The organism is Paenibacillus tabacirhizosphaerae (assembly GCF_040812395.1).
GTDB lineage: Bacteria > Bacillota > Bacilli > Paenibacillales > NBRC-103111 > Paenibacillus_E.
Genome location: NZ_JBFNXH010000007.1, coordinates 60414 through 244777, shown reverse-complemented (window position 1 = coordinate 244777; position 184364 = coordinate 60414). Strand labels below are relative to the sequence as shown.

Annotated in this window: 159 protein-coding genes and 12 pseudogenes; 107 read left to right on the top strand and 64 right to left on the bottom strand. The window is 46.4% G+C overall.

Translation table 11 applies throughout. From position 1 onward, the window contains the following. Positions 1–450: 450 nt before the first annotated feature. Positions 451–789 (bottom strand): hypothetical protein, encoded by a 339-nt coding sequence (locus ABRS97_RS15335; RefSeq protein WP_367814900.1) that lies wholly within the window; start codon positions 787–789, stop codon positions 451–453. Positions 790–1616: 827 nt separating this feature from the next. Here ABRS97_RS15335 and ABRS97_RS15330 point away from each other — a divergent pair. Together ABRS97_RS15330 and ABRS97_RS15325 are read left to right on the top strand one after the other, a co-directional pair. Beyond that, positions 1617–2300: a hypothetical protein gene (locus ABRS97_RS15330; RefSeq protein WP_367814901.1), complete on the top strand. Its 684-nt coding sequence runs from the start codon at positions 1617–1619 to the stop codon at positions 2298–2300. 686 nt (positions 2301–2986) lie between these two features. Beyond that, on the top strand, positions 2987–3229 hold the full coding sequence (locus ABRS97_RS15325; protein WP_367814903.1) for a hypothetical protein: 243 nt from the start codon (positions 2987–2989) through the stop codon (positions 3227–3229). A 363-nt stretch (positions 3230–3592) separates the two neighbouring features. On the opposite strand, the gene sda is transcribed toward ABRS97_RS15325, so the two are convergent. Both sda and ABRS97_RS15315 read right to left on the bottom strand, forming a co-directional pair. Next, positions 3593–3778, bottom strand: coding sequence for a sporulation histidine kinase inhibitor Sda (gene sda, locus ABRS97_RS15320; RefSeq protein ID WP_367814904.1), 186 nt, complete (start codon positions 3776–3778; stop codon positions 3593–3595). A gap of 1 nt (position 3779) precedes the next feature. After that, a complete protein-coding gene (locus tag ABRS97_RS15315; protein WP_367814905.1) occupies positions 3780–4217 on the bottom strand; it encodes a hypothetical protein in 438 nt (145 codons plus the stop codon). Between the two features lie 522 nt (positions 4218–4739). Between ABRS97_RS15315 and ABRS97_RS15310 the strand changes: the two genes are divergently transcribed. The 5 genes from ABRS97_RS15310 (at position 4740) to ABRS97_RS15290 (ending at position 9733) form a co-directional block, all read left to right on the top strand. After that, on the top strand, positions 4740–7067 hold the full coding sequence (locus tag ABRS97_RS15310) for a sensor histidine kinase (protein WP_367814906.1): 2328 nt from the start codon (positions 4740–4742) through the stop codon (positions 7065–7067). Then, positions 7064–7696, top strand: coding sequence for a response regulator transcription factor (locus ABRS97_RS15305; RefSeq protein ID WP_367814908.1), 633 nt, complete (start codon positions 7064–7066; stop codon positions 7694–7696). The genes ABRS97_RS15310 and ABRS97_RS15305 overlap by 4 nt, the downstream gene beginning before the upstream one ends. A 21-nt stretch (positions 7697–7717) precedes the next feature. After that, the gene (locus ABRS97_RS15300) at positions 7718–8647 is read left to right on the top strand and encodes a polyprenyl synthetase family protein (protein ID WP_367814909.1); all 930 of its coding nucleotides are present in this window, start codon (positions 7718–7720) and stop codon (positions 8645–8647) included. Positions 8648–8748: 101 nt separating this feature from the next. Next, positions 8749–9021, top strand: coding sequence for a hypothetical protein (locus tag ABRS97_RS15295; RefSeq protein ID WP_367814910.1), 273 nt, complete (start codon positions 8749–8751; stop codon positions 9019–9021). A 22-nt stretch (positions 9022–9043) separates the two neighbouring features. Continuing rightward, positions 9044–9733, top strand: a complete 690-nt coding sequence (locus ABRS97_RS15290) for a YidC/Oxa1 family membrane protein insertase (protein ID WP_367814911.1) — start codon at positions 9044–9046, stop codon at positions 9731–9733. Positions 9734–10214: 481 nt separating this feature from the next. Here the strand turns inward: ABRS97_RS15290 and ABRS97_RS15285 are convergent, their stop codons facing one another. Next, on the bottom strand, positions 10215–11177 hold the full coding sequence (locus tag ABRS97_RS15285) for an acetylxylan esterase (RefSeq protein WP_367814912.1): 963 nt from the start codon (positions 11175–11177) through the stop codon (positions 10215–10217). Positions 11178–11332: 155 nt separating this feature from the next. Between ABRS97_RS15285 and ABRS97_RS15280 the strand changes: the two genes are divergently transcribed. After that, positions 11333–11893 (top strand): Bax inhibitor-1/YccA family protein, encoded by a 561-nt coding sequence (locus ABRS97_RS15280; RefSeq protein ID WP_367814913.1) that lies wholly within the window; start codon positions 11333–11335, stop codon positions 11891–11893. 72 nt (positions 11894–11965) lie between these two features. Here ABRS97_RS15280 and ABRS97_RS15275 read toward each other — a convergent pair whose 3' ends face one another. Together ABRS97_RS15275 and ABRS97_RS15270 are read right to left on the bottom strand one after the other, a co-directional pair. Beyond that, entirely contained in the window at positions 11966–12187 is a 222-nt protein-coding gene (locus tag ABRS97_RS15275; RefSeq protein ID WP_367814914.1) for a hypothetical protein, read from the bottom strand. 174 nt (positions 12188–12361) lie between these two features. Then, the gene (locus ABRS97_RS15270; RefSeq protein WP_367814916.1) at positions 12362–12772 is read right to left on the bottom strand and encodes a YjdF family protein; all 411 of its coding nucleotides are present in this window, start codon (positions 12770–12772) and stop codon (positions 12362–12364) included. A 200-nt stretch (positions 12773–12972) separates the two neighbouring features. Between ABRS97_RS15270 and ABRS97_RS15265 the strand changes: the two genes are divergently transcribed. The 3 genes from ABRS97_RS15265 to ABRS97_RS15255 all read left to right on the top strand — a co-directional run bounded on the left by ABRS97_RS15265 (position 12973) and on the right by ABRS97_RS15255 (position 14313). Beyond that, the gene (locus ABRS97_RS15265; RefSeq protein ID WP_367814917.1) at positions 12973–13254 is read left to right on the top strand and encodes a hypothetical protein; all 282 of its coding nucleotides are present in this window, start codon (positions 12973–12975) and stop codon (positions 13252–13254) included. 78 nt (positions 13255–13332) lie between these two features. Next, positions 13333–13569: a YqzE family protein gene (locus ABRS97_RS15260; protein ID WP_367814919.1), complete on the top strand. Its 237-nt coding sequence runs from the start codon at positions 13333–13335 to the stop codon at positions 13567–13569. 93 nt (positions 13570–13662) lie between these two features. Further along, the gene (locus tag ABRS97_RS15255) at positions 13663–14313 is read left to right on the top strand and encodes an SGNH/GDSL hydrolase family protein (protein ID WP_367814921.1); all 651 of its coding nucleotides are present in this window, start codon (positions 13663–13665) and stop codon (positions 14311–14313) included. A gap of 607 nt (positions 14314–14920) precedes the next feature. On the opposite strand, the gene ABRS97_RS15250 is transcribed toward ABRS97_RS15255, so the two are convergent. The 3 genes from ABRS97_RS15250 to ABRS97_RS15240 all read right to left on the bottom strand — a co-directional run bounded on the left by ABRS97_RS15250 (position 14921) and on the right by ABRS97_RS15240 (position 18764). Next, the gene (locus ABRS97_RS15250) at positions 14921–15871 is read right to left on the bottom strand and encodes a hypothetical protein (protein ID WP_367814923.1); all 951 of its coding nucleotides are present in this window, start codon (positions 15869–15871) and stop codon (positions 14921–14923) included. A gap of 119 nt (positions 15872–15990) precedes the next feature. Next, positions 15991–16977: a YqhG family protein gene (locus ABRS97_RS15245; RefSeq protein WP_367814925.1), complete on the bottom strand. Its 987-nt coding sequence runs from the start codon at positions 16975–16977 to the stop codon at positions 15991–15993. After that, positions 16974–18764 (bottom strand): DEAD/DEAH box helicase, encoded by a 1791-nt coding sequence (locus tag ABRS97_RS15240; RefSeq protein WP_367814926.1) that lies wholly within the window; start codon positions 18762–18764, stop codon positions 16974–16976. Before ABRS97_RS15240 ends, ABRS97_RS15245 begins: the two co-directional genes overlap by 4 nt. A 583-nt stretch (positions 18765–19347) precedes the next feature. Between ABRS97_RS15240 and ABRS97_RS15235 the strand changes: the two genes are divergently transcribed. Further along, on the top strand, positions 19348–20187 hold the full coding sequence (locus ABRS97_RS15235; RefSeq protein WP_367814927.1) for a lipoate--protein ligase family protein: 840 nt from the start codon (positions 19348–19350) through the stop codon (positions 20185–20187). 74 nt (positions 20188–20261) lie between these two features. On the opposite strand, the gene dat is transcribed toward ABRS97_RS15235, so the two are convergent. Then, positions 20262–21092, bottom strand: a complete 831-nt coding sequence (dat, locus tag ABRS97_RS15230) for a D-amino-acid transaminase (RefSeq protein WP_367814928.1) — start codon at positions 21090–21092, stop codon at positions 20262–20264. A gap of 405 nt (positions 21093–21497) precedes the next feature. On the opposite strand from dat, the gene ABRS97_RS15225 reads away from it, so the two are divergent. Then, positions 21498–24161, top strand: coding sequence for an adenosylcobalamin-dependent ribonucleoside-diphosphate reductase (locus ABRS97_RS15225; RefSeq protein ID WP_483312463.1), 2664 nt, complete (start codon positions 21498–21500; stop codon positions 24159–24161). A gap of 46 nt (positions 24162–24207) precedes the next feature. Here ABRS97_RS15225 and ABRS97_RS15220 read toward each other — a convergent pair. Both ABRS97_RS15220 and ABRS97_RS15215 read right to left on the bottom strand, forming a co-directional pair. Further along, positions 24208–24384 (bottom strand): annotated as a pseudogene (locus tag ABRS97_RS15220) (IS1595 family transposase); the annotation flags it as partial. Between the two features lie 122 nt (positions 24385–24506). Beyond that, entirely contained in the window at positions 24507–25544 is a 1038-nt protein-coding gene (locus ABRS97_RS15215; RefSeq protein WP_367814929.1) for a zinc-binding alcohol dehydrogenase family protein, read from the bottom strand. A 157-nt stretch (positions 25545–25701) separates the two neighbouring features. On the opposite strand from ABRS97_RS15215, the gene ABRS97_RS15210 reads away from it, so the two are divergent. After that, on the top strand, positions 25702–26070 hold the full coding sequence (locus tag ABRS97_RS15210) for a winged helix-turn-helix transcriptional regulator (RefSeq protein WP_367814930.1): 369 nt from the start codon (positions 25702–25704) through the stop codon (positions 26068–26070). Between the two features lie 208 nt (positions 26071–26278). Here the strand turns inward: ABRS97_RS15210 and ABRS97_RS15205 are convergent, their stop codons facing one another. Both ABRS97_RS15205 and ABRS97_RS15200 read right to left on the bottom strand, forming a co-directional pair. Beyond that, on the bottom strand, positions 26279–28951 hold the full coding sequence (locus tag ABRS97_RS15205; protein WP_367814932.1) for a phosphoenolpyruvate synthase: 2673 nt from the start codon (positions 28949–28951) through the stop codon (positions 26279–26281). A 23-nt stretch (positions 28952–28974) separates the two neighbouring features. Then, complete coding sequence (locus ABRS97_RS15200) at positions 28975–29124, bottom strand: hypothetical protein (protein WP_367814934.1); 150 nt, start codon at positions 29122–29124, stop codon at positions 28975–28977. Positions 29125–29583: 459 nt separating this feature from the next. Here ABRS97_RS15200 and ABRS97_RS15195 point away from each other — a divergent pair, with 459 nt between their 5' ends. After that, complete coding sequence (locus ABRS97_RS15195) at positions 29584–30009, top strand: DUF2201 family putative metallopeptidase (RefSeq protein WP_367859118.1); 426 nt, start codon at positions 29584–29586, stop codon at positions 30007–30009. A gap of 833 nt (positions 30010–30842) precedes the next feature. Then, positions 30843–31052 carry a hypothetical protein gene (locus ABRS97_RS15190; protein WP_367814935.1) on the top strand — a complete coding sequence of 70 codons (210 nt, stop codon included), beginning with the start codon at positions 30843–30845 and terminating at the stop codon, positions 31050–31052. Positions 31053–31179: 127 nt separating this feature from the next. On the opposite strand, the gene ABRS97_RS15185 is transcribed toward ABRS97_RS15190, so the two are convergent. Next, the gene (locus ABRS97_RS15185) at positions 31180–31563 is read right to left on the bottom strand and encodes a RidA family protein (RefSeq protein ID WP_367814937.1); all 384 of its coding nucleotides are present in this window, start codon (positions 31561–31563) and stop codon (positions 31180–31182) included. A 104-nt stretch (positions 31564–31667) separates the two neighbouring features. Here ABRS97_RS15185 and ABRS97_RS15180 point away from each other — a divergent pair, with 104 nt between their 5' ends. Together ABRS97_RS15180 and ABRS97_RS15175 are read left to right on the top strand one after the other, a co-directional pair. Then, positions 31668–32006: a winged helix-turn-helix transcriptional regulator gene (locus ABRS97_RS15180; protein ID WP_367814938.1), complete on the top strand. Its 339-nt coding sequence runs from the start codon at positions 31668–31670 to the stop codon at positions 32004–32006. A gap of 1053 nt (positions 32007–33059) precedes the next feature. Continuing rightward, on the top strand, positions 33060–33755 hold the full coding sequence (locus ABRS97_RS15175; RefSeq protein ID WP_367814939.1) for a DUF7002 family protein: 696 nt from the start codon (positions 33060–33062) through the stop codon (positions 33753–33755). A gap of 58 nt (positions 33756–33813) precedes the next feature. Here ABRS97_RS15175 and ABRS97_RS15170 read toward each other — a convergent pair whose 3' ends face one another. After that, positions 33814–34494, bottom strand: coding sequence for an SIMPL domain-containing protein (locus ABRS97_RS15170; RefSeq protein ID WP_367814941.1), 681 nt, complete (start codon positions 34492–34494; stop codon positions 33814–33816). Between the two features lie 550 nt (positions 34495–35044). On the opposite strand from ABRS97_RS15170, the gene ABRS97_RS15165 reads away from it, so the two are divergent. Together ABRS97_RS15165 and ABRS97_RS15160 are read left to right on the top strand one after the other, a co-directional pair. Further along, the gene (locus ABRS97_RS15165) at positions 35045–35491 is read left to right on the top strand and encodes a nuclear transport factor 2 family protein (protein ID WP_367814943.1); all 447 of its coding nucleotides are present in this window, start codon (positions 35045–35047) and stop codon (positions 35489–35491) included. 37 nt (positions 35492–35528) lie between these two features. Then, the gene (locus ABRS97_RS15160) at positions 35529–36209 is read left to right on the top strand and encodes an SDR family oxidoreductase (RefSeq protein ID WP_367814944.1); all 681 of its coding nucleotides are present in this window, start codon (positions 35529–35531) and stop codon (positions 36207–36209) included. 73 nt (positions 36210–36282) lie between these two features. Here ABRS97_RS15160 and ABRS97_RS15155 read toward each other — a convergent pair whose 3' ends face one another. The 4 genes from ABRS97_RS15155 to ABRS97_RS15140 form a co-directional block, all read right to left on the bottom strand. Continuing rightward, a complete protein-coding gene (locus tag ABRS97_RS15155) occupies positions 36283–36816 on the bottom strand; it encodes a helix-turn-helix domain-containing protein (protein WP_367859116.1) in 534 nt (177 codons plus the stop codon). A 58-nt stretch (positions 36817–36874) separates the two neighbouring features. Next, on the bottom strand, positions 36875–37213 hold the full coding sequence (locus ABRS97_RS15150) for a YrdB family protein (protein WP_367814948.1): 339 nt from the start codon (positions 37211–37213) through the stop codon (positions 36875–36877). A 47-nt stretch (positions 37214–37260) separates the two neighbouring features. Then, a complete protein-coding gene (locus ABRS97_RS15145; RefSeq protein WP_367814950.1) occupies positions 37261–38013 on the bottom strand; it encodes an MBL fold metallo-hydrolase in 753 nt (250 codons plus the stop codon). Positions 38014–38105: 92 nt separating this feature from the next. After that, positions 38106–38732: a TetR/AcrR family transcriptional regulator gene (locus ABRS97_RS15140; protein WP_367814952.1), complete on the bottom strand. Its 627-nt coding sequence runs from the start codon at positions 38730–38732 to the stop codon at positions 38106–38108. Positions 38733–39333: 601 nt separating this feature from the next. Here ABRS97_RS15140 and ABRS97_RS15135 point away from each other — a divergent pair. Continuing rightward, entirely contained in the window at positions 39334–39690 is a 357-nt protein-coding gene (locus ABRS97_RS15135; RefSeq protein WP_367814953.1) for a winged helix-turn-helix transcriptional regulator, read from the top strand. 30 nt (positions 39691–39720) lie between these two features. On the opposite strand, the gene ABRS97_RS15130 is transcribed toward ABRS97_RS15135, so the two are convergent. Next, positions 39721–40638, bottom strand: a complete 918-nt coding sequence (locus tag ABRS97_RS15130) for an alpha/beta hydrolase (protein ID WP_367814955.1) — start codon at positions 40636–40638, stop codon at positions 39721–39723. Between the two features lie 373 nt (positions 40639–41011). Between ABRS97_RS15130 and ABRS97_RS15125 the strand changes: the two are divergent. The 11 genes and pseudogenes from ABRS97_RS15125 to ABRS97_RS15075 all read left to right on the top strand — a co-directional run. Continuing rightward, positions 41012–41576, top strand: a pseudogene (locus ABRS97_RS15125) (IS630 family transposase); the annotation flags it as partial. A 362-nt stretch (positions 41577–41938) separates the two neighbouring features. After that, positions 41939–42850 carry a dihydrodipicolinate synthase family protein gene (locus ABRS97_RS15120; protein WP_367814957.1) on the top strand — a complete coding sequence of 304 codons (912 nt, stop codon included), beginning with the start codon at positions 41939–41941 and terminating at the stop codon, positions 42848–42850. Next, positions 42847–43506: an SGNH/GDSL hydrolase family protein gene (locus ABRS97_RS15115; protein WP_367814959.1), complete on the top strand. Its 660-nt coding sequence runs from the start codon at positions 42847–42849 to the stop codon at positions 43504–43506. The genes ABRS97_RS15120 and ABRS97_RS15115 overlap by 4 nt, the downstream gene beginning before the upstream one ends. Before the next feature lie 8 nt (positions 43507–43514). Further along, positions 43515–44924: an ABC transporter substrate-binding protein gene (locus tag ABRS97_RS15110; protein ID WP_367814961.1), complete on the top strand. Its 1410-nt coding sequence runs from the start codon at positions 43515–43517 to the stop codon at positions 44922–44924. Positions 44925–45000: 76 nt separating this feature from the next. Then, complete coding sequence (locus tag ABRS97_RS15105) at positions 45001–45876, top strand: carbohydrate ABC transporter permease (RefSeq protein WP_367814963.1); 876 nt, start codon at positions 45001–45003, stop codon at positions 45874–45876. A 14-nt stretch (positions 45877–45890) separates the two neighbouring features. Further along, a complete protein-coding gene (locus tag ABRS97_RS15100; protein WP_367814966.1) occupies positions 45891–46733 on the top strand; it encodes a carbohydrate ABC transporter permease in 843 nt (280 codons plus the stop codon). Between the two features lie 25 nt (positions 46734–46758). Then, positions 46759–47448 (top strand): N-acetylmannosamine-6-phosphate 2-epimerase, encoded by a 690-nt coding sequence (locus ABRS97_RS15095; protein ID WP_367815246.1) that lies wholly within the window; start codon positions 46759–46761, stop codon positions 47446–47448. A 9-nt stretch (positions 47449–47457) separates the two neighbouring features. Then, positions 47458–48336 carry an ROK family protein gene (locus ABRS97_RS15090; RefSeq protein ID WP_367814967.1) on the top strand — a complete coding sequence of 293 codons (879 nt, stop codon included), beginning with the start codon at positions 47458–47460 and terminating at the stop codon, positions 48334–48336. A gap of 69 nt (positions 48337–48405) precedes the next feature. Beyond that, entirely contained in the window at positions 48406–49260 is an 855-nt protein-coding gene (locus ABRS97_RS15085) for a MurR/RpiR family transcriptional regulator (RefSeq protein WP_367814969.1), read from the top strand. A 55-nt stretch (positions 49261–49315) separates the two neighbouring features. After that, complete coding sequence (locus ABRS97_RS15080; RefSeq protein ID WP_367814971.1) at positions 49316–49789, top strand: NanQ anomerase/TabA/YiaL family protein; 474 nt, start codon at positions 49316–49318, stop codon at positions 49787–49789. 244 nt (positions 49790–50033) lie between these two features. Beyond that, positions 50034–50987 carry a substrate-binding domain-containing protein gene (locus ABRS97_RS15075; RefSeq protein WP_367814973.1) on the top strand — a complete coding sequence of 318 codons (954 nt, stop codon included), beginning with the start codon at positions 50034–50036 and terminating at the stop codon, positions 50985–50987. Positions 50988–51026: 39 nt separating this feature from the next. Here the strand turns inward: ABRS97_RS15075 and ABRS97_RS15070 are convergent, their stop codons facing one another. Next, entirely contained in the window at positions 51027–55265 is a 4239-nt protein-coding gene (locus ABRS97_RS15070) for a sulfite reductase subunit alpha (protein WP_367814975.1), read from the bottom strand. 311 nt (positions 55266–55576) lie between these two features. Between ABRS97_RS15070 and ABRS97_RS15065 the strand changes: the two genes are divergently transcribed. The 10 genes from ABRS97_RS15065 (at position 55577) to ABRS97_RS15020 (ending at position 69294) form a co-directional block, all read left to right on the top strand. Beyond that, positions 55577–55981, top strand: coding sequence for a MarR family winged helix-turn-helix transcriptional regulator (locus ABRS97_RS15065; protein ID WP_367814977.1), 405 nt, complete (start codon positions 55577–55579; stop codon positions 55979–55981). Positions 55982–56816: 835 nt separating this feature from the next. Continuing rightward, entirely contained in the window at positions 56817–57260 is a 444-nt protein-coding gene (locus ABRS97_RS15060; RefSeq protein WP_367814979.1) for a hypothetical protein, read from the top strand. 25 nt (positions 57261–57285) lie between these two features. After that, positions 57286–57882 carry a hypothetical protein gene (locus ABRS97_RS15055; protein ID WP_367814981.1) on the top strand — a complete coding sequence of 199 codons (597 nt, stop codon included), beginning with the start codon at positions 57286–57288 and terminating at the stop codon, positions 57880–57882. A gap of 61 nt (positions 57883–57943) precedes the next feature. Beyond that, positions 57944–58795 (top strand): ATP-binding cassette domain-containing protein, encoded by an 852-nt coding sequence (locus ABRS97_RS15050; RefSeq protein WP_367814983.1) that lies wholly within the window; start codon positions 57944–57946, stop codon positions 58793–58795. After that, positions 58786–59643, top strand: coding sequence for an ATP-binding cassette domain-containing protein (locus tag ABRS97_RS15045; protein WP_367814985.1), 858 nt, complete (start codon positions 58786–58788; stop codon positions 59641–59643). Before ABRS97_RS15050 ends, ABRS97_RS15045 begins: the two co-directional genes overlap by 10 nt. Further along, positions 59640–60431 carry an energy-coupling factor transporter transmembrane component T family protein gene (locus ABRS97_RS15040; protein ID WP_367859115.1) on the top strand — a complete coding sequence of 264 codons (792 nt, stop codon included), beginning with the start codon at positions 59640–59642 and terminating at the stop codon, positions 60429–60431. Before ABRS97_RS15045 ends, ABRS97_RS15040 begins: the two co-directional genes overlap by 4 nt. A gap of 70 nt (positions 60432–60501) precedes the next feature. Beyond that, the gene (locus ABRS97_RS15035) at positions 60502–61545 is read left to right on the top strand and encodes an Ig-like domain-containing protein (protein WP_367814987.1); all 1044 of its coding nucleotides are present in this window, start codon (positions 60502–60504) and stop codon (positions 61543–61545) included. 432 nt (positions 61546–61977) lie between these two features. After that, positions 61978–63153: a fibronectin type III domain-containing protein gene (locus tag ABRS97_RS15030; RefSeq protein ID WP_367814989.1), complete on the top strand. Its 1176-nt coding sequence runs from the start codon at positions 61978–61980 to the stop codon at positions 63151–63153. A 321-nt stretch (positions 63154–63474) separates the two neighbouring features. Further along, positions 63475–67278: an Ig-like domain-containing protein gene (locus ABRS97_RS15025; RefSeq protein ID WP_367814991.1), complete on the top strand. Its 3804-nt coding sequence runs from the start codon at positions 63475–63477 to the stop codon at positions 67276–67278. Positions 67279–67293: 15 nt separating this feature from the next. Next, positions 67294–69294 (top strand): S-layer homology domain-containing protein, encoded by a 2001-nt coding sequence (locus tag ABRS97_RS15020; RefSeq protein ID WP_367814993.1) that lies wholly within the window; start codon positions 67294–67296, stop codon positions 69292–69294. Between the two features lie 178 nt (positions 69295–69472). Here the strand turns inward: ABRS97_RS15020 and ABRS97_RS15015 are convergent, their stop codons facing one another. From ABRS97_RS15015 to ABRS97_RS14990, 6 genes and pseudogenes are all read right to left on the bottom strand, one after another. Then, complete coding sequence (locus tag ABRS97_RS15015) at positions 69473–69916, bottom strand: helix-turn-helix domain-containing protein (RefSeq protein ID WP_367814994.1); 444 nt, start codon at positions 69914–69916, stop codon at positions 69473–69475. Between the two features lie 320 nt (positions 69917–70236). Next, positions 70237–71709 (bottom strand): FAD-dependent oxidoreductase, encoded by a 1473-nt coding sequence (locus tag ABRS97_RS15010; RefSeq protein ID WP_367814996.1) that lies wholly within the window; start codon positions 71707–71709, stop codon positions 70237–70239. 22 nt (positions 71710–71731) lie between these two features. Further along, entirely contained in the window at positions 71732–73174 is a 1443-nt protein-coding gene (locus ABRS97_RS15005; protein ID WP_367814998.1) for an NAD(P)/FAD-dependent oxidoreductase, read from the bottom strand. Between the two features lie 25 nt (positions 73175–73199). Continuing rightward, positions 73200–74090 (bottom strand): hypothetical protein, encoded by an 891-nt coding sequence (locus ABRS97_RS15000; RefSeq protein WP_367815000.1) that lies wholly within the window; start codon positions 74088–74090, stop codon positions 73200–73202. Between the two features lie 334 nt (positions 74091–74424). Next, the gene (locus ABRS97_RS14995; RefSeq protein WP_367815002.1) at positions 74425–75099 is read right to left on the bottom strand and encodes a DUF4386 domain-containing protein; all 675 of its coding nucleotides are present in this window, start codon (positions 75097–75099) and stop codon (positions 74425–74427) included. A gap of 86 nt (positions 75100–75185) precedes the next feature. Next, a pseudogene (locus ABRS97_RS14990) lies at positions 75186–75317 on the bottom strand (IS6 family transposase); the annotation flags it as partial. A gap of 113 nt (positions 75318–75430) precedes the next feature. Here ABRS97_RS14990 and ABRS97_RS14985 point away from each other — a divergent pair. The 3 genes from ABRS97_RS14985 to ABRS97_RS14975 all read left to right on the top strand — a co-directional run bounded on the left by ABRS97_RS14985 (position 75431) and on the right by ABRS97_RS14975 (position 78259). Then, on the top strand, positions 75431–75958 hold the full coding sequence (locus tag ABRS97_RS14985; protein ID WP_367815003.1) for a P-loop nucleotide/nucleoside kinase family protein: 528 nt from the start codon (positions 75431–75433) through the stop codon (positions 75956–75958). Between the two features lie 250 nt (positions 75959–76208). Further along, positions 76209–76886 (top strand): response regulator transcription factor, encoded by a 678-nt coding sequence (locus ABRS97_RS14980; RefSeq protein WP_367815249.1) that lies wholly within the window; start codon positions 76209–76211, stop codon positions 76884–76886. Next, the gene (locus ABRS97_RS14975; RefSeq protein WP_367815005.1) at positions 76883–78259 is read left to right on the top strand and encodes a sensor histidine kinase; all 1377 of its coding nucleotides are present in this window, start codon (positions 76883–76885) and stop codon (positions 78257–78259) included. Before ABRS97_RS14980 ends, ABRS97_RS14975 begins: the two co-directional genes overlap by 4 nt. Before the next feature lie 85 nt (positions 78260–78344). Here the strand turns inward: ABRS97_RS14975 and ABRS97_RS14970 are convergent, their stop codons facing one another. Beyond that, a complete protein-coding gene (locus ABRS97_RS14970; RefSeq protein WP_367815007.1) occupies positions 78345–79127 on the bottom strand; it encodes a TetR/AcrR family transcriptional regulator in 783 nt (260 codons plus the stop codon). Between the two features lie 148 nt (positions 79128–79275). Here ABRS97_RS14970 and ABRS97_RS14965 point away from each other — a divergent pair, with 148 nt between their 5' ends. Continuing rightward, positions 79276–80475, top strand: coding sequence for an FAD-dependent monooxygenase (locus tag ABRS97_RS14965; RefSeq protein ID WP_367815009.1), 1200 nt, complete (start codon positions 79276–79278; stop codon positions 80473–80475). A gap of 51 nt (positions 80476–80526) precedes the next feature. Here the strand turns inward: ABRS97_RS14965 and ABRS97_RS14960 are convergent. The 4 pseudogenes from ABRS97_RS14960 to ABRS97_RS14945 form a co-directional block, all read right to left on the bottom strand. Next, positions 80527–80994: pseudogene (locus tag ABRS97_RS14960) on the bottom strand (YdeI/OmpD-associated family protein). A 69-nt stretch (positions 80995–81063) separates the two neighbouring features. After that, positions 81064–81345, bottom strand: a pseudogene (locus ABRS97_RS14955) (SRPBCC family protein); the annotation flags it as partial. After that, a pseudogene (locus tag ABRS97_RS14950) lies at positions 81342–81670 on the bottom strand (ArsR/SmtB family transcription factor). The pseudogenes ABRS97_RS14950 and ABRS97_RS14955, both read right to left, overlap by 4 nt. An 82-nt stretch (positions 81671–81752) precedes the next feature. Then, positions 81753–81983 (bottom strand): annotated as a pseudogene (locus ABRS97_RS14945) (DoxX family protein); the annotation flags it as partial. A gap of 251 nt (positions 81984–82234) precedes the next feature. Here ABRS97_RS14945 and ABRS97_RS14940 point away from each other — a divergent pair. The 4 genes from ABRS97_RS14940 (at position 82235) to ABRS97_RS14925 (ending at position 85678) form a co-directional block, all read left to right on the top strand. Then, entirely contained in the window at positions 82235–82765 is a 531-nt protein-coding gene (locus ABRS97_RS14940) for a DinB family protein (protein WP_367815010.1), read from the top strand. A 166-nt stretch (positions 82766–82931) separates the two neighbouring features. Next, complete coding sequence (locus tag ABRS97_RS14935) at positions 82932–83837, top strand: AraC family transcriptional regulator (RefSeq protein WP_367815012.1); 906 nt, start codon at positions 82932–82934, stop codon at positions 83835–83837. Between the two features lie 1063 nt (positions 83838–84900). Continuing rightward, positions 84901–85206, top strand: coding sequence for a hypothetical protein (locus tag ABRS97_RS14930; protein WP_367815014.1), 306 nt, complete (start codon positions 84901–84903; stop codon positions 85204–85206). Between the two features lie 13 nt (positions 85207–85219). Then, the gene (locus ABRS97_RS14925) at positions 85220–85678 is read left to right on the top strand and encodes a hypothetical protein (RefSeq protein ID WP_367815016.1); all 459 of its coding nucleotides are present in this window, start codon (positions 85220–85222) and stop codon (positions 85676–85678) included. A gap of 157 nt (positions 85679–85835) precedes the next feature. On the opposite strand, the gene ABRS97_RS14920 is transcribed toward ABRS97_RS14925, so the two are convergent. The 3 genes from ABRS97_RS14920 to ABRS97_RS14910 all read right to left on the bottom strand — a co-directional run bounded on the left by ABRS97_RS14920 (position 85836) and on the right by ABRS97_RS14910 (position 87120). After that, positions 85836–86258, bottom strand: coding sequence for a cupin domain-containing protein (locus ABRS97_RS14920; RefSeq protein ID WP_367815017.1), 423 nt, complete (start codon positions 86256–86258; stop codon positions 85836–85838). Positions 86259–86363: 105 nt separating this feature from the next. Continuing rightward, positions 86364–86807, bottom strand: coding sequence for an SRPBCC family protein (locus tag ABRS97_RS14915; RefSeq protein WP_367815019.1), 444 nt, complete (start codon positions 86805–86807; stop codon positions 86364–86366). Beyond that, complete coding sequence (locus tag ABRS97_RS14910) at positions 86800–87120, bottom strand: ArsR/SmtB family transcription factor (protein WP_367815021.1); 321 nt, start codon at positions 87118–87120, stop codon at positions 86800–86802. Before ABRS97_RS14910 ends, ABRS97_RS14915 begins: the two co-directional genes overlap by 8 nt. A gap of 159 nt (positions 87121–87279) precedes the next feature. On the opposite strand from ABRS97_RS14910, the gene ABRS97_RS14905 reads away from it, so the two are divergent. The 9 genes from ABRS97_RS14905 to ABRS97_RS14865 all read left to right on the top strand — a co-directional run bounded on the left by ABRS97_RS14905 (position 87280) and on the right by ABRS97_RS14865 (position 103920). Continuing rightward, on the top strand, positions 87280–87933 hold the full coding sequence (locus ABRS97_RS14905) for a M48 family metallopeptidase (RefSeq protein WP_367815023.1): 654 nt from the start codon (positions 87280–87282) through the stop codon (positions 87931–87933). Between the two features lie 629 nt (positions 87934–88562). Then, positions 88563–92171 carry an alpha-amylase family glycosyl hydrolase gene (locus ABRS97_RS14900; protein WP_367815025.1) on the top strand — a complete coding sequence of 1203 codons (3609 nt, stop codon included), beginning with the start codon at positions 88563–88565 and terminating at the stop codon, positions 92169–92171. A 372-nt stretch (positions 92172–92543) separates the two neighbouring features. Then, complete coding sequence (gnd, locus tag ABRS97_RS14895) at positions 92544–93446, top strand: phosphogluconate dehydrogenase (NAD(+)-dependent, decarboxylating) (protein ID WP_367815027.1); 903 nt, start codon at positions 92544–92546, stop codon at positions 93444–93446. 104 nt (positions 93447–93550) lie between these two features. Next, complete coding sequence (locus tag ABRS97_RS14890; protein ID WP_367815029.1) at positions 93551–94222, top strand: GntR family transcriptional regulator; 672 nt, start codon at positions 93551–93553, stop codon at positions 94220–94222. Positions 94223–94375: 153 nt separating this feature from the next. Then, positions 94376–95737 carry a GntP family permease gene (locus tag ABRS97_RS14885; protein ID WP_367815030.1) on the top strand — a complete coding sequence of 454 codons (1362 nt, stop codon included), beginning with the start codon at positions 94376–94378 and terminating at the stop codon, positions 95735–95737. A 42-nt stretch (positions 95738–95779) separates the two neighbouring features. Continuing rightward, positions 95780–97321, top strand: a complete 1542-nt coding sequence (gntK, locus tag ABRS97_RS14880; protein ID WP_367815032.1) for a gluconokinase — start codon at positions 95780–95782, stop codon at positions 97319–97321. A 406-nt stretch (positions 97322–97727) separates the two neighbouring features. After that, the gene (locus tag ABRS97_RS14875) at positions 97728–99029 is read left to right on the top strand and encodes an efflux RND transporter periplasmic adaptor subunit (RefSeq protein WP_367815034.1); all 1302 of its coding nucleotides are present in this window, start codon (positions 97728–97730) and stop codon (positions 99027–99029) included. Positions 99030–99073: 44 nt separating this feature from the next. Then, positions 99074–102169, top strand: a complete 3096-nt coding sequence (locus ABRS97_RS14870; RefSeq protein WP_367815036.1) for an efflux RND transporter permease subunit — start codon at positions 99074–99076, stop codon at positions 102167–102169. A 14-nt stretch (positions 102170–102183) separates the two neighbouring features. Further along, the gene (locus tag ABRS97_RS14865) at positions 102184–103920 is read left to right on the top strand and encodes a hypothetical protein (RefSeq protein ID WP_367815038.1); all 1737 of its coding nucleotides are present in this window, start codon (positions 102184–102186) and stop codon (positions 103918–103920) included. Positions 103921–104508: 588 nt separating this feature from the next. Here ABRS97_RS14865 and ABRS97_RS14860 read toward each other — a convergent pair. Then, the gene (locus tag ABRS97_RS14860; protein ID WP_367815039.1) at positions 104509–105105 is read right to left on the bottom strand and encodes a TetR/AcrR family transcriptional regulator; all 597 of its coding nucleotides are present in this window, start codon (positions 105103–105105) and stop codon (positions 104509–104511) included. A gap of 217 nt (positions 105106–105322) precedes the next feature. Between ABRS97_RS14860 and ABRS97_RS14855 the strand changes: the two genes are divergently transcribed. Continuing rightward, on the top strand, positions 105323–106303 hold the full coding sequence (locus ABRS97_RS14855; RefSeq protein WP_367815041.1) for an NADP-dependent oxidoreductase: 981 nt from the start codon (positions 105323–105325) through the stop codon (positions 106301–106303). 140 nt (positions 106304–106443) lie between these two features. Here ABRS97_RS14855 and ABRS97_RS14850 read toward each other — a convergent pair whose 3' ends face one another. The 6 genes from ABRS97_RS14850 to ABRS97_RS14825 form a co-directional block, all read right to left on the bottom strand. After that, the gene (locus ABRS97_RS14850) at positions 106444–106830 is read right to left on the bottom strand and encodes a DUF6220 domain-containing protein (protein WP_367815043.1); all 387 of its coding nucleotides are present in this window, start codon (positions 106828–106830) and stop codon (positions 106444–106446) included. Continuing rightward, the gene (locus ABRS97_RS14845; RefSeq protein ID WP_367815045.1) at positions 106790–107491 is read right to left on the bottom strand and encodes a peroxiredoxin-like family protein; all 702 of its coding nucleotides are present in this window, start codon (positions 107489–107491) and stop codon (positions 106790–106792) included. The genes ABRS97_RS14850 and ABRS97_RS14845 overlap by 41 nt, the downstream gene beginning before the upstream one ends. A 36-nt stretch (positions 107492–107527) precedes the next feature. Beyond that, positions 107528–108184, bottom strand: a complete 657-nt coding sequence (locus ABRS97_RS14840; protein WP_367815047.1) for a hypothetical protein — start codon at positions 108182–108184, stop codon at positions 107528–107530. A gap of 315 nt (positions 108185–108499) precedes the next feature. Next, complete coding sequence (locus ABRS97_RS14835) at positions 108500–108931, bottom strand: MarR family winged helix-turn-helix transcriptional regulator (RefSeq protein WP_367815049.1); 432 nt, start codon at positions 108929–108931, stop codon at positions 108500–108502. A gap of 174 nt (positions 108932–109105) precedes the next feature. Next, entirely contained in the window at positions 109106–109717 is a 612-nt protein-coding gene (locus ABRS97_RS14830) for a hypothetical protein (protein ID WP_367815050.1), read from the bottom strand. After that, a complete protein-coding gene (locus tag ABRS97_RS14825; RefSeq protein ID WP_367815051.1) occupies positions 109714–111093 on the bottom strand; it encodes a hypothetical protein in 1380 nt (459 codons plus the stop codon). The genes ABRS97_RS14830 and ABRS97_RS14825 overlap by 4 nt, the downstream gene beginning before the upstream one ends. 175 nt (positions 111094–111268) lie before the next feature. Here ABRS97_RS14825 and ABRS97_RS14820 point away from each other — a divergent pair, with 175 nt between their 5' ends. Beyond that, positions 111269–113308 (top strand): Na+/H+ antiporter, encoded by a 2040-nt coding sequence (locus ABRS97_RS14820; RefSeq protein WP_367815053.1) that lies wholly within the window; start codon positions 111269–111271, stop codon positions 113306–113308. 772 nt (positions 113309–114080) lie between these two features. Here ABRS97_RS14820 and ABRS97_RS14815 read toward each other — a convergent pair. The 3 genes from ABRS97_RS14815 to ABRS97_RS14805 all read right to left on the bottom strand — a co-directional run bounded on the left by ABRS97_RS14815 (position 114081) and on the right by ABRS97_RS14805 (position 115607). After that, positions 114081–114554, bottom strand: coding sequence for an SRPBCC family protein (locus tag ABRS97_RS14815; RefSeq protein WP_367815055.1), 474 nt, complete (start codon positions 114552–114554; stop codon positions 114081–114083). 110 nt (positions 114555–114664) lie between these two features. Continuing rightward, the gene (locus ABRS97_RS14810; RefSeq protein WP_367815057.1) at positions 114665–115105 is read right to left on the bottom strand and encodes an SRPBCC family protein; all 441 of its coding nucleotides are present in this window, start codon (positions 115103–115105) and stop codon (positions 114665–114667) included. Continuing rightward, positions 115098–115607 carry a MerR family transcriptional regulator gene (locus tag ABRS97_RS14805; protein ID WP_367815058.1) on the bottom strand — a complete coding sequence of 170 codons (510 nt, stop codon included), beginning with the start codon at positions 115605–115607 and terminating at the stop codon, positions 115098–115100. The genes ABRS97_RS14810 and ABRS97_RS14805 overlap by 8 nt, the downstream gene beginning before the upstream one ends. A gap of 926 nt (positions 115608–116533) precedes the next feature. Here ABRS97_RS14805 and ABRS97_RS14800 point away from each other — a divergent pair. Next, positions 116534–118003 (top strand): sensor domain-containing diguanylate cyclase, encoded by a 1470-nt coding sequence (locus ABRS97_RS14800; protein WP_367815060.1) that lies wholly within the window; start codon positions 116534–116536, stop codon positions 118001–118003. An 11-nt stretch (positions 118004–118014) separates the two neighbouring features. Here ABRS97_RS14800 and ABRS97_RS14795 read toward each other — a convergent pair whose 3' ends face one another. The 5 genes from ABRS97_RS14795 to ABRS97_RS14775 all read right to left on the bottom strand — a co-directional run bounded on the left by ABRS97_RS14795 (position 118015) and on the right by ABRS97_RS14775 (position 121213). Then, on the bottom strand, positions 118015–118752 hold the full coding sequence (locus ABRS97_RS14795) for a GDSL-type esterase/lipase family protein (protein WP_367815062.1): 738 nt from the start codon (positions 118750–118752) through the stop codon (positions 118015–118017). Positions 118753–119111: 359 nt separating this feature from the next. Next, on the bottom strand, positions 119112–119573 hold the full coding sequence (locus ABRS97_RS14790) for a hypothetical protein (RefSeq protein ID WP_367815063.1): 462 nt from the start codon (positions 119571–119573) through the stop codon (positions 119112–119114). Positions 119574–119634: 61 nt separating this feature from the next. Then, the gene (locus ABRS97_RS14785; protein ID WP_367815064.1) at positions 119635–119892 is read right to left on the bottom strand and encodes a hypothetical protein; all 258 of its coding nucleotides are present in this window, start codon (positions 119890–119892) and stop codon (positions 119635–119637) included. An 8-nt stretch (positions 119893–119900) separates the two neighbouring features. Next, positions 119901–120188 carry an ArsR/SmtB family transcription factor gene (locus ABRS97_RS14780; RefSeq protein ID WP_367815065.1) on the bottom strand — a complete coding sequence of 96 codons (288 nt, stop codon included), beginning with the start codon at positions 120186–120188 and terminating at the stop codon, positions 119901–119903. A 368-nt stretch (positions 120189–120556) separates the two neighbouring features. Then, the gene (locus ABRS97_RS14775; protein ID WP_367815066.1) at positions 120557–121213 is read right to left on the bottom strand and encodes a stalk domain-containing protein; all 657 of its coding nucleotides are present in this window, start codon (positions 121211–121213) and stop codon (positions 120557–120559) included. A gap of 296 nt (positions 121214–121509) precedes the next feature. Between ABRS97_RS14775 and ABRS97_RS14770 the strand changes: the two genes are divergently transcribed. The 4 genes from ABRS97_RS14770 to ABRS97_RS14755 all read left to right on the top strand — a co-directional run bounded on the left by ABRS97_RS14770 (position 121510) and on the right by ABRS97_RS14755 (position 126800). After that, positions 121510–122868 carry an ABC transporter substrate-binding protein gene (locus ABRS97_RS14770; protein ID WP_367815068.1) on the top strand — a complete coding sequence of 453 codons (1359 nt, stop codon included), beginning with the start codon at positions 121510–121512 and terminating at the stop codon, positions 122866–122868. 71 nt (positions 122869–122939) lie between these two features. After that, positions 122940–123857, top strand: a complete 918-nt coding sequence (locus tag ABRS97_RS14765) for a carbohydrate ABC transporter permease (RefSeq protein ID WP_367815070.1) — start codon at positions 122940–122942, stop codon at positions 123855–123857. Between the two features lie 5 nt (positions 123858–123862). Continuing rightward, positions 123863–124714 carry a carbohydrate ABC transporter permease gene (locus ABRS97_RS14760; protein WP_367815072.1) on the top strand — a complete coding sequence of 284 codons (852 nt, stop codon included), beginning with the start codon at positions 123863–123865 and terminating at the stop codon, positions 124712–124714. Between the two features lie 121 nt (positions 124715–124835). Then, the gene (locus ABRS97_RS14755; RefSeq protein WP_367815074.1) at positions 124836–126800 is read left to right on the top strand and encodes a glycoside hydrolase family 127 protein; all 1965 of its coding nucleotides are present in this window, start codon (positions 124836–124838) and stop codon (positions 126798–126800) included. Positions 126801–126892: 92 nt separating this feature from the next. Here ABRS97_RS14755 and ABRS97_RS14750 read toward each other — a convergent pair whose 3' ends face one another. Beyond that, on the bottom strand, positions 126893–127783 hold the full coding sequence (locus tag ABRS97_RS14750; RefSeq protein WP_367815075.1) for a helix-turn-helix transcriptional regulator: 891 nt from the start codon (positions 127781–127783) through the stop codon (positions 126893–126895). Positions 127784–128007: 224 nt separating this feature from the next. Here ABRS97_RS14750 and ABRS97_RS14745 point away from each other — a divergent pair, with 224 nt between their 5' ends. The 16 genes from ABRS97_RS14745 to ABRS97_RS14670 all read left to right on the top strand — a co-directional run bounded on the left by ABRS97_RS14745 (position 128008) and on the right by ABRS97_RS14670 (position 146214). Beyond that, complete coding sequence (locus ABRS97_RS14745) at positions 128008–128643, top strand: CYTH domain-containing protein (RefSeq protein ID WP_367815077.1); 636 nt, start codon at positions 128008–128010, stop codon at positions 128641–128643. Positions 128644–128653: 10 nt separating this feature from the next. Further along, on the top strand, positions 128654–129301 hold the full coding sequence (locus tag ABRS97_RS14740; protein WP_367815078.1) for a response regulator transcription factor: 648 nt from the start codon (positions 128654–128656) through the stop codon (positions 129299–129301). Between the two features lie 165 nt (positions 129302–129466). Further along, positions 129467–129733, top strand: coding sequence for an acyl carrier protein (locus ABRS97_RS14735; protein ID WP_367815079.1), 267 nt, complete (start codon positions 129467–129469; stop codon positions 129731–129733). Positions 129734–129750: 17 nt separating this feature from the next. Next, entirely contained in the window at positions 129751–130761 is a 1011-nt protein-coding gene (locus ABRS97_RS14730; RefSeq protein WP_367815081.1) for an ABC transporter ATP-binding protein, read from the top strand. Continuing rightward, positions 130736–131524, top strand: a complete 789-nt coding sequence (locus ABRS97_RS14725) for an ABC transporter permease (protein WP_367815083.1) — start codon at positions 130736–130738, stop codon at positions 131522–131524. Before ABRS97_RS14730 ends, ABRS97_RS14725 begins: the two co-directional genes overlap by 26 nt. Positions 131525–131526: 2 nt before the next feature. Next, positions 131527–132354, top strand: coding sequence for an ABC transporter permease (locus tag ABRS97_RS14720; protein WP_367815085.1), 828 nt, complete (start codon positions 131527–131529; stop codon positions 132352–132354). A 33-nt stretch (positions 132355–132387) separates the two neighbouring features. Then, the gene (locus ABRS97_RS14715; protein ID WP_367815087.1) at positions 132388–133962 is read left to right on the top strand and encodes a bifunctional metallophosphatase/5'-nucleotidase; all 1575 of its coding nucleotides are present in this window, start codon (positions 132388–132390) and stop codon (positions 133960–133962) included. 18 nt (positions 133963–133980) lie between these two features. Continuing rightward, a complete protein-coding gene (locus tag ABRS97_RS14710; protein ID WP_367815089.1) occupies positions 133981–135126 on the top strand; it encodes a BtrH N-terminal domain-containing protein in 1146 nt (381 codons plus the stop codon). Between the two features lie 5 nt (positions 135127–135131). Beyond that, on the top strand, positions 135132–135389 hold the full coding sequence (locus ABRS97_RS14705) for an acyl carrier protein (protein WP_367815091.1): 258 nt from the start codon (positions 135132–135134) through the stop codon (positions 135387–135389). Beyond that, positions 135386–136876, top strand: a complete 1491-nt coding sequence (locus ABRS97_RS14700; protein WP_367815093.1) for a class I adenylate-forming enzyme family protein — start codon at positions 135386–135388, stop codon at positions 136874–136876. Before ABRS97_RS14705 ends, ABRS97_RS14700 begins: the two co-directional genes overlap by 4 nt. 20 nt (positions 136877–136896) lie before the next feature. Next, on the top strand, positions 136897–138015 hold the full coding sequence (locus ABRS97_RS14695; protein WP_367815095.1) for a nucleotidyltransferase family protein: 1119 nt from the start codon (positions 136897–136899) through the stop codon (positions 138013–138015). Positions 138016–138019: 4 nt separating this feature from the next. Continuing rightward, positions 138020–138739: a dTMP kinase gene (locus ABRS97_RS14690; RefSeq protein WP_367815097.1), complete on the top strand. Its 720-nt coding sequence runs from the start codon at positions 138020–138022 to the stop codon at positions 138737–138739. Beyond that, entirely contained in the window at positions 138739–141429 is a 2691-nt protein-coding gene (locus ABRS97_RS14685; protein ID WP_367815099.1) for a hypothetical protein, read from the top strand. The genes ABRS97_RS14690 and ABRS97_RS14685 overlap by 1 nt, the downstream gene beginning before the upstream one ends. Continuing rightward, a complete protein-coding gene (locus tag ABRS97_RS14680) occupies positions 141395–142666 on the top strand; it encodes a type III PLP-dependent enzyme (RefSeq protein WP_367815101.1) in 1272 nt (423 codons plus the stop codon). The genes ABRS97_RS14685 and ABRS97_RS14680 overlap by 35 nt, the downstream gene beginning before the upstream one ends. A gap of 5 nt (positions 142667–142671) precedes the next feature. Next, on the top strand, positions 142672–144015 hold the full coding sequence (locus tag ABRS97_RS14675; protein WP_367815103.1) for a preATP grasp domain-containing protein: 1344 nt from the start codon (positions 142672–142674) through the stop codon (positions 144013–144015). Between the two features lie 75 nt (positions 144016–144090). Beyond that, positions 144091–146214, top strand: coding sequence for a M6 family metalloprotease domain-containing protein (locus tag ABRS97_RS14670; protein ID WP_367815105.1), 2124 nt, complete (start codon positions 144091–144093; stop codon positions 146212–146214). Between the two features lie 656 nt (positions 146215–146870). On the opposite strand, the gene ABRS97_RS14665 is transcribed toward ABRS97_RS14670, so the two are convergent. The 7 genes from ABRS97_RS14665 to greA all read right to left on the bottom strand — a co-directional run bounded on the left by ABRS97_RS14665 (position 146871) and on the right by greA (position 154101). Continuing rightward, entirely contained in the window at positions 146871–148067 is a 1197-nt protein-coding gene (locus tag ABRS97_RS14665) for an aminotransferase-like domain-containing protein (RefSeq protein WP_367815106.1), read from the bottom strand. A gap of 23 nt (positions 148068–148090) precedes the next feature. Beyond that, complete coding sequence (locus ABRS97_RS14660) at positions 148091–148867, bottom strand: ATP-binding cassette domain-containing protein (protein WP_367815107.1); 777 nt, start codon at positions 148865–148867, stop codon at positions 148091–148093. A 21-nt stretch (positions 148868–148888) separates the two neighbouring features. Next, a complete protein-coding gene (locus tag ABRS97_RS14655) occupies positions 148889–149671 on the bottom strand; it encodes an ABC transporter permease subunit (protein WP_367815108.1) in 783 nt (260 codons plus the stop codon). Between the two features lie 31 nt (positions 149672–149702). Next, positions 149703–150785 (bottom strand): ABC transporter substrate-binding protein, encoded by a 1083-nt coding sequence (locus ABRS97_RS14650; protein WP_367815109.1) that lies wholly within the window; start codon positions 150783–150785, stop codon positions 149703–149705. A gap of 34 nt (positions 150786–150819) precedes the next feature. Further along, a complete protein-coding gene (locus ABRS97_RS14645) occupies positions 150820–151929 on the bottom strand; it encodes an iron-containing alcohol dehydrogenase family protein (protein ID WP_367815111.1) in 1110 nt (369 codons plus the stop codon). A gap of 218 nt (positions 151930–152147) precedes the next feature. Continuing rightward, positions 152148–152678, bottom strand: coding sequence for a galactose-binding domain-containing protein (locus ABRS97_RS14640; RefSeq protein ID WP_367815113.1), 531 nt, complete (start codon positions 152676–152678; stop codon positions 152148–152150). Positions 152679–153627: 949 nt separating this feature from the next. Next, positions 153628–154101: a transcription elongation factor GreA gene (gene greA / locus ABRS97_RS14635; RefSeq protein ID WP_367815115.1), complete on the bottom strand. Its 474-nt coding sequence runs from the start codon at positions 154099–154101 to the stop codon at positions 153628–153630. Positions 154102–154375: 274 nt separating this feature from the next. On the opposite strand from greA, the gene ABRS97_RS14630 reads away from it, so the two are divergent. The 4 genes from ABRS97_RS14630 (at position 154376) to ABRS97_RS14615 (ending at position 158975) form a co-directional block, all read left to right on the top strand. Then, positions 154376–154504, top strand: a complete 129-nt coding sequence (locus ABRS97_RS14630; protein ID WP_367815117.1) for a hypothetical protein — start codon at positions 154376–154378, stop codon at positions 154502–154504. Between the two features lie 277 nt (positions 154505–154781). Next, positions 154782–155909: an MGDG synthase family glycosyltransferase gene (locus ABRS97_RS14625; RefSeq protein WP_367815119.1), complete on the top strand. Its 1128-nt coding sequence runs from the start codon at positions 154782–154784 to the stop codon at positions 155907–155909. A 98-nt stretch (positions 155910–156007) separates the two neighbouring features. Next, entirely contained in the window at positions 156008–157297 is a 1290-nt protein-coding gene (locus tag ABRS97_RS14620) for a polysaccharide deacetylase family protein (RefSeq protein ID WP_367815121.1), read from the top strand. A 748-nt stretch (positions 157298–158045) separates the two neighbouring features. Continuing rightward, positions 158046–158975 (top strand): HAMP domain-containing sensor histidine kinase, encoded by a 930-nt coding sequence (locus tag ABRS97_RS14615; protein ID WP_367815123.1) that lies wholly within the window; start codon positions 158046–158048, stop codon positions 158973–158975. Between the two features lie 147 nt (positions 158976–159122). Here ABRS97_RS14615 and ABRS97_RS14610 read toward each other — a convergent pair whose 3' ends face one another. Together ABRS97_RS14610 and ABRS97_RS14600 are read right to left on the bottom strand one after the other, a co-directional pair. After that, positions 159123–160655 carry an MDR family MFS transporter gene (locus ABRS97_RS14610; RefSeq protein ID WP_367815125.1) on the bottom strand — a complete coding sequence of 511 codons (1533 nt, stop codon included), beginning with the start codon at positions 160653–160655 and terminating at the stop codon, positions 159123–159125. 196 nt (positions 160656–160851) lie between these two features. Continuing rightward, the gene (locus ABRS97_RS14600; protein ID WP_367815127.1) at positions 160852–161181 is read right to left on the bottom strand and encodes a PadR family transcriptional regulator; all 330 of its coding nucleotides are present in this window, start codon (positions 161179–161181) and stop codon (positions 160852–160854) included. 184 nt (positions 161182–161365) lie between these two features. Here ABRS97_RS14600 and ABRS97_RS14595 point away from each other — a divergent pair, with 184 nt between their 5' ends. The 17 genes and pseudogenes from ABRS97_RS14595 to ABRS97_RS14525 form a co-directional block, all read left to right on the top strand. Beyond that, entirely contained in the window at positions 161366–162031 is a 666-nt protein-coding gene (locus tag ABRS97_RS14595) for a Crp/Fnr family transcriptional regulator (RefSeq protein WP_367815129.1), read from the top strand. Between the two features lie 27 nt (positions 162032–162058). Next, positions 162059–162898, top strand: coding sequence for an ABC transporter ATP-binding protein (locus ABRS97_RS14590; protein WP_367815131.1), 840 nt, complete (start codon positions 162059–162061; stop codon positions 162896–162898). Further along, complete coding sequence (locus ABRS97_RS14585) at positions 162831–163586, top strand: ABC transporter permease (RefSeq protein ID WP_367859114.1); 756 nt, start codon at positions 162831–162833, stop codon at positions 163584–163586. The genes ABRS97_RS14590 and ABRS97_RS14585 overlap by 68 nt, the downstream gene beginning before the upstream one ends. 34 nt (positions 163587–163620) lie before the next feature. Then, on the top strand, positions 163621–164652 hold the full coding sequence (locus tag ABRS97_RS14580; protein WP_367815135.1) for an ABC transporter substrate-binding protein: 1032 nt from the start codon (positions 163621–163623) through the stop codon (positions 164650–164652). An 18-nt stretch (positions 164653–164670) separates the two neighbouring features. Further along, entirely contained in the window at positions 164671–165588 is a 918-nt protein-coding gene (locus ABRS97_RS14575; protein ID WP_367815136.1) for an MBL fold metallo-hydrolase, read from the top strand. Positions 165589–165831: 243 nt separating this feature from the next. Further along, a complete protein-coding gene (locus ABRS97_RS14570) occupies positions 165832–166476 on the top strand; it encodes a chromate transporter (RefSeq protein ID WP_367815138.1) in 645 nt (214 codons plus the stop codon). 18 nt (positions 166477–166494) lie between these two features. Continuing rightward, entirely contained in the window at positions 166495–167031 is a 537-nt protein-coding gene (locus ABRS97_RS14565) for a chromate transporter (RefSeq protein ID WP_367815140.1), read from the top strand. A 278-nt stretch (positions 167032–167309) separates the two neighbouring features. Then, positions 167310–167564: a hypothetical protein gene (locus ABRS97_RS14560; RefSeq protein ID WP_367815142.1), complete on the top strand. Its 255-nt coding sequence runs from the start codon at positions 167310–167312 to the stop codon at positions 167562–167564. Between the two features lie 390 nt (positions 167565–167954). Further along, complete coding sequence (locus ABRS97_RS14555; RefSeq protein ID WP_367815143.1) at positions 167955–168908, top strand: LLM class flavin-dependent oxidoreductase; 954 nt, start codon at positions 167955–167957, stop codon at positions 168906–168908. 20 nt (positions 168909–168928) lie between these two features. Next, on the top strand, positions 168929–169543 hold the full coding sequence (locus ABRS97_RS14550) for an SGNH/GDSL hydrolase family protein (protein WP_367815144.1): 615 nt from the start codon (positions 168929–168931) through the stop codon (positions 169541–169543). 1167 nt (positions 169544–170710) lie between these two features. Continuing rightward, a pseudogene (locus tag ABRS97_RS28215) lies at positions 170711–171304 on the top strand (3-keto-alpha-glucoside-1,2-lyase-like domain-containing protein); the annotation flags it as partial. Between the two features lie 12 nt (positions 171305–171316). Beyond that, positions 171317–172585, top strand: a pseudogene (locus ABRS97_RS14545) (right-handed parallel beta-helix repeat-containing protein); the annotation flags it as partial. After that, positions 172566–172790: a hypothetical protein gene (locus ABRS97_RS28210; protein ID WP_483312461.1), complete on the top strand. Its 225-nt coding sequence runs from the start codon at positions 172566–172568 to the stop codon at positions 172788–172790. The pseudogene ABRS97_RS14545 and the gene ABRS97_RS28210, both read left to right, overlap by 20 nt. Next, positions 172739–173341 (top strand): annotated as a pseudogene (locus ABRS97_RS14540) (pectate lyase family protein); the annotation flags it as partial. The gene ABRS97_RS28210 and the pseudogene ABRS97_RS14540, both read left to right, overlap by 52 nt. Before the next feature lie 376 nt (positions 173342–173717). Then, positions 173718–175793 carry an Ig-like domain repeat protein gene (locus ABRS97_RS14535; RefSeq protein WP_367815148.1) on the top strand — a complete coding sequence of 692 codons (2076 nt, stop codon included), beginning with the start codon at positions 173718–173720 and terminating at the stop codon, positions 175791–175793. A 172-nt stretch (positions 175794–175965) separates the two neighbouring features. After that, positions 175966–176949: pseudogene (locus tag ABRS97_RS14530) on the top strand (extracellular solute-binding protein); the annotation flags it as partial. An 81-nt stretch (positions 176950–177030) separates the two neighbouring features. Next, positions 177031–177226: pseudogene (locus ABRS97_RS14525) on the top strand (glycoside hydrolase family 88 protein); the annotation flags it as partial. Between the two features lie 327 nt (positions 177227–177553). Here ABRS97_RS14525 and ABRS97_RS28205 read toward each other — a convergent pair. Continuing rightward, entirely contained in the window at positions 177554–177694 is a 141-nt protein-coding gene (locus ABRS97_RS28205) for a transposase (RefSeq protein ID WP_483312464.1), read from the bottom strand. Positions 177695–177849: 155 nt separating this feature from the next. After that, positions 177850–178242: a hypothetical protein gene (locus ABRS97_RS14515; RefSeq protein ID WP_367815150.1), complete on the bottom strand. Its 393-nt coding sequence runs from the start codon at positions 178240–178242 to the stop codon at positions 177850–177852. 776 nt (positions 178243–179018) lie between these two features. Between ABRS97_RS14515 and ABRS97_RS14510 the strand changes: the two genes are divergently transcribed. Next, the gene (locus ABRS97_RS14510) at positions 179019–179411 is read left to right on the top strand and encodes a hypothetical protein (RefSeq protein WP_367815152.1); all 393 of its coding nucleotides are present in this window, start codon (positions 179019–179021) and stop codon (positions 179409–179411) included. A 265-nt stretch (positions 179412–179676) separates the two neighbouring features. On the opposite strand, the gene ABRS97_RS14505 is transcribed toward ABRS97_RS14510, so the two are convergent. Continuing rightward, the gene (locus ABRS97_RS14505; RefSeq protein ID WP_367815154.1) at positions 179677–179811 is read right to left on the bottom strand and encodes a hypothetical protein; all 135 of its coding nucleotides are present in this window, start codon (positions 179809–179811) and stop codon (positions 179677–179679) included. 63 nt (positions 179812–179874) lie between these two features. On the opposite strand from ABRS97_RS14505, the gene ABRS97_RS14500 reads away from it, so the two are divergent. The 3 genes from ABRS97_RS14500 (at position 179875) to ABRS97_RS14490 (ending at position 183714) form a co-directional block, all read left to right on the top strand. Then, positions 179875–181536: a PucR family transcriptional regulator gene (locus tag ABRS97_RS14500; protein ID WP_367815156.1), complete on the top strand. Its 1662-nt coding sequence runs from the start codon at positions 179875–179877 to the stop codon at positions 181534–181536. A 118-nt stretch (positions 181537–181654) separates the two neighbouring features. Continuing rightward, positions 181655–182770, top strand: a complete 1116-nt coding sequence (ald, locus tag ABRS97_RS14495) for an alanine dehydrogenase (RefSeq protein WP_367815252.1) — start codon at positions 181655–181657, stop codon at positions 182768–182770. Positions 182771–182883: 113 nt separating this feature from the next. Beyond that, a complete protein-coding gene (locus ABRS97_RS14490) occupies positions 182884–183714 on the top strand; it encodes a YitT family protein (protein WP_367815253.1) in 831 nt (276 codons plus the stop codon). The last annotated feature ends 650 nt before the right edge of the window (positions 183715–184364 follow it).

Here is a 184364-nt window from a genome sequence, read left to right as displayed (position 1 = left end):
CGTGGAGGTTCGAGTCTTTTTGACCGCATCCACGGATAGGGGCTGTCCCAAAAGTGTTCGTATGAAATGGGAACGACTGAAATATTAAGCGAAGAACCTCGAAATCCACTGCTAGGTGGGATGAGGTTCTTTTTTAAAAGCAAAATTCAACTCTAGGTGGGGCATAAAAAATCATAAGTTGGCTTTGAGGGTAGCCTCATTCTTGGGATGCGGTCTGAGGGATTTGAACCCTCATGCCTGCGCCACCCCTCAAGAAGAGAGAAAGTGCTTTTGAAGGGGCCTGTTATAGTCCGGAAAAGCCTTGATTTATAAGGGTTTTCGACTTTTCAGTAGTAATAAATTTGATGAAGTTGGGGACGGTTTGAAGAATTTCGTCCCCAATTTTTTTGTTTCAACACTGTATTAGTCGTATGCATAACAGTCTTGGTAAAATAAGTTTTAGTGTGACATCTATAATACAGATGCAGATCTTTTAATAATAACTTCACCCTCCAAATCAAATACCATAGGTTTGCCTTTTGCCTTTGGATCCCATCCTTTAATTAATGCCTGATTAATAATTTTTTTAGCATCATGTGGTTTAATAATTTTTATATTCATTTCATTTACGTTCGGAAAGTTAGTCCAATATGAATTCAGATCAGATGTAATATAAACTTCTATTCTACTTCCTTTTATTTGTGCATGTTCAGCAACAAAAACAATATAACCACTATCTGGAGAAATCGTCCAGCTGTACGATTCATTATCAATTAGTATCGATCTTGAACTTTTCTTATTAATAGTCATGACAGGATAATGTTCCCCCTCAAAGATAACCAAAACAAAACTTTTCTGTTGTGTATGTTCTACATCTCACATTTATTTCCTTTACTTGAGTATTGCAAAAATTACGCTGTCGAATTGACTGAGTTAAAGTAATATTGTTAGAACCTTTGTCGTGGATTTACAAATAAGAAGGACATCGAACCTTTGTGTAGAAATTGACAGTTACGACAATATAATTTCCATATAAAGGATATTTCACGCTCTTATGGTATCCCTCTACATGCCAATCTTCAAGTTCATTTTAGCTTTGAAACTCGAATTTTCTAAACCGCAACTTGGTCATCCGTTTACCCTCTTCACGGCATCATTCTTTGCGCTGGACGTAAAAATATAATATAAATTCAATAAGCTGCCCGAGGAGATCGCCACCTTAGCAATGTCACCAACTTTTGATGATTGAAGCATTCCCGACTTCGCAAGACGAACAGGTCTACGTTCTGATAGATAGTTGGTACACTAGCAAGAAGGTCACAACCGCAAGGGGTTCCATGTCATCGCCCTCTACGTATATCAGCAAGCCTTAGAGAAGAAGCAGTTATTCGACGTTCTCAAACATCTCAAGCTACCTGCCTAAAAACAGAATCCCAATTCCTACTACAAGTCTGACCTTTTTCCGGATGTATGTTGGAAATCGCAATACTCAAGTAATTTATCAAGAATTATTTACAATATAAAACAATTTTTATATATTTGATAAAAATGTTAATTATTGATATTTTTATATCATAATATATTAAATATTATAAATAAAGGAAATTTTACTATTTCCTAAAAAGGAGAACAATCAGATGAAAAAAATTTTAACTGTATTAACAATTGCATGTACATTTGTATCAGCTTTAGCACCAATTAGTGCTTTTGCAAGCTCAGAGACTAAAAGCCCGACTCAGGTTGCAACTGCCTCAAAAGTAACTACGGCTGCTAATGCTGTATCTGATCAAATTAAATTAATTGAAAGCAAGTATTTAGTAAGAAACAATGACGGGACTTTTTCTATTAAATCCGATGTTAATTCTGACAGATCAATTGATAAAAATGTTTTACAACAGATCAAAAATGGTATGGAGCAAGTTAATGGAAAAATTAGGAATAAAGAACTTGCTTCAACTCAGATCAGTACAAGCGAAAGTGCCTCTGGTTCTAAAGTTTTCTCGCTCTCGGCTAATGTAGGAAATGAGAGTAAGTACGTTTGGCATTGGTACGGGTTTGAAAAATACATTAATGCTAGTGAATCAGGCATTGCCGCAGCAGAATTTGGTTATCTAGCAGCTAAAATTCTTGCTGGGACAGCAATATCTGCCGCAGTACCAGTTATTGATATTATAACTCTTCCTGTGGGAGGGCTTACTGGATCTGTCGTTGGGGTGTGGTCGGCAGCTTGTTGGTTAGGAAATGCAAACGGAAGAGGGAATATCATTTCTGCATTAGGTGCTCCAAGTTGGGCACAAATTTACAGTGTAACAGTTCAGTAATTTCTCAAGATTGGGGCATTGGGTGTATATTCCAATGTCCCTTTGATTCTTAACTTAAAAGTAATTGAATTATGTAATAGAAAGGTATAGAATCTAACGGAGTGATTTTTACTTTGGATAAAGGAGGGAAAAATTGAAAAAACCTCTTTGGTTTTACATTGTCATTGTTTTTGTTCTATGCATTTCCATAGTTAGTCTGTACAATAATACGCCTATCACAATAATATTAACAACTTTGGGATACTCTATACTCCTTGGCTCTTATGGATTTTTGGAAATGAAAAGTAATAAACGTAACGCAATAGTATGTTTCTTATTTATGTTAATTAGCATTTTATATTTGTTACGAACAATATTCATTTACTCTAAATAAAGTCAAACGTAAAGATCAGAAGCAGACGCGTTGTCGAGGTATTAGAAGGGAAAAGGTCCACTTAGCCTACTGAGTGGATCCTTCTTTTTTCTTATTGAGTTCTTCATTTTGAGACTGGATATCGGTATTTCAAGGAGTTGCGGGGCTTTGACCAATATCAGTTGCTTTCGTTTATAAGTATTCAACGCTTTTGGGCCATCCAGTTCCTGACACAAAACTTCTGGAGTTCCAGCGACAGGAGTCGATGGTGAAACAATCCGAATTGACGATTGGTAATGTGATATGCCGTATCCGAGATGAGGAGGAAACACGAATGAAACTTCTCAAACTAAACAATGAAGAACTTTCAGATGCCATTATAAGCGGCGAGACCTATATCCAGATTGGAAGCAGGAAATATATGCTTTTTGAAGTTGATGAGGTTAGCCAGTCAGGGAATTACGAAGTCAATGATCCAGAAGAAGAAATGTTATTGCTTGATGCAATGAATGCTGATAATCCGTCTTTTTCTAAAGAAGAAGTGCTGGAACAGTTAGCGCGGCGCAATCGGCAATGAGGATTACTTGGAAACAGAGCGCCATACATTCTCTAGTCAAGTTGGATCTGTGGCGGGAAGAAAATGGTTGGTCAGAAATCACAGAGCATTTGGTGGAAACCATCGAGACCTATTTAGTCGAAAGGGCTGCCTCTAAGTAGAAACTCTTCTTAGCAGCAGCCCATTTTTAAATTGTCATTTCCGCGGGCAACACATGCTCGACAGGGTTGTATTTCTGATGTTATTCACTGTAATCGCGAATAAGCTCCTGTTCAGAGCGAGGCTGGATCGGCGTATTTTCAATCGTAATAAATAAAGCATCCGTGTGGGCGAACCCCCCGTGAAGGTTCGAGTCCTCTTGACCGCAATCTATGGACAAACCCTTCAGAAAAAATTCTGAGGGGTTTGTTTTTTTGAATGTCTTCCATCATCGATATTCAGTTTCCGTTTCAGGATCTCCTGAAAAAGCATTTCTATAAATTCTTGATCAAGCAGAAGATTTACCGATTCCCAATAAGCTACTAATAGCATTTTATCGCTAAGTGATTCCCACCGCTTCTTCTCAATCATCCTATCTTTTCTTTCTGCTATTTTTAATTAACGTCATTCTTCTGGAGTGACGGAGCCACGAATAATATCTTTTTAAGTCTCGTAATTCCATAGTTTCTGACATGCAGCCAAGGAAAGTAATGACAATCATTTTATGTAAAGGGTTGCCTGCGATATCCGTTATTCTCTCATCTTGAGCAAACTGCACAACCATTAGCAGATCATCATCTACGACAAAAACTTCCTCCTCTTTGCGATAATAAGACGCGATCTTCCCCCTCTTAAGTTTATCCCATAAAAATAGGCATATATCCTCAATTTCCGTTTTGTTGCTTGTTACCCGACTGCTCCATCGGCTATGTGCATGATGGGTAATGACGATGTCGACAATTTTTTTATCAGTGAGTTCGACATAAAATGGGGCATAGGTACTCCATCGGCTCATGATTTTATCTCTCATCTCTCTCAACCCCCTTAAGGTTACGATAATAATGCTGCATATTTTTTCCATATTCTATATGTATTATCATAATGTTTAGTCGGATCAAGGTCACCGCATATTTGATTGCGTCAGTTTGCAAATGTTATTTCATTTTTATGTAAATTTTGTAAGGAAAGATGTATGAAAATGAAAAAAAGAATTGTATGATTAGCTTGGGGGCTAGATCTACAATTCTTTTTTAAATTTGGTAAAATAATACTAGGGAACTACCCCCAGGAACATTGCGGTTCCAATAGTTCCTTTTTCCTGGTATGTACAGGGGAGAGAAAGGTCCATCGCATAGAGGATAATTCTACTTCGATTAACGTCTCCGAATTGAAGAAAGGGGTTTCGTCATTGCGTAATTCGACACCTTTCAACAGGTGAACGGAATGCTTCAATTGCTTGGGTATCTGGATAACAGGCATATAAGCAACTCCCTTCCCAAAACGGGCAATTTGGACTGCTATATTAGTATAACAAATATATTGGAGGCTTGCGATGAAGATTAGCAAAAAATATGTTGTCGGATTGTGTGTGTCAATTTTTGTTGTACTACAGATTTGGTGTGCATTTATTATCTTCAATCACCCTTATATTGGAATATTCCTAAAATTGGATCAACAGCAGCAGTGGGTGATCGATGCAATGGATAAAAAAGGCGCCGGCGCCAGTCTTGATCTCCAGATTGGAGATGTCATCCAGCAAGTAGACGGACAGCTTCCTGGTAATTTCCTACATATTCTAAAATGGCGAACGATTGAACAAGCGCATACCTTGCTGATATCAAGAAACGGGCACGATCATAAAGTCGAGATTAATACGAGAAAAACAACCTTATTCGATATGATTACATTAATTGAAGAGTTCGTATGTTTGTTCATGGCCGTGTTGATATTTACAAAATTGCGCTATTCTCCGTCAGCTATGCTACTGGCGACTGTATTTCTGACCGGTGCCATAATCTTTATGAGTGAGGGTGTCTCAATCAGAGGAGAGGCTGTCGGCAAGCTTCTGATCACAAGCTTTATGACGCTTTTGCCGATTGTCTTTTTTCACTTTCTTGTGGTCTTTTTCAAGGAAAAAAGCAATTTGGAATTACCATCAAGTACTTTGAAGTATTGGTACTCATTGGAACTTGTCGGTTTTTTAATAAGATGCCTGTACTTTTACCCGCCTACGGCTTATCCAGTTTATAAATATAGTGCTTCAACTACTTTAGGATTTTTCGTAGTCGGTTTTTTACTCAATATGCTAGTTTTAACGATCTTATACGTTAAAATACGCAAACAACAATCATATGTCTCTAGCATTGTCAAAAGCGTGTGGTTGTCGTTGATTCTCTCTTTTTTACCAATCATTTGTCTTTCCTTTCTCCCTGAATTAATTGTTGGACACTGGATCGTTGACGCTGTGTACACAAGCGGGATTCTACTGCTGTTTCCTATCTCATTTGCTTATTTAATCGCTTCCGATCAGTTGTATGATATAGGGCTAATTGTACGTCGCTTTTTATTTTCTGGTTTAATTGCTAGTATCCCAGTTAGTTTGTTTACTGGAACGTATGTTTTCTTGTTTCAGGATGAAGTGGATGAAAAGCAAATTCTGTTTATTCTTTTCGGTGGGATGATCCTTGTAACAACAGTACTCTACACAACCGAATACATGACAACGCGGCTTGAACCGTTTTTGTTTCCTAGAAAACATATTCTGCAAACAGCGCTGAAAAAGATTTCCAAGAACCTGGGTTCAATTTCCAGCTTCCGCGAGTTGAAAGAGACTATACTCGTCGATATTGTCAACACACTTCAAGTTATTGGCGGTGCGATCGTATTTCACTATGAAGACGAAATTGAAATTATTTATGAGGGGGAAATTGACACGAAAGAAATTCGCCAGATTATCGAGACAGCATCCTTACGCAATCATTCGTTTTACACATGTATTGAGATGAACAGCCATGAAGAATATACGAGCTACCTTATTATCACCCGAAAAAAAGCAAACACACTGCTTAGCGCAGAAGAAACGCAATGGCTGCGCTTAATCACCTCCTATTTGGAAGTGAGCTTGGAGAATGTTCATTTGATCCGCAAGCTGACGGCAGGGTTGTCGCATTTCGCCTCCCAGCTTCCTCAAGAGAGCGTAGCGCAGGATATTCAATGGTTTCGCAAGGTGATGTTTGAATTACAGGAGGAGGAACGGATTCGTATCGCCTCCGATCTTCATGATACGACGATGCAGGATCTGTTCTTCCTCAAACGAAGGTTAGTCGATCTTGTAGAAAAAGTTGTTATGGACAAATGTGATCATGAGCAGCTGAAAAATACGATCAACTTTGTGGAAATGATCAATGCAAGCCTGCGGCAAAGCTGTTTTGAGCTCAATCCTCATCTGCTGAAGGAGGTTGGCCTGATCCAAACGCTGCAAATGTACCTGGAGAAGGAGGCGTATTCAACTTCGTTCGAGCTTGTTTTTAGCGCTCCCTCATCCTCTATTATCGAAGGGAAGGATTTGTTGACCAAACGGCATATTTTCCGCATCGTTCAAGAGCTGCTTAACAATGCGAAGAAGCATTCGCAAGCTTCGAAAGTTATTTTTCGGATTACAGAGGAGCACACGATTTTCTCTTTGATTTATGAGGACAACGGGTTGGGTTTCGATGACAAGGAGAAGCGTCAGAAGGAGATTGGCTCATCGGGGACGGGGATTGAGCAGATACGTAACCGCATCCTGCATGTGGGTGGACAGATGGAGACCATCACGCAAAAAGGGAATGGGACGAAATTCGTTATTCAGATACCGACTGAGAGGGGGAAATCTGCTTGAATAAAGTAGTTAAAACGCTTGTTGTTGACGATCATCCTTTAGTTGCCAATGCGACCAAAGCATTGTTGGAAGGAATGGACTGTATTGAGGTTATTGGCGTTGTCAGTAATGGAAAAGAGTGCATGGAGCAAGTATCGCTGCACCAGCCGGGGCTTATATTTCTCGATTATCATCTTCCCGATCAATGCGGCACGGATATTGCCGCGGAGATTAAGCGCAGCTATCCCGGTACTCATATTGTGATCTTTACTGGAATCGACTTGGAGAGCATATTCAATAAACTGATTGAAATCCAAGTAAGCGGTGTTCTTTCGAAAGAGTCGAGCGAGCGAACGATTCGCAATATGGTCAATTGCATTCTCGATAACCATACGATGCTGCCCCTTTCACTCTATCGACAGATGCAGTTGAGTTACGTACATGATCATGACGACTATGTTCTGGGGGAGGAAGAGATTCTCATCATGAACATGATTGTCAAAGGAGCCACACATGAACAAATTGCCGATCACATACACATGAGCAAACGAACGGTTGATAATTATTTGCGCAAAATTTATGAGAAAATGGGAGCCAAATCAAAAACAGAAGCGCTAGAGAAATATATTAAGAGTAAATATTATACATAAGTGCCCAGGGGGGCGGAGGGCTTGAATCAGGACACTAAGCATCATATGGAGCGAATTGTTGATGATTGCATGTTTACGGAAGATTTAAATCTACTGCTTAAAGCTTTTATAACGGATAAAGAACAAGAGCGAAGTTCATGGTCGCAAATCACTCTTTACACGCACTACATGCTAGGAGGCACCTCGCCTCATATTCATCGCATTGCTGCGGTGACGGAACTTATGATTCTTTGTTCGGATATTATTGATGATCTACAGGATCAGGATCAATGGGACAAGGCATGGATGCAATGTCCGCAAGCAGTAGCGTTGAATGCCGTCTTTGCGTTATTTACTGGGGTTGTTGGTGAGTTGGGGAAGCTGCAAGTCAGTGAGAGGGCACTTGTTGAGATCAGCAAAATTATTTCGAGATCTCTGAACGGGCAGCACAAAGATGTGACGAATGCAGCGCTTACGGAAGACGACTATTTGAATATGACGCAAGAGAAGTCAGGTTCTGTTTTCAGGCTTGCATGTTTCATGGGGTATTCTTTTGTGGATTGTCCGGATGCGACGATTGAACAGCTTCACGAATTGGCTGACTGTCTAGGTCTTATTCATCAAATTCAAAATGATATGAGAGATATTGTTCGAATGGACGAGAAAAGCGATTTGCTTCGCAAGAAACGAACGCTGCCTGTGCTGTATTTGCTGTTAATCGAAGATGAAGCTTTTAGCGCATTGAAAGCGTATTATGATGGTCATATGACCGAAGATTTCCTGTTAGATGAAAAAGAGAAAATTCTGCAAATGATTCAAGATTCCGGATGCCTGGAATATTCTCATGTTGTTCAGACGTTATGCCTTCAGAAAGCGGAAGAAATTTATACGAACTTGAAAGTCATTTCCCCATGGAAAGAAAAGTTCAAGGAAATCACGTTTGCTTCGTTCCTGGATGCAAGATTAAGCTGAAAAACGGTCTATTTGGCCTGAATAGCAGCAAAATGTTTGAAACGATAGCCGGATTTCTACGTACAAAGGTGTAGTAGTTTTCTTACGGGGGGTGGAGTCAGATGGAGTTGTCTTTCGATATGTCGATGCTTTTTTTACTGCTTGGTTTAAGCGGTCTGCTTGTCGGTTATTATTGCCATACTCAGTTGGCTCCGCTCCAGCATGTGAATACATTTGATCGGGTTGCACAGTTGGTTGTGAACCAAACGCAAGCACCAGCCTCGTTCCGGCTTCTTCGGGTCCGAAGGAAGATCCCTGGCCTCAAAGCCAGGGGACAAGGACTGCTCGGCGAAGAGGCGCCCTCCTCCTCATTCATGAACCTACGTTACTCATGAATCTACGAGGAGGAAATGAAACATGGATACTTTTTTACATCCGATCATCATATTATTATTTACTAGCTTATCGTGGTTGCATCAATACACATTGGATTGGGGCTTTGCGATTATTGCTTTGACAGTAATTGTCAGAATGCTGTTGTTCCCCCTAAATCTGCGGACGGCCAGGCAACAGTATAGGCAAGTGAAGATGCAGCCAGTACTGTCAGCATTACGGGATAAGTACGCCAAAGATCAGGCGAAACTTTTGCAGGAAACGGGTAAAGCGTACCAACAATATGGCGTAAAACCGCTGTCGTTGTTCATAGTTTCACTCATTCAAGCACCGCTTTTTCTAAGTCTGTACCGCGTTTTCTCAACGCATGGCGCGACGATGAGCTCCCACATTGTACCTTGGATTTCTACCCTGGGACAAAGTGATCCCTTTCATCTGGTGCCGCTTATTTACGCAGGCATCACTTTCATCAGCATGATAGTTCCACTGACGAATGAAATGACCGTAACCGGTTCCTTACTGACCCGGTTGTCTATGCCTCTGATTATGGTCCTCATCATGGCTATTGTGATGTGGTCTTCTCCTGTGGCAATTGGCCTTTACTGGACAACGAATTCCTTGTTCGCCATTGCTGAACGGCTTTTTTATCGAACGGTGATTGGCAGAAGGTGGATTTCACGCGGAAGCGAATTACAAGCAGCAGCTGGTGTTTAAAAAGAGAAGCTCACCAAATCCTCAGTGAATTGGTGAGCTTTTTTGTCGCATGTTTGGGGGCGTCGAGCTGATCATGCAACGGGCGAGTGGAACGTGAGTGCGTTAAGAGCCGCCGTTTGGGCGTAAATGAACAATTCGCGGAACGTGAGTACGCTATTCGAAAGAAATACGGCGTGAAAAGCTTAGGAATGACTGAATAGCGCACCCTAGTTCCTTTAAGAGGTTAAAAATGGAATAATTCACAGGAATAGCGAATCGTAGTTCCTCGAAAGGAGTCGAGCACGAGTATCTTGCTTGAATCACCTAGCAGTTCAAGGAGCGGGAGGCAATCCCCGGGGCATCGCCAGTCCCTGTCCCTCACATAGTCATGCCCCAGTCCTATTGCCTTTCTCTGCCACAGTCCCTCACCTCGAGGAATATCCCATACACAGCAAGCTGAGCTTTTGGCAAAGTCTAGCCACAGATCAGGTCTCTCTACCCATTATGCTTGCAGATGGTTAAGCAGGATGCGAAGTTTTTTCTCCGCAGCGCCAGGAATACCTTCGTGACCGAAATAACGATGAACGGAAAGGTCTTTGGAGCAAGTCAACTGATTGTAAGCGGCGAATACGGTGGAAGGCGGTGTAATATCGTCAATCAGTCCGATGCAAACCCAAGTATGGCAGGTGATGCGCGGAGTCAGGTTCATGACGTCAAAGTAGGTTAATGTACGTTTGGCCGTAACCTCAATCGCCGGATCACCATTTCTTCGGAAGTACTCGTTTAACTCGTAGTAAGGTCCATTTGGCGTAATGTCAATCGCCCGCTCGAAATGGGATAGAAATGGAAAGTCGGCACAAGCGACGACGGGAATAGGAGAAAGTGCCGCAGCAGCAAGCGTTAAGGCTCCTCCTTGGCTACCGCCTATCACACCGATCCGATTGGCATCTACCGCTTCTAGTGAAGCTAATACTTCTAAGGCTCGAACCGCATCCATGTATACTGCGCGATAGTAGTACTCCTGTGGATTTAAAATCCCTTTGGTCATCCAACCGCTGCTATGTCCATTGGAGGACACGATGTTGTCTTGACTGTTTCCATGCTGCCCTCGGACAAACATCTGCAGTGTTGCATACCCATGAAGCGCCATATTCACGGTATCGTGCAGGTTGCCCTCGAAAGCCCAGTTGTAACCGTGATACATGACGACTCCAGGATGCTTGCCTTCGCGATCAGGCAGAGCCAGCCAGCCATCGATATGCGCGCCGGCGAAACCTGCATATTGAATTCGGTAGACGCGAGCACCTTTAACCGGGTAATCATAAGGGGTAAGCTCGTATTGCAAAGGGATCTCCTTTAACTCAGCAAGCGTTTTCTCCCAAAAGTCATTGAAATCGGGCTGACAAGTTAAGTCAGGCTTGTATGTGTATAGCTGATCTAAGGGCAAATCGTAAGGCTGTCCCATAGAAGTAGCACCTCCAGTGTTAGATAGTCGATCTAATTCTAGCACGAATTGAAAGCGTATCCTAGCCGTCTATCGAGGTAAGAGGAGATATAGGAATATGCCCATATATTATGTGGGGTTTATTGGCAGCTCCATGAAATCGGGGTCTAGGAACGTTGATTGGAGCTATAATTGTTCCTCCTTCCATGGTCATGCTTTTCGTCGTGGCTGAAGTGATCATGCTCATAGCGGCTATTGTTATTCGGATTCGCGGCAAAAACATCGGTTATGGTTTTCTGTACGCATTCACAGCGATCTCGGGCGTAACCTTGTATCCGGTTATTATGACCTATGGCGGTTTGCTTGGCGCGAATGTCGTCTCGGGCGCTTTTTTCGCGACAGCGGCCATCTTCGGAGGACTTGCCTTCTACGCGCACCGCTCCAAGCGCGACTTTAGTTTCCTGGGCGGTTTCTTATTTGCAGGCACAATTGGGCTGGTACTGATGAGTTTGATCTCCCTGTTTGTGTCCTTTGGTTCCGTTATGAACTTGGTCTGGTCGATGATCGGCATCCTGATTTTCAGCGGATGGGTTCTCTACGATGTAGCTCAATACCGGGACGGAGTCGCTTCAGAAGATGTCCCGCTTGCAGCTTTAAACATTTATCTGGATTTCATTAATTTGTTCCTGTACATTCTTCGCTTCCTAGCCTCTATCGCTGGCTTTAATCGGGATTAGAGCTGGCATAATGTGAAAAAAGCACCTCCGGCGCACACGATTGCGTGTACTTCGGAGGTGCTTTTTTGAACATTAAGTAACCGCGTGCTCCAACACACGCTCCGTACAGGAAAAATAAGGTACGTCTCCCCGAAAGATCCGGTTAATCTCCAATAAAGTATGCATAAGCTGAATGAGATCGGCCTGATTGAGTCGAACTGTAAGCGACTCATGCCTCGTTTGGCCACCCAGCTTTAATTCGAACAGTTGAGCCTGTTCATCCATCTGAATTTCCAGAAGCTCGGTTTTGAGCATCCGCGTCCACATCCTAACAAGCACCTCTTTCTCTCTATTTATGCTAGTATATGCGGAAATTACAAGGATAGAATCGCTGCTAGATGAAAAGCAGTTATAGAAAAAAGGTGCGAACTCCAGCGCAAAAAGCGGCTGGAGCAGCACCTCTCTGAGACCGCCGGTGTCTACCGCAGACTACCGGCCTCGGTGCTTGGCCTTGGCTTTCACTCTGGCGATGTCGCGTCTGAGCTCCTTCGCCGCTTCTTTCTGCTCGCGCGAGACTATCTTGCGCTCTTTCTTACGCAGCTCGAGCTCGAGTTGAATGGCCTGCTGTGCAGCGGATGAAGCGCCTTGCTGTTTCATTTCCTTGGCAATCGCACGCGCGAGTCGCTTCGGATTGATTCGGCGCTCCACTACCGGCTTGATATCTGCACTTTGCCTTACATGCTCGATCCAGTCGAGCAGATCGTTTTGTACGAATGCCATGACTTCCGCGTCATGGGGCTCAGAACCGAAGACGTAACGTGCGGCACGAAGCTTTCCGTTACAAGCTTCCTCAATGACGCCAACCCAGAATGGTTGTTCGAAATACACGGTTAATTTCATGGTAATTCCCCTCCTGAACTTATCTGCTGCGAAGGACATCCCGAGGGGGGAAGGATACGACATAGTGCGGCTTCTATGCATCCGGACTACCAACCGGACTGTGTTTTTACGCTCATTTTATTATAATCCGAAACAAGCACGATTTCATGGTTCCTCTCATACAATTTAATGATCTTATTCGTGTGAGGAGGAGATGACCCATGGCGGCTTGCAGTACTTGGACGTATAGAGGGATTTCGTCTTCGGTCTTTAAGAGTTTACAGAACACGGGAAGAAGGCAGGGATTTACGATTCCTAATGCGGCTTCCGGGAAATTTACAATTTCGGTTGCAGGCATGAATGTCGGTTTTCAATATGCGTGGGATGTGTCGGGCCAGACTTTACTCTTGCAATGTGTCACGAAGCCGATGCTGCTGGGATGCGGTACAATTAAAACATTTGCGGATAAAATTGTGCTCGAGAGCGGAGGGCATGCCGTTTAGCATTCGTTCTTCCACCTGTCTATCCCGTTTAAGGATGTGCCTAGATGGTTAAAATAGGGAGGGAAGGCAGGTGGGAGATTGGCTAAAAGCGATGACTTGGTTAAATACATAACACAGCAGGTTGTGACCTACATGGAAACGCCAAAGGATGTTCGGAAGTCGGCAAAGGCGAGCCATAAGGAGCAAAGAGAGAACTGGCAAACACGATGGTTCGGGATGCTGCCGCTTGCGACTCGCATGGTCATTGAACAAACAAAAGGTATCAAAATTAAAAAAATCAAGAAAATGAAACCACTGAAGGAATGGTTCAGGTGATTGTTAACAACCTGTTTGTTCCCTAGGAGGTTTTTTGTTTTCTACAGCGAATAGTGAATTGTTGATTTTAATAAAGAAGGGAAGAAAACTAAGGTGAAACTGGGAGCAAACAACAAGCTAGTCATGATTGGAGATTCTGTCACAGATTGCGAGCGTGCAAGACCGATTGGCGAGGGGCGCAACGATGCTTTAGGCAAAGGATATGTATCCATCGTGGATGGTTTGCTGAATGCAGTATATCCACAGCTTCAAATTAGGACAATCAATGTAGGAACCAGCGGTAATACGGTGCTTGATCTCAAACAAAGATGGCGAACGGATGTCCTGGATCTGAAGCCTGACTGGTTATCGATCATGATCGGCATCAATGATGTTTGGCGGCACTTTGATCTTCCCAATCAACCCGAGAGGCACGTCGATATCGAAACGTATGAACGTACACTTCGCGAGCTTGTCGAACAAACGCGCCCGGTTGCCAAAGGCATTGTTTTGATGACGCCCTTCTACATAGAGCCGAATCCACAGGATGCGATGCGCTTCAAGATGGATCAGTACGGGCAAGTTGTGAAAAAAATCGCCGAAGAAACGGGAGCTCTCTTTGTCAATACGCAAGCTGCTTTTGAACCTTTGCTGAATGAATTCTATCCTGCTTATATCGCTTGGGATCGGGTACATCCGAATCATATAGGGCACGCGGTGTTAGCCAATGCCTTCTTGCGAGCGCTTGATTTTGAGTGGAATTAATATGAAAAGCCTGAGACCTCCGAAAATGGCGGTCTAAGGCTTTTTTTTAATAGAATGCTTAACCCCTTTATAGAACTAAAGCGTTATGGATACCCACTCTGACTGATAAAAAAGCATAAGTCGTCAGGTATGTGTGTGACGCTCGCAAGAGAGGGGAGATTCCGCACGCATCGTGGGTACGAGCATTTGAGAATAATGGACTTAGCAGGTTCAGAAGTGTCACATCGGTTTGGCGTATTGAAATGTCGCCTCGATCTGCGATAGATCGTCTTTTTGCACGGATGAGCGGAACGTAGGTGCGTTAAGAGGCGGCATTTTCGGTTGTAGGGATATTTCGCGGAACTACCGTGCGTTATGAGTAGGAAATGCTGGGTTGTAGGCACCATTTCGCTCATTTAACGCACCCTAGTTCCGCTTCAGGGGGAGAAAAGGGACGTTTTCGTGGAATAAGGCATCGTAGTTCCGTCGATATCGCTGTAGATGTGGAATTGGCGGTTCGGCAGTACCTCCTCGGTTTTCTTACGAAGCTTGCCGAGGCAAAATGTACCCGGAATCTTCCAGGGGTGTGGGTTTAGACAAGGACCTGAGGCATAGCCTCAGATCCTTCTCAGGGATAAATGCGGCCTTGCCTCAAGGCTTCCCTGAGCAGGACATATCTTGTGCCGACATGGTCAACGGCAAGATAGGGCTGTCCCCCGTTCCATTGCTTATATCCAAGCACTGCAAGCGGCATTGTGACTTTATGGTTGTACAGGTCGATCACATACGTGAGCTTGTCCTTTTTTTTCAAAGCAGCTTTAAGCTCTGGCAAATCTACGATTTGAAGCGGCTTGCCCTGTACCCAAGGGAGACGATCATAAGGGTCAAAGACGGGGAGCAAGAGGTCATCAAGCTTCCCTGTTAAAACGGTTCCAGCCGAGTTCGCGGCTGCTTGTTGAGGGACTGGATCATGATCAAGCGGGAGAAGTTCTCCCGATTTGGCATCCAGATAGTGGGTTTGCTGATGCATCTGGATTTTCCAAATGGCGGTAAACGAGTCCATATATAAACGTTCTTTCATTATTTGTTCGTTGCTTACAAAATCGGTTAAAGAAGTAGCAGCGGGTATGAGTTCTTGCTGCACCAAAGAGCGGTACAGCGTGGTCAAGCTGAATAAAGGATTGTCTCCCGTCCCGTACTCGGTTAAGCGAAGGGAGCCGTTGTCTGTCGCATGCACAATCATATATCCGACTTCTTGTCCATTAGCTTGCAGGATGACGACCCAACCATGTGTTCCAGGACCGAGAGGATAGCTGTTCCACTGCGCCTGCTGCCAAAGCTCGAAACCTCTTTCTCGTGAAAGAGTTGTTTTCCAAGCGTTGACCGTAGCAGTTAGCGTTGATTCGCTCCGTGGTTGTAAGGAAATCGTTGCATCTGGGATGGCGGCGGCTTCGGAAGTTGACTGTAGTTGCATGAGGTTTGTCCGATCTCCATAGTCGACGGCAGACGTGTGGATAGGCGTGAGCAGGAATGCACTAAGGCCGATTAAGCACGCTGCCCAGGTTGTCCATCTTTTCATATTCGTTCACCTACCTATCGGTATAACCTCTGATTTGTATGCTTTTATTGTAATTCTTATGCTTTAAAAAGAATGTTAGAACCTGTAGCGGTAACTTTGCGAAGTTTTAGCGACTGGCGTCAGTTTCTGGACACTCTGCCCGAGTTCAAATGGAAAAGGCCGCAATTGATGACAGAAACCACGATGCGCGGCTTATACTGCCAATCGATTTCTTGCAAACGATTGCGGCATTGAGCCTCGATTTCATCTCGTTTCTCAGGATCAGCGCTGAGCAAAAGACCGTTGTAATAAGCTTCAACCCGATCGATTTCGCTCCGGTGCTGCTCATTGGCTTCATCGGCCCAGCTATGATTATAAGCGCTGATTTTGCGTTCTAATGTCATTTCGAGGGCGTTAATGGCTTTTGGCAGCGAAAGGGTGTCAGGCAGAATGTGAGAGCTCGCCGGTAGTTTAGGCGATAAACTTTTGGTTAACAAATGTTTGTGAAAATGTTCCCGGATTTCACCGCTGCTTAATTGAATCGCGAGCGAATGAATCTCGCTGCGCTTACGGTCGCAGGCGAGCTCAACCTTATAATTAACACAGAACCATGTGTCATACACGAGTGTCTGGTGCATCGAAGTTCCCAGGGGGAAGGGTTCTTCGAAGAGATGAACGAATCGCCCGCGTCCGCGAACGATGCTGAAGATTTGCTCCAGCCGCCTGCTTCCGAAGGTGACTTCATCCTGTGGTACACGAGCGGTTACCATCGTCGGGACGAAGCCAAAATAGCGGCCGAGGATGCTGTCCGGGTTGGCGTCCGAGGCTCCTGGGGCTTGTACGGCACCCACGCTGTTGTCAGGCGGTGGTTTAACGGCGATGGCCGCCGCTTTGGGTTTTGCTTCCGCTTTCATCTGTTCGGGGTCGAAGACGAGCTTGTATGTCATCGTCTCCGCTGCTGCTCCTGTGCGTTCCACGAAGCTCCAGTAATAAGGCCGCCCCGTCATTTCCTTGTCCGCCTCCGGTGAAAGTTTCGTCGTCACATAAGCAGGTGATTTCTCGATTATCGTACAGTCATAGGCCTCCAGGAAGCGCATGACGAACGTGTGAATATTTCGTTTATTCATGGCCTTACCTCGGCGGTTTGCGCAGTCGAAACGGGATCGAAGGCATGGGAGAACGCGGTGCCCAGGGCTGGTTCTTGTTCAACCACTGACTGAATCTCGGAAAAGGAATCCCCAAGTTCATCGAGTTTGCGCCGAATATCGTCATTTGAGCCTGCTTCCATGGCCATCTTGAATAAGGAAGTCTCGAGTGAGCCTTTCTTTTCAATCCGCTCCAGAATCGTATCCAACTGGCCAATGACCATCTCGAACATGTTAATTTTCTCATGCAGCAAGGCCAAAATATGTTCTTCGATGGTATGTCTGGTTGATAAATTATAAATGTTCACGTCATGCGTCTGACCCAATCTGTGTACCCGGCCAATCCGTTGTTCCACACGCATCGGGTTCCAAGGCAAATCGAAATTGATCATATTGTGGCAAAACTGCAAGTTAATTCCCTCGCCGCCTGCTTCTGTGGCGACAAGCACCTGTGCGCGGTTGCGGAACAGATCCATCATCCAATCTTTTTTCCCCCGGTTCATGCCGCCACGGTAGGGGACTGCACTGATTTTACGTTCTTTTAAATAGTTCAGCAGATACTCTTGGGAAGCGCGGTACTCGGTGAAAATAATGACCTTATCGTTGATATCCTGAACGAGCTGCATCGTCTGCTCAGCCTTCGTATTTGCTTTTATGCTGCGAATGAGTTCTACGAGCTCCCAGATTTTGGCCCGCATAGGCGAGTCTTCTGCAGTTTTTTTGAAAAGATTGACGAGTGTGATGAATACAGCATCTCGCGAGCTGCACACTTCGCGCTGCAACGTGATCAACGAAAGCATGCTTGTCAAGTCGCCGCGGCTTTCCTGATACCGGGTGCGAACAAAATCCGTCACGCCGTCGTACAGTGCTTGTTCATCTGGCGATAGCGTCAACGGGATGTTCTTGACGACGCGCTTGGTGTAATGCACGCCGCCGTCTCCCCGGCGATTGCGGATCATAACCTTGGACAGCTCATTCTGGAGCATGGCTTCGTTTTTTGGCGTTCTTTTTCCGACGACATAGTTCGTCTTGAAACTGCTTTGAATGCCGAGCTGACCTGGCTTGAGCAGGGTAATCAGGTTGTACAGCTCTTTTAAATCGTTCTGCACCGGAGTGGCGGTGAGCAGCAGACAATATTTTTTGCGCAGCTCGTTTACGAACGTGTAGTTGGTCGTCTTCTTGTTCTTCAGCTTGTGCGCTTCGTCAACGATCAGCATGTCATATTCAAGGCCCATGACAATACCGCGGTGCGGGTCACGCTTGGCGGTATCCATGGAGGCGACGATCACGTCGTTCTGTTGCCACATGTAAGCTTTTTTCTGGGCGACGGCAGGAATGCCGAATTTTGTGTTAAGTTCCCGCACCCATTGAAGAACAAGGGAGGCGGGGACAAGGATCAGTGTTCTGCGGACAAGACCGCGAATCATGTATTCTTTCAGGATCAAGCCGGCCTCGATCGTTTTCCCAAGCCCGACCTCGTCGGCTAAAATGGCACGGCCCCGCAGCTCGTTCAGTACGCGCTTCGCAGTATCAAGCTGATGCGGCATCGGCTCCAACTGGTTCAGATGCACGAGACACTGCATTTCATCGAAGGAGTTGATCAGCCCGGACTCTTCCGATTCGTAGGCGAGCTGATAGAGCGTCCAGTCATCCCAAGGGCCCCCGCCACGTACACGATGATCCAGCTCGGCAAACCATTCTCTGTCGAAATGCATATGAAGTTGAGGATGAATGGGGCGAATGTTCTCTTGCTGTTCATGTTGACGCATGGTGAGCCCTCCCAAGAGCTTTCCGTAAGGAAAGCTTGCATCGTAAGCGTTACTGAGTTTTGCGAAGCAAAACTGACATCGCAAGCAAAAGCTTGCATCGTAAGCGTTACTGAGTTTTGCATAGCAAAACTGACATCGTAAGCCTGTAACGGTTGTTGATTACGTGTTAGTATGTCCAAAATGAATGCTTTCATAACTTTTCCACTTGGCATCTGGAAACAAGCAAATTGCAATAAGTCGATGTGGGCGAAAAGGGGAATGCGGCTTCCAATCTCATCTTGGAGGAACTGGAGTACCTTATTACTGGCAAAAATGCTTCGCAAATGAGTTTCGCGGAACGTGAGTTCTTTATTTGCCTGAAATCCGGCCATCGGACGCCATAAACGTTGAAATAACGAATCCTAGTTCCGCGAACTGAGAAAATTCAGTCTACCTACGCTAAATAGCGTACTCACGTTCCTCGAAATCCTCCATTACAACCTTAGTGAACAGCAAATCCCACCAAGGCAACGCAAGGCGATGCCATTTTATGTTATGATAAAGTTTGTCTTAGGCAATAAAGCGCGAAAGGATGATCCAGCACATGACAGCTTGGCGGTTTATACATACAGGAGATCGTTCTCCTGCTGAAAATATGGCAATTGATGAAGCGATTCTTAACGCGCACAGCGAAGGAAAAGTTCCGCCGACGGTTCGCTTCTATGGATGGAATCCGGCTACGCTGTCGATCGGCTATTTCCAAAAAGCGCAGGAAGTCGATCAGGAAGCTGTAGCCCAGGAGGGAATCGGCTTCGTACGGCGTCCAACGGGAGGAAGGGCCGTTCTGCATGATAAGGAGCTGACATACAGCATCATCGTGGCTGAGGATTACCCGGGTATTCCGCGAAATGTAACGGAAGCGTATCGCGTGCTGAGCGAAGGGCTGCTGCAAGGGTTTCGGGCGCTTGGACTTGGCGCAGAGATGGTCCAGCTCGCTAGTGACGAAGAGAAAGAGAAATATGCCTCCGCCGGGTCGGCTGCTTGTTTTGACTCGCCTTCCTGGTATGAGCTGGTCGTCGAAGGACGCAAAGTCGCCGGCAGCGCTCAAATGAGGCAAAAGAACGTAGTGCTGCAACATGGGTCTATTTTGCTCGATATGGACACGGACCAACTATTCCGTATGCTGCGTTTTTCGAATGAGAAGGTGGCGGAACGCATGAAGATGAGTTTTTTGAAAAAAGCGGTTGCGATCAATGACCTTCTTCGGGTACAGGGCAAACAAGAGGTCACTTTAAAGCAGGTCGAGGAGGCGTTTCGCCGTGAAATAGCGGCTGGGCTTGGCGTAGAATTAGTGGAGTCGGAGCTTTCCGCTTACGAAACGGAACTTACGGAGCGGCTAGTTCGAGAGAAATACAGCACGGACGAATGGAATCTTCGTCGATAAGACGCACATAAGAGACACTCGCCTTTTCCTAAGGGAAGGGCAAGTGCCTCTTTTTTAGCATGTGAAGAATCAAATTAATTAGCAAACGTTAGCTCGAACTGTGCCTGCAATTTACGAGTGAGCGGACCTGGTTCGCCGGATCCTACCAGCTTTCCGTCAATCACGATGACCGGTGTAACCTCTACCGTCGTTCCAGTGATAAACGCTTCATCCGCATCCAACAGTTGCTGTAATGTGAAAGGCTCTTCTTTAATTTGGATCTGCAATGCTTGTGCCAACCGCAGGACCACAGCACGCGTAACGCCATGCAAAATCAAATTGTTGGCAGGGTGAGTGTAAAGGATGCCGTTTCTGATCATCATGAAGTTCGACGCGCTGCATTCGGTTACGACGCCGTTCCGATGCAAAACAACTTCTTGAACGCCATTGTCGAGAGCTGCCTGCTTGGCCATTACATTTGGGAGCAAATTTAACGTTTTCAGGTCGCAGCGCAGCCAACGTATGTCTTCATAAGAGATGGCCTTGATGCCACTTTGAATTGTAGCGAGAGGTCTTTTTACCTCAGTGCAGTAAGCCAGCATAATTGGCTTGGCCTGAGTAGGGAAAGGATGGGCGCGCTGAGCTTCGCCTCTTGTAATTTGCATGTAAATAGTACCTTCGACAAGTCCGTTTTCTCGAACTAGCTGTACCAAAATGTTCCCGATTTTTTCATGCGTGTAGGGGAGATTGATGCGAACCTCGTCTGCACTTTTTTGCAATCGTTTCATATGAGCTTCCTGTTCATAAATTTGGCCGTTATATACACGGAATACCTCGTAAACGCCATCACCGAAATAGTAACCGCGATCATCGGGCGAGAGGTGCAGATCCTTTTTTTCTAAATACGCATCTTTATAAAAATACATCACGAGTACCTCCTGAATGGAAAAAAATTATCGAACAAGTGTTCTAAAATATTGTCTATTATGTTAATCTAATTATAGGGTATCAGACGATTCCTCGATCGTCAAAATGTACCCATGATGCAGTAAACGAGATAGAGGATATGCATCTGATTTTGTCGAAAAATGTCAAAATATATTAGAATGAGGAGCTTGAGAAAGAGAGCATAGACCAGAAAATCATAGATATAGAGAAATAAGCTTGTCTTTATCGAGTAAATTGGTCTGTTAACCATTCGATGCACCACATATAGTGCGGTATAATGAATCTCGCACACCATATATTGTGCTTTACATAAACTTCATGAACAGATTTTGATAGTGATGCTGCTGAATCTGAAGCCTAATGGGAGGGTGTTGTTGTTGGAAATGATGCAGGAAAAGAAGAGATTAGATGGACTGAGCGAGAAGATTTTTTTGGATCGCTATGCGTTAAAAAATGCGGATACAAGCCTTGCGAAAGTGGGCGATACCGTTCTTGTTCTGACAAAAGACGATCCCAAATTCCCAGCCAAAGAAGTAGGCGAAATTATTAGCCGTGAAGGCCAAATCGTAAAAGTACGCACACGCAGCGGAGAAACCGTGGAATCCTCGGTTGAAAAGCTTACGTTGAATATAGAAAAGACGCCGGAAGAAATGTGGGATCGCCTTGCTGGTGCTATGGCTTCTGTGGAGGCGACACCTGAGAAAAGAAGAGAATGGACGGAGAAATTCAGATACATTCTGGACGATTGGAAGCTGGTCCCGGGTGGTCGAATCGCAGCGGGCGCTGATGCAAGCGATGAATTGACACTGTTTAACTGCTACGTAATTCCGTCTCCGCATGATAGCCGCGGTGGCATTATGAGCACGTTGAGTGAAATGACAGAAATTATGTCTCGCGGAGGCGGCGTAGGTATCAATTTATCCTCGCTCCGTCCTCGCCGTTCTGTTGTGAAGGGCGTGAATGGATCATCCAGCGGTGCTGTTTCATGGGGCGGACTGTTCAGTTATACAACAGGATTGATTGAGCAAGGCGGCAGCCGACGCGGCGCACTCATGCTGATGATCAATGACTGGCATCCTGATTTGGAAGATTTCATCACGGTGAAATCGACGATGGGCCAAATTACGAATGCGAATTTATCGGTCTGTGTGAGCAACGGGTTCATGAAAGCCGTCAAGGAAGACCTTGAATGGGAGCTCGTTTTCCCGGATACGACGGACCCAGATTATAACGACAAGTGGGACGGCAACTTAGACGCCTGGAAAAAGCTTGGGAAATCCGTCAAACCTTACCGAACTGTCCGTGCACGCGATGTTTGGCACACGATTATTGAATCCGCTTGGAAGTCCGCCGAGCCTGGCGTTGTTTTTATGGAATATTACAATCAAATGTCGAACAGTTGGTATTTCAATCCGATCATTTGTACAAATCCTTGCGGGGAGCAAGGACTTCCGGCTTGGGGCGTGTGCAACCTGTCAGCCATTAACCTTTCCAAATTCTATGATGCTGAGAAGCATGATGTAGACTGGGCGGATTTGGCCAAAGTTGTCCGTTATTCGACCCGTTTTCTAGATAATGTTATTGACAAGACGCCGTATCATTTTGAGGAAAACCGAATCAACCAACAAGGCGAGCGCCGTGTAGGTCTAGGTTCTATGGGTCTGGCTGAACTGATGATTAAGCTGAAAATCCGCTACGGCAGTCCGGAGTCTCTTGTGTTCCTGGATAACATCTACGGATTCATGGCCAGAGAAGCTTATTTGGCATCAGCGGAAATCGCCGGGGAAAAGGGGTCTTTTAAAGAGTTTATCGCCGATAAATTCCTGGAGAGCGGATTTATGAAAAATATGACGAAAGTATTCCCGGAGGTTGGCGCTGCGATCCAGGCGAACGGAATGCGCAATGTCACAGTCATCACCCAAGCGCCTACGGGAAGCACGGGCACGATGGTTGGCACGTCTACCGGTATTGAGCCATATTTTGCTTTTGAATATTACCGTCAAAGCCGACTGGGCTTCGATAAGCAATATGTGCCGATCGCTCAGGAGTGGAAGGATCAGCATCCAGAGCAAGAACTGCCGGACTACTTCGTTACCGCGATGACATTGACGGCGGAGGACCATATCCGTGCGCAAGCAGCAATTCAAACATGGGTGGATAGCTCCATTTCCAAAACAGCCAACTGTCCTTCAGACTTCACCGTTGAAGAAACGAAACGGTTGTACGAACTGGCCTTCGATCTTGGCTGTAAAGGCGTAACCATCTATCGGGATGGCAGCCGCGATGTGCAGGTGTTGAGCACCAGTGCAGATGGGGATAAGCAGGAAGCGAAAAAAGATGAGGCTGCACCGGCAGCGGTTGCCGAGACAGTTGTGGCGGTGGCAGCGAAGGAAGAAGACAGTTTCTCCGACTTGTCAGGGAAATTGGCCGTTCATGTAGATGCGAAAACGGAACAAGTTTTCGATAAGCAATACAAACGCCGTCCGCAGATACTCCGTGGCGCCACATATAAAGTGAATACGCCATTCGGCATGGCTTACATTACGATTAATGATATGAACGGAACACCGAGCGAAATTTTCCTGAACGTAGGCAAAGCAGGTTCCGACGTGTTCGCCATGTCTGAGGCGCTAGGCCGCGTGTGCTCACTGTTCTTGCGCTACGGCGATCACGGCGACAAAGTGAAGCTGCTCGTGAAGCATCTTAAGGGCATTGGCGGTTCTGGCGCCATTGGTTTCGGCAACAACCGCGTCGAGTCGATCGCAGACGCGGTTGCCAAAGCGCTCGAGCAGCACGACGAAGTGATGAACGAGCAAGACGACGCGCGGCAATACGTGACCGCTACGAGCGAAGTGCTGGAAGCTCCAGCGTCAGCACCAACAGCAACAGCTGCGCCTAGCAGCCATGCCGGCAGCGGCAACAGTCACAGTGCGAGCGCGACTAGCGTCTCGTCGAAGGACCTGTGCCCGTCATGCGGCTCCGCCTCGCTGATTAACAGCGAGGGCTGTAAAAATTGTGCCAACTGCGGCTATAGCAGGTGTTCTTAGGAAGAAGCCGGGGGCTGTTGCCCCGGCTTCTCTCTCTCTGTTGTATATGGCTATGGCAATGCGGGCAAACCAACCCGTCTTTATGCTTTTGCTCTTGAATTTCATCAATCACTCGGGTAAGGGCTGCTACACCTTTGGTCTCCGACTGCAAGAAGCGGATAAGCTGCTGCTTATCGCGATTGTCCAAACCTTTAGTAAGTTCAATCAGTTCTCTCAAATCCAAAGGGCATCAGCTCCAAGCAAATGAATACCATCATTATAGAACAAACGTTCGTAAACTTCAAATATCAACAATGAAGGTTAACATAGCCTTTTAAAAAGGGTTAACCCTTGGTACCCCGGACTTCAGAATCGCTCCAACACTAGCTTTCCAATCATGTCTCCGGCAAGTAGCTTCTCATGGGCCAGGCGCAAATTTGCAGCGTTGATCGGTTCGAGGCGCTGTGTCATCGTAGGTTTTATTTTCCCAACATCAATTAGATCAGCCACTGTATTCAGCAAATGATGTTGTTCAAGCATATCATCCGTTTGAAATTTGGCACGGGTAAACATAAGCTCCCAGTGGAATGAAACGCTTTTGACAAAGAACGAATCCAGATTGACCGGCTTACCTGCCGGAACAATGGAGCAAATTTTCCCTTGCGGGCGTATGACTTCGGCCATGCTTTCCCAATGAAATACCGTGTCGTTTAGACAGAAAATATAATCGACAAAATCAAAACCGTACGCCTTTAATTGCGGACCTAATGCCTCTCTGTGATTGATGATGTAATCCGCCCCATGGTCTTTGGCCCAACGAACCGATTCCTCCCTTGAAGCAGTGCCGATGACCGTTAATCCTGCGAGCTTGGAAAACTGGGTCGCAACCGACCCGACACCCCCTGCGGCGCCTATAATCAGAATCGTTCGATTTTTATTTTCTAATTCGTTCTGGTTTACTCCTAACCGGTCGAATAATGCCTCCCAGGCGGTAAGCGATGTTAACGGCATTGCTGCGGCTTGGGCATAGTTCAACGTTCTCGGCTTCCTTCCGACAATCCGTTCGTCGACAAGATGAAACTCACTATTGCATCCGGGGCGGTCCACATCTCCAGCATAGTACACTTCGTCTCCTGGTTTAAATAAGATACAATCCGGTCCAACTTGTTCAATAATTCCTGCGGCATCCCATCCGAGTATTTGAGGGTTATTATGGTCACTCTTACCGCTGGTTCGGGTTTTTACGTCGACTGGATTGACGGATATTGCTTTCACCCTGACCAATAAATCCTTGCCCGTCGGAACAGGTTTTTCCAGTTCTAAATCCATAATACTTTCAGGATTGCTTAAAGGGAGATCAGACCGGTAAAAACCTACGGCCTTCATCAACTGACGGTTGGTCATATTGAATCATCCTTTCCAAATTAAAGGTGCATGTTACCTTTTCATATTATGATATATACAAAAATTAGAAAAGTACGCAGAATTTTATTATATAGTATTAAAAATCAAACTATTTGGAAGGAAAGGGGCTTTGGGCGATCGAAGGAAAAAGTACGGCATGATTCCGAGCATGGAAGGGTGTCCTGTTGAAACAACATTGGATGTCATCGGGGGAAAATGGAAAGGGATCATTCTTTATCATCTTATAGATGGTCCGAAAAGATTTAATGAATTCCGCCGTCTCTATCCGGGAATTACGCATTTCATGCTTACGTTGCAGCTTCGTGAGCTTGAACGGGACGGCATTATTCACCGCGAGGTTTATAAACAGGTACCTCCTAAAGTGGAATATTCGCTGACTGAATTCGGAAGAACATTGGAATCAATCATTTTGTCCATGAGAAATTGGGGAGAAACTTACAAAGACAGGCTGGGTGATATTAGATTAAAACCGCAGCAAGGGGAAGAAGCTCAACAGCTAGATTAAGCTTTCTGGGAACTATAGTTGAATAGTGGCAGCCACAGAAGAGAAACTTTGCAAGATTGGATACTTCCACTGTTTCTATGATGATCACAAAAGCGAAGTTGAACTCCTCTCATACATAGACGACTATGCAATTAAAACCCGCTGTCTGTGTAGAGGGGGCTGATATGAAAAAATAGAGGCTTTCCCTTGAGGGAATAGCCTCTATCCTTTACGCGAGCGGCTCCAGCACCAGCACGTAGCCGCGTGTCCCGTCCAGCCGGATGCGGTCACCGTCGCGGATCAAACGCGTTGCACCGTCGATGCCGACGACGGCGGGAATGCCGTACTCGCGCGCCACGACCGCGCCGTGAGTCATGAGTCCGCCGACCTCCATCACAAGGCCGACAGTGGAATGAAACAGCGGCGTCCAGCCCGGGTCGGTGAAGGGGGCGATCATGATCTCACCCTTGCTCAGTTTCGCCTCCTCCGGACGCATGACCACGCGGGCGATGCCTTCGACGACGCCGGCCGACACCGGCGTCCCGAGCAGGGCGCCCGCCGGCGCATCCTGCTGTTTGCGCCGTCCCGTGATGATCTCGCCTTCACTAGTCATCAGGCGTGGAGGCGTAAGCGTCCGGTACCGTTCCAGCTCTTCCTTCCGCTGCTGCAGCAGTTGCGCCAGCGTTTCCGGATGCTCCCCTTGCGTCAGCCTTAACAGTTCGTCAAGGCTGAAATAAAAGACGTCGTCCGCCCGTTCAAGAACGCCGGATTCGGCCAGCAGCGCTCCTTCCGCCAGCAGCCCTTCGCGTATGATGCCGAAATGCTGGATCATCAAATATTTGGGATGCTCGCGCAACGCCATAAGCCCGCGGAATGCGCACAGCAGGCGGCCCATCAGCTTCGCCTTGAACCAGCCCAGCGGCTGTTTGCGCAGCCGCGCAAGCAAAACGCGGCCCGCTGCTTCTGCCTCTGCAGCCCCTTGCGCGAACTTCGTCCGGTGCTCGCCGGGCTGCATGCTGCGCATATGGCTGTCGATAGACGGCAGCAGCGTGCTCGGGTCATCGCGCCATCTGGGCCGCGTTATATCAATTTCTCCGGGGCAGCGCATCCCGTAGAGCTTCATAAAACGGTCCCACGCCTGACCGAAGACGTCGCCGCCGTGGACCTGGTGCAGCTGCTCCCGGAAGTGTGCGGGGTCGCCGTGCCGGATCAGCTCGATCACCTGCGGGAACGGCCGGGCGGTATCGGCCAGATCCCCGATCATAAGGCCCATCTCGCTCGTGGCATTCCCCTGCAGCCCCCGATTGAGCACATGGACGGCTTCCGAGTCACCAAGCCAGCGAACAGACAGAGCCTGAAGAAGACGCGAGGAGATAATCCCCGGAAGCGGATACGGTAACAAAGCAGGGAAGATGTCGCGCATCAACGAACCGATCTGCTCCTGAACGCGCAGGATTCGTTCCGGCCCAGATAGGCCGGCAAGCTTACTTTTTCCTTGCTTAATGGAAGATTGGATATAGGCATTCACTGTTTGTTGTGCTTTGGAAAGATCCGCAAGCCACATATTGCGGAATGCACGCACAAGAATGGGGCCTAAAAAACGAGCCATTTCTTTTTTCAGTCCGGGCGCTTTCGGCAAATGACGGATAAATGACTCCTGCTGCACATAATCCTCGGCGCCGATCGCCATCAACTCATCCACATTGTACAGGACCTTGGGAAACAAGGTTCGAGCAGGTTTCAAGGTGAACAGCTTGGTAATATCCACATACATCCGCCCGCCGGCAGCTGCCGTGAACCTGCTCTCCGCCCTAACGGTCGGCTTGCCAAAAGGCAGCATCGTCCGCAGCAGCGACAAGCCCATCGGCTTCATAGCGTCCGTCATCATCTGCTGATGACCGAACGAGAGGAGCAGGTGCGGGCTTTCGCCAGATGTAACGGGAACGTGAGCGAGCGGATAGAGCGACGTAATGGGTCGGCTTTGCACGATATATAAACATCCCTGCGCATAGCACCACTCGATATCCTGCTCGGAGCCATAATGCGCTTTGATTTTCTCGCCGAGCAGCGCAAGCTCTAGCACCTGCTCATCTGCCAGCGCTGCACGCTCCTGCTCGGATTCGGGCAGATCTTGTGTATCCGTACCGCCGTCAGGCAAAGCGTAGATCGCCAGCTTTTTGCGGGCGATTTTTTTACTCCATAATGCTCCTTGACGAACCTGGTACAAATCGGCGGAGACGAGACCGGAAACAAGCGCCTCCCCGAGTCCAAAGCTGGCATCAATGGAAACGGTGCCTCTATGACCGCTGATCGGATCCGCCGTGAACATGATTCCGGATACCTCAGGAAACACCATTTGCTGCACAACCACAGACAAGAATACAGCGCGGTGGTCGAAGCGGTTTTTCGCCCGGTATGAGATGGCGCGGTCCGTAAATAGGGAGACCCAACAATTGCGAATGGCCGTGAGCAGCTGCTCCTCGCCGCGCACATTTAAGTAAGTGTCTTGCTGTCCGGCAAACGACGCTGTAGGCAAATCCTCTGCAGTCGCACTGGATCGGACGGCATAGGCCTGCGTGGCTCCGCATCGGCGCCAGCTCTCGAGGATGGCGAATTGAATGTTTCCTGGGATCGGGACTTTGGCCAGGTGCTGGCGAATAGTCCGGCCTAATGCGGAAATTTCGTCTAATTGATCAGCTTGAAGCTGATCCAGCTCCAGGAAATAATCGGACATAGCCGCGCTCTGTTCGAGAAAAGCCCGAAACGCTTGCGTCGTCAAGCAAAAGCCGGGGGGTACAGGAAAGCCCTCCTGCGTTAATTCCCCCAAGTTAGCCCCTTTGCCGCCGACCACCGGAAGACTATGTTTATCGATTTGTGCAAAATCAAGTACATAAGGGTTCATGGCTGACACGCTCCTTTATATAATTAATCTATGCGAAGCCCTTCCATAAACAGCGGGTGAAGCTTCACAATTTCATTTTTGATGCGTTCAAACGTATTCTGCAGGATAAGAAGCGGATCGCTGCCGCCGCGAAGCTGCATTTGCCCGGCGATGCCGGACGCTATCGTGTTCAAGGTCTGATCCAGTACAGCCTATGCAATTTATTCTCCTTGATAAACTCACGGAGTTGCTGCTTTGTCCATAATCCCAAGTGCTCTCCCTAACCTTTCTCTTACTTCTATTTTATTAGGTTTTGAGAGTTTACACATTTTATTTTACAGACTCCGTATTAACTGCTGCAAAGCGGGTGGATATGAAGGGTTCTTATCAACTGTGATTACACGTGGTGATTGATTATGAGGCGAAGATAACGAAGGCAGTAAAAATAGCTGCTGGTCAAACCGATTCCCTCTTGGGGTCGCATGAAGTAGTAACACAAGCACAAAAAGCAAAAAAAATGGTTTATTGACACTATCCATTACTTGGCGCACTTGCTTCAGGATTTAAAATAATTGAGCATATGTTGATTTGTCAGCGTTTGGATATCTCTATTGCAGCTTTCGATATACTTGATATAGAAATTTATTTAAACCCTGCAGCTTGACTTAGAATGCAAATTTGTAATTGCCCGCGAACTCCTTCATGCAGGACTTCGACACCATGAACGCTGCCAAGGCAGAGATCATTATTTATGGAATGTGGCTTGTGATTATGTTATTAATCATTGGTTAGTTGAAATGCGAACCGGTGATTTCCCACAAGTTGGCATTCTAATGGATGAAGACATGAAGGGACGGTCAGCAGAGTCGATTTATAATCAAATCGTTACAGATATTCGCACTTATCGAAAACTACAAACTTTGCGTAGTGCAGGAGGAGGGGATATTTTAGATAAAGGGAGAAGACAGTTTTGGGATCCAAGGGATGGCACCAGCATGGGTGAATTTGTAAAAATGCCCTACAACAAGGACTTATTTATCATCAGGAAATGGGTAGAGGAGCTATTCCTACTGGTCTAATCGAAGAAAATTAAAGCGCTTGGCCAACCGCCAATCTCATGTGATGAAGAGCTAGCTAAATGGTTTGATCAATATTTTTCCCCGATTGAAAAAATGCGCACCTATGCTAGAGTTAGCCGCAAAGATGCTAAACCAAAGACATTCCCATACGGTGTCTTATTTGCGAACTCTGATTTCAGTTCAATTACGTATCTGTCTCGTAGTGGATGGAACGGCAGTAATGGCTTAATGTTTGCAGGACCTGCTACGACTCGAAAACAAGCTCTTATCATTTCTAATGAACTTATGAAAAAATATTTGCAAAGAGTCGATACTGGCGAGGGGACCTTTGTCTTAAAGTAAACGGATAACGATAGCTTAATAATCATCGAGAAGGCTACCGACAGCAAATTGATCGGCAGCCTTCTCAGCTCCCTCGAAGAATAAGGATTTGTTCACGAATGCTCGCTCATTCGCAGGATTTCACGTGTTGTTTTAAATAGGAGTTTAAATGAGTGGATAGTGTGGGCTAGGCATTTCCGTTTGAGTGCATGCGGGAACAGAAGGTGTTAATGATTTTACAACATCTTCCATAAAAAAGTTATGCTGCACGCCTCTCTCCACAAGGTCCTTGGGGATTCATTCTCCCAAATCTCGACGGGTCTATGCCCTCACATTCCTTCGTCCTATCTATCCAAGGTGTGGAGTCCGATCAACGTTAACGGAACGGGTCTAAGCCCTAAAGCGTAAAAATCTCGGTGCTCCGTGCTTTCTTTGTGAAATCCTGCGAATGAGCCAATCTACACGTCTGGGTTACGATTTACTATTTAAGCTGCTAATGGTGGCTGGGATGTATGGCTTGGAATGCCTCATTAATTTGCAAAGACGATGATTTATCTGGTATAAGTTTAGCGCCCCCAGAGGAAAAGGATTGGATTGATACTATAATCAGCATTACGTTTGATGACGAGGAAACACTGATTTTTCTTCTATATGGTGGCATCGAAGGATTTTTACTGCATGGACCGAAGCTCTTACAGAGTTGCAATGTAAGCGTAAAATAGTCCCCATCTAGCGATCAGATGGAGACTATTTTACACTTATTTGGAAAAACTGTTCTGCTTTATGCCAATGGCGGTCGCTCCTATCCGAGACCCGACCGCTCTTGTTGCGCCGACCACAGTAGCCGAGTTAGTTCGCGTGTGCGACGGCACTAATTTCAATCAATTGCTCAGGGAACGCAAGATATGTCACGCCTATGAGACTGCCTGCAGGCCGGTGTTGCCCTACGTATTCCTTGAACAGCCGGATGACCGGCTCGGAATGTTCTTGAGCGTTTGTCAAATAGATCTCCACATAAGCGAGGTTCGACCTCGTGACATCAAATCCCGCCAGCACGCGATCAAGATTTTCCAGCGTTTGCCGAGTCTGCGCCTCGATATCGCCTTTGCCAACGAAAGTGCCCTCTGTGTTGTGGGAAAATTGTCCTGAAATGTAGATAGTTCCGTTTACGGAGTATCCCTGGGTAATTCCGTGATCCCAAAGATCGTGATTGTAGGTTTTGACATTAGTCATTTCGTTCTCTCCTTTACTTAAAGTAAGGTTAGTATAGAATTAAAACATATAAAAAAATAGTACGCACTTTGTTGATAGGTACTACCAGAAAGGATAGTGTAAATATGAGCATGTCTGAATACAAAGGTAAAATTAAGAATATTAAAGATACACCTTTTGGTTATACATTATCAGTTATTGGTGGTAAATGGAAAATGGTTATTATTTACCTCCTAGCAGAAAACCAACCGGTTCGCTTTAATGATCTGAAAAGACAGATAGGAGCTATTACTTATAAAACATTGAGTTCACAACTTAAAGAATTGGAAGCAGATGGTATGGTGAAACGAAAAGAGTATCCTCAAGTTCCCCCTAAAGTCGAGTACAATCTCACAGATAAAGCGGAATCACTGTTACCCGTTTTGGAAGAGTTATGTGAATGGGGAGTAAAAAATCAAAAGTGAACATCAAATAGTCCCCCAGTGAGCTTCAAATAGCCCCCACCTTACTAATAATACAGAAGAAAAATTAAGGCAGATTAGATTGATCGGACAATCGGCAGAGATTGCTGCCGTTGTCAGCTTGAGGATTTGGTTTGGTTGGATGAACGTATAAGAGATTTCTGGCCATATTTAATGGCCTGGTTGGGAGTTACGTGAACATAACGATCAGTTTGAAATGCATGCTCAAATAACGGCTGGCGCCTTACAATTTCCAGAAGTAAATTCTACAAAAATACTGTCAGAAATAAAATCTTCGCTTCTTCGAGCGACGGTTAATCCTCTAAACACTTTGTCTTCGTTGGTAAAGAGATTGCACAAGATGGCAAAGAAGTTAAAGTCAGCCCCAGCGCTTACTTGCATGAGCATTACCGCATTCCAGAAACTACGCGTGAAGAGATCGTTCGATATGCTTTTTCTATACTCGAGAACAATAAAAAATGAAATATTTTTTCTAACGAATTCTGCAACAACAATAACGGAGTCACGCGGGTTTGCGGGCTCCGTTTTCTAATTAATTCTGGAATATCACACTTTTCTTCTACTCTACTCTCTTTTCTCTCTCTGTACATACAAGGGAGCTGATCTGCTTCGTTGTTTTGTATTTTATTTAAAGTCCAACATAAAGATATGATTATTTCTCGCGTGAAATGGTTAAAAGGAGAGGGCCATTAATACTTACGCAAATGTAGGTTACAAGAACATTGTCTCATTTATTGCCGCGTAAATCGCGGTATTTTTATTTTATTGTCAAATTTGAATCACAAGAATTTTATCCCATTCCCGACGAAGCAAGCCTGATGCTAAAGGAAGGAGGCTGAAAAGCTAAAGTCATTCTTGCTGAGTGGGCGCTCTGACTTCGAATATGCCCGCACTTGTTCAGCAAGCCCTACGTATATAAATCATACGAAAAGGCAATGTTGAAAAGATTAACTTATCTGTAAGCGCACCTCGGTATTGACGTTGGAGATGTATGTTGCTATCGCTGCACGAGCTGAAAAGGAGAAATTTCATGACATGCTCATCGACATCGCTAATAACATTGCCAGAATAACAAAGTCTGCAGGCAGAAAATCCGTTTATCATTTTACGAGAGCGAGAAATTTATCGGCAATAGCTCATTTTGATTCTTTATGGTCAAGCCATCGCATTTTGCCGTACTCTGAAGGCGATCGTCGCTTGGCAATCAAAGAAGTATGTCATAGAGGGTTTGAAATAACTGTCAATGCGCATCTTCGTATTCCTGCAGATATGATGGAGGGGGACTGCACCGTTGAACAATTCAGATCTTATCTGGACAGACATGTTTTCTTTTGGCCAACTCGACAAGATTGTCTCAAGATGCTGACTACTTATCAACGAAGAGAGCCTTCCGAACATTTTGCAGTGCTGGAACTGGAAGCGAGCCCGCTACTGTTGGCGCACTGGAAGTCTGTCCGGTTGTCCAAGTACGACTCCGGCAGTTCGCCCCGATTTCCGAAGCACTGCATGTACAGGAAGAGCCCTGAAATGTTTTTATCGCTTGCCGATTTTGGCAACAAGAACAATTATACAGTTCCCGTAAAACCGTCAGAAATCAAAGAGATACTTATTGAAAATCAAGTACGCTTCATTACACATTTATTAAAAGCGGTGTATACTGACAATCTCGAAGATATACCGATCAATTGGTTGGGATTTTCCAAATCTTTGCATGTCCTTTTTGAAAAGTAAAATGACTTGTACATCATGCTAAAGGAGTGGCCGATGCTTAGGCGATGGAAGCGAACAATCATAAAAATGTATACTGAACTCTTACTTCGGCACGGATTTCCAGTTCTCCTGGTTGGATCGGAGTCGGAGCGGCTGCGCTTTCTGCGAGTAGTGAGGCTTGAAAAGGAATCGCTGGTTCAATGACTCGGGTTTCCTCTGTTATTTTTATAGGAGTTCTAACTAGCGTTACGCCTAACGTTCTTGTAATAGTGTTGCCTTTGTTTTCGGCATTTTGAATGGCAATTGACAGAGCTTGGTTATAGTATATTTCGGGATTTGCTGTTGTGAATCGTATGCTCGAGACGATGTTTGCTCCGCTTTTGACAGCCGTATCGACAACAAGCCCCGTCAGTTCAACTCTATCTATCGTGAGCTGAATCTGATGCGTCACTCGGTAGCCTCTCAAAGTTTGAGTTCCATGCTCATAGTTGTACTGTATTTCGATTCTGTAAGTGACCGTCTGAATTTGTTCTCTCGGAATGTTTAGCCTTAACAAGGCGTTAATTACATTTGTTACGGTGGAGGCATTTTCACTTTGGGCGGTGGCTAGACTCGGGCTTTCCGTTATTACGCCCAGAACAATAATGGCTCTGTTTGGAGCCGTTGAAACCGTTCCTTCCCCTGTAACATCAACCAATGGCCGGTTGTGAGATAAGGGAACAGCCGAAGCTGGTGAAGACAACGGATGAGAATTATACATACGCGCAACAACCTTTCCCGTTCATTGTATATAAATAATATATTTATGACCTGGTGCGATCATTCCATTCATAAGTAAATGAGTTTTTCACAATGCTCACATAAAATAAAGAATATATGGCTAAGCAGTCCGTATATTAAGGTCAAGTAAAATAGTTCCGTATTCATTTTGTACTAGAGTGTGACTTTAAACTATAAAACTGCCACAAATTCTGGTAAACTTCTCTTATGAGAAGACGATACGAAATACGAGATGATCAATCGAAAAGACGATCGCTATTCCTGAAATTAGGAATAGCGATCGTCTTTTGTTTTGTTCGGGGTATGAGGTCTTGCCCCGAATGCAAATTTCCTTTGCTTGGTTTTTTTGTGCAAAAACAAGAATGTAATGTGCAAGAGAATGAACTGTGGATTCGTTATTCTGAGATAGTAATGAAATAATTTCGATAACGCGAGGAGGAATCCCAATGATGGGAATCGCATTGACTGGTAATTACAGAAGAGTTTAGGAGTTTAATATTTTAGTTTAATTATGAGAGGTTGGATGAAAAATGACTCAAGAAATGAACAAAAATTTGGAATTAGTTCAGAGATTCTTCGCATGTTATGGAAGTGGCGATTTGGAAACTATGAAGCGTGAAATTTTAGCTGAAGATGTGATTTGGATAATTCCAGGACATCATCCGCTGGCAGGTGTGAAGAAAGGCGCGAATGAGATTGTTGATTATTTTGCGACTATTGCCAAAGCAAATTTTAAAGCCGAGGTGATTTCGCTCTCCGCCAGTGAGAATCATGTGGTCGATGTCCATCGTGGTTGGGGGGAGTACGGCGAACATAAAGTGGATATGAACTGGGTTCTTGTCTATCAAATTGAGAACGGACGAATTAAGCAAGCTCAAAATTTTGCTGCAGATCAACACGAAGCTGATCAATTCTTTTGGAAGGTTTGGGGGGACGAACTTAAACCCGTTCCGGCTCGACTTAGAAGCGAGGATTAGGATTTCCGAAAAGTCCTATAGTTATGGAGGTGATGAAATGAATAAATCCATTAAGATCTTCGGTGGAACAGGTCGAACGGGGAGTCTAATCGCTTCCCTATTGGCCGATAAAGGGGAATCCGTCGTGATAGCGACCAGAGATCCACACAATGTAAGAACGATTGCCTCCTCTTTCATCCATTATCGGTACGGCGATATCACTCAGAAAGAGGGGATGAAAGAACTGCTTACCGACAGCAAAGCCATAATCATCATTGTAGAGTCGGATGAGAGCGCCAATTCTCCATATAGTCCCAAGAACGTCCACTACCTCGGGTTACTGAATATTATCGAAATTGTGAAAGAACTGCAATTGGAAGTACATGTTGTGTTAGTTACGCAGATCTACATCACAAGACCAGAGCTTTATCCAGAAGTAAAAGAGATTATTTTCTGGAGAGGGCAGGCGGAACAAGCTTTGCGGGATTCTGGTATAGCTTATACGATCGTGCGTCCAAGTTGGCTGACCAACGAAGCCTCTCAACCCGTTCGTTTGGAGCAAGGAGATACCGGTAATGGCAGCATTACCAGGATTGATGTGGCACGAATATGTGCAGAAGCTTCATTGTCTCTGGAGGCGCGTTCAAAAACGTTTGAAACCTTCAATGACGAGAGGGCAAACTCAAGCCCTTTTATCGACTGGTCTGAACGCTTTTCGCAATTGAAAACCGATGGATAGTAAAACAGGCTGCCAGACGATTACGTTTGGCAGCCTGTTTTTTTAGTTCGCATTCGTTATAAAAAACATTAGTTCAACAATTCTTTTCAAACTCGCGCGGTGTAAGTCCGGTGGCTCTTTTGAAGTGTCTGTGAAAGTGGCTTTGATTAGCGAAGCCAAGCAACAACGCTACTTCCGACAAGACTAGCTGCTTCCTTTTCATAAGCTCCTTAGCCTTCTCAATTCTCAGATGAAGGAAAAATTGGTAGGGAGTAAAGCCAGTCACTTGCTTAAACATTCTGTTGACATGTGTAGGACTGATATGGACAACTGACGATAGTTCTGCAATGGATATATCACGATCCAAGTTTGCATTCATATAATCAATGAGCTTACCTATTTCGCGTATGTTCAAGCTGCTTGAGGTAGGTGGTTGTTTTTGGGTCGAGGAGTAAGTCTGCAGGAGATGGGAGGTGAGCAGGTTTACTAGCGAATCGGCATACAATTTGCCATTCGCGCCACTCATCCGTACTTCCTCCGCCAACCACTGGCCGATATGAAACAGCCTCGGTTGCAGATGCTCCCAATTCAGGGCTGCACTGGTTATGTCACGATTGGGCGTAAGCACTTATAACTCATTCCTTTCCTAATATGCTTTGTGTAGTGCTTGCGATGCATGAAAAACGTTAGTATTGCAAGGCATAGACAAGCAGTGTCGTACAGAAGGCAATACTTATGAAGATGATTGCCAATATTTTCCTCTTACGTGCATACAAACAGAGTGCAGCTAAAACAAATACAGTTAATTGCAGGATTATACTTACCCATAAAGGCAAAGAGATCGAAGCGTGAGGCGCGAGAAAGGTACCCCATGCAAAGATGACAATTATCGGAGTACTCAACGCAAGCAAGATTTTAATCGGCATGCTCGCCTTGACACGATATCCCCAGTAGCCAAAGACTGTGAAAGCTGTGATCTCCAGAATAAAGCACATCGCATCGAGCACGTTTTGGATAATTACCATGTGTGATTTATTTCCATTCTCTGCAATTTAGTTAATTTATTCATCCCCTATACCTTCACTTTCTGTTGCAAGTCATTGATCAATTCTCTCAACTGCGTTTCTGGATGATCATCACACAGCCCACCGTGATAGCAGATAATACGGTCTATCTTGAAAGATAGCAATTTCGATAACGATTTTATCGCACTTTGCATATCTGGGGTATTATGCGGATTAGGTCCTTTTAGCTTCCCATTCATGCTTTCCAGTGCATCAGCGGACACCAAAGTTCTGTTGCTGTTCAGATATAGGCAGATATGGCCTGGGGTATGTCCGGGTGTATGAATGACGGTTATTCCGCCGCAAACATCCAGCATCTGACCGTCTGATAACTCTTCATCAATGACAATCTTGGGCGGATTTGCGCATAAATGTTCGACTTGCTTGCGAATCTGTTCAGGAAGCTTCTTCAAGTGTTCTCCAATAAGTCGAAGATCCATCTTAATTGGGTGTTTTGTTCCATCCAGATAAGGGCGGTCCATTTCATGCGCATACACTTTAGTTGAAAGGTCTTGCAAAAGTTCGGCAACACCGCCAAAATGGTCAATATCCTGATGGGTAACGATGACAGTATCCAATGTGCCGTGCGGGATGCCTGCCCGCTCGATTGCCGCTTGAATGTCCGCGCTCATCCCTGGCATGCCGGCATCGATCAAAATCGCGTGCTCTTCATCCCAGACTAGCGTCGGGTGAATCATCGTTTTCTGTCCGAATACCTCCATCTCGACTTCAAGCATTTCCACTCCCTGAATAATTTTCATGTTCGTACTCCTTTTATTTGATATCAACAACGTTTATGGAAGTAGGGCGTTAAGCCGCCGATAGCTTGAAAATGTCCTTGACATACTATTTTTTATCCTTTTGTCATTTTTAATTTAAAGCCGTTGAGAAGTGAATCAAAAGCTTCCTCGAAAGTTGAGCTCAAGCGATTCATTAGGTCATTAGGGGACTCTTCGGTCTGCGAGTACGTGCTGACGATACCATCCAACATATAGAAATAAATGCGATTGAATTTCAACAACTGATCCTGGTTCGGCGGAAAGGGGAAAATTTCTTGAAGAACCTGCCCAATCTGCTTGAATATGTCGATGCGAATCCTGTTAAGCTCTAGTTCCGGATTCTCTTCGTCCACTCTTGTCCCTTTTGCGATAAGAATAACATGGTAAATGGATTTGTTCAGAAAGCAGAAACGGATGAACTCCATGCTAATTTCCATGAGCTTTGCTTCTTGCGTGAGGTTGTTCTGTTTAGTAAGCACATTAAATCTTTCCTTCAGTTCAATCAGCGGAGGCATGGACAGCGCATGCAAGAGATCTTCTTTATCCTTGTAATAGATGTAGATTGTTGTGTGGGAACAGTCAGCTTCTTTCGCAATCTCTCTCATCGTCACGCCATTATAGCCTCTATCGGCGAACAGCTTTCCCGCAGCGAACAAAATCGCTTGTTTCGTCTCCTCCGAACGTAACTTATGTCTTGTCATTATCCTTGTAACCTCTTTTATATAGAATTTAGTAACCAATGGTTATAATGTAACCTGCGGTTACTAAATTGTCAACAATTTCCTCTTATGGGCTTGGTCCTAAACTAGGATCATTTGCTCGCGAAGCTGATCCAGGCCGCTTACTTACAGCTTAATGCTGGCTTTCCCGAACGGTTTCCTTTGTATCACATGAGCGGCACCCGCCCCGTTTACATAGTAAAGTACAACTTTATCTCAGTCAGGGTTCGTAATATAATTAATAACAAAGTTTGCACCAAGCTTCTTCGCTTCACACGGCTTACCTGTTCGCCGAGTTTAATGACTTCGTCGACCCGTCGGAACCCGGAATCAATGGCAGCGTCTGATTGGGATTACAAAATCCTTTGACTACACTCAAATCCCTAAAGGGAAACTGCACGCAAGCGGATTAACACTTCGCGCGGGCCATGCACAGGTACCAGACGCTCCGCTGCCACAATGGAATCAAGACCGAATGATTGTTGAATTTCAAATGTTTTCATAATAAGTAGACCTCTTATTTTGGATTTGTATGTTGTTCAAGCCCCTTTATGAAGGAGTTGGAAGTATGAGTGAATTTGCCATGTCTAATGAGATCGAATCGCCGTGCCATTACCGCCGTGCCCTGGAAGTAGTTTCAAGTAAATGGACGGTGCTTGTTTTCTATGAACTGGAGTTCGGTAAAAAGCGTTACAGCGACCTGAAAAAGCGGGTCGAAGGCGTGACGCAGAAAATGCTGACCCAGACGCTGCGCCAACTGGAGAGGGACGGACTCGTCGTTCGCTGCGTGTATCCGACCGTCCCCCTTACCGTTGAGTACGAGCTGTCGCCATTAGGTGAAACTTTAATTGAACCGATGCGGGTGTTGCACAGATGGACCGATGCTCATTACGATTCCGTCTTGCAGTCGAGAAGAGTGTTCGACCAGGAGAACGCATAACCGAGAGCTTGCCGTCAGGCAACGCTTTTTTTATTTCAGCTTGCGCAGCACCTCGTTGATCAGCGTATATACATCATGGCCGTCTTCAAATACATCAGTCATCGCATAAAAGAGGTGGATCATGCCGGAATAGCGCTTGTGTGTGACCTGAACACCGTTCTCAACCAGCTTTTGTGCATACCGTTCGCCTTCATCACGCAGCGGGTCATACTCTGCAGTCACAACCAATGCCGGTGGTAATCCGGCTGTGTCGCCATATAGTGGCGAAGCGAGCGGGTTCGTTCTTTCAGCGTCTGAACTCAGGTAGTGACCAGCGCAGTATTCGAGAAGCGCAGTTTCGAGGAAGTAACCTTTTCCGTATGTGTGCTTCGACCCGTAGTCTCCGGTCCAGTCGGTCAACGGGCAGAGCAAAATTTGATAAGCGATAGAGAATGTGCCTCGTTTGCTTGCTTGTTGTGCCACGACGGCGGCTAAGTTACCTCCGACACTTTCCCCAGATACGGAGATTCTCGATGGATCGAAACCCAGCACTGCTGCATTCTCGTACACCCACTGTGCCGCATAGATAGCTTCATCGACAGGTACAGGGAATTTATGCTCCGGCGCAAGGCGGTAATCGACGGAGACGACCGCGTGGCCTGTTTCTGCCGCCAGTTTACTGCACATCGGATCGTAGTGCTCCATTCTGTTGAAGACGAATCCGCCGCCGTGGTAAAACACGATCACCGGCAGTTGCAGGCTTTCGCTCGGACGGTAAATTCTTACTGCGAGTGTTCCGTGCGGACCGTTTAGTTCCACATCTTCCGTGCTTGCCAGCGCGACGGTATCGGAAATGGCGTTTGCGACAACGACTTTTCTGATCTCGTTAGGCGACATGTGATGGAGAGCCGGGAACCTCGTGATATCCTCCAAAAATCTTTTTGTTGATTCGGGCATCAGGTTGTTCATCTTCTATTCCTTCTTTCGTTTTATTTTTAAGTTTTTGTTGTTTTCTTGTTCCATGAGTAAACAATAAATTATTTTTTTTGAATGCGTAAGAAGGCACTTTAAAGTGGCCTACCGACTTAAAAGTGTCTTTTTTGCCGCGAATGGAGGAGGCGTTTAGCGATCCGAACGATCCGTACAAGTTGACTGGAAGCGGCAGAACCGGTTTGAACACGGTCGATGGATACAAATTGAGGGGCGTACAATGGATACGGAGAGTCGGTGATACCGCAGGGAGGACTCAACAATGCGGGATTCGAAGCTGATGCAGTCGGGCATAGCGGCAAGTTCCAACTGACGCATGGGAAATCAAGCGGCTACGAAATCCAGAGCACTTGGCAAAACGTATTCGATTCGCGGTGTTTCCAAGTTGATGCACCGAATGGAGCTAAGCTACACCAAACCCACGTACACCTTGGCAACTGCTGACGAAGAAAAACAGAAGTTGTTTGTCGAAACGACCTTCCCTAGGTTAAAAAAATTACGAGAACGGCGAAATTGATCATTTATTGTTTGAAGATGAGAGTATGATACGTGATTATCAGGCGCTGCAGAAGACGTGGTTTGCCAAAGGAAAGCAGCGAATCATTAAGACGACAGGCAAGCATCGCGGCGTCAAATTGTTGGCCGCGCTTGACTATGCCGATGGTAAAATCGTCTGGCGGGAAGACGATCAATACAATGCAGCGGCCTTCTTAGCTTTCCTTGAGCAGGTTCTAAAGGCGTACCCATGCGGAAAAGTTGTCATGATCCTGGACAATGCTCGTATCCATCATGCCAAATTGCTCGAGGATTTTCTGAACGAACAAAAAGATCGCCTTGAACTGGTTTTTCTCCCCGCATACAGCCCTGAACTCAACCTTGTGGAAGGCCTTTGGAAATGGTTGAAATCAAAGATCATCGATTGTTTATGCATCAGGATGTAAGTTTCTTTGGTTCAACTTATATAGTTTGAGTGAAGGGACTGCCCACAAGTCATGAAATTGACTTGATAGATCTTCATATAGATAGGCCAGAGCAAAGGTAACCCATGCTCCGGCCTATTTTTGTTTGTTTTTTTTGCATAGCGATGGAAATAAGAAAAATACTAAGGGTGCTTACCAGAATGAAGAACCGCTTTTCAAAAAACGATACGCAGATCCGTACAAAGTATTTGGTGAAAATATTTTTCAAAAATTAAAAATTGGTGAAATTAATTTACAAACACTTAAATTTATGATATTTTTAATCTTGTCAAACATTATAACTGCAGGAGGGGAATTCAATGAGATTAGAAAAGTTCCATGGTATCATACCGGCTTTCTATGCATGCTATGACGATCAAGGCAATATCTCGGAAGCCCGGACCAACGATTTATGTGATTATTTGTATGAAAAGAAGGTTCAAGGCGTCTATGTTGGGGGAAGTTCCGGTGAGTGCATTTATCAGAACCTCGATGAACGTAAAGAGGTACTCCGCTATGTAGCGAATCGATTGAAAGGCAAAATGACGCTGATCGCCCATGTAGGAGCACCTTCTACAAGAGATAGCGTTGAATTAGCCAAGCATGCTGCAGCGTTGGGATATGACGCTTTATCCGCAATACCGCCAATTTATTTCAAGTTGCCGGATAGCTCGGTTTATAAATATTGGAACGAAATTATCGAAGCAACTCCTCTGGATTTCATTATATATAACATTCCTCAAACTACGGGTTATACGTTGACGACAGCGCTATTTGAGAAGCTCCTTTCGAACAAGAAGGTGATAGGAGTTAAAAATTCATCGATGCCGACCATGGACATTGAACGATTCAAAAAAGTTGGCGGGGACGATGTGATCGTATTCAACGGTCCGGATGAACAGTTTGTCGCAGGAAGAATGATGGGAGCGGATGGCGGAATCGGCGGTACGTATGCGGTGATGCCGGAATTATTTTTGCAGGCTAATGCGTTCCTTCTTCAAGGCAAGTTCGAGGACGCGAAGCTCATTCAGAGCCAAATTAACGATATCATTATCGCGCTATGCTCGCAGAATGGGTCCATGTACGCAGTGATCAAAGAAGTTCTGAATCGCAGGGGCGTTAATATTGGCAGTGTCAGAGGGCCGCTCGAAGGAATTAGCACGGAGGATAGGGATCGAATTGACGGCATTGTTCAAATGATCGATCAGGCGATTCAACGATTCTGCAAATGAAGCAAGTGACGAAAAAAACCATTGTATGTTTCGGGGATTCCAATACGTGGGGTTATGACGCTGAAACGGGCTTAAGATTTGCCGAAGAGACGAGATGGACGGGCCTTCTGGCTTCTCGTCTTGGCAGCTCGTATCGCGTTGTGGAAGAAGGGCTCAGCGGCAGAACCAGCGTGTGTGAAGATCCGTTATTCGAAGGGCTGTCGGGACTATCTTATCTTTATTCATGTCTGATGTCGCATTCGCCGTTGGATATGGTTGTGATTATGCTCGGAACGAATGACACGAAGGATCGCTTCGGCCTCACTTCGTTTAATATCGCTCAAGGCATTGTCAGGCTGGCGAAGAAAGCGAAAGCGACGGAGTCCGGAAATGGCGGGCGGCCTCCTGAAGTTCTTGTCGTTGCCCCGCCTCCGATCGGAGAGAAGTACATCGATACAGCCATTGGCAAGCCGATGGGGAATCAGTGCAGCACGAAATCGTTGGAGCTGGCCGAACATTTGGAACATCTGCTCCAGGGGACAGGCATTCATTTTGCCGATGCGAAAGCGCGAGTCGCTATGAGTGAGGTTGACTACATGCATTTGGATCGCGAGGGTCATCTTATGATGGCGGAGTTTATGAAAGACCAGATCACAACTATAGTAGACGAGGGGTAGGTAATTCTATGAAAAAGCGTTTTCCTGTTGCTGTTCTTGCTCTGACGATGTTGGCCTCAATTGTTGCGGGTTGCACAAGCGGCAATAATGAATCGAAAGCTACGCCTGGTGCGGGGCAGGGAACTTCCGCGAAAAAAGTAGAGCTCAAAGTTTGGCTGACGCCGCAGTGGAAAGGCGTTCTGGATGCAACTGAACCAGGTGCTGACTATGACAGCTTCCTGAAAGCCGCGGCTGAGAAATTTACGAAGCAATACAAAAAGTATGACGCCAAAATTAATGTGGAAGTTATCGCCGGCGACCAGCGCGATCAGCTTCTGAATGTTAATCTAAGCAGCGGCACGGCGCCTGATGTTTTCTTTGAAAGCGCTTTTGCGATGGGGGATTATGTGCACCGCGGTGCGTTGGTACCGTTAACGGATATTGTCGATGACGCTGCCAAAAGCGATATTTCCAAAAACTTCTGGGATGCAGTGACGTATGGCAAAGATATTTACTTCTACCCATTCCAGCATAACCCGGGAACTCTGGTTTACAACGCGGATATGTTCAAAGCAGCAGGTTTAGAGAAGTACGTCGGCGGGGATACGGAAATTAAAACATGGACATTTGCGGAATACGAGCAAATTTTGAAAGCTCTTAAAGAGAACCTGCCCAAAGACAAGTACCCCAAAGTGTATCCTATGTCCTTGTATGCTGTAAACAATCAGGGGGATACATGGAACCTGGCTTATATGAGAATGTTTGGCAACAAATTCTTTGATGATCAAGGAAATATCGTTGTGGATGACGAGAAGGGTGTTAAGTCGGCGGCTTGGTTGAAAAAAATTAGGGATGCCGGTTACACGAATCCGGGACCTGAATCAGTATCGTCGAACGATGCCAATGGCATGTTCCGTAATCAGCAATTGGCCATCAGCTTCACGAATCCGATATTGTTCAACAATACCAAAGCGGATATGGCTAGCGGCAAAAATGCCAAATTCGATATGCGTCTTGCCAACATTCCGTCCGAAAGCGGAGATCCGCTGTCCTTTACGTATGTAGTAGGAGCAAGCGTATTCCAAAATAAAGATCAAAGCAAAGTCGAAGTCGCTAAAGATTTTGTTAAATTCTTCTCCTCGGATCCGGAATTGGTGAAATCGTCGAAGAACGGCATTCCTGTAAGATCTTCCGTCGCTAAAGAGCTCAAAGACGTGAACCCTCTTTTTGCAGCGTACGATGCCAACTCCAAATATTTGTTCAATTTTAGCGGCAACGTTCCAGGCTACAGCCAATTAAGAGAAGTTCTTTATCCAGAGCTTCAAGCGTTGTATACGGGAGCCAAAACTCCTGAGCAGGCCGTAAAAGATTATCAATCCAAAGGTAATAAAGTCATTCAAACCAATAAAGAAAATTCGGTTATTTATCAAAAGAAATAAATGAATCAACAATACACGATTATCAGCCTCGGGATCCTCTCGATCCCAGGCTGCTTAATTAGAAAGGTATGGCGATATGAGAATACGTAATCAATCCATCAAAGATAGTATCACCGGTTATTTGTTTATTTCTCCGCAGATGCTCATTTTCCTTGTTTTCTTGGTATATCCGATTATTGAAGGCATAAGACTTAGCTTGTATCGGATTAATTATCAAACTGAAAAGTTTGTTGGACTGGACAATTACGTGTCTCTGTTTAACGATCCCGTATTCTTTAAGGCGCTCATTAATACAGTTGTGTTCGTTGTATTTATCGTTATTCTTACGGTCGGATTCGCGTTGTTTGTAGCTTCCGCCGTATTTGACAAGAATGCCAAGTATGTCTCATTCATTCGAGGAAGCTACTATGTTCCTGTCATGGTTTCCATGGTAGTCATGAGTATGGTGTGGAGCTTCTTATTGAATCCTGCTAATGGGCTTATCTCTTATTTTTCGCAGGAAGCGGGTTTCGGAACAGTTAATTTACTGGGGAAAACAACAACGGTTATGCCGGTTATTATATTCGTAACGTTCGCAACAAACGTCGGACAAGCGATCATTTTGTATATTGCCGCGATGCTCGGCGTTCCTAAAGATTTGTTTGAGGCTGCAGAGGTGGACGGCGCGAGCAGATGGCAGGTCATTTCCAAAATCCTCATTCCTTCCGTTCAGTCCACAACCGTTTATATTGGGATTATCAACATCATTGCTGTTTTGAAGATATTCGTCGTTATTCAGCTTCTGACAGGCGGAGGACCGAATAATGCCTCTGTAACGCTAATGTACTACCTCTATAATAATGCTTTCAAATATAATCAACTTGGAATAGCTTCAGCTGTAGGGGTTATTATGTTCGTGATTACATTGTTGTTGTCGGTCCCGCAGTTAAGAAGCTTAATTAAGGAGAAGTGAGGGGGGTATTCAGCATGTCGAAGTCAAATAACAAGAAGAAGATGGAGCGTTTTGATGTCATATCGAATGTGCTCATTTTCCTCTTCGCTATTCTTAACTTGTTTCCTTTGTATTGGTTATTTACAAGCTCGCTCAAAAACAGCTCGGACGTTGTGAAGATGCCGCCTGACTGGTGGCCGACCACGATCACTTTCTCCAACTATGTGGATGTGTTTCAAAGCCAACCGGCACTGCGGTGGGCATTCAACAGCGTGTTTGTATCTGGCGCCACAACGATTCTTGTCATTGCCGTAGGGGCGATGGCCGCATATGCTTTTTCGAAAATCAAATTCAAAGGCAGCGGCATCATTTTTATCATTTTTGTTTCAAGCTTGATGATTCCCAAAGAAATCATGATTGTTCCATTATTTCGGATTACGCAGCAATTCGGAATGGTTAACAGCTACAGCGGGATGATCTGGCCGAACGTTGCCACCGCATTTGGCGTATTTTTGTTAAAAGGTTTTTTTGACGCAACTCCGAATGCATTAAGAGAAGCGGCGCGGATTGATGGCGCTGGGGAATGGAAAACCTTCGTCAGAGTCATGCTGCCGATTATCAAACCCGGCATCGGCGCGTTATTCATTTTAAACTTTGTTCAAGTGTGGAACGATTACTTATGGCAATCCGTCGTAGGGCAAGAGAAGAACATGAAAACGTTGATGGTAGGTACTGCAACCTTGATGCAGGATCTTAATCCGAATTTCGCATATAAAATGGCGGGAGCTACGGTCGCTGCCGTTCCAATGCTGTTGATTTTCATCGTATTCCAACGCTACTTTACCCAAGGAATGACAGCAGGGGCAGTTAAAGAGTAAAAATAACAGGTTTGGAGTGAAAATGATGGATACAAAACATACAATGCTGGATAGGATACAACGTAAATTGGTCGTTTCTTGCCAGGCGTTGCCGGAAGAACCGCTGCACAGCCCATTCATTATGGGAAGAATGGCTTACGCGGCATTCTTGGGCGGGGCCTCGGGGATTCGGGCCAACAGCGTAGCTGATATTAACGAAATTAAGAAACATGTCGATCTGCCGATTATCGGAATTATCAAACAAGTTTATCCAGGATCCGAGGTATTTATTACGCCTACGATGAAGGAAGTCGATGCGCTCTATCAGGAGGGCGTAGATATGATCGCGATGGATGCAACCAATCGCATTAGGCCGGATGGCTCGACGATTGAGGAATTGTTTCCAAAACTAAGAGAAACGTATAAGGATCAGCTTTTTATGGCGGATTGCTCCACGTATGAGGAAGCGGTCAGGGCTGCCGAATTGGGATTTGACTGTGTGGGGACTACGTTAAGCGGTTATACGGAAGCGACGAAAGGCAGGTCTTTGCCTGATTTTGAAATGGTCGAGAAACTCTTGGGGACTGTATCCGTTCCCGTTATCGCAGAGGGGGGCATCTCCACGCCTGAAGAATTGAAAAGAATGTTCGAATTAGGCATCCATTCGGCAGTTGTGGGATCCATCATCACGAGACCTATGGAAATTACTAAAAAATTCATCAAGGCTATTCAGTAGGCCATGACGATGAGGATTTTAGCGGCGGACATTGGCGGAACCAACACCAAGATGGGGATTTGCGACGAGCGAGGAAATATTGAACAATTCCAGGAATATCCCACGGAAAGCCAAAGCCGAGGCCCCCATGTTATGGATAGATTGCTTGTCCGGATGGCGGCGTATGCGAATTACGATGCCATTGCCATTAGCACGGCCGGACAAGTAGATGCCGAAGAAGGATATATTGTTTATGCTAACGAGAATATTCCGGATTATACAGGAACGAAGATTAGGGAGATCGTTGAGGGTCGATTTCATAAGCCGGTCAAGGTAGAGAATGATGTTAATGCGGCGGCGCTAGGCGAAGCGTATTTCGGTTCGGCGAAATCTTATCGTGATTTCCTGTGTCTTACGTTTGGCACTGGCATTGGCGGAGCCATCATGATTAATCATGAATTATACCGGGGAGCGAACGGAGTGGCGGCGGAGTTCGGCCACATGTTTACGCGCCCGTTGCCGAAATTGAAAGGCGAAACGAGAACGTCTTACTATGAAACCAATGCCTCAACAACGGCCTTGATCCGCATGGCTCGGCAAGCTGATCCGGAATGTGTGGACGGGAAAGTTTTTTTTGATAAAATAAGGTTAGGAAACGATTCCCTCTATCAAATCTTGGATGCCTGGGCTGCTGAGGTAGCTGTCGGCTTAGCTACGCTTGTCCACATTTTTAATCCTTCGGCAATTGTCGTAGGAGGCGGCGTCATGGAGCAAGATGATCTGGTTCGTCTAGTCGAGGCGCAGACCAAAGATAGGATTATGGATAGTTTCGCGGACGTGAAAATTCTTAAGGCGTCTTTGGGGAATAAAGCTGGCTTGTTAGGCGCGGCATCCCTATTCTTACGCTGAACGAAGCGCACCGGGTATCGCAGCTGTGCGCAGAATTGTCTTAATCTTGTGGTCAAAGTAGGTGACGGGTTGCGCGTTATTCATATCTTTACAACGATACATTCCCAATACAACAATCTGACAAATACAGAAAAAAAAGTGGCGGACTATGTGCTTGAAAACGCGAAAAGCGTCGTGTATATGTCGATCACTGATCTCGCGGATAGCTGCGGCGTCGGGGAATCAAGCATATTCAGGTTTTGCAAATCGCTGAGCTATAAGGGTTACCAGGATTTCAAAATTGCACTGGCGCATAGCATTACCGTGGAAAATGAGATTCCGCAGCTCACGGAAAAGGTTCTGATGAATGATTCGATCGAACAGGTTGCTTCCAAAGTGCTTTCAACCAATATTAGCGCGCTGAACGAAACATTCAATTTAATCGATAGCTTGAAAATTGACCAAGCCATCGATCTTCTGCTTCAAGCGGAAAAAATCATATTTTTCGGCGTAGGCTCTTCATTAATGACGGCCATGGAAGCGAAAATTAAGTTCATGCGCATCACCAACAAAACGGAATGCACGATCGATTCGCATCTCCAGATGATGTCTGCGGCACTGATGACGAAACGGGACGTTGCGGTGATCATTTCGTATTCCGGCTCAACCAAGGATTCCATTGAAGTGGCAAAAAAGGCGAAAGAATCCGGAGCTGCCATCATTTCGATTACCCGGTTCGTCAAATCGCCTTTAACCTCCTATTCAGATCTTACGCTGCTATGCGGCGCAAACGAAGGTCCTCTTCAAGGCGGATCTTTGTCAGCGAAGATTTCTCAGCTTTACTTGTTGGATGTGCTGTACGTGGAATATTTCAAAAGATCCTATGAGGAATCTATAAGGAACAAGGAAAGCACGGCGGAATCCGTGGTTATCAAACTGCTTTGAGGCAGGCATATGGACGAACAGTCTTCTGAGCATGCATAACTGGGGGGAAAGCATCATGATTATAGGCACAATGTCATTATGGGAAAATCAATCTAAATTCGAGCATCCAATCGTCGTGGCGGCATTAGAGGAACTCCATAAAATCCTCAAGGGAAATCCCGCAGAAGGGCGATTCGAGATCAACGGCGACAAGATGTACGCTTCGATTATGGAGTTCGATGCAAAATCGAAGGATGATCTGTTGGCTGAGAAGCACGAGCAGTATATCGATGTTCATTACTTGATCGAAGGCGAGGAACACATCGGGTGGTCATCGCTGCGGGAAGATGACAAGCTTGCGAAGGCTTATGACTCTGAACAGGATTACGCGCTCTATGAGCCTTCGTCAGATGAGATGTTGCTTCCTATGAAGCCGGGCATGTTCGCCGTGTTCTTCCCTAACGATGTTCACAGACCAGGTATGGGACAACCATCAACGAAAATCAAGAAAGCAGTCGTCAAAGTTCATGTGGGGCTGCTGCTCTCGTAACTTTCTTCGAATCTTGCTCGTCAACATTCCAAATGTACATGCAGGCATCCAATGACTCTTCTTTGGATGCCTTGTTTTCCTTATTTGTAGAAAAGCGGGTTGAACGGGTATTTTCTGGCAGATGATATGCCAACGGGATTGAAATACGTTATATATCAGCTTATGATAAGATAATAATGTACAGTAGTATGGATGAAGGGTTAGCCCTACTACTTTTTGTATTACATGTTAATGGAGGCTTGCAATGACATCTGACATTTCCTATACAACGGAAGAAATATCTAAACTTCTAAAGATCTCCAAACTAACCGTTTATGATCTAATTAAAAAAGGCGATCTGCCTGCCTATCGTGTCGGAAAGCAAATGCGTGTGGATGCCTCGGATCTTGAAGCCTATAAAATACGTGCGAAAGGCGGTATGGTTTCCACTGCAAAAAAGGAATATATCGAGCCGATTACGCAGCACTCGTTTCAACCAGCTCCATTTTCCAAGCAATCTCTCGTGATAACCGGACAAGATGTTAGCTTGGACATTTTAGCCAAACATATCGAAAGAAATGTAAGCCATTACAGACCGCTTCGCGCGTATGTTGGGAGTATGGATAGTCTAATCTCTATGTATAAGGGTGAATCCGATATTGTCAGCACCCATCTGTTGGATGGCGACACGGGCCAATATAATATTCCTTATATCCGAAAATTATTAATTGGTTCTTCCTATGTGGTTGTGAATCTCGTTTCACGTTCAGCCGGCCTATACGTGCAGCTAGGGAATCCCAAACAGATTTATGACTGGGCTGACCTAAAAAAGCCCGGACTTCGATTGGTCAATCGTGAAAAAGGATCAGGCGCACGTGTTCTTCTTGATGAACAACTCCGGCTTCATGAAATTCCGCATCAACTGCTAAGCGGTTATGAGCAGGAGGAATCTAATCATATGGGTGTGGCTGGCAAAGTTGCCACGGGGGAAGCGGATTTCGGTGTAGGGATTGAAAAGGCGGCATCTATGGTTGGTGGCGTTGATTTCATTCCACTTATTCAAGAGCGGTATGATCTTGTCATGCTAAAAAAACCGGAGAACCTTGAATGGATTGAACGAGTGAAGCAAATCTTGCAATCGGAATCCTTTCACAATGAGCTGCGTCCTATCCAAGGATATGATTTATCTCAGACAGGACGCATTTTATACGAGACTTAACGTATTAGAATTTCTGCATGACAAATCAGGAGTAAAAAACTAATAAACATCTTTTGCATACCGTTTTGTTTGTAACATCTCCTTCACATAGCTCTCCGCCTCAGTGGAACTCATGCCGCTATGCTGCTGAATGATTTTTTTGAGCGCAGCATCAACCTCTTTGGCCATCTGGCTTGCATCGCCGCAGATATAGAAATGAGCGCCTTCTTTCAGCCATGCCCACAGCTCTGCTCCGTGTTCCATCATGCGATGTTGGACATAGATTTTATCGGGCTGGTCACGCGAGAAGGCGGTATCTAAGCGTTGAAGATAGCCCTCTTTTTGTAAAGCCTCCAGTTCATCTTTAAAGTAGAAGTCGCTTTCTGCTCTTTGTTCGCCAAATATGAGCCAGTTCTTCCCTTTTGCCCCGATAGCCTGACGTTCTTGCAGGAAGCCTCGGAAGGGTCCTACACCAGTGCCCGGTCCAATCATAATCATCGGTACATCCGGGTTTGCAGGAGGGCGGAAATTGGCAGACTTCTGTACGAAGACCGGAATATCGATATGGGGCTCCGCTCGATCCGCGAGAAAGGTGGAGCAAACGCCTTTTCTTGATTTCCCGTTGAATGGATAACGTACGGTTGAAACTGTGATACTAACTTCGTCGGGATTCGCTTTCGGGCTTGATGAAATGGAATACAACCGAGGTTGTAAGGGCTTGAGGATGCCGATCAAATCATCCGCGCTGACGGTAACCGGAAACTCTTGAAGGAAATCGGCCAGTTGGCGTCCCCAAAGCCACTTTTTCAGTTCCGATTTATTTTCGCTTTTCAGAAGATGCCCGAGTATCTCACTTTTGGCGCGTTCCTGAACGAATTGGAGAATCCCTGGCGTGATACGGACAATTTCGAAGTGACGGAGCAGGGCTTCACCGAGTTTCATTTCTCCTCGATCTTTGACTGTTATTAGAACAGTCGGATCTAACTTAACCGCCGCCAAAATCTCTTCGACCAGTTCGGGACAATTGGTTGGCCATACACCCAAGGCATCCCCTGCCTCATATTGCAGTCCGCTGTTCTTAAGGTCGAACACATAATGGCGCGTCTCTTTTTCTGAACTTTCTTTACTTAAACGCCGGTTGACGACGACACCTGTACGCAGCGGATGATTTCGGTCATACGCCTTCTTTTCTACAACTTCGACCGTTGCCGCTGCTTCCTCAGCAGGGCTCAAGATGGTGTCGGTTACGGGAAGCGGTGTTGGTGCGGAACTGCCATCAGGTTCGTTTAAAGCTTTCGCAATTGCGGTCATCCATGTTTCGACTTGCTCCCCAAAATCCGTATCGCAATCGACGCGACCCAAGAGCCGACGAGCGCCAAGCTGATCTAAGCGCGTATCAATATTACGTCCGAATCCACAAAATAGATCGTAATTGGTGTCTCCGAAAGCAAGGACGGCGTAGCGAAGATCGGGCAATCTCGGCATGTTGTCTGCCTTCAATGACTGCCAAAAACTCTCGCCGTTATCGGGTGGATCGCCAGCGCCAAATGTGCTCGCGATGAAGAGGATATGTCGTTCGGCAGTTAGATCAGCTATATGGTAAGCGTTCATATTTACAAGTCGAATGTCGTACCCGGCATCTTGCAGTTTCTTCGCGCAATCGTTGGCAGCTCCTTCCGCGTTTCCGGTTTGCGAGGCCCAAACAATCGTGACAGGAAGCTTGCTCGCTTTCTCTGCCTCCGGCGGAGAAGAAGGGGAGCTTTCTGGTGATGTTGGCGCCACAAGCGTTAGATTGGCTGTTGGTTCGGGAAGATACGTACGGGAGAACATCCCGGCGAGCATGCCATCCAGCCAATTCCGTTTGGTCGGATCAAGAGGCGCGGTAGGGGGCAGTACCGGAATGCCCGAAGCTGTCCGCGATTCTTCCGTTCGCAAACTGGTTATAAATCCGGAAAGATACGCTTTTTCATGACTTTCCAGCGTAATCACCGAGGATGTTTGAATACCCAACATGCTTGCGAGCGTATCGATTTGCGCCATATGCACAACCTCCTTTTGTTTGGTTGCCGTTCCGCTGATAAGAACGGGAATTTGAGTGCCATCGACTTGTTCCATGGACGGAATCGTTTCAGAATGCGGGGCAACCCGGATCAGAGAGACGGCGCAATATTTAAATTCGGGTTGAAAAGATATAGGGTCAATCGCGTCATTGGTGACGTCGTTGATGGCAAGCTTTTCACCGAAAACATCATTCCAATGAAACGGGGCAAAGCAATTTCCGGGACGCACTCTGTCAGTAACCACGGCGGGCAGAATAGCAAGGCCGCGCCGTGAGTGAATTTCGATACGATCTTGGTCGGCTACGCCGAGCGCCTCTGCATCTTCAGGGTGAATTTCGATAAATGGACCCGGGTTCAGCTTGTTTAGCATGGGAATTTTTCCGGTTTTGGTCATGGTGTGCCATTGATGCTGCAAACGGCCCGTGTTCAGTACAAAAGGAAATTCACTGTCCGGCATCTCTGCAGGCGGTAAATAGGGGCGTGCCAGAAAGATTCCCTTGCCAATTTCGGTCGGGAACACAATGCGCGGTCGGCTGCCGTCCGTATTCTCCTTCAGTTTCTGGCTGATTCCATCGTTCAAGTATCGGATCGGATTCCGATCATCCGCGCTGTCTGGCGCACAGGGCCATTGCATCGGAGTTTCACGAAGACGTTCATAAGAAGCGCCCCGGATGTCATAGCCGGTCTTGGGATTCCATGCTTTTTGGATTTCTTGATATACCTCGACAGAAGAAGTGTAGGTAAAAGCGGCGGAATAGCCCATTTCACAAGCGACTCTGGCGATAATCTGCCAGTCAGGGAGCGCTTCTCCGGGGGGATCGACCGCCTTCTGCATCAGTGTCAGGTTCCGCTCAGAGTTAATCATGACTCCCTCGGCCTCTGACCATAATGCGCCAGGGAGCAAAATATCGGCATATCGATTAGTTTCGGTATCGAAGAACGCGTCCTGTGTAATAACCAGTTCCGCTTTCTGCAAGCCGGCGATAACATTTTTGCGATTGGGAACGGTGGCTACAGGGTTCGTACAGATGATCCAACAGGCTTTGATGTCTCCAGCTTGCATACTTTGGAACATCGATACCGTACCGGTTCCTATTTCAGTCCTGAGGGTACCTGGCGAAACTTCCCACATGTCCTCGATGAACATTCGATCGGTCTCAACAAGCACGGAACGTTGCCCAGGTAGTCCGGGGCCCATATACCCCATCTCTCGGCCGCCCATAGCGTTCGGTTGTCCGGTGAGCGAGAAGGGGCCGCTGCCGGGGCGGCAAATTTTGCCGGTAGCCAGATGCAGATTGCAGATGGCATTCGTATGCCACGTGCCATGTGTGCTTTGATTGAGCCCCATTGTCCAGCAGCTCATCCACTCGGGAGATTCGCCGATCCATAATGCCGCTTGGCGGATATCCGCTTCGGGGATGCCTGTAATTTCAGACACTTTGCTCGGCGTATATGCTTCCAGAAAGTCAGGCATGATCTCCCAACCGGATGTGAATTCGGCGATAAATGCCGAATCTGTATGACCGTTTTTGACAAGTAAATGCAAAAGACCGTTCAGAAAGGCAAGATCAGTACCGGGTTTGATCTGCATGAAGAGAGTTGCTTTGTCTGCGGTCGCATTGCGGCGCGGATCAACGACAATCAGCTTGGCTCCCGTTTTGACCCGATCCATGACCCGAAGGAAGAGAATCGGATGGCAGTCAGCCATGTTGGCTCCGATGACGAAAAACAAATCCGTGCGATCCATATCCTGATAAGAGCCGGGAGGACCATCCGATCCAAGCGAGAGTTTGTAGCCGCTGCCTGCGCTTGCCATGCATAAGCGCGAGTTGGATTCGATGTTGTTGGTACGAACAAATCCTTTGGCCAGTTTGTTAATGAGGTACTGTGCCTCCAAAGACATTTGACCGGAGACATAGAAGGATAGAGCGTCGGGTCCATGCTCATCGAGGATTGCGCGCAGTCGCTTGGCAGTTTCGCTTATTGCAACGTCGATACCGGTTCTAATCGGCTCTTCGTTTCGATTTGAACGGCTATAAGCATATTCCATTCGTCCCGATTCAGCGATGGCTTGCGCGCATGTGTTACCTTTGGTGCACAACCTACCGAAATTAGTGGGATGTTCTTTATCACCGGTCACTTTGGTTACGCGATTGCCAAACACTTCAAGCACGATTCCGCATCCTACGCCGCAATAAGGGCAAACACTTTTCACTTTTTTTGTTAGCATGGTTGACATATGGATTCACCCGCATTTTCGTGCATAGCACGGATGGATTTGTTCATACATGGAATGGAATGTAAAAAAAACAAAACATAACTGAATATAACTAATTATCATAAATATATATCGCCCTACGATTGAAGTCAAGATATCCATGTTATAAAATATGACACAAAAGATATAAAATTTGATTGTGATTTAAATAATTGATTTTTCGTGTTATATAAAGTGACTTAACTGATCTTTATTATGTGGGTCTTCCAATTGTCCCGTGATAGTGAATGCTGTACACTATATGTATTCTGTTTTTCATAAGGAGCCCTGATATGAATGAAAAGCCATTGTCCAAGGATGTGTACGAGCAACTAGCTTTATTCCGATATCGCATTCGTAAATTCATTCGGTTCAGCGAGGAAGCTGCACGGGGGAAGGGACTTACGCCTCAATATCACCAACTAATGTTGTCTATTATGGGGTTCCCTGAACGGGACTACGCTACGCCGAAAGAGCTTGCTGAACGTCTGCAAATCACCAGGCATGCTTGTGTAGAGCTTATTAAACGGTGTGAAGAAATGGGTTTGGTTCAGCGGTTCCCGAATTCGGAGGATAAACGCAGTGTTTTCTTGCGATTGACCGGATATGGCATGGGGATACTAGAGGAACTGTCCGAGATTCACATAGATGAGTTAACGAGGGCGGGTTTGCTTGAATTTCATAACGAACATACATGATCCTCTTCGTTTATGAAGAGGCTTTTTTAATAGTATTCAATTGTGAGCGGAACTACGATGCGTTAAGAGGCGGTATTTTCAGTTGTAGCGACATTTTGCGGAACTACCGTGCGTTATGTGCAGGAAATGCTGGGTTTCAGGCAAGTTTTCGCTCATTTAACGCACCCTAGTTCCGCTTCAGGGGGAGAAAAACGTGGTTACCGTGGAATAAGGTATCGTAGTTCCGTCGAAATCGCTGTGCACGGAGAATAGGCGGTCCGGCAGTACCTCCTCGGGCGCGCGTTGTACGCCGCCGCATGGCGGCTGTCACACGTTTTCTTGCGAAGCTTGCTGAGACGAAATCGGCGAAATGTACCCGGAATTTTGCTCTTACAGAGGTGTTCATGGATAGGAATACCGAATCGAGGATCGGTTAGGGAAAAGAGAAGTGGAAGGCAGCACGAAGTAGAACAGAAAGAGAATGGCTGTGGGGTGAAAAAGCGATAGCGGCCGCCTTTAAAGTCGTGTTCGCGCCACTTTGTTCAATCAAGGAACACGACAAGCGGTTGGAACCATACCCAATTCCCTCCCATGCCTAGACGTATGGGTTTGGACTAAGGACTTGAGGCACAGCCTCAGGTTTTTTTGCGTTCTGTGTAAATTCAGCATGTCAAGACCAACTGCTAGTTATTTAAAGTCACCGTTCTATCTAAATATGATTCAATGAAATATAACATAAAAGACATTGAATTTTATCATAGTGCGATATATATTGACTATAAATAGATGGATTTAGATATAATTGACGAATTAAGTCGCAGGATGGAACAAATAATCGATTGGGAAGGGGAATCTAATGACGCCCATAAACAAAAGAATTGTTGGAGGGCTGCTTATTATCATACTGTTTATTTCCTTGGCATATGTGGTTGAGTGGGTAGACCGGGAGAATGCTATTCATTCTGGGAAGGTTATCTCTGTGATGGATCATGAAGGAAAGCTGATTTCGCTCATGGGCGCGGATGTTGTCCGTGCGCTCTTGAAGCAGCAATTTCCTGATGATGCTGGGGCGAAGGGGCCTACCCTTTTGTACGTGGTCGGCGCTTCGGGCTTAATCGGGTACTCGGAAATCGAGGTAAAGGGGCTAAAGGGCAGCCAGGTATTTCGGATTGGCAGGCAAGAACTTACAGATTCGCTTGTACTTGAATGCAATGAGAGGGGAACCGTGACTTTGGTTCAAAAATCAGGTCCCCGTCTAGTCTTGGTAGATGATGTAAGCGAAATTAAGAGGATTAGATAACGAAACGGAGGAGATGGTGGGAGAGATGAGGCTCAAAGGGTGGACCATGTCGGAGAAATCCGGGACACAAGGTCTTACAAGTACTTCTCGGCGATTTATGTTCAGGTTGGAGCTGGCAGACGTCATACGGTTTACCATGTTTGGTGCCATGGTGGCAGTCTCTAATGATGTGACCCGAATTCCTTTTCATCTACCGGGGCACACGAGCATTTGGTGGATGGGGATTCTCATATTGGGCAGAGGGTTAATCCCCAAGTTCGGCGGCGGAATCATCATGGGAGCCATATCCGGGGTTTTGGCGGTATTTCTTGGTTTGGGGAAGGAAGGTATTTTCATTTTCTTCAAATATTTCATTCCCGGGTTGCTGCTTGATCTGCTAGCCCCGATATTTTTTAATAGACTTCATCATCCTGCCGTTGGTTTCATATGCGGTGCTTTAATCAGCTTGTCCAAGCTGGCGGCGGCACTTGCATTGGGAGCTATGTTTGATTTTCAGGTGGGCTTTGTAACATTGGGTCTTGGTTATTCGTCGGTTGCTCACATGATCTTTGGCGGAATCGGGGGGGTAATCGCATCGCTCTTGATGAAACGGCTGAAGCCTCGGCTGACAGCGTGGGATTGAAGCGGAATTTGAGGAAGCCAGTTGGCCCGTAATAGGTGGATATGAAGGCGAGGATCAGCTTATGGAACGTTCGGATAGGTTGGGTGGATTTATTGAAGCAATTCATGTATCGAGAGATGTTTCGCTTACCGATGGAACGCTTGTCCGGATTTTGAACGATGTCAGTCTTCGCATCAATCAAGGCGAATTCGTCGGAGTGGCGGGGAGCAATGGGTCAGGCAAGACGATGCTGGCGCGCCTTATGAATGGCCTGATTGCGCCGACAGCGGGCAGTGTGTTGGTAGACTGCATGGATACAAGAGACAGAAGGTTTCTGATGGAGATCAGGAGAAGGACTGGCATGATCTTCCAGAATCCGGATCATCAAATTGTAAGCTCCGTTGTGGAGGAGGATATCGCCTTTGGACCGGAAAATCTGGGATTGCCGCAGAATGAGGTGAAGGAACGGATAGAATGGGCCATGAGTACCGCTGGAGTGGCGAACCTGAGGAAGCGGGACCCCCGATCTCTCTCTGGCGGAGAAAAGCAGCGTGTTGCGATTGCGGCTATTCTGGCTATGAAGCCCTCCCATCTGATCTTGGATGAGCCGACCTCCATGCTTGATCCGTGGGGCAGGCATGAACTGATGGAAGCAATAGGCCGGCTTAACCGTGAACAGGGCCTGACGGTTATCTTTATTTCCCATCATGCGGAGGAGCTATTGCATGCAGACCGGCTCATCGTGCTGGAACGCGGACGGATTGCGGCGGAGGGTAAGCCTTGGGAAGTGTTAGCGGAAGTCCGGGATAATGACAGATGGGGGATCCGCATGCCGGATATTCCATTTTTGGTCCAGGGCTTGAGAAGTCAAGGAGTGCCTGCTCCAAGAAGCATTGTTTCGGTGGGAGGGCTGGTGGACTGGTTATGCCGGTAATTGAATTCAATCAGGTAAGTCATCGATATAAGTGCGGGGGATCGGACGGAAAGCTGGCTTTGGATGGGGTATCATTTACGGTGGAAGAAGGCGAATTTGTAGGTGTTGTAGGTGCCAACGGTTCAGGTAAATCCACATTGGGTCAATTGCTAAATGGTCTTCTCAATCCCAGTGAGGGGTACGTAACGGTTTTGGGACTGAAAACGGCGGATCGCCCAAGCCGGGACCAGCTATGGATGAATGTAGGGCTTGTGTTTCAGCAGCCGGAGCAGCAGCTTTTTGAGGAAACAGTTTTCGAGGATGTCGCGTATGGAGTGAGAAATAAGGGAATCCCACCAGAGGAAGTGGAGGTTCGTGTAACAAAGGCGTTAGAGGCAGTAGGGCTTGTGCCTGGAGAGGTGGCGGGCCTTCCTCCCTTAGCCTTGAGTGGAGGACAACGGCGTCGTGTGGCTATAGCCGGTGTGTTGGCCATGAAGCCCTCGATTCTGGTGCTGGACGAGCCGACAGCGGGGCTGGATGGAGCTGGTCGCAGCGGGATTTTACGCTTGATCAAGCGGCTGCAGATCGAATCGGAAACGACCATCATCATGATTTCCCACAGCATGCAGGATGTGCTGGGGCTGGCTGACAAGCTCGTCATTTTGGAGCAAGGACGTCTTGCTGCGTGGGGCGATACGAAGCAAATTCTCCAGGAGGAGATGCTGGCCACGAAGCCAAGGCTGTTGCTTCCAGAACGACTGCAGATACTGCGTGAATTAAAGATAAGAGGAGTTCCGGTTAACGCTCATTCCGTGACACGGGAAGAGGTGCTCGGCGAACTCCTCAATCTGGGAGGGATTCAAGGATGAACGGGACGCGGCTTGGGCGCTATATGCAAGGAGATACATTTCTCCACCGGCTGGACCCCAGAACGAAAATAATCGGGTGTATCGCGTTGTCTGCAGTGATTCTGAGTCGGTACGATGTCGTCATCGCAGCAGTCGAGACGGGCTTCTTGGTTGCTGCCTACGCGCTGGCCCGCATACAGCTTCGTCACATAATGAAGAGGCTTCGGGTATTGTGGCTTCTTCTCCTCGTCTCCTTCCTGTTCCAAAGTGTATTAACCGAAGGTACCATGTGGCTGGAGATTGCAGGAATCGAGATCACTCATGAGGGAGTGATTAAAGGGGTTATAACGGTGGATCGGCTGCTGGTGCTCATGTTCAGTTCCTTCCTCCTGACCATGACTACTCCGCCGATCCGTCTGGCCTCCGGTCTGGAGAAGCTAATGTCGCCATTGGCAAGGATAGGCGTGCCGGTACATAAGTTCGCTATGCTGGTCAGTTTGGCCCTTCGTTTCGTACCCGTCATGAATGAGGAGGCGGAGCTGGTGGCCAGAGCCCAGCGCTCCAGGGGCGCTCCGCTTCGATCGCGCCGCATAAGGGTCCGAATCAGGAGCATGGCAGCTGTGCTCATCCCGATGTTGTCTGGATCTCTGCTGCGGGCAGGGGACCTGGCTGTGGCAATGGAGGCCCGCTGCTATTCGGGGGGCGTCCATCCCACCCGGACCAGGAGCTTGCGATATGGCAGGGAGGATTGGATATCGTGGGGAGCCATTAGTCTGGTGCCGCTTCTGGCTATGTTGCGCAGCATGTAGAAGTTCTGCTGAAATATCTGAATGGGTGTTGAAAAGACGAGGGATGATCAGAATGAGGGGATGAAGCAAGATGAAGGAAGCTTTGCTGAAAAAGTGGCGCATACGGTCCGGGTTGCAGTTTATCTTGTTGGCTGCTGTTATAGCTTTTGCAGCGCCACAAGCGGTTCATGCGGCTAATGGGAGTGGCGCGGTTCCTTCGGGAGGAGGTTCCGGTTTATCAGACCCTAAGCCCCTAAGGTTCGTTTCAGCCACGCTGACGGATGGCGATACTAATGTTCTTGATTCGAAGACTGTGCCGTTAAAGGCAAGAATCAAGCTGCTTTTTGACAAGAATGTGGTGAACAGCACAGTCTGGGGAATTAACCGAGAGTGCTTCTCTCTTAGCGATAGCAGAGGGACGAACGTTCCCATCGAAGTGACCAAGATCGACGATACGACCAATTTCGATGAACGTCAAGCGGTGTTCGTGAAGCCGGTGGAGCCGTTGCAGCCGGGAACGACCTACAACCTGAAGGTGGCTCCGGAGCTTAAGGCCAAGAATGGAGTGACATTGGGCGGAGGACTAACCATTGCTTTCGGGACAACGGGAGAAGCGGCGTCATCCACTGAGAAAACACCCGAGAAGGCTGCGGATGCTGGGCAGAGGGATGATACCAGTCAGTCCATAGAGGCTATATCTGGTGACGGAAGCAAGGCGGTCAATAGCGGCAGTGAACTTGGAGGCGACGGTCATATCGTTGGAACCGGCAGTCCGACAGATGGTGTGCAAGCAGCACAAGGAGCATCTGGCGGGACTGTTGCTGAGATCGCCGCTCAACCGGCAAATGCAGCAATGGAGGCCCCCAACAGCGAAGCGACCTCATCTTCGGAAGCTGGGTCAGCAGAAGGGCAGGACATTTCGGCACCGCAGGCAAGCGGTCCCCTGCAGTCGCAGAAAGAATCGGTTCAGACAGACGCCTCTCAAAAAGCTTCGACTGCGGTCGGAACGGCCGGGGTGACGGATCTGGGAGAAGGCGGTGATTCTCATTGGCGGTTCATGATGTTCCTGACAGCTCTTCTGGTGGCGGGATGGGCGCTGGGGGAAGTATTCTACTTCCGGCGCAGGCGAAAATAATGTATAAAGTAAATGAAGAAAGACCATGTGATTCTACCTAATCGTAGATAGCATGGTCTTTTTTCTTTTTCCAGTTTCCTCTCTATGGATTTACGGGTCTGCTATTTGCTTCGTGATTTCGCAGTGTCCTCGACAGGACCTCTTTTATAACTCTAGATATGTTTAAATTATGTTAAAAATAATTAAACATAATAGAAAAACTTAAAAATAAGCAAAATCTATTGATTACGCTTAATATTAAGCGTATAATAGCAATACGGGGATTATTCATTGATCTTCTATATATGGTGATTCCTGGTTGCACTTTGCAGTCTGAATAGTATTAGGACGAGCTGTTTGGAAAGGGGGATTGTGTTGGGGGTATCATTGTGAGGAAATTGGGAATTCAGGGATTCAGTGTACGTTAAGACGAAAAATCAGGAGGCGTTCAATATGATTAAAAAAGTGAAGAAATCAAAAATCATAACTTCATTAGTTCTCACGCTGGCGATGGTATCAAGTTTTGCGTCTACATCGGCATTTGCCTTAAATGGAGCGGGAAATAAAGGTATCAACCTGCATGGGTATTATTTTGACAGCTCAGATCGCTCGCATTTAAAAGTTTACTTTGACAAGAGCCTCACAGGTACGGTAAAAGAGCAGTTCAAGATTGAAAGGGATTCCGATCATGCCAGTCAGACTATCTCCAGTTTAAGTACGACGAGTGGCGGTGGATGGACAAATGCCGCAGCATCAACCGGAACAACGGTTACACTTGCTATGCAAAACAATTTTGATTATGACACCCTTTACAAGGTAACTATCAGCAATACAGTCTCGGCAAACAACAATTTGTCATTAGGCAGCTTCCAGAATAGAAAAGACTATGTCTTTTACTTTAAAACGCCAAATTCGAGTGGTGCCTATACAACACCTATAAATGTAACTTTCCAGCGGGCAAGTGGCGCTACAGGGGTCGCTTATGAAGGAAATGTTGAGTTTACTGTAGACAGACCAGTTAGTAGTTCTGACCTCAGTAGTCTTTTGTCAACCTGGAATTCAGGGATTAGATTGAAGAAAAAGATTAGTGGGACTTGGACAGATGTAACAACCGACTCGACGTTTGACTCTTCAGCTACGACAGGTGCAGAATCTTATGCGAAGCAGGTTAACGATGCCCACACGTTCTTCTTCTATCCCTTGACTGCAGGAGGTACGGCTTCAGTGGCATATGACCTGGAAAATCCAAACTCACATGAGTATCAGCTGACTGTACCAAGTTTCAATGACGTTAATTCAAACAATTTTGGCGGCTCTACCACAACCTTTACAACGGTAGCTTCGGATATTCCAAGCAAGTTGTCTGCAGCTCCAACTGTCGGAACGGTGGGAAGTACATCTGTGAGCCTATCATGGACTGGTGTCATCGACGCAACCAGCTATAATGTTTATTACTCTACCGATCCTTACTGGGGATTTGAGAATCACCTTGCCGGAAATACTTCCGGGACAAGCTATACCGTTAATGGTCTTAGTTCGTCAACGACGTACTATTTCAGAGTTACACCAGTTAACACAGGTGGTGAGGCGGGATATTCGCCTAAGGCCACTGCTACTACGAATCCCTAAACGGAGTCATAGCTCGGGAAGTCACATTATAGTGGCTTCTTTTTTCGTTGTTCAACCTGGAGTTCTATGTCGGGCTTATGTCAAATATGTGAAAAGATAGTGAGCGGTGTTGGAAGTTATTGACTATCAAGAAATTGAAAAATATAATGGATGAAAACTAAATAGAATTAAATATATTAATACATAACTAGATATATTCATATAAGAGGGCTTTCCATATGGGATGAAGAAATGAAAGTGATTGTGGAATCTTTTGTGAGTTAAATGATGTTTCATATAATAGGACACATCATTCTATATTTAGTAAGCGAGGGGAATAGTATGTATACACGAGGAACGAAAAAGAAAAGCAATCATTTTATGGTTTTGCTTACTGTAATGGCTTTACTGTTTGGTAATCTGGGTATTGTGTCAACCGCTTATGGGGCGGGACTTACTTTAAACGGAGCTTTTTTGGGCAATTCAACTACGAAAATGATTGAAAATGTTACTACAGCTAATACCAACACACCGCAACAGCCAGAATTCAGATTCAACTTTCCAAAGAATGTTAGTCCCCAATTGAATAAAAATAAAAATCAGTTTCAATTGGCCAAAGTTAGTGATTCGACGATTGTCCCCGTTAATGTAAACAATGGAAGAACCATGTTTGACATTTTAGTAACGCCTTCAAGTCCGCTGGAATATGAAACTACCTACAAAATAACTTGTAAAACAGGTGTTGCTTCAGGTGGTAACGGTAGTGCTACTACTGACTTAGATTATGTGTTCTACTTTACAACGATAGACAAACCCGCAACTCCTACCATCTCATCAGCTGTACTTTCCGGCAATACACTTCAATTAGACGGTTTGGCGTCTATTGGAAAAGATATGGAATATTACATTGACGCAAGCGGAACTGCAGATATCGGCAGCGTCAGTGTTACCGAGTGGGTATATATGAATACTGTTTCGGGAGCGACCTATTCCATTGCTTTAAGCAATCCAAATCTTATATTAGGCACAAGCAAGGTTTATATTCACTTTAAAGGGGATAGTACCAACACTACGGCATGGACGACAGTGAAAGGCGGGTTTGGAACGAATATTTCCATTGCCCAGGGCCATACATATGCTTTTGAGAAAAATGTCAATGTTGCTGTTCCTGCGCTCATTCCAGCTTCGGGCAGCAGTACAAACCCAACTATCAATCTGCGGAATGCCATCTCGGAAGTACCTTCAAACAAGGTTATGCTAAGTTTGGATTATTATGTTAGATTGCATCCATCTGGCGATGTTTACGGCGTAACCGTAAACGGAGCAAATCAAGGGACATCGGTCCAATTGTCGTTGCCGGTACTGTTGAACACCGATGATATCTGGCTGAAGGATCAGGATATCAATAATATCAGGAATAACAAGATGGGCGTCTATCTCTTGGACCGGACAAATCCGAATGCATACAGATGGATATACCAGAAGTCTACGGATCGGTCGGAAATTGCCAATAATGTGATCAAGGTAACTGCTGATGTTCAAAGTGCAAATCAGGATATGATTTTCGGGATTTTCTATGATTTTGATGTACCCGAGGCGATCTCCTACTATCTTGTCGATAAAACAGACCATTCACTGACCATCGATTTTCTGGCTTCGGATGAGAGTACGATTGTTCAATTTGATGTGGTCCGTACGGAAGTCGTTCTGGAGAATGGGATACCCGGCAGATATGAAAAAAGTACAGATCCAGCCAAAAAAAAATCTTTTACAGTAACAGAGGATCAAATTCGATTATGGAGTGTCGCCGATAGTCCAAGTCGCTATAAAGGTACGTATACGGATACTGACGTGGAAACAGGAAAAATCTATAATTACGAAGTTATGGCAGCTCAAGATGCGCTTGGAGGCAGGAGGGCAAACGGATTCGGAGGTGTTAATCTTACACCGGACAGTGATGAGAATATTGTTCAAAGGGCCAAGAGAGATATATTGGATCCGAACAGTAACTATCATCTTTCATTCGCACCACAAGACAGCGCCGACTCTGTCACTCAGAACTTGATCGGACCACTGAATTGGATTGTGGCATTTACGCCAATCAAATGGTCATCCAGCCGACCGGATATTGTTAGTGATATTAATTTGCACGTCAACAAAGCGGCAGTCACAGATCAGGTAAAGGTGAATGTGACGGCGAAAATCACAACTGGAAATGGCATAGCACAAAGCAATGCCACAGAATCCGTCGTCATCCCGGTAACTGTGAAGTGGTCAGAGGTGGCGACAATTAGCGATGTGCGTACTAATTCTACGAAGAATAATTATGATGAAATGATTGCGGCCATCAATTCTGATACAGTGAAAACGATTGTTACTCCCCCTTTTAATGGCCAGTTGTACGAGGATTTGACACTGGATTTCAAAGGGAAAACAGTAAAGTTAGCACCGTCATCATTGGGTAACTTGGCGTTTATAGGCGCAGGTGGTGACCAGGGGTCCAAATTAACTATACGCAATGTAACCCTAGATGTAGGAGGACAGCCCTTGGATAAAGTATTTGATGCATATGGGGATGTAACGCTAGATAATGTGAAAGTCGTAGGCTCGGAAAATAGTAAATATGGTCTATTTATACATGGTTATAAAGGTAATGTGAAGATTATGAATTCAAGTTTTGCTCCAGTAAAAGTGGCGAGTATATGGCAGGCAAATGGCCTACCCCTTTATGTGCCGGAATTGCATGTATCCAACAGCACCTTCGACGGAGGGGGAAGTGCGGCTTATGGGATCTACAGCGATTCTACGGCGACTGTGGAAAATAACACCTTCAAGAATTACCATTCTACTGATAATTCTGCTACCGGTATTTTTATTAACAACGGTGTGGATGCCAGCATCAGTGGAAACACTGTAACCGGGTCCGATATCGGTATCCAGGTGATGACTGAAGGGGGAAACCCAAGCAAGATCAACGGTATATCCGTCATAGATAAAGAATCTGCCAAACGGGCAAGTGATTCTCTTATTCAAGGGAGCAACTATGTGGGAAGCAATTTCAAATCAGTCGTGATGATCGACAAGGTAACGGGCACTGAGTTATACAAGGAAAGCTCATATACGTTTATTCCTAATTCATATGTTCCTGCTGCTGGTGCAGTAAATGTACCGCTCGATAGTACGATCCAGTTTAAGTTCGCGGGCAATGATGGCCTGGTTATTGATCCGAATACACTAAACGGCAACATTACGTTGACTGCGGATGGAGCTGCTGTATCTGCTACGGTTGCCCTTGATCCTTCGACAAACATTGTTACGATTACTCCGATGCAGAAATTGCGGTACGGCACAGCATACAATGTAGTAATTTCAAAGAATATTGCTGATAAAGACGGGAATATAATGCCCATGGATATGGGGTGGAAGTTTACTACGAGCCAATTCGCAACCTTACTCAATCCGGTTTCAAATGCCCCATGGGATGTTGAAATAGATGGAAGTTTAGAGATAGGTTTCGCCGTCCCTGTTAATCCAGATAGCATTTTGGCGGGTCAATCGGTATTGCTCCAGCCTGTGGGAGGAGAAGCCGTTGGTTTTAAACATGAGCTTAGCGCAGACGGGAAACATCTGACCATAACTCCGTTGAAGGAAATGGTCTATGGCGGAAAGTACAAATTGACTCTTGCAGCTCCGTTAAGCGACACGGCAGGCAACACCATAGGTTCACCACAAAGCATCAACTTCCTGACTCAAACCGCCACTGTACTAAATGATCCTGAATTACTGGAATTGGGCAACAACAGATCACCGGTTGTAACGAATGCAACTGCAGGGAAAAATTATAACTTTGGGGTTTCTATAAAAAATAATTCAAACGATGTCGATTACTATTCCGTTTATGTCACCGCGAGAGCAGGGAAGGGAGCAAGAATGGATTACGGTGGAAAAGTATTAGGATCAGATATGAATAATATTTCATTAGCTCCTTCGAAAACCAGTATTGCCAGACTGCTCAACTTTAAGGTACCAAGTGACGCAACGGAAGTATATTTTGATGTCTTTATTTGTGAACAAGGTGCTTGGTATGGAGACAGAAATCATATCCTTGGAAAACCGGCCCACTTTGTTTACAAAGTACAGCAATAGGGAGGTACAAAATAGATGGCAAAGAAGTTGTTGGCCCTTTTTATTTCATTATTTATATTCGCATCTACAGCAACAGCAGTTTCTGCTGAGCCTGTCATAGACGTGATAACGAACGGGGGGACAGGCACATTTAATGCTGGGGGTGTAGTAGTCATTTCCGGCAAGCTGACCGATGCCGGCATCCCGTTGCCAAATTCAAATGTAATGATCCGGGTAAGCGAAGCTAGCGGCAAAAGCATTTTTTACACCGCCACGAAGAGCAATTCCGAAGGTTATTATAGGACGATCTTCACGTTGCCTGACGACCTTGCAAGTGGTCAATCCACTGTCAACGTAACAGCAGGTCAAGCAAAGGCAACGACAATATTTACCACTCCGGGCGGCGCGAACACCCTGGCATTCCTGGGAACTTATCCAAAGGGCTCCACCGGCGACCCGATGGATGTAGTGCCGATTGATACGACAAACTTTGCCCTGGTATTTAATGCTAATGTAAATTATTTCATCAATAAGAACTATCCAGATTTTACAATCGGGCGCAATGAGAACAATGTCGATTCCATCTCCCTATACAAGGGGGACAGCAGTACTCCTGTCCGCGCCAGCGTCAGTTTAATTCAAAGTGACAGCCAAAATAAGACAGACTTCGCTTATTACGATACAGCCAGCCAGTCGAAAGTAACCGAAACCAAAAGGGTTATTGTCATTACTCCGGATGATGGATTGTCCCCGAATACGATATACCGGGTGAAGGTCAGCGGGGAATTATGCGCCAACAACGGTGGCAATCTTGGGGAGGATGTGACGGTTTCTTTCAAAACGGGGGCCGCCCCAGCAGCCCCTCCTGTCACCACAGTTCCTCCCGTACCGGTTGGCGGAGGCACTCTTCCACCGGCAGTTCCTGCGGAGAAATTGGGAAGCATTACGGTTGAGAAAGACAAGACAACTTTGGAGATTGACCCGGCCAAAGCCTCCGACTTGATTAAGGATTCCGGCAATAGAACGCTTGTGATCGACGTTTCCCAAATATCAGTAGGAGCAGGGAAGGAAAAGGCGGTGAAGTTGCCTGCGGAGGTGGTAAATCTGGTGATCTCGGAGAATAAGACCATCGCCATTAAGGACGGGGGACTTATCATAATTGTCCCGCCGGGGGCATTGCTGCATGGCAAGGAGATGATTTTAAGCAGCTCCCAAGTGTCTGGACAGAGCGCCGCCAGGGAGCCTGTGGAGGCTGAACAGAAAGTTGTCTATACCTTCAATGCCTTCGCGAACGGCGATCCGGTGCATAGTTTCCAGAAGGAGATTACGCTGTCCCTTCCGATTCCCGAGGGGATTGCCGATCAGGAGAAGTTGGGCGTGTACTTTCTCAACGAGACAAAAACACAGTGGGAATATATCGGAGGCAGAGTCGTTGACGGGAAGCTTGTCTTCCGGACGAACCATTTCTCCACATTCATGGTGGCGGAGTCTCGGAAAACCTTCGGGGATCTCGCTTCACACTGGGCAAGGAAGGACATTGAGGTGATGGTGGCTCGTCATATGGTCAACGGAGTAGACGACAATGCGTTTGCCCCGGATAACAACATAACCCGGGCGGAATTTGCCGCTCTGCTGTCCAGAGTGTTGAAGCTGGGAGATGCTGCAGGTGACAGCGCATTTCAAGATGTCGCCGGTAATGAATGGTATGCAGGCGATGTAATGAAAGCTGCTAAGGCCGGTATCATCGAAGGCGCCGACAGGAATTTCCGTCCAGGAGACATGATTTCCCGACAGGAGATGGCCGTGATGATCCAGAGAGCGTACCATTATGCCGGAGGTAAGGTTAGCGCGCTGAAAGAAACGGCATTTACCGACAAGGCAAGCATCAGCACGTGGGCTGAGGAGGCGATAAAAAGCGTGTATGCGCTTGGTATTGTCAGCGGACGTCCAGACGGCAGTTTTGGTCCTATGGATCATGCGACCCGTGCCGAAGGCGCTGTGATGCTAAAGGCGTTGATGGACAAGCTTGGCCTGTAAAATAACAGTGAGATAGCCTGTTGAAATAGCAATGGTATGTTTGATGGAGAAAGACCATGTGACTCTACCGCAATCGTAGATAACATGGTCTTTCTTCAACCTTATTTTCTTGAAAACAGATCAAGAATTCATATCCAGGAATTTTCAAGAGCGTCATTCTTACTCTTTCGCCATGACGTCAACTCGATGACGGTTGCTTCTTTTTTTCATCTCTTTGGGTTTGCTCATATTTAAACTGGATCATATTGAGGGTAAAATCTTTATCTTCCCGGGAGAACTCTCTGTACATCAGCACAAGACGCTCTTCTTCCTCCGTAGTCTTCATATATACCGCTTTCTTGTCAAGCTCTCCGCTTAAATCGATTACGTCGGCAGTGTTGCCTGCAAGGCTCTCGCGAGTTCCCGGATCTTCTGTCACTGTCTCTTTGCCGGTCAGCAGCCAGTCGGCTGAAACGTGAAAATATGCACATATCGCAATGATCGTATCTGCGGCAGGGGAAACCCTGTCTTTTTCATAATTACTGATATTTCCTCTTGAAATTCCTGTTTTTTCAGCGACTTGCTGTTGTGACAGTTTAAATGAATCTCTCAAATATTTAATTCTTTGTCCGATTGTTTCCATCAAACCACTCCCTAATATGAACCTTGTGAAAGTATGTAATATAACTAAATAGCATTGCATATAACTGAAATACTTAAAAATAAGCATTTTTACTTGATTTAACTTAATATTAAGCGTATAATGGTCATACAAGAGATAATGATGTTCGTCATCAACAATTCAACAGGTATTGGGGATTTGCGATGCTGAACTAGACGGCGATTACAGAGGAATTAAAAATATCCCCGTAAGCATTCGCACTGCTAATGGGGATACCACAGAAAAATAATTAATCAGTCTATCTTTCATTATAACAAAATTGTTGTCAAGTGTTAACATGATTAACATGAATCTGGTATCCTACACCGGAAATGACTTGAGTAATTGACGCTTTTGGAGGCAATTACATCCGTGCCTGATTGGAAAATATCCCGGATCAGCACATCGCCGATCTTAACGGGGGGAGTGATGCGAAGTTCCTTCACGCATTTGATCCAATCTGCTGCCAGTTGCATGGGGACCGCTTCACTGGAGCGGACCGGAAGTCTTTTGCAGGTTCCGCCGCTTATGGGAACTGTAGTTGTCAGAACTCTGGAAGGATAGGTCTTTTCCTGCCGTGCGTAATGTTTGCCCCTTTCACAGGCATTTCCTGTGATAAAGGTGATAATTTGTCCTTTCAAGTACACTTTGACTATACATGCCTTAGGACAAACGATGCAAACAAGTTCGTGAAATTCTGGCGTTCTTTTAAGCTCTATGATCTTCGTTTGGTTCCTTTGTAGTTTTTCGTTCCAAACTCCCATACCGGCTGTAGCCAGTTTTTCCATGCCATAATACTCGTGTTCCCCCAGTATATAACGAGCTGCAGAGCTTCCTGCCCTTACTGCTTCTTCCGTTACATGGTCCACCAAGTCATGTACATGAACTGCATTCCCACAAGCGAAGATTCCTTCTGCGCTTGTTTCCATCCGATGATCGACGAATAGACCTCCAGTTCGCTCATCCATGGAGAGACCGGCCTGATAGCTCAGATCGTTCTCCGGGATCAAACCGACGGCCAAGATCAACGTATCGCAATCGATGAGGGTCTCGGTTCCGGGAACCGGGATGCAATTGGAATCCACTTGGGATAACACGACACCTTCAACGCGGTCCCGTCCTAGGATGGAAGTGACAGTATGGCTTAACAAAAGAGGAATTTGATAATCTTCCAGGCACTGGATAATGTTCAGCTGCAAGCCGGTCGGATTCGGCATAAGCTCGACTACAGCCACAACCTCAGTGCCTTCCAGCGTCAGCCTGCGGGCCATGATAAGACCGATGTCTCCCGATCCTAGAATGACTGCCCGTTTACCCACCCGGTATCCTTCCATATTCATGTAGCGCTGTGCGCTTCCCGCTGTAAAAACACCTGCAGGACGTTTGCCGGGTATGCCCAACTCTTCCCTTGTACGTTCCCTGCATCCTGTGGCTATAATCAAAGCCTTTGCGGCAAGCTCCAATATGCCGTCACATGGATTCACTGCCTTCACGAATTTGTCTTTCGAGATTTCCAGCACAGTCGTATCCGTTTTGCATTCAATCCCGGACTCACGCAAGAGAGTGATGAACCGCTCCGCATATTCGGGCCCCGTCAAATCCTCTTTGAACAGATGAATCCCAAATCCACTGTGTACGCATTGCTGTAGGATCCCTCCTGGCTCCTGTTCTCTTTCCAATACGATAATGCGGCTGATTCCGCAACGTTTGGCTTCCAAAGCAGCCGCAAGTCCTGCAGGGCCTCCTCCCACAATCACAAGGTCGTAATGTTGCATAACGTTTCCTCCCTTCTTGCGATTACGGCATTGAATCCGGTAACAGATTCGATCCGACATTTTCATATAAAACTTGATCCATGCTTAGATTTAACTCAGAAGCCAGCAGTCCAACGATTCTAAGACCGCAGTAACTTCCCTGGCATCTGCCCATGCTGGCTCTTGTACGTTTCTTGACTCCTTTAACCGAAGTGGCCCCGGGATTCCTGTGAATGGCATCATTGATTTCGCCCTCGCTGACCTGTTCACACCGGCAAACGATTCGTCCGTAAGCCGGATTTCGGCGAATCCAATCCGTTTTATCGGCGTCGGGCACTTCCTTAAACGTGATGATTTTGCTTCGGGTAGCAGTAAAATCATGGTTAGTTGACAATCGGTTTCCCGTTCTTGTGAAGATGCTCCCGACAATACCGGCAACATGCGAGGCAATGGCGGGGGAACTGGTTAAGCCTGGGTTATTGATTCCCGCAACGTTAATAAAACCTTCTACTTCTTTGGACTCTTCGATGAAGAAATCGCCGATGCTGCACTTGGCCTTCAATCCGGAAAAGGAGCGGATCGTTCGATGCATAGGAATGCTGGAGGATAATTTAAGCGCGGACTGCTTCAGGTGATCCATCCGACTGGCGGTGGTTTCTTTACCTTCCCGGTCGTCAACACCCTCCATATCGGGACCGATCATCAGATTGCCGCTTATAGTAGGGATGAGAAATACGCCCTTTTCCTTATCAGTCTTACAATGGGAAATGATATGGTTTATTTTGTAATCCGGGCTTCGGTCCAACACGACATACTGGCCCCGTTTAGGCTCGATCGTATAAGGAGCCGAACCGGTCATGCCATTAATTTTGTCTGCATACATCCCAGCGCAGTTGATGACGATATCGGCCTGGTAATTTTCTCTGCTTGTCTTAATCTCGAAGAAACCGTTCGTTTGTGTCAAGTCGTTGACTTCGGCATTTAATCGCAGCTCAACACCGTTGCAGACGGCATTTTCTGCAAGGGCGATACACAGCTCCCACGGATCGATGAGTCCGCAACCGGGATTGAGCATTGCGCAGCGGACATGTTCGTCTAAAACAGGCTCTATCCGCAATGCTTCCTCTCTCCCTATGATCCGGATGCCGTCGATGCAGTTGGCGGCAGCTCTATCGTAAAGTTCGTAAATGGCTTTCTCGTCTTCTTCGTCAAAACCGACAATCAACATGTCGGTTTTCTTGAATGGAACCTCCAGCTCCCGGCACAAATCCTCGAACATGCGGCTTCCCTGCAGCGTCAACTTCCCTTTCAGCTTTCCCTGTCGGGCCGTATGGCCGTTATGGATGATACCACTGTTGGCCATCGTAGCTTCGCCCGCTACATCGTTGTTTTTGTCTAATAACAAGATGCGCAGCTGATACTTGGACAATTCTCTAGCAATGGATGTTCCGGTAATGCCTGCACCGATGATTGCGACATCGTACATGGGACTGCTCCTCTCCTGAACTAAACTAAGCGTCTGCGGCGGCAGCCATACAAATGAACGAGTCGGCTGTCCATCGGCGAAAATAACAGTTGCAACAGGAATTGAGTTCGTCCGATACCATCTCTTCCTCCACATCCGGTCGGAAGGAGGGACATCCTGCTGTCCGGATTTGGAGGATAAGGTCCTTGGAGCAGGTTGTCCAAACAGGGCTGCCATCTTCCGTTTCGGTCCTTTGCACCGGAATAACCGCTTTTCCCTCTGATAGAATGGATTTAATCGTAGTTCCCAACACCACCGTATCATAGCTGTTGATGGGTTGTCCGTCCAAGCTTTGTAACAGATCGACTCTCGCAAGAGCGCAAAGTTCGGAAACGGTCAACTTCTCGCCGGGTTCACCAACCTTGTGTTTTCCCTTGAAAGATCCATCGTTTCCTCCCAAGCGTAGCCCTGCACCTGCTAAAGCCCCGATAACCCCCTGACCGCTGCCGCCATGCTCTGACAGGTAGATACTCAATTTATGGGCTAATCCGTAGGCGAGCTCTTTTGTCAGCACTTGTTGTTTCGCCATATACCCGAACCGGATGAGTTCTTGAGGTCGCGATAGTCCTTCAATGGTCACGACACAAAGTCCCGGGTCAGAGCCGCGTTCGCTCTCCCGATGCAAATAATCGGAGCTGAAATCGATAACGGCTTGAAGATGATGATCCGTAATATCTGCTTCAAAACACATGGAGCTGTTGTGGGAGGTATAAGGGATATCATCGTGAAGCAGCAATTGGTGTCTTGAGATCCTCAGGGAGGTTCCCCAGCCATGCGATTCGATTGCTTTCGCAATGCCTTTTGCCAAGTCTCCCGTTCCTTTAATCCCTTTGGTCGTTAAGTTGTCGGTGTCGTCAATGCTGACCAAAATCCGCAAGATCTACCCTCCTATTGTTGTAGACAGCCTACAAGTATAGTAGAAGTCTATATTAATCTATTTATAATTAAAATAAATTGTTTATAACTAAATATAATAATATCACAATATTAACAGTATATAAATTGACATGAGTATTGAATGTTTATTGTTTTGTTGTTGTGAAATCCACAATTCTTTAGACGATTTGTTGCAGAATTATTTGAAAAGGAGTTTTTATGCATAATTTCGAATAAAAATGCAGACAAGCAGACGATGATGTTACATCGTCTGCCTGTTTTTATAAACCAGAAGAAAATGGCGGTGGTATAATTGTTTGCACACACCTCTTCTCCTATGACTTTGAATCGATTGCAGATGGATTGAATCCTTTTACGATAAGCCACACTGCCATAAACATTTCCTGCAAACCAAGTGGCATCATTAAAATAGAAAATGTTGCTCCAAACAAGGCAAAAACACCTGTAGCTATGTAGAGAATGCTTCCAATAAAACCCCAACCCGATAGCCATTGTGGTATTAGCTTTGATTGATATAATACATAATAAAACATCAAGGCACCAAGGCTGAATATAATCGTTGTAATTGGTTGGATTTGTTCAACTGCATTTCCTAACAGGTTACTCATGTTCTGAAAGCTAGTACTGTCTGGAGAAGCTGTGTTTACATATTCTTTACTTAATGCGGCAAGCAAAAGCCAGCTTAAAGCAGTCGCAATATAGGTAAAGGTCTCAAGTGCTCCTCGGAAAACAACATACCCTAGAGCCAAAGTTTCATTATACTTTTTTAGAATGGGATAGATTATTACCGGAACTAAAGCAAGCGAAATACCCATGATCAAAATAAAGATTGTTCCTAGTAGGACTTTGTTTACATTTGCTGAAACTTTCGTAAGCAAATCAGTACTCTCAAGAATCGATCCATTGCATACTACACTAAGGATGCCTGCAACTGTCCCAATTATAAATAACACTCCAACAAATTTAGCAATCCTTTTATGATTATTCATTTTTCTATCCCTTCTTTCCCTTTATTTCTTCCTCATAATATTTCAGCATATTTAGACTAGATGTTATATTATCTGGTTACTTCTTAGATGCCTCGTTCGGACATCATTTCTACCAAGTCCCGATAGCTTAAACGATATTGAAGATACCATCTCACCGTTAATAATATGATTTCAACATCGAAAAGTTTCCAGTTGAATAGATTTGGTGCTGACTTCATTTTTTGGTCGTCTTTGCACCAGAACCGAAAATACAGATGAATAATAATGCCATATCTCCTCGTGAAATGTGGTAAAATTACCCATATCTATTTTGCAAAGAGAGGGTACTTTAATGCAAACGGTTTATATATTGTCGGGGCCAGCAGGAGTCGGGAAGTCAACGACTTCGAGGGCGCTAGTTAGTGCCTTGAAAAACAGTGCTTATATTTCAGGTGATGATGTAAGCCATATGCATGTCAACAGTCGCCATAAGCCTTGGGAGAGTAAGTTAGAGTTATCCCTCATTTGGAGTAATATTTTGAGTCTAACTCAGAATTTCGTTTCGCATGGTATTAATGTTGTTGTTGATTACGTTACTTTCCCAAATGAGGCTTATTGGCTAAGGGAGAGGCTAAAAGAGTTAAACGCAAATGTAGTCTATACCGTTTTATGGGCTGAGCCTGAAATCCTGTTAAGTAGAGACCAGCTTAGACGACCCGAAGATCAGATGGGGGAACGGTGTCTTATTTTAATCGAAGAATTTAAGGAATCAGGATTAAAAAGTAACCATGTGCTTGATACAAGTCAGCATAGAGGTGATGCTATCCATGTGACTATTGAGGAGATTATGAACAATAAACAATACAGATTGGTCGATTGAAAATAAGGGTGGACATTCAGCTAAAAGAGACAAGAGTTCAATTATGAAGAGGCTGCCGCGGGAACGGCAACCTCTTTTTTTAGCTATGTGCAACGCAAGACTCTGTACCCACACGAAAAAAACGTCTCATGGTTATATGCCGCCGGTGTTAGTTCCATTACTTTTTGCGCGGTTTCCTTGTATCGTGTTAATGTTGGTGTAGCTAAGTTTTGTTTCACCCATACATGAAGGGACTGTGTTGGATAGAATGATCAAGCATCTGCTTGTAGCTGACGATAATGCAAATATAAGAACCCTCCTTCGATATGCCATGACTAAAGAAGGCTATCAGGTGATTGAGGCCGAAGATGGGGTGGAAGCGGTCAAACTGATGGCACAAACCCATATAGATCTAGCCGTAATTGATGTTATGATGCCCGGAATGGACGGTTTAGATCTGTGCGAGTATATAAGGATGAACTACGATATTCCGATTATAATGCTCACTGCTCTGGATCAACTTTCGGACAAGGAGCAAGGCTATAAGCGCGGGACAGATGATTATGTTACGAAGCCATTCGAGCCAGAAGAACTGGTTTTCAGGGTCAAAGCGCTGTTTCGCCGCTACAATCGAACTTCCAGCGACATGATTCGGATGAATCGAATTGTTATCGACCGGAAAAATATTGAGGTTTCCGATGGTCAATCCGTTCTTTATTTGCCGTTGAAAGAATTCGAGCTGCTTTCGCAGCTTGCACAATATCCGGGGCGGCTGTTCTCCCGGGATGAACTGATTCACCTCGTCTGGGGAGCAGACTACGAAGGCGATGACCGAACTGTCGATGTCCATATTAAGCGGTTGCGCCAACGTTTTGCCGAGTATACGGAGGATTTCGCCATTCAGACGGTTCGAGGCATCGGTTACAAGATCGAGGTGAAAGCGCGGTGAGATCATTGTACTTCCGAGTTTTCATCATTACAGTAGCTGTTATCTTTGCTAGTAGCATACTGGGATTTATATTATCGAATACCTACTATCATGTGAAATTGAAGCCCTACAATGATGAGAAGTTGGTAGTCATTGCGGAGCAAATGAAACAATACGTTGAGGATGCGCCTAACAGCATGGAGCATTATTTGCAAAATGCAGCGGCGCTTGGTTATGAAATTTATTTGATCGATGGTCAAGGTGGTGACCGGTTCTATGGCCGTGAATTTCGCGCGCAGGATTTGGACGCGCATGCCATAGAGCTTGTACTTGGCGGCGGGGTGTATCACGGTGTCGCTCAGTTCCCAAACAAACTGTTTATATCCGGCTTCTTCGATAATCGATTAAGCAATACTGTCGGTATACCCGTTCAGATCAGTAATCAAACATATGCATTATTTATGCGCCCCGATGTGATGTTACAGTTTGGAGAATTGCGCGTTTTCTTTGCATTGATCGGTCTGTTCACTGTTTTAATAAGCATCTTGTTTTTTTTAATCAGCACCAGATATTTGGTTAAGCCGATTACACGCCTGTCCGATGCGACAAAACAAATTGCCCAAGGCAACTATAATCTTAGATTACCGACCAATAGACGTGATGAAATCGGGCAATTGGCCGGACATTTCATGATTATGAGTCGCGAATTGGAGCGAGTTGATCAATCACGTCAACAATTTGTGTCGAATGTATCGCATGAAATTCAATCTCCACTCACTTCAATTCAAGGGTTCGCAAAAGTACTGGCTGAGCGTGATCTGCCCCAGGAAGATCGTGAACACTACGCCTTCATTATCGAAGAAGAAAGCCGCCATCTCTCTTTGCTTAGCAAACAACTTCTTTTGCTCTCGTCATTGGAGCAAGGACAAGAGGCTTTAACCAAAAACACCTTCTCACTTCGGAGTCAAATTCGCCAAGCGGTTCAAGTACTACAATGGCAATTGGAAGAAAAGGAGCTGCTGCTTAAAATTTCCGTGCCCGATTCCATCCAGATTCACGGGGACGAGGTATTGCTCATGCAAGTATGGATGAACTTGCTTAGCAATGCGGTGAATCATATTCCTAATGGAAGAACTATTGATATTCGAGCGGAGAAAACGAGCTCGCATAGTTTGATTTCTATTCGAGATACAGGAAACGGAATTGCCCCGGAGCATGTACCTTTCATATTTGATCGGTTCTATCGGGTGGACGCTGCACGGGAACGTTCTTCCGGCCGAACGGGACTTGGACTTGCTATTGTAAGGAAAATTGTCCAAATCCACGGAGGTCACATAGAAGTGGCCAGTTCGAATAACGGAACGCTCTTTACTGTGGCGCTTCCTCATCTGTAACATGTTGTTCATTCTCGCTTCCTATACTTTAGTCAAAAAGAGGAGGGAGGCAACATGTATCTGGCTATTCGAGAAATGAGGGTTGTTAAGGCCCGGTATACTTTGTTGTCATTGAAGTTACATAATGCTCAATTCCGTCCAATATTCTTTCGAGGCCGAAATCAAATTCGAACCCATATACACTGACATTCCTGTTATCATCGTCGGGTGAATAAGCGCCAGCAAGTACGACAGGCCGCAAATAGGGAAATCGTTCTGAAGTAACAAGATGTTCCAACGCTGCATGATAACTCGCTCCGGGGACAGGGCCTGTATGAACACCTGTCTTGACGGCTCGATTCATATCCCGTTGAAAAAAGCTATGCACGCGTGCATGGCTGGTTAACAGAACCACGATGGAGATTTTCTCATGGTGATCTAATGAAAGCTGTGACATTATCCGCAAAGCCCAATCTACAATGCGCAGATGATTTGGGGTGATCGGGATTCCTGAGGCGGGGATGTCGCATAACCAGGAATGATTCTGAAAGCATTGCATAAGGGTCATAACAAAATCAATCATATTTTCTCGCCAATGATCGGAGTCTTGTTCCGGGATAGCGATATCAAATACAGCGTCCTGCATAAGAAGGACGAGATCTTCTTTGCTGGGAACATATCGGTAGAGGGCCATGGTTGTAAATCCAAAGGATTCGGCGACTTTGTTCATAGAAACGGCGGAAAGACCGTTTTTATCAGCTATGGCAATGGCTGCATCTACGATTTGCTTAAGACTTATTTCGCGCTTCGGTCCTCGCTGTGTCGGTTTATTTAACCCCCAGCTGAGCGCTACACCGCGAGGTAATACTTCTTCAAATTTGTTATCCATATCTGCTTCACCCCATATTAAGACAAGAACTGTAAAAAAGTGGTTGCTTCTAAATTGTATATATAATATACTGTTTATGCAATACACAGTTTTTATTGATGGTTTTCCTTTTTGCCATATATGAATAAATTATGGGGTGAAATGATCTATGGGAGAAATGAAGCGAGTTCTTATTTCTGGAGCAAGTATTGCCGGGCCGGCGCTTGCCTATTGGCTCCACCGCTACGGCTTTGAGGTGACGATTGTAGAGCGGGCTGCCTCGTTGCGTCGGGGAGGTTTCGGGGTTGATATTCGTGGAGCGGCAATTTCGGTCTTGGAACGGATGGGCATTCTCGACCAAGTTCGAGCCGCCGATACGCATATGACCGGTGTCTATTTTGTAAATGATAATGGCAAGATCAAAGGTCAAATAAGTGAAGCGAGTATAGGCAACCAGACGGGGCTGGACATCGAGGTCATGCGTGATGATTTAACCGAAATTATGTTCCGGCTAACAAAAGACACGGTAAACTACATTTGGAACGATTCGATAACAGCCATTCATGAGGATGAAGAGGGCGCCGAAGTCCACTTCGTATATGGCAAGCCGCAGACATTCGATTTGGTGATCGGGGCGGATGGCCTTCATTCTAATGTACGCAAGCTGATCTTCGGGGAGGAGAAACAGTTTAAACGTTCACTGGGCTGTTACATTTCAATATTTACTACTCGCAATTTCCTCAATCTCAATCATAGCCAACAACTTTTCACGACACCCGGCAAGACTGTAGGGATTTATAGCGCAAATGACAACACAGAAGCTAAGGGAATGTTTATATTTCAATCGGGGCCACTCCAATACGACCGGCACAATCCGGAAGAACAGAAGAAACTAGTAGCCGATACTTTCGGCAGTGAAACAGGTTGGGAAACCCAGAAGTTGTTGCATGCCATGAAAGATGCGGATGATTTTTATTTTGATGAGATATGCCAAATTCATATGCCTGTATGGTCGAAGGGATGTGTTGCCCTAGTAGGAGATGCAGCTTATGGCCCGTCGCCCCTTTCCGGTCAAGGCACCAGCCTCGCTCTCGTAGGCGCGTATGTGCTGGCCGGCGAACTCAAGCTCGCGCAAGGCAATTATACGAAAGCTTTTGCAGCCTATGAACAAGAGATGAGACCATTCGTGGAGAGGAATCAGAAAATCGGACGCACGGCAGCGGGTGGAATGGTCGCCAGTTCGAGCTTAAAAATCATGCTGCAAAATTGGATGCTTCGCGTACCTTTCTTGATGAAAACCACGTTTACCATCATTTCGAAAATGATAGTAAAAGCCGCGGGCGGAATTGAGTTAAAGGGGTACTCGTAGATTGGGGAATTATCATTTAGCGATGATTCATTTATTTTCCTATCGAATCTACTAATCATTTAATCCTTTTCCACCCAGAATTTGCTGCATACATTTTTCAACCCTCGACTCTCGAGTTTTGGATTGTTTGGGTTCAGAAAAATAAAGAATGTATGCTTTTTCAACTTCAATGGCTTCATAAAATATAGGCTTCCAAGATGGATTCCATTTCAACTATTTCTCGAACATCTGTGAACCGAATCTGGCGCGCTACCTGTACATTCTCCGTTTGTTGGGTTAGCATTCCATGGGCATCCTGTAACAAGGCACCTTTGTGAAACAGTAGCGCACAATATTCTTTAAATCCATGGATTAAAACGATGTTTTTTTCTCAAACGTGTAACAAGGATGCATCCACTTAAATTCTTCGGTCAGCCCACAGTCAAGCACGATATCCCTTAACTTCTCATATTCTTCTAGCCACGTCTTGGCTTTACTTAAAAATTGATCAACTTCAGGTTTCAATCTACTATTTGTCATCAAGGAACACCCCTCATCAATTTTTTCGTTCAGCTGACAGTCTGGAATGATCATTCTCAATTTCCGGCAGGTGACCGTGTGCTTCTCTCCACCGCTGGCCCAAGTATAGGACAACTGGTTTGGTGCGTTCACGATAAGCACTTCGCCGTCAACAATTCCATCCCACCATTCGGTCGGCTGCGTGCGAAACTGAAAATGGTGCCTTACGACGGGCTTAAAATCATTATCCATTGCCTGACCGCTGTGGATGTTGACCACCCACTTGGCAAGCTTGCTTGAATCGGTTAAGGCGGACCAAAGCTTCTCGATCGATGTCTTGTACTGAAAATCCAAGGTTAATGTTAAACTTATTCTTCTTCCTCCTCTAGTAGCTGTTTCAAACGCAACATATTCGTATCCAGAACTTGCTATAGAAAGCCACCCAATCTTGAATTTCTCTGAGTGGAGCGGCGTTCAGCCTAAATCGCGTTTCTCTGCCGACTTTTCGGTCAAGTACCAGTCCGGCCTCGTTAAGTATAGTCAAATGCTTGGATACCGCTGTCCGGCCCATTGAGAACTGTGTCGTTAATTCATGTAGAGGCATCTCTTTTGCCTCTGCTAAAAGGCGAATCAGTTGGCGCCTGGTTGGATCTGCAATCGCGTCAAATACATCCCGCAACTGGTTGTTCTCGCTCATAGCACCCACTCCAAAATATTATTTTTCTGTAGTAGAAATTTATTGGTAGTACGAAGGGAGAGCCGTTGATTTTACCACCTCTTTAAAGCATGCGGCTCTTTGGACGTAGCGCCCATGAGGCGATATTGAGCGCAGCATAGAAAAGCGGAAGGATAATAGGAAACCCGTAATCACCATAATCGTTAGCAAACGCATGAGATAAAGCCGCACCGGTCATTAAAAAGAAGATACCAGCGTGAACCCATTCTTTAAGCCGAGGAAAACCTGGCACGACGAGAGCGATGGCCCCAAGCACTTTCCAAATCCCGAGAATTCAAGTGAGTTTCCAATTAGACACCATATGGTGACTATTTGATTATAAGACACCGTTTGGTGTCATGTTAACAACGTTTTATAAAAAGAAAATTTCGGAGAAGAGAGTACATTTTAAAGTATCAAATCGGATATTAAAATATATTTTTGCAATCATTTAGAATAAAGCGGATATTATCACTATTATGAAAAAGTGGATAGTTATGCTATTGTTACATTAATTTGTTTTTGTGAAAGCGAGGCCGAACTAGGATGCTTTACGATTTACAAGGTGAAGCCAATATGGCGCCTATTGTTGGAATTTTATATTCCGCTGTAAAAGAGAATAGCCATCGACTACAAGTAATCACTGCTGGCATGTCGCAAGAAGAAGTAGATTACAAGGGATCTAATAACAATTTTAATAGTACTGCTCAGTTAATCAAACATATCATGTATGTTGATCTGAATTGGGTTTATAGAGTAAAGGGACAACCACTTCCTCAGTCTTTAAAAGAACAATATGGTCCCATGATAGATGAAAATAATAGGCTTCCGATGGTCAAAGGAATGTCTTTGAACACACTTATGTCTAATTATGAAGGTGTATTAAGCATGTTGAAAGATTCATGTACACAATTAACAGATGCTGATCTGGATAAAGTTGTCACATTCGGACATGAAAATGAAAAGCAAGCAACCCTACGTTGGGGCTTATGGCACATGGCTGACCATAGCCGCTATCATCAAGCTCAAATTAATCAGCTTAGAAGGTGGTATAGCGAAGTTCCTCTGTCGAAATAAACATCCGGTCTTTTTCAGTCCGTGATAGTGCCCCGTCGACTCCAAAATAACAGTTGGGGCTTTCTCAGTTCAACGATTGACCTTGCAGATTAGTGCATGAATAGTTAGGACGTCTGGAAGAAGAAGCTCTATGATTAGGGTAAGAGAAGGAGGCCATGCAAACGGTATGGATTGGCTGAAACGAATGAACGGTGCCCTTGCGTATATCGAGGATAACCTCACGGGTGAGATCGACTTCAACACTGTTGCAGGAATTGCTTGCTGCTCCGTCTATCATTTTCAAAGGATGTTCTCGTTCATGGTGGATATCCCATTGTCCGAATATATCCGGCGAAGGCGGCTAACTTTAGCGGCTTTCGATCTGCAGCAGAGTGGAATCAAGGTCATTGATTTAGCATTGAAGTATGGCTACGACTCCCCGGAAGCGTTTACCCGTGCCTTTCAGAGGATGCATGGTGTCCCCCCTACTTTATCGCGCCAGATGGGTATTAGCCTGAAGTCCTATCCACGGCTATCTTTTCACATTACAATTAGAGGAGCTGAAGAAATGAACTACAAAATTATCGAAAAAGATGCTTTTTCTGTCTTCGGGATGGAACAAATCTTCTCCACAGAGAACGGGGAGAATCTGAAGGGTATTCCTGAAATGTGGAACAAATTCCAGAGTGATGGCACAATTGAACGAATTGGGAAAGCAACAGGCCGGGTATGGACGGATTCCAGCAGGGGCATTATGCCAGTGAGTGGTGTTATGTGCTACCGCGAAGATGAGACAGGAAGTTGCAGCTTTCCGTATATGATTTGCGGATTCACACCGGAGTCCGGCTTGAAGACGAGAGAAGAATATCAGGTGGTGGACATCCCTAAGTTAACATGGGCCGTGTTTACGACAGAGACGTACAGCCCTGACCAGACGGTTGCCCAGATTCAGAACTTGTGGAAGCGCATCTACACGGAATGGTTTCCTATGTCATCGTATGAGCCGTTGTCCGGCCCCCAATTCGAAATGTATGGAATTGCAGAGAGTGGGTTGTCCTATTGCGAAGTCTGGATCCCCGTCATGCAGAAATAATGATTTCAGGGCTGCCGGGATGGCAGCCTTTGTGTTGTGGATCCCCCTATACCGCCTCTATCTGCGATAAATCGTCTATTTGCACGGGTGAGCGGAACGTGGGTGCGCTAAGAGGCGGTATTTTCGGTTGTAGGGACATTTCGCGGAACTACCGTGCGTTATGAGCAGGAAATGCTGGGTTTCAGGCACGTTTTCACTCATTTAACGCACCCTAGTTCCTCTTCAGGGGGAGAAAAGGGACGTTACCGTGGAATAAGGCCTCGTAGTTCCGTCGATATCGCTGTACGTGGGGATTGGCGGCCCGGCAGCGGCAGTACCTTCTCGGTTTTCTTGCGATGCTTGCGGAGGCGAAATGTACCCGGAATCTACAGTGGGTTCATGGATAGGAATGCCGAATCGAGGATTGGTTAGCGAAAAGAGGAGAAGAAGGCAGCACAAAGTAGAACAGAAAGGGAATGGCTATGGGGTGGAAAAGCGGTTGAAATCCCATACCCAATTTCCCTCCCCATGCCTGGACGTATGGGTTTAGACAAGGACCTGAGACACAGCCTCAGGTTTTTTATGTGCGACGGGCAGGCGTAACTCTAGCACAGTAGTGCTATGAATAAACCAATACAAGCGGCGGTGACGCTACCGTGGTAAATACGCAACAGTGCTTGGAGAGTTGTTTTCTCGAGGGTGAAAGTCCTTCCTCAAGCGTTCTGGTATGACTTGAGAAGCTTAGTCTAGGGCAATATCGCGAGGGACTTGTCCTGAAAGTGAAGGAGATGCGGAAAATCGAGAGATCCGTAGGCGGATAAGCAGACCCAAATGCGAAAGCGTGAAGCAATGGATCCAGAAAGATGGATGCCAGTAATGAAATAATTGCCCAAATTTCTGCTCTTTCCACACAGTCCCCCCCTCTATAACCTAACAGACTCCGAATAATTAAGAATAAGGTTTTTTCGAAAGACGCCATCACTTTGCAGGAAGCCAGAAGCTGGCTTACCGCCCGACAGTACCCCCTGATATTGACAAAATTCGACGAATCGTTATAAAAGTTACGCATAAGGGGTGAATCACGATGGCGAATAATTACAAACGCTTCATTCAAAATCAATTCGAAAAAGCGAAGTCTACCGCTTCCGAATTCATTTCCTCAAGAAGTGAAGAACAAGAAGAAGAGGAAACTATAGAACTCAATCCGCAACATTATGTTGAGCTGAAAGCAATTGCCGATATGCAGTATACGAACGTGCAAGCGATCGTCAATGGAATAATTGCCCAATACCTGGCAAGCGCCCCATACGAATTAGCCCCCATCTCAGTGGATCAAAAGGAAGATAACCCGCTGCTGTATTTGGATGGTATTTGCAAACTAGAGAATTAAGGAGTGTTGGCCTATGGATAACCACTTGAACATTCAGGATGCAATTTTTCTGGATGAAACGGCTTTAGCCGCTTTGATGAATCCTGAAGACCCCCGCTATGTGAAAGCCCGTTCCCTGTTTCTGGATTTGCATGATCTTGAACGTAATTACATGACGACCAACTCCATTATATTTGATCTTCACGAATGGCTTCGCAATGCATACAGCTATGAGCAGGCGGAATTTTTTCTGAATGCAGTTGATAAAGCTGTGAGTAAAGGCAAACTGGCGGTCGTCTCCAGCGGCCCCGAATTTGAGGGGGAATCACGCAGACTGCTTATGGACAGGCCCGAGCTCCGTTTCTCGCTCAGCGAAGCATTCACGGCTGTGATCATGTCCTATTATCAGGTAAAGCGCATCTTTACTTTCAATCGCAATTTCAAGATGCTTGCCACTTTGGATAAGGATATTCGAATCATTCCATCCAATTAAAGGTGTTAAAACTCGTAAGAATCCCCCTCGGGAGGGGCACTATCTCCGACGAGAGGGAAAGAAGGCCGCAATGTGTAATTCGCACACGCTGCGGCCTTCTTGTGTTCCCTTATTTCGATTTGCGCTTGTTCGTTTTGCTTTTCCAGACATATATTCACTATTCCGGCCAGGTCACCGGCTTATCCAGAATGATGCCATCCGTCATCACCCATTGGCGGAGACTGTCCGCTTGGGCTTGAATAACGATGAAATACAAATCCCCAGTACCGTTATTGCGAAGCGTGCGTTCGCCTTCAGGTCCTACGCGAACTGTCGTTCCTTCCTTGACTTCAATAATCTGTCCATCCACTTGGAACTGACCGCGGCCACCAATGAAAAGGTATAGCTCCTCATTCTCGCGATGTGTGTGGTAGAACGGGACCGCCCCTCCCTCCGGCAGTTGGTTGAGAGAAACTTCCATGCCAGTCAGCCCCAGCTTGTCTTTCAGAAAGTACTTGCCTGCAGCAGGACCATCCGTCACACTCAGAAGACCGCTAAAAGAACCCGCTTCCACAACACTAAAATTTGCTCCATTTATCATAATTCAACAACTCCTTGGGATTTAGATTGTCAAACATTAACCGGGGGCAACTTGTTCATCATCGTAACGGAGTATTACAATAGAATTAACCTAAACCAATTTAAATTAAAAGGCCGGCAGGGTGCTGCCTGTTTCGAGCAGGCTCTTTAAATTGCTGAGAATGACAGGCCAGCCATTATTAAATCCTTCGATCTTGCCTTCATCTTTGCGAATATCCTGATCTAATAAATCCTCGTGCAGGAGTGTCAGTTTTACGGTAGAGTTCAAGGGTGTTAATTCATAAGTAACCTTAGAGCTTCGATCTCCTTCGACGTCTTTGACGCTCCAGGTAACCGTGAATAAACGATATGGATCATATACAAGAACTTCTCCATAATGATCTACCTTATCTTTATTCATCAATTTAAAGCTGGAGCCAACTTGCCAATCTGAAACGATTTCACGACCGAAAAAATACTGCTTAGTGAATTCACTGTTCGTTAGGGCTTGCCAAAGCTTCTCGGGTGTCGTTGCGATGTAAGTCGTGTAAACGAATGAAGTTTTATTCATGTTTAGAATCCTCCTCTAAGGCTTGCTTTAGTGTGTTTAATGCCTCAATTCGGTGACGCTCGAACTTGCCGATCCAGCGTTCATAAATTTCCCCGATAGGTATCGGGTTAAGATAATGCAGCTTTTCACGGCCTTGCCAAACGACAGTAACAAGATTTGCCTCTTCCAGCAGCAAAAGGTGCTTCGTAACAGCTTGACGAGTGATGGTCATTTGCTTACAGAGTTCTCCTAAGGTTTGTCCGTTATTCGCGAACAAGAGGTCGAGTAATTCTCTGCGAGTTCCATCAGCAAGTGCTTTAAATAGTTTGTCCATGACTTTATTATATGCAACCTTTTGATTGCATGTCAAGAGCTGGAAAAAATCTTCCTATATTTAACGAAAGTCGGCACAGGTTAACCTGAAATATTGGAACTGAATCATGATTTGTTATAATAGGGATGTGATTTGAAATAACGTATAGGAATGATGATTATGAAAATCGAGTTTGAAAATAATACTATTGAATTTAATGTTCTATATGGAATTCGAAAAAAGATATCAATTCATATCGATTCGATGGGTTTCATAACCGTTAAAGCTCCTAATGATGCAAGTAAGGAGACGGTTGCGAGCGCTGTAAAACATCATGGAAAAAGGATTTTGCAACAATTACATATGATTGCGGAAGCTCGAGAGGTCCCTAAAACAAGAGAGTATCAAGAAAAAGGGAAGTTCCTTCATCTTGGAAACTATTATTTTCTCCACGAGTTAATCGAGACTAACGAGCTTGATGAAGAAGAACTGAAAATTAATCTTAAGAAGTTCTATTTCTCAAGCTGCAAAAAAATTATAGGGGAGCGAATCAAAGGATATCAAACCAGGCTGAAAGTAAAGCCAAAAACCATTGAAGTCGTAGAGTCAAAAACCAAGTGGGGAAGCTGCAGCTCTGATAAACATATAACCTTTAATTATCGTTTAGCCATGGCTCCAGTTGAAGTTATTGATTATGTAATCATCCATGAACTCTGTCATCTTACTCATATGAATCATGATCGGTCATTTTGGAGACGCGTGGGAAGCATAATGCCGGATTATAAAGAGAAGGAAGCGTATTTGGCAAGGCATGGGCAAGCAATGACGCTTTGAGGCGATTCGAAGAGAGTGGGACGAAGCAACTTCATCTATTCACATCAAAACAAAATAAAACATAGGGTTTTACATATTTTTGATTATTAGGTGGATGGTACTATTGACGATGAACACAGACATTGAGATAATGATTGCGAAACGATTCTACATACGTACTGCCAACAGCTTCGACATTCCTTAATAATCGCTATAGTAAAGTGCAAACATTTGCACAAATTGTGTACGTGCACAGCAAACTTTAACTAATCAAATTGCAAAAGTTATTGCTCGTACTTGTAAGCGTATACAACAACTCGAGGCGAGCCCAACAGATTTAATTATTTATGTTTGAAACTAATTTATGAAGGGAGGTGAGCGTATGGATCAACTTATGAAGGGCGGTGAGCGAACGAATCAGCGACATCAAGTCCTGAAAGACACAATTAAAACAGAGCCTCGTTGATAAAGCCTTATGTAACACATTCGATTTAGTATTTGCTTTCTCAAACTGCAGATTTATCATTGAAGACTTCTTGATGATATTTGTGCAAACGCTTGCACCTTGCTTTTTGGCAGCTTCAATTGTAGATTTCTTCGGGTATTGCTTATTGACTTCAGTAAAAATATTAAATCAGGAGGTTGTTTACTTGAAAGGAAGTAAATCTAGGAAACTTGTTGTTTTAATGCTCCTTTTATCAATTTGTTTGAGCTTGTTTAGTTTGACAGGTGGGGCATTGGCCAGTAATACGAACTATACAGTCACGTATGAGAATGCGACAGCGACATCTGTTACCCTGCATTGGACCACAAATAACTGGAATGGTATTGTGGACACGGCAATGACAAAGAACGGGACCACGTTCACCGCAAATGTCAGTGTACCGGAGGGTGCCACTTTAACCTATTGTTATCACATTACGGCCCCGACGGATAAATGGGATAATAACAACGGTAAAAACTGGACAATCGTTGTTCCAACCAATGGCAAATACGAGGCTGAAAATGCTGCATTGTCCGGTGGTGCGAAGCTAAATTCCGATCACAGAGGATATACCGGAACTGGCTTTATTGCAGGATACGAAATTGCCGGCGCAACAACGACTTTTACCGTTCAGGCTTCTTCTGCAGGCAGTTATAATGCAACACTTCACTATGCCAATGCGACTGGAAGCGCAAAACAGGTTTCCATTATAGTCAACGGATCAACGGTAAAAAGGACGACACTACCCAACTTGGCGAATTGGGATACATGGGCGGACCAAACTGAATCCCTTTCATTAAATGCCGGGAACAATACCATTGCATACAAATATGATTCAGGGGACAGCGGGAATATCAATATCGACTATTTGACAGTCTTACCGGGTGCAACGCCTACACCAACAGTAACACCTACACCGACGGTAACGCCTACACCGACGGTAACGCCTACACCAACGGTAACACCTACACCAACGGTAACACCTACACCAACAGTAACACCTACACCAACGGTAACACCTACACCAACAGTAACGCCTACACCAACAGTAACACCTACACCAACGGTAACACCTACACCAACGGTAACACCTACACCGACAGTAACGCCTACACCAACGGTAACACCAACACCGACGCCAACCGGATTAACGGTCCACGTCAAGAAACCTTCAAACTGGAATTCAGCGATCAAAATCCACTATTGGAACTTGGTTCCGACAACAGTTGCAAATAGCGGCGCATGGCCGGGAATTCTGATGAAGTCAGACGGCAACGACTGGTACAGCTATACAATTACCGGTGCAACAAGCACGAGCTTGATTTTTAATGACAGCAACGGCAAACAAACGGGCGATTTGTCCCGCAGCACGAAAGAAGGCTGGTATTTCACCGATAACGTCTGGTACGATGTAAATCCAGAGAGTCCTAAGATTCCGGTTATTTCAGTCTCACCTGAGCCGAAAATCTACGACTCTGCCCAAACGGTGACGCTATCCAGCAACAACACCGGGGATAAGATTTACTATACAACGGACGGCTCGACACCTACGGCATCATCGACATTATATACTTCCGGGATCCAAGTCACTTCATCTGTGACCATCAAAGCATTTGGGGTTAATTCAGCCGGTCAAGAAGGAAATGTAAGCTCCTTCGCTTATGTCATTGACCCGAATGCCGATATTCAGCCTCCTAGCATCACACCGAATTTGCCGGTTGGGCGTTCGGAAACTGCGGTTACTGTATCCTTTAACGTGAAAGATAACAAACCGGCAACTACAAAAGCTTACTATACAACAGATGGCACGGAGCCAACACAAAGTTCTCAAACCTATATCTCCGGTAATGCATCTGCTGGCTTGACAGGACCATCCATTCTGATTTCCAAGACAACGACTTTGAAATTCCTGGTTGTTGACGGCGCAGGGAATCAGACAACTCAGAGCTTCATTTATAATATTGGAAAAGGCGGCGGCGATTTCCGCGAAGACACGATTTACTTCCTTATTACTTCCCGCTTCTATGACGGAGACACAAGTAACAATGTGCATGATTGGGATGATGCTAAGGCAAAAAATCCGGATTCAGACCCTGCATGGCGAGGGGACTTCAAGGGATTGATTCAAAAGCTTGATTACATCAAAGCCCTTGGCTTCAGTGCCATTTGGATTACACCTGTTGTGCAAAATGCCAGCGGATACGATTATCATGGCTACCATGCGATTAATTTTAGCAAAGTAGACCCACGGTATGAATCTGCGGGAGCATCTTATCAAGATTTGATTAATGCGGCTCATGCCAAAGGATTGAAGATTATTCAGGATGTCGTCGTCAATCATACCGGCAATTTCGGTGAAGAGAATCTGCTTCCTATGTTTAAGAAAGACCCGACTAAACCGGACACAGCCAACAACATGCTCAAAATTACAGATAAGCTGCCGGCAAACTATGATTCCATGACACCTGATCAGCAGTACCAGGCAAGACTCGCTTTAATGAAGACAGATGGCATAAATAACAACATTTATCATACCGAGAAAAGTCTTTCTTGGGAAAGCTATACCGTACAAACAGGACAAATTGCAGGCGACGCCGTGGACTTGAATACGGAAGAGCCTAGAGTTGCCCATTATTTGACTGACACCTACAATAAATATATTGATATGGGTGTTGACGCTTTCCGCCTCGATACGGTGAAACATGTTGCCAGGTATGATTTCAATAAATATTTCCTGCCTGCTTGGAAAGCAAGAGGCGGTGAGAACTTCTTTATGTTTGGCGAAGTGGCCACCAGATATAGAGATGTTTGGAACAGTGGCATTCCGGCTATTTCGACGCCATTCTTTACTTGGAAAGAATCGAAATCCTATCCAGGCGACGGTAAAGATGATTACGCTTCCAACAAGGCGTCCGTTGAACAACAATGGGCTGACAACTCAACTACAGCAGGACAGCCTACATCGAACAATGCTTTCTTAATTGGCAACAACTATCATACTCCGGACTACTCGAAGAAATCGGGCATGGATGTAATCGATTTCCCGATGCACTGGGCATTTAAGTCAGCTCGCGAAGCATTTAGTATGAAAAGCGGCGACCAGTTCTATAATGATGCGACATGGAATGTAACGTACGTCGATTCCCATGACTATGCCCCTGACCAAGCTCCGGAAAATCAAAGATTCGCCGGAACTCAAGACACATGGGCGGAAAATTTGGATCTCATGTTTACTTTCCGAGGCATACCGACTATTTTCTATGGCAGTGAAATTGAATTCCAAAAAGGCAAAGTCATTGATGTGGGTCCGAATGCTCCGCTTAGCACAACAGGCCGAGCCTATTATGGCGATCACATCGAAGGCAGCGTAACGGTACAAGACTACGGTAAATATACGAATGCTACAGGCACGCTTGCGGAATCGCTCCAATATCCTCTGGCGCAGCATATCAGAAAGCTTAACTTGATGAGAAGAGCCATCCCAGCACTTCAAAAAGGCCAGTACTCGACGGAGAATGTATCAGGCGATTTGGCGTTCAAGAGAAGATTTACGGATACGGCCAAAGGCATTGACAGCTTTGTGCTGGTGACGATTTCGGGAGATGCGACATTTACAGGAATTCCGAGCGGAACCTACGTCGATGCGGTCACTGGCGATACCAAAACGGTTACAAACGGCACCATCACTCTGAATTGCTCCGGCAAAGGAAATGCAAGAGTGTATGTACTGAATGGAACGGGTAAAATTGGAGATTCAGGTACTTATCTTAAATAAAAGCTCCAATCATCCATTTACTTATTACAACCTGAAGAGACGAAAAGAGAGGGCTTTCGAGCCCTCTTTTTTCATAGCCAGATTGCGGTTTGGAGTATTGGAAATACCGCTTCGATTGCGCGAGATCATCTTTTTGAACGGGAGAGTGGAACGTAGATGCACTAAGTGGCGGTATTTTCGGTTGTAGGGACATTTCGCGGAACTACCGTTCGTTATGAGCAGGACATACTGGGTTTTCGCACATGATTTTCTTATGCGGATGGAAAGTTTTTCTGTGCAACAATTTTTATATTTACAGATTTCATAGGAAGCAGTAAAATTAAATAACAACTTGTATACAAGTATACTTGTAGACTCTAAGAGGTGGTACATATGAAATTAGGCATGATAGGACTTGGTAAAATGGGTTATAATCTGGTGCAAAATTTGCTTCTGCATCAGCATCAGGTTGTCGTTCACGATGTGAACCCTGAACCCGGAAAGAAATTGGCAGGGCTAGGTGCAGAATTCGCTGCATCGATAGATGAAGTGATTTCAAAATTACAATCTCCACGAATCGTCTGGATCATGGTCCCGGCAGGGAAAATTGTGGACCATGTGATCGAGACATTGGTTCCTATGCTGGAACAGGGCGATATCATTATCGATGGCGGGAACTCCCACTATAAAGAATCTCTTGCTCGCGCGGAGAAGTTGAACGCGCATGGCATCCGGTTTTTCGACGCTGGCACATCGGGAGGTACTGAAGGCGCGGCACACGGAGGCTGTTTTATGATTGGCGGGGATAAAGAAACGTTCACAACCATTGAGCCTTTATTCCAAGCAATTGCGGTTGACAAAGGCTATTTGTACGCTGGGAAGAACGGTAGCGGTCATTTTCTGAAAATGATTCATAATGGTATTGAATATGGAATGATGCAGTCCATCGCTGAAGGATTTGAACTGTTGTCAAAAAGCGATTTCGAATATAACTATGAAGATGTTGCCCGCGTCTGGTCGAATGGTTCCGTTATTCGCAGCTGGTTGATGGAGCTAACAGAGAAGGCTTTTTCAAAGGACCCTAATTTGGACGGAATCCGCGGTGTTATGAAGAGCTCAGGCGAAGGGAAATGGACGGTTGAAACAGCGCTTGATTTGGAAGCCAGCACACCAGTCATTGCGTTGTCCCTGTTGATGAGATACCGCTCGCTTGAAACCGATACGTTCCATGGCAAAGTAGTCGCTGCTTTACGCAATGAATTTGGCGGTCACGCTGTTGTAAGGAATAATGGATGAAAATGTTCTCTTCATAGAATCGTTCGGCGAATATGTGTTAAAATCGATATTAACTATCTTTTTTAATAACCCGAAATTGATTTATATAGGAGAGTTGAGTAGTCATGCGTTATCCATCTGTTTGGTTGCAGGGCGTCTCCCTTGGGGAGTCGATTGCTTGTGGATTAAGACTGCAAATTATTAAAGGTACGATCGGGCCGGGTGAGATCATATCGGAGAATCGGATTGCCTCTGATTTTGGCACTAGCAGATCCCCGGTTAGGGAAGCGTTGAAAACGTTGTCAAATGAAGGGCTTATCCGTCTGGAGCGGATGGGAGCGGTTGTTCTTGGATTAAGCATGGAAGATCTAGAGGAGTTGTATGATGTCCGCTATTTGATCGAAAGCTTCGCCCAGCAGCGCTTGGCCAGCGGTAACCACGAGCAGTTACTTGCAAATCTGTATCAAATTATCGATAAAATGGAATTAGCGATAAAATACAATGATTGCGTAGAATTTTCCCATCTGGACTTTCGCTTTCATGAAGCTATGATTATTGAAGCCAAGCACACAAGGATCATGCATTTATGGAAAAGCATTCGTCATATTGTCCTGACCGTGATGTTAATTACTACGGATGAAATATTTTCTGAAGGTGAAAATAAGCTGATTGCAGTTATTGAAAAGCACCGAATGATCGTAAATGCATTAGAGTCCAAGGATGTAACGATCATTCAAAAAGTTGTCCAGGAGTATTTCGCAGACTCCAATAAAACGCTTCATAGCAGTATAACTTGAAGGATGTGCTAAAGAGATCATGCGCTTGAAGCGCGCGCACAATCTTGTCGACAAGTATACAAATTGAAAAAAGAATGAATTGAAAGCGTTATATCATGAGAAAGCTGTTGGAAGGAAATACTATTTAGATCTAGATAAAATCAGGAGGTTATCATGAGCAGTATCTTCGGATTCAGTCATAATGTAACATTAATCATTTGGGCGTTGATTTCCATTGTATTTCTGGTTGTGCTTATCGCCAAGTACAAATGGAATCCCTTTGTCACACTGCTGATTTCTTCTTTGCTGTTAGGGTTTCTTGCAGGCATGAAACCTGCCGATGTAATTAAAGCAGTAACGGGCGGACTAGGCGGTACATTAGGAACGATTGCCATTGTTATCGGTCTTGGCACGATGCTGGGGAAAATGATGGCGGAATCTGGAGGAGCTGAGCGGATCGCTACAACGCTAGTCGAGAAGTTCGGTGAGAAGCGGGTTCATTGGGCCATGATGATCGTTGGCTTTATCGTAGGGATACCTGTTTTTTTCGAAGTTGGCGTTATCCTATTGATCCCAATAGTGTTTATCGTAGCCCGCAAAACGAAAATGTCGCTTTTGCAAATTGGTATTCCCGTTCTAGCCGGCCTTTCCACTGTGCATGGACTCGTTCCTCCACATCCGGCGCCCATGATTGCAATCGATGCCTATAAAGCTGATCTTGGCAAAACGATTCTGTACTCGATCATTATCGGACTGCCGACAGCCATCCTTGCAGGCCCTTTATTCGGTAAATTTATCGGAAAACGCATACTGGTTGAACCGCCAGCGAATTTGGCCGAGCAGTTCGCATCGAAGGAGAATCGTAATCTTCCGGGATTCGGAATTACTTTGTTTACGATTTTGCTGCCCGTTATTTTAATGTTAATTGGCTCGATTGCCAATATTATCGATCCGAAAGCGACGAGCAGCCTCACGCAGTTTTGTGAATTTATCGGACACGAAATCATTGCTCTTTTGATTGCAGTTGTATTCTCCTTCTTTTCTCTTGGTTTTGCGAGAGGTTTCAAGAAAGAAGATGTGTCCCGTTTTGCAAGCGAATGCTTGGCGCCGACAGCTACGATTATCTTGATTATCGGGGGAGGCGGAGCCTTTAAGCAAGTATTGATCAACAGCGGAGTTGGCGGAGCGATTGCCGCGATTGCTACGCAGGCTCATGTGAACATTATTTTCTTCGCGTGGTTCGTAGCTGCATTAATTCGTGTAGCAACGGGTTCGGCCACGGTTGCCATGACAACGGCCGCGGGAATAGTTGCCCCTGTCCTTGTGCAAAATCCAAATGCGAATATCGAGCTTGTGGTTCTGGCAACAGGTGCGGGTTCGCTTGTGCTGTCCCACGTGAATGACGCCGGGTTCTGGATGGTAAAGGAATTTTTCAATATGACCGTTCCGCAAACGTTGAAATCTTGGACGGTTATGGAAACAATTCTATCTGTTATAGGATTGATTTTCATTCTGCTCCTCAGTACCGTGGTCTAAAGGGGCCTATTCAGCAATTCATCAGGAAAGAAGGTTCTTTCATTGAGTCAACTTATGTATATGATTGGCGTTGATATTGGAACAACGAGTACGAAAGCCGTTCTGTTCGAAGAAAACGGAAAGGTTGTGACCAAATCAGACGAGGGATACCCTTTATATACACCATCTTCGTCTGTGGCTGAACAGGATCCTGAACAAATATTTCGCGCCGTTGTTCATACGCTGAAGAATGTTATGGTTCAAAGCGGAATTAGGCCCGAACAAGTGATGTTCGTTTCATTTAGCTCGGCCATGCACAGTGTCATTGTTGTAGATGCGGAGGGCAAACCCCTTACGCGATGCATCACTTGGGGGGATAACCGGAGTGCTGCCTGGGCGGAACGCTTGAAGCGGGACATGAACGGGCATGAGATCTATTTGCGCACAGGGACACCCATCCATCCTATGTCTCCGCTGCCTAAACTAATGTGGCTTCGTCATGATAATGAGTATCTGTTTCAAAAGGCAAGCAAATTTATCTCGATAAAAGAATATGTATTCGCCAAACTGTTTGGCGAATATGTGGTGGATTATTCCATCGCGTCAGCGACCGGTATGATGAATCTAGAAAAGCTGGATTGGGACGAAGAAGCTCTGGAGATCGCAGGGGTGACGAGAAACCAGCTTTCTACACTTGTACCCACTACTTATGCGCTGGAGGGGATGAATGCCGTCTTTGCAGAAGAAATGGGACTTGCGGCATCGACGCCATTTATTGTAGGAGCCAGTGACGGGGTTCTCTCCAATCTTGGTGTTAATGCGATCGAACCGGGCGTTGTCGCGGCGACGATCGGTACGAGCGGTGCCATCCGTACAGTCGTCGATAAACCGATGACCGACCCGAAAGGGAGAATTTTCTGCTACGCATTAACGGATAAGCACTGGGTTATTGGCGGGGCGGTCAATAATGGCGGTATGTTGCTTCGATGGGCGAGGGATGAACTTGCGGCTTCGGAAGTAGAGACAGCAAAGCGCCTAGGGATGGATCCCTATGATTTATTAATGCAAATCGCTGCTCAGGTTAGACCAGGTTCAGATGGATTGCTTTTCCATCCCTATTTAACCGGTGAACGCGCGCCGTTGTGGAATTCGAATGCTAGAGGGTCGTTTTTTGGTTTGAACATGCACCATCGGAAGGAACATATGATACGCGCTGTTCTGGAAGGGGTCATTTTTAACCTGTATACGGTACTGTTAGCCATGGAGGAACGGATTGGACGGCCTAAAAAAATCCAGGCAACGGGAGGATTCTCCCGTTCGCCCTTATGGCGCCAGATGATGTCGGATATTTTCGATCAGGAAGTAGTCGTTCCTGAGAGCTTTGAAAGCTCATGTCTCGGCGCTGTAGTGCTTGGCTTATATGCAATTGGAAAAATAGATTCTTTGAATGTTGTTTCCATGATGGTAGGTGCTACTCATGAGCATAAACCAATTAAGGAATATGCGGAGATCTATCATCAACTGCTGCCGATTTTTATCCAAATTTCACGCAAGCTGGAAGAGGAATACGAGGCGATTGCAACTTTTCAGCAAAAGCTTTTTTGAAATAAGTACGAACGGACAGCATAGTTAAACGTTATGTTCATTACAATTATGAGATGAGTTCAGTTCCAGGAGGCCCTTAGCATATTGCTGTGGGTCTCCTTTTTTTTGCGACAAAACGCCCGCCTCTGCTTCGATAAGATGACTCGTATTAAGCAATCCACTATGTTCCCGATTTGCCGATATTTGGCTCGGAACTTTAATCTGCATGAATAATGACTTGTAGTACATTAATTTATTATTTCTGCAACTATAATTCCATGCAAATCACATCATAAACAGTCAGTATTACTAATAATTCATAAACAAAGTATAAATGACTTGCGGTATAAAATAATGTTGACCATAAGTCATTATTTTGCTATAACTGAATATGTACATAGAAAATGTTGGATTGGGAGGCTCAGAAATGGCGCGTGGGAGAAATAGATCAAACCGTCACAAAAACAATGGTTTTTTGGGGACACCAAGAACCTTAATTTCACTAAAAGCCGGTGTCCTTCTGCTCTCGACGGCAATTGCACTTGCAGGCTGCTCCAGTGGGAAGCCGCTCGCATCTGCTACGCCGACAGGGCAAGCTTCGGTGCAAATGGTCAAACCTGTAAAAACAGCTAAAGTCAGCATGCAAGCTTGGGATGGCGCCAAAAAACTTGCTGCCGATGTCATTCCTTCGCTGGAGATGAATGTCGTCCTGAAGGTGGACGGCGATGTCTTGAATGTACTGAAAAAGCGCGGTGAAACGGTTCAAAAAGACGATGTCATTATTGAGCTTGATAAAAAAGATGTGATGCGTCAGAAGCAAAAGCTGCTGTATGCCCAGGCCAGTCTCGAAGAACAGTTATCTAAGGCTAAACAGGATTTGAACGATAGTATTCTGGAGCTAACGAATAATATGGCTGCAACCAAGCAGTCTTTGGACGATACGACCAAGCAGTATAACCGGATTTTGAACGATTATGACACCGGTTTGGCGACCAAAGAGCAAAAGGAGCAAATCGAATCACAAGTCAACAATTTGCAGCGGAATCTCCAAACTATACAGCAAAAGCTTAGTACATTGAAAAGCAGCAACCCGCTCTCTTCCATTCAATATCAACTGCAAGCTAATCAGATCGATCTGCAGGATGCAGACGTAAATCTGTCTTACTATGACGTAAAAGCGCCAACGGCTGGAGTTTTGACCGAAATGCCGATTGAGGAAGGGATGACGCTCGCCCGCGGCCATAAAATCGGTGTCGTACAGCGGCAAACGCCGATTAAAGTCCGCGCTGAAGTAACGGAAGCAGACTTGCCATTTGTCCAAGGGAAATCAAGCGTATCGTTTAACATAGCGGGTTCACCTGATACTTTCCAAGGAAAAGTTACTTACTTAGCCAACTTAGCCAACAGTCAAACGAAAACGTACACACTGGAATTGGAAGCCGCCAACGAAGATGGCCGTCTGAAAACAGGCATGCGCGTTCAACTGATACTGGCCGACAACGGGCAACAGCAAGTCATCGCGGTACCGGCGGACAGCATTGTTCGCGAAGACGGCGAACCTTTCGTATTTATCGTAAATGGAGATCATGCGGAAAAGAGGACGGTTAAGCTCGGACGCAGCAAAGATTCCATACTTGAAATCGTCGAAGGGCTGCAAGCAGGCGATACACTGATCGTCTCCGGTCAATATCAACTTCAGAATATGGAAAAAGTAGCGCCTAGCCAATAGTTTGGACTGCATACCGGAATAGATTTACAGGAGGAGGAGTCCGCTTGATTGCCAAGCTGATGAAATATCAAAAAATCACGCTATTATTCTTTGCCATCCTTGTGCTGTTAGGTATCTTCAGCTTTTTTTCTTTAAGCCAGCGGGAAAATCCCGAAATTACCGTTTCCGTGGCCACGGTCCAAACGGTTTATCCTGGAGCATCGCCGGAGAAGGTCGAGCAGCTGGTCACTAAACCGTTGGAAGAGAAAATCCGCGAGATGGAGCATATCAAGTACATCGATTCGACTTCATCCACCAACGTGTCCTTCATTACTGTGGAGTTAGAGCCTGGGAACGACAATAAGCGGGCGTGGGATACGCTAAGGCAAAAGGTGCAGTCGGCGCAGAGCAAGCTGCCTTCGGAAGCGCATCAGCCCGAAATCAACGACGATCTGGCCAAGACCGCGGCTCAAATCATCCACTTGATCGTGGATAATCCTTCAGAGCTGGAGTCTTTGCGGCCAATATCTAAAGTCTGGAAAGACCAGCTGCGCGCAGTTGCAGGCGTGAGCGATGTCGAGATCGTCGGTATTCCCGATCAGGAAGTGAAGGTCGTTCTGAATAATGAGAAGCTCGAAAGCCTTCAGCTCCCTTGGTCGTTTGTCTTGCAGGCGCTCACAAGCGCTCACGACCGCACCCCGATCGGGAACGTAAATGCCAATAATCGCGAAGCTTACGTGCAATTGACGGGCGAGTGGCAGTCTGCCAAAGATATTGCGGATACGGTCGTGTACCGTCCAGCAGGACAGGGCAATTCGCTAACCATTCAGGATGTCGCCCAGGTCAAAATAGGCACGAAAAAGATCGAGGAGCAAGTATTCTACAACGGCAAGACAGCCGTAGATGTCGTCATTTATCCGGCAAAAGGCCAAAATATCCCTTCGTTGCAAAATCAAATTGACGCCAAGGTTTCCGAATTACAAGCTCAACTGCCTGCTCAAGTGAAGATGGAATCGCTTTTTACACAAAAGGAAAGTGTCGATAAGCTGTTTGCCGATTTGTCACGGGAAATGCTGATTGGGATGGTCGCCGTTCTTATTGTCTGTATCTTGGGACTCGCGTTCGGTACTTCCATTATGGTGGCACTGGCGATCCCTGTTTCCATCGCGCTCGGGTTTCTGCCGATCGGCATGACGTCCATCGATTTGAACCAAATTTCCATCGTTGCGCTTGTCATCGTATTAGGGATTCTTGTCGATGATGCGATTGTCGTTAACGATAATATCGAACGCAGGCTATCGCTGGGCGACTCTCCTCAGGATGCTTCGCTGAAAGGAAGCCAAGAAGTAGCGATTTCGATTCTTACTGCTACGATAGCCACTGCGGCCGCTTTTTTTCCGTTGTTTTTCTTGAAAGGCAATATCGGGGACTTTATCCGTCCAATTCCTGTTGTTGTCAGCTTGACGTTAGCGGCGTCTATGGCTATGTCGCTAACCGTTGTTCCGATTTTCCGTAAATGGAACAGTGAACGCAGCCTTCGCAAGGGAGCCAGCACACAGAATAAGCTGCCCGGCCTTCTGGGAAAACCGATATGGCTTCTTAGCGAATATTACGAAAAGCTCATTCGACGCTTGCTGAAAAAACCGCTGTTGACCGGTATGATCGGACTTGTCATCGGAACCGCCAGCTATGGACTTCTGCCGCTGCTTGGCGTCCAGTATTTTCCGAGCGCGGAACGGAGCGAATTTTTACTCGACGTGAAAATGCCCGTGAGCAGCAGCTTTAAACAAAACGCCGATATGATGAAAAGTTTATCGACTTGGGCGGAGCACCAGGATGGGGTTCTATCCGTTTCCGCTTATGCAGGGAGAACCGCACCGAAGTTTTATTACGCAGAAACCGCCTCTACCGGCACCAGAACCGGCCAGTTATACGTGAAGGTCGACGAATCCCGGGTCCATACGGGCGATCTCGTGTCCAGTTGGCGCGGGCAGCTGAAGAATATGTATCCGGACATCGAGCTTTTGCCTAGGGAGCTGGAGCAAGGGCCTCCTGTCGGCGCACCGATTGCCGTTCGGATCAGTGGCCCGGAATTGAGCGGATTAACCACTCTTTCGAAGCAGATCCAAACGATTTTGAAAGGCATCCCGGGCACTTCCAACATCTCCGACAGCGTTGGCGCAGAAGCCTACACGATGGATCTTCAGCTCGATCAGGAAAAAGCGCGATATTACGGTGTGAGCGAGAAGGACTTGTCCGCTACAGCCCGGCTGGCAACCGATGGCATCGAGGCTTCCAAGCTGCAGTTGAGCAGCGAGAACATTCCTGTCACACTTTTCAGCGAGACGAACCAGACGCCATCGATACAAACGGTTGAAGATTTGCTCGTTCCATCGCAATCCGGGGCGCTATATCCGATCAAACAGTTTATCAGCCTTCAACCGAACCGCATGATTACCTCTGTCCAGCATCACAATCTGGTCAGAACAGTTACGGTTAGAGCTTATACGGACGGACGTTTACCCGCGGATATCGTGACGGAGTTGCAAAATCAAGCCAAAGAACTGCAAAAACCAAACGCCTACACCATTGAATTCGCCGGCGAGAATGCGGATCGCAATGACGCATTCACCTCAATTGGCAAGCTTTCGATTGTCGTTATGTGCCTCATTTTCATCATTATCGCGATTCAATTCTATTCCTTATCGATTCCGTTTCTGGTGATGATGACCGTCTATCTGGCAATGGGGGGCGCTTTGATCGGTTTATTCGTAACCGGTGCTCCGATCGGGTTCATGGCACTCATGGGCTTTGTCAGTTTGGCGGGGATCGTGGTGCGTAACGGAATCGTGCTGGTCGAATTTATCGAAGACGCCAGACATAACGGCATGGATCTGTATGACGCCATTGCCGAATCCGGGCGCGCGCGGCTTCGTCCTATTCTGATGACGTCCGCTACGGCGATTAGCGGTTTGCTGCCCATGGCCATTATGGGAGGCAGCTTATGGCGACCTATGGCAGTGGTCATTATTTCAGGTCTCATAGTCTCCACACTGCTTACGCTGATTATCGTCCCATCCTTCTATTTGCCGCTTGCCCAGTGGAGAGATAAGCGCAAGCGCAAACGGAATGCAGCGGGACTTGCAGAAGCAAATTTCTGAGGAGGAACTCAATCATGAAGACGATATTCAAACAAGCGGTTATGGCTCTCGCCTTGTCTTCCTCGCTGATCATATCGGGGATTCCCGCATTCGCGGAAGGAGCGGCGCTGCCGGCAAATGCCGCCATCTATGACATTAACGACAATCTTCATGTCAGTGTGAAAGGCGTCTTTAATGAAAAAACGACTGGCGGCGTCCGCCTTGGCGCGGTAATCCGGGTGAACAACACGAGCGGTTTAACGCTCCGGATACCCGATCACGAGCTCAGAGTGAAAACGCTGGACGGCATTGTGTACACGCTGCGAGCCAGCAGCGGCAATCCACGCGGCGTGCAGCCCGATTCCGAAGTCGATCTGACTTACATGCTAACCGTCAATCGGCCAACGGAGATAAGCTTGGCAGAACTCTCGCTCATCGATGTCAATTATGACGCATATCCGAAGCGGGAGACTACGCTGTTCACGGCTGCCATCGGATCGACCGTATGGAACGGGAAGCTTGCCGAGTTCAAAGAAGCAGCGCTTCTGAAAAAGTGGGGCGAATCATTCACGATCCCAACACTGGAATCGCCTCTTCAATATCAAACCATAAGCATCAACAAAACCAATTCGAGCGATGGAAACGTCTACGTCGTGAAGTTATTGGTGACGAATCCGTCGGATCGGTCCGAGACTGTTCCCGCTCTCGAACTGGATGGGAAAGCAAAATCCAAGGTTTACGCAGGCAGGCAGGTTGAAGCAGGTTCTGTATCCCTGGAACCGGGCGAGAGCAAATATGTGCATTTCGCTATTCATGCAGAGATGGACACCGTGCTAGACAGCCTGAACGTGTTGACAGCCGAGAGCTTCACGCAAGCAGACGCCAACGGCGCGATGAAAGCATCCGGCTTTAGCATCGGCAAGTTGAACATTAGTCTTTCTCGCGAGAAGCAAGCTGTCAGCAGCTACAAGTATGGTACTCCGATTATTTTTGACAAATGGAATAACGTCATCCATCAGGATTTGGGCGTTGCCTTAACAGAGCTGCATATTGCGAATAATGAAGACCAAGGCAGCAAGCTCGCCGTTGCCAAGTTCAAGTTGACGAACGAAGGCTTAAGTCCGCTTCCTGTGCCGGAATTTCTAACCGAGTTGTCAAGTCCATCCGGTTATGACTACGCTGGGACCAGACAAAGCGAAACGCAGAAGTCGATTGCTCCGGGAACATCTATGGTTGTCAGCTATGCTTATGTACTGCCTCTTTCGGAAAACGGCGATACATTTACGATGAACATGCAGCATAAGCTGAGCGGCGCCGCAAACGGCGATTCGGCTCCCATATACAAGTCGGCAATTGCTTCTTATCAGGTAACGGCACAAGGTGACGAGGACAGACATAAGATTTCCCTGTACCCGTACACTGTCAATGTGAAAGACTATTTCTTGTCGCAAATAACGACCCCTGATCAGATGCTCGCGATGAGCTACTCCTACAAATTGCAATTATTTATGGATCTGACTCGCGATCCGCAGGTGTTGGTGGACAACAATTTCGCCAAGTTGAAATTTGAATTGGTCGACCCTTCTGGCAGTATCCTTGGGTCGAAATCTTTTCCCTTCACAGGCACAGAACGGTTGGTGAACGGTAAGCAGACCTTAACGTTTAATCATCTGACAACAGATCAAATACAAAATAACGTAAGTGTTAAAGTCTATGAAACCATTCTGACTCCTGCCGGTGAAGTTAATCGATTGATCACAGAGCTGAAATAGCAAATACAAGCCTTTCTGAGAGAAATCTCGGGAAGGCTTCGTCTTTTTGCGTGGGTGAGCGGAACGTAGGTGCGTTATGCGGCGGTATTTTCGGTTGTAGGGACGTTTCGCGGAACTACCGTGCGTTATGAGCAGGGAATGCTGGGTTGTAGGCACATTTTCGCTCATTTAACGCACCCTAGTTCCGCTTCAGGGGGAGAAAAGGGGCGTTACCGTGGAATAAGGCATCCTAGTTCCGTCCATATCGCTGTGCATGGGAATTGGAGGCCCGGCAGTACCTCCTCCGTTTTCTTGCGAAGCTTGCGGAGGCGAAATGTGCCCGGAATCTTACAGGGGTGTTCATGGGTAGGAATAACGGATGGAAGACAGGTCAGAAGAAAGGTTAGTTAAAAGAGAAGAAGAAGGCAGCACAAAGTAGAATAAAAAAGGGAATGGGTATGAGGTGGAAAAGCGATAGCGGTTAGAACCATACCCAATTCCCTCCCCATATCTGGACGTAGGGATTTAGACAAGGAGCTGAGGCACAGCCTCATACTTTTCTTGATTGTTGTCTGGAATCGGGTGTGGGGTTCGATGAAGACTGCTTTCTTATACTCGGTTGAGAGGAATAAGTGCGGCGGTACCACCCGTAATTACTGTATAGATTTGCTCGGCCATCTGATCTGTCGAAAGGGGCGTCTTCTCCTTGCTCCACATGACGGCTGTTCCGAAAATCGTCCAACTGATCGTGGAGGCGAGTGTTTTTTTGGGTACGCTCCATTCCATATTCGTTGGCAGGGCATCAAACCATCTCATGAGCAGTTTGAATGTTTCTTCCTGCACAGCGCGTTCGAACAAGGGATGAATCACATGGGATTCATAGCATTGTCTATTCAAGTTTGTAAATTGATCGAGCACTGCCCGTATAAGAATATGTAAATTCGACGCGTGCCAAACGGAGCCATCCGGTAGATGCTCTGCGAGCAGTTGAAGGAATTGCTCTCGAATAGCTGTATCCAAGAGATCATATTTATCTTCAAAATGAGAATAAAAAGTGCTTCTGTTGACATCTGCACGCATCGCAATATCTTCAATGGTTATTGCGGTAAATCTTTTTTCCATCATTAATTCGAAAAATGATTTCTTTATCAGGCCTAGAGATCTCCTCGCCCGCCGATCCATGCTTTTCTTCTTATCTACAATCATCGGTTAACCCTCCATTCGCAGAGAATTCATCTATTTCTCCGACAATATCATTCCCGTGTTGCATATCCGACATCCATTCAATATCGTAGCGTGTGCAGGTTATGACCGCATGCTATCATCATAAACAAGGGCTCGCATTTAATCAACACGTGAGCAATAAACAATATTTGTTGGATAGTGGTTATTCAATCATCCACATTGGGAGGAGTTTAGTAAAATGAGCAATGAAATTGAAAGTGCGCAAACGATAAAAGCGGTTAGAATTCATGCTTTTGGAAGTACGGAGGTCCTGACTAATGAAGAAATTCCACGTCCCATTGCGGGGAAAGGGGAGGTGCTTGTTCAGATTCGCGCTGTTGGCGTCAATCCGGGCGACTGGAGAGTACGCTCCGGCCATGCGGATATCCCAGCTGAGCTTCGGCCGCCAGTTTCAGTCCCGCTGCCTTTTATACTAGGCAATGATATCTCTGGAACGGTTGCAGCTGTTGGCCCTGATGTGACACATTTTCAGGTAGGGGATGCTGTGTATGGCATGATCGGTTTTCCGGACAAAGGCGGTGCGTATGCGGAATACGCGGCTGTTCCCTCGAAAGAGTTGGCTTTGAAACCATCTACGATTGATTTTGTTCATGCAGCTGGGGTACCGATGGCGGCGTTAACTGCATGGCAAGGGCTCTTTGAGAAAATCACATTGAAAAAGGGCCAGACCGTTCTTGTTAACGGCGCAGCCGGAGGGGTTGGCCATATTGCCGTACAACTGGCCAAAATTCATGGCGCAAACGTGATTGGCGTAGCGTCCGGCGCAAAGGAAAAGTTCGTACGCGAGCTAGGAGCAGATGAATTTATAGACTATACGACATCCTCAATCGAAACGTCAGCGAAAGATGTCGATGTGGTCATCGATACAGTTGGAGGAGACCATCGATTGCTTGAAGTGCTTAAGCCAGGCGGGGTGCTCATACCTGTATTCCCGGGGAGCTATACGGATGCGTCCGCGGCTGAAAAATCCATTTCGATTAAATGGTACCAAGTCTATGCAAATGCAGCACATCTGGCATCGATCGGCAATTTAATCGATAGCGGAAAACTTCATGTTGTTATTGAAGCTGTGCTGCCATTGGCTAGTGCAGCTAAGGCGCATGAGCTCAGCGAGAGCCGCAGGGTAAGCGGTAAAATCGTATTGGAAGTAGCTGAGTAAACGAAATCAAACGGCTTAATTAAGTTAACCGTTCACTTGTCCAAGTTCTAGCGCGGAGGTCACTTCGCGGCGATGGAGGCTCCCGTCTTGTTAAAGGGAGACCTCCATTTTTTTCGATACATTCAAGGGGCAAGCTTGGCTTATTTTGCTTGGATCAACACACCAGATTGGCGTATGATGGCCATTGTTCTAAAAAACAAAAAGACTGCAATTACTGGATGAAGCGCCGATAAAAACCCGATCTTCGATGAAAAAATGGCAGTGACAAACATGAGAACGATCATACCGATCAAAGCGATAATTTGAATACGAAGGGAGGCCGGCGATTTTGCGATGAAAGATGCTGCCAGCATCAGGACCGGGAGTATTGAAAAGTATCTGGCAAAGCTGGCATGACTTGACCATGGGATTGCATCCCCGAATAACGCAAGGCCAGCTAGCAGCACTTGTATTAAAATGCTGATTGCAAAAATCCAAGCCAGCAACTTAAAGATGAAATGTGCGTTTCGGACGGTTTGTTGATTCATTTCGGATACCTCCTTCTATCTTTCTGAGTACTTCTAGGATTATTTCAGGCTCCAAACGCCGCATAAAATTGGGATCGACATGAGCGAATTGAATGACGGACTTGCTGTCAATTACAAATGTAGCGGGAACCGGCAAGATCCATCGGTCAGTCCCATTATATGCCGCCAGATCCCCTCCGAAGCCCTGTAACACGCTCTTTAATGAATCGGACACTTCGTAAAGCACTTTGTATTGGTTGGCAACATGACCCTCTGTATCACTTGCCACGAGGAAGGAGAGTTGCTCTTTCTCTTGCTGGCTTAATGTATGATCAGGAGTTTGAGGTGAAACAGCGATAATTGAGGCTCCGAGTTCCTGAATCTGGGGCAGCACTTTTTGATAAGCTCTGAGTTGCAGATTACAATACGGGCACCAACCCCCACGATAAAACGTCAAGATAACCGGGCCTCTTGCCGTCTCATTAAATAAGTTAATCTCGCGGCCAAGTGCATCTTTCAATGTGAAATCGATAGCTTCCTCCCCAACTTGTAAGCCGCTCGCGATACCGCTCAACTGCAAGTCTTCTATTGATTGCTGCAAAATACGATAGGCCTCCAAAGGAATAACTGCTTTAAGTTCCTGTTCTACTGCTTGAAGTTGTTTGTTTAAATGTTCCATCATTATTTTTTATCCTCCTCATTTTTAATGAAAAATCCTCTACATATGAACAGCGTTAAGCTTTTTCTCTTGCTGCGCATTACGATTGAATAAGGTAACTCCCGTCATCAAGTATCCTAGACCGAGGACGATGGCTCCCGTTGTTTCCATCCAAAGCGGGGCAAATAGCTGCAATCCAAACAAGGGAGCACCGGCGATGATCAGCACGCCTGATAGCAGGCCGAACCGTTTACTTGCTATCAACAATATTCCTGTTCCAATTTGACCTGCGATAAATAGAAGCCAAGTGACCGGAAGTAAAAAAATAGACAACCCGTAAATCGAAAAGTACTGGTGGAAGAAGTTGTGGTTGTGCCCGGATGTTTGTAATTCTGGCATGTACGTGGCGGCAAAAGGATTGAAATATCCATCCAAAAATAACGCCCCGACTTCAAATATGGAGCCTAGAAGGGTAAGGAAGAACAAAACCGTGACAAGGCGATTGCTTTGAGCTTCGGCGTATAAAAACAAATATATCCCGATGATCCCCAAGCATATTAAAGTTAGAGCGAGCATCCCCAAATTGTGAATAAGAGCGTAAGGATGCTCAAGGACAGAATGGGCATCCCGATGAGGATGCAGGGTCTGATACAGACCGAGTAGTAGGCCTCCAATGATGGAACAAATGGAAGAAAAGGCGATGATTGACCGTAACATGATTGAAATGCCTCCTTATTTGTAATAATACAACAATTATATAAATACAAATATAATAAGTCAACAACAATTTCGTAAATACAATACTGAATAAGAAAAGGGGCTGTCCCAAAAGTGTTCGTATGGAAGTGGAACGTCCAAATATTAAGCAAAAGGACCTCGAAACCCACTGCTAGGTGGGGATGAGGTCCTTTTGCTCGTACCACACGATTAGTGCGGGATCTCTCCGCTCTCGATCGTCACACACATACACCTGATGACATATGTTTTCTGATAAAAAAAACAAGTCCTTCCAAGGAGAGAAGGGCTTGTTTGTTAGTGTTTAAAATGTATCTGTTTCATAATTTTTAAAAGCAAGAGAATACTTGTTTCAACTTGCTCAAGTTGATGATCGGGTACATGTTCTAATATTTGAGAGCATATGTGATCCATTTTTTCGTGGACTTTGTTTAAAACGGAATTACCTGTTTCTGAAAGTCGAATCAATACCTCTCTACGGTTATCGGGATTCAGCTCACGATCCACTATCTTGCTTTTAACGAGCGGATCTAGTGTCCTGGTTAGTGTAGAGGACTCTACGCCTAACCGGCTGGCCAACTCACCATTCCTAAACACATTACTACCTATCTCCATAATAATATGTACTTGTCTAGGGGTTAGGCCATCAATGATTGACTTGTCAGAACCCAATATAGTCGACTTGATCAAAATTTCGTTGATAAATTCACCAAGTATGGCCGGTTTCATTGTTCTTCACCCAATTTCGAAATTTTCATCATTATATAACAAAAATCTGCGAAGATACAATAGTTGCTCCATTCAACATGTTTCCGACTGCGCATAGCCCCTTTGAGGCATACTCATTTCCTTTTTTACGCCATGACAGTAAGTAATCCATAGAGTTAATTAAGCATTTTGTGATTACTTCTGAGCCGGAGCGGTTACATCCCAGTCTTTTTTATAGAAGATGCGCTCACCAATCTTGAACACGAGGGATATGTGATTAGTCCCCGCCTTCAAGGGAGAATGGAGCGTGACATCATACACGCCGAAGTTGTAGCCCAAATTGTAAAGATGATTTACTTTCGCCAGCTGTATGTTCGTCGGCCCCTTTTCATCGGTGTATCGGCTTTTAACTAAAATTTGCAGATCAGGGGAAAGCGCACCGTCATCCAGAGAAAGGTTTTCATAGAGAAGGCCTGAGAGATGAAGCTCAGTTCCATCCGCTGCTGCAGGCAAGTTAAAACCGGATATCTCATATTCGCGGGAACTTAACGTTACATTTTTATCACCATAAACGACCTTGTCATTGTAGGCTGTCGTGGCACCTAAGAGCATTCTCATATCCGATAAGCTGAAAAGTGGCGGAAGCTTGGCTTCAGATGCCGCAATCGGCGAAGCCGCGAGGTTGACTTCATTCGCAAGCGCACCATTCCAGAACGTCTTCGATGTCTTCTCGCCAGCCTTGATTTGAAATGCATACCCGTCGTTGTTTTTCAGTGACCACCAACCATCCGTATCCGGACCTTTCAAATCATAATGATACTGCTTGCCAAAAAATTGGCACTGAAATACGGCTCTCCGTTCAGAACTTTGCCGACGGATTCGGAGCCGAAGGTGAATATACCCGCATCATTTTGATAAAAAGCGCCTTGATACAGCATCGTAGATCGAATTTGCGCATCATCTTCGCGGCCTTTCAATACTACGCTGTCTTGATAAGGGTCAAGTTGAATCCAACCCTGACCGACGAAAGAATCGATTTTGTACCAGCGCGTGCCGTCAAGCGCGGTCCATGCTGCTAACGGATGGAGGGTTTGAGGCCCAATTTGGCCATTATTCAGCGAAATCCTAGTATTTGGGTATCGCATGATACTTGTTGCATAGCCGTGAAGTTGAATTGACGCCGTATCATTCACCGCACCGTCAGGCTCGGCATAGGTCGGGTTAAACCAGCCCTCCGCTTGCTCGTTTTTGACATGATACCATTCTTCATGAATCGCATAGCCGTCATCATTAAGGGTCGTTTCGATCACGTTCAAATTGCCCGGAGGCAGCTCTGTAACAATCTCAGAATTCGAATCCGGGTACGCGAATAACGGGCTAGGCTGCGTACGCTTGATGGTCTTCTTGTCTGATAGGATTGGCATGCCTGGGCCAAAAGACCATTTCGGACCATTTTCCGTGTCAAATTGATAAGAGCTCCCAAGTAAGGTGCGGTATTTTGCTATTTGATGGACGAACATTTTTGAGAGAAGCCCTTCGTTTTGATAGGTAATATAGTCCATATGCGGGGAACTGTTGTAATAAACGCTCGGATAATAAACCATACGATCCAACGGCTGTAAAGCGCCGATCTCATCCAGGTGCAAGTGAACCCATTGATCCCCGAGCCAGGTTGTGTGGATTTTGATCCAGCGCTTTGGATTGTAATCCATCTCCGCTTGTCGGAACCAGCTCTTCTCTGCGTCCACAACAATCACTTCCTGTGGGGAGAGAGCTGCCGTTGGTCCGCCGGCTTCTGACGCCCGCGCATAAAAAGGGGTTTCCGACATTAATCGGATGCTCGTCGGGGGAGGTACTTCGATTTGCCATGGGGCGGTTTTGATCCAACGATCACCGAAATCGGTATGTATTTTCCACCAGTTCCCCGAGGTTGCCCAATACACTTCCGCTTCGATCACTTCGACCGTTTGCGGGGAGAAGGAACCTTCCGGTGCATTTGTCAGCGTATTTGGAATGACGTAGTAGGGCAGCTTTTCTACAAATGTAAGTTTCTTGGGAATAAAAAAGCCGTCTGCCGGCTCTGTTGGCGTATCTGCGTATTCATAAGCGTTACCGGCGGAGGCCAGAAGCGCGATTTGGATTGCGGCGCCTGATAAAGCGAGTAATACAACTTTTTTCCACATGAGGCGGTCTCCTTTGCGCTGTAAATTCAATCGTCTAGTATATTCTACTAAGAAATGGTTTGGAAGTTGTGGAGGAGGATTCAATTCAGCAGGAGTTTTGAGAATGGCGGTCGAAAAAAAGGAAAATATAACAAAGTGATTCCACAGAATTTACATGCGTATTGGAGGAAGCAGATTGGAAGTATTTATTGTCGTTCTTGTTTTGCTCGTTCTTATTGGCGTGTCGAATGTCATCTACCGGTTCGTTCCGTTCGTACCGATACCACTCATTCAGATTGCGCTCGGCGCTTGCATTACCGTCATTCCGCTGGGGATTCATTTGCCGCTGGAGCCGGAATTATTTTTTATCTTGTTCATCGCGCCACTGCTGTACAATGACGGAAAGCATACGCCGCGGGAAGAGCTCTGGCGGCTTCGTGCGCCGATCCTGCTGCTTTCCGTAGGTCTTGTGTTCGCGACAGTGTTCGTGGTTGGCTACACCATCCACTGGATGATTCCTGCAATTCCACTGCCGGCTGCTTTCGGGCTGGCTGCCATCCTGTCGCCAACCGATGCGGTCGCGGTGAGTGCGTTGGCAGGGCGGATTCATCTGCCGAAAAGCCTGATGCGCCTCCTGGAAGGCGAAGCCTTGATGAATGACGCGTCAGGCCTCGTTGCATTCAAGTTCGCCATTGCGGCAGCGGTCACCGGCGTCTTTTCTCTGCAGAAAGCGACGTTCAGCTTTCTGCTAATCGCCATCGGCGGCCTCGTTGTTGGGGCGCTGCTCGCTTTTATCATCATCGGTATTCGCCATTTGCTGCGGCGCGCAGGGCTGGAGGACGAAACGATGCACATGCTGCTGCAACTGCTGACACCGTTTCTCCTTTATCTCATTGCCGAGGAAGTCGGCGTATCGGGTATTCTCGCCGCGGTGGCGGGCGGCATCGTACATGCTGTAGAGAGCGAACGGCTGGAGCAGGACATGCCGAAGCTGAAGTCCGTGTCGACCAACACGTGGTCGGTCATTTTGTTTATCCTGAATGGCCTTGTGTTCGTCATTCTGGGGACACAAATTCCAGATGTGACATCGGTCATTTTTAAAGATCCGGGTTTTAACAACGTTGTCGTTCTTGGTTACGCCGTTTTTATCTTCGTGCTTTTACTTGTGCTGCGCTTTGTATGGACGCTGCTGTTTACACGCGGCTGGCGAATATTCGGCGCTTCCAGCAAGGAGTCGCTAAGCTTCAAAGTGCTTGTGATGACGACCATCTCCGGTGTGCGCGGCGCTGTCACTTTGGCAGGCGCGTTCTCGATTCCACTGTTTCTGCAAAGCGGGGAGCTGTTCCCACAGCGGGATTTGATCATTTTTCTGGCAGCCTGTGTCATTCTGCTTTCCTTGCTGACCGCGAGCGTACTCCTGCCGATGATTGCCAAAAAACGCGAACCGGCGGACGAAACGGAAAAAGCGAAGGTGGAGAGCGAGTGGCAGGTCCACGTACTGAAAGCGGCTGTGCGCCATTTACAGCAGGAGAGCAATGAAGGGAATGAAGTGGCGGTAGAGTCCGTCATTGCGGAGTATAATAGACTGATTCAACAGATCAGCATGAAAGATACGCAATTTAAGCGTGTATCCCATCTTAATCAGGATGAAATTGCGATGAGGATTCAGGCGCTTGGCATCGAACGGAATTATATTCAGGAACGGCTCGCAAAGGGGACGATTACAGAGGACCATGCTGAGTTTTACCACAAAATGCTGGATCGAGTTGAGCTCATTTTGGCCAATCGGCTTCACCTGTGGGTGCTCGTGTTCAAGCGGCTATGGGGGAGATTAAATGATTTGGTTTCGGGGGCGTCTGTCTCTTGGCAGCCAGCTTTCACCGACCAAGATGTGGAGGCGCTGAGGGGGCTGCGCATTCAGTGTGGTCAAGAGGTCATTAACCGAATGGGCCCGCTCTGTACGCCGGAGAAGGTGAATGATCCGACCGAATGCGTCGTCGCGTATTACAACCAGGTAGTAAACCGGTTGAATTCCATGCAGTTTCGTACCAAACGCAAGGAGCATGCTTTTGACGAAACCCGGAAGGAGCTGCATTGGATCGCGGTTCAGGCTGAAAGGCATGAGGTCCAGAATTTGTACGAACAAGGTAAAATTGACAGGAGCCAAGCGGCTGAGCTTCGCCGCGTGATTCGGGATCGCGAGGCATCCATGTATGAACAGGATGAGCTCGGCTAAGGAGGGCGCCGCCATGGCTGTGGCGGCGTTTTTCTACAGAGAAAGCATACCGCCGTCAGGTATGTATGTGTGTGACGAGTTCGCAAAGCGGGGAGATTCCGCACGCATCGTGTGGTAGGAGCATTTGACAGGATGGACGTAGAAGATCCGGAGGTGCGACAGCGGTTTGGAGCATTGAAATGTCGCCTCAATCTGCGGTAGATCGCCTATTTTGCACGGGTGAGCGGAACGTAGAAGCGTTAAGTGGCGGTATTTCCGATTGTAGGGACATTTCGCGGAACTACCGTGCGTTATGAGCAGGAAATGCTGGGTTGTAGGCACGATTTTGCTCATTTAACGCACCCTAGTTCCTCCTCAGGGGGAGGAAAGGGACGTTGCCGTGGAATAAGGCATTGTAGTTCCGTTGATATCGCTGAGCATGGGGAATTGGCGGTCCGGCAACTGCTTCTCTATTTTCTTGCGAAGCTTGCGGAGGCGAAATGTCCCCGGAATCTTACAGAGTTGTTCATGGATAGGAATACCGAATCGAGGGTCGATTAGGGGAAGCAAAAAGAAGGCAGCACAAAGTAGAACAGAAAGGAAGGGGCATGGGGTGGAAAAGCGATAGTGTCCGCCTTTAAAGTCGTGTTCGCACCTCCTTGTCCAATCAAGGAACACGACTTTAACAGCGGTTGGAACCCCATACACAATTCCTATCACGTGCCTGGACGTATGGGTATAGACAAGGAAGCTTACTGATATAGAAGTGCCATTAAGAATTAGCCGAAAACTTTCAAGACATGCTTGCCAGATGCTCCTCAAGACGATCCATGGTCTGTTCGGCACCTGGGACGGCATATGTTTTCACCTTATCGAATACAGCGGCATTTTCTTCGAAAACTGAGCTATAAGTGAGTTTGGTCTTGCCATTCAAATCCTCAAAGATTGCTGTCGCCAGAAAATGGGGAAACACAGCATGTTTGATGACGATTCGCTCGGGTTTAGCGACCTCGACAACGACGTTGGTGTTGGGATAATCAACGCCATCAGGACCGTGCATGATAAACTGCCATGTACCACCCGGTTTCATATCGAACTTCTGAAAAGTCGTCGAAAAACCTTGAGGTCCCCACCACTTCGACAGGTGCTCCTCTTTCGTCCAAGCCTCAAACACAAGATCGCGTGAAGCATCGAATACGCGGGTGATTACAATCTCGCGATCACCTACGTGTGTTGCGATTTTGTTTGTTGCGTTGTTTGGGTTCATGCCCATCCCTCCAAAATGAATTTGACTTTGACTTGTTGAAGCCTATGCCAGGATGTTTGGAAGCTTGCGGCTGGCTTAGCCCCAATCGATTTGCAATCTCTTCGCAACTTTCAATGACCGTCCAGAACGTCGCCGAGCTTGTCCAAAAATAGTTTCGTTCCGTGCTCCCGCTGTTCGGGCGTATCATGGCCATCCAGAAAAACACCCTGCTCTGTGTAAATCAACCGTGTGCCGTTGCCCTCTGCTTTGAACTCCACCGTCGTCACGGAGACGGATAACCGTGTTTCTTCCATGTCCAGTGTGTACGAGTAGACAATGCGTCTGTCCGGAACGATCTCCTGATAGCAGGCGTCGAAAGTGAAGACCGGGCCTCCCGGCGGACCTCCACGGTTGTACTCTCGTCCTCCTACGCGAAAATCAAACTCGTTGGCTTTCGGGAACCAGAGGGCTTTGGCGGCCTGGCCCGCCCAAGCGGCGAATACCCGGGCAGTCGAATGCTTATAGTTCTTTTCGATGACAAAAGTAGCATGTTTGGCAGATGGTTCATTCATGGTCGAATCCTCCTTGGCCGGGTTCTCCCGGATGTTCGTCTAAATATGCGCCGAGTTGGTCGAGGTGGAGATTCCAGCTCGACTTCTTCTCGTCAAAATACTTCTCGTGATTGATCCTCATTGTCCGCATGATGTTAGTGAAATTTTCAACTGTCAACGGTTCGTTTCTGTGCATCCGGCTTGACACATTCTCCAGCTCGTCCAAAAGCTTCTGTTGCATACGAATGTTTTCTTTCAGCCGGGTTATTTGAAGGGATACCGTGTCTAATAAGCTGAGCTGATCACCAGCCATAACGGCTTTAATTTGCTCCAGAGACAGCCCTAACTCTTTCAAAGACAGAATTTGCTGCAGACGCGAAATGTCCGTTTCCGTATAGAGCCTGTATCCGGAATTAGAATGACCAGATGGCGAAAACAAACTGATTTGATCGTAAAATCGTAAAGTGCGAATCGTTAGTCCCGCTAATTTCGCAAGTTCTCCGACTTTCCACTCTCGTTGCATAACATCCCCTTTCTCGGGCGCTAGCTGTTTACCGGTATTTTCACTATACACCGTTACGTAACGTAAGGGTCAAGTTTTTAATTAAATGTTTAAGTTCTTTATTTTGTACGAGCATTTGACAGGATGGACGTAGACGATCCGGAGGTGCCACGGCTGTTTTGCCACAGCGGTTTGGATCACCCGATACCGCCTCAATCTGCGAGAGATCGTCTTTTTGCACGGGTGAGCGGAACGTAGGTACGTTATGAGGCGGTATTCTCGGCTGTAGAGACATTTCGCGGAACTACCGTGCGTTATGAGCTGGAAAAGCTGGGTTTTAGGCACGTTTTCGCACATTTAACGCACCCTAGTTCCGCTTCAGGGAGAGAAAAGGAACGTTACCGTGGAATAAGGCATCGTAGTTCCGTGGATATTGCTGAACATGGGGAATTGGCGATCCGGCGGTGCCTCCTCCGTTTTTTTGCGAAGCTTTCGGAGGGGAAATGTACCCGGAATCTATATGGGTTTTCATGGGTAGGAATACCAAATCGAGGATCGGTTAGGGAAAAGAGAAGTGGAAGGCAGCACAGAGTAGCACAGAAAGGGGAAGGATATGGGGTGGAAAAGCGATAGTGGTTGGAACCCCATATCCATTCCCCTCCATGCTCAAACGTATGGGTTTAGAGCGATCGGCAGCTTTTTCTCAGGGACGGGATTTGAATCGAAATAACATATTATGAATAAATATGATAAGATTACAAACAAGCAATTCTCAAGTAAGCATATGGAAATTTAACTCTGCGATAGATGTAAGGGACTCGATGATGGACGAAATCTCACTTGATTTTTTAACCATTTTATTGCCATCCTATATGTTTTTTTATATGGCTATTTCTGTGTATGCTCGGAATAAGAAAAGACTTCTAAATCGTGTAGCTTCCTCTCTTATGCTAACGTTGCTTTTTTATTTTCTGGGAGAGTATGTCAAGACGGCCTTGTTTCCGCAGTACGAAATGCAGATCGTCCTTTATTGGAACGCTCCGATGCTGCTATTAACGATCAGTATATTAGTTCATCTTAGTGTGCTGGTAGCCGGCATTACTAGTGTGAGAATGAAACGAGTCGTATTTCTGGTATATGCTACACCACTGATTTCGCTGGCGACTATGCTGTTAATCTACGGGCCTCAGGCTCTGTATCATCCTCGTGTGGATGGACCCAGCCCATTGAATCCTGTCATGCTCGTCTTAGCGATTTTGTTCGTTGGCAGCTATTTATTGCTGTCTGTTTTCATTTTATTCATAGCTTGGTGTACGACCACTCATTTGAAACGCAAGAAAATGCTCGTACGACTTTTATCGAGCTTACTTATTTTATTTGTTTGGATTCTCATGGTGACATCGATGTTATACCTTCGCATTACAACAAGCTCAGCTTCAATGGCTTTTTACTTTTCCGGAACGCTTCTGTGGGTTGTAACACTTCGCCGATTAATTAGTAAATACGATTTCTTGCCCAGTTACCGCGATCTGTTTCACACCTTGTTCAAATCTGCGCCGACAGCCATTTTTCTTTTGGATATGCAGGGAAATATCAAAGAGATGAACCCGCGTGCGGCAAGCCTTATCGGAAAAACGGAAGGAATAGACCGGATAAACGTTATCGAATATTTATTTTTTGAAGATAATACGCGTTTAATGGATCGTTGGAACGAGTATAGGACGAAGCGTGACAACGAGATGAATGGGGAGATGAGCTGGAGAGTTCAGAACCAGGTTCAGTTGGATATGATTGTCAGTATGGAAGTCATTGAGGGGGCAGAGGAAGAGGGGCTGCTCGTACTGCATCTGACCGATATAACGTCTCTCAAAGCTACGGAACGCCGTCTAGTCGAATCCGAGAGTAACTATCGATATTTAGCTTATCATGATCCTCTCACGGGTCTATTCAATCGAGCAGCTTTCCAAGAGCATGTGAATAGCAAAATAGCAGAAGGAGTTCAGTTCGCCCTCATTCTAATAGACTTAGATAATTTCAAATCCGTTAATGATACGCACGGACACCTGATTGGTGATGAATATTTGAAGCATATAGCTGCCTTAATGAAACTGAACACGCAATCAGAGGACATCTTAGGAAGAATTGGAGGGGATGAATTTGTTATGTTAATTCCATTGCGAGAGGATGAAAAGCAAGTTTATCAGGACGCTCATCATCGCCTATCTTCTCTCACAGCTAACCCTTATCCGTATGGTGATGATGTGATTCCTGTTTCTTTTAGCGCAGGTGTAAGTATACATCCCCGACACGCTTCCGAGATCACAACTTTGTTACAAAAGGCGGATGAAGCGATGTATGCGGTAAAACGGAACGGGAAAAATGCGATTTCCATTTATTCTCAAGTGGAGATGAAGTAAGGCTGTTTTTGTTAAACCGTTCCTAGATCGATTCCTACGGCTATCAATGTTTTATATAATACGTCAGCCATGATGTTATAGCCAAGCACATTGGGATGCAGCCCATCATCCGCCAATTCGGGTCGTGATGTTCTACCGTCATGCTCCGTCATACAGGAATGATAGTCTACGTAAATAGCTTTCTCATCGACGGCCAGTTGCCTTGTATGGTAGTTTATCCGGACGAGCAGTTCATTTCGAAGTTCCGTGTTAGCATCTCGGCAATAAAGAAGAGGTTGAGATTCAAAACATGGAATTCCTTTGCCAGTTGGCAAATTTGAGCCGACAACCGGGATAATGCCGTGTTTTTTGGATTCATGGATCATAGCGCCGATATGTGAAACGGTTTCGAGTAAGATTTGATCAGGAGATTTTCTTTCTCTCGGGTCGACTGCATCCAGCCTCCAGGTGTTGTTAGTGCCGCCCATGATGTGAACATACTTCGGTTTCAATTGAAGAACGTCAGCTGGGAATCGTTTCAACATAAAAAAAGTAATGTCCCCCGATATTCCGCGATTAACTAACGAATTTCCACCGAAATAGGTTTGTAAATCCCAAAATTGCGTAATGGATTCGCCGATGAAAACGAAATTTAACGGAGAGCGATGATAAAGGATCTGCTCATTATGTCGATCGTATACGGGACGCATTTGATCCGCAGTGGCTTGAACGGAAAAATACCCAGGCCGAATAATCGCACTCTCTCTCAAGTGTTCACCTTCTCCCAATTCAACAACCAAGGGTTGTGCTCGTTATAGGGATATGTTTACATGCTTGGCTGTATGCATATGCCAGTAAGATTATCTACTCTCATTACTTAGTTTGAGCCATATTTTGATGATAATTTGAGTACTTACGGGATTAATAAAAATAATGGAATTACTAGGTGCTTTTGTTCCATAATTGATTGAAATGAACTTATATCGAATAAATGCATAAAAATACAAAGCTAGATTTATCTGACTTATTGTGAGATAAATCTAGCTTTTTTTTCAAAGTTTGCTGATCTTATACTATGCTTTTTCAGGGGGCGCTAAGATCACAGGGGCCAATAAATGAGGGTGACATTCTAATTGGCCTTCTCCTGATTAACCACAACTGCACCCTGCACGGTCGCATTTAACCACCGATCTCCTGGTTTCCGTATGTACTTTGCAAAGACGTAGGACCAAGGCATAGCAATTGGAATAACGATCCCAAAGGTGCAGGCAAAAACATTCGCCGTGGTTGAATCGTCCATATGGCCGGATAACCACAGTGGGAGCGCGACGATCAGCAACCAAATCGACTTCCAAATCATTTCCCATAGAAGCATAGGCAACATCTGCAACGGATAGCGGATTCCCAGGATCAAAAGTAGCCCAAAAGTCACCTGCATGCAAGCAACCACTCCTTCCATAAACTCCCATGTCTTATCCTGATAGATGGCTTGATGGATGACCTCCGGAAATTGGTAAATACCAAGGCCAACGGCGAGGAAAAGGTAGACGGCTCTGAGTAAATATAGGCGAAACAACGAAACTTCGTTCATTCGGCATCCCCTTTTGGTTTGTTGTTTCAATTGATTTCTGTTTGCACTGGCCACTTATCAGTTATTCGACTTCCTTTAATACCTTCTCGATCACTGTCAAGCGATTATTGACGTCCACAAGTGTGGCGTCGAGGGAAGAGAGCGCATTCGCTGCCTGGGTTTGGGCGGCAACGGTTTTTTCCGCGATCTGTCGGTAGGCCTCATCACTGGCGAAGCGAAACTTTGCCTGTTGGATGACTGAGAAATATCTCATACCGAAGATGAGCAAAAACGTCGCGAGCGGGAGGCAGAGAGTTAAAAAATACACTTTTTCGGACATAAGGACCTCTACTTTTCAGGATTGGTTGTCAGAGACTTCGCAGCCTCAGCGATGGTCGTCGCAGAGAGTTCGAAGCCAAAGTTGGTAACTTCAAAATAGTTAAGTGCTTTGCCATCATGAGACAGCTCCAGTTGGCTAGAGACTAGGCCGGCGTCTTCAAGCTTCTGAAGGTGTAGATGCAGCAAGGGGCGACTGATGCCAATCTCGCGTGCAAGTTGACTGACATAGTTGCGTCCACCGGATGCCAGCGCAGCGATGATTCGCAGCCTGTGCGGATTGGCGAGTGCTGACAGCATCGCCAGTAACTGATCTCCATTGCAATGAGAGTTTATATCTTTCATGTGTAAATAATAACTGACACGTGAAATGATGTCAAGCGAAAGTTGATATCTATCTCTTTCATGATGTTTGAAATCCAGAAAGTACGCCGATCGTACCGTAGAATAATCGCTTGCTGGTGGAGCCTTCTGACTTTACTAATCGGAAAAGATAGACGTTTATCACTATTTTGAACAGCTTTCCTTGCGGGCTCCGTTTTCCAATTAATTCTGGAATATCACATTTAGTCGATTAAATCTTTAAACGATCAGAACGCTAGAGCTCAATAAAAAGGCTGCCGCAGAAACGAATCGCGGCAGCCTGTTCTACTTATGAATTTGTATGGTCAGAAATCTTCTGTCAACACGAGATTCTCACCGTTGACAATACCTTTAAGCCCAAGCAGGGAAAGATTAACGTAGACGGTTCCGCCATAGGTAAAAGCACTGGTCCCTTTGGAATACTCAGTTCCGGTCGGAAATAAGGTGACCAGCTTACCGTCGAGCTTCAGTTCCACCATAGGCTCACTCCAACTGACAGTATAGAAGCCGCCTAAGGTCGCAAGAGAGACGTATTGTGAACCGTCAACCTGAATAAAATCAAAATGGCCTGTGCTTTTCTTTGTTTTCTCGTCATCGCGGCTGAGAAGTACTGACGTAATGGCTTGATGTCCGGCACTAGGGTCGCCGATAACTTGCGGCTCAGGCTGTGGGGTCGGGGTTGGGGCTGGCTTGGAGGTCAACTCCACTTTTTTCTTAAGGGAAACACCAAGATCAGCATCGAACGAAGCATCGTATCCGGTCGCCTCTCCAAAAGCGCGAATCGGTAAATAAGAAGTGCCGTCCACGACGATAGCTGGCGTGTCCAACGTTTTCCCTTCGATCCGAAATGGGAACACGCCTTGGATCGTTTTACCAACTATCGTAGTGATTTCCGCCGCATGAGCGGATAGCGCTGTAGCCATGAGAAATCCGGCGATACCGCCGATTACATATTTTTTCATTTGATGCTCCACACCTTTCTTGGTTAACCTTAATAGTATCAAATATTTCGATAATGACAAGCGGCGCGAATGATCCTTACCTTGGGCAGCTTTTTATTTGCCTGCAGGTGCAGAATTTCGGACAGGCAATCCTACTATAAATAGGTTGATATTTTTAAAAAAGAGGTTGAGATCCTTTGTCGTCAAGTACGCAGGATTTAGATATAATTCAATGTGTAGCGCTTTCATAAATGATTCATTATTGTAAATCACATGACGGCGCATCGATGGAAAAAATGAAAACAGGGGATGAAAAAATGAAAAAAACATTGTTTACCACGATGGCCGTAAGTTTAGCGCTTTCCACCGTGCTCGGCGCTTGTTCGAGCAAACCGGACGCAAGCCCTTCGCCAAGCGCAGAAGCAAGCGCCGCTGCCAAGGAAACCGCCAAGCCGGATGCAACTGCGAAAGCGGCGACGCCAACGAAGTTAACGTTCTGGACTTTCGTCGATCTGCACCAGAAGTACTGGGAAAGCATGGCGCAAAGCTGGAACCAAACACACCCCGATGAGCCTATTCAACTAGAAGCGACGACAATCCCATATGACGATATGCATTCCAAATTATTGATTGCTCTGCAAAGCAAAACAGGAGCTCCTGATCTAGCCGATATCGAGCAAAGCAAATTCCCGAATTTTGTGCGAGGCCAATCCAACCTCGTTCCTTTGGATGATATTGTAACACCGGTTCTTCCTAACATTGTCAAATCACGGGTCGACATTTACAGCAAGAATGGCAAGTCATACGGCGTTGATTATCACGTCGGCGCAACGGTGATTTATTACAATAAAGAGATCCTGGACAAAGCAGGCGTAAACCCAGATAACATTAAGCTTTGGAGCGATTTGGAAGCAGCGGGCAAACAAGTGCTTGAGAAAACGGGCAAGCCGATCATTACGTTCGAAGGCAACGGAAACTGGTCCTGGTGGCCGGCGATTTCCCAGCAGAAATCGGATCAGGTGGATGCCCAAGGCAACGTTACGATTGATAATGATATCAACATCAAAACGATGCAATTTTTTCAAAAACTCGTCAATGAAAAAGTGGCTGCGGTCGCTCCTGGCGCTGGTCATGATACGGAGGAATACTTCGGTTATATGAATAAAGGCGGCGCAGCATCTGTCTTCATGCCATTCTGGTTCATGGGCCGTTTCACCGACAAAATGCCGGATCTGAAAGGCAAAATGATCGTTCGTCCGATGCCAGCGTGGGAAGCAGGCGGCAATAGATCAGCTGGGATGGGCGGCACAGCCACCTCGATCACCGATCAATCCAAGCACATTGAGCTTGCGAAAAAGTTCCTTACGTATTCGAAGCTGACGAAAGAAAGCGGTATCCAGATCTGGAAACAGCTCGGGTTTGATCCGATTGTGACAGATGCCTGGACAGATCCTGCGATGAAAGCATCGAACAAATTTACGGATTACTTCGGCAACGATATTTTCGATACCTTGTTGAAAGTGAAAAATGAGATCGCCCCAGTTAATATCACGGACAATGAACCGCTGATTTTCGACGCAATTCGCAATAAAGCGATGCCGTTGATCTTCCTGGATAAAAAGGATCCGGCTCAAGTGTTGAAATCAGTTGGGGATGAACTGAGAAAAAATAGGTAGAACTCAGGTCGCTGGCCTAGCCTTCAAATGGTTATGCCAGCGCACTATTCATATCGGCGGAGGGATGGAATATGCTGAGGGTGCAAACCTTGGTAAGGGTCGCGGCAACGAGAAAAAAGCGAACTTTTCTGCTCGCCCCTTATTTATTTATATTGCCTTTTGTATTGTCATTTTTAATTTTCTTTGCCTATCCGATTGTGAGTTCGTTCCTCATGAGCTTTCAGCATATCGTGCCGGGGGAAGAGAAATTTATCGGCTTTGATAATTACAGCAAGCTGTGGAACCCTGATTTCTTTAAAGCAATCATCAACAACGTCAGATATACAGGCTGGACGCTGCTCATACTGATTCCGGTTCCCATGGTGCTCGCCGTGCTTCTTAACGCAAAGCTGATGCCGGCGCGTAATGTTTTCAGATCGGCTTTGTTCATCCCGGCACTGACCTCAGTCGTTGTGGCCGGCGTCATTTTTCGTCTTATTTTTGGAGAGTTAGACTGTTCGTTAATGAATTCCCTGATGCATCTGTTCGGCTTGCCCAGTCAAAAGTGGCTGTTGCATCCACATTTGTCCATGTTTGCGATGCTCGTCTTGGCGTCATGGAGATGGATCGGCATCAATATTCTCTATTATTTATCCGCACTGCAAGGCATACCGAAGGATTTGTATGAATCGGCGGAGATCGATGGCGCTGGGACGTTAAGCAAGTTTTTCCGCATTACAGTTCCCATGTTGAAGCCCATCACCATTTATGTGCTTACGATAAGCATTTATGGCGGATTTGCGATGTTCACGGAAAGCTACATGTTATGGGCGGGGAAACCTTCTCCTCAAAATATAGGACTTACGATTGTAGGCTATATTTATCAGCAAGGTTTTCAGTACTTTAATCTAGGTTTCGGCGCCGCAATCGGGATTGTTTTGTTAGTCATAACGCTATTCATCAATGTAGTTCAATTAATTCTGTTTGGTTTGTTTCGCAAGGAGGAATAGTTGAAATGGAAACTAGTCGGAACAAGAAATGGTTACAAGCGCTGCTCATCTTGATGTTTACGATCTTTTCCATTTTGGCTCTTTTCCCGCTGTATGCTCTGTTTCTGGGATCATTGAAGCCAGCTACCGAATTTTTCCGATATGGGCTGAATGTCAGATGGGATTTCGAATGGATGAGCTTGAAAAATTATAAAGCCATTTTTGAAGCGACTGGCGCAGCCAAAAATTATTTTATCTGGTACAAGAACAGTGTTGTGATCACGGTCCTATTCACATTACTCAGTTTGCTTTTGTCGTCCTTGGTTGGATACGGTTTGGCGATGTACAGGTTCGTTGGGAGAAACTTCGTTTTTTCTCTCGTTTTGGTGACAATGATGGTTCCTGTTGAAATTATTCTTCTTCCCTTATACAAAGAAATGATTGTGCTGGGGCTGATCAATACGATCTGGGGAATTATTTTGCCGTTTGCGGTAGCGCCGCTGCCGATCTTTTTCTTCCGGCAATTTGCCCTGGGCTTGCCCAAAGATTTCATGGATGCAGGCCGGATGGACGGCTGCACGGACGGCGGGGTGTTTTTCCGCATCATGGTGCCGCTGATGATACCTGCTTATGGCTCTATGGCCATTCTTCAAGCGCTGGCCAGTTGGAACAACTTCCTATGGCCGATCATTGTCATGCGGACTACGGACAAATTCACGTTGCCTATCGGGCTTGCCACATTCTTGTCTCCGCTCAGCGATAATTATGACGTGCTGATCGCCGGAGCCGTATTGTCTATCCTGCCCATTTTAATTTTGTTTGTGTTTTTTCAACGCTTTTTCATAGAAGGCCTTACGGTTGGCGGAGTCAAGGGATAATTCATTCTGGCATTCTTATGATGAAAATGAAGATAACGACACCGTCACGGTGTGTGAGGGTATACAAGCATGTTGAGGCGTATGTTTAATAAATTATTGTAGATGAAAGCGGTGTTTGTAAATGACTGGACGAGCGAAGGATAAGCATACGGAAACATTAAAAATGCGCGTTAATGATACTTTCTGGTCTCCCTACATCCAACTTGTTAAAAACATTGTGATCCCCTATCAGTGGGATGCACTTAATGATCTGATCGAAGATGCGGCGCCAAGCTATGCGATACGCAATTTCCGGATCGCCGCAGGCGATGATCATGGCTCTTTTGGCGGCATGGTTTTCCAGGACAGCGATTTGTACAAATGGATTGAAGCTGTAGGGTTTATGTTAGAAGCCCAGCCTGACCCGGAACTTGAGAAAGTTGCGGACGGCGTCATCGAACTGATAGAAAGAGCGCAGCAGGCTGACGGGTATTTGAATACGTATTTTACATTGAAGGAGCCTGACAATCGGTGGACGAATCTGGCGGAGTGCCATGAATTGTACTGCGCGGGCCATTTAATCGAAGCAGGCGTTGCGTATTACCAAAGTACAGGCAAGCGCAAGCTGCTGGAGGTGTGCTGCCGTTATGCGGATTATGTGGATACGGTGTTCGGCAACGAACCGGGCAAATTGCAAGGCTACGACGGGCATCAGGAGATTGAGCTAGCGCTGATGAAGCTATATGATGCGACCGGGGAGCAGCGGTATTTGAAGCTTAGCCAGTTCTTTCTCGACGAGCGCGGCAAGCAGCCAAGCTTTTATTCGCAAGAGTATGAGAAACGCGAAAAAAAGGTGCATTTTCCAGAGCTTGATATTGTGCACGATCTGGCCTACAGCCAGGCTCACTTGCCTGTGCGCCAACAAGATACAGCCGTCGGCCACGCCGTGCGCGTTGTGTATATGTGCACGGGGATGGCTCATGTTGCGGCAGTCACGAAGGATGAAGGCCTTATTGAAGCTTGCCGCAAGCTGTGGTCCAATATCGTCCGCAAGCAGATGTATGTCACGGGCGCGATCGGCGCTATGGCACACGGCGAGTCGTTCACGATCGACTATGATCTACCGAACGATACGGTGTATGGAGAGACGTGCGCATCGATTGGTTTGATCTTTTTTGCAAAACGGATGTTGGAGATTGAACCGAAGAGCGAGTACGCCGATGTGCTCGAGCGCGCCTTGTATAACACGGTCATTAGCGGCATGGCCAAGGACGGCAAGCACTTCTTCTATGTGAATCCGCTTGAGGTATATCCGAAGGCGAATCAAGCCAACAAAATATATGAACACGTGAAAGTACAGCGCCAGATGTGGTTCGGCTGCTCCTGTTGCCCTCCGAATATTGCCAGATTGATTGCTTCTCTGAACCGCTATGTATATACCGTAAAGGAGGACACACTTTATACGCATCTGTATATTGGCGGAGAAGCTGATGCGCTGCTTGACGGGCAGGTCGTGAGCGTGGAACAAACCTCTCGTTACACGATAGATGGCAGGGTTAGTTTCCTTGTGCAGACGGAGCGAGATCAAGCTGCTTTCACGTTGGCGCTAAGAATCCCCGAATGGTGCGAGCAAGTAGAGTATGTGGTTAATGGTGTCCCTTATACGCCTGATGAGATTGTAGACGGATATGCGAAAATCAATCGCGTGTGGCAATCGGGAGATCTAGTCGACATTCGTTTGGATATGTCAGTGCAGACGGTGAAAAGCCACCCGCTTATTCGGCAAAATGCAGGGAAAATAGCGCTTCAGCGCGGGCCGTTCTTGTATTGCATAGAGGAAGCGGATAACGGAAGCAACCTGCACTTGCTCACAATAAAGAGTGATGACCCGTTCAAAGTTGAATATGACCCTCATGTATTGGGGGGCATGCATAAAATTACTGCCTCTGCTTTGCGCGCCGAAGTTCCGAAGGATGAAGAGGCGTTATATTACAGCAATAAAGAGTGGGCATTAAGATCTGCTTATCCGACATTTATCCCGTATTATGCCTGGGGCAACCGCGGTGCTGGCGAGATGATGGTTTGGGTGAAAGCAACCAAGGGATAATGCAAAACGTTAAAAAGAATCCGAAGAGCCACCTACTTATTATAAGTAAGGGGCTCATTGGCGTTAAACGGGTACGGGCTTTCCTGAGAGATCTAGGATTGGCCGGTGAAATTTTTCCGGAAATTTAGCGGGGAGATGCCTTCTTTACTTGAGAAACAATAGGAGAAGTAAGAAGCATGCTGAAACCCGCTCTCTTCCGCAACCCTTGTCATGGACCAGTCTGTTTGAATCAACAGCTTTTTCGACTGCTCGATTCGATATTGCAGCAAATAGTCATTGGGCGTCATGCCGAATACTTTCAACATGCACTTGGCTAAGTAATTGGGGTGATAGTTCAACTGCTCTTGGAGCATAGCGTTCGATATTTTTTTCGTATAGTTCTGGCGGATGAATAACTCGATTTTTTCAGCCAAATGAAATGCAGTCATATCGGTTGTCGTGATCAATTCCCGGTTGATATGCTGCATAAATAGTTGAAAGGCATTCTGCTTTCTCCAGTTGCGCAGAGAACGGGCTTCTTGCTCTAATTGGAAAAAATACTCTAGAAGCTCAAAAGCTTTTGGAGTGAGCTTTATATATTTGGGGATGAAAATAGAGTTGACTTCGGCATGATTCAAAAACGCGCTTTTCTTGTGATCTTCGATCAGCGAGGCTTGATTTTCTAAGCACGTATTCATATCCGCGTACTCGCCCCACGCACCATAAGTATGAAAGTGAATCCAGATGATTTCTGTTTCTTGTTCACAAGGAGCCGTTCCATAATGGTTGAGATCCGGTCTGAGAATAACGGCTTCATGCTGCCGTACGACCCACTCATGTGGGCCCTCCCCAATATAAATAGCTCCTTTGGTAACAACAATCAAATCAAACGTACCGATCTGGCTCCTGGCAATATGCCGTTCCCCTTCCTTGTAGAAAGCGCTTCCGCAATCTAGGAAATAAGGAATGGGGGGAGCCATGAAATGCAGGATTTGTGGTTTCATTGTGCTTCCTCGAGTAGGTTCATATTTTTATAAAATTAGTTGCAAAATGGTAACTGTTACTAGTATCATACTTGATACAGCCTCAAAAATAAAGCGTTTTCATCATGGGAAACTAATGTTATCTTTGGTTATGGTAAAGTGATACAATTTAAGTAACTATTGTTATAGTAATTGGAAATAGATGTAACTATAATAATAAGACATTCAAGAAGAGAGGTGAAACCATGCTAGAACGTGAGATCAAGCAGCTGCTTACGGAAGAGGAATATTTGAAAATATTGGGGAGTGAAGATTTGCAGAACAGCAGTAAGCACCACCACATGCAAATCAATTATTACTACGACACAGATGATTATCAGCTGCACCAGCAAGGCATTACATTAAGGGTACGCCAGAAGGGCGCCAAGCTTAGCCTGGAAATGAAAACACCGTTCGAGGTGAGAGACGGCTACAAAGTAAAAAAAGAAGAAACGAAGCGCATGGATCAACTGAAGTCGGTCATTTGGTTAGCTCAAGAGTTTGATTCCGCTCCCATCCAGGTTGAGGTTCGATTAATTCAGCCATTAATAACGGAACGTACGCATTTCCAAATATCTGAGCACATTCAGGTCGACCTTGATAAGAACAGTTATCTCGGGCTGGTAGACTATGAATTGGAAATAGAATTTGACGAGGGCCATGAACAAGAAGCTTTGCATCTGTTTCAGATCTTATGCCCGAATCGAATAGCCCAGCCGAGCGGTGGGAAAAACAGCCGGTTTTTCCAACAATATTTCCAAATGTTGCGTAATCAACAAGCAGACAAAGGGAGGACTACGGATCTGTGGGTCAACAATATTACTTCTCAGAGGGAAAATTGAGGAGGAGCTTATGATAAAGGTGGTATTGGTTGATGATCAAAGGTTAGTGGTGGAAGGGATCAGATCGATCCTGGAAAGGGCTGATGATATTAAAGTGGTTGGCGTTGCCTCCGATGTGAGGAGCGCGATTCATCTGTGTTCGCAGCATGAGCCGGATGTCGTAATGATGGATATTCATATGCCAGGCTTCGACGGCATTGGACTGACTTCGCAAATACATCAACGGTTTCCGATGTCTCGAATCATTATTCTAACAGGCCATCAGGATATGGATTCGGTCATTCTTGCTATGAACAATGGTGCCAACGGCTATATGCTCAAAAATATTAATCCCGATGAGCTTGTGATGACCGTCAAGAGCACTGCGTTAGGACTTAGTGTCATGCACAAGGATGTGCTTGTTAAATTCACAAGACCAACGCCTGTTGCCGAACAGGCGGCACTTCCTGCTCAGATCCCCTCATCACTAGGCTTTACGGAAAGAGAAATGAGCATCATTAAGCATGTCGTTGAAGGCAAAGAAAACAGAGAGATTGCCTCGAGCATGTACCTGTCTCTGGGTACTGTCAAAAAAGCCTTGTCCACCATTTTGAAAAAGGTTGATGTGAAAGACCGCGTGGAGCTTGTTGTATATGCCATGAAAAATAATATGTTTTAGGGTGTCTTAAAAGGGACCAAGTGGATAAATATTGTTATCCTCTTGGTTTTTTTTATGCAAGAAGAGCCTTGCGGCTAACGAGATGCAGCCTTATGGCGTCTAGTTTCGCGGGAAAGACATGCTGTACGCTTGTAACAAGGCAAACAAAAGAAGGAGTGGGATTCATTGACGACGAATCACGACAAAATAATTGAAATCATCGCCATGGTTTTTCGACTGGAGGTTGATCAAGTAAAACGGCTATCAGGTGACGAGGCGTTAAGCAAAATTGGTTTGGACTCGATTAATTGTATGGAAGTTGTAGTGAACTTAGAAGAAGAGTTTTCGATCACATTCAGCGACGAGGAGCTGCTTCTCGATAATCTGAACACGCTTAACAAATTAGTTCAGATCGTGTCACTTAAGACGACGGGTGAACACAGCCTGATTTAAGGAGAGAAGAGACAGAGATGGCCTACATTGAAGTAAAAGATCTCGTGAAGGAATATCGATTAAATGTCCGCAATAAAGGCGTGCTAGGATCTTTGAAAAGTTTGCTTGTTCCTGAATATTCAACCAAAATAGCGGTCAATGGCATCAACTTCACCATTGAGAAGGGCGAAACCGTCGGGTTCATTGGTCCCAATGGAGCAGGCAAGTCTTCTACCGTTAAAATGTTGACGGGTATTCTGGTGCCTACCTCGGGGAGCATCACGATTGACGGACTTTCACCCTATAAGGATCGCAAGCAGAATGCGGCGAGAATCGGTGTGGTATTCGGACAGCGGACACAGCTGTGGTGGGACTTGCCGGTTAGCGATACCTATGACTTGCTAAAGCATATATACAAAATTCCAGAGAGCGTGTTTAAGAAAAATATGGACATGTTCAGCGACATGCTGGATTTGCACGAATTCATGCGCCAGCCGGTTAGGCAGTTGAGTTTGGGCCAGAAGATGCGGGCTGACATTGCGGCTGCGTTGCTGCATGACCCGGAAATTATTTTTTTCGATGAGCCTACAATTGGGCTTGATATCGTTGCCAAAGATAAGATCCGCGAATTTGTGAAACAGATCAATCGGGATAAGGGCACCACGATGCTCTTCACCACACACGACATGGTGGATATTGAAAAGACGTGTAACCGGATGATCATTATCGATCATGGGACGACTATTTATGATGGCACAGTGGACGAAATCAAGGCCCGATATGGGAGGGAACGAGTGCTGGTTGTTGAATTCGCAGAGAACTATCCTTCCATATTCATTCCCGGCGCTCAGCTTGTCCTGGAGAAGGATAAGAAGAAATGGTTCCGTTATGTCAAGGATGATGTGCAAGTTTCTGAATTGATTCATACGTTGTCGCAAAGATACAGCATTGTGGATTTGACGGTGCAAGAGACAGACATCGAAGAAATTATCCGGCAAATTTACCAAGGAGGTATTCATTTAGGTGAGAGTTTATCTGGAGTTTGCTAAGAAATCATTCCAGAATAATATCGTCTACAGAATGGATTATTTCGCAGGCGTCTTGAATGCGCTCGTCATGATCTTTGTGAATATTTCCATCTGGAAAGCCATTTACGAAGAAGAGGAGTCCCTTGAAGGCGTTCAGTTTAAAATGCTGGTCACCTACATTGTACTTTCATTCCTCATGCAGGTCGTGTATTCGATGGATGAGTATGTCATTGAATCCAAGGTGAGAAGCGGACTGATTAGCACCGATTTATTAAAGCCGATCAACTTTCGGCTCTATCTGCTATCCCATCATGTAGGCACGATGGTGTTCCGTCTCGTCATGCAGATGACGCCGGCCATTCTGGTTTCAATTTTTTTGTTCAAATTGCTTCCTCCGTTTTCCGTCAGCATGTTCGGGTATTACGTGCTCAGCTCCCTGCTTGGTTTTCTCGTTTTGTACAACTTGAATTTCATTGTCTGGGTCAGCTCGTTTTGGTTCTACTGGACGTTTAGTCTCGTTACGATCAAGGATGCGGCCGTTATGATTTTCTCCGGCGCGCTAATCCCGCTTTGGTTTTTACCGCAGCCGATTGTCGATTTCATCAAGCTGACGCCGTTCGATTCCATCTTCTACACGCCAATTCGCGTATATTTGGGCATGATTCCGCAGGAAGAGATTTGGGCAAGTTTAATGCGGCAATCGATTTGGATCGTAGTCCTGTTCGTACTAGGCCAACTGCTGTGGCGGGCGGCAGCCAAAAAACTGGTCGTTCAGGGAGGATGAAGATGAAGTTTACTTGGTGGGAATCTTTTATTTTGTTTTTGCGTTACACGAAACTGACGCTGAAAACGACATTGGAGTATAAATTCGACAGATCCTTGATAACGATCGCCATTTTTTGCAGAGAAATGATCAGCGTGGCCGTGATGTTTCTCATTCTTTTGCGCTTCCTGCATATCAAAGGATGGGAATTGAATGAGTTGATGTTTCTGTACAGTTTCTTGTTTCTATCCTATAGCCTGTTCGTCTTTCTTTTTGCCGGAGTGCGCGATTTTGACGGTATGGTGCATTCAGGTGAGTTTGATCGGCTTATGACGAGACCGCACGGACTGCTTTATCAAATCATCGCTTCCCGAGTTGATTATCCGGCAACGCTCGGCCATGGTATTGTAGGCTTGTTTTTGTTTATGAATACAGCCTTTTCCGTTGGGATTCATTGGACATGGTTCAATATCTTGTTCTATATCTCGTCCTTATTGGGCGGGGCGATTATTCAGGCTGCGATCTTCATGCTGTCCGCATGTTGCAGCTTCTGGTCAGTGAAAACGGAAAATTTGCGCAATCTCATCTTTTTCAACAGCAGAAGAGTCGCAGGATATCCGATTAGCTTTTATCCGGGACTCATACAAAAGCTGCTTATTTTCTTCATACCCTTTTCGTTTGTCAATTATTTCCCTGCCCAATTTTTTCTGAATAAAAGCGACGCTCAGCAGTATTGGAGCGGGTATATGTATTTGACGCCTCTCGTTGGTGTGGTCTTGTTCATTCTCGTGTACTTTATTTGGACGCAAGGAGTAAAGAGATATTCAAGCACAGGCAATTCGATGTATTAATTCTTGGTTAAGAAGGAGCAGACGACTATTCTCATGCGGAAATATTTGAATGTTATTGTACTCGGTGCAGTGCTTGTCGGCGCAGCCATCTACCTGACTTTGCGAATGGTGAGCATGAACGATTTACTGCTGGGAATCGGCTATTACGATCAGAAAATCAGTTTGATTAATACAGGGGATACACACGGACATTTGGTCTACGATGAAGCGAACGGCGGTTACTATACGCTGGATGAAGTGAATGTAGAGATGGGAATGCCTTTGGTCAAAGGTATCGTCAATGAACTGCGCAAGAACAATCCGAACTCGCTGTTCATCGACAGCGGCGATATGTTCCACGGGACGAATGAGGCGAATATATCGGAGGCGAAAGGCGTCGTCGAAGCAGCCAATTTGATGGGGTATGATGCGATGGCGCTTGGTAATCACGATCTGGATTTCGGCTTTGAACGAGCAGAAGAAATTAAAGCGGAGCTCAAGTTTCCTATGCTGTCGGCCAATACATTGCGTAACGGAAAGCCGGCTTTCGAGGCGTATAAAATTGTACAAGTCGGCGGCAAACAAATTGGCCTTTTCGGATTGACGGTGCCTGAAGCGCTTTCGAATATGAATGTGTCCGATCCGAATGGGGTCCAGTTCGAAGAACCTGCGGTGTCCGCGAAAAGAGTGATTGCCGAACTGCAAGCCAAGAAGGTGGACGCCATCATTCTGCTCTCGCACTTAGGCGATGATTTGGATAAGGAGCTTATCAAACAAGTAAACGGGATTGATTTTATCCTGAGCGGGCATCATCACTGGTTGTACAAGGATGTAGAAAAAATCAATCAAACGTACTTTGCGGAACCGGGCTCATATACGACGCATGTCGGTCTTGCTGATTTGTATTTCAGAAAAGGCAAGGTTGCTACTGTGGGTTGGAGCCTGCATAAAACGACGGATCAGTCGAAGGCAGATCCGGCGGTGGCGGCTGTCGCGAACTCCTATCATCAAATAGCCTTGGAAAAAGGCAAGGAGGTCGTGGGTGTAGCAGCTGTGCAATTGAACGGGATTCGTTCCCAGGTTCGCTCCAAAGAAACCAACTTGGCTAATCTGATTACGGATGCGATGCGGGAAGAAGGGAAGGCTGACATTGCGCTTCTCAATGGCGGAGGCATCCGTGAGAGTGTCCCTAAGGGTCAAATTACGCTGTACAACGTCGGCAAGCCGCTGCCTTTTGTCAACTCGCTTATTGTCGTTGAGATGACGGGAGAACGCATCTATGAAGCGCTCGAGAGAGGGCTTCGCGAATGGCCTAACGGAGCAAGCAACGGGGGGTTCCTGCAGGTTTCGGGCATCTCTTATGAAATTGACGGTTCCAAGCCAGCCGGCAAGCGCTTAGTGGGCGTAACGAAAGATGGACAGCCATTAGACAAAAACAAGGTATACAAGGTTGCAACCAACGATTATTTGGTGAACGGGGGAGATAACTACGTAGAATTCAACGATGCGAAGCTCATCCGCAAAGGCGATTTATTGCGCGATGTGGTTGCTGTATATATCAAGCATAAAGGAGAAATTACACAGCAGACTGACGGCAGAATTAAGATCATCAATGAGCGGTACAAATAAGAGAGGGGAAACATGAAGATGAAGCATGTCTTAAATAATGTACCTAGATACTACGAACCCTATGTAAATGATTGTTTTGCTACCGCATATGGGGCCTGCTTGGCTCATCAGGGCCACAATACGCAACTGGTGCTCGCTGACTATTTGTCCTTTATGTTCGATGAAGAAACAGGATATATCGGCACAACTTATATGTACAGATACTCCACTTCGGTCGAATTTACGGAGTCGGAATTAAACTCTTCGCTAGCGTTTATTTACTTCCCCAAAACGACGGAATTCCAAGGCGACACGGAGAAAACGATTTCCGTCAAATATCAAGACCGGATTCAAATCAGCATGTTCATTCATGATGATCCGGAAGTAGCGGCAGCACGGGTGAAAGCATTGATAGACGCGGGCAAACCCGTTGCTATCGTTGTGGATCTGCACTATATGAGCTATCACAAAGCGTTCATGAATGATCATGGACTGCATGCGATGGTTGTTGTTGGCTATGACGAAGAGAACGGCACATATGATGTTTTTGATAAATATGCGTTATCAAGCAGCGATTATGACGGCACACTTCCAATGTCCGCGATTAGGGAGGGCAGACTATCCGATACTCCGCGACAGAATCATCTGATCGGTGAGTACCGAAGACCTATTCGCAATTTGTGGATGGAATTCGACACAGGGACCGATTTTCAAATTACACAGGCAAAACTGTTGGCGGTTATTGAAGAAAGCTATGCAAGAATGTCGGGAACCCACCCTTTGTATCCGGGAGAATCCGGCTTGCAGCGGATTGAGGCTTTCATGGAAAGCTTACGGTTGAGGAAGGAAGAGCCGCTAGATGAAGCGAAGGTGAATTTGTTTAAAGAGTATTACAACACCAGCTTGAAAAGGGTTGCAAGAGGCAGACGGCGCTTCCGAGTATTTATCGAGGAAATTGCCGATATGCTGCCCAGAAATATAGTGGATGCTCTCAGCGAGCAGTTGCAGCTCTCGGAAAAACGATGGGACATTTGCGCCAATACCGCGCTGAAGCTGGCAATTAGCAAAGCGCCCCGTTTGTTCGATGACTTGGAACGCAATCTGCAAATTATCTTGGAAATAGAAGGCGGCATCGTGGAGCTGCTCCGCGAATGCCATCAATCATTTACTGTAAAGGAGAGTTAATTGAAATGAATATCAATGAACAAATTCTTGTCGCGATTAGCGAAGTCGCCGTCGGCATTGAAGTGGACACGATTAAGGATGATCAGTCGCTCGCTGATCTAGGAATCGATTCTTTGAAGTATGTGGAGTTGCTTGTTCGGATTGAGGAGCTGTGCGACATCGTTTTTGACGAATCTGACTTAGGCATGGAATCCTTGCGTAATGTTAGCGATTTGCAAGCTTTGACGGAGAAAACATTGCACTCGGCAAGCAGGTCCTTATGAGCTTGTGGCGCACGTTGGAAATCGCGATGCGCAGCAACGGAGATCGCCCTGCCCTAACAAGACCGGATGGTTTTCTCATGCTCTACTCAGAACTGTTGGAGCATGTTCATAAGAAGGCTGAGAAGCTTGGCACATTGATCCCTTCCGGCAGCAAAGTTGCCGTTATGGATCAACATCCCTTTCATGAAGCGCTCAGTGTACTGGCTTTCATTAAGCTTGGGATAACGATTATTCCGTTGGCGCTGAAATATGGCGAACAGCGAACTATACAAATTATTCATCACACCAAGCCCGATTACCTATACACAGGAGAGGCTTCATTAATTTCGAAACCACTGATTGAAGCTTGCATGTCGGCTGGGACAACGTTAATCGCTGATCAGACCGTATGTCTTGATGCGGATCAATGGAGAAGCGATTCGAGGAACAATAGGGAGGCTGCGGGGCTACCCCCAAGTCTAATTATGTATACATCGGGGAGCACGGGGCTCCCCAAAGGTGCGGTACTGACATATGAGAATATCGCTGCCAATATTCGCGATATTCAAACTTATTTGGAGGTGGGGGATGACGATCATCTCCTGATCCACCGTTCGTTAAGCCACGCATCCGTCATGACGGGCGAATTGTTATACGGTTTAATCGAAGGAGCACGTTTAACATTTTATACCGATGCTTTCGTACCGAGACGCATGCTTGCCTTTATGGAGCTGCATGGCATTACACAGTTTGGTACGACGCCGACCGTCATGTATCAGCTGGCCTTGGATAAGTCGGATTACAGGCTGCCTCATCTTCGTCAGGTCGCGCTGATGGGAGAGTACTTGCATCATCAAGTCGCATGCAAGATTAAAGACAAATGGCCGCATGTCACCTTCTTTATGATGTATGGCCAAACTGAAGCAGCACCACGTATCACTTATCTGCCTGCTTGCCATTTTGCTGAAAAAGATGGCTGCATTGGCATTCCTTTGCCCAGTCTTGACATCCGCATTGTCGATGAGCAGGGTGCAGATCGACAACAAGGTCAAGTTGGAGAGCTCCTTGTCAAAGGACCTAATATTTTCCATGGTTACTGGGCGCAGCCGGAGTTAACGGCAAGTAAATTGCGGGAAGGCTGGCTGCATACGGGGGACATGGTCTGCGAAGGGGAAGATGGATACTTGTATATGGCCGGGCGAAAGGACGATATGATCATCCGGGCCGGGATGAATATCTATCCCATCGAGATTGAGGAAGTTCTTTTGAAGGATTCCCGCATTCGTGAAGCGGTTGCGTTCGGGATTCCCGACCCCAAATATGGACACAAGCTGCATGTGTCTATAGTACCGGAGATAGAAGATGATCTCAGACCTATCGACGTGCTGGAGCTTTGTAAAAAACACTTGGCGCCTTATCAGGTTCCGGACGTCGTCCAGATTGTGAAAGAAATTGTGCGCAATGAATCAGGAAAAACGATCCGTAAACAAGTCGTAAGCGTGAATTAACTATTCAGGGAGTGATAAATATGAGCAAGACGTTGGAGCAAGAATTGGTATTGGAATTATCTCAATTTCGTTATCCGAACGCTGAACGGATCAATGAACTGATCGGAGAGAAACTGGATTGGGCAGAAATACTCGGTCATCTCGTCTATAACCGTACGGCTGGTATCGCGTACCATGTGCTGCGCAAATGCGAATCCCCCTTCTTTAATCGGGAGTTTGAATTCGGGCTGTTTCTCATTTATGAAATTCAAAGACAACGCACGCAATCCCATCGTACGTACATTACTCAAATCGCATCGGCGATGAATGCAAGCGGAATTCCTCATGCCTTTTTGAAAGGGTCGATACTAGCTCATTCCATTTATCCGATTGGCTGCCGAATTTCCAGTGATATCGATATTTTGCTGCGAGCGAACGATTTGACGGCATGCGGTAATGTGTTGAAGGAACTTGGATTTATTCAAGGGTTCTACGATGAGAATGAGCGTGTCGTTATTCCCGCCACTCGCCGGGAAATTCTGAATCACCGTATGAATTATGGCGAGGTTGTGCCGTACCGCAAAGCGGTGGATGAACCGGGCGTCAATTTGATCGAAATCGACATCAATTTTTCGTTGGATTGGATGGCGCATGGGACGGAGCAAGCGGTGGATAGCTTCATTCAGGAGGCGGAAGGTTATCCCTTCGAAGAAGGGGTGATGATCAGCTCCTTGCCGAAAGAGTATTTTTTAGCGCATCTGTGCGTCCACTTGTTTAAGGAAGCGGCTGTACGGACGTGGGTGGAGTTTCAGCGCGACCTAGGCTTGTATAAATTCGTGGATATTTATGGATTTTTGACCGATCCTCAGCTTCATCTGGATTGGGACAAATTTATAGAGATTGTGACGACGCATCAAATCGGGAATGAAGCCTATTATGCACTGGAGCACACAAGGACGTTCTTCCCGGCATTGGATCAATATGGCCCATTCATGCAGGCTTTAGAGCGCATAAAGCCGGCAAATACCGATTATTTAGAGCAGGTTGTGGATGCAGCCAATCCTCAAATCGTCTATCAATGGAATAAAGACTTGGTTAGCCGTTTTTTTGATATGAAACGATTTCATTGCTTGGACCGAGTAATGAGCAGCGTACAATAAACAGATGAACAAGAGCGACGAGTCCATCCTTCATGGCAATAGAGGTGCTTTGATCGTATTTGAAGGGATTAGCGGATCGGGAAAAAGTGAGGGGATCGTGACTTTGCTGCGCTATTTATCTGAGCTTGGTCACGCTCCTATTGTGATGGAATGGAATTCGAATTCGATCATCCGGGCATTGGTCTCCAAACTGGATCGCATGCGGCTGCTTACTTCAAATGTGTACAGTGTATTGCAATGGATTAGTTTCATGATTGACTACATGTCAGTAGTCAGGCCTGCCATGATATCCGGTAAAACCGTAATCGCAGATCGGTACATCTATACGGGACTGACCCGCGATGAGGTGAATGGCGCGACTAGGTGGATCGGCAGGCTCATTCATCGGTGGATCCGTAAACCTCATCTGGTGCTTTATTACAATACGCGTCCCCAAGTGTGCCATGAACGGATTCGCAAGCGGGGCAAAACATTGTTTCATACGAAAAGAGCCAAGGGGGACACGCCTGTCGATGAATTGTCTTACTTGGTCGATATGCAACAGGCCTATTCCCGTATCCTCTCCAAAATGAGTTCGAAAGAAGTGGATGTTATCTTCATCGAGGAATCATCCATTCATATGGAGATGTATGCAGCCGCATGTATCCAACGGATAGCTGGCCATCGCTATCGGAATTCGAGCAGTTCTGTAGCGAATCGGAAGGAGAAAGCGAGGGAAATGTAGTGGAATTGCAAGCTTATTTGGAAAATCTTGTTGCGATTAGTCACTTTCCAATCACATTTGCTGGTGATGTACCCAATGCGCTGAGCCGTTGGCTCGTGCGCAGTATAGTTGCAGATAACGATGCAATGGCGGGGACGGAGCCCATTTTAGACCTGGATGCCCGATTGCTGCTTTATCATGAGCTGGCCTTGCTGGATAAGGAAGTAATTGAAGCCAATTGGCGTCAATATACCGCTGATATGATTGATCGCTATCAGGAGGTGAATACGCCGAGTCCGCTGTTTACCGTCCAGCCCAATAAGTTCATGTACGCGTTGAACACGGTATATTGCGAGCAAGAAAGAGATACGCTTGTCAATGTGATCACGTATTTCCCGACACCTGTTCGGATGTGGATTAATGGCGAGCTTGTAGTAACAGGCAATCACAACTATTTGATTAAAGACTACTTTTTCATGTGCCGGTTTCGCGAAGGAAGCAACACGGTTTTGCTCGAATGGCCTTTATCGCTGCATCATCCTGTAACGAACCAGGAATTCATCGTCAAGCTTAATCCGGTATCCTCTATTTTGCAAAACGCGAAAGGGTATATCGATGAGGATCTTCAGCCTTACTACAAGCAAAGTGTCCGTATCTTTCCCGAAAGCGTCTATCATGCGTTGGGAGAGCCTATACGCTTTGTCGTGCTTCCGCAATATTGCAACGGTTCGTCTGAGCGAATTCGTATTCGTTTGTATACGGCGACTGGAGAATTACTGCACTCACAGGAGACGGCGAGTTCAAGAGTAACGATTGTCCCCAGTCATCCGGGCTTCGCAGGGCTGCTTCGCATCTATGCCGAGTCCATGGATGGCGGAGGGAAATCAGGGGAGACTTATGTGTTTTTCGGTGATTTCGATTGCTTTGTCGAGGAGCTGCTTATGCAAGTAGCTGGCCGGGGGGATTGCGATCCTGCTGTGCTGACGACCATCAAGGAAATGATGGGGCTCCCCAAAGTGTTCAAATCCCTTAACCAGTATGTGCCTGACGACATTTACAAAACCATTTTTCCTGTACTGGAGAAAGGTATCCAATACGCGTGCAGCCCCGAGGCGCCTGGTGAACAGGGGCATATGGACATCTTCGGGTCCAGTTACACCGTATTTGAGCGACAGCCCAATTCAGATCGGCTTGCTGCTTACACGATCTTTTTACCTGAGGATTACGATCCATTAGAAGCCTATCCGCTGGTTGTCTATTTCCATGATGCGCAAGCGCGATCCTTTCCAACCGATCTGCCTTGGGTCAAAAGGAGATCGACTTCCAGCGCCATTATCGTAAGTTTGGTGGGGATCGGAAGGCTCAATTATGTAGATGACTTCAACGTGATTCAACGGATAAGCAGTATCGCAGAGCAATATCATGTTGATCGCAATCGTATCCATCTTATTGGCTTCTGCACGGGCGGCCCGAAAACATATCGCATAGCTATGCAGGTGCCAGACGCTTTTGCAGGCATTGCGAGCATTGTTGGCGATATGCGGCTTCGCATTAATGATCCGGAGTATGAACTCCTCGATAATTTGAGCAATATGGCCGTGATGGGAATGATGAGCACGGAAAATTGGTTTTTCAACTCGACGCGCAAGCTGCAATTCTTGAAAGAGCTGCCTAAAGCGATGACGGGTATGTTTCACGGCTTCATGCATAATGAATTTAATGCGCTGCTGAATTCCAAGGTGCTTCTGGACAAGCTGATCTCATTTCGGCGGGATTCCTATCCTAAAGAGGTTAAGCTAAGTCCACTTGAACCGGGATACAATAAAGCCTATTGGGTCAAGGTGGAAATGATTGAAAATTTGCAAGAGATGACCTATGTGCACGCGACGAGAGTTTCCGCCGAACGCATTAATATTCAGATGCAAAACATTTCTGTTCTCAGCTTGCTGCTGAGCAGGGTTCACATGTCGCTAAGCAGCTCTATAGAGGTATCAGTCAATGGCGTTATTCGGCGAGTGGGCATTGCCGATGCGTGCAAGCTCGTCATTACCCTGGAAAACAACATGCTCCGTGTGGATGTGTTAAGGCTTGCTTCAGGGGAATTTGAGCAGCAATATCACGCTATTGGGATCGATATCAGACGAATGGGCATGAAGCAAATTTATTTGTCTGCCTGCACGATAATAAAGCCCGACAGCCTTCTGCATGGCAGACGGAGCTTGGCTAACAAGCTCGCATATCTTCTTCAAAATCCAATGAAAGATCGGTACATATACTATAAATACGAGTCATGCACAGAAGAGGAATTTGACTGGGATCAAGCGGATTCCGGCGATACCAACTTTGTGCTTCTTGTAGATGTGGAGAAAATCAATGAGAAGCAGCAGGAACTGCTGAATAAGCTTCAAATTCATGCTTCTAAAGATAAACTTGTGTATAACGATCAGATCTTTAACGGTGTGTACTTTACTTTTATCTTGTGCCGCCACCCTATGCATGCAGAGCGATTGCTTTTAATTGTAGCCTACAACAATAACGAGGTAGAGTGTGAAATGATCACATGGATGAACAGCCTTGATACGAACCCGCTCTTTTACAACGATGCCGTAGTGTTTCATGAAGGGAAGTATCATGGCTTTCGAGATCGACCTAATTTTCTGAGTAAGGGTGAGAACAATGACGCAACAACCTATGTGGGACAAAATCGCTAGCGCCCATGGAACGCCTGCCTACGTTTACGACGGCAATCGCATAGCCAACCAGTTCGAGCTTTTGAAGAGCTGCTTGCCCTCATCATTTGACATTTTCTTCTCGGTGAAATCAAACCCTTTGCTGGGTATTTGCGAATTGTTCAAAAAGCTCGGATCCTGCATCGAGGTTGCCTCTTCTGGCGAGCTGTTTATGGCGCTGCAAGCGGGATTTCATCCTCAGGATATTATTTTTACAAGTCCGGGAAAAACGAATGAAGATTTAACTTATGCCATTGAAAGCGGCATTTACAGTATTAATATTGAATCTATCGAGGAAGCAAGAGTGATCAACCAGATTGCTCTTCAACACGGACGTGTCGTTCCGATATCCGTACGCATCAATCCATCCTTTAACATTAACGGGGCAGGCCTGAAAATGACAGGGGTTTCCACGCAGTTCGGCATCGATCAATCCTTGCTGGAAGAGGCTTTCGATGTGATACAAAATCTGCCGTGCGTTCATGTGCGAGGCATACACATCTTCTCCGGCAGCCAAATGCTGGATGCGGATCACATTGTTCAAACGGTAGATGAGGTGATGAAGCTTGCTGTGCAGCTTATGGAAACCTACGAATGCAGGTTTGATTTTGTAGATATCGGAGGCGGCTTCGGAATCCCTTATTTTAAAGGTGAAACCGAGCTGGCCGTCGATCAGTTGCGGAGCGGCCTTGCGGCTGTATGGGAGCGATATCGGAGTCCGCTTGCCGGTGCCCGGATCGGTGTGGAAAGCGGACGTTTTCTGCTGGCCGAATCAGGTGTATTTATCACGAAGGTGCTGTATACAAAGGAGAGCAAGGGAGTCAAATACATCGTCTGTGATGGTGGATCCAATCAGCATGCTTCAACTGCTTTCCTCGGACGCTACGTCCGCAATAATTTCCCCATGCATTTGAGTGGCAAACAAGGTGAGCTTGAGGAAGTTAATGTGGTCGGTTCGCTCTGCACGCCAACGGATGTGTTGGGACAGAAGGTGATGCTGCCGAAAGCAGAAATCGGCGATTTGCTCGTTATTGAGAAATCCGGCGCCTACGGGCTTACCCATAGCCCGGTTTTGTTCCTCAGCCATGCGCTTCCTCCGGAGATTTTGCTCTATGAAGGGGATACGATCGTCCTGCGGGAAAGAGGACATTATACCGATTTCCTTAGAGGCCAGCACTCCTTGAACTCTATGCAAATTGCCGGTACGAAAGGGGTGTGATGGGAATGAGTAACTCGTTCCATTTGGTAGAATATGTGAATCGACAACGGACAAAGGGAAAGATCGTATGGCTAATGAACATTGGTGCAGAGAAATATTGGAACCGACTGAGTCCCGGTGTCGTTGATCGCAATGAAGAGCGCATTGTTAACCGGGTTGAAGAGATGAATCTGCTGTTATGCCGTGAGCAGGATATTCTGATTTTACGGCAGCAGCCGGATCCGGCTTATCTTGCACAACTCAGAGAATGGGGGTTCACGATTCCGACCATTGTTGTGCCGGCTGAAGTGGACAAGATCACGCCTATAGCTGAGCTGGTTCTGAAAGATGAGGCGCTGCTGGAAACACTCACGCTTGCTGCACTTGGGCGGGATGACGTCTATTTCGTGCCTTACGGCGTGACTTACTTAGAAGAACGCATAGCTGACCGATGCGGTCTGCAGCTCGTTGGCGCCCCATCTGACCTTCAGGCGCGGATCAATGATAAGGTGTTTAATCGAGAAATAGCGCAATCGCTAGGTTTGCAAACCTGTGAAGGCTTCATATGTACCCATGTCGATGAAATTCGGCTGGCCTACGAGCGTTTAACGGAAGAGTCCAGATTCGAGAAAGTGATCATTAAAGAACCGCATGGCGCATCAGGCAAAGGGTTGTATATTATCGATGATCCGAATAAACTTGCTCCGCTTCTCTCGCGATTAGCAAGAGTGGCCAGGAACAATCCGTCTGCAAGATGGCTGGTAGAGGGCTGGTATGAGAAGAAAGCTGATCTCAATTATCAGATTTACATCTCACCTAAGGGGGAAGTGGAGATGTTTTCTATGAAACAGCAGATTCTTCGGGACACTGTGTACATAGGATCCAAGCTTCCAGTTGATTTAGGCGCAGATCTGATGGATGCCTACCGGAACAATGCCCACCGCATTGGCTCCTATCTGTATGACATTGGTTACACCGGCGTTGCCGGCATTGACTCCATAATAACGGCAGATGATACCATCATTCCGATTATCGAGATTAACGGCAGGTTTACGTTATCTACGTATATTTCGTTTTTGGAGCGAACACTTGGCGACGTCAAGGTGTTTTCCCGTTATTTTAAATGTCAGACTGCTGAGGCGTGGGATTTTACGAAGATTTGCGATTTGTTTCAGCAGGAAGGGCTTCTTTATGACTCGGCCAAAGGGGAGGGTGTCTTTGTATATACCTCAGGAACGCTGCCTATCGAACAGGACGAGGGCGGGGACAAGTTCACAGGCCGCTTGTTTACGCTACTCATCTCGAAGAGCTGGGAACAGCTAGACGCGTGTAATTCTAGATTGGAGTCCCTCATGGCACAGTTGAATTAGAACACTTATGTTCATGTGATAGTGAAAACTATTGCATTTTATATAGATAAAAGTAGAGAGATAGGAGAGAGTGCTGTGAAGGTAAATTATCGTATTTTGCTTGTGTTTGCAGTTGTATTTTTGGCTGCTTTGTGGGTGACGGGCGTCGTATCGGCGGCTCCGGCGAACCCCGAAGAGCAAACGTTTGTTCAACCTTCGGGCGAGAATTTCAAGGCACGTCTGCAAGGCGACGAAAATCTTCACTGGGTGGAGACGAAAGACAACGAAATCGTAGTAAAAGACAGCAAGGGATATTGGAACTATGCATCCATGAATGGAGGGAAATTTAAGTCCAGCGGCAAAAAGTACAAGATCGACAGCAAACCGGGCTCCGCTGTGCATAAGGAAGATTTGCACAAGTGGATCAAGGAGCATCCGAAACCTCGGCAAGCTTCCGTATTCGAAGAAAGCGCCGATGCGCAAACTCCTTCGGGGTTGTCCGATCAAATCGCACAAGCAGCGGCAGCTCCATCGAGCGGAAGATTTTTCAATACGGACAACCAAAGCACGACAGGGAATCAAAAGATTCTCGTCCTGCTAATCGAATTTTCCGACACTAGCTTGATTTATTCCGAGGACTCATGGAACAAGCTGTTTTTCGACACGACGCCGAATAACAAAAGCGTTCGAAACTACTATGATGAAGTATCCAAGGGCCAGCTCCATTTCATTCCGGTCAGCGAGACGGCTGGTACGGCAAACGACGGCATCGTGAAGGTACATTTGAACCATTCGTACACTTCGGGCGAGGCACCGGTCAAAGAAGCTTTGCTTGCGGCGGATCCTTATATCAATGTGGCTTCCTTGGATACGAATGGCGACGGGTATATCCAAAACGACGAATTGCGGGTCGTGACGATTCTTGCGGGTTACGAAGGTTCTTATGGTGGTGGCACGCCATCCGTCTGGGGGCATATGACCGGCATGGGGGATATCGATAGCCCAGTGCTGGACGGCAAAAAGATGTGCGCGTTCAGTTATGGCGGCCACTATACCCAACAAGGGGAAAGGCACGGCGACCATCAAGCGACTCTTGGCATATTCGCTCACGAGCTTGGCCATACGCTTGGTCTGCCAGATCTGTACGATACCGACTACAGTTCTAATGGAATTGGCAACCACAGCTTGATGAGCTTTGGCAGTTGGGGTTCACAGTCTGGCGAGACGATAGGTTCGACGCCAGTCCATCTGGATGCTTGGTGCAAAGTGATTCTTGGCTTCGTCACTCCAACCGTTGCGCAATCCAGCACGAGCGTTGCTTATACGTTGAATTCGAGCGGTACGGGAAACTACAACGTGATCAAAATCCCGACTGACGATCCCCTGCAATATTTCTTATTGGAGAACAGGGAGCAGGAAGGCTATGATCGAGGTGATTATACCCACGGGGGCGTAGCGATTTGGCATATCGACCAGATCGGCTCTTCGAATTCGGACGAGAATCGTCGGATAGTGGACTTGGAAGAAGCGTCTTCGACGAATCCGAGTTATAATGGGTACTACTTTTTAGGGAATAACACTTCATTTACGCCGAACACCAATCCGAACAGCAACCGATTCGCCAACAGTTCGGTTTATGTGGATTACTCGGAGATATCGACCGGCATTAACGTCGATGTTCCACAAACTAATTCCAGCAGCATGACCGTTAACATATTTATCGCTAATCCAGTCGACACAGGAATCGTATCAGGAGCAATTTACAAATTAACGGCTCTGAATAGCGGCAAAAACTTGGATGTGGCAGGGGGCTCTACGGCGGATGGCGCGAACGTGCAGCAGTGGTCGAACAACGGCAACCTCCAGCAGCAATGGAAGGTCGTCGATGTCGGGAATGGATACTATAAGTTGATCTCGCAATCCAGCGGTAAAGTGTTGGATGTCGCTGGAGGTTCGACAGCGGATGGAGCTAACGTCCAACAGTGGACGGACAACGGAAATGCTCAGCAAAAGTGGAAAATTGTCGATGTCGGTAGTGGATACTATAAGTTGATCTCGCAATTCAGCGGTAAAGTGTTGGATGTCGCCGAAGGTTCGACAGCAGATGGAGCCAACGTCCAACAATGGACGGACAACGGCAATGCTCAGCAAAAGTGGAAATTCACGCTAGTTTCGTCGGCCGCCCAGGCGGCTTCGATCGAGCCAACCAGCGTGCAGTAAACCCATAAAGTTAAGCGGGACAAGGTTAGGGAATAAGAACGGCGGACTTATCCATTGTGGACAAGTCCGCCGTTTCTTTATTTGATCGAGTAAACTTTTGATTTTGCATTGGACAGGATGGGCGTAAAAGATCCGGAAGTTCCATAGCGGTTTGGAGGATTGAAATACCGCCTCGACTGCGAGAGATCGTGTTTTTGCATGGGTGAGCGGAACGTAGGTTCGTTAAGAGGCGGTATTTTCGGTTTTAGGGACATTTCGCGGAACTGCCGTGCGTTATGAGCAGGAAATGCTGGGTTTTCGGCACAGTTTTGCTCATTTAACGCACCACAGTTCCACTTCAGGGGGAGAAAAGGGACGTTACCGTGAAATAAGGCTTCGTAGTTCCGTAGATATCACCACGCATGGGGAATTGGCGATCCTGCAGTACCTCCTCGGTTTTCTTGTGAAGCTTGCGGAGGCGAAATGTCACCGAAATCTTACTCTTACAGGGGGGGTCATGGATAGGAATACCGGATGAAGAAAGAGAAGAAGGTAGCACAAAGTAGGACAGAAAGGGGAAGGGGTGCGGGGGGAAAAGCGATAGCGGTAGGAACCCCACACCCAATTTTCATGCTCAATTCCCTCCCAATGCCTGGACGTTTGGGACAGCCTCTTTCCTACTTGTTGATATAGGCGAAATACGCATCCGCCAAGCTTTTCACACCGCGCAGAATTTGTTCTTCATTCACATAGGAGAAGCAAAGTCTCGCATAGTGATGGCCTTCCGGATTCATGAAAAAGCTTTTGCCATCCACGAAGCTTACGCCACGATCAGCTGCATCTTGCAGAAAATCGCTTGTATTCACGTGATCACGGAAGCGTAGCCAAATATAGAAGCCCCCTTCAGGCAGATGGAAGGTCACGTGATCATTGAAGTGTTCTTTCACGGCTTGCGCCATAGTATCTCGTTGCTTTTTGTAGTGCTCGCTAAGGCTTTCCACATGGGCCTGGAAATGAAAGTTTTCTAATAGCTGCGCTACGATTTCTTGGGTGAATACACCTATGCTGCCGCCAAGGTTCAGAAGCTTTAGTTTGTCGATGACGCTTTTGTCTGCAATGACCCATCCAAGGCGAAGGCCGGGTGCAATAATTTTGGAAAATGTATTCAGATAAATGACTCTTTCTGGAAATAACGTGTAGAGAGGAGGGAACTTATTGCCAGTAAAATTCAATTCGGAATAGGCGTCGTCTTCGAGAATGAAGAAATTATACGTTTCCGCCAACTGGACTAGTCGTTTTCTTCGCTCGACGGAGAGCGTCACCCCGCCTGGATTATGATACGTTGGCATCGTGTAGAGGAACTTGGGTATAGGCTTATTTTGCTGCTTCGCTTCCAGAAGCGCATTTTCAATCAATTCTACTCGAACCCCTTCATCATCAATGGGAAAAGACGTGATTTGCGCTTCAGCGGTTCGGAACGATTGCAACGCGCTAAAGAAGGATGGGGATTCCACCCACACATGATCTCCTGGTTCGACCAGAATGCGGGTTGCTAAATCAATGCCTTGCGTCGAGCCATACGTAACCAGAATTTGGCTCGCATCGGCTTGAATCCCGTGGACAAGCGAACGCTTCTGTATCCATTCCAATATTTTGGCGGGTCCTGGAGCGCCTGAATATTGGAGCGCATTACGCCCATTGAGTGTTACCGCCTCGGTGGCAGCATGGGTTAGCTGTTCGATAGGGAATAAATGCGGAGCAGCAAAGCCAAATGACAAGTGAACATGATCTGGTTTCGTTACCGTCGTACTGCCGATAGATGGCGTAGTTGGTATTCGTTTGGCGAAAGAAAATGCTTCTATTAATTTCGACATGGGGTGCTCCCACCTTTTCAAAGTTATATGGAATAAGAAAGCTTTCTCTCAAGCGAAGGGACGGCTGCTTCTGAAACCTTGTTTAATACGCGATTCAGTATGAGGTTCTCGAAATAAATGAAGCCGTTATCCCGTTCTCGTGGACGCGCCAGCGTAATCCGGGTATCTAGCGCGATGTGGCCATCCTCAATCAACAGCACTCTGTCTGCGAGAGCGACGGCTTCACTGACATCATGTGTGACAAGAATGACAGTAAACCCTTGTTCAAGCCATAAGCGCTCGATTAATTGTTGCATTTCAATCCGTGTCAGGGCATCCAATGCGCCTAACGGCTCATCCAGCAGCAGGAGGCGGGGGCGGCTTACCAATGCTCGCGCCAAAGCAACCCGCTGTTTCTGTCCACCGGAGAGCACGTGGGGCCACGCATGGCTGCGTTCGGCCAATCCGACCTGGCTTAGGGCCTCAGCAGCGCTGCTCTTATTCTTGCTTGCCGCACCGATGTGCACATTATCAAGCACCTTTTTCCAAGGTAAAAGGCGCGCTTCCTGGAACAGGACCCGCGTATCCGAACTTGCTGCGTTTACCGAATGATGATTAAGGACAATCGTGCCTACGGAAGGCTGATCGAGGCCCGCAATCAATCGGAGCAGCGTGCTTTTTCCGCAACCGCTTCGACCGACAATTGCGATGAATTCTCCGGGTTCAATCGTCATATTGATGTCTTTCAGAATAGGTTTGGCATCGAATTGTTTCGATACTTGTTTAATATGAATTTGCGAGCCCTTTTTCTCTTGAATCATACGCCCTTCCCCTTTATACAGTTATCGTTTCGCATAATTTGGATTCCACGCAAGCCACCATCTCTCCAGCAGCTTGGCGGCCGTGTCCGACAATTTTCCCAGAAGAGCGTAGATCAAGATACTAAGAACGATGACGTCCATTTGGAAAAATTCTCTCGCGTTCATGGCCATATAGCCTAAACCCGATTTGGCGGCAACCGTCTCAGCGACAATAAGGGTTAGCCACATGATGCCTAAGGCATATCGGAGGCCGACAAGAATGGAAGGCAGCGCACCAGGTAAAATAATATGCCAATACAGAGCTAGACGGTTCAGTCCGTATACTTTCCCCATTTCAATTAATCCGGGATCGATGGAACGAATACCGTGGAACGTATTCAAGTAAATCGGGAAAAACACGCCTAAAGATACGAGAACAAGCTTAGCGGGTTCTTCGATTCCGAACCAAATGATGACAAGGGGAATCAGGGAGAGATGCGGTACAGTTCGAACCATCTGGATAGAAGAGTCTGCCAATTTCTCAGCAGTTCGGGAGAACCCGTTTAGCAGTCCGAACAGAAAACCAATGCCGCCGCCTACGAGCAGGCCGCTGAAGGCTCGCTTGGCGCTAATGCCGACATGCGTCAATAGCTCACCGGTTTTCAACATGCCGATCAAGATGCTAAGCACTTTCACGGGCTGCGGCAAAACATGCTCAGGGATGATGCCTGAACTCGTTAAGAGATGCCAGGCTAATAAGATTAGAATGGGAATAATCCAGGGCGCAACCAGATAGAAGCGCTGTTTAGCTCTTGATTCTTTCAATTCTCTACACTCCTGTCTTACGGAATTGATTTTATGGAGCGGTTATTTTCTTGAGATCTTCTTCAAATGCCCGGCTCCATGTGGTGCTGACATCAATTTTGCCCTTGAGCAGCCCTACACTGCTGAGCGTATCAGCAACGTCCTGCTGGGAAGCTATCGGCTTTTGGAAATTGGCTGTAAGCTTGGATGGCCGTTGCTCCTCACCCTTTTTCAGTGTGTCGAGCGCCTGCTCAACCGGCTGCTTCGTATTGGCTGCCGTAATTTCTGCCCATTTTTGTTTATTGTCCCGGGTCCAGGCATAGAACTTGTTCAGGCGTGTGAGAAAATCGACGATGGCCGCATGTTTCGCAGGGTCGCTGATTGCATCGGGGGTAGCCTCGTAAAGGAAGTTGCCGGAAAGAATATCCTTGGCGCTGGCAAGCTCTGTCGCTCCATTCTGGTGAGCGGAAATAATTGCGTTGCCGTAGCTTGCCAATGCGTCGACTTTGCCGCTGATGAGCGCGCTTAATCCATCGGAAGTAGACAAAGGAACAGCGTCGATATCTGTCCAGGCCAACCCGGCGTTCTGAAGGATTTTAACGAGAAAATAATGCGCTGTTGTGGCATTGACATAAGCGACCTTTTTTCCTTTCAAATCGGCGACGCTCTTGAGCGTTGAACCCTTGGGAATCACGATTTCCTGGTTCAGGGTCGTGGATTCAAAGGAGGCAATGACTTTGAAGTTTCCGCCATTAGCGGCTTGGGAAGCAAATAAAGGCGGGATTTCGCTCGTTGAGCCTACATCCAGATTGTTGGCAGCCATGGCTTCAAGCTGCAAATTGCCTCCTTGGAATACGTTGTATTGCACCTTATAAGGCGTGTCGCTAAGACCTGCTTCTTTAAAACCTAACTCCAAATTACCCCAGCCGGTTTGCCCCACACGAAGCGTGACTTTGCTCAAATCAACTGAAGGCGTGGCAGGGGCGCTGCTTGTTGCAGATGTTGCGGCTGGAGGGGTTGTACTTGGGGCTTTTTGGCTCCCTGTGCTAGCAGAATTACTTGCGCAGCCTGCTGTGAGTCCCAGGATCGACAATGAAATAAGAGTGTGGCTGGCAACTTTTTTGAATACGAACATTTTGTTATTTCCACCTTTCTGAATGCGAAAAAAATTATGATTTGGCATATGCCTCTTGAATAATCCGGTGTCCCCATTGATCCGCTTGGAGAATCGCTTGGGCCAGGAGAGATTCATTCACTTCAAATGGTAATCCTCTCGTTGCGTCTTCCCGCAGGTGAACGCCTTTTGCAATTTCTACAGCAATACGGGCTGGGTCTTCATCGATTCCCAACTCTTGCAAAGTGATTGGCAGCCCGAGCTTATGGAGCAGAGTGGCTAGACGCTGTATCTCATCATCTTCACGCGCTTCCAGAACAATTTGGGTGAGAAGTCCGAATGTGACCTTCTCCCCATGCAGCGTGCTGCTCGTTTGCGGAATATAGGTCAAACTGTTGTGAATCGAATGCGCGATTGCCGCACGCGCTGTCGTGCCTTGGACGGTTCCGGCCAAGCCGGCCAATACGATGACGGCATCGACTGCTTCCTGGAGGGCAGGTGTCACTTCGCCAATCCCTGCAGCTTCATAAGCTTGCAAGGCGTACACGTGCAGCCTGTCGAGCGCGAGCTTGGCAGTTTGGGTAGCAATGCGAATATCCAAACCGTCAGGTGTGTCGTTGCTATTTACGACAGTTTCATACCATTTCACAAGCGTATCGCCAATGCCTGAGGCTAAGTAACGTTTAGGCGCAGAAGCGAGGATTCGTGTGTCGGCAAGAACTAAAACTGGCGATCGTTGATTCAGCACATAACTGGAGGAACGTCCTAATTCATCATAGAGGATAGAGACGGCCGCCCATGAAGCGCAGGTTGCAGCGACTGTAGGAACAGCGACTACCGGGATTCCGAGCTTGCCGCCTACCGCCTTGGAAATGTCCAATACCTTACCGCCGCCAACACCGATAATGACATTGGCTAGCTGCTCTAGCGCAGTTTGCGTATATGTTTCGATTTCTTGGGATGTGACTTTCCCGCCAAATTCAACAATTGAATAGGAAACGCCGGATTCCTGTAAGCTGTCAAGCAACTGCGGCTTCACGGCTTGGAGCGCTTTTTTTCCGGCAATAATTAGCGCTGTCTTACCGAAGGGGGCAATCAACGGCCCGCTTTTGGATAAAATGTCCGGCTCACTCCAATACTGCTCCGGTGCTTTAACGGTGATCATTTTTGAACACTCCTTTTCAAATTTCCGTGGCCTCTTATAATTATAAGAATTCCTATTGATTATGTAGGATTTATATCATAAATGTACCATCCGATTCTTCTTATCGTCTAATTGGTGTTTTCTATTCATCAATAGAATTGTTCTATACAACCATTGTAAACCAAGAAGAACCCAGATCTGCTGGACGGCAGTTCCGGGTTTCTTTTCACAACAAGATGTTATTCTTCAAAAAACTGAACTTCTGCCACAGAAGTTGAGTAGGCTCCGTTATTTGCAGTGAAGACAAGGCGATAGCGGTCATAATATGAATTATTTACATTATTGAAGGTGTAGGTGAAATTCGGGTAATGATAATTATCTTCGGTGTGCAAAATGACCCAACTGCCGTTATTATTGGATCCTTGCAGTGTCCATTTATTCGGCACATTCCCTAAAGGTTCGGAAGAAGTCCTGAGTGTATAGCTTTTAACCTTCTTTTGACTAGTGAAACTATAGCGCAGCTCTCCGTAAACGCCACTTGACGTGGACCAATACGTGCTGTCGTTATGATCAAATGCCTTATAAGCTTCATGAGTGGCCCATTCACTGCTCGCGTAAGCGGTTCCCAATGGGTTCGTATTCGAAGTCATGGTTGGAACAATATTGCCGGATGCGCTTACGCCAACAACGCTTAATGCGGTAATAATGAGTAGAGATGTGCATGAAACCAGCGTTTTTTTTCGAAATGATCCTTTATTTAACCATTGCATGTCATTTCAGCTCCTTTTCGCTCATCGTCATTGTGAAACAGTATGCTACATAATCCAGGAGCAAGCCTGTTGTTTTACATGCGAAAATCCCCTCCTAAATGAATGATTGGTGTTGTAGCTCCTCAACAATGTAACATGTTAATTTTAAAAATATTGTTATAATTTGGTATTTATATCAAGTTTAGCTAAACGGAAACCACTGATAGATGAACGTCTAGCGTAGGAGTCGGATATCGGAGTTTTAGACATTTCTTATCTATAAAGCACATTTTAGCTTACTTATCGCTATAAGCAATTGACCAGTAGGCTAATGTACATATGCCGTCAGGTTTGTGTGTGACGTGTTCGCAGAGCGGAGAGATTCCGCACGCATCGTGTGGTACGAGCTTTTGACAGGATGGAGGTAGAAGATCCGGGAGTGCTACAGCGGTTTGGCGTATTGAAATACCGCCTCGATCTGCGAGAGATCGTGTTTTTGCATGGGTGAGCGGAACGTAGGTGCGTTAAGAGGCGGCATTTTCGGTTGCAGGGACATTTCGCGGAACTACCGTATCTTATGAGCAGGAAATGCTGGGTTTCAGGCACGTTTTCGCTCATTATAACGCACCCTAGTTCCTCTTCAGGGGGAGAAAAGGGACGTTACCGTGGAATAAGGCATCGTAGTTCCGTCGACATCGCTGTGCATGTGGAATAGGCGGTCCGGAAGTACCTTCCCGGTTTTCTTGCGAAGCTTGCGGAGGCGAAATGTCTCCGGAATCTTACAAGGGTGTTTGAATAGGAATACCGGATGGAAGACAGGTTAGTCAAACGAGAAGTGGAAGGCAGCGCAAAGTTGAACTGAAAGGCCAACCAGATATTTCTGGCTGACCTGATAGTACGAAGAGAAGGAGTGTGGGGTGGAAAAGCGATAGCATTCGCCTTAAAGTCGTGTTCGCACCACTTAACGCGGTTACATAGCTCTTATTTCAAGCAACTCATATTTAATGATTCCCATAGGCGCGTTTACGCTAATAATGTCGCCTACGGATTTACCCATGAGAGCATCTCCTAGAGGACTCTCGTATGAAATTTTATTTTCGAGAACATCTGCCTCGGAGGAGCCCACGATCCGATATTCGATTTTCTCCGAAAATTCCACATCATTGAGAATCACGACAGAGCCCACTTGAACGGTCGATGTGTCGATACGCTCCACGACGCGCGCTTTTTTTAACATTCTCTCGATCGTCATGATTCTTGTTTCCATAAACGATTGATCATTTTTCGCGGAATGGTATTCGCTATTTTCTTTGAGATCTCCATAACTAATCGCAGTCTTAATCCGAGCGGCTAATTCTCTGCGTTTTACAGTTTTGAGATCCTCCAGTTCAAATTCTAATTTAGCCAACCCTTCCGGGGTTAAAATAATTTCGTCATTCGACATTTTTGCAGCTCCTATTTCATCATACGATTTAATTTAACTTTCTTTCTTGCATTTTACACTATATCCAGCCGCGATGCGAAATTGACAAAGAAAAACAGTCGAACAGGCGGTTTTTCCTGTGCGACTGTTAGATGTAAGAAGTTAACCTGTGAGTAATGTGGATAATATTTACATGAAATTGGTATAAGTCACAAGTTGTGCGACTATTATATAGTAGCTACAAAATATATTTTTCTTTGAGTTCTCAGCCTTACTAAGACGGGGGGTGAGACGTATGAGATTCATCGTTATCATTATCTCTATTTTAGGTAACGTTTCCACGATTATTGATTTCTGGTTTACGTTGCGCAAATTTATGAAATGGCTTCGACGCCGTTCGAAACAAACAAAGACCACCCTTTAGGTTAACGGCCACACAGGTAGTCTTTATTTGTAACAGAAAGTGAAACAAGTTGATGGAGGAGTTAGGGGTTCATCCCTGACTCCTTATTTATTGTATTAGGTAAAGGTGTTTTCATGACTCCTTTCATGCATTTTATTTTTTAATAAATGTTTAACATTTAATTTACAGCCCCTTCATTTTTGACGCTTATTATGGAAAGATAGGGAAAGGAAAGCAGTTAATCTTCGAGCGGAAATTCGTTAAAAATTCACGGGCCCAATAGGAGGAACGCTTTACCATGAAGGTAATCCCACGCATCTTGATCTTGACCGCCGGTTATGGAAATGGACACGTACAAGCATCGAAAGCACTGCAGGAGCAGTTCGAAAGTCAGGGCATTCAGCAAGTAACCACGCTTGATCTTATGAAAGAAGGGCACCCTTTTTTGAATACAATATCCATTTCTCTGTATAACAAAAGCGCGCAAATATCTAGAATGGGGCTTGATTATTACGGCTGGAGTTACTATTGGACACGTGAGGCCGAGCATAATGCGCTGATTAACCGTTCTTTCAATAATCTGGGAAGGAAGAAACTGATCCAGCACATCCAGAATGGACAACCGGATATTATCGTGAGCACATTCCCGTTCGGATCTGCGCCAGAAGTGTGCAGCTCCTTTGGCATTCGCAATTATACGGTGCTGACGGACTATGCTCTTCATTCCCGCTGGATTCATCCCAAAGTGGATAAATATTATGTGGCTACAGAAGAATTGAAACAGCAAATCATGCGGAAGGGTTTCTCTCCAGACCGCATTGAAGTCAGCGGCATTCCGATTCGCCGGCAGTTCGATGAACTTCGGAGTGACAGGAGACTTCTTTTGGAGATGAGCATGAAACCAAACATTCTGATCATTGCAGGAGATGATGGAATCTCGCCGTACATGGATCACATGGTGTATGCGTTATCAGCCATTGGTGATAATAGAGTAACAATCGTCTGCGGACGGAATGAGAAGCTCAAGATTCGGCTTGACGCTCAGTTCAGCTCTGCTCCCGATTTGCAGATTCTCGGATACGTTAACCACCTGCATGAACTGATGTCGCAAGCTTCTTGTGTGATTACGAAAGCGGGGGGGCTCACATTGACGGAGGCAATTGCTGTATGCACCCCAATTTTTATTTTCAAACCTTATGCAGGTCAGGAGAAGGAGAATGCGATATTTTTGTCGCAAAGAGGTGTTGCCCTGATCTCTCATCATGTGGAGGAGCTTGCCGCTCAAGTGCAAAGGCTGTTAGCTAACCCGATGTTGGCAGAGGAAATGAGGAATTGCATGTTAGCTTTGAACAAGAAACGGGCAGCTTCAACCATTGTGCATAGTATCGTTGAATCGTTTGGTGAACCCGTGCCGTTATCCGTATGAGAGGAAGGGATTGCGGCCAAGGATTTGTGCTTCTCAAAAACGTCCTTTTCCCATATTCTTAAAAGACCATCATTTTCTTGGGGAAGAGTGTGATTGGCATGAGCAAAATGTTCGGGTTCATTCTAGTGCTTTTGTTTGTGTATACAATTTTGCCTACGATTTTGATTCGTCTGTTTCGGGTTGGGACATACAACAAGGGAAAGCAAGGAAATGGCATTGCACTGACGTTCGACGATGGCCCCGACCCTGAGTATACGCCTCAATTATTAGATCTTTTGGGGAAATATGAGGTCAGAGCGACTTTTTTTGTCCTTGGATCTAAGGCTGCAAAGCACCCCGACTTGATTATGAGGATGCATAAAGAGGGGCATTTGGTCGGGATACATAATTACGTGCATTGGACGAACGCCTTCCTGACACCCCGGAAAGTCAGAAAACAAATCGATGACTCCGTACAAGTCATTGAGAACATTATCGGGATCAAGCCGGTTCACTATCGCCCGCCCTGGGGCATTATTAATATTTTCGATTTGCTGCTGCTTAAACGATTTCGATTGGTTTTCTGGTCTCTTATGGTGGGGGATTGGAGAAGCAGAGGGGGAAAGGAAAGAATCGAAGCGAAGCTCCTCGCCAATTTGAAAAATAACGATGTCATTGTGCTGCATGACAGCGGACAGACATTAGGTGCAAATAAGAACGCTCCGATCTATATGCTGGAGGCTCTGAATGATTTTCTGAAAGAATGCAGGAAGCGGGGCTACGCTTTTCTGCGGATCGATACCAAGGTGCAGATTGAAGAAAAGGCGAGGCAAGGAAGCATGGGGATTATGAAAAAGCTGCTGGTGTTCTTATGGTTGAAATGGGAGCATGTTTTCCATAGGCTGTTTAACATACATTCGATTGATGGGAATCATCCGATTTTCTTTAGCAGGCAACGGAAGTATCAGGGCAAGACGATCGCTTTGGAAAATGGCGGGGAAATTCGCACTGGAGACGTCGTCGTCGAACTTCATTTCAATAATGAGAAGCTGTTTCATCTCATCACCGAGTCGAACTCGATGGTACAACTGGCTGTAACTATGATTCGCGATGTACAGCGATTTCTTCCCATGATGACGCAATATCTGAGGCTTCACGATGAGGTCAAGGGCGTTTACGGCATTACGATGATCCACCGCGGCTCTAAGCAATTGGGTTTTACAGTCGAAGAACTCCCAAGAGGTCTGTTCAACTTGCTAAGCCAAGTGTATTTGCGGATTCTTTTGTGGGTATTTCATCCTGACGGAAGACACCGCTTAGTATTGAAGAAAGGGATGCTGTCTCCGTGTATCGTGGCGATTTCCGTGGAAGAGTTGAAGCGGAGATATCCGTATGGCGACGACCAATAATACAGGAAGCTTAGTCTAGAAACGCCACGGCGTACGGACTAAGCTTTTTTTGACGCCAGATACCCATGCTAACAGAAAGCGTATGTCGTCAGGTATGTGTGTGACGAGCTCGCAGAGCGGAGATTCCGCACGCATCGTGGGGTGCGAGCATTTGACAGGATGGACGTAGAAGATCCGGAAGTGCCACAGTGGTTTGGATCGCCCCCTACCGCCTCGATATGCGATAGATCGTCTGTTTGCACGGGTGAGCGGAACGTGGGTGCGTTAAGAGGCGGTATTTTCGGTTGTAGGGACGTTTCGCGGAACTATCGTGCGTTATGAGCAGGAAATGCTGGGTTGTAGGCATGTTTTCGTTCATTTAACGCACCCTAGTTCCGCTTCAGGGGGAGAAAAGGGACGTTGCTATGGAATAAGGCATCGTAGTTCCGTCGATATCGCTGTGCATGGGGAAAAGGCGGTCCAGCAGCGCAGCGCCTCCTCCGTTTTCTTGCGAAGCTTGCGGAGGGGATGGGTGTGGGGTGGAGAAGCGTTAGCGCTCGTATTTGAAATCGTCTTATTACCACTAAGTAAATTCAATAAAATGACGATTTCAAGAAACGGTCGGAACCCCATTCTTAAGTCCACTCCCCATGCTCAAACGTATGGGTTTAGACAATGGGATCCGTTCAACATCCCCTCCTATGAATGGTGGGGTTCAGGAAAATTCAGAAAGCTTTAGAAATTCCTTCACTCGTTCTAAAGTGGCAACTTGCTATTCATTGTCCTTGCTTTTTTATTTTTCTTTTTCCTTTTTACGAGGCCTATTGTTCGGTATTTACGGACTTTGGCAGACGGGCTTATGTCGATCGCGAATGGAAACCTGGATTGCCGCGTGCCCTTGTTAAGAAGAGATGAACTGGGGGATGTGGCGCAAAGTATTAATTATATGGCTGAACAGCTGCAGATGATGATGAAAAAGGAGCGTCAGATCGAAACGTCGAAAATGGAGCTGATTACGAATGTCTCTCACGATCTGCGCACGCCGCTGACAAGCATGATCGGCTATTTGAATTTGTTGCAAATGGATGATTATCAGAACCTAGAGGAACACAAGCGTTTCATCAATAACGCCTATAACAAAACGCAGCAATTAAAAAAGCTCGTTGATGATTTATTTGAATACACGCATCTAACGAGCGGAGCCGTAAACTTGTCATTCAAGACAATTGACCTTGTCGGTTTACTGGAACAAATCATCATTGAGTTCGAGCCCATCGCCAAAGAATATGGAATCACGGTTGATAAAGTATGGGAAATGAAACCTGTGCCGGGTGCCCTCGATGTGGAGAAATTCGTAAGGGCACTCGATAATTTATTGATGAATGCACTCAAATTTTCCGATAAACCGGGCGAAATTACAGTTCTTCTTACTGAATTCGAGCATCGTATCTATATGGCCGTTGAAAATCGCGGAGAACCGATAACGGAGGAACAAGAGCTGCAGTTGTTTGAACGTTTCTATAAGGCAGACCCTTCGCGGCATGATAATCAGGTTCCCCAAGGCTCCGGCCTAGGGCTTTCCATCGCGAAAAACATCATTGATCTCCATGGCGGCACCATAGGTTTGTTGCATAAAGATGGCTATTATACCTTTTATATCGAGCTGCCCCGACTGCATAACGGGCCTAAACCGATTTGATAAAACTTATGTCAATGGATCGGCAGGGTAGCTCTGGATCAGCTTTTTAACGATGGCGAGACCGAGATCGGAATGCGAGGCCTTTTCTTTTGTGCTAAAAAAAGAGCCCGATGGACACGAACGCTCCAATCGGGCTCAATGACTTGGTTAATGAGAAGCGGATGATGGACTGCCTTGCTGTGTTGGATCCAGCTTTTCCTTGCTCATCGCGATGGCGCATACCAGGGCGAGAACTGCGGGAAGTACGGTCCATGCAAACGTGTAGACAATGGACGAGGATAATGCGCTTGAAATTTTCTCAACAACGGGAGCCGGAATCAAAGCTCGCTTCGTCGGATCCAGCAGGGTATGCGGGTCGCTGGTCTGGATGCCTTCCGGCATTTGGCCTGCTCCGGCAAAAGCGTCCGTCAGCTTTCTTGTAAAGGAATGGCTTTGAACAATACCGAATACCGTTATCCCCAGCGTCATTCCAAGTGAACGAAGGAAGTTCAACGTTGAACTGGCTGAACCGCGCTGCCTTGCGTCGAACAGGTGAATTGCTGCGTTGCTAAGTACGGAGAAGGATGCGCCGATACCAAGTCCGACAATGACCATATAGATCGTGACAAGCCAACGAGGCGACTCCGGCGATAAGGTCGTTAACAACGCTGTACCAATGACAAGAATGAAGGTAGTCGGAATCATGATGGCGCGATAGCTGAATTTATTCATCATGACACCGCCGCCGGTTGCTGTTACGACAGACCCGAGCATCATGGGGAGCAGCACCATGCCTGAGTTCGTCGCTGAACCGCCGAGCACGCCTTGAATGAAGATCGGAATATACACAGATGCGGTGATAAAGGCCGCGCCGCTGAAAATAGCAACAGCGTTGCTGGAAGCATACAAGCGATTCTTGAACATCGCGAAGGAGATGATCGGCTCGGCGGCTCTAGTTTCCACGAACAAGAAGATGATGGCAAGAACAGCAAATACTGCGAACAGGCCGAGTATTACGGCTGAATCCCAAGCATACTGCTTGCCTCCTAGTTCGAGTGCAAACATGAGAGAGACGATCGCTGCGACGAGCGTCAGAGCGCCCCACCAATCAATTTTTTGTTTGGAATGCTCCACAGATTCTTTGTAAAAGAACGTGATAAAGAAGAAGGCAATAACGCCTAACGGCAGATTGATGTAGAAAACCCACTTCCAGTTGACGTATTCGGTAATATAAGCGCCAAGCAGCGGTCCGAAAATGCTGGACATCCCGAATACAGCCCCGAAAAGTCCGCCTAATTTACCTCGGCTCTCGACTGGCACCGCATCGAACATAATGGTAAATGCGATCGGAACCAGGGCACCGCCGCCGATTCCTTGAATAGCGCGGTAAACGCTCAGCTCGATAATCGAATTTGCGGTACCGCATAAAATCGAACCTAACATAAAGACAAGGATGCCGAAAATGAAAAACTTTTTGCGTCCATACATATCGGACAGCTTGCCGAATATAGGCATCCCGGCCATTTCGGCAACCATGTAGGCCGAAGTCACCCAGACAAATTTATCCAGTCCGCCTAATTCGCCTACGATGGTTCCCATCGCGGTGGAGACGATGGTATTGTCCATCGATGCCATGAGAATGCCTAACAGCAGCCCGGCGATGACGATGCCCAAACCTTTGTTTTTGTTTTGTGTCGACATAACGTTAATTTTCCTCGCTTTCACTTATCCCGTAGTAGTTTGTCACAATAAGGGTCAAAATACTAAATAATTGTAACAAGACTCAGATTTGCCTTGAATCCTTTCAGCAGAGCATAGGTTGCTTTATCCATCCTGGCTCCGTCAAAAATCGTCTTTTTCACTTCCGTTAGATTGTTCATAAGTCATTCCACCTCTCTTAGATAAGCAGTTCTATGATTTTTTTCGCATATTCCCAATTGTTTTTGTTGGTCGCATAAGTGCCTGTTCCTTTGTCCGTGATTCGGTAATATTTCCTCCGTCCGCCCTGTGTCTCATCTCCCCAATAGGAGCTAATGCTCTCCTCCTGTTCTAACCGCTTGAGGCTGGAGTACATTGTGGCTTCCTTCAACTCGTATTCGCCGTCTGAGCGTGCTTGAACAAGCTTTGAAATCTCATAACCGTATTTATCTCCGTCCAATAGCAGCTTAAGAATGATTGTGTCGGTGTGTCCCCGGATCAAGTCAGATGATATTTTCGAATCAACCATAACCATCACCTCCTGAGTTATATCGTATAATAAAGTATTATGTCTGTCAAAGTACTCTGAATAAATATTAATTTTTGTCGGGTATCCGACATTATAGGGGTTTCATTTGTGTTAATATATTAATAACACATCGGAATAGTAGTATTTAAAATTAAGAATTGGTGTATAAGAGGTGAATTATCAAATGAACCTGTATAGCGAGCTTGCCGATCTCCCGGAGAAGGATAGCACGAAGGAAGTTATCGTTGACGCTTTCCGAAGATACGGAGTCCCTCAAATCTATAAGAAGAATGAGTACGTTTTTCAGGAAAATGATCTCCCTAATGGGGCTCATTATGTACAGTCAGGTTTAATCAAAATTTCCCAGTCCTCTGAGGAAGGGCAAGGAATTACCTTGTTTTTACGTTATGAGGGAGAAGTTTTCGGCAATGCGGAGATGTTGACGCAGACGAAGCGTAAGCGGTATGCACGATGTCTAAGCGATAGCGAGCTCATTACCTTGGATGCTCATAAATTTGTCGAGTTAGCCAAAGAGAACTCCGAATTTGCGTATGCCTTAGCTGTTATTGGTGCTCGCAGGCTTTTGCAGACACAGAAAATGGTGGAAACCTTAATCTGCCGACCTGTGGCTTGGAGGCTTGCTTGGTTCCTTATGCAATTGGGCAAACCGACGGAAGTGAATCTTGAGGTACAAGTGCCGCTCAGTCATGAGGAAATCTCCTATGTGATTGGGTGCAGCAGGCAAACCGTTACCGAGACGCTAAATAAATGGCGGGATAAAGGGCTAATCGAGTATGCGAAAAAGAGAATCGTTATCTTTCATCCGAACCGCTTCTTCTCTAACCTTTAGCTTGAAATCCCCAGGGAGTGTGCATAGATGATCACAATTAATAAGTTAAGCAAAGCCTTTTCACAGCGAAAAGGAGGGGAGTATAGGGCATTGGATCAAGTTACAATCACCATCAAAAAGGGGGAATTCGTTTCCTTGGTCGGACCTTCTGGATGCGGAAAGTCAACGCTTTTGAACCTGATTGCCGGCTTTGAAACGGCTGATGGAGGTACGATTGCGGTGAATGGGAAAAGGGTGACCGCTCCAGGTACGGATCGCATTGTTGTTTTTCAGGAGCATGGCTTATTTCCTTGGTTGACTGTGTTAGATAATGTCGCATTCGGCTTAAAGCAAAAGGGCGTTGCTAAAAAGGTGCGCTATGCGCTGGCCGCCGAGCAAATAAAAGCTGTGCATTTGAGCAAATTTATGGACCGTTACCCGCATGAGCTTTCTGGCGGCATGAAGCAGAGAGTTGCCATTGCCCGAGCATTGGTCATGGATCCGGACATTTTATTAATGGATGAGCCCTTCGCTGCCTTGGATGAGCAGACACGTTTTATCCTGCTAAAGGATTTGGAAGAAATCTGGTTAAGAACACGGAAAACGATACTATTCATCACACACAATATTCGTGAGGCCGTAACGTTGTCGGATCGGGTCATCGTGATGTCCACGCAGCCTGGCAGAGTCAAGAGGGAGTTCATCGTTCAAGCGGCAAGGCCGCATCAAAGCGCAGACCCCCTTATTCATTTCCTGGAAAATAAAATCATGGAGACGCTTTCTGATGAGCTTGAGAAAGTAGTCAGAGAGGAGCTTGGGGATGCGTACAGCATTAAGAAGAACGCTGTTTCTAGTTCTCCTGGTGATAGCGTGGGAGTTGGGATATAGATTGTTTCAATGGGGGTGGAAGTTTCCATCTCCGCTGCAGACATTTCAAGCTTTCTATGACGGTTTCGTGCATGGTCATTTGTTAGGCGCAACGATAGCAAGCCTTCATCGGTTGCTCATTTCATTCCTAATTTCTATTGTGCTTGGAACCACGCTGGGATTCCTGTTTGCCCGCTATCGGTATGTCGATGAAACCTTCGGCTTTATCGTAGTAGCGCTGCAAACCGTTCCGAGCATTGCTTGGCTGCCTTTTGCCATTATTTGGTTTGGCTTAACGGATACCTCCGTTATTTTCATCACGACGATCGGGGCAACGTGGACAATGTCCATGGCGAGCCGAACGGGCATCGTGAATATCTCGCCGATTCATTTGCGGGCCGCACGCATGCTGGGAACCGGCAATGGGTATCGGATGTTTTTCCAAGTGATGCTGCCGGCAGCTTTTCCCCATTGGATAACGGGTATACGCGTTGCTTGGGCATTTGCTTGGAGGGCGCTGGTTGCTGGCGAGCTGATTGCCAAAGGCATCGGTTTGGGACAAATGCTCCAGGATGGGCGCGGGCTTGGCGATACGGCAACTATTCTCTGTATTGTCATTATCATTGCCGTAATCGGCACAATTTCGGATCATTTCATTTTTAAACAGCTAGAGGACAAGATCGGACTGCGATTTCAACTGAGGAAATAGCATGAGCAAGGACAAATACAAGGGGGAATGAAACATGAAGAGAATAGCAAGGCTAATCAGTTTCGTACTGTTCGTATCGGTGATTTTATCTGCTTGCGGACAGCGGAGTGAAACGGCTTCAACGGTGGCAACGACAACGGTGAAAATCGGCATTTTGAAAAATGTAACACACGCTCCAGGCTTTATCGCCCTGCAAAACAACTACTTTCAGCAAGGTTTCGGCAAGCAGGTGAAAATTGAAGTCACCCCTTTCGATAACGGTGCTGACTTTGCGACCGCGATGGCTACCAACCAAATCGATCTCGGATACGTTGGGCCTGGTCCTGTCATTAATCAATATTTGAAAAGCAAAAATATACGTGTGATTTCTGGGGCTAACAACGGCGGGGCTGTTCTGGTCGTACGTAAAGATGCCGGTATCCACTCCGTGAAGGATTTAGCCGGCAAAACGGTAGCCGTTGCAGCCAAAGGAGGCACGCCTGATCTCTCGCTGCGGTTGCTGCTTAAACAGGAGGGGCTCAAAGTATCCACAGATGCATCCGGTGTGCAAATCGTGACGAGAGCGCCAGCGGACACGCTAGTCGCTATGCGTCAGAAAGAAGTGGATGGGGCGCTGATCGCTGAGCCTTGGGGCACGCAAATGATTCAAGAAGGATCCGGTGAAATTTTGGTCGATTGGGATAAGATTCCTCCGAAAAACGGCAATTATCCGCTAACGATTCTAGTGGCAAGCGATACATTTATTAGCGAACACCGTGATCTGGCCAAAAAAGCCATACATGCAAATAAGATGGGCATCGATTTCATCCAGCAAAATCCGAGTAAAGCCTATGAATTAATTAGCGATGAGTTAAAGCAATTGACTGGAAAAGGGATGGAGCCGGCGCTTGTCAAAGCGGCAATCGATCATTTGAAATTAACGGAAGATATCGCTTTGGAAGATATTAACGAGCAGGCGAAAACCTCTTTTGAAGCGGGCTATATCAAAGGGGTTAAAGCGGAGGAACTGGATTTCAGCAAATTTCTTGATCTTTCCCTGCTGAATGAAGTGAAGAAAGAGAAATAAATTTAGGGGGACATTCATTTGCATATTCAACCACAAGAGAATCTTTTGCCAGACTATCACGAAAATTTAAAAATTGCCATCCTCGGCACTGGCACGCCTCGCGCTTTTTATGGGAGAGCCAAAGCAGGCGTTGCCGTCCTGGCAGGGGACAAAACGTTCCTCGTTGATTGCGGCGGCGCGACGGTCGACCAATTGATCAAAGCCGGCATCATGCCGCAAAGGATTTCCGATGTTTTATTTACGCATCATCATAGCGATCACAACTCCGGATTTTTCGATGTATTTATTACAAGTTGGCGTACGCATGTGATCGCAGATCGTGTTTTTGAGGGGCGGAAGGGCCCAATGAATGTGTATGGACCCACAACGACGAAAACGATCATTGGCAAAATGAGAGAATCTTTCGATTTCGACGCTAATCTTCGAGTGAACTATAACTTCTCCGCCGAAGATGGGGCGGATATTCAATATTTCGAGAGCAATGAAGGCGTCGTGTACGACCAAGGCGGCATTAAAATTACTGCCTTCGAAGTGGATCATCGACCTGTTTATCCAGCCATTGCTTACAAATTCGAATACAATGGCAAGTCGGTCGTGATTTCGGGAGATACGATTCCAGTGGACAATATGATTACACACAGCAGGGGGGCGGATTTACTGGTGCATGAATCGTATAACAAAGCGTGGCTGGACGCGCTCATTGAACGATTCCCTGAGCAGCGTGTGGGCCTTTCCAATCCAGCGAAATATCATTCGACGACGTTGGAGGTCGCGGGTATCGCCAGAGAAGCAGGGGTCACGCATCTCGTACTCACCCATCATATTCCGGCGCCTGCTGCAAATGAAGAAGCGGAGGAGGCTTATATAGAAGGGATGAGGGGAATTTATTCGGGGCGAATTACGATGGCCAGAGACTTAATGGTGTTTGAGCTTTAGGTGTGAGTGGAGATTCCGTGTTCGTGGCGGAGTCTCTTTTTTCGTTTACGGTTGTTATGCGCCTGATGCGGCACTTATGCCCAAAATGGATTAAATTGATGGTGTCCATCGGGGTGGTTGGGGTTGATATAGACTTAAAACCCGCATTATAAGCAGATAGTTCCATCCTAATTAATAAAAATGATTGGACATTCCATTCTCTTTGATTCAAAATAGAATTAAGTGCAGAGGAGGTCAACCATCATGCCAATATGGAATTTGAACAAGTTAGGGCGTATTTTTTATACTTTTCTTTGCATTAGTCCGGTTACCTTCGGCGGCGGCTATGCGATGATCCCGGCGATTGAGAGAGAAGTTGTAGAGAAAAACCACTGGATGGATGACGAAGAAATGTCGGAATTGCTTTCCATCGCAGGTGCCGCACCAGGCGGGATTGGTGTGAACACATCGGCATTAGTCGGATATCAACTGTCTGGAGTAGCTGGAGCGATCGCAGCCGTCATCGGCATCACGTTTCCTGCGTTCCTCATCGTTCTTTGCTTAAGTGTTCTGTTCACTTTCGTTGGACAGTATCCGAAAATGCAAGCTTTATTAGAAGGTATACATGCGGCAGTCGTGGGCCTAATTCTTGCGGCAGGCTACAAAATGGCGAAGTCTTCTATTGTGGACAAAATGACGTTCGCGGTGGCCGTAGGCACTGTTCTGGTGCTATTATTTGTTCCTATTCATCCGATTTTCGTCATGATCATGGGCTTATTCCTGGGCATCATCATCGTCGTTCTAAAGGAACGTTGGGGGATGAGGAGTCCATTTGAAAGAAAGCCGACCCCTTCATCAGCTTCTACTGCCTACAAATATGCAGATTATTTTATTGCTGATGGCATTTGAGGACTGGGGGTGTCGGTGATGCTATGGAGTTTGTTCATTACTTTTTTTAAAATAGGATTCATTTCATTCGGCGGCGGTTATGCGATGATTCCGGTTATCCAGCATGAAGTTGAGCTTCATCAATGGCTTCAAACAGATCGGTTTAATCACGTCGTTGCCTTAGCTGGCACAGGGCCTGGTCCTATTGCGACGAATTGCGCAACTCTAATTGGTTTTGAAATAGCCGGGATTCCGGGAGCTCTTCTTGCAACCTTCGGGATGGTGCTTCCTTCGCTGCTGCTCATTATTGTGCTCGCTGCTTTTTTGTATAAATGGCATACAAACAAATGGTTCAAATCTTCTTTCTACGGCCTTCGTCCAGTTGTGACGGGATTCATCCTTTTTGCAGCCGTTCATTATGGATGGCCCGGCAGTATCAATCTGATGTTCACCTGGCATCATGCAGCAAATCTGGCAATCGCGCTCGTCGTCGTCGTGGCTATTGTGAAATATAAACTGCATCCCTTGATTGTCATTGTGGGAGCAGGGATGATGGGAATTGTATTTTTCAATTGAAGCATTTACTCGATTCGATGCAGCAATCATCTCCTTGAATGTTATTCAAGGGGATTTTTTTGGTTTGGAGGGAAATAAATGTGTCAACTGGCGGACGCATTGCAGAACTGGTCGGAATCAAGCCGACGGACTCTCCGTTCCGACCTCACGGTTTTGACGCGGTTTTCACCCGTTTTCTTGAAAATGTTGGAAGTTTGATGGCCACACGTAAATGATTTTTCACCAAGTGGACAGATCTCCGCTTCTGAAGCCTGTAGGTAGATAGGGGTCACGATGAAGTGATCGGTAGAATTACGAAAACGACGATGACCAAGCTGCTGCTCGACGTATCGATGAGGCAGGCGCACATTGTATTGCTTGGTGTGGTGTTCGTGGATGGGTATACAAAATTACCGATGAACGTCAAACCTGGCACGCATCGTGTGGTACGGTCATTCGACAGGGTGGAGGTAGAAGATTCGGAAGTGCCACAGCGGTTTGGAGTATTGAAATGCCGCATCGATCTGCGAGAGATCGTCTTTTTGCACGGGTGAGCGGAACGTAGGTACGTTAAGAGGCGGTATTTTCGACGGCAGGGACATTCCGCGGAACTGCCGTGCGTTATGAGCAGGAAATGCTGGGGTGCAGGCACGTTTTCGCTCATTTAACGCACCTTGGTTCCTCTTCAGGGGGAGAGGGAATGGGCGGGAATGGGCGGTCCGCGTTACCTCCTCCGTTTTCTTGCGAAGCTTGCGGAGGCGAAATGTACCCGGAATCTTACAGGGGTATGGGATTAGACAAGAATCTGAGGCACTGCCTCAGGTTCTTCTTGCGGCTGGTCACTGGATGCTCAGGCTGCACCCTTGGGCAGCGTGCTTAGCTGTGGATATCATGATAAACTGGATATTAACGCAGGAAGTTGGATGTAAAGGAGACCGATGAGGATGAAGCTGAGTGTGTTGGATCTAGCGCCTGTGTTCCAGCAAGCGGATGCAGCTTATGCGCTGCAACAAGCTGTTATTTTAGCTCAGACGGCCGAGAAGCTAGGCTATTCACGCTATTGGGTTGCAGAGCATCATGATATGCCTGGATTGGCATGTACGTCGCCGGAAATTTTGCTTGCGCATATCGGAGCTTATACGAAGCAGATCCGCCTCGGCTCTGGCGCTCTGTTGCTGCCGCATTACAAACCGATGAAAGTGGCCGAGTCCTTCCATATGCTGGCGACGCTTTATCCAGACAGAATCGATCTCGGCATTGGTCGTGCTCCGGGCGGTTCGGCACAGGCTTCCATCGCTTTGAGCGGCAATTTTCTTGAAAACGTGCGGCAGGTACCTGATTCTCTTCAGGCACTGCTGGCTTTGCTGGACAATCGGTATGAACTGGAAGGTCAGCCCGTAACCGCAAGGCCTTTGCCAGCGCGATCGCCTGAGGTATGGCTGCTTGGCACGAATAAAAAGAGTGCTGACTTCGCCGCCAAATTCGGTACGGGCTTCGTGTTCGGTCAATTTATGAGCGACCGCGACCCGGCGGAAATCATAGCATCTTATCGGGAGCAATTTCAGCCTTCTTCAAGGTTGCCGGAGCCGCAGGTCATTGCGGCGGTTGGCGTCATCTGCGGCGAAACAGAAGCTGAAGCCCGAGGATTGGCAGCGGAGGGAGCGCATTGGTTTAAACCTCCCGAGGCGGAAGCGTCGCAGTTGCAAGCGCGAAATGATTCGACATCCGATCAACCAGATCCGAGGCTGTTTGTAGGAACAGGGGAACAAGTGAGAGTGAAGCTGGAAGCTTTCGGGGAATCTTGCGGTGTGAATGAATTTCTCATCGTTAATATCATTCCAGATTATGTTAAAAGGCTGCGATCCTACGAGCTTCTGGCTGCCGAAATATTAATTTAAATAAGGGAGGAAATGATCAGATGAAACAAGTATTATGCTTTGGCGATTCCAATACATGGGGGTCAGATCCAGCTGGTTTCAATCGTTACACGAGGGAACAGCGCTGGACAGGCGTACTTCACCGTGCCCTTGAAGGTAAGATTCATGTTATCGAAGAAGGATTAGGCGGTAGAACGACTGTATGGGACGATCCCATTGAAAATAAAATGAGTGGGAAAAATTATTTGTTTCCTTGTCTTGATTCCCACAAGCCGCTTGATCTCGTGATTATCATGCTGGGTACGAATGATCTCAAAAAGCGCTTTTCAGTTTCTGCCGGCGATATCGCAAGAAGCGTGGTGACGCTCATCCAAATCGTAGAAGCTCATTCTCCGCAAGCAGAGATTCTCGTGCTTGCTCCGCCTCCGATCAAGGAAATCGGCGGTTTTGCAGAGATGTTTGAGGGCGGAGCAGAGAAATCGAAGCATTTCTCCAGTGAATTCGCGAAGATTCCTCAGACGACGAAAGCACATCTCCTGGTTACATCGAAGCTTATTGCGGTCAGCGATGTCGATGGTATTCATTTGAGTGTAGAATCACATGCGATCTTAGGCGAAGCCGTTGCTAATATTGTGAAGTCAATCCTGAATCTTTGACGAACGAAAGTACTAACCGCCCGATAAGGGCGGTTTTTTGTGCGCCAGAATGGTTAAATTCTTTACAGAACTAAAGCGTAAAGGATACCTATTCTAATGTATAAGAAAGCATAAGTTGTCAGGTTTGTGAGTCTGACGAGCTCGCAGAATGGAGAGACTTCACACGCATCGTGTGGTAGAAGAATTTGACAGGATGGACGTAGAAGATCCGGAAGTGCCACAGCTATTTGGATCACCCGATACCGCCTCGATCTGCGAGAAATCGTCTTTTTGCATGGGTGAGCGGAACGTAGGAGCGTTAAGAGGCGGTATTTACGGTTGTAGGGACGTTTCGCGGAACTACCGTGTGTTATGAGCGGGAAATGCTGGGCTTTAGGCACATTTTCTCTTGTTTAGCGCATCCTAGTTCCTCTCGAGGGGGAGGAAAGGGACGTTACCGTGGAATAAGGCTTTGTAGTTCCGTCGATATCGCTGGTGCATGGGGAATAGGCGGTCCGGCAGTACCTCCTCCGTTTTCTTGCGAAGCTTGCGGAGAAACGCGCGGCCGTTATTCGCGCGCATTGGGAAGGCGAAATGTACCCGGAATCTTACAGGGATGATCATGGATAGGAATACCGGATGGAAGACAGGTTAGTTAAAAGAGAAGTGAAAGGCAGCACAAAGTAGAACAGAGAAGGCAATGGGTATGGGGTGGAAAAGCGATAGCGGCCCAATTCAATGAAACACGATTTCAAGAAACGGTTGGAACCCCATGCCCATTTCCCTCCCCGTGCTCAACCGCGTGGGTTTAGACGAGGACCCTCGGCGCAGCCTCAGGTTTTTTCTGATTTTTTGGTGCATTCGGATCTTATGGGAGTTTTTGGAAAACAATCTTGGCAAGGGTTGAGCGGGAAAGTGTTCCATTGATTATCATCTGAGATGGTGATTATCGAGCGTGAAGATCCCGTGTATTTTCAGGGAAATAGCAACTAAGCGTAAGATGATTATTGCTGAACTTGTAAAATCTGGATATATGTTAGGTGTGAGGCGGGCAGAGGATGGTTGCCTTAGCTTGCGAGAGATTTTCAAAGAAGGGGGCGGATTGAAACGATTTTTTGTTATCGCATCTGGGGTCAGACCGCATGGATGGAGGTAGCGATGTACCCACTATAAGAAGGAGAGTGAATAATGAAAAAGACATTGAGTACTCAATCGATCACGGCAGTAGCCATTTCTTCACTAATCGCCGGAGTATTGCTCGTTTCACAGGCGTTTGCTGCGAATGTATTTAGCGATAATTTTGATGATGGCAATGCAAATGGCTGGGTGACACAGAACGGCTCGTGGGCGGTTGTCCAGGACGGCAGTTCTTATGTTTATCAACAGTCGAGCACAAGCGAGGGGCGGGCGTCAGCCGGGAGCACAGCTTGGACGGACTATGCGGTAGAAGCGAGTGTGAATGTGACGAATTGGAACGGCTCTAATCGCGCTTATGTGGCTGGGAGATATACAGACGGGAACAATTTTTATGCCGCGTCTTTGTACAATAGCAGTGGGGGCAAGCTTGAAATTCGCAAAAAAGTAAGCGGTTCCACAACGACGTTGGCCACAAAGGATTTTACGCTGGCGGCAGGAACTTGGTACACCGTGAAGCTGGAAATGGCGGGTTCAACGATCCGTATGTATGTGAATGGGACTTTACAGCTCACAGCAACGGATACAAGCCTGACATCGGGCGCAATCGGTTTGGTAGCCTACAAGACGGCCGCGAAGTTCGATCAGGTTGTCGTTACAGATAGTTCCGGCACTTCGACGCCTACACCAACACCTACGGCTACTCCGTCGTCATCCACTTCACCAACGCCTACACCGACATCTTCATCAAATGCCGTTTATGTGTCACCGAATGGAACGGACAGCAATGCAGGAACGCTGGCAAGTCCAACGACATTAACCTCGGCGCTAACAAAAGTTGCCCCAGGCGGCGTGATCTACTTGCGCGGAGGGACTTACGCTTATGCGGCACAAGTCACGATTGACCGTACGAATAATGGTACAGCCAGCGCCAAAAAGCAAATCCTCCCATACGGTTCCGAGAAGCCGGTCTTGGATTTCTCCTCTCAGGGGTACAACGCATCTGACGTATCGCTGAATGCCAGAGGGCTCCAAGTGAACGGCAGTTACTGGACCATTAAGGGGTTGGAAATCAAAGGCGCTGCGGATAATGGCATCTATGTGGCTGGGAACTCGAACCGTTTGGAAAATTTGGACGTCCATCATAATCGGGATACAGGCGTTCAATTGGGTAGATATGCGTCAACCGCAGCAAACAGTGAATGGACAAGCAATAATGAAATTATCAACACCTATTCCCACGATAACTTCGACCCGGACAACGGGGAGGATGCGGACGGCTTCGCCGCCAAGTTAACGGTGGGGTCAGGCAACGTCTTTGATGGCTGCATTGCCGCTTACAATACAGATGACGGCTGGGATTTGTATACCAAATCCGAAACGGGCCCGATCGGACCGGTTACGATAAAAAATAGCGTTTCCCATCACAATGGCCAGACCTCTTCAGGTTCCACGACAAGTAATAGCGACGGGAACGGATATAAGCTGGGCGGGGAAAAAATCGCCGTTAATCACATCGTAACGAATTCGGTTGCGTATCAAAATAAAAAGCATGGATTCACCTACAACAGCAATCCGGGTTCCATCACGTTGAAAAACAATACATCCTACAGCAATGGACAAAGCAATTTTGCCTTTGATACGGGAACGCACCAATTTACGAATAACTTGTCTTATAAAGGCTCATCCAGCGATAAAACAAGCGGTACCGATGTGCAAAGCAGCAATGTGTGGTGGAAAAGCAATGCAAGCACAAACGCGAAAGGACTTTTTGCCAGTGACACTGATTTTGTTACACTAACGCCAAGCCTAACGCGCAATGCCGATGGATCTCCGAATCTGGGCAGCTTTTTGAAGCTTGCAACCGGCAGTGATCTGATAGGAGCCGGTACACCTGCAGGTACGAATATTGGCAGAATTGAACCTTAGAGGAGGCTTGAAGCATGAGTGCGACCAAACAAATGAAAAGAAAAGACAAATTTATCGCATGGATCCTGTGCGCCACAAGCATGCTGCGCTCGATGTGAAGAAGGGCAGTCACGGTGTCACGGTTTCGTGGTCTTCCTTCCTGCCTGACCATCAAATCTCATCGGAGCGACGGAGTTCGCATCGGACAATGCGAATCTCGAAGTAACGTTGCATCATAATTATTATCAAGATGTTCAAGACCGGATGCCGCGCTTGCGCGGAGGCAATGTGCATGCCTATAACATTGTGATGGATAATGCAGGAGCATGGGCAGCAAAGAAAAAAATAACAAAGGCGATGGAAACTGCGATTTCCGGTAAGGGCTACCACTTTGGCGTCACAAGCAATGGCGCAATTTCGACCGAAGATGGGGCTGTGCTGTTGGAAAAATCACAAATCATCGATGTGTTTTTCCCCATCCGTAATAACCAATCCGATCCCGCTGATGCAAGCTATACGGGTAGAATTCGTGCCGTTGATACGATCTACTCGCTGGATGGCGCTGCATTTACTGGCAGCAGCGACACGGCTGGAAGTCCATTAGCGCCGGTTCCTGCACCAGTGAAAGCATTCTCGTGGAATGGTTTCTCCGCGCTGCCATACAGCTATGCCGCTGATTCGGCAGCAACGCTGAAATCCCGTCTAACAGCAGCAGACGGAGCTGGATCTGGTAAATTAAGTTGGTCTAAAGGGAATTGGCTAAACACGAGCAACTAATGCGATAAACGGCAAAAGAGCTATTCTCCGAGTAGATTCATCTACAAGGGAATAGCTCCTCTTCACTTAGCGTGTATAGGGTAAAGTCAATTATGAGTTAGGCTCTTCGTTTCTTACGTAAATACCAGACCAACATGGAAATAGAGTCTCGGATCGAAACGGTTTGGCGGAATGTAAGGGTCATTGTCATAAGTAAGAAGCCTCCTTGACGTGATAAGATTGCCATGCATGAAAAGTACTACGTAATCGGGAGGGAAATGGTTTTATTTTTTTTCTTAAAAGATCTCATTCATCTATATAGCAGGAAATGCAACTATCCATGTCGAATTATTGTCGAATTGATTTTTGAATTTTGTGAATGTTGGAGGAATGGCTAGTGAAAGCAACATCAATTCAAACAATAAAAAGACGATATGCACAGTGCTGCCTTTTACTTGCTATGGTATACGCGTTTAGCTCTTTTTCGGGGGATGTCTATGCAGCTAATTCTGTTGCCGTATCTCTCAAGGGCAGCTCGGAAAGAATTACATACGGACAGAGTGTAACGCTCCAGTCAACGGTCACGGACCGTACAGAAGGAAGCAACAGCTTACCCGCAGGTACGCTCATCTTTCTGGATAATGGCAGCACTGTCATCCAGTCGCCCCAAACGCTGATCCCGCAAGCGCCTGAGGTCATCTCGGTTGTATCTCCGCCCGGAAGCATACCAAGTGGATATAAACTAGTATGTATGGTAAATGCAAACGAATTGTCTTCAGCTCCTGCTTGTCCTGTTCTAAAGTGGGGAGAGTACACGTTCTGGGGTTATAGCGACACCAATAATATGGGCGACTTTAACATTGTGCAGTACGACGGGAAAGGTAGCATCGTCAATCAAATAGCGGATGGTCAAAGCCATGCCTCGGGTGTGCGATATTTATATAAAATCACGCTTGACACTGATGCTCAGACGGTTACTTTCTGGGGGCAAAGCGATTATCATAAAACGTTAAGCTGGTCAAATCTGCAAGCAGCTAACAGCAGCGCTTCGGTAACGACCTCTGCCTTATCAGTGGGCAGTCATGCCATTCAGGCCAAATATGTTTCGGGAGATGGCAGACATTTTAATGCGGATTCTTCCAATTTTACGATTAATGTAGATAAAGCCATTCCAAACGTGTCATTAACGAGCAGCGTGGCGTCGACAGTGTATGGGGAACAAGTGAGGTTTACAGCGGGGATTTCATCTGTCGGGGGACTTGCTCCTACCGGAGGCGTTATTTTTTACGATAATGGACAACCAATCGGCATAGGTCCAGTAAGCAGCGGTACAGGGAGTGTAGCTTCAGCTGTCTACGAGACGGCGAGCTTAGCCGAAGGCAATCATCAGATCACCGCCGTGTACTCGGGTGATTTCAACTACGAATCTCGTTCGTCTGCGCCAGTGACGCAAACAGTTGGATCATTCGTGTCGAGTTTGAGCCTGACGACAAGCGAGAACCCAATAACTTACGGCTCCAACGTAACGTTAACAGCCCGAGTGCCTGTCATGAATTCGGTTCCTGTTACAGGGTCAGTCATCTTTAATGATGGAACCAACATCTTAGGTGAAGCTCCCATAGGAACAAATGGAGTCGCGCAATGGGTTGCGCCCCTTCTATCTGCTGGCAGCCATACGATTTCAGCAAGTTACAGCGGAGATTTGCACTATCCGGCATCCGGGGATAGCGAGGTTCTAACCGTGAGGAAGCTCGGTTCTACAGTCCAAACGACGCTAGCCTCCTCCGCCGTAGAAGGAAATCCGGTTGGCATGGATGTGCATGTCGGAACACTTGATAACAGTGTCATGCCTGAAGGTAGCGTTTATATGATCATCGATCAACAGCCTAAGGATCCAACCGAACTTGATGGGAATGGCAATGTTCATTTTAGTCTGCCTCAGCTTTCGATCGGTTCGCATACGATCCAGGCTGCATATAGAGGCAACGGTAATGTTGAGAACAGCGTTTCAACAGAACGCACGTTAAACGTACTGCCACGGGGTGTAGCTCAACTGGATAATTTGACTGTCAGCGGCATTGAACTGTCATCCGCTTTTGACCCGAATAAATCCAATTACACCGCAATTGTATCGTACGGAACATCCTCAGTTATCGTGACTCCGCATTTCGGTCCGGCAGCCTTGACTGTTACCGTAAACGGAACTGCTAATGCAAGTGGCTCACCTTCAGAGTCAATTGCCCTGAGAGAAGGACTTAATGTCATAGATGTCGTAGTTACGGCACTCGATGGCGCAACGAAGATGAAGTATAATCTGATCCTGTTTCGCGAGTCGAACGACAGAGTGTCGGTCAGCACGATCATGCAGCAAATAGATGCCAAATTGGATGTAAACGGGGACGATCAGTTCGGCGCAGCGGACGTTAAAATCATGCTTTCACGAATTAAACCCATGTTTGTCAATGCTCCTTAGGCCATAATTACAGTAACTCCCTTACGAAAAACTTTCCTGGCGCCCGTTTCCACCTTGCGTCAGGGAAGTTTTTTTCCATTATCACTGTTTTTTGAACAAACACCTCTAATGACCTTAGCGCTATCGTTGTCTGTGCTTTTCACGGCAACCGCTTGTTCAAATGGGGCGTTTCCAGATGGATATCTCTTATTTGGCTCAATACGGCAGCAAAAATCAGTTGGCAGATTTAACCCCGTATACGAAAAACGGTATGCTGGATGTATTGTCGATCAGCCCGAATGCCGTAACTGGCGGTGATTATGACGGCAAGCTCGTGGGCATGAACTTAGGGGTAAATGCGCTTGACACTATGTTAGATGTGAATACGCTTAAGAGCCTGAACATTCCGATTCCGGGTAAGGACTGGACATGGGAGGATTACGATGCAATGGCGGCAAAAGCGAAGGCAGCAGGCAAACAAATTGGCGGCTTCACCTTCCATCATGAAGTGTTTTTCGCTACTATCTTCGCACAGTCGATCAAAAGATGTACAACGCAGAAGGTATAGGCCTCGTTTATTCCGATGTCAAGCCTTTCATCGACGACTTCAAGCGCTATCAAAAATGGTATGATGCAGGATCTATCCTCTCGGTGGATAAAGAAGCAACGAAGAAAGGCGTTGCGGAAGAAGATGAAATTCTGTTGGGCAATGCGGTTTCCGGCAATGGCTGGTCAAATCAATTTCTGACGCTTGCCAATCTGGTGAAAGACCGCCCGCTTGAGCTATTCCCATAAAGGACGCAATGGCAATAATGGCCTGTTCCTGAAGCCTAGTATGTTTTTCTCAGTAACCAACAGCTCCAAGCGAAAAGAAGAAGCAGCGAAATTCATCTCCTTCTTCGTTAACGATATCGAAGCGAACAAACTGATTAAAGGCGAGCGCGGCGTACCGGTTTCTTCCAAAGTGAAAGACGCGCTTAAGCCTATTTTATCGCCAAATGAAGTGAAAATCTTTGATTATGTAGATTGGGCTGAGTAAAACAGCTCGCAAATGGATCCAGCCAATCCGATTAGTTCCATCGAAGTTGAGAAGCTGCTGAAAGTGGCGGGCGAGCAAATTCTTTACAAGAAAACGACGGTTGAGGAAGCAGCCGCCAAATTCCGCAAGAAAGCCAGCCGCCGTGTTCATAGAACGGGATGCCTTCCGGAAGGAGGGTGTCCGTTTTTCTCTAAGGGAAAGCCTGAAAAATACCTGAAGGAGGGGTATATTCAGGCATGGGGACTAAGGGTGATAAGGAGAACGGCAGTCGAATAATCATCGATTGTTTGATGAATTTGCCTTTGCTGTACTGGCTTATGAGGAGACTGGCGATGCAAAATACCAAGAAATCGCAGTTGCGCACGCGAATTTAAGCCGCCGTTATTTAGTTCGAGGCGATGATTTTTCGTATCACGATATTTCTTCGCTTTGCCAAAGTATTGCTCACACAAATGAGATGCTTTGCAATCTTTCGCTTTTGCCGCATACATCCTTAGATAAGGATCCTTGATTTCGTCACAATCCCTTCCTCTATACATGATGTCACGATATGATCGATCATGTCTTGAAAGAGGGAGCTATCTTTAAACCGACGACGACGATTTTGACTAAGTGTTGAATGATTCGGAACGGAATCCATGAGATCAAATACCAAAACCAGCGATAAGCTAAGTCATACTCACTTCTTCTTCCAATTTGCGTTCAGAAGGAATGCCATACAAATACCTTATGAGCATCATTCTCATGAGCAGAACAGTACAGGGTCTATGGACTTTCGACCGAAAAGGGAGTACAAGTGCTTCACTTTGCCGTAAATGAACGTGAAATCCACTTGTTGCTTAATAACGCACAACAAATGACCTTTCGGTACATAATCCTCCAGATTGAATAAACAAACTGGTGCTGCTTATCTCCGTTGACCCCATCATGATCTGAATCCCTTCAAAAGAAAAACTGCATAGAATTAAATTCTACGCAGCTCTCCAAAAACCTTTGAATATTCTGTTTGTCAACAGCCCCATGAGGGGGCAGAAGTATTTATTGAATTCCGAAAAAAGCCTGATCGCTATAGTAACCACCAGAATGATAAGTTTCTAAATAAACAACATAAGAGCCTTTGTTCATCGTACTACGAACGCTAGCTGGAATAATATAATAGCCCGATGTTAGAGATGATGATGTTGTTTGAAATCCGCTATTATAAACAAAGCCGCCGTTTAAATTAGTAATCGCGATTTGATATCCAATAGTGCCTGTTGCTTGATTCCAAGTGATATGTGGTGGAGTAGATCCGTAAAATACGAACCCGTCAGGGTAAGTAATATCTGTCCCGCCATTAGCAGAAGCAGCTGGAATAATACAAAAAGCCATAACGAGCGCTAATACTAGTGACAACAGTATTCGATTCTTACCAAACTTAGTTTTAATCACAACAATAACCTCCAAATAAATAATTGTTTTTTAAGTGGAATGTTATCGTTGGCCAACAATATTTCCTTCTAAAGAATAATATAATTTCCATATAAATACAATTATGTTTTGTTAAATTAGTAAAAATTTAACAAAACAGTAGTTATTTTTTATTAAAATCCACAAAATAAGACAAATTACCATAAATTGTAACAATAGATTCGCTCTTGACCCTTGTAGGTTCTTTTGCGGGTTTGGCAACGAGTGTGGAAAAGGGCGCGGACCATTTCGCTGTGGGTGCAACCTCTATCACCACTCGTTTTTTCTTTGTTCATTTCAATAATGCAACGGCGAACAAGGTCTCCGCTATAAACGGTAGCTCGAAGTGGGCATGGTGATGCGTTTCCGATTCAGAGTGGCACTTTTCAAAAGCCAGTTCCTGCTTAGCTGTACGAAAAAACACCTCAATACGACAGCGTTTCACATACGTCTGAAAAGCTTCCTCCGGTGCATCGTAGCGGTTATTAATGCGCAGGTAACCCCTCTGTAAGCAGCAGGAGATTACAAGACAGCTTCCTGTTCATTAGGCTGACTGTATTTTCTCATGTAAAGATTGGACAGTGAAGGAATGTTGGATTTGACGCTTATGATTGGAATGAAGAAATTATCGCATAGCATGTGGATCAATATCATGATTGTTTTTGTTACGTGTAAACGGCTATACTAAGAAGTAACAACTTGAAGCATGCTTCCAAGAGAACTTTTGGAAGGCTTGCATACTTACTTTTAGGAGAAACATGATGTTCATACTACTCAAGGGCTCAGGCAGACAAGCGACATACATGGAAACCCTCTATCAAGCGACATCGCATAGTGCGCTATTCCAATTCGGCCTCAACTTCCCAATGGTTTCTGTTCAGAAAACATATGCGATCGTGGAGCGTTCGGATGAAAGCAGGCACGATTACGCGATTCTCCGGACGGAGTTGCAATTGCATTTTGATCAACTCCTTCAAGCCGTTTCGTGCGACACGATTTTTGTTCATGGTGATTTTATGCCAGGTGAGATCCCTGTGCTAAAAGAGCTCGGTCAGGCCAATGCGGAGCGGTTCTCTCTGATCGTATCGATTCAGGACGATTTCCTGCCAAGCGGCAAAATTATAATTGAAGAAACTGAGGTAAGGCTATGACATATATGTCATAGTTCTTTTTTTTGCTTGCAAGTGTTTAGTGATCGGAACTAGACCTTGGGCAGTAAATGAATAAGCTTGCCGATTTCGCTAAAGTATTGTCGTGTGGTTATCCACAATGAACGTATCATTGCTGTTGTGGATAACTTGGCGTGACTGTAAGGCAAGCGGCATCCGACGATCGCACGTTGCCCGAAGGAACAGCATGTCTACGAATTTATGAAGGATCGCAAATATTTGTAAAAATCGGTCCCTGGTAAAGCCGTTACTTTCTAACATATATACGAAACAAGGCACCCAGTTTGATCTCGTGATCAGTCATTATTGAAAGCGTTTTGCTGGAGATCGCGGGTTGTTCAAGCCCCTGATTCACCATAGCAAGGCGCTTTTGTTCTTTCATCCCTGCCGCCTTCTCTGCTATGCTTATTGCAGGGCGATATGTGCGCCAACCGAAGAAAGTGAAGTGAAACGCTTGAATCAAAATTATCAGTTAACGGTGCAAGAAGTGCTGGAACGTCCCCATTTTCAGCATGCATATATAGCGGCAGGAACGCAAGGACTAAACCGATTGGTGCGGTGGGTTCACATTATTGAAGTCATCCATTTCGAGGAGCTGCTGCAGGGCGGTGAAATGATTCTCACGACAGGGGCAGCATTCAAGTCGGATACGGAATCTTTTACTATTTATTTAGAGCAGCTGGTCAAAAAAAATGTGTCCTGCCTGTGCATCGAAATGGGACACTATCTGAGTTCCGTACCGCAGGAATGGATCGAGATCGCGGAAGCGTACGGTTTTCCGCTCATTATCTTCCCACAGGCGGTGCGCTTTATCGATATCACACAGGACATTCACGCGCATATCATTAACCAGCATCACCAAACGCTTCAGGATTTGGAAAAAATATCGCGCGAATTTCATCGGATGACCCTGACCTCACAGGGCGTAACACAGGTGCTTCAGCTGCTGCAAAGCAGTACGAAGGCTCAGGTCATTTATGTGCCTGCCGAGGGGCAACCGAAATTCATCCCTCAGGCAGCGGGGCGCGAGTATAAACAGTGGATGGCGCTTTTGGAAGGGCGACTGCAAGAAAGCTCTCTGGCTGGCCAGCCAACTTCCCCCTCGCTGATGGAAATGGAAGGGCAAACGGTCATTGTGCAGCCTGTGGGAGCCATGGGCAAAACATGGGCGCACATCGTTATGGCGCTCAGTCGAAAACCGCAGGAGTACGAGTATTTGATCCTTGATTCGGCCTCTCTCTCCATCGCGCAGGATTTGCTGCGCAAACGTTATATGGAGGAGCGCAAGCTGTATTCGCAGACATTATGGGTGGACGATTTGCTGCACCTGCGCATTCGTGACGAGGAACAAGTGAAGGTATTGATCGGTAAAGACTTTAAGCGATTAAGTGAGCTGAGCTATCACGTCTGTTTGATCGAATTCGGGCTTGAACAGGATGGGGCGAATTTCTATGAGAGCGACGGTGTGGAATCGCTGGGCATTCATCTGTCGATGACGGTTCGCTCCGTCTTCGAGCAGCATGCTTTCTATCCGCTTATTACGCTGCAAAATAACAGGTTAGTTGTTGTCGCCTTCGATCAGACGCCGAAACGACCCGCCAAGGAGAGACTGCAGCATGTATTTCAATCTCTTCAGCAAATGAAGACCGAGGAAGAGATTAAGCTGGTCATCGGCGTTGGGCAAGCGAACCGGAATATGCTGAATGCCTATGTGGGGTATCAGGAAGCGATTCAGGCCATCTCATTATCTCCGACGCTGCAGGAGCAAGTGTTGTTTTTTGATGAGCTTGGCGTTTTCCAGCTGTTGTTTCAAATTGGCGACAAGACGACGCTTCACACTTTCGTAAAAAGCTACCTAGGTCCGCTTATCGACCATGATCTTGCCAGGGGCAGCGAACTGCTGCGAACGCTCAAGGTCTACCTAGATCATGACGGATCCAAGCAGATTGCCGCCCAGCAGCTTTTTATTGTCCGGCAATCGCTCTATTATCGGCTGGAGAAAATAGAAGAGCTGCTAGGTGCTGACTATATGTCGCCGGAAAAAAGGTTGGCTTTGCAGGTTGCGATTCGCGCCTATCAGCTGCTGCATGCGGAAACGAAGATGTGAAAAAATCACGTTAAGTTTCCTTACATTTTGTCTAATGGAACGTCAGTCAATTCACTTTATACTTGGAGACAAGTACAAAATGATCCGCAAGAGGGTCATCTGGAAGGGGAGAATGGCGATGAAGATTGGCGTTCCGAAGGAAATTAAAAATAACGAGTATCGCGTTGGCATGACCCCGAGTTCAGTGCTATCCTACACGAAAGATGGGCATGAAGTGAAGGTTGAAACCGGGGCCGGGCACAGCATAGGCTTCACCGATGAAGACTATCTGCAAGCCGGGGCTGCTATCGCAGCAACAGCTGCCGAGGTCTGGGCGGCGGATATGGTTGTGAAAGTAAAGGAGCCGTTGGCGGAGGAATACGGTTATTTCCATGAAGGTTTGATTTTGTACACGTATCTGCATCTCGCGCCTGAAGCGGAATTAACGCATGCGCTTGTGGAAAATAAAGTCACCGCGATCGCTTATGAGACGATCCAGTTGGAGAACGGGAGCCTCCCGTTGCTTACGCCAATGAGTGAGGTGGCAGGCAGGATGTCGATCCAAATCGGCGCGCACTTTCTGGAAAAGGCGCATGGCGGCAAAGGCATTCTGCTTAGCGGCGTTCCTGGCGTTGAACCGGCAAAGGTAGCTGTCATCGGGGGTGGCATCGTAGGGACGAATGCGGCCAAAATGGCGGTTGGCCTTGGGGCTGATGTTAGCATTGTTGACTTGAACCCGGATCGGCTTCGTCAACTGGACGATCAGTTCCAGGGGAGGGTGAAAACGGTTATGTCCAGCCCCTACAATATCGCGGAAATCGTGCGTCGCGCAGATTTGGTTGTTGGCGCAGTGCTAATACCGGGTGCGCGTGCACCGCGGCTCGTGACCGAGGAGATGGTGAAGGCGATGAGCCCGGGCTCGGTCATCGTGGATGTGGCGATTGATCAAGGCGGTTCGATTGAGACGATCGACCGGATTACGACACATGACCAACCGACTTATGTCAAACACGGCGTCATCCATTATGCCGTAGCGAATATGCCTGGTGCTGTGGCGCGGACCTCCACGCTTGCGCTCACCAATGTCACGACGCCGTATGGTTTGCAAATTGCCAACAAAGGCTATGTTCGTGCAGCATTGGACAACAAAGCGATTGCAAAGGGGATTAACGTAGTAGCGGGACGCGTTACTTACCCAGCGGTAGCCGAGGCGCATGGCTATGAGCATACTGGCATAGATACTCTTTTGCAATAAAATAGGTTGAAGGCATGGACGGCTCCTGCATTTTGGCGGGGGCTGTTTTTTTGATAAGATAGATGGGGAAAAGACAGGAGAGACGACATCTTAGAGGAGACTTCAATGTGGATATGAAAGTTAAGTGGGGCAATATGCTGGCAATCGTGGTCGGCTCGGCGATTATTGCTTTCGGCATGAACTATTTTAATCTGGCGAACGGTCTGGCGGAAGGTGGGATCACGGGACTTGCTCTGCTGCTGAAATATGTGACGGGGTGGAACCCGGCATGGACGAATTTATTGTTAAATCTTCCGCTTCTGCTACTCGGCTGGCGATTATTGGGAAGGACGAGCTTGATCTATACGGTAATCGGGATGGTCTCCGTGTCTGTGTTCCTCTGGCTATTCGAAAGCTATACAATGCCGCTGCCCGATCCTTTGCTTGCTTCGCTCTATGCGGGGGCGCTTGTTGGGTTAGGTTTTGGCATTGTATTCCGGTTCGAGGGGATGACGGAGGGAACGGACATTATTGCAAGGCTTGTACAAAAGCACTATGGCGTGGGCATCGCCAAAACGATATTTGCGATGGATTTCGTTGTGCTGGTGCTATCGCTTATTTATTTGGATTTGACGCGCGCAATGTATACGTTGGTTGCTATCGTTGTCGGCGCAAGAGTCATTGATTTTATGCTGGAAGGTTCGTCAGGCGCCAAAGCGGCTTTCATCATTACGACCCGGCCAGAGGAGACTGCACAAGCGATTCTGACTCAGCTAAATCGGGGGATCACGTTTCTGGAGGGGCGAGGCGGGTTCACGGGAAATCGCCGGGAAGTCATCTACTGCATCGTGAGCCGCAAAGAAATCGTTAAGCTGAAATCGCTTGTGCATCGGGTTGATCCCTCGGCTTTTGTGAGCTTTAGCGACGTGCGGGAGGTAGTCGGCAATGGTTTTTCTGCCGAGTAGGCGAGAATATATAGTGAGCTGACAACGGAGGCCTGCAGCCGAGTGACCGCGGGAAGTAGGCCGGAATGAGGCTGATAGACCGAAGGCCGTGCGGGAAACGCATGGCAGTATGGCTGTAAGGTGCTTTTTGGGCGCTACAGAGGGGTGAGCCGAAGGCTTCCCGTCGGTAACGCCTTTTTTGGCCGTTACAGCCGAGCGACGAAGCAGGAAACGCGTGGCAGTGTGGCTGTAAGGTGCTTTTTGGGCGTTATAGAGGGGAAGGCCGTGGGCTTCCCGTCGGTAGCGCCTTTTTTGGCTCTTACAGCCGAGCGACGATGCGGGAAACGCGCCGAAGAGTGGCTGTAAGGTACTTTTTGGGCGCTCCAGAGGGGAAAGCCGTGGGCTTCCCGTCGGTAGCGCCTTTTTTGGCCGTTACAGCCGAGCGCCGAAGCGGGAAACGCGTTGAATTGTGGCTGTAAGGTGCTTTTTGGGCGCTCCAGAGGGGAAAGCCGAAGGCTTCCCGTCGGTAGCGCCTTTTTTGGCCGTTACAGCCGAGCGACGAAGCGGGAAACGCGTCGAAGTGTGGCTGTAAGGTACTTTTTGGGCGTTACAGAGGGGAAAGCCGGAGGCTTCCCGTCGGTAGCGCCTTTTTTGGCTCTTACAGCCGAGCG

What these genes read in the sequence shown, in the direction of transcription:
- ABRS97_RS15210 (WP_367814930.1), top strand. Translation starts at nt 25,702, where the DNA reads ATGATTCCGAGCATGGAAGGGTGTCCTGTTGAAACAACATTGGATGTC.
- ABRS97_RS15290 (WP_367814911.1), top strand. Translation starts at nt 9,044, where the DNA reads ATGGATACTTTTTTACATCCGATCATCATATTATTATTTACTAGCTTA.
- ABRS97_RS15215 (WP_367814929.1), bottom strand. Translation starts at nt 25,544, where the DNA reads ATGACCAACCGTCAGTTGATGAAGGCCGTAGGTTTTTACCGGTCTGAT.
- ABRS97_RS14790 (WP_367815063.1), bottom strand. Translation starts at nt 119,573, where the DNA reads ATGAACGAAGTTTCGTTGTTTCGCCTATATTTACTCAGAGCCGTCTAC.
- ABRS97_RS15030 (WP_367814989.1), top strand. Translation starts at nt 61,978, where the DNA reads ATGATTAAAAAAGTGAAGAAATCAAAAATCATAACTTCATTAGTTCTC.
- ABRS97_RS14585 (WP_367859114.1), top strand. Translation starts at nt 162,831, where the DNA reads ATGCGTACAGCATTAAGAAGAACGCTGTTTCTAGTTCTCCTGGTGATA.
- ABRS97_RS14590 (WP_367815131.1), top strand. Translation starts at nt 162,059, where the DNA reads ATGATCACAATTAATAAGTTAAGCAAAGCCTTTTCACAGCGAAAAGGA.
- ABRS97_RS14890 (WP_367815029.1), top strand. Translation starts at nt 93,551, where the DNA reads ATGCGTTATCCATCTGTTTGGTTGCAGGGCGTCTCCCTTGGGGAGTCG.
- ABRS97_RS15235 (WP_367814927.1), top strand. Translation starts at nt 19,348, where the DNA reads ATGACAGCTTGGCGGTTTATACATACAGGAGATCGTTCTCCTGCTGAA.
- ABRS97_RS14865 (WP_367815038.1), top strand. Translation starts at nt 102,184, where the DNA reads ATGAAGACGATATTCAAACAAGCGGTTATGGCTCTCGCCTTGTCTTCC.
- ABRS97_RS15240 (WP_367814926.1), bottom strand. Translation starts at nt 18,764, where the DNA reads ATGCGTCAACATGAACAGCAAGAGAACATTCGCCCCATTCATCCTCAA.
- ABRS97_RS15245 (WP_367814925.1), bottom strand. Translation starts at nt 16,977, where the DNA reads ATGAATAAACGAAATATTCACACGTTCGTCATGCGCTTCCTGGAGGCC.
- ABRS97_RS15015 (WP_367814994.1), bottom strand. Translation starts at nt 69,916, where the DNA reads ATGGAAACAATCGGACAAAGAATTAAATATTTGAGAGATTCATTTAAA.
- ABRS97_RS15225 (WP_483312463.1), top strand. Translation starts at nt 21,498, where the DNA reads ATGATGCAGGAAAAGAAGAGATTAGATGGACTGAGCGAGAAGATTTTT.
- ABRS97_RS15190 (WP_367814935.1), top strand. Translation starts at nt 30,843, where the DNA reads ATGGCTTGGAATGCCTCATTAATTTGCAAAGACGATGATTTATCTGGT.
- ABRS97_RS15005 (WP_367814998.1), bottom strand. Translation starts at nt 73,174, where the DNA reads ATGTACGATGTCGCAATCATCGGTGCAGGCATTACCGGAACATCCATT.
- ABRS97_RS15285 (WP_367814912.1), bottom strand. Translation starts at nt 11,177, where the DNA reads ATGGGACAGCCTTACGATTTGCCCTTAGATCAGCTATACACATACAAG.
- ABRS97_RS14610 (WP_367815125.1), bottom strand. Translation starts at nt 160,655, where the DNA reads ATGTCGACACAAAACAAAAACAAAGGTTTGGGCATCGTCATCGCCGGG.
- ABRS97_RS14815 (WP_367815055.1), bottom strand. Translation starts at nt 114,554, where the DNA reads ATGAACCCAAACAACGCAACAAACAAAATCGCAACACACGTAGGTGAT.
- ABRS97_RS15045 (WP_367814985.1), top strand. Translation starts at nt 58,786, where the DNA reads ATGCCGGTAATTGAATTCAATCAGGTAAGTCATCGATATAAGTGCGGG.
- ABRS97_RS14690 (WP_367815097.1), top strand. Translation starts at nt 138,020, where the DNA reads ATGAACAAGAGCGACGAGTCCATCCTTCATGGCAATAGAGGTGCTTTG.
- ABRS97_RS15270 (WP_367814916.1), bottom strand. Translation starts at nt 12,772, where the DNA reads ATGAAATTAACCGTGTATTTCGAACAACCATTCTGGGTTGGCGTCATT.
- ABRS97_RS14555 (WP_367815143.1), top strand. Translation starts at nt 167,955, where the DNA reads ATGAAGCTGAGTGTGTTGGATCTAGCGCCTGTGTTCCAGCAAGCGGAT.
- ABRS97_RS14645 (WP_367815111.1), bottom strand. Translation starts at nt 151,929, where the DNA reads ATGATCACCGTTAAAGCACCGGAGCAGTATTGGAGTGAGCCGGACATT.
- greA (WP_367815115.1), bottom strand. Translation starts at nt 154,101, where the DNA reads ATGTCGAATGACGAAATTATTTTAACCCCGGAAGGGTTGGCTAAATTA.
- ABRS97_RS14620 (WP_367815121.1), top strand. Translation starts at nt 156,008, where the DNA reads ATGAGCAAAATGTTCGGGTTCATTCTAGTGCTTTTGTTTGTGTATACA.
- ABRS97_RS14650 (WP_367815109.1), bottom strand. Translation starts at nt 150,785, where the DNA reads ATGTTCGTATTCAAAAAAGTTGCCAGCCACACTCTTATTTCATTGTCG.
- ABRS97_RS15185 (WP_367814937.1), bottom strand. Translation starts at nt 31,563, where the DNA reads ATGACTAATGTCAAAACCTACAATCACGATCTTTGGGATCACGGAATT.
- ABRS97_RS14840 (WP_367815047.1), bottom strand. Translation starts at nt 108,184, where the DNA reads ATGTTACGGTCAATCATCGCCTTTTCTTCCATTTGTTCCATCATTGGA.
- ABRS97_RS15120 (WP_367814957.1), top strand. Translation starts at nt 41,939, where the DNA reads ATGAGATTAGAAAAGTTCCATGGTATCATACCGGCTTTCTATGCATGC.
- ABRS97_RS14825 (WP_367815051.1), bottom strand. Translation starts at nt 111,093, where the DNA reads ATGTGGAAAAAAGTTGTATTACTCGCTTTATCAGGCGCCGCAATCCAA.
- ABRS97_RS15310 (WP_367814906.1), top strand. Translation starts at nt 4,740, where the DNA reads ATGAAGATTAGCAAAAAATATGTTGTCGGATTGTGTGTGTCAATTTTT.
- ABRS97_RS15275 (WP_367814914.1), bottom strand. Translation starts at nt 12,187, where the DNA reads ATGCTCAAAACCGAGCTTCTGGAAATTCAGATGGATGAACAGGCTCAA.
- ABRS97_RS14930 (WP_367815014.1), top strand. Translation starts at nt 84,901, where the DNA reads ATGGCGAATAATTACAAACGCTTCATTCAAAATCAATTCGAAAAAGCG.
- ABRS97_RS14680 (WP_367815101.1), top strand. Translation starts at nt 141,395, where the DNA reads ATGACGCAACAACCTATGTGGGACAAAATCGCTAGCGCCCATGGAACG.
- ABRS97_RS14910 (WP_367815021.1), bottom strand. Translation starts at nt 87,120, where the DNA reads ATGGACAAACTATTTAAAGCACTTGCTGATGGAACTCGCAGAGAATTA.
- ABRS97_RS15025 (WP_367814991.1), top strand. Translation starts at nt 63,475, where the DNA reads ATGTATACACGAGGAACGAAAAAGAAAAGCAATCATTTTATGGTTTTG.
- ABRS97_RS15170 (WP_367814941.1), bottom strand. Translation starts at nt 34,494, where the DNA reads ATGTATAATTCTCATCCGTTGTCTTCACCAGCTTCGGCTGTTCCCTTA.
- ABRS97_RS15070 (WP_367814975.1), bottom strand. Translation starts at nt 55,265, where the DNA reads ATGTCAACCATGCTAACAAAAAAAGTGAAAAGTGTTTGCCCTTATTGC.
- ABRS97_RS14855 (WP_367815041.1), top strand. Translation starts at nt 105,323, where the DNA reads ATGAGCAATGAAATTGAAAGTGCGCAAACGATAAAAGCGGTTAGAATT.
- ABRS97_RS14800 (WP_367815060.1), top strand. Translation starts at nt 116,534, where the DNA reads ATGCTAACGTTGCTTTTTTATTTTCTGGGAGAGTATGTCAAGACGGCC.
- ABRS97_RS14505 (WP_367815154.1), bottom strand. Translation starts at nt 179,811, where the DNA reads ATGAAAGAACAAAAGCGCCTTGCTATGGTGAATCAGGGGCTTGAACAA.
- ABRS97_RS15180 (WP_367814938.1), top strand. Translation starts at nt 31,668, where the DNA reads ATGAGCATGTCTGAATACAAAGGTAAAATTAAGAATATTAAAGATACA.
- ABRS97_RS14705 (WP_367815091.1), top strand. Translation starts at nt 135,132, where the DNA reads ATGAATATCAATGAACAAATTCTTGTCGCGATTAGCGAAGTCGCCGTC.
- ABRS97_RS14920 (WP_367815017.1), bottom strand. Translation starts at nt 86,258, where the DNA reads ATGATAAATGGAGCAAATTTTAGTGTTGTGGAAGCGGGTTCTTTTAGC.
- ABRS97_RS14675 (WP_367815103.1), top strand. Translation starts at nt 142,672, where the DNA reads ATGAGTAACTCGTTCCATTTGGTAGAATATGTGAATCGACAACGGACA.
- ABRS97_RS15160 (WP_367814944.1), top strand. Translation starts at nt 35,529, where the DNA reads ATGAATAAATCCATTAAGATCTTCGGTGGAACAGGTCGAACGGGGAGT.
- ABRS97_RS15335 (WP_367814900.1), bottom strand. Translation starts at nt 789, where the DNA reads ATGACTATTAATAAGAAAAGTTCAAGATCGATACTAATTGATAATGAA.
- ABRS97_RS15115 (WP_367814959.1), top strand. Translation starts at nt 42,847, where the DNA reads ATGAAGCAAGTGACGAAAAAAACCATTGTATGTTTCGGGGATTCCAAT.
- ABRS97_RS15035 (WP_367814987.1), top strand. Translation starts at nt 60,502, where the DNA reads ATGAAGGAAGCTTTGCTGAAAAAGTGGCGCATACGGTCCGGGTTGCAG.
- ABRS97_RS14785 (WP_367815064.1), bottom strand. Translation starts at nt 119,892, where the DNA reads ATGTCCGAAAAAGTGTATTTTTTAACTCTCTGCCTCCCGCTCGCGACG.
- ABRS97_RS15165 (WP_367814943.1), top strand. Translation starts at nt 35,045, where the DNA reads ATGACTCAAGAAATGAACAAAAATTTGGAATTAGTTCAGAGATTCTTC.
- ABRS97_RS15075 (WP_367814973.1), top strand. Translation starts at nt 50,034, where the DNA reads ATGACATCTGACATTTCCTATACAACGGAAGAAATATCTAAACTTCTA.
- ABRS97_RS14510 (WP_367815152.1), top strand. Translation starts at nt 179,019, where the DNA reads ATGATGTTCATACTACTCAAGGGCTCAGGCAGACAAGCGACATACATG.
- ABRS97_RS15100 (WP_367814966.1), top strand. Translation starts at nt 45,891, where the DNA reads ATGTCGAAGTCAAATAACAAGAAGAAGATGGAGCGTTTTGATGTCATA.
- ABRS97_RS14695 (WP_367815095.1), top strand. Translation starts at nt 136,897, where the DNA reads ATGAGCAAGACGTTGGAGCAAGAATTGGTATTGGAATTATCTCAATTT.
- ABRS97_RS15080 (WP_367814971.1), top strand. Translation starts at nt 49,316, where the DNA reads ATGATTATAGGCACAATGTCATTATGGGAAAATCAATCTAAATTCGAG.
- ABRS97_RS14845 (WP_367815045.1), bottom strand. Translation starts at nt 107,491, where the DNA reads ATGATGGAACATTTAAACAAACAACTTCAAGCAGTAGAACAGGAACTT.
- ABRS97_RS14905 (WP_367815023.1), top strand. Translation starts at nt 87,280, where the DNA reads ATGAAAATCGAGTTTGAAAATAATACTATTGAATTTAATGTTCTATAT.
- ABRS97_RS15140 (WP_367814952.1), bottom strand. Translation starts at nt 38,732, where the DNA reads ATGACAAGACATAAGTTACGTTCGGAGGAGACGAAACAAGCGATTTTG.
- ABRS97_RS14860 (WP_367815039.1), bottom strand. Translation starts at nt 105,105, where the DNA reads ATGATTGTAGATAAGAAGAAAAGCATGGATCGGCGGGCGAGGAGATCT.
- ABRS97_RS15105 (WP_367814963.1), top strand. Translation starts at nt 45,001, where the DNA reads ATGAGAATACGTAATCAATCCATCAAAGATAGTATCACCGGTTATTTG.
- ABRS97_RS14965 (WP_367815009.1), top strand. Translation starts at nt 79,276, where the DNA reads ATGGGAGAAATGAAGCGAGTTCTTATTTCTGGAGCAAGTATTGCCGGG.
- sda (WP_367814904.1), bottom strand. Translation starts at nt 3,778, where the DNA reads ATGATTGAGAAGAAGCGGTGGGAATCACTTAGCGATAAAATGCTATTA.
- ABRS97_RS14660 (WP_367815107.1), bottom strand. Translation starts at nt 148,867, where the DNA reads ATGATTCAAGAGAAAAAGGGCTCGCAAATTCATATTAAACAAGTATCG.
- ABRS97_RS15315 (WP_367814905.1), bottom strand. Translation starts at nt 4,217, where the DNA reads ATGAGAGATAAAATCATGAGCCGATGGAGTACCTATGCCCCATTTTAT.
- gnd (WP_367815027.1), top strand. Translation starts at nt 92,544, where the DNA reads ATGAAATTAGGCATGATAGGACTTGGTAAAATGGGTTATAATCTGGTG.
- ABRS97_RS14940 (WP_367815010.1), top strand. Translation starts at nt 82,235, where the DNA reads ATGCTTTACGATTTACAAGGTGAAGCCAATATGGCGCCTATTGTTGGA.
- ABRS97_RS14935 (WP_367815012.1), top strand. Translation starts at nt 82,932, where the DNA reads ATGGATTGGCTGAAACGAATGAACGGTGCCCTTGCGTATATCGAGGAT.
- ABRS97_RS15150 (WP_367814948.1), bottom strand. Translation starts at nt 37,213, where the DNA reads ATGGTAATTATCCAAAACGTGCTCGATGCGATGTGCTTTATTCTGGAG.
- ABRS97_RS15090 (WP_367814967.1), top strand. Translation starts at nt 47,458, where the DNA reads ATGAGGATTTTAGCGGCGGACATTGGCGGAACCAACACCAAGATGGGG.
- ABRS97_RS14970 (WP_367815007.1), bottom strand. Translation starts at nt 79,127, where the DNA reads ATGGATAACAAATTTGAAGAAGTATTACCTCGCGGTGTAGCGCTCAGC.
- ABRS97_RS15330 (WP_367814901.1), top strand. Translation starts at nt 1,617, where the DNA reads ATGAAAAAAATTTTAACTGTATTAACAATTGCATGTACATTTGTATCA.
- ABRS97_RS14995 (WP_367815002.1), bottom strand. Translation starts at nt 75,099, where the DNA reads ATGAATAATCATAAAAGGATTGCTAAATTTGTTGGAGTGTTATTTATA.
- ABRS97_RS14745 (WP_367815077.1), top strand. Translation starts at nt 128,008, where the DNA reads ATGCTAGAACGTGAGATCAAGCAGCTGCTTACGGAAGAGGAATATTTG.
- ABRS97_RS14915 (WP_367815019.1), bottom strand. Translation starts at nt 86,807, where the DNA reads ATGAATAAAACTTCATTCGTTTACACGACTTACATCGCAACGACACCC.
- ABRS97_RS14550 (WP_367815144.1), top strand. Translation starts at nt 168,929, where the DNA reads ATGAAACAAGTATTATGCTTTGGCGATTCCAATACATGGGGGTCAGAT.
- ABRS97_RS15055 (WP_367814981.1), top strand. Translation starts at nt 57,286, where the DNA reads ATGAGGCTCAAAGGGTGGACCATGTCGGAGAAATCCGGGACACAAGGT.
- ABRS97_RS15010 (WP_367814996.1), bottom strand. Translation starts at nt 71,709, where the DNA reads ATGCAACATTACGACCTTGTGATTGTGGGAGGAGGCCCTGCAGGACTT.
- ABRS97_RS14665 (WP_367815106.1), bottom strand. Translation starts at nt 148,067, where the DNA reads ATGTCGAAATTAATAGAAGCATTTTCTTTCGCCAAACGAATACCAACT.
- ABRS97_RS14805 (WP_367815058.1), bottom strand. Translation starts at nt 115,607, where the DNA reads ATGCAACGAGAGTGGAAAGTCGGAGAACTTGCGAAATTAGCGGGACTA.
- ald (WP_367815252.1), top strand. Translation starts at nt 181,655, where the DNA reads ATGAAGATTGGCGTTCCGAAGGAAATTAAAAATAACGAGTATCGCGTT.
- ABRS97_RS14490 (WP_367815253.1), top strand. Translation starts at nt 182,884, where the DNA reads ATGAAAGTTAAGTGGGGCAATATGCTGGCAATCGTGGTCGGCTCGGCG.
- ABRS97_RS15205 (WP_367814932.1), bottom strand. Translation starts at nt 28,951, where the DNA reads ATGAACCCTTATGTACTTGATTTTGCACAAATCGATAAACATAGTCTT.
- ABRS97_RS14700 (WP_367815093.1), top strand. Translation starts at nt 135,386, where the DNA reads ATGAGCTTGTGGCGCACGTTGGAAATCGCGATGCGCAGCAACGGAGAT.
- ABRS97_RS14875 (WP_367815034.1), top strand. Translation starts at nt 97,728, where the DNA reads ATGGCGCGTGGGAGAAATAGATCAAACCGTCACAAAAACAATGGTTTT.
- ABRS97_RS15020 (WP_367814993.1), top strand. Translation starts at nt 67,294, where the DNA reads ATGGCAAAGAAGTTGTTGGCCCTTTTTATTTCATTATTTATATTCGCA.
- ABRS97_RS15250 (WP_367814923.1), bottom strand. Translation starts at nt 15,871, where the DNA reads ATGAAAAGATGGACAACCTGGGCAGCGTGCTTAATCGGCCTTAGTGCA.
- ABRS97_RS15295 (WP_367814910.1), top strand. Translation starts at nt 8,749, where the DNA reads ATGGAGTTGTCTTTCGATATGTCGATGCTTTTTTTACTGCTTGGTTTA.
- ABRS97_RS14710 (WP_367815089.1), top strand. Translation starts at nt 133,981, where the DNA reads ATGAAGCATGTCTTAAATAATGTACCTAGATACTACGAACCCTATGTA.
- ABRS97_RS15095 (WP_367815246.1), top strand. Translation starts at nt 46,759, where the DNA reads ATGGATACAAAACATACAATGCTGGATAGGATACAACGTAAATTGGTC.
- ABRS97_RS14885 (WP_367815030.1), top strand. Translation starts at nt 94,376, where the DNA reads ATGAGCAGTATCTTCGGATTCAGTCATAATGTAACATTAATCATTTGG.
- ABRS97_RS14565 (WP_367815140.1), top strand. Translation starts at nt 166,495, where the DNA reads ATGCTATGGAGTTTGTTCATTACTTTTTTTAAAATAGGATTCATTTCA.
- ABRS97_RS14810 (WP_367815057.1), bottom strand. Translation starts at nt 115,105, where the DNA reads ATGAATGAACCATCTGCCAAACATGCTACTTTTGTCATCGAAAAGAAC.
- ABRS97_RS15135 (WP_367814953.1), top strand. Translation starts at nt 39,334, where the DNA reads ATGTCTAATGAGATCGAATCGCCGTGCCATTACCGCCGTGCCCTGGAA.
- ABRS97_RS15265 (WP_367814917.1), top strand. Translation starts at nt 12,973, where the DNA reads ATGGCGGCTTGCAGTACTTGGACGTATAGAGGGATTTCGTCTTCGGTC.
- ABRS97_RS14750 (WP_367815075.1), bottom strand. Translation starts at nt 127,783, where the DNA reads ATGAAACCACAAATCCTGCATTTCATGGCTCCCCCCATTCCTTATTTC.
- ABRS97_RS15130 (WP_367814955.1), bottom strand. Translation starts at nt 40,638, where the DNA reads ATGAACAACCTGATGCCCGAATCAACAAAAAGATTTTTGGAGGATATC.
- ABRS97_RS14765 (WP_367815070.1), top strand. Translation starts at nt 122,940, where the DNA reads ATGCTGAGGGTGCAAACCTTGGTAAGGGTCGCGGCAACGAGAAAAAAG.
- ABRS97_RS14580 (WP_367815135.1), top strand. Translation starts at nt 163,621, where the DNA reads ATGAAGAGAATAGCAAGGCTAATCAGTTTCGTACTGTTCGTATCGGTG.
- ABRS97_RS15325 (WP_367814903.1), top strand. Translation starts at nt 2,987, where the DNA reads ATGAAACTTCTCAAACTAAACAATGAAGAACTTTCAGATGCCATTATA.
- ABRS97_RS14715 (WP_367815087.1), top strand. Translation starts at nt 132,388, where the DNA reads ATGCGGAAATATTTGAATGTTATTGTACTCGGTGCAGTGCTTGTCGGC.
- ABRS97_RS14760 (WP_367815072.1), top strand. Translation starts at nt 123,863, where the DNA reads ATGGAAACTAGTCGGAACAAGAAATGGTTACAAGCGCTGCTCATCTTG.
- ABRS97_RS14985 (WP_367815003.1), top strand. Translation starts at nt 75,431, where the DNA reads ATGCAAACGGTTTATATATTGTCGGGGCCAGCAGGAGTCGGGAAGTCA.
- ABRS97_RS14780 (WP_367815065.1), bottom strand. Translation starts at nt 120,188, where the DNA reads ATGCTGTCAGCACTCGCCAATCCGCACAGGCTGCGAATCATCGCTGCG.
- ABRS97_RS14630 (WP_367815117.1), top strand. Translation starts at nt 154,376, where the DNA reads ATGAGATTCATCGTTATCATTATCTCTATTTTAGGTAACGTTTCCACG.
- ABRS97_RS15145 (WP_367814950.1), bottom strand. Translation starts at nt 38,013, where the DNA reads ATGAAAATTATTCAGGGAGTGGAAATGCTTGAAGTCGAGATGGAGGTA.
- ABRS97_RS14640 (WP_367815113.1), bottom strand. Translation starts at nt 152,678, where the DNA reads ATGCAATGGTTAAATAAAGGATCATTTCGAAAAAAAACGCTGGTTTCA.
- ABRS97_RS15110 (WP_367814961.1), top strand. Translation starts at nt 43,515, where the DNA reads ATGAAAAAGCGTTTTCCTGTTGCTGTTCTTGCTCTGACGATGTTGGCC.
- ABRS97_RS15065 (WP_367814977.1), top strand. Translation starts at nt 55,577, where the DNA reads ATGAATGAAAAGCCATTGTCCAAGGATGTGTACGAGCAACTAGCTTTA.
- ABRS97_RS14925 (WP_367815016.1), top strand. Translation starts at nt 85,220, where the DNA reads ATGGATAACCACTTGAACATTCAGGATGCAATTTTTCTGGATGAAACG.
- ABRS97_RS14850 (WP_367815043.1), bottom strand. Translation starts at nt 106,830, where the DNA reads ATGAATCAACAAACCGTCCGAAACGCACATTTCATCTTTAAGTTGCTG.
- ABRS97_RS15175 (WP_367814939.1), top strand. Translation starts at nt 33,060, where the DNA reads ATGCTCATCGACATCGCTAATAACATTGCCAGAATAACAAAGTCTGCA.
- ABRS97_RS15040 (WP_367859115.1), top strand. Translation starts at nt 59,640, where the DNA reads ATGAACGGGACGCGGCTTGGGCGCTATATGCAAGGAGATACATTTCTC.
- ABRS97_RS15050 (WP_367814983.1), top strand. Translation starts at nt 57,944, where the DNA reads ATGGAACGTTCGGATAGGTTGGGTGGATTTATTGAAGCAATTCATGTA.
- ABRS97_RS14775 (WP_367815066.1), bottom strand. Translation starts at nt 121,213, where the DNA reads ATGAAAAAATATGTAATCGGCGGTATCGCCGGATTTCTCATGGCTACA.
- ABRS97_RS14730 (WP_367815081.1), top strand. Translation starts at nt 129,751, where the DNA reads ATGGCCTACATTGAAGTAAAAGATCTCGTGAAGGAATATCGATTAAAT.
- ABRS97_RS14835 (WP_367815049.1), bottom strand. Translation starts at nt 108,931, where the DNA reads ATGAAACCGGCCATACTTGGTGAATTTATCAACGAAATTTTGATCAAG.
- ABRS97_RS14755 (WP_367815074.1), top strand. Translation starts at nt 124,836, where the DNA reads ATGACTGGACGAGCGAAGGATAAGCATACGGAAACATTAAAAATGCGC.
- ABRS97_RS14625 (WP_367815119.1), top strand. Translation starts at nt 154,782, where the DNA reads ATGAAGGTAATCCCACGCATCTTGATCTTGACCGCCGGTTATGGAAAT.
- dat (WP_367814928.1), bottom strand. Translation starts at nt 21,092, where the DNA reads ATGTATTTTTATAAAGATGCGTATTTAGAAAAAAAGGATCTGCACCTC.
- ABRS97_RS14740 (WP_367815078.1), top strand. Translation starts at nt 128,654, where the DNA reads ATGATAAAGGTGGTATTGGTTGATGATCAAAGGTTAGTGGTGGAAGGG.
- ABRS97_RS14570 (WP_367815138.1), top strand. Translation starts at nt 165,832, where the DNA reads ATGCCAATATGGAATTTGAACAAGTTAGGGCGTATTTTTTATACTTTT.
- ABRS97_RS14600 (WP_367815127.1), bottom strand. Translation starts at nt 161,181, where the DNA reads ATGGTTGATTCGAAAATATCATCTGACTTGATCCGGGGACACACCGAC.
- ABRS97_RS14595 (WP_367815129.1), top strand. Translation starts at nt 161,366, where the DNA reads ATGAACCTGTATAGCGAGCTTGCCGATCTCCCGGAGAAGGATAGCACG.
- ABRS97_RS15060 (WP_367814979.1), top strand. Translation starts at nt 56,817, where the DNA reads ATGACGCCCATAAACAAAAGAATTGTTGGAGGGCTGCTTATTATCATA.
- ABRS97_RS14770 (WP_367815068.1), top strand. Translation starts at nt 121,510, where the DNA reads ATGAAAAAAACATTGTTTACCACGATGGCCGTAAGTTTAGCGCTTTCC.
- ABRS97_RS14720 (WP_367815085.1), top strand. Translation starts at nt 131,527, where the DNA reads ATGAAGTTTACTTGGTGGGAATCTTTTATTTTGTTTTTGCGTTACACG.